The sequence below is a fragment of the Variovorax pasteuri genome, assembly GCF_051216435.1.
Taxonomy (GTDB): domain Bacteria; phylum Pseudomonadota; class Gammaproteobacteria; order Burkholderiales; family Burkholderiaceae_C; genus Variovorax.
Genome location: NZ_JBPJZS010000002.1, coordinates 777,190 through 996,165 on the forward strand (window position 1 = coordinate 777,190; position 218,976 = coordinate 996,165).

The following is a 218,976-nucleotide window of genomic DNA, read 5'->3' on the forward strand; positions in this document are numbered from 1 at the left end:
CGCCACGTTGTCGAAGAACACCTCGCAGAAATGCGAATCGCCCGACAGGTCGGTGATGGGCCGCACCGTGACGCCCGGCAGGCCCAGGTCGACGATGACCTGCGACAGGCCCTTCTGCCGGTCCTGCGCGTCGCCCGAGGTGCGCACCAGCGCGATCATGTACTGGCAGTGGTGCGCGTTGGTGGTCCATATCTTCTGGCCGTTGAGCGTGAAGCCCTGGTCCGTGCGCACGGCGCGGGTGCGCACGCTGGCCAGGTCGGAGCCGGCATCGGGCTCGCTCATGCCGATGCAGAAGAACGACTCGCCGCGGCAGATCGGCGGCAGGTAGAAGCGCTTCTGCGCCTCGGTGCCGTACTTCAGGATGAGCGGGCCGCTCTGGCGGTCGGCGATCCAGTGCGAGCCGACGGGCGCGCCGAAGTTCAGGAACTCCTCGACCAGCACGTAGCGCGCGAAGGCGCTGCGGCCGCCGCCACCGTATTCCTTGGGCAGCGTGATGCCGAGCCAGCCGCGCTTGCCGAGTTCGCGGCTGAAGGCGCTGTCGTAGCCCGACCACGACTTGGCGCGGATGTGCGCGGGCACGCTGGCCAGCGCGTCGGAAAGAAAGGCCCGTACGGGCGCGCGCAGCGCCTCGTCCTCGGGCGGGATCGCTGTCATGGACAGCGAGGTCAGCGCGCTCATACGACTACTCCTTGTTTCATCAAATCGGCAATCGCCTCCGGCGCCATGCCCATCACGTCGGCCAGCACGTCGCGCGTGTCCTGGCCCAGCAGCGGCGGCGCTCGGCGGTACTGCACCGGCGTCTGCGACATGCGCAGCGGGCTGGCCACCAGCGGAATCTCCCCGGCCACCGGGTGCGTCATGCGGATCTGCGTGCCGCGCGCCTTCACCTGCGGGTCTTCGAACACATCGGCGATGGTGTTGATGGGGCCGCAGGGCACGCCCACCTGCTCGAACAGCGCGATCCACTCGGCGGTGCCGCGCGTGACGGTGAGCTCGCGCATCAGCGCGATCAGCACCGTGCGATGGGCGATGCGGTCGGCATTGGTCCTGAAGCGCGCGTCGCCGGCCCACTCCGCATGCCCGACCGCGCGGCAGAAGTTGCCGAACTGCCCGTCGTTGCCGATGGCCAGGATCATGAAGCCGTCCTGCGTCGGAAAGTCCTGGTACGGCACGGTGTTCGGGTGCGCGTTGCCCATGCGCCTGGGGGAGCCGCCATACAGGTGGTTCATGCCCTGGTTGGCAAGGCAGGCGACCTGCACGTCGAGCAGCGCCAGGTCGATGTGCTGCCCCACGCCCGTGAGGTCGCGCGACTGCAGCGCGGCCAGGATGGCGGTGCTCGCATAGAGCCCCGTGAGGATGTCGGTGAGCGCCACGCCCACTTTCATCGGGCCCGCGCCCTCTTCCCCGTCGGCGCGTCCGGTGATGCTCATGAGCCCGCCCATGCCCTGCATGAGGAAGTCGTAGCCCGCGCGCTCCGCATACGGGCCCGTGTGGCCGAAGCCGGTGATCGAGCAATACACCAGCCGCGGGTTGACGGCATGCAGCGACGCGTGGTCGAGCCCGTACTGCGCGAGGCTGCCCACCTTGAAGTTCTCGATGACCACGTCGCAGCGCTTGGCCATCTCGCGCACCAGCGCCTGGCCCGCCGCGGTGGTGAAGTCGATGGCGACCGACTTCTTGTTGCGGTTGGCGCAGAGGTAGTAGGCCGAGTCGCGTGTGTCTTCGCCCTCGCGGTCTTTCAGGAAGGGTGGGCCCCACAGGCGCGTGTCGTCGCCGCGCCCGGGGCGCTCGATCTTGATGACCTCCGCGCCCAGGTCGCCCAGCGTCTGGCTGGCCCAGGGCCCGGCCAGCACGCGCGACAGGTCGAGCACGCGGATGTGCGACAGCGCGCCTGCCGAAGCCTGTGCGGGCGGGTTGTTCATGGCGGTTGCCCTACTGCTGCTCGACATTGGCCTTGACCGCGATGCGCTTCCACAGCTGGATTTCCGCGCCCTGGAAAGCGCGCATTTCCTCGGGCCCGCCGCGCATCACCTCGGCGCCGATGCGTTCGTAGAACTCGCGGGTCTCGGGCATGGTTTCGATCTTCGTGAGCAAGGCTGCCAGCTTGTCGGTCTCGGCCTTGGGCGTCTTCGAAGAAACCATCGCACCGACCCAGGTGTAGGCCGCGAAGCCCGGCAGCCCGGCCTCGCCGGCCGTGGGCACCGAAGGCAACGCGGGAATGCGCTTGTCGGCCGCCACGGCCAGCGCATGCACCTTGCCCGACCTGGCCAGCTCCTGCACGCTGGTGATCTCGGCGAAGGCCATGTTCACCGTGCCCGACACCACCGCGATGACCGCCTCGCCCGCGCCCTTGAAGGGCACATGGGCGGTGTGCACCTTGGCCGCTTCGTTGAAGAGCTCGGACATCAGCTGGTAGCCGGCCGAACCCGCGCCGTAGTTCAGCACGCCGGGCTTGGCCTTGGCGCCCGCGATCAGCTCGGCCAGCGTCTTGTATTCGGAGTTGCCGGGCACCACCACGAGCGCGGGCGAACGCATCATCATGGTGAGCGGCGCCAGGTCGGCCACCGGGTCGTAGGGCAGCGACTTGAACAGCGCCACGTTCACCGCCAGCGTGGAGTTGCTGCCGACGAACACGGTGTAGCCGTCGGCCGGCGCCGAGAGCACCGCCTTCACCGCGATGAAGCCGTTGGCGCCGGGCTTGTTCTCGACCACCACCGGCTGGCCGGTGAGTTCGGTGAGCTTGCGGCTGAAGTAGCGCGCCGAGGTGTCGGTGCCGCTGCCGGGCGGGAAGGGCACGACGAACTTGATCGGCTTCGACGGAAAGTCCGCAGCCGTCTGCGCCGCTGCGGGGCCCGCGCCGAACACGGCCGCCAGCGCCAGCAAGGGGGCGATGAGCTTGGAAGTAAAGGTCATGTGCATCGCCTTCAATCGAGCGTCACGCCCGTGGCCTTCACCACGCCGGCCCAGCGGGCCAGCTCCTTCTTCACGTAGGCGCCGTACTCCTGCGGCGTGGAGCCCAGCGGCTCGGCGCCCTGCAGCGCCAGGCGATCGCGCACGTCGGGCGACTTCAGCGCCTTGACGATCTCCGCGTTGAGCTTGTCGACCACGGCCGGCGGCGTGCCCGCGGGCACCATCACGCCCTGCCACGCCCCCACCTCGAAACCGGGCATGCCCGACTCGGCCAGCGTGGGCACGTCGGGGAACAGGGTCATGCGCCTGGCCGTGGTCACGGCCAGCATCTTCATGCGCTTGTCGCGCACGAAGCTCATCACCGAGTTGACGGTGTCGGTCATGAACTGGATCTGCCCGCCCACCAGGTCGACGTCGGCCGGCGCGCTGCCCTTGTAGGGCACGTGCGTGGCCTCCAGGCCGTTGGCCTGCACGAACTGGAAGGCGCCCAGGTGCGTGACGTTGCCGTTGCCCGCCGAGCCGTACGAGAGCTTGCCCGGATGCGCCTTGGCGTAGGCCACGAACTCCTTGACGGTTTTGGCCGGAATGGACGGATGCACGACGAGCGCGAGCGGCACCACGGCCACCAGCGCCACGGGCGCGAAGTCTTTCTGCACGTCGTACGACACGCTCTTGTAGAGCGCCGGGCTCAGCGTGATCGACGAGGTGTTGTAGAGGATGGTGTAGCCGTCGGCCGGGGCCTTGGCCACCAGCTGCGCGCCGATGTTGCCGTTGGCGCCGCCGCGGTTGTCCACCAGCACGGTCTGCCCCATCTGCTCGCCGAGCTTCTGCGCGAGCACGCGCGCGACCAGGTCGGTCGGCCCGCCCGGCGGGAACGGCACGATCATGGTGATGGGCTTGGCCGGGTAGGCGGCGCCCTGCGCGAAGGCGCCCGGGGCGGCCAGGCCGAGCAGCGCGGCGGCCGTGGCGAGCGCCAGCGAGCGGCGCGCGAGGAAGCGGGATGCATGCATGTCTTTTGTCTCCGTTGTGGTTGCTTGTCGTTCGAAATCAGTGCGCGCCACTTGCGACATCCACGCGGCCCGCGAGCAGGCGCCGCGCGTCGTAGTGCATGACGCAGCGGCCGTGCTGGTTGAAGACCTCGATGCGCGAATCGACGATGGCGCGGCCACCCTTCGACGTCGGGCGGATGCCGGTCACTTCGACGACGGCCTCGATGCTGTCGCCCACGAGCACGGGCGCATGGATCTTCTGCACCAGCTCCAGCATCGCCAGGCCGGTGCCCTGGATCATGGTCTGCAGGATGAAGCCCTCGATCAGCGTGTAGGTGAGCGCGGCCGGCACCGGTCGACCGGCGATGGCGCTGCCTTCGTACGCGGCATCGATGAAGATCGCCTCCAGCATGCCGGTCACGCCGATGAAGTTGACGAGGTCGGTTTCGGTCACGGTGCGGCGGAAGGTGCGCAGGCGCTGGCCGACCGCGAGGTCCTGCCAGACGAAGCCCTGGCCCAGGCGGGGCAGCGCGCGGTGTTCGGTTGAGAACTGGGGCAAGTCGGTCATCGCGGGGTCTCCATGAGGCTGTCGATCTGTGCGCCGGACCAGCCGGCCGCGGCAAGGCTTTCGCGGGTGTGCTCGCCCAGGCGCGGCGGCATGCGCACGGGGGGCCTCACGCCGTCGAACTTCACGGGTACGCCGGGGAAGCGCATCGCGCCCATGCGGGGGTCTTCGAGTTCGGTGAAGAAGCCGGTCGCCACCAGGTGCGGGTCGTCGGGCAGGTCGTCGAGCCGGCTGATGGGGGCGGCCGGAATCTCCAGCCGCTCGCAGGTGGCGAGCCAGTGCGCGGTGGTGCCGCTCGCCACGAAGCGCCCGGCCAGTTCGAGCAGTTCGCCGATGTGCCGCGTGCGCGCCGCCATGTCGGCGAAGCGCCGGTCGCCCGCCATGGCGGGCTCGCCCACTTCGGTGAAGAAGCGCTGCCAGTGCTGGGAGGTGTACGGCATCATGCAGATGTGCCCGTCGGCCGTGCACCACGGACGCCGCCACGGCGTGAGCACGCGCGGGTAGCCGGCCGGCGCGAGCGGCGGCTCGAAGTGCCGCCCGTACATGTGCTCCACGAGGTTGAAGGCCACCATGGTCTCGAACATCGGTATCTCCACGAAGCAGCCGCGCCCCGTGCGTTCGCGCTGGAACAGGGCCGCGAGGATGGCCTGCGCACCGACCAGCGCGCAGGTCTTGTCGGCCGCGATGGTGGGCAGGTAGCGCGCCTCGCCGCCTTGCTGTTCCATGAGCGCGGACAGGCCCGACATGCCCTGGATCACGTCGTCGTAGGCCGGCCGCCCCGCGTAAGGCCCACCCTGCGCAAAACCGTGCAGGCCGGCATACACCAGCCGCGGAAAGCGCGCCGTGAGCGTCTCGGGGGCGATGCCCAGCGCCGCCAGCTTCTGCGGGCGCATGCTGTGCATGAACACGTCGGCATCGGCCAGCAGCGCCATCAGCGCATCGCGTGCCGCGGGGCGCTTGAGGTCGAGCACCACGCTCTTCTTGCTGTGGTTGCTGCCGAGGAACACGGCCGACATGCCGGCCTCCGTGGCAGGGCCGGTGTGGCGCGTGGAGTCGCCCTCGGGCGGCTCGATCTTGATCACCTCGGCACCGTAGTCGGCGAGCGTCTGGCTCGCCAACGGCCCGAACACCACGCTCGAAAGGTCGAGCACCTTCACGCCCTGCAAGGGAAGCATCGTCTGTTTGTCTCCTGGCGCCCATTCTGGGAAGCGCAGGCAATGCCGTCCAATATCAAATTCCCGCTCTGTGATACCTTTTGGAGATCATGGACACACGCCAGCTTCGCCACTTTCTCGCCCTGGCCGAAACGCTCAACTTCCACCGCGCGGCCGAACGGCTGCACATGGCGCAGCCGCCGCTGTCGGCCTCCATACGGCGGCTCGAAGAACAGGTGGGCGTGCCGCTGTTCGTGCGTAACCGGCGCGGCACCGAGCTCACGCCGGCCGGCGCGGCCGCGCTGGAAAACGCGCGGCGCGCAGTGTTCCACACCGAGCAGTTCGCGCTGGCTGCGCAGGCCGCCTCGCGCGGCGAGGCCGGCACGCTGCGCGTGGGCTTCGTCGGCTCGGCCACCTATGCGCTGATGCCGCGCGTGCTGCCGAGCTTCAGGGCGCGCTATCCGGGCGTGCACCTGCAGTTGGCCGAATCGACCACCGCGCGCATCGTCGAGATGGTGGAAAGCGGCGACGTCGACGTGGGGCTGGTGCGTTTTCCCATCGGGCGGGCGTGCAAGGCGCGCATCTTCCCCGTCGAGCGCGACGTGTTCATGGCGGCGCTGTCGGTGGACCACCCGCTGGCGCGGCGCCGGCGGCTCACGCTGGCCGACCTGGCGCAGGAAACCTTCGTGATGTACGGCGCCATGGAAGTGCCGGGCCTGCATGCCGCGGCCTTGCTGGCCTGCCAGCAGGCGGACTTCATTCCCAACGTGCAGCAGGAGGCGGTGCAGGTGCAGACGCTCATTAGCCTGGTGGAAAGCGGCCTGGGCGTGGCGCTGGTGCCCTCGGTCGCGGCGCGGCATGTGGCGCGCAACATCGTCTTCAAGAAGCTCGCCGGGCCGGGCGCGCAGACGGCCATCGGCATTGCGCTGGCGTTGCCGCCCGGAGGCCAGACCTCGGCGGCGCAGCGCTTTCAGGAGAGCGTGCTGGAGCAGCCGCCCGCGTGAAAGCGTAGCGGGTGCGTGGGCGCCCGGTGGCGCTCAGGAGCGCACCGGCCAGGTCACCCAGGCCCTTGGCGGTGAGCAGTTCACCGATGGTGGCCTGTGGCTGCGGCGGCAGGGTGTTGGCCTTGGTCGGGTTGGCGCGGTAGCAAGGCTGCGCGGCTATGCGCTCATGCGCTCGACGTTTGCGTCGAGCCGCTGCAGCAACGCCGTCAGCTGTTCGATCTCCGCCTGAGAGAAACCCGCCAGCGCGTCTTGCGTGTGCGCATCCATCAGCGCCTTGGCCTTCGGCAGGCGCCGGGCGGCCAGCGGGGTGAGCGAGATGAGGCGGCTGCGGCCGTCCTGCGGATCGGGCACGCGCTCGACCAGGCCGTCGCGCTCCATGCGAGCGAGCAGCTGCGCCATGCTGGGCTGCTCGACCTGCGCGATGCGCGCCAGCTCGGCCTGCGACAGCGCCTTGCGCTGCTTGAGCGACACCAGCACCGGCAGCTGCCCCACCGCGAAGCCGAACTCGCGCAGGCCGCCGTCGGCCAGGCGCGTGAAACCGCGCGTCACGCGGCCGATGAGCTTCAGGGGGTTGGGGGCGTGGGTGTCGGTCATGTGCGGCATTTTATCTTCATAGCCTCCTATGCTAATATGAATAGGAACCTATCCTTATCGAGGAATCCGAATGCCTGCCTCCCCACGCATCGCCATCGTCGGCGCCGGTCCCGGCGGACTCACGCTGGCGCGCATCCTTCATCTGTCCGGCATCCATGCCACCGTCTTCGAGCGCGAAGACGGCCCGCTTGCGCGGCCCCAGGGCGGCACGCTCGACCTGCACGAAGACTCGGGCCTGCTGGCCCTGCAACGCGCCGGGCTCGACCGCGAGTTCATGCGCATCGCGCGCTACGACGACCAGGGATCGCGGTTGCTCGACAAGTCGGGCCGCGTGCTGTTCGAAGCGCCCAACGCCTCGGCCGGCAACCGCCCCGAGGTCGACCGCACGGCGCTGCGCGACATGCTGCTGGCCTCGCTGCCGGCCGGCTGCGTGCAATGGGGCTGCACGCTGCGCGACGCACGGCTGCAGGACGGCGGACGCTGGAACCTGCTGCTCACCCACGGTGAGGCGGGCCCGTTCGACATGGTCGTCGGCGCGGACGGCGCCTGGTCGCGCCTGCGGCCGCTGCTGTCGCCGTACAAGCCGCAGTACAGCGGGCTGACCTTCATCGAGTTCGGCATCGACGACGTCGACCGCAGCCATCCGGCGCTCGCGCGGCTGGTGGGCCGCGGCAAGCTCGATGTGCAGGGCGACGGCAAGATGCTCATTGCGCAGCGCAACGGCCATGCGCACATCCGCGGCTACGCGATCTTCCGAGTGCCGGCGGACTGGGCCGCGAAACGCTTCGACTTCGCCTCGCCCGCCGCAGTGCGCAACGCCCTGCTCGCGGAGTTCGCGGGCTATGCCGATGCCGTCACCGACCTCTTTCGCGCCAGCAACGACCAGTTCGTGGCGCGGCCCATCCACGCGCTGCCGGTCGGCCATTGCTGGACGCACCGGCGCGGCTTGACGCTGCTCGGCGACGCGGCGCACCTGATGTCGCCCTTCGGCGGCGAAGGCGTGAACGCCGCAATGCGCGATGCGGCCGAACTGGCCACGCTGCTTGCCGCGAAGAACGACTGGGCCGCAGCGGTGGCCACTTACGAAATGCAGATGTTCGAACGCGTGGAAGAAGCCGCGGAAGGCTCCGCCGAGGCCGCCGCCGTGCAGTTGTCGCACATCGGCGAGGCATTGACGCTGGAGCACATGCACGCGCACAACACCCACAGGGCCGGGGCCGTCTGAAGGCCCTGCTTCCGGGCACCCGGGTCGTCTTTCATGTATCGATTTGACTTTATTTTAGATATATCTAAAATAATTCCGATACACATCAAGAAGGATACCCACCATGAGACATTTCCACCTCGACCATCACCACTGCCGCACCGCCCGCGGCGAACATGAAGACGGCCTTTCCGGCGGCCGCGGACACCGTGGCGGACGCGGCGGCGGTGGCGGCGGACGCGTGTTCGGCCACGGCGGCCTGCGCTTCGTGCTGCTGCAGCTCATCGCCGACAAGCCAGCCCACGGCTACGAGCTGATCAAGGCCATCGAAGACCGCCTTGGCGGCAGCTACGCGCCGAGCCCCGGCGTGGTCTACCCCACCCTCACGCTGCTCGAGGAAATGGGCTACCTCAGCGTGGAAACCGCCGACAACGGCGGGCGCAAGCGCTACAGCATCACCGACAGCGGCCAGGAATTCCTGGTGGCCAACCGCGAGACGGCCGACGCCATGATGTCCCGCATGAGCGGCGGCGTCGACGGCGCCGGCCCGCGCGGCGGACGCCCGCCGCAGGTCACGCGCGCCATCGAGAACCTCAAGCTCGCGATGCGCATGCGCCTGTCGGGCACGCCGCTGACCGAGCAGCAGGCACACGACTTCGCGGCCGTGCTCGACAGCGCGGCGCAGCAGATCGAAAAGATCTGAGCGCCCGCTCTCCCACCCCCATCTCAACCCGCCCTGCTCACCCAGGACCTCTGCAATGACTGACCTCAGTACCTCATCTGCTCCCACCGCCCCCGACCGCACACCGCGCCGGGTGCGCCACGACCTGCGCTTTCGCCAGCTCACGGTGAAGACCGCCGAGCGCGTGACGCCGCACCTGATCCGCATCACGCTCACGGGCGACGACCTCGCGGGTTTCAGCAGCCCCGGCTTCGACGACCACGCGAAGATCTTCTTTCCCGACGCCGCCACCGGCAAGCTCACGCTGCCGACCGCCGGCCCCGACGGCCCGGTGTGGCCCGCGAGCGGCCGCCCGACCATGCGCGACTACACGCCGCGCCGCCACGACGCGCACGCCGGCACGCTGGAGATCGACTTCGCGCTGCACGACGCCGGCCCCGCCACGCAATGGGCTGAGCAGGCCAGGCCCGGCGACGTCCTCGGCGTGGGCGGCCCGCGCGGCTCGTTCATCGTGCCGACCGCCTTCGACTGGCACCTGCTGATCGGCGACGACACCGCCCTGCCCGCCATCTCGCGCCGACTGGCCGAACTGCCCGCCGGTGCGCGCGCGGTGGTGCTGGCGGAGGTCGACAGCGAGGCCGACGAGCTTGCGTTCGATACGCAGGCCGAGCTCACGCTGCAATGGGTGCACCGCCGAGGCGCAGAGCCGGGCACGAGCCCCGTGCTGGTCGATGCGCTGAAGGCGGCGACGCTGCCGGCCGGCGACTTCCATGCGTGGGTGGGTTGCGAGTCGGCCATCGCCAAGGCGCTGCGCGCGCACCTGGTGGGAGAGCGCGGCGCGAACCCGAAGTGGACGCGGGCCTCGGGTTACTGGCGCAAGGGTGCGGCGGCCACGCACGATTCGCACGACGAGTAATTCGGTCTTGCTCCTTCCCCCTCTGGGGGAAGGCCGGGATGGGGGCAGGCGGCGTTCGATAAGCAGCTGATGGCGCATAGGCCGTCGTGCCCCCACCCCTACCCTCCCCCAGCGGGGGAGGGAGACATGCAAACTCAGTGCGGCACTTCCGCCGGCCCCGACGCCGCCGCATTCCGCCGCGGGCTCTTGATAAGCAGCAGCAGCGGAATCGCCAGCACCGTGATCACCATCATGATCCCGAAGTCGTCCAAGTAGCCGATGAGCGCGCCCTGCCGCGTCACCTCCGCGTTGATCAGCGCCAGCCCCGTCATCGTGTCGGGCGACATCATCTGCGGCAGCGTCGCCAGCGCCGGGTTGCCCGGCGCCACGGTCGCGGCAATCTGCGCGTGCGCCTTGCTCGAGCCTTCGGTCAGCAGCGCCTGCACGATCGAGATGCCCACGCTGCTGCCGATGTTGCGCAGCAGGCTGAAGATGGGCGTGCCCTGGTTGCGCAGGCGCGGCGCCAGCGTGGCGAAGGTGGCGGTCGACAGCGGCACGAAGGTGAAGCCGATGCCCAGGCCCTGGATGAAACCCGAGACGACGATCAGCGAGCTGTCCATCTGCAGCGTGAGCCGCGTCATCTGGTAGAGCGAGAACGCCGTGAGCCCGAAGCCCACCGCCATGATCGCGCGCACGTCGATGCGCTGCACCAGCCGCCCCACGATGATCATTGCGATCATCGTGCCCACGCCCCGCGGCGCGGTCACCTCCCCGGTGTAGATCACCGGATAGCCCATCAGCCCCTGCAGGAAGTTGGGCAGCAGCGCCATGGTCGCGAACAGGATCATGCCGACGATGAACGCGAACAGCAGGCCGGTGACGAAGTTGCGGTCTTTCAGCAGGTCGCGGTCGAAGAACGACACGCCCTGCACCGTCCAGGTGTGGACCACGAAGAAGCCGAAGGCCACCAGCGCCGCGGCGGCCTCGAGCTTGATTTCCCACGAGTCGAACCAGTCGAGCTGCTCGCCGCGGTCCAGAAAGAGCTGCAGCATGCCGATGGCCAGGCTCAGCGTGACGAAGCCGAAGATGTCGAGCTTCTCGCCCTGCGGCCGGCTCTCGGGCAGATAGCGCGCAATGCCCCAGAACGCGAAGATGCCCACCGGCAGGTTGATGAAGAACACCCAGCGCCAGTCGAAGTTCTCGGTGAGCCAGCCGCCCAGCAGCGGCCCGAGGATGGGCCCGACCATGATGCCCGCGCCCCAGATGGCCATGGCCTGGCCCACCTTCTCGCGCGGGTTGATGTCCAGCAGCACCGCCTGCGACAGCGGCACCAGCGCCGCGCCGAACACGCCCTGCAGCAGGCGCGCGGCCACGATGCCGACCAGCGAAGTCGCCAGCCCGCACAGCGCCGAGGCCACCGTGAAGCCGATGACCGAGATGATGAACACGCGCCGCCGGCCCCAGTGGCCGCACAGCCACCCCGTGAGCGGCAGCGCGATGGCCGAGGCCACGATGTACGAGGTGAGCACCCAGGTGATCTGGTCCTGCGAGGCCTGCAGGCTGCCCTGCATGTGCGGCAGCGCGACGTTGGCGATGGTGGTGTCCAGCGCCTGCATGATGGTCGCCAGCATGATCGAGATGGTGATCATGCCCTTGTGCGGCACGGTGGTTCCGGGGGCGACGCTCATGGCTTCTGAGCTCCCCCGGTGATGTCCACGAGGCTGCCCTGCACCCGGCTCAGCAGGCTCAGCAACTGCAGCCGTTCGGCCTGCGTCAGCACCGACATCACACGGGCATTGAGCCCGTCGCTGATGCTCAGCGCGGCGTCGAGCGCCTTCTCGGCGCTGGGCTCCAGGTGGATCTTGTTGACGCGGCGGTCGGTGGCACTGGGCTCCCGGCGGATCCAGCCGGCCGCGGCCATGCGGTCGCACAGCCCGGCCACCGCCATGGGCGTGAGGTCGAGCCGCTGCGCCAGTTCGGCCTGCGACAACGGCTCGACCTCGTCCGGGTCGCCGTGCATGGCCAGCGCGCCCAGCAGGCGGCACTGCGCGCTGGTGAGGCCGATGCGCTCGCGCGCCAGGCGGTCGAACTCTTCGATGTAGAGCTTGCCGACGCTCTTGACGAGAAAGCCGAAACGCTGGGTGAAGTCCCTTTTCATAAGGGACTGGATTATCTACATGTTTATTAGTTTGGCATTAGCAACGGGCCGGCGATGTGGCCGTTGTCAAAGCCAGCCGGCGCGCCTGAACCGGTAATAGAGATAGCCGCAGGTGGCGACGATCAGGCCCAGCGCCACCGGGTAGCCGTAGTGGAGTTTCAGCTCCGGCATGTTCTCGAAGTTCATGCCCCAGATGCCGGCGAACGCGGTGCACACCGCGAAGATGCTGGCCCAGGCCGCGAGCCGCTTGGTGACCTCGCTCTCCTCGATGGTCACCATCGACAGGTTCACCTGGATCGCCGTGCCGATGGTGTCGCGCATCGCGTCGATGGAGCCGTTGATGCGCCCCAGGTGATCGCCCACGTCGCGAAAGTATTCCTGCGAGCTCATGCAGATCTGGGGCACCCGCCCGCCGTGCATCTTGCCGGCCGCCTCCAGCAGCGGCGCCACCGCGCGCTTCAGGATCATGCTGCGCCGCTTCAGGTCGTACAGCTGCTTGATCTTGTCGCGCGCCACGCCGCCCTGGCCGAAGATCTGCTGCTCGATGGCTTCCAGCTCCACCTCGAGCGCGTCGATCACCGGAAAGTAGCGGTCGACCACCGCGTCCATCAGCGCATACAGCACGAAGCCCGCGCCGTTGCGCAGCAGGTCGGGCTCGCGCTCGCATCGCTCGCGCACGCCCAGGAAGCCTTGCTTGCTGCGGTTGCGCACCGACAGCACGTAGTTCGCGCCGACGAACACGTCGACCTCACCCACGTTGGTGCAGTGCTCGCCCTCGGCAGAAGGCTCCACCAGGTGCATGACCACGAAGAGCGAGTCGCCGTATTCCTCCACCTTCGGGCGCTGGTGGCCGTGGTGGGCGTCCTCGACCGCCAGCGGATGCAGGTTGAATTCCTTCTGCATCTCTTCCAGTTCTTCGTCGGAGGCGTCGCTCAGCGCCACCCACACGAAGCAACCCGGCCGGCTGATGTAGTCGCTGATGTCCTCGACCGAAATGTCGGCGAGCTTGGCGCCGTTTTCATAGGCCACGCAGTTGATCAGCATGGGGGCTCCGAAAAATTCACAGGGGTTGGGGAAATGCCTGCAGGCGGGGTCAGCTCGCCGCGTCGGCGCTCGACCTGGCTGCCAGCGCGCCGGTGTCCGACAGCGCCGCCTCTATGGCCTGCGTCTCGCTCCGGAGCAGGGCCAGGCCCTTGTCGGCCAGCGCGGCGTGGCTTGCCGTGTCGGCCCACAGGCTGGTCGCGGCTTCGAAGCAGGTGAGCGACGTGAAGCGGATGCGGCCCTGCGCCAGGTCCATGAAGCGCTTCTCGCGCAGGGGGTCGGCCCGGTCCCAGGCACCGCCGATGATCACGCGACGGCCCCGCTTCACGCGCGGCTCGAGCTCGGCGAAGAAAGGCAGCTTGGCGGACGCCCAGCCCTGCATGCCGGCGTTCGACGCGGTGTCGAAGGCGGAGGGTGCGGCGTTGGCCTTCGCAAAGTCGCGCAAGGCGCCGAGCTGGTAGCGCACCGGCTGGTGTGCCCCGACCGCGCCGCCTTCCACGGGCCGGATCACGCTGGCGCTGTTGCCCGCGCGCCCGTCGGGCCGCTTCGACTTGCGCAGGTCCGCGAGCTGGGCTGGCGGCATGCACAGGTACAGCGCGGCAAGTTCGGCGGAGACGGTGGCGCTGTCTGGCAGCGCGGTGGCGACCGCTTCAGGGCCTTTGGATTCGTTCATCTGGGCCATGGGCGCCTTGTTCTTCACGCGGGGGTTGCGCCGACGGATTTTAGAGCGGTGGATGCGCGTCGACAGGCCCGGTCGAAATGACCGGCGGGCTCGGCAAGACGGTCATCGGCCGAGCCGCCCGACCGTCCCCGATAATCGCCCGAGTGAAAACGACGACTGCCCAACCCTCCCCCACGACCAGCGACTTTTCCGGGCACACGCCCATGATGGCGCAGTACCTGGGCCTCAAGGCCGACCACCCGGACACCCTGCTGTTCTACCGGATGGGCGACTTCTACGAGCTGTTCTGGGCCGACGCCGAAAAGGCCGCGCGCCTGCTCGACATCACACTCACCCAGCGCGGCCAGTCGGCCGGCCAGCCGGTCGTGATGTGCGGCGTGCCCTTCCATGCGGTCGACACCTACCTCGCGCGGCTCATCAAGCTGGGCGAATCGGTCGCCATCTGCGAGCAGGTGGGCGAAGTCGGCGCGAGCAAGGGGCCGGTCGAGCGCAAGGTGATGCGGGTGGTCACGCCCGGCACGCTGACCGACTCCGAACTGCTCAGCGACAAGAGCGAATCGTTGCTGCTCGCGGTGCACGCCGGCACGCGCAATTTCTGCGGGCTGGCCTGGCTCAGCGTGACGGGCGCCGAACTGCGGCTGGCCGAGTGCCCGGCCGATGCGCTCGAAACCTGGATCGCGCGCATCGCCCCCAGCGAGCTGCTCTACAGCGCCGAGGTCACCCCCGCCTTCGAGCAGCGCCTGAAGGCCGCGCGCAGCGCCACGCCCTTCACGCTGTCGATCCGCCCGGCGTGGCAGTTCGACGGCGGCCTGGGCGAACGCAAGCTCAGCGAGCAAATGGGCAGCAACAGCCTGGCCGCCTGGAATGCCGAATCGCTCACCAATGCGCATGCCGCGGCCGCCGCGCTGCTGGGCTATGCCGAGCACACGCAGGGCCGCGCGCTGTCGCACGTGCAGCGCCTGTCGGTGGAGCGCGACGGCGACCTGATCGAGCTGCCGCCCACCACGCGGCGCAACCTCGAACTGGTGCAGACGCTGCGCGGCGAAGACTCGCCCACCATGTTCTCGCTGCTCGACACCTGCATGACGGGCATGGGCAGCCGCCTCGTGAAGCGCTGGCTGCTGTCGCCGCGCCGCGATCGCAGCGAGGCGCAGGCCCGGCTCGAAGCCATCGGCGCGCTGCAGTCCACGGTGCTGAACGGCACGGCCGCACCCTGGCGAACGCTGCGCGAGCAACTGAAGAACACCAGCGATGTGGAACGCATCGCGGCGCGCATCGCGCTGCGGCAGGTGCGCCCGCGCGAACTGCTGGCGCTGCGCCTGGCGCTGGCCAAGGCCGAGCAGCTGGCGCCGATCCTTCCCGCGTCCGCCCCGCTGCTCGCCCGCATCGCCGAACGGCTGGCACCGCCGCCGGGCTGCGCCGACCTGCTGGTGAGTGCCATCAAGCCCGACCCGTCGGCGCTGGTGCGCGACGGCGGCGTGATCGCCACCGGCCACGACGCCGAGCTCGACGAACTGCGCGCCATCAGCGACAACTGCGACGACTTCTTGCTGAAGCTCGAAGTGAGCGAGCGCGAGCGCACCGGCATCAGCAACCTGCGGGTGCAGTTCAACCGGGTGCACGGCTTCTACATCGAGGTCACGCAAAGCGCGCTGTCGAAGGTGCCCGACAACTACCGCCGCCGCCAGACGCTGAAGAACGCCGAGCGGTTCATCACGCCCGAGCTGAAAGCCTTCGAGGACAAGGCCCTGAGCGCGCAGGACCGTGCGCTGGCCCGCGAGAAGTGGCTCTACGAACAGCTGCTCGACGCGCTGCAGCCCTCGGTGCCCGCGCTCACGCAACTGGCCGCGGGCATCGCCTCGCTCGACGCGCTGTGCGCGCTGGCCGAGCGCTCGCACACGCTGCACTGGCGCGCGCCGGTCTTCGTGTCGCACCCCTGCATCGAGATCCAGCAGGGCCGCCATCCGGTGGTGGAAGCCCGGCTGGCCGAAAAGTCGTCGGGCGGCTTCATCGCCAACGACACGCAACTGGGCCCGCAGCAACGCATGCAGGTCATCACCGGCCCCAACATGGGCGGTAAATCGACCTACATGCGGCAGGTGGCGATCATCGTGCTGCTGGCCTCCATCGGCTCGCACGTGCCGGCGGCGTCCTGCCGGCTGGGGCCCATCGACGCCATTCACACCCGCATCGGCGCGGCGGACGACCTGGCCAATGCGCAGTCGACCTTCATGCTCGAGATGACCGAGGCCGCGCAGATATTGCACAGCGCCACGGCGCAGTCGCTGGTGCTGATGGACGAAATCGGCCGCGGCACCAGCACTTTCGACGGCCTGGCGCTGGCCGCGGGCATCGCGGCGCAGCTGCACGACCGCAGCAAGGCCTTCACGCTGTTCGCCACCCACTACTTCGAGCTGACCGAGTTCCCGGCCACGCACCACGGTGCGGTGAACATGCACGTGAGCGCCACCGAAGCAGGCCGCGACATCGTGTTTCTGCACGAAATGCAGCCCGGCCCGGCCAGCAAGAGCTACGGGATCCAGGTGGCGCGGCTCGCGGGCATGCCCGCGGCGGTGGTCAACCACGCCCGGCAGGCGCTGGAAGCCCTCGAATCGCAGCATGCACAAACGCGTGCACAGGTCGACCTGTTCGCACCGCCCCCGGTGGCCGAGACGCCCCTGGCCAGCGCCGTAGAATCCGCCCTGGCTGCGCTAGACCCCGACACCATGAGCCCGCGCGAGGCACTCGACGCCTTGTACGCCCTTCAAAAATTGAACCAACGCGAACAGGATGCCGCCTGACCGGGCACTGTTCATGCGAGACGAACTCATGACTTATTGCGTAGGCATCAAACTCAACGCCGGCCTGGTGTTCCTGTCCGACTCGCGCACCAATGCGGGCGTGGACCACATCAGCACCTTCCGCAAGATGATCGTCTACGAACAGCCGGGCGACCGCGTGATGGTGCTGCTGTCCTCGGGCAACCTCAGCATTTCGCAGTCGGTGCGCGAGATCCTGCAGATCGAAGAGCTGCGCGAAACCCGCGAAGACGGCACGCCGGGCGAGCCCATCACCATCTGGAACGCCAAGAGCATGTTCGACGCCGCCCGCGTGCTGGGCTCGGCGGTGCGCCATGTGTACGACCGCGACGCCGAGGCGCTCAAGCATGCGGGGCTCGACTTCAACGTGTCCTTCATCTTCGGCGGACAGGTCAAGGGCGAGGGCATGCGCCTGTTCCTGGTCTACGCGGCCGGCAACTTCATCGAAGCCACCACCGAAACGCCCTACTTCCAGGTCGGCGAATCGAAGTACGGCAAGCCCGTGCTCGACCGCGTGCTCACCCCCGACACCCCGCTGGACGAGGCCGCCAAGTGCGCGCTGGTGTCGATGGACTCGACCATGAAGTCGAACCTGTCGGTCGGCCTGCCGCTGGACCTGGTGGTGTACGAGGCCAACAAGCTCGAGACCGACCGGGTGATCTGCATCGACGCCGACAACCCCTACTACCGCATGATGCACAACAGCTGGGGCCAGAAGCTGCGCGAGGTGTTCGACAGCATCGAGGATCCGGTGTGGGACGACAGCCATACCGAGCATCCGCTGAAGATGCCCGCGGCCCGCCACAGCGCGCTGCGGAAAATCTCGACCCCCGACGAAAAGCTCATCTGAAAAATGGTGCCCCCCGGCTTGCCACTTCGTGTGCTTCGCCACCCCCCGAGGGGGAGGCTCGGCCGCCTTGGGGCGGCCCGGCGGCGGCCTCGGTGATGCCCCCCGTCGTTTTTTCGCACGGCAACAGCTTCCCCGCCAGCACCTACCGCGTCGTTCTCGACAGCCTGCGCAACCGCGGCTTCGAGGTCGACGCCATCGAGAAGTTCGGGCACGACCCGAAGTACCCCGTCACCGACAACTGGCCGCACCTGGTGCAGCAGCTGGCCGACTTCGCCAAGGCCCGTGCCGACCGCGCAGGCGGCCCGGTGTTCCTGGTGGGCCATTCGCTGGGCGGCTTCCTGAGCCTGATGTGCGCGGCACGCCACCCCGAACTGGCACGCGGCGTGGTGCTTGTCGACTCGCCGATCCTCGGCGGCTGGCGCGCCAACACGCTCCACGTGGTCAAGCGCACGCCGCTCATGAAGAGCATTTCGCCCGGCGCCATCAGCCGCAAGCGCCGCAACAGCTGGGAGCATCGCGAGGCGGTGTTCGCGCATTTCCGCAGCAAGAAGGCCTTTGCGAAGTGGGACGAGCAGGTGCTGCACGACTACATCGACCACGGCACCTTCGACGGCGACAAGGGCGGTGAAGAAGGCCGCGAGCTCAGCTTCGACCGCGACGTGGAAACCGCCATCTACAACACCCTGCCCCACAACCTGGGCGCATTGCTGCGCGCGCACCCGCTCAAGTGCAAGGCCGCCTTCATCGGCGGGCGGCAGTCGGCCGAGATGAAGCGCGTGGGCATGGCGATGACCGAGCAGGTCACCAAGGGGCGCATCAACATGCTGGACGGCACCCACCTGTTCCCGATGGAAAAGCCGCTGGCCACCGCCGCGGCCATCGAGGCGGCGCTGCGCAACCTGCTCTGAGCCGCGGCGGCCACGGCGGCCATGCCGCCGCCCCTGTCAGCCGCCCCTGTCACACCTTGGTGACGTGCACCCCGGGCCGCTCGCCCGCATTCCACTTGCCGCCCAGCGCCCGCTCGATCTGCGCGGCCAGCTGCAGCAGCAACCCGTCGTTCGCCTGCGCCGCCTGCGCTTGGATGCCCAGCGGCAGCCCGTTCTCCTGCGCGGCCATCGGCAGCGAGATGCCCGGCAGCCCGCACAGGTTGGACAGCGGCGTGTACGCGAAGTTTTGCCACAGGTTGGCGAACCAGTCGTAGACCGAGGGGTTCGTGCTGGTGGTGAGGTACTCGCTGGTGCCGACCTTGGGCGTGGGCAGCGCGGTGATCGGCGTGAGGATGATGTCCCAGCCCTGGAAGAAGTTGCCGAAGGCGCGCGAGGTGGTGTTGAACACCGCCTGCATCTTCGAGCGCTCGGTGTACGAGGTGTTCAACCCGGCTTCCCAGATCTTGATGTTGATCGGCTCCAGCAGCTCGGCCGGCGGGCGCTCCAGCCCCAGGCGGTGCAGGTGGCCGTCGATGACTTGCGCGAAGTTGCTGATGTAGCAGGTGGTCTGCGCGGCGAAGGCCGTTTGAAAGTCCACCTCGGGCAGCACCCACTCCACGTGGTGCCCCAGCCCTTCGAGGAACTTGCCCGTGCGCTCCAGTTCGGCCACGAAGTGCGGCGTGGCGCGAAAGTCGCCCCATTCGTGCGACAGCGCAATGCGCAGGCGGCCTGGGTCTTTCTTGATGAGTTCGCTGTACGGCTCGGCCGGCGACCAGAAGGGCATGAACTCGCCCGGCGCACCGCCCCGGCAGTGGTCGACGAAGGCGGCCGTGTCGCGCACGGTGCGGCTGTGGCAGCCCTGGATGGACACCAACCCCGACAGGTCCGACAGCCCCGGCGCCAGCGAGAACACGCCGCGAGACACCTTCAGGCCGATGTTGCCGTTCACGCCCGCCGGAATGCGGATGGAGCCGCCGCCGTCGGTGGCATGCGACAGCGGCAGCACGCCCGCCGCCACGGCTGCGGCCGTGCCGGCCGACGAGCCGCAGGTGGTGTATTCGACGTCCCACGGATTGCGCGTGACGTGCAGTGCGTTTTCCACCGAGCTGCACACGCCGAACTCGGGCGTGGTGCTGCGGCCCACGATGTTCAGGCCGGCCTTGCGCAGCTTTTCCGTGAGGAAGCTGTCGGCGGCCGGGCGGTTGCCCTGCATGATCATCGAGCCGAACTCCTGCAGCCGGCCCTTCAGCGTCGGGCCCAGGTCCTTCATGAGGTACGGCAGGCCGGCGAACACGCCCTCGGGGTCCATGCCGTCCTTCAGCGGATCGGCGACCACGTCGTCGAACACCTCGACCACCGCGTCCAGCTGCGGGTTGACCTTCGCGATACCGGCCGCGGCCTGCGCCGCCAGTTCGGCCGCCGTCACGTCGCCCTTGCGCACGCGTTCGGCCAGCCCGATGCCGTCATGCGCGGCCCATTCGTCCCAGCTCATTGCCAGCGTCATCTCGTGTTCTCCATTCGCTTGAAAAAAAGTAATCGCCAAAGTGTTCGTGTCAGGGCCAGCCGAAGCCGAGCCGCAAGAGCATCAGCGTACCCGTGCCGACCAGGATCGTCCCGGCCACATCGTTTCGCCGGACCAGGTAGTAGGCCAATGCGGCGCCCACTGCAAAGAGCCGGGCATCGTGCCAGTCGGACAGCAGGCGCCCGTTGCTCAGGAACACGTCGGGCACCACCATCGCGAGCAGCGCCGCCACCGGTGCATGGCGCAGGCCGCGCCACAGCCAGCCGGGCAGCTTCGGCTCGCTGTCGGGCAGCAGGAAGAAGCTGCGCGTGAGCACCGTCACCACCACCAGCGCGCCCACCGCCAGCCACACGTACGCTTCGTGCCCCAACTGCCCGATGTGCCCCAGGTGCCCCATGTGCATCAGCGCCGACTCCAGCGCCGGTCGGCCCAGGTGCCGGCCACGAAGGCGGTGGCAATGGCGGCAACCACGTTGAGCCCCATCGGCAGCGAGGCCGTCGCCAGCGCCACCGTGCCTGCGGCCAGCGCCGAGCAGCGCACCGCGCGGTCGGTGAGCATCGGCAAGGCCAGCGCCAGCAAGGCGAGCACGCCGATGAAGCGCAGGCCCCAGGCCGCGGGAATGGCGTCGGCCAGGAAGATGCCGGCCAGCGACGCGATGTGCCACGCCGCCCAGTTGGTCAGCGCCAGCCCCAGGAAGTAGCCCTGCTGGCGCGCCGTGGCGCGCCCGTCCGCCGAGGGCTGCGGATGCCGGTGCACGAACTGCGCATACACCGGGTCGCCCGCCAGGTAAGACAGCAGCACGCGCGACAGCCGGCGGTGCCGCCCGAAGTAGCGCCGCCAGTTCACGCTGAACACCACGAAGCGCAGGTTCAGCACACAGGCCGTGGCCACGATGACCCACAGCGGCGCGCCGGCCGCAATGAGCGGCAGGCAGGCCAGCTGCGAGGCGCTGGCGAACACCAGCAGCGACATCGCCAGGATCACGCCCAGCCCGACGCCGCTCTTGGCCATGGCCACGCCGGCCACCAGCCCCATGGCCATGGTGCCGAGCGCGGCGCCCGCGATGTCGCGCCGCCCTTCGGCAAAGGCGCCGCGCCACACCGGGTCGCGAAGGGCTGCGCGCCAGGCGCCCCACACGCTCACTGCGCGCTCGCGAGTTCCGCACGCGGCGCGGCCGCCAGCAGCCGCCGCGTGTAGTCGTTGGCCGGTGCGTTGAACACCTGGCCCGTGGGCCCCTGCTCCACGATGCGGCCCTGGCTCATCACGATGACGCGGTCGCACAGCTGCGCCGCCACGCGCAGGTCGTGCGTGATGAACAGAATGCCCAGCCCCAGGTCGCGCTGGATCTCGCGCAGCAGGTCCAGAATCTGCGCCTGCACCGACACGTCGAGCGCCGACACCGCCTCGTCGGCCACCAGCACCTGCGGCTGGCAGGCGATGGCGCGGGCAATGGCCAGGCGCTGGCGCTGGCCGCCCGAGAACTGGTGCGGATAGCGGTCGAGCGCGGTGCGCGGCAGCTGGATGCGGTCCATCAGCTCCTCGGCGGTCTGGCGCGCATGCAGCTTGCTCAGGCCGAAGTTCATCGCGCCCTCGACCATCGACGAGCCCACCGTGCGCCGCGGGTTCAGCGAGCGGTTCGGGTCCTGGAACACCACCTGCACCCGCGAGCGCAGCGGCCGCAGCCGGCCTTCGGGCAGGTCGTGCACCTCGGCGTCGCCCCACAGGATGCTGCCCGCGCTGGGCGCGATCAGCCGGATCATGCAGCGCGCGAAGGTCGACTTGCCCGAGCCCGACTCGCCCACCACGCCCACGGTTTCGCCGCGGTGCACGTCCACGCTGGCGTCCTGCAGCGCGGTGTTGTGCTTGGCGCGGCCGATCCAGTCGCGCCGCGTGTAGATCTTGCCGACGGCCGTGCCGGTCAACAGCGGCTTGCCGCCGGGCAGTGCGCGCGCAGGCGGCGGCGTCATGCCGGGCACGGCATCGAGCAGCATGCGGGTGTAGGCCTCTCGCGGCTGGCGCAGCACCTGCGCGCACGGGCCCTGCTCCACCAGGGCGCCGCGGTGCATCACCATCACGTCGTCGGCAATCTCCGCCACCACGCCCATGTCGTGGGTGATGAAGAGCACCGCACCGCCCTGCTCGGCCTGCAGCTCGGCAATGAGCTTCAGTATCTCGGCCTGCGTGGTCACGTCCAGCGCGGTGGTCGGCTCGTCGCAGATCAGCAGGCGCGGCTTCAGGATGATGGCCATCGCGATCACGATGCGCTGGCGCTGCCCGCCCGAGAGCTGGTGCGGGTAGCTCGCATGGATGCGCGCCGGGTCGGGCAGCCGCACGCGCTCGAAGATGGCGATGATGTGCGCCTTGCGCTCCGCCGCGCCCCACGGGGTGTGCGTGCGCAGCAGTTCGTCGACCTGCTCGCCGCAGGTGAGCACCGGGTTCAGCGCCGTCATCGGCTCCTGGAACACCATGCCCATGCCGGTGCCGCGCAACTGGCGCAGCCGCTTGTCGGAGGTGAAGCGGCCGTTGTCGACCAGCTTCTCGCCGGACAGCACCACGTCGCCGGCCTTCAGCACCAGCCCCTTGGCCAGCAGGCCCATCACGGTGGTGGCCAGCACCGACTTGCCCGAGCCGGACTCGCCCACGATGCACAGCGTGCGCCCGGCGTCGATGCGCAGGTCGAGCCGTTCGATGGCGTGCGGGCGGTCGGCGTCGGAAGGCAGCGCGACCTGCAGGCCGCGCACTTCGAGAATGGCGGCGCCTGGATTCGATTCGGTCATGGCGGTCATGAAAATCTGCGCCTCACACGCGTTTGGAGAACTTGGGGTCGAGCACGTCGCGCAGGCCGTCCCCCAGCATGTTGATGGCGAGCACCGTCGGCACCAGGAACAACGCCGGGAACAGCACGTTGCCCGGGCTCTGCGAGAACTGCACGCGCCCTTCGGCCATGATGTTTCCCCAGGTCGGCACGTCCGACGGCAGGCCCAGGCCCAGGAAGCTCAGGATGGCCTCGGTCAGCACGGCCGAGGCCGCGATGAAGGTGCCCTGCACGATCAGCGGCGCCAGCGCGTTGGGCAGGATGTCGCGCCACAGAATGGTGGCGTCGGGCGTGGCCAGCGCACGGGCCGCTTCCACGAAGGGCTCGTCGCGCAGGCTCATCACCAGCGCGCGCACCAGGCGCGTCACGCGCGGCACCTCGGGCACCGCGATGGCCAGGATCACCGTGGGCAGGCTGGCACCGAGCACCGCCACCAGCGTGATCGCCAGCAGCACGGCGGGAATGGCCATCACGCCGTCCATCACCCGCATCAGCACGGCGTCGACCGCGCGAAAGTAACCCGCCAGCATGCCCAGCAGGCAGCCGAAGGCGATGGCGACGAAGGCGGTGAACAGGCCCACCGCGATCGAGATGCGGGTGCCGTACAGCACACGGCTCCACACGTCGCGCCCCACGCTGTCGCTGCCCATCCAGAAGGTGTGGGCGAACTGCGCGCCGTCGGGCAGCGTCACCTGGCCCGCGGTGCCCGCGCCCACCGAGATGAAGCTCGCGTCCATCACCGAAGGATCGAAGGTGCCGAGCCAGGGCGCGAACACGCCCAGCAGCGCCAGCGCGACCAGCACGATGACGCCGCCACGCACGGCGGCGTTGCGCCAGAGTCTTTTCAGGGTGCTCATGATCAGTAGCCGATGCGGGGGTCTAGAAACAGGTAGCTCACGTCGACCAGCAGGTTGACGGCGACATACACCACGGCAAAGAACAGCACCACGCCCTGCAGCACGGGAAAGTCGCGGTTGAGCACCGCGTCGACCGTGAGCTGGCCCAGTCCCGGAATGGCGAACACCGTCTCGGTGACCACCACGCCGCCCAGCAGCAGCGCCGCGCTCACGCCGATCACCGTGACCACCGGCACCGCCGCGTTGCGCAGCGCATGGTGCTTGAGCACCTCGAGCTCGGTGATGCCCTTGGCGCGCGCGGTGCGAATGAAGTCCTCGGTCAGCGCCTCGCTCACCGCGGCACGCGTCACGCGCGACAGCAGCGCCACGTAGGTGATGGCCAGCGTGAGGCACGGCAGCACCAGCTGGTTCAGCCACGGCCCCACGCCGTCGCCGATGCGCCGGTAGCCCTGCACCGGAAACCACTGCAGCTTCATCGCCAGCAGGTAGATCAGCACATAGCCGACCACGAACACCGGCACCGAGAAGCCCGCCACCGAGAAGGCCATGACGGCCTTGTCGAGCCAGCCGCCCATGCGCCACGCGGCCAGCGTGCCCAGCGGCAGCGCAATGGCCACCGCCAGCAGCAGCGTGCCGCCGGCCAGCGAGAGCGTGGGCTCCATGCGCTGGCCGATGAGCTCCAGCACCGGCTTGTTCAGGAAGAACGAGAAGCCCAGGTCGCCGTGCAGCACGCCGTTGCCCCAGATCGCGAACTGCTCCCACAGCGGCTTGGTCAGGCCGAGCTGCACGCGGATGCGGTCCAAGTCTTCATTGGTGGCGCTGTTGCCGCCGATGACGGCGGCCGGGTCGCCGGGCGTGAGGCGCACGATCATGAAGATCGCCACCGCCACGACCAGCAGCACGGGAAGGGTGGCGAGCAGGCGCTTGCCGAGGAAGGTCAGCATGGAGGGGCGCTCTTCTTTCTTCTGTTTTTCTTCTTATTGCTTCTTGATGTTCCAGTACACCTGCGCGCCGGCCGGCACCAGGCCGCTCACGTTCTTGCGCAGCGCGGCGGGCTGGTTGTACTGGCCCACGGGCACGTGCGTGGCCGTCTCGAAGGCGCGCAGCTGGGCGGCCTGCGCGAACTTCTTCTTCTCGGCGTCGGTCTTGGCCTGGGCGAACTGGACCTTGATTTCTTCCAGCTTGGCGTCGGTCTGCCAGCCGAACCAGCCCTTGTCGCCGGTGGCGTTCATCATGGCCATGGTGATCGGGTTGAGGATGTCGGATGCCGTCCACGAGGTCATGAACGCGCTCCAGCCGCCGGCCGAGGGCGCGTCCTTCTTCGCGCGCCGCGCCACCAGCGTGGACCAGTCCATCGACTGCATGTCGACCTTGAAGCCGGCCTGCTCCAGCTGCTGCTTGGCCACCAGCGGCAGCTTGCCGATGGTCGGGTTATCGGTCGGGCGCATCAGCACCACGGGCTCGCCCTTGTAGCCGGCCTCTTCGAGCAATGCCTTGGCCTTCTGCGGGTTGGCCACGCCGGTGTAGTCACCCGTCTGCTCAGACTCGAACAGCGTGCCGCAGGGGAACATGCTCTTGCAGTAGCGCGTGAGGCCGGGCGTGCCGACCTGGGTGCGCAGGAAGGCTTCCTGGCCCAGCGCCAGCAAGGCGGCGCGGCGCACCTTCTCGTTGTTGAACGGCGGCTGCAGGAAGTTGAAGCGCAGGATGAACTGGTTGCCCGCGGGTTGCGCGTCGACCAGCTTGATGTCGGGGTTGGTGCGCAGCGTGGCGTACTGCTCGAAGGCGGGCTGCTCCAGGATGTCGGCCTCGCCGTTGAGCAGCGCATTCATCTGCGTCTGCGCGTCGCGGATGATGAGCCACTCCACGCGGTCCACGTACACGTTCTTGCCGCCGGCCGTGCCCGAGGGCGCCTCGGCGCGCGGCTTGTAGCGCATGTTCTTGGTGAACACCACGCGCTCGCCGGGGCGGAACTCGTCGGCCTTGAACACGTAGGGGCCGGAGCCGATCGACTCCTTGATCTGCGTGTCGCCCGAGGTGTCGGCAATGCGCTTGGGCATGATGAACGGCACGTTCGACGACGGCTTGCCCAGCGCTTCGAGCACCAGGCCGAAGGGCTCCTTCAGCACGATGGAGAAGGTCTTGGCGTCGGGCGTTTCGTAGCGCTCGGTCACCTTGGAGAGCTGCGCGCCGAAGGTGTCGCGGCTGGCCCAGCGCTTGATGGACGCGACCACGTCCTCGCTGGTGACCGGCTTGCCGTCATGGAACTCCAGGCCGTCGCGCAGCGTGAAGGTCCAGGTCTTGTTGTCGGGCGACACCTTCCATTTGTCGACCATCTGCGGCTTGATGTGGCCTTCGAGGTCGGTGGCGAACAGGGTGTCGTACACCATGTAGCCGAAGTTGCGCGTCACGTAGGCCGTGGTCCAGATCGGGTCGAGCACGGTGATGTTGCTGCTCGGAATGATCTTGAGCGTGGTGGTCTGGGCCATCGCGGGCGCCATGACTGCACCGGCCAGCATCGCGGCGGCGCCCCATCGGGCAAGGCGGCGCGACAAGGTGCCCACCGGGTGGGCAGACGAAGGCGAGAAGAGCTGCGGTTGCATGTGATTTCCTGAAAGATGGAACGGGGAGCGCGATGCCGGGCACCTGTGAGGGCTTGCGGCGGCGAGGTCTCCATTGAGACATCTGTCAGGTCAAATGCATATATACAGTTCAATTCTTCTGTAGTAGAACAGTCGCTCCTTTGCCCTGTGTTCGTCCCCGTGTTGGGGCTTTTTCGTGCACACGAACCGTGCACGCCTTGCCGTGATCACTGTCAACCCTTCGCTGCCCACCCCCCTGGTGCGCCAGGTCTACGACGCGCTGCTCGCGCAAATCGCCTCCAGCGCCATGAAGCCCGGCGACAAGCTGCCGTCGGTGCGCACGCTCGCCGGCGACTGCGGCGTGAGCACCATGACCATCACCAACGCCTACCAGCGCCTCGTGGCCGAAGGCCACGTCGAGGCGCGGCGCGCCAGCGGCTACTACGTGGCCGAGGTCGAGCGCTCGGCGGCCACGCGGCGCAAGCCCTTCCTGGGCCGCACCTCGGTGGACTCGCTGTGGCTGCTCAAGCACGTGTACGAGGACGACCGCACGCTGCTGAACGCGGGCTGCGGCTGGATCCCGCCCGAGATGCTGCATATAGACGGTGTGCGGCGCGCGCTGGCCGCGCTGTCGCGCAAGTCCGCCGCCGGGCTGGCCAACTACGGCACGCCCTACGGCTACCTGCCCTTGCGCCAGCAAATACAGACGCTGCTGGCGCAGCAGGGCATCGAGACCGCCCCGCACCAGATCGTGCTGACGCACGGGGCCTCGCAGGCGCTGAACCTGGTGGCGCGCTGCCTGCTGCAGCCGCGCGACGTGGTGCTGGTCGACGAGCCCGGCTCGACCAACCTGTACGCCATGCTGCGTTCGCTCGACCTGAGGCTGGTGGGCGTGGAGCGCACGGTGAACGGGCCCGACGTGGCGGCGCTGCAGGCGCTGGCGCAACGCCACGGCGCCAAGGCCTTCTTCACCACCACCAACCTGCACAACCCCACCGGCGGCCAGTGCACGCCGGCGGTGGCCTACCAGATGCTGCGGCTGGCCGAGCAGCTGGACTTCCACATCGTCGACAACGACGTGATGGCCGGGCTGGAGCCGCCCGGCGCGGCCACGCCCCTCGCGAGCCTCGACCGGCTGCAGCGGGTGATCCATGTCGGCAGCTTCTCCAAGACGGTGTCGCCCGCCCTGCGCGTGGGCTTCGTCGCATGCAACGAGGAGTTCGCCGAGAAGATGATTCTTCAGAAGATGGTGAACAGCCTCACCACCTCGGAGCTGACCGAACGGCTGCTGCACGGCGTGCTGATCGAAGGCCGCTACCGGGCGCATGTGGCTCGGCTGGCCGAGCGGCTGCAGGCGGCGCAGCACACGGTGTGCGACAGGCTGGAGGCCGCCGGCATGCAGCTCTTCACGCGGCCGGCCGGCGGGCCCTTCCTGTGGGCGCGCTTCGAGCGCGACGACGTCGACATGCGCGCGCTGGCGCAGCGCGCCATTGCCGAGAGCTTCCTGCTGGCGCCGGGCGACCTGTTCCGCACCGACCTGCGGCCCACCCCGTGGCTGCGCTTCAACGTGGGCTATGCGGACGACCCGAAGCTGTACCGCTTCCTGGCGCTGGAGGCGAAGCGCCTGCGCGCGACGGCCTGAGCCGATGCAAAGCGGCTCCCTAGAATCGCGCGGCCGCCCCTGAACCCCGCTCCAAGACCCGCATGCCGACCGAAGAACCCCTGCCCCTGTCGCTCTCCACGCCCGCGCTGGCCGACGCGCTGATCGTCGATCCGTTCTACCTGGCGATCTCGGTCGATTTCGAGCACGACATGCGCCAGCGCAAGGCAGTGCTCGCCTCGTACTTCGCGTGTTCGCTGGACGAGGCCGCGCGCACCGGACGCTGCCTGACGCCCGAAGACCCCGCACTGGGCGCGGCGGCGTGGCTGCTGCCGCGCGCGGACGACGTCGATACCGCCGAGTCGGCCGCGAAAAGCGCCTTCCTCGCCGGCGCGCTGGGCCCGCGCGGCCTGGCCAACTACCACCGCATCGTCGAGTTCATGGCAGCGCGCGCCCCGGCCGTGGTGCCGGCGGGCGCGTGGTACCTGTCGATCCTGGGCATCGCGCCCGCCGCGCAAGGGCGCGGGCTGGGTGCGCGGCTGCTGGCGCCCACGCTGGCAGAAGCCGATGCGGCGGGTGTGCCCTGCTTCCTCGAAACCTTCACGCCGCGCAGCGTGGGGTTCTACGAGCGGCTGGGCTTTCGCGGCGAGGCCGCGCACCGGGAGCCGGTGTCGGATGCCGAATACCTGATCATGTGCCGGCCCCCTCAAGCGACCTGAGCCTGAGCGGGCCGTGCCAAGGCGCAAAAAGACGCCTGGGATACAAAAAGCAATACTTGGCAACAATCCGGGAGAATCAGCAACCGTCCGCCAACTGCCCGGAGCCCTTGCGCCCATGTCCGTTCTCCCCGTTGAAGACGCCGACCCCGTCTCGCTGAGCCCCGCCCTCATCGTCGAGGACGACCCGCAGATGCAGCAGCGCCTGCGCCATGTGCTGGCCACCCTGGGCTGCGACGACGCGCACATCGCGGTGACCGACAGCGTGGCCGGCGCGCAGCAGCTGCTGGGCGCCCACCGCTACAGCGTGGCGCTGGTGGACATCGGCCTCCCCGACGGCAGCGGCGTGGAACTGATCGGCTGGCTGCAGGCGCACCACCCGGGCGTGCCGGCGGTGGTGATCTCGGCCTGGCGCACCGAAGAAGTCATCTTTGCGGCGCTGCGCGCGGGCGCCATCGGCTACCTGCTGAAGGAGCGCGACGACCTCGAGCTGGCCATGGCGCTGCGCAGCATCGAGCAAGGCGGCGCACCGATCGACCCGACCATCGCGCGGCGCATCCTCGCCTGGGTGGCGGCAGCGCCGGCGCCCGCGACGGCGGCGGCCGGGGCGCGCGGAAATGCGCCCGGGAATGCACTCCTCTCGGCCCTGACACCGCGCGAACACAAGATCCTCGAACTCGTGTCGCAAGGCCTGAGCAACCGAGAAATGGCCGAGATGCTGTCGATTTCCAAGCTGACCGTCGAATGCCACACCAAGAACATCTACCGCAAGCTGGCCGTCAACTCGCGCACCGAAGCCGTGTTCCAGGCGCGGCGGCATGGCTTGCTGCGCTGATCGGCGCGCTGCTTGTCTGTCTTGCAGCCGGCCCGGCCTGGGCGCAGGCCGCGGCTGCACCGGCCCTGCACGTCGAGGCCGTGCGCGGCGCCGGGTGGCAAGACACCGCGCCGCCCGCCGAAGGCTGGACGCCCGTCACCCTGCCCGACAGCTGGGCGCGGCGCTGGCCCGGCTTCGACGGCGTGGTCTGGTACCGGCTGACCTGGACACAGCCCGAACAGGTGCGTGAAACCGGCCTGCTGCTGCACTACCTGAACATGGCCGGCGAGGTGTCGCTCAACGGCACGCCCATTTCGCGCGACGCCAGCCTGGTGGAGCCGCTCACGCGCGCCTGGAACACGCCGCGCCACTGGCTGCTGGCGCCGCCGCTGCTGCGCGCGGGCACCAACACGCTGCTGGTGCGCGTGTCGGGCCTGTCGGTCTACCAGGCGGGGCTGGGGCCGGTCGAACTGGGCACGCCGGCGGCCACGCAAGCCGGGTTCGCGCACGAGCAGCTGTTGCGCCACGACCTGCAGGTGCTGGGCCTGGCGGTGAGTGCGGCGGTCTCGGCCTTCTTCGCCGCCTGGTGGTGGCTGCGCCGGCGCGAGACGGCCTACGGCTGGTTCGCGGCGATGTCGGTGCTGTGGCTGCTGTTCGCCTACAACCAGATCGCGACCAGCCCGTGGCCCTTTGCGTCCAACCACGGCTGGCAGGCGCTCAACACCTCGCTGCTGCTGGTGTTCAGCCTGTCTTACCTGGTGTTCGCGCTGCGCTACTGCCAACGGCGCATGCCGCGCCTGGAGGGCGCGGCGCTGCTGGTGGCGGCGGCCGGGGTGACCGACCTGTGGGTCGCGCCGCTGGCCGGCCTGGCGGCGCACCGCGCGCTCTGGACGCTGGTGGGCGGCCTGACGATCATCGTGGTGAACAGCGTCGCCATCGTGCACGCCTGGCGCCACCGCGGCAGCCCGATGCGATCGCTCGCGCCCTTCATGGCGCTGTCCGCCATCACCGGCGCGCACGACCTGCTGGTGTTCACGCAGGTGATCGACAGCAACATCTACTACACGAACATGTCGTCGTACGTGCTGCTGCTGGGCATGGCGCTGGCGCAGGCCGCGCGCTTTGCACAGAGCCTGCGGCGCATCGAGAACTTCAACACCGAGCTCATCGAAGAGGTGAACGCCGCCAAGGCCGAGTTGGCCGCCACGCTGGCGCAGCAGCATGCGCTGGAACTGGCGCATGCGCGCATCGGCGAGCGCGTGAACCTGGTGAGCGACCTGCACGACGGCCTGGGCGGCATGCTGGTGGGCAGCATCGCCACGCTGGAGCGCACGCCCGAAAACCTCAGCGCGCCGGAGCTGCTGGCCATGCTCAAGCGCCTGCGCGACGACCTGCGGCTGATCATCGACGCCACCGGCCGCGACGACGGTGCCCGCGCCCTGGGCGAGCTGCTGGCGCCGCTGCGCCACCGCAGCGCGCAGTTGCTGGACGCCAACGGCATCGACTGCCGCTGGAAGGTGTCGAACATCGACACGCTCGAACTGCCGCCCTCGCAGAGCCTCGACCTGATGCGCTTCCTGCAGGAGGCGCTGACCAACGTGCTCAAGCACAGCGCCAGCCAGCGCGTGGACGTGAGCGTGGTGCGCGCCGGCGCGGAACTCCGGCTCAGCGTGCGCGACGACGGCCGCGGCTTCGCGGTGGAGGACACAGCCCGGAATGCAGGCGCCGGCCTGCGCAACCTGCGCGCGCGGGCGCGCCGGCTGGGAGCGGAGCTGCAACTGCAGTCGCGCCCCGGCGAAACGCAGGTGGCGCTGCGCATGCCGCTCGCCACCTAGAGGGAGCGGGCCGCTCGCGGCCCTGCGCTGCGCTTCGTCAGTCCGCCCAGACCACCGCGCCGCTCCACGCGGTCGCCAGCACCACGATGCCGAAGGCGATGCGGTACCAGGCGAACGGCACGAAGCTGTGGCTGCTGATGTAGCGCAGCAGCCAGCGCACGCACAGCCAGGCGCTGATGAAAGAGAACACCAGGCCCACCGCGAACAGCGGCATGTCGGCCATCGACAGCGCCGCGCGCTCCTTGTAGACGCTGTAAACGCCCGCGCCGATCAGCGTGGGAATGGCCAGGAAGAACGAGAAATCGGTCGCCGCCTGGCGCGACAGGCCCAGCAGCATGCCGCCGATGATGGTCGAGCCGCTGCGGCTGGTGCCCGGGATCATCGCGAAGCACTGCACCAGGCCGACCTTGAGGGCGTCCCACGGCGTCATGTCGTCCACGTGCTCGACGCGCACCGAGCCGGGCGGGCGCTTCTCGGCCCACAGGATGATGAAGCCGCCGATGATGAAGGTGCTGGCCACCACCGTCGGAATGAACAGGTGCGCCTTGATGACCTTGCCGAACAGCAGGCCCAGCACCACCGCCGGCAGGAAGCCGATGAAGATGTTCAGCGCCAGGCGCTGCGCCTTGGGCTGCCGGGGCAGCGCCACCACGGTGGAGCGGATCTTCTGCCAGTACACCAGGATCACAGCGAAGATCGCGCCGGTCTGGATCGCGATCTCGAAGACCTTGCCCCGGTCGTCGCCGAAGCCGCCGAGCAGCGAGCCCGCAAGAATCAGATGGCCGGTCGACGAGATCGGAAGAAATTCGGTCAGCCCCTCCACGATGCCCATGATGGCGGCCTTGACCAGCAAAACGATGTCCACGCGTACTCCTTGAAAGAGCGGCAATTATGGCGAGGAGGCTGGTCAGGTCGGGTTCAGGTGGCGCGCAGGATACCCAATTCGGGTGATGGTCCTCGGCATTTGGTTGACACATAGTCACAAATGAACCGGACCCGAGGTCCACAGGAGCTTCACCCATGCAGACCTTCACCCACGGCAATGGGCTCGAAGAGCACGTCTCCACCGCCGACGACCATTGCGAGGACCGGCGCAAGAACGCGCAGGACATCGAACGCGAGCAATGCGAGTCGGTACGGCGCGTGACCCAGGCCACCGGTGCGTCGGGCAACGAACTGCGCCAGTTGATGCAACGCCTGTTCGACATCGGCCGCTCGAGCGCGGGCATCGTGGCGCAGGGGCAGATCGCGGCCGACCGGATGCAGTCGGGCATGCCGCGGCTCGACCTGGACGACGGCCACACGGCCGACCAGTGCAGCGACGCGGCGCAGAGCATCGACTTCTGGCTGCTGGAGCCGCTGGACCCCGCGCACGACAAGAAGTGGTATGCCCGCTGGAAGTTCTGGAGCTTCATCCTGGGCGCATCCGGGCCCGACGTGGCGCTGACCTTGCAGGGGCTGGCCTTGCGGCCGAGCGAGCCGGGCGACGCCCATGCCGACCTGGTGGCCAAGGCGCGCAAGGTGCTGGAAAGCTGGCGCCGCACCTCCGAGCCGCTGTTCTGGGCGGCGGTCGAGTGCTATGTGCGGCAGCAGTCGTTCTCGCTCGAAACGCAGGCCTACCTGATGCACTGCATCGCCGCGGTCTTCCCGGGCGACGGCATGAAACTGTCGAACGCGCAGAGCGAAGCGCTCACCGCCGTGCTGACCGGCACCTACTGCGACGCGCTCGGCAGTTCGGCGACGCTGCCCTCGGCCGATATCTACCGCCGCCTGTCGCAGGGACTGCAGGCCACCGACCGCGAGACCGCGCTCACACGGCCGTTGGGGCGCAGCGACGCGGCGCAGATTGCCATCACGGCGCTATTCTCCATCATCGAGAACGCGCGCGCGCCTTAGCCTGGGCCCTGGCCTGACCTGACCTGCTCTAACCGGTGCGGCGGCGCAGCGCACGCACCGCGCTGTCGACCGTGGTCGACACCGGCAACCCACTCGCGGCCTCGCACGCGGCACGCGCGCGCGCCATGCTGAACTGCGCGAGCGCAAGGCGCGTGCAGCCGCGCTCGCGCAACGCCGCGGCCTGTGCGGCAATGAGCGCGTCGTGGCGCTGCGTGTCGCCGGCGTTCAGCGCGTCGAGCGCGCCGTCGGCCAGCGCCAGCTCGAGCGGCGTGCCTTGCGCAAACTCGCCCGGCATCGACGCCAGCGTGGACGCGAAGGTGGCAATGAGCCCGAGCCGGCCCTGCCCTTGCGCCACCTCGTCGATCATCGCCTCGTTGGGCTTGAGCACCGCGATGCCCGCATGCCTGCGCGCCACCGCCTCGATGCACGGCCCGAAGGCCGAGCAGGTGAAGAGGATGCCCTGCGCGCCCGTGTCGACCGCGTACTGCGCAAGGCGCTGGAAACGCTCGTGCATGGCCGCATCCAGGCCCTTGCCTTCGCGTGCCAGGTCGGCGGAGAGGCTGTCGTCGAGCAGGTTCATGCGCAGCGCCTCGGGCCAGTCGCGCGCGAAGGCTTCGTTGATGGGCGCGACGGAATGCGAGAGCGCGTGGATCAGGGCAATGCGTGTCATGGGTTCGGACGGCTCAGATGCACCTAGATGCCCTTGGACGACGGGTTGGCAAACGCCTCCTTCGTCTCGGCATTCAGCGGGTAGTTGATGTTGATGCCCTTGGGCGGAATGGGCGACATGAACCACCTGGCGTACAGCCTTTCCATCTCGCCCGACTTCATCATGCCCGACACCACCCGGTCGACCAACGCCTTGAAGGCCGGGTCGTCCTTGCGGAACATCAGCGACTGGTTCTCGGTGCGCAGGCTCTCGCCGGTGATGAGGAAGTCCTTCGGGTTGCGCGCGTTGGCGAGCTGCCCGGCCAGCAGGATGTCGTCGAGCACGAAGGCCTGCGCCCGGCCGCTTTCCACCAGCAGGAACGAGTCGCTGTGGTCCTTGCCCGCGAGGTTGGTCACGTCCAGGCTGCGGCCCCGGTCGGCCTCGCGCAGCAGGCGAAACGATGTGGTGCCGGTGGTGGTGGCCACCGTCTTGCCCTGCAGGTCGGCGATGCTCTTGATGCCCGAATCGGCCTTCACCAGCATGCGCACGTTGTAGCGAAAGATGTCCGGCGAGAACGCCACCTGCTTCTGCCGCTCGACCAGGTTCGTGGTGGAGCCGCACTCGATGTCGACCGTGCCGTTCTGCACCAGCGGGATGCGGTTGGCCGAGGTGACGGCCTGGTACCTCACCTCGATGGCCGGCAGCTTCAGCTCGGTCTTCACCGCCTCGACGATGCGGTTGCAGATCTCGATGCTGTAGCCCACGGGCTTGAGGTTGCCGTCGAGGTACGAGAAGCCGAACGACGACTCGCGGTAGCCGAAGGTGATGGCGCCGCTGGCCTTGATCTTGGCGAGCGTGTCGCCTTCCTGCGCCTGCGCGGCGGTGCCGGGCAACAGGGCGGCAAAGGCCAACGCGAGCGCGGCGGCACCGCTAGAAAACGGCAGACGTAGCTTGGGCATGGAACGCTCCTTGGAACGACGGTTGAAGAAAAAGCGAGGAGAAAAAAGGCGCTCAGCGCATGGCCGCGCGCGTCACGGCGTCGATCGATTCGGCCAGCCGCCCGGCGATGGTCTGCAGGTCTTGCCGCGTGGCGATGAAGGGCGGCGCCAGCAGCACGTGGTCGCCCTGCCGCCCGTCCACCGTGCCGCCGAAGGGGTAGCACAGCAGGCCGCGCGCCATGGCGTCCTTCTTGACGGCGGCGTTCAGCTTCAGCGCCGGATCGAACGGCGCCTTGCTCGCCCGGTCGGCCACCAGCTCGAGGCCCCAGAAGAAGCCGCGCCCGCGGATGTCGCCCACATGCGGGTGCGTGCCCAGCGCCGCCTGCAGCATCGCGCCGAAGGCGATGCCGTCGTCGCGCACCTTGGCGACCAGGCCGTCGCGGCGGATCACCTGCTGCACCGCGAGCGCGGCGGCGCAGGCCATCGGGTGGCCGAGGTAGGTGTGGCCGTGCTGGAAGAAGCCGCTGCCCTGCGACATGGCCTCGACGATGCGGCGCTGCGCCAGCACCGCGCCCACCGGCTGGTAGCCGCCGCCCAGGCCCTTGGCGATGGTGATCAGGTCGGGCACCACGCCCTCTTGCTCGCAGGCGTGCAGCGTGCCGGTGCGGCCCATGCCGCACATCACCTCGTCGAGGATCAGCAGCACGCCGTACTTGTCGCACACCGCGCGCACCGCCTTGAAGTAGCCCGGCACGGGCACGAGCACGCCGGCCGTGGCGCCGCCGACCGTCTCGGCGACGAAGGCGATCACGCGGTCGGCGCCTTGCGCGAGGATGGCTGCCTCCAGCTCCGCCGCCAGGCGCAGGCCGTACTGCTCCGGAGTTTCGCCCTCGCCCTGCTCGCGGTACGGATAGCACGGCGACACATGCGTGGCCGGCACCAGGATGGGCGCGAAGGGCTCGCGCCGCCAGGCGTTGCCGCCCACCGCCAGCGCGCCCAGCGTGTTGCCGTGGTAGCTCTGGCGGCGCGCGATGAAGTGGGTGCGCTGCGGCTGGCCGATTTCCACGAAGTACTGGCGCGCCATCTTCAGCGCCGACTCCACCGCCTCGGAGCCGCCACTCACCAGGTACACGTGGCTCATGCCCTCGGGGGCGGCGCCGATCAGCTCGTCGGCCAGTTGCTCGGCCACCTCGCTGGTGAAGAAGCTGGTGTGGGCGTAGGCGAGCGTGTCGAGCTGCGCATGCATGGCGGCCAGCACCTCGGGGTGCGCATGGCCCAGGGACGACACCGCCGCGCCGCCCGAGGCGTCGAGGTACTCGCGGCCTTCCGCGTCGCGGATGTACATGCCGTGGGAGCCGGCGGCAACAGGCGGGGTCTGGCGAAGATGGCGGTGGAAGACGTGCGTCATGGGGTCTGAGGGGGTTGGAACCAACGTTACGGATGAATTATTGTTTGGAACATTCGTTCCGTCAACTGTTCCAGAAAATCCCGTCCGGTACATTTGTTCCAACGACAGCCGAAGAGAGACACCGCCATGGGCGCCAGAGACCAGATCCGCCAGCGTTTCAACGAACTCAGCCCCGCGCTGCAACAGGTGGCGCGCTACCTGCTCGACCATCCGAACGAGGTCGTCACCGGCTCGATGCGCAACGTGGGCACGCGCTCGCAGAGCACGCCGGCCACCCTGGTGCGTTTTGCGCAGCACCTGGGCTTCGAGGGCTGGCCGCAGCTGAAGGAGGCCTTTGCCGCGGACATGGGCCTGGGCAGCGAGACCTACGGCGGCCGCGCCAAGCAGCTCGTCGGCCGCGCCAAAGACCAGAGCCTGACCGGGGAAATGTTCGAGGTGCAGCGCCGCAACCTCGAGGCCACGCACCGGCAGAGCGAGCAGGCGCTGCAGAAGGCCTGCGCGCTCATCGAAAAAGCGCCGGCCGTGCATGCCGCGGGGTTTCGCGCCTGCTTCCCGATCGCTTTTTCGTTCGTCTACGTCTACCGCATCTTCCGCGCCAGCGTGCACCTGGTCGACGGCCAGGGCGGCTCGCTGGAGATGCAGCAGCGCGCCTTCGCCAAGGGCGACGCGCTGGTGGTGGCGAGCTTTGCGCCCTACTCGCGCGAGGCGCTGCAGGTGGCGCAGGCGGCCAGGGCGGCCGGTTGCCGCATCGTGGCCATCACCGACAGCGTGACCTCGCCGCTGTCGCTGCTGGCCGACGAGACGCTGCTGTTCACCATCCACAGCCCCTCGTTCTTCCCTTCGGTGGCGGCCGGCGTGGCGCTGTCGGAGGCGCTGGTCGAGCTGCTCGCCAGCCGCGCCGGCAAACCGGTGGTGCGGCGCATCGACCAGGCCGAGGCACAGCTGTTCGAGTCGGGTGCCTACCTGGCACCGCCGCCGGCACGCGGCGGCTAGGCCAGCGCGCGGGCCTGGGCGGCGTTCTTGCGCAGGTGGTACACCAGCAGGTCGCGGTTGCCGGTGATGTGGTCGCGCATGATGGCCTCGGCGGCGGCGGCGTCCCGCTGGCCCAGCGCCTCGACGAGGCGACCGTGCTCCTCGACCGCCTGCATCGCCTGGGTCTGGCGGGAGAGCTGCATCGACGCATCGCGCTGGTGCGGGCGCAGGCGGCTGTCGAAGATGATCGGCAGCTGGCAGGCCCGTTGCACGGCCTCGGCCAGCCAGCGGTTGTCCGCCACCGCCAGCAGCTTGCGGTGGAAATCGAGGTTCATGTCGTGCCAGCGCAGCGCATGCGACTGCGTCCACTCCTCGCCCTGCAGCAGCTCCTGCTGCGCGGCCACCATGGCCTGCAGCTGTGCGTGCACCTCGGCGTCCAGGCCGCGCTCGCCGATCAGGCGGCAGCCCATGCCTTCCAGGCTGGCACGCACGCTGAAGGCGTCGAACACGTCCTTGGCGTTGAAGCGGCGCACCTGGAAACCCTTGTTGGGCACATAGACCAGCAACCCCTCGTCGGCCAGCCGCGCCATGGCGCCGCGCACGGGTGTGCGCGACACGCCGAGTTCATTGGCGAGCGTGGTCTCCATCAGATGGGAGCCGGGCGCGAACACGCCGTCGAAGATGCGGTTGCGCAGTGTCTCGGCCACGGACAAGGCGCGTGTCTGGCCAGGGTCGGGAGGGGTCATCGAAAATCGGAAACAGAAGACAGCCGGAAAAGGGCCGGCCGGATCGTACGGTGCGCCGCCCGCGCTTCATATCCCCAGTTCCCGTAGAAATTCGATGCCGTGGCGTTTGGGCCCGCACCCCGGCGCGGCCACCGGGCCGAAAGGACGGGCCCAGGACCCGCCCGCCAGATCAGCCGTTCACTGCGCGCGCGGCGTGGTGGCGGTGTCCGCTGGCTGCACGCCGGCACTGCTGCCCATCCACCCCGCCTGCCAGCCGCCGCCCATCGCCTGGATCAGCGCGATGGCGGTGGTCTGGCGGTTCACCTGCAACTGCACCAGCGTGCGCCGCGCACTGAGCGCGGCGGCCTGCGCCGTGACCACGTCGGTGTAGCTCACCTGGCCTGCGCGATAGCGGTTGAGCAGCTGCTGTTCGGTCTTGTCGGCCGCCGCCGAGGCCTCGCGGCGCAGGCCCTCCTGCTGCGCGAGCGTGGCGCTGGCGGTGAGCTGGTCTTCCACCGCCTGGAAGGCGGTGAGCACGGTCTGGCGGTAGCGCGCCACGCTCGATTCGTAGCCGGCCTTGGCGGAATCGACATTGGCGGCGATGGCGCCCGCGTCGAACACCACCTGCGCCACCGACAGGCCGAGCGACCACAGCGAGTTGGCCGAGCTGAACAGGTCTTTCACGCGGCTCGCATTGCTGCCCACCGAGGCGGTGAGGTTGATGCTGGGGAAGTAGGCCGCGCGCGCAATGCCGATCTGCGAGTTGGCCGACGCCACCGTGCGCTCGGCCGCGGCGATGTCGGGCCGGCGCTGCAGCAGCGTCGAGGGCACGCCGGTCGGCACGCCCGGCACGCTGGGCGTCCACTGCGCGGCCGGCAGGCTGAAGTCCGCGGGGGCCACGCCCAGCAGCGTGGCAATGGCGTGCTCGTAGGTGGCGCGCGTGCGCTGCAGGCCCACGCGGTCCGCCTTGGCGTTGACCAGCTGGGTCTGCGCCTGAAGCACGTCGGTCTGCGCGGCAATGCCGGCGGCATAGCGGTTGCTCGTGATGTCGAAGGCGCGCTGGTAGCCCTGGATGGTTTCGTCCAGCAGCACGATCTCTGCGTCGGCCTCGCGCAGCGAGAAGTAGTTGGTCGCCAGGTCGCCGACGGCCGACAGCCGCGCGGCGGCGAGGTCGGCCTCGCTGGCTTGCGCGCTGGCCTGCGCGCTGCTCACGGCTTCGCGCAGGCGGCCCCACACGTCGGGCGTCCAGCTGGCGCCGAGCGACGCGGAAAACGCATTCGACGGGCTCGAGCTGCTGCTGCCGCCCACCGTGCCGGTGCGCTTGCCCGAGCCGTCGAACGCGACCGACGGGAACAGCGCCGCCCGCTCGCCGCGCACCAGGGCCTGGGCCTGCGAGTAGTTGGCCACCGCCGCGGCGATGTTCTGGTTGGACACCTGCACGCGGCCGGCGAGATCGTCGAGCGTGGGGTCGCCGAACAGCTTCCACCATTCGCCACGGTCCAGCGCATCGGCCGGCGCGGCGGGCATCCAGCCTTCGGCGGTCTGCATCTCTTTCCAGTTGGCAGGCAAGGCGGTGGTGGGCTGCTCGTAGCGCGGACCGACGGCGCAGCCGGCGAGGGCCGCGGCCAGCGCGAGCGCCGAAAGCGAGAAGCGGGAAGCGGAAAGCAGTGCGTTCATGGCGGTGTTGTTCTCAGGCAGGCGTTGCACGGCTCAGTTCATGTTCGTGTTTGCTGCGGCGGCGCAGCTTGTCCATCAGCAGGTAGACGACCGGCGTGGTCAGCAACGTCAGCAGCTGGCTCGCGATGAGCCCGCCGATGATGGCCACGCCCAGCGGCCGGCGCAGCTCGGCGCCCTCCCCGAAACCGATGGCCAGCGGCAGCGCGCCCAGGGCGGCGGCCAGCGTGGTCATCAGGATCGGGCGGAAGCGCAGCAGGCAGGCTTCTCGCACCGCCTCCAGCGGCGTGAGCCCGCGCGAGCGCTCGGCCTCCAGCGCGAAGTCGATGATCAAGATGGCGTTCTTCTTCACGATGCCGATCAGCAGGAACACGCCGATCAGCGCAATGATCGAGAACTCCATGCGGAACATCAGCAGCGCCAGCACCGCGCCCACGCCGGCCGACGGCAGCGTCGAGAGCACCGTGATCGGGTGCACCAGGCTTTCGTACAGGATGCCGAGCACGATGTAGATGACCACCAGCGCCGCAAAGATCAGCATCACCTGCTGGCTCTGCGACTGCTGCGCGCTCGCCGCCGTGCCGGCGAAGGCGCCGCGCACGTTGGTGGGCATGGCGATGTTGGCCTCGGCCTTGGCGATGGCCTCTCGCGCGTCGCCCAGATTGGCGCCCTCGGCGAGGTTGAACGAGATGGTGGTGGCCAGCTCGCCGTCCTCGTGGCTCACCGAGGTGGCCACCGACTGCTCTTCGAACTTCGCGACCGCCGACAGCGGCACCAGGCTGGTGGCCGTGTTGCTCAGCACGTTGCCCGACGACGCATTGCGCAGCGCCGGATTGGCCGACACAGGCACCGCGGTGCTGGCGGCGCTCGATGACGCGCTTGAGGTCGACGAGGACGTCGACGCCGTGGCACTCGATGCCGCCACCTGCGTGGTCACCGTCTGCCCCGCCACCACCGAGGTCTTGGTGGCCGGCACGTAGATGTCCTTCAGCGCGTTCGGGCTGCGCGTGTAGCGCGGCGCCCACTCCATCACCACGTGGTACTGGTTCAGTTCCGTGTAGATGGTCGCCACCTGCCGCTGCCCGAAGGCGTTGTACAGCGCGTTGTCGATGGACGTGGACGTGAGGCCCAGCCGGCGCGCGCTGTCGGGGTCGACCTTGGCGACCGTCTCGACGCCGTTCTCGTCCTGGTCGGTGTCGACGTCGGTCAGCACCGGCTGCTGCTTGAGCTCGTCGGACAGCTTCAGCGCCCAGGTGCGCAGGTCGGCCAGGCTGTCGCTCTTGAGCGTGTACTGGTAGGTGGAGTTGCTGGCGCGCCCGCCCGAGCGAACGTCCTGCACGGTGCCCAGGAACACGCGAAGGCCCGTCACTTCGGCGAGCTGCGGGCGCAGCCGCGCGATGACCGCCAGGCCGCTGTCCTTGCGCTGGCTGGCCGGCTTCAGGTTGACGAACATGAAGCCGCCCCCGGCACGCCCCGCGCCGGTGAAGCCAACCACCGTGTCCACGGCCGGGTCGGCGCGAATGATGTCGACCACCTGCCGCAGCTTGGCCGCGAGCGCCTGCGACGAAATGCTCTGGTCGGCGCGCAGGCCGCCGTTGAGCTGCCCGCTGTCCTGCTGCGGGAAGAAGCCCTTGGGCGCGGCGCTGAAGAGATACACGTTCAGCCCCACCACCGCCACCAGGATCAGCATGACCAGCGCCTTGCTGTCGAGCGCCCAGTCGAGGCTGGTCTCGTAGCGCTTGAGCACCCAGTCGTAGCTGCGCGCGGCCATGCGGCCCAGGCGGCCCTGCGGCTTGTTCTTGTCATGCTCGCCGCCCGGCTTGAGCAGCCACGCACACATCATGGGCGTGGTGGTGAGCGAGATGACCAGCGAGATCAGCACCGCCGCCGACAGCGTGATCGCGAACTCGCGGAACAGCCGGCCCACCTGCCCGCCCATGAACAGCAGCGGAATGAACACCGCCACCAGCGACACGCTGATCGACAGCACCGTGAAGCCCACCTCCTTCGCCCCGAGCAGCGCCGCCTTCATGCGCGTCATGCCCGATTCGATGTGCCGGCTGGTGTTTTCGAGCACCACGATGGCGTCGTCCACCACGAAGCCGGTGGCCACCGTGAGCGCCATCAGGCTCAGGTTGTTCAGGCTGAAGCCCAGCAGGTACATGACCCCGAAGGTGCCCAGCAGCGCCGCCACCGTGGCCACGGCCGGCACGATGGTCGCGCGCACGCTGCGCAGGAACAGGCTGACCACCAGCACCACCAGGATCACGGAGATGACCAGCGTGAACTCCACCTCGCGCAGCGAGCCGCGGATGGAGTTGGTGCTGTCGGAGGCCACCTGCAGCGTGACGTCGGGCGGCAGTTGCGCCTGCAGCTCGGGCAGCAGCGCGCGCACGCTGTCGACCGTCTCGATGATGTTGGCCGAGGGCTGCCGCGTGATGAGCACGATGATCGCGGGCTCGCCGTTGAACAGGCCCAGCGTGCGCGTGTCTTCCACGCCGTCGAGCACCTCCGCCACGTCCTGCAGCCGCACCGCGGCGCCGTTGCGCCAGGCGATGACCATCGAGGCGTAGTCGCTGGCGCGCAACGCTGGCGTCTGCGTGTAGATCTGCAGCTTGCGGCCGTCGCCCTGCACCGTGCCCTTGGGCCGGTTGGCATTGGAGGCCTGGATGGCGGCGCGCACGTCGTCGGTGCTGATGCCGTAGCGGCTGAGCGCGAACGGCAACAGCTCGATGCGCACCGCGGGCAGCGAGCCGCCGCCGATCTCCACGTCGCCCACGCCGTCGACCTGCGACAGGCGCTGGCTGACGATGTTGGAGACGGCGTCGTAGATCTGGCCCGGCGTCTTGGTCTTGGACGTGAGTGCCAGGATGATGACCGGGGACGCGGCCGGGTTGGCCTTGCGGTAGGTCGGATTGCTGCGCAGGGTGGCGGGCAGGTCGACGCGGCTGGCGTTGATGGCGGCCTGCACTTCGCGCGCGGCGCCGTCGATGTTGCGGCTCAGGTCGAACTGCAGGGTGACACGGGCTGAACCCACCGAGCTGGTGGAGGTCATTTCGTTGACGCCTGCGATGGTGCCGAGGTGGCGCTCTAACGGCGTAGCCACGCTGGTTGCCATCGTTTCCGGGCTTGCGCCGGGGATCGACGCTCTGACCGAGATGACTGGGTAGTCGACTTGGGGGAGCGGGGATACCGGCAGGACGAAGAAGGCTGCTATGCCGGCCAGTGCGATGCCGATGGTCAGGAGCACTGTGCCTATGGGGCGCTTGACGAAGGGGAGCGACAGATTCATGGTCGCGCTCCTTGCGGAGGGCGGAGGCCGGGTCTCGCCCCGGCGGGCGAGCTACTTTCTTTTGCTTCGCCAAAAGAAAGTAGCCAAAGAAAAGGCGACCCTGCTGGCTGCGTCCCTGCGCTTCGCTCCGGGCAACCTGCGGTGCTCACGTTTCGCGGGGTCTCGCCCAAACTCGCTTCGCTCAGACAAGGGCGAGCCCTGATCCGCGAAACGCTGCGCTCCTCGGCGCATCCAGAAGGGATTGGAGAAACGGACAGGCCATCGCTGCGCTCGGCCACGGATAACCAACAGCCAGCAGCCAAGACTGAAGATCCAATACCAACCGCCGCAGGCGCGCAGCGCCTGTGGCGGCCTGGCCGAGCGAAGCAATGGCCCGGGTGGTTCCCACCCCCTCTGGCTGCGCCGAGGAGCGCAGTGTTTCGCGGATCAGGGCTCGCAGCTGTTTGAGCGAAGCGAGTTCTGCGAGACCCCGCGAAACGCGAGCACCGCAGGTTGCCCCGTAGCGCAGCGCAGGGGTCGCAGACAGTGGGGTCGCCTTTTCTTTGCTTACTTTCTTTTGGCGAAGCAAAAGAAAGTAAGTCGCCCGCCGGGGCGAGTCCCGGCCCCGGGAAAAAAACTAAGCAGCAAGAAAGCAGATTCAAACCGCTTCCTCCTCAACCACACGCCGAGTGTTCCCCCCACCCAGCCGATCAAACGCCAGATAAATGACAGGCGTAGTGAACAAGGTCAGCAGCTGGCTGACAATCAGCCCCCCAAAAATCGCCAACCCCAGCGGACGACGCAACTCCGCCCCATCCCCAAAACTCAGCATCAACGGCACCGCAGCAAACAAGGCCGCCAGCGTCGTCATCAAGATAGGCCGAAAGCGCAGCAACGCAGCCTGGTGAATGGCCTCCCGCGCCGACTTCCCCTGATTGCGCTCCGCATCGATCGCAAAGTCGATCATCATGATCGCGTTCTTCTTCACGATGCCGATCAGCAAAATGATGCCGATGATCCCGATCACCCCCAGGTCGTTGCCGGTGATCATCAGCGCCAGCAAGGCGCCCACCCCCGCCGAAGGCAGCGTCGACAGGATGGTCAGCGGATGCACGTAGCTCTCGTACAGCACCCCCAGCACGATGTACACGCACACCACCGCCGCCAGAATCAGCCACAGCTGGTTGGAAAGCGACTTTTCATAAGCGCCTGAAGCACCGAGGAAGGTCATCGTCACGCTGCTCGGCAACCCGATTTCCTTCGCTGCGGCACGGATCGCATCGACGGAAGACCCGAGCGAAACGCCGGGCGCGGTGTCGAAGTTCAGCGTGCTCGCCGGGTACTGCGCCACGTGCGTGATCTGCAGCGGCGCCTGCTGCTCGGAGATCTCGGCAATGGCCGACAGCGGCGTGGCGGTGCCCGAGCCGGCGATCAGGTTCAGCTGGCCCAGCGTCTGCGGCGTGTTCACCAGGCCGGGCTGCGCCTCGAGAATCACCCGGTACTGGTTGGTCTCGGTGAAGATCGTCGAGACGATGCGCTGGCCGAAGGCGCTGTACAGCGCATCGTCCACCGTGCTCGCGGTGATGGACAGGCGCGCTGCCGTGTCGCGGTTCACGTTCACGAACGCCGCCAGCCCTTGCGCGCCGGCGTCGCTGCTCACGTTGCGCACCTTGCTCGAGTCCTGCAGCTTGGCCACGAGCTTCTTCATCCACTCGGTGATGACCGCGCTGTCCACCCCTTCGAGCGACACGCGGTACTCGGTGGGGCCGGTCTCGGCGTCGATGGTCAGGTCTTGCGTGGGCTGCAGGTAGAGCGTGACGCCGGCCACCTGGTGCACCCGCTCGCGCAGGCGGTCCATCACCTCCTGCTGGTCGCCGTGGCTCTTCTTCAGGTTGATGAGCATGCTGCCGGTGTGCAGCATGGTGTTGTTGGCCGCGTCCACGCCCACGAAGGAGCTGAGGTTCTCGACGTCGGGGTCTTCGAGCACGGCATGCGCGGCCTGCTGCTGCAGCTGCGCCATGCGGTCGAAGGACACGTCCTGCGCGGCCTGGATGCGGCCTTGCAGCTGGCCGGTGTCCTGCGTGGGGAACAGGCCCTTGGGGATCGTGAGGTACAGCACCACGGTCAGCACCATGGTGAGCAGCGCCACCAGCAGCGTGAGCGGCTGGTGCGCAATCACCCAGTGCAGCGACCGGTCGTAGCGCACCATCACGCCGTCGAAGAACCGCTGGGCGCGCGCGCCGAAGCCGTTGCCGGCCGGGTCTTTCCTGGGCTCGTGCCTGAGCCAGCGCGCCGACATCATCGGCACCAGCGTGAGCGACACCACGGCCGAGATCAGGATGGTGATGGCCAGCGTCACCGCGAACTCGCGGAACAGGCGCCCCACCACGTCGCCCATGAACAGCAGCGGAATCAGCACCGCAATGAGCGACACGGTCAGCGAGATGATGGTGAAGCCGATCTGCGTGGCGCCCTTGAAGGCGGCCTGCAGGGGCTTCTCGCCCTCCTCGATGTAGCGCGCGATGTTCTCGATCATGACGATCGCGTCGTCCACCACGAAGCCGGTGGCGATGGTCAGCGCCATCAGGCTCAGGTTGTTCAGGCTGTAGCCCAGCAGGTACATCAGCCCGAAGGTGCCGATGAGCGAGATGGGCACCGCGATGCTGGCGATGACGGTGGCGCGCAGGCTGCCCAGGAAGGCGAAGATCACCAGCACCACCAGCACCACGGCCAGCACGAGCTCCATCTCGACATGCTCCACCGAGGAGCGGATGCCCGCGGTGCGGTCGCTCAGCACCTCGATCTTCAGGCCGGCCGGAAAGCCGGCCTGCAGCTCGGGCAGCTGGGCCTTGATGGCGTTGACGGTGGCGATCACGTTGGCGCCCGGCTGGCGCTGCACGTTCAGGATGATGGCGGGCGTGAGCTTGCCTTCGCCGCCGTCCGCCGCCTTGGTGCCGGCCCAGGCGCCCAGTTGGGTGTTCTCGGCGCTGTTGACCACCTGCGCCACGTCGACCATGCGGATCGGCGCGCCGTTCTTGTAGCTGACGATGAGGTTCTTGTAGTCGTCGACCGTGAGCAGCTGGTCGTTCGAGTTGATGGTGTAGGCACGCTTGGGCCCGTCGAAGCTGCCCTTGGCGCCGTTGGAGTTGGCCGCGCTGATGGCGGTGCGCAGCGTGTCCAGCCCGATGCCGTTGGCGGCCAGCGCCTGCGTGTTGGCCTGGATGCGCACCGCCGGGCGCTGCCCGCCGCTGAGCGACACCAGCCCCACGCCGGACACCTGGCTGATCTTCTGCGCGAGCCGGGTGTTGACGAGGTTCTGCACCTCGGTGAGCGGCAGCGTGTCCGAGGTGATGGCCAGCGTGAGCACCGGCGCGTCGGCCGGGTTCACCTTGGCGTACACGGGCGGCGCCGGCAGGTCGGCCGGCAGCAGCGAGCCGCCCGCGTTGATGGCGGCCTGCACCTCCTGCTCGGCCACGTCCAGCGTCTGGCCCAGCGAGAACTGCAGCGTGATGATCGACACGCCCGCCGCGCTGGTCGAGCTCATGCGGTCCAGCCCCGACATCTGGCCGAACTGGCGCTCCAGCGGCGCGGTGACGGTGTTGCTCATCACCTCGGGGCTGCCCCCGGGGTAGAGCGTCTGCACCTGGATGGTCGGGTAGTCGACCTGCGGCAGGGCCGACAGCGGCAGGAAGCGGAACGCCACCAGGCCGGCCAGCACGATGGCGACCATCAGCAGCGAGGTCGCCACCGGGCGAAGAATGAACGGGCGTGAGGGACTCATCGGGCGCGGCGCTTGCTGTCGTTCTGGGGGACTGAGGGGCCTGGCGGCATCAGCGGATCGCGCCGCCCTGCGGCTGCGGCGGGCTGCCCGGCGTCAGGTTGGGCGCGGCCGGCGGCACCGACGTGGCGGGCGGCGAGGTGGGCGATTCGGCCGGCGGCGCGCTGCGCGCACCCCCCGCACCGGAACCGCCTTCGCGGCGGCCGCTGCCGCGCTCGCCGCCGCGTTCACCGTTGCGCTCCCCCCGGTTGCCGCGCCGCGCGCCGGAGGTAGCACCGGACGCCGGCACCGCCGGCCGGTCGACCGCGGTCTGCACGCGCGCGCCGTCCTTCAACCGGTCGCCGCCTTCAGTGACCACCTGCTCGCCGGCCTTCAGGCCCGACATGAGCGCCACGTTGTCCACGCTCGATTCGCCGCGCGTCACCGGACGCTGCGACACCGTGCTGTCGTCGTTCAGCACGTACACATAGTCGCCGTTGGGCCCGTGGCGCAGCGCCGTCACGGGCACCACCACCGCGCTGCTCACGGTGCGCAGCAGCAGACGCAGGTTGACGAACTGGTTGGGGAACAGCGCGTTGTCGGTGTTGGCGAAGCGGGCCTTGGCCTTGACGGTGCCGGTGGCGGTGTCGACCAGGTTGTCGAGCGTGGCGAAGGTGCCGTTGGCCAGCCGGCGCGTGCGGGTGCGGTCGAAGGCGGTGGCGTCGAGCTTGGCGCCCTGGGCCAGGCGCTCCTGCACCTCGGGCACGCGGTCTTGCGGAATGGCGAACTCCACGTCGATGGGCGCAATCTGCGTGATGGTCGCCACGCCGTTGGTGGTGCCGGTCGAGATGTAATTGCCCGCGTCCACCGGCCGCAGGCCGATGCGACCGCTCACAGGGGCCGTGATGCGGCTCCAGCTGAGGTTGAGCTTGGCGGTGTTCTCGTTGGCGCGGTCGATCGCCACGGTGCCTTCGAGCTGCTTGACCAGCGCGGCCTGGGTGTCGACGTCCTGCCGGGCGATGGAGTCCTGCCCCAGCAGCGTCTGGTAGCGCTGCAAGGTGACGCGCGCCGCGGCCATCTGCGCCTCGTCGCGCTGCCGCGCGCCGGAGGCCTGCGCCAGCGCGTTCTGGAACGGCTGCGGGTCGATGGTGGCGAGCACGTCGCCCTTCTTGACCATCTGCCCTTCCTGGAACAGCACGGCCGTGAGCACGCCCGACACCTGCGGCTGCACGATCACGTTGGCCAGCGGGGTGACCGTGCCCAGCGCCTCGAGCTGCACCGGAATGTCCGACTGCTTGGCCGTGGCGATGCCGACCGTGCTGGAGGCCGCGCCGCCGCCCCTTCCACCGGGGCCACCGGGGCCGCCCGGCCCGCCCGGGCGGGGGCCGCCCCCCGGTCCCGCACCGGGGCCGGCGACGGGCGTCTTCGAGCGCTGGATCAGATACCAGGCGCCACCGCCCAGCGCCGCGAGCAGCAGCAGGGTCAGCAGGCCTCCCACCCAGCGGCGCCTGCGCACCGGTGGGTGTGTGGGCGACACGTTGGCGGGCAGGGGCTCGGGTTGTTTTTCTTGTTCCATGGACGTTGCGTGCGGAGAGGACGGAGGTGCGGACCGGGTAGTACACGCGGAATGGTAGTCGCGCTCTTTGCTGGGCCGTAAAGCGACGGTAAAGCTCCCACATGTTGCCCCCCATTCGCGCCGCCTGGCTGCGATTCGCGCCGCTGTCGGGCATTCCGTCGCACGCCGGTGGCACGGGCGCCCGGGCGCCGGCACAGTCCGCCCATCGATTCCCCTCACGTCCCTCTTCCAGATTCCTTCAACTTTCAACGGAGCGCCACCATGCTGATGCAAGTCATCCTCCATACCCCGAAGTGGGTGTTCGCCGTGTTCTTCCTGCTGCTGTGGCTCGGCGCCAAGCAACTTCTTGCCAACGACGTGAGCCTGAGCCGGGTCACGCTGATGCCCGTGGCCATGGGCGGCCTGTCGGTGTACGGCGTGATCTCGGTCTTCGGCGATGCCTTCGGCCCGCTGCTGGGCTGGGCGGCCGCGGCCATGGTGATGCTGGCGCTGGTGCTGCAGCGCCCGCTGCCCGCCACCACCCGCTACGACGCCGCCGAGCGCCGGTTCCACGTGGCCGGCAGCCCGGTGCCCCTGATGCTGATGATGGGCATCTTCGTGACCAAGTACGTGGTGGGCGCCGCCCTGGCCATGCACCCGGAGCTGCGCCAGCAAGCCGTTCTCGGCCTCGTGGTGCCGGTGATCTACGGCGCGTTCAGCGGTGTCTTCGTGGCGCGTGCCGTGCGCCTGTGGAAGCTGGCCATCCGTACCGACGCCATGGCGTCGAACGTGCGTCCGGCCTAAAGTCCTGCCTGGAATTTCCGCTCGGCCCCCACCGCTTCCAGGAACCGCACCATGAACGCGCTCTTGCTGATCCTCAAGATATCCGTCACGGTGGTGCTCGCCGCGTCCATCGCCGAGGCGCTGGTGCTGTCCTTTCGCCATGGCTGGCGCAGCTACGACTGGAAGGCCTCGGCCCTCTCGGTGGTCGACTTCCTGGTGCGCGAATACCCGTTGCGCTGGCTGCTGCCGCTGGCTTTCTGGACCGGAGCCATGGACTGGTTCTACGCCCACCGCCTGTTCACCCTGCCGATGAACCACTGGAGCGGCTGGGTCGCGTGCTTCATCGGCCAGGAGTTCTGCTACTACTGGTACCACCGCGCGGCCCACCGGGTGCGCTGGTTCTGGTGCACCCACGCCATCCACCATTCGCCGAACCAGCTGAACCTGTCGGCCGCCTACCGCTTCGGCTGGACCGGCCGCCTCACCGGCACGCTGGCCTTCTTCATGCTGGCGCCGTTGCTGGGCATGCCGCCGCGGGTGGTGCTGCTGATGTTCACGCTGAACCTGCTGTACCAGTTCTGGATCCACGCCGCCTGGATACCGCGCCTGGGGCCGCTCGAATGGGTGCTGAACACCCCCTCGGCCCACCGCGTGCACCACGCCTCGAACCTGGAATACCTGGACGGCAACTACGGCGGCGTGCTGATCGTGTTCGACCGCCTGTTCGGCACCTACATTCCCGAGCGCGCCGACCTGCCCTGCCGCTACGGGCTGGTGAACCCGATCACCTCGTACAACCTGCTCGAGATCGAATTCACCCAGTGGCGCGCGCTGCTGCGCGACCTGGTCTCGGCGCGCTCGGTGAGCGCCTTCGTCGGCTACCTCGTGAAGCCGCCGGGATGGAAGCCCGACGGGCCGGGCGACACCACCGAAGAGCTGCGGCAACGCGCGGCGCTTCAGGCCGCACCGTCACACCCGGTGCCCGCGCCCGACTTCGTTCCCGTGCAGTACAACAAGGAGTTGTCATGATCCACACCGCTTCGAACCCCTCCCTTTCCGACGTCGAGCGCCTTGCCCGCCGCCGCGCCGGCGTCAAGATGGGCTGGTACATCCACGCCTTCGTCTATGTGCTGGTCAACCTCGGGCTGGTCGGCCTGTCGGCCGCCAGGGGCCACACCTGGGCGATCTACCCGCTCATGGGCTGGGGCCTGGGCCTGCTGGTCCATGGCGCCGTGGTCTGGTTCGTGGCGCCGGGCGGCGGCTTCTACGACCGCCTGGTGGAGCGAGAGCGCCGCGCGCTGGGCGCCCGGGACCACGGATGAGCGTGGCGCCGTCCCCAGCAGACGCCGGGGCCTCCAGGTTCGGATCCGAAAACCTGCGGGACATGCTGCGGCATGGCCTGATCACCGCGGTCTTCTGCTGCCTGATCGCCAGCGCGCTGACCATCACCGACGGCGGTGGCTGGGCACCGCACCTTGTCTATTCGCTGTCGATCGGCACCATCAGCTGGCTGTTCATCGACACCAGCCGGCTGCTGATCACCGGGCACAGCGAGAACAACTGGCCGCGCGGCCCCCGGGGCTACCTGCTGGTGGCCATGGGCGTGACCGTCGGCTTCCTGGGCGGCAACTTCATCGGCGACGCCTGGACCGGCGCGCCGACCTTCGACTTCCTGGACCTGGCGGGTCACAAGCTGGCGACCGGGGTCATCATCACCATGGCCGCGACGATCGGCATGTGCTTCTTCTTCTACAGCCTGGGCAAGAGCAAGCACCTGCAAGGCCAGATCGACCTGGCCCAGCGCGCCGCCACCGAAGCGCGGCTGAAGCTGCTCGAATCCCAGCTGGAGCCGCACATGCTGTTCAACACGCTGGCCAACCTGCGCGTGCTGATCACCGTCGATCCGCCGCGCGCCGTGGCCATGCTCGACCGCCTCAACAGCTACCTGCGCATGACGCTGAGCGGTTCGCGCGCGCTGTCTCATCCGCTGTCGGCGGAGTTCGACCGGCTGGGCGACTACCTCGAACTGATGTCGGTGCGCATGGGCGAACGCCTGCACTACACGCTGGAATTGCCCGACGATCTGCGCGACACGCCAGTGCCGCCTTTGCTGCTGCAGCCCCTGGTGGAAAACGCCATCCGCCACGGGCTGGAGCCCCAGGTGGAAGGCGGCAGCATCAAGGTGCTCGCGCGCCACGAGGCCGACCGGCTGGTGATCGAGGTAAGCGACACCGGTGTCGGGCTCGATGCGGCCGCGCCCTCCGAAGGCAGCGGTTTCGGGCTCGGGCAGGTGCGCGAACGGCTGGCCACGGTGTACGGCAATGGCGCCCGGCTGGACCTAGCGCCCGCGCCGGGCGGCGGCACCTGCGCGGCACTGAGCTTTCCGCGGCCGAACTGACAACCGGACAACAGCAACGATGCAACCCACCGCCCTCATCGCAGAAGACGAACCCCTGCTCGCCCAGGCCCTCAAGGCCGAGCTGGCCGCGGCCTGGCCCGAACTGCAGGTCGTGGCGATCGCAGGCGATGGCCGCAGCGCCGTGCGCGAGGCGCTGCGCCTGCTGCCGCAGGTGCTGTTCTTCGACATCCGCATGCCCGGCCTCGACGGCCTGGGCGCCGCCGCCGAACTGGCCGACTGCTGGCCCGCCGACGAGGCGCCGATGCCGCAGCTGGTGTTCGTCACGGCCTACGACGAGTACGCCGCCCGGGCCTTCGAGGCCCAGGCCATCGACTATGTGCTCAAGCCCGTGCAGCTCGAGCGGCTGCGCAAGACCGTCGGCCGGCTCCGGCAGGCGCTGGCCGCGCGGCAGCCTGCGGCCCCACCCGCCGTGGCCGACGACGCGCTGGAACGCACGCTCGCGCAGTGGCGCCAGGTGCTGAGCGCCGCCGGGGCCGCCGGCACCGCGTCAGCCACGGCACCCCCTGCCCCGCTGCGCATGATTGCCGCCAGCGACGCCGGCGGCAGCACCGTGCGCATGGTGCCCATCGACGAGGTGCTGTACTTCGAGGCGGCCGACAAATACCTGCGCGTGCTGACGGCTTCGCACGAATACCTGATCCGCACGCCGCTCAAGCAGTTGCTGACCCAGCTTGATGACTCCACCTTCTGGCAGGTGCACCGGGCGGTGGTGGTGCGCAGCGCGGCCATCGAGTCGGTTCACCGCGACGAGGCCGGCAAGATGCACCTGATACTGCGCGGGCGGGCCGAGAAGATTCCGGTCAGCCGGCTCTACGCCCATCTGTTTCGCGCCATGTGAAATTCGAGCGTGCGCGCCCAAACAAAAAAGCCGGCCCTTGCGGAGCCGGCTTTTTTCATTCAGTCACGAATGGTGTGGCAATTTAGCGCCAGTGGCCATGACCGCGGTAGTAGCCGCGACCACCGTAACGCGGTCCGTAATAGGCCGGCGGGCCGTAGTAGACGGGTGCCGGACGGTAGTACACCGGTGCCGGCGGCTGGTAATACACCGGCGGCGACGGTGCGTAGTACACCGGGGCGGGTGGGTAATACGCCGGTGCCGGCGGATAGTAGGCCGGAGCGCCCACGCCCACCGCCACGCCGGGAAGGCCGACACCGACCGACCAGCTCACGTCACCGCGGGCGCTGGCCGAAGTGGCTGCAAACAATGCACCGGCTGCCACCACACCTGCGGCGGCCCATTTGAAGAAAGTAGAACGTGTGAGGCTCATGATGTTGGACTCCTTGAATCAGTGGGCTGGGTTCGGGTGTGAACCGCCCATGTGTGTATTGAACGCGGCAATTGCAAAGCGGGTGCACCGGGCAATGTGAAGAACGTTGCCAAAGGTAACCCCTAAGAGGCGCACTCTAGAATGGCCCGATGACCTCCCCGACCGACAAAAACGGCGCCAAAACGACCGCTGCACCGAGCAATTTCCTGCGCCACGTGATCGAGAACGACCTCGAACAGGGCGCCTACGCGGGCCGCAAGTGGGGCGGATCGCCCGGCAGCGCCGCCCACCATGCCCAGGGCATGGCCGACCCGGCCAAGGTGCGCATGCGCTTCCCGCCCGAGCCCAACGGCTACCTGCACATCGGCCACGCCAAGAGCATCTGGCTGAACTTCGAGCTGGCCAAGGAATACGGCGGCGTGTGCCACCTGCGCTTCGACGACACCAACCCCGAAAAAGAAGACCAGGAGTACGTCGATTCCATCCGCGACGCCGTGAAGTGGCTCGGCTACGAGACCTACCTGGCCGACCGCCCCAGCGCGCCCGGCACGATGCAGCCGCACGAGTACTTCGCGAGCAACTACTTCGACTTCATGTACGAGGCGGCCGAGTACCTCATCGGCGCCGGCCTGGCCTACGTGGACGAGCAGACCCCTGAAGAAATGCGCGTGAACCGCGGCGACTTCGGCAAGGCCGGCACCGACAGCCCCTTCCGCAGCCGCAGCGTGGAAGACAACCTGGCGCGCTTTCGCGAAATGCGCGACGGCAAGCTCGACGACGGCGCCGCCATCCTGCGCGCCAAGATCGACATGGCGAGCCCCAACATCAACATGCGCGACCCCGCGCTGTACCGGATTCGCCGGGCCACGCACCACAACACGGGCGACAAGTGGTGCATCTACCCGATGTACACCTACGCGCACCCGATCGAAGATGCGCTGGAGCAGATCACCCATTCCATCTGCACGCTCGAGTTCGAAGACCAGCGCCCCTTCTACGACTGGCTGCTCGACCGCCTCGCCGAAGGCGGGCTCATCGCCAGTCCGCATCCACGCCAGTACGAATTTGCGCGGCTCAACGTCACCCATGTGATGACCAGCAAGCGCAAGCTGCGCCAGCTGGTCGAAGAAAAGCACGTCGACGGCTGGGACGACCCGCGCATGCCCACCATTGCGGGCCTGCGCCGCCGCGGCTACACGCCCGAGGCGCTGCGGCTGTTCTGCGAGCGCAGCGGCACCACCAAGTCGGGCGGCTGGATCGACTACGCCAGCCTCGAAGCCGCACTGCGCGACACCCTGGACCCCATCGCGCCGCGCGCCATGGCCGTGCTCGACCCGGTCAAGCTCGTCATCACGAACTGGGGCGACCTCATGGGCGGCGACGAGGCGCTCGACGACTGCTCCGCCCCCGTGCATCCGCACCACCCCGAGATGGGCAAGCGCGAGTTCAAGCTCGGGCGCGAGGTGTGGATCGAAAGCACCGACTACGAAGACGTGCAGCCCAAGGGCTTCTTCCGCCTCTTCCCGGGCAACAAGGTGCGGCTGAAGTACGGCCACGTCATCGAATGCACCGGTGCCACGCGCGACGCGAATGGCAAGCTCGTCGAAGTGCAGGCCACGCTGGTGCCGGACACGAAGAGCGGCACGCCCGGCGCGGACGCGATCAAGGTGAAGGGCAACATCACCTGGGTGGCGGCTGCGGACGCGGTGCAGGCCGAGGTGCGGCTGTACGAGCGGCTCTTCTCGGAAGCGAACCCGGGCAGCGGCGAGTTGCTGGAAGAGCTGAACAAGGCGAGTCTGGAGGTGTGCGTGGCGTTCGTGGAGCCTTCGCTCGCCACCGCAGCGCCTGGCGTCGGGGTTCAGTTCGAGCGGCACGGGTACTTCGTGCCGGATTCGAAAGCCAATGCGGATGGCAAGCTGGTGTTCAACCGTGCGGCTGGCATGCGGGACAGCTGGGGCAAGTAAGCCCGTTCGTCCCCTTCCGCCGAAGCCGGGGCCGCAATGGCTCCGGCTTTTTATTTTTCAGCCGCGCTTTACTCCGGCCGCTTGTAGACCACGCCCAACACCGCGCTGTTCTCGTCGGTGGTGCACACCGCCGAGCGGCCCTGCGGCCCGACCTTCAGGTTGATCGTGTAGACGCCGTCGCGCGGCGTGGAGCCGCTGTCCACGGCGATGCTGCCTGCGGGCACCCGCAGTTCGCGCGCGGCCGCTGCCACGCAGTTCTTGACGCTCGCCTCGGGCGCGCCGCCCACGCGAACGGAGGTGCTGTTGCAGGCGGCGAGCAGGAGCGCTACGCTTGCCATGCTTGTGAGTTGAATGAGGCTTCGCATCGTCATTGGGGCTCCTGTTAGCTCTTGGCTGGACATTAGGGCGCGTGCGCCGGACCGCGTGGTGCAGGACAGCCGCTCTCGCCCATGTGGCCCGCCGCCGCCTCTTGCGATGCAACAACGTGTCGCTTCAAATCAAGAACCTTAAATCATTGATTTAATTCGATTTTCCGTATAAATTTGAATTTATAAAATTCATACGGAAAAACCAATGGATCTCCAAGACATCGGTGACGACGCTCGCCGCCAGTACATCGACGCCAGAGCCACTTTCGAAGCCCTTGAAGCAGCCGAAGCCCAAGCCGCTGGAGTGCGCGGCGGCATGTACTGGAAGGCCGTCAACGGTGTCGACTACCTCATTCGCACCAGCACCCGCAACGCACAAAAAAGCCTGGGGGCCCGCAGCCCTGAAACCGAAGCCATCCACAACAACTTCGTCCGAAGGAAGGAAGAAGCGGAGAGCAGGGTCAAGGACCTGGGCGAGGCAGTGACGCGCCACCAGCGCATGAACCGGGCCTTGTTCGTCGGGCGCGCTCCGACCATCGTCGTCGACATCCTCGACATGCTGAAGCGCGCCGACATCTCGGAGCACTTCACCGTGGTGGGCACCCACGCGCTCTACGCCTACGAAACGGCAGCGGGCGTGCGCCTGCAAAGCGCAGCGGTGGCCACGCGCGATGGCGATCTGCTCTGGGACACGCGCAAGCGCTTCCGGCTGGCCACACAGCTCAAGCGGCTGGACTCCTCCATGCTGGCTCTGCTGCGCAAGGTCGACAAGACTTTTTCGCTGATCGACGATCAACGCTACACGGCCGTCAACAGCAAAGGCTTCGAGGTGGACATCCTGCGACGCGAGGTGCAAGAGAAAGACCCCCACCCTGCGCAGTTGAGTGATGCCGAAGACGACTTCTGGGTCGTGCAGGCCTGCAACGCGGAACAGTTGGTGAGCGCACCACGTTTCTCCGCTGTGGTGGTCGGGGCCACAGGACACATGGCGCGGATGAACACCGTGCATCCACTGGCCTTCGCGCGCTTCAAGCGGTGGCTGGCGCATCGTCCCGATCGCGACCCGCTCAAGTCAGGGCGTGACACCTTGCAGGCGGACACCGTCGAGCAACTGGTGCGAGACTATCTGCCGCAGTTGGCCGATGCGCCACGCGACGCCACCCGCCCATGAATTTGCCGACCTCTTCTTCCCGCCTGATCCGCTTCAACAAACCCTATGGCGTCCTCAGCCAGTTCACGCCCGAGGGCCGCTGGCGCGGCCTGAAGGACTTCATCGACCTGCCGGGCGTCTACGTCGCGGGCCGGCTCGACGCCGACAGCGAAGGCCTGCTGCTGCTCACCGACGACGGCAAGCTGCAGGCGCGCATTTCCGATCCGCGCTTCAAGATGGAGAAGACCTACTGGGTGCAGGTGGAAGGCGTGCCGACCGAAGAGGCCCTTGCGGCCTTGCGCAGCGGCGTGCAGCTCAACGACGGGCCCACGCGCCCGGCCAGGGCGCGCCTGCTCGACCCACCGCCCGAGGTGTGGGACCGCGAGCCCCCCATCCGCGAGCGCAAGAGCATTCCCACCGCGTGGCTGGAGCTGGCGATCAGCGAAGGCCGCAACCGCCAGGTGCGGCGCATGACGGCCGCCGTCGGACTGCCGACGCTGCGCCTGATTCGCGCCGCCATAGGGCCTTACACGCTCGACGGACTGGCACCTGGAACCTGGCTCGAACAGCGCGACAGCTGAGCCATTGCACAAACCATCACCCGAATCTTTTCCATGCACACAATCCTTCCTTTCTCCGGCCTCCCTTCTGCCGTGCTGAACCGCCGCAGCGCCGTGCTCGGCGCCATCGGCCTGCTCGCGCTGCCGGCGATGCACGCCGACGCTGCAACCTCGGCCAAGACAAAGAAGCCGCGCGCGCCCGATGTGTGGCCGCACGCATCCCAGGTGCCGGGCGGCGTTGCCCGCCTCTCGCTCGGCCCCGCTGCCACGCGCCCCAAGGCCTTCGCCGGCGACGTGCCGTTGCTGGTGCTCGGCGACCCGATCGAATGGACCGCGCTGGTCGGCATTCCGCTGGCGGCCGAACCTGGCGAGGCGAGCATCACGGTGCGTGCCGAAGGCAAGCCCGAACGCCGGGTTGGCTACACCGTCGCCCCGAAGCAGTACCGCGAACAGCGCCTGACGGTGGCGCCGCGCACGGTCGACCTGTCGCCCGAGGACGAGGCCCGCTACGTGAAGGAGCGCGACCACCTCACCGGCGTGATGGCCACACTCACCGACCTGCGCCCCGACGCCGCGCTGCAGATGCGCGTGCCGGTGCCGGGCCGCCGCTCAAGCTCGTTCGGGCTGCGCCGCGTGTTCAACGGGCAGTCGCGCAATCCGCACAGCGGCATGGACATCGCCGCGGGCACGGGCACGCCGGTGCTGGCGCCGCTACCGGGGAAGGTGATCGACACGGGCGACTACTTCTTCAACGGCGGCACGGTGTGGATGGACCACGGCGGCGGGCTGCTGACGATGTACTGCCACCTGAGCCGGGTGGACGTGAAGGTCGGCGACGTACTGAAGACCGGGCAGGCGCTGGCCGCGGTGGGCGCGACCGGGCGGGTGACGGGACCGCATCTGCATTGGGGTGTGATGCTGAACCGGGCGATGGTGGATCCGGCGTTGTTCGTTGCGGGTTGAGCAACGACTCGCACTGCCAACACGCCGACTACAGCAACGCGGCCACGCCGCGGCACCCGCTCATCTATTGAGCGCCTGCGGCCGCGCCGTGCTCCAGGCAATCAACGCCAGCAACGCCACCTGCACCGGCAACCGCACCACCAGCGCCCAATGAGGCACGCTCGCAAACAGCTCCGGCCTCTGCAGCATGTAGAAATGCGCCGGCGTCACCGCAAGGGTGAGCAGGAACAGCCCGACGCCCGCAGCCCGCCGCGTCGGCCGCCACAGCAACCCGGCCGCACCCAGCAGCTCGAACACCCCGCTCACCAGCACGGCCGCGCGCGGCCACGGGATGTATGGGGGCACGATGCGCATCTCGGTCTCGGTCAGCGCGAAGTGCGCCACGCCGCCGATGGCGAACCACAGGAAGACGAACGCAAGCCCCGCCACGCGCCAGCGGCTCATGGCGGGCATCGGGTTCATCGAGCGGCCGGCATTACAGCGGCTTGGTGAGGTACACCGCCTCGCGCCCGACGATCGTGCGCTGCGCCGGCATGAAGATGGTGCAGTCGTCGCACAGCGCGCGAATTTCTTCCGCGCCGTTGGTCGCGATCAGCTCGCCCTTGGCGAAGGTCTCGAAGCCGATCAGCGGGCGCACGAAGGCAAAGTCTTCCGACTTGATGACGTAGGTCTGCAGCAGCTCGAAGCGCCGTTGCGGCTCGGGCGCCGGGTTGGCCGGGTTCTGGTCGACGAGGCCGAAGTACGCAAGAAAGTCGTAGGTGACGGCGGTCGCCAGTTCAGACGCCGAGCGCAGGAAGTGCTGGCCGCACTCGACCACCATGGCCACGCCCTCGCCGTCCGGGCCGCCGTGGCTGCCGTACTGGATCAGCGGGGTGCCCGATCCCAGGCCGTCGGGCATCACGAGGTGCACCGACGGGCGGCCGATGGCCAGCGCAACCTTGGCGTTGCGCTCGAAGGCCGGGTACACCCAGAACGGCACCACCGGCTGGCTGGTCGAGTGGATGTCCAGGATGTGGTCGGCCGCGTCCACCACCGGGCGCAGGATGCGCGCGCGGCGCAGCTCGGGGCTGTCTTCCGTGCCGTCGAGCCACTCGGGCGACCAGATGCGGTTGAGGTTGTGCACGATCTGGCGGCTGTCGTAGGGCGACTCTTCCTTGAACGACTCGTAGGCGTCGATGTTGGCGAAGGCCACGGTGAGCGTGCCGATCTTGGGGCGCACGTTGTTGTCGAGCAGGTGCGTGGCGGCCGTCATGCCGCAGATCTCGTTGCCGTGCGTGAGCGCGTTGATCAGCACGTGCGGGCCGGGCTTGCCGGACTCGAAGCGGTGCACGTAGTCGATGCCGACGTTGCCCTTGCGGTAGGCGGAGAGGTCGCGGGGGAGGACTTCGAGGGCGGGGGGAGATTGGGTCATGAGGCTGTGGGGAGTGGACGAAGCAGCAGGCAAGTTTGCTACAGATAGCCGTTTCGCGCCTCGCACGCCGCCAGGGCCCATTACCAGTTCACCTCGCGCTCCGGCGTCGCCGAAATGTGGTGGATCGACAGGTCCGCCCCGTCGAATTCCTCTTCCTGCGTGAGCCGCAGCCCCACCGCCTTCTTCAGCGCGCCGTACACCGCCCAGCCCGCCAGTCCCGCCCACGCCACCCCCATCACCGTGCCGATGAGCTGTGCCCACAGGTTCACCCCGCCGATGCCGCCCAGCGCCTGCGTGCCGAAGATGCCCGCCGCAATGCCGCCCCAGGTGCCGCACAGGCCGTGCAGCGGCCACACGCCGAGCACGTCGTCGATCTTCCATTTGTTCTGCACCAGCGTGAACATGCTGACGAAGATGGCGCCGGCCACGCCGCCCACCACCAGCGCGCCCAGCGGGTGCATCAGGTCGGAGCCCGCGCACACGGCCACCAGACCCGCGAGCGGGCCGTTGTAGACGAAGCCCGGGTCGTTCTTGCCCATGGCCAGGGCCACCAGCGTGCCGCCGACCATCGCCATCAGCGAGTTGACGGCCACCAGCCCCGAGATCTTGTCGATGCTCTGCGCGCTCATCACGTTGAAGCCGAACCAGCCCACGCACAGCACCCACGCGCCCAGCGCCAGGAACGGAATGTTCGACGGCGGATGCGCGCTGAGCGAGCCGTCGCCGCGGTAGCGGTTGCGGCGCGCGCCCAGCAGCAGCACGGCCGGCAGCGCGAGCCAGCCGCCCACGGCGTGCACGACCACGGAACCGGCGAAGTCATGGAACTCGTGCCCCGTGAGCGAGGCGATCCAGCCCTGGATGCCGAAGTGCCGGTTCCAGGCGATGCCCTCGTACAACGGATAGACGAAGCCGACGATCACGGCCGTGGCGATGAGCTGCGGCCAGAACTTGGCGCGCTCGGCAATGCCGCCCGAGATGATGGCCGGGATGGCCGCCGCGAAGGTGAGCAGGAAGAAGAACTTCACCAGCTCGTAGCCGCTTCTTGCCGCCAGTTCGGTGGCACTCACGAAGAAATGCGTGCCGTAGGCCACGCCATAGCCCACCAGGAAGTACACGATGGTCGACACCGAGAAGTCGACCAGGATCTTCACCAGCGCATTGACCTGGTTCTTCTTGCGCACGGTGCCCAGTTCGAGAAAGGCAAAACCGGCGTGCATGGCCAACACCATGATGGCGCCGAGAAGAATGAACAGCGCGTCAGCGCCCTGTTTGAGTGCGTCCATGGAAGCTTCTTGCAGTTTTTGGTTTGAATTGGTGCGCCGCACCCGAATCACGCGGAGCGGCGGCCAAACCAAGCAAAAATGGTGCCTGATGGCTCTTTGATGGTGCGAAATGAACCAAACAAGGGCCTTCCGGGCCCTTCGCGCACCGGATCAGCTCGCGCCAGCGCGCAGCGCTTCGCGGTAGCGGCGGCTGCAGGGCACGGTGGTGCCGTCGTGCATGTGCAGCCGGGCGTCGCCGCCGTCCAGCGGCTCGATTTCCTTGATGCGGCCCAGGTTGACCGCATGGCTGCGGTGCACGCGCACGAAGGTGGCGGGGTCGAGCTGGGCCAGGAAGTCGGTGAGCGTGGCGCGCAGCAGGTAGTCGTGGCCGTTCACATGCAGGCCGACGTAGTTGCCTTCGGCCTGCAGCCAGTCGATGTCGGTGGCGGCAATGAGGAATTCGCGGCGCAGCTTGCGCACCAGGAAGCGCTCGGGCCGGGCGGGCGGCGGCGATGGCGCGGGCGCTTCCGGCACGGCGGGCTCGACGCCCTCCGGTTCCGACTGCACGTGATGCGGCGCCGGCACACTGGACGCGCCCTCCTCCGGCGCATCGAGCACCCGCGCCTCCCCCTGCAGCCGCAGCAGGAACAGCCGGTACGCCCAGATGCCGAAGACGATGCTGGCGTACGCGCGCACGTCCTTCAGGTACTCGTAGCCCCACTGCGCGGTCCAGCCGGCAAAGTCGTAGTGCGCGCCGGCCAGGGCGTAGACCAGCGCCCGCAGCCCGAACATGCCCGCCACGTGGGCCAGGCTGAACGCCACGCTGGCCGCCGCATGCAACACCAGAAAGCGCGCCAGATGGCCGCGCACCAGCGGCGACAGCCGGCGCTCGATGAAGACCAGCGCAGGCACCAGCAGCAACAGCATCAGGTGGCTGGACACCTCCCAGGCGATGACCTCCCAGTTGGCGGCCGGCACGGCGCGGGTGCGCATGTCGACGATGGCCACCATCGTGCCGAACACGGCCTGCAACCCCATGAGCACGATCCAGAACGCCACCTCCACGGGACGGCGGATCGGCTCGTAGCGTTCGTACAGGTTCTTGCGTGGATCGCCCATGGGCTGGAATTCTCGCGAAAAGGGGCCCGGGGGCGGCCGGATTTCGTCCCTCCGGGCCACCGCTCGTCACAAAGCGGGGGCGGTCCGTCCCACAGGCGCGCCGCGCGGCGTCCATGGGCCGGAGCATCGCGGCTTCTTTGCTTCGAGGAGCCTGCGATGAGCACCACCACCGCCCCGGACGCCCGCCGTCACGACATCGACGCCCTGCGCGCCATGGCCTTCCTGTTCGTCATCCTGTATCACGTGGGCATGTACTACGTGGCCGGCTGGCACTGGCACCTGAAGAGCCCGCATGCCGCCGAATGGCTGCAATGGCCGATGGTGGCGCTCAACCTCTGGCGCATGGACCTGGTGTTCCTGGTCTCGGGCGTCTCGCTCGGCTTCCTGAGCCGGGGCCAGGGCACCTGGGCGCTGCTGCGCAGCCGGGGCGTGCGGCTGATGCTGCCGCTGGCCTTCGGCATGGCAGTGATCGTGCCGTACCAGGCCTATGCCCAGGGCGTGGCCAACGGGCTGGTGGCGCCGGGCTTCGGCGCCTTCCTGCTGCGCTACCTGCCGATGACCGCGCCCTGGCCCAGGCAGGCCTTCGACGGCGCGGAATTCGGCATCACATGGAACCACCTCTGGTACCTGCCTTACCTGTTCGCGTACACGGCGCTGGTCGCGCTGACGCTGCCGCTGTGGCGTTGCGCCGCCGGGCAATGGCTGCGCCGCGCGTTCAACGGGCTGCGCGGCTGGAGGCTGCTGTTGCTGCCGGTGGTGCCGTTGCTTGTCTTCACGATGCTGCTGGCCGCGCGCTTTCCGGGCACCCACAACTTCGTGCGCGACTTTCATTTGCACAGCATCTACTTCACGCTGTTTCTCTACGGCTACTGGATGGGCGTGGACACGGGGGTATGGAAGGAACTGGAGAGGGTGCGCCGCGTGTCGCTGGCGCTGGCCGTGGCGGTGATCGCCGTGTTCATCGCAATGCGCGCCGGCGCGAAGGGTCCGGTGACGGGCCCGGTGGCCGACCTGCTGCGCGTGCTCTACCTGTGGCTGATGGTCGCCACCATCCTGGGCCACGCCCATCGCCACCTGAACCGGCCGTGGCCGTGGCTGCGTTGGGCCAACGAGTCGGTGTACCCGTGGTACGTGCTGCACCAGACGCTGATCGTCGTCGGCATCACCGTGCTGGCACCGCTCGCACTCGGCCCGGTCGTCGAGCCCGCCCTGCTGGTGGCGTCGACGCTTGCGGGTTGCTGGCTGCTGACCGACGGGCTGATCCGCCGCGTCGGCTTCCTGCGGCCGCTGTTCGGGCTGAAGCGCGCGAACAAGCCTAGGCAGCCGGTTTCGCCGCAACCACTTTCGGATCTTTCACCGGAACCAGGATGGCGTTCCCCGTCGCCACGAGCTTGAGCGCATCGCCCTCGCCCTGCGCATAGAGCTCGGCGGTCGCAAACACCTGCTTGCGCCCCGCTTTCACCACCCGCCCGCGCGCCACGAACGCACGGCCCACGGCGGGCGAGATGCAGTTCACCGAGAAGTGAGACGCCAGCACGCGCCCCGCCACGGTGGCGGCCGCGAAGCCGCTCACGGTGTCGAGCAACGCGCCGATCAGCCCCGCGTGCAGGAAGCCGGCGTACTGGCCCATGTCTTCCTCGCGGAAGTTCATGCGCAACTCGGCTTCGCCGTTGGCGGCGCTGACGGCTTCGAAGCCGGCCCAGCGGTTGAAGGCGGCGGTCTTGTTGATGGCCTGGATGGTGTCGAGCATGGCGGTGTGTCCTGGGGTTGACGGCAATGCAGCCCACTCTAGGAAGCACCGCCGGCATTCACCGTCGCGCGTGCGACGAGACATGCGCGCGCGGTTACCTTGGCGACACAGAGACTCATCTGTCCACCGCTGCCACCTCGCCTTCCACCAGTGGCGAGTCTTGAAACGCATCGACCAGAAAGTCGACCATCACCCGCACCTTCGCGCTGAGGTGCCGACGGCTTGCATAGATCGCCAGGATGTCGACGGGCGGCATGTGATAGCCGGGCATGACCTCGACCAATCGACCGGCCCGCACATCCTTGCCGATCACGAAGCTCGGTTGCCAGATGACGCCCGCACCGGCGAGCGCCGCGGCGCGGGCGGTCTCGCCATTGTTGGCGCGCAAGGCCCAGCGCACGCGCACCGATTCCAGTGTTCCGCCAGGGCCCGCGAACTGCCACTCGTCGGAGGTTGCGCCGTAGGTGTAGCCGAGGCACGGATGCCGCGCGAGGTCCGCCGGGACCTCGGGCATGCCATGGGCCGCCAGGTATTCGGGCGAGGCGCAGACCATGTTGGGCGAGCGGCCCAGGCGGCGTGCGATGTGGTTGCCCGAGGTGGTGCGCGAGATGCGAATGGCCAGGTCGTAGCCCTCTTCGACGATGTCGACCACGCGGTCGATGAGCGCAATGTCGAGCTCGACGTCGGGGTGCTTCGCCATGAACTTCGGCCACAGGGGCGCCAGCACCAGGCTGCCGAAACTCAGCGGCGCGTTGATGCGCAGGCGCCCTCGCGGCTGCAGCGACGCGGTGGTCGCCAGGGCCTCGGTCTCCGCCACTTCTTCGAGGATCGACTTCGCCCGGTCGAAGAGCGCTTCGCCGCCTTCGGTGAGCGACAGGCGGCGCGATGTGCGGTTGATGAGCCGCGTGCGCAGGTGGGCTTCCAGTTCGTTGACGTAGCGCGTCACGTTGGCCGGGGAGGTGTCCAGCGCGTCGGCCGCCTTGGTGAAGCTGCCTCGCGCCACCACGGTGACGAACACCTCGTAAGCACGCAATCGGTCCATGAGCGCTAAGTCCAATCATTCATGAAAGCTGAATGAGTAAACCACTTTTGGGCTCTTTCTGGAAGTGAAGCTGAATCATAAATTCACATCACTCCACAACCGACAGAAAGGAAGTTCCGCATGACCCCCACCGATTCGACCCCCGCCGCCCCGGCGCCCACCCGCCGTACGCTGCTTGCCGGCGCGGTCGCCGTCGGCGCCGCCCTGACCCTGGGCCGCGCCGCACACGCGGCACCCGCCGCCGACGCGGTGCCGGGCTTCCGCTCGGGCAGCGCGGAGGTGAACGGCACCCGCATCCACTACCGCATCGGCGGCAGCGGGCCGGCCGTCGTGCTGCTGCACGGCTACGCCGAGACCGGGCACATGTGGAACCCGCTGATGCCGCTGCTGGCCAGGACGCACACCGTGGTCGTGCCCGACCTTCGGGGGGCGGGCGATTCCTCCAAGCCCGAGACGGGCTACGGCAAGAAGAACATGGCCGTCGACATCCACGAGCTGGTGCGCTCGCTCGGCATTCGCAGCGTCAGCATCGTCGGCCACGACATCGGCCTGATGGTGGCCTACGCGTATGCCGCGCAGTTTCCTTCGGAGACCGACAAGGTGGTGCTCATGGACGCCTTCCTGCCCGGCATCGGCGCATGGCAGAACGTCTGGCTGCTGCGCGACCTGTGGCATTTCCATTTCCACGGGGCAACGCCGCTGGCGCTTGTGAAGGGGCGCGAGCGCATCTATTTCGAGCACTTCTGGAATGACTTCGCGGCCGACCCCAGGCACTCGGTGCCCGAAGCCGACCGGCAGTTCTACGCCAGGGCCTACGCGCAACCCGGCGGCATGCGTGCGGGATTTGAATATTTCAAGGCTTTCGAGCAGGATGCGGCCGAGTTCGCCGAACTGGGCAAGACGCCTCTGCCCATGCCGATGCTGGTGCTCTCCGGCGAAAAGGCCGGCGGAACCTTCCTGATCGAACAGGCAAGGATGGTCGCGACCCAGGTGCAGGGCGTGATCGTCAAAGGCTCCGGACACTGGTTGATGGAAGAGGCGCCAGAGCAGGTCATTCCGGCATTGGTCAACTTCCTGGGCTAGCGGGAAAGCCGGCGCGACGGGGGCACGACAAAAACCTCGCCACCCTGCGTGCGGCACGAACGGCAGAACTCGACGAACACGACCGTCAATCAACCAAGGAGAACCAAGATGGACCTGCAACTCGATGGAAAGCTCGCCCTGGTGAGCGGAAGCACCGCCGGCATCGGCTACGCAATTGCGCACACGCTGGCCCAGGAAGGCGCAAGCGTGATCGTGAACGGCAGATCGCAGGCGGCGGTCGACGAGGCGGTGGAGCGCATCCGCTCGGAAACGAAAGGCACGGTGCTCGGCCATGCCGGGGACCTCAGCCGGGCGGACGCCGCCGAGGAGCTCGTGCGCCGCCACGCCGGCATCGCCATCCTGGTCAACAACCTGGGCATCTTCGAGGCCAAGGCCTTCGAAGATATTCCCGATGAAGACTGGCAGCGCTTCTTCGACGTCAACGTGCTGAGCGGCGTTCGCCTTGCACGCCTGGTGCTGCCGCAGATGAAGCGGGCGAACTGGGGCCGGATCATCTTCATCTCGAGCGAAAGCGCGGTGCAGATCCCGACCGAGATGATTCACTACGGCATGACGAAGACCGCGCAACTCGCGGTGTCGCGCGGGCTGGCGGAATCGGTCGCCGGGACGAACATCACCGTCAACAGCGTGCTGCCAGGCCCGACGAAATCGCGCGGCGTCGGCGACTTCGTCGAAGGCATGGCACGCTCGAGCGACAAGAGCTTCGAGCAGGTCGAGGCAGAGTTCTTCGAGCACGTTCGCCCGACCTCGCTGATCAAGCGCTTCGCTTCGCCGCAGGAGGTGGCCTCGCTCGTGGCCTACGTGGCAAGTCCGCTCGCGTCGGCGACCACGGGTGCGGCCCTTCGCGTGGACGGCGGCGTCGTCAAGAGCGCCTTCTGACGAAGGCGCTGGCGCTATAGGAGCAGTGGACGGCCGCAAGCCTGCACGCCGCGCATGCGCCCTCCTCAGTTGCACGTCAGGCCCGCGTGGCATCCTCTGGAGCCCGAACGCTCAGTCTGCATTTGCATGGGAGAAGAAAACGTGAGATGGATCCATCGGCGAGGCGCGCTGGCCCTTTCGGCCGCCTGCGCCGCCTCTGCCCTGCTGGCGGCTTCGGGCTGCGGGCAGCACAGTGCGCCCGCGGCTTCCGCGCCGGAGCCCGCCGCGCCGCCCGCGCCCGGCAGCATCGCCATCACGCAGGAGGACATCGACTGGTTCCGCCGCAGCAAGGCCGAATGGATCAACTGCGAATCGGGTGCGCCGGCCATCGTTCCGCCCGACCTGACGCTCGCGCAGTTCGGTGAGGCGCTCGACGGCGGCGATGCGCGGGTCCTGCCCGCGTTCGACCGTTTCGTGCGCGTGACCTCGGCGCTGTTCCTGTACGCGAGCTTCGCGCCCGGGCACTACGGCTTCCTGCCGCCTTTCGAGCAGCGTGCCGCCTTCGACGTGACGGCCGAGCACATCCGGCTGCTGCAGCACGCGAACTGGCGCACCTTCATGATCGACTGCAAGCGCCCGTACGGCGACTTCACGCACTACCAGATCGACATGGCCGACATCCTCGGCCTGCCTGTGGCCAAGGACGCCATGGGCCGTGCGCAGATCGGCAAGGACGCAGAGCAACGCATGGATGCCCTGCACGAGGACATGCTCTACGCCCTGCAGGCCTACATCCGCTTTGCGCGCCTGAGCCCCGGGCGCTACGTGGTGCCCGAGCGCGGCCTGTCGCAGACGGTGGGCCGCCCGCTGTGCCGGCCGGTCTCGGCCACGCGCATTGCGCTGTACCAGCGTGCGCTGGCCGCCGCCGGGCCCCACCCCGATTCACGCCGGACAGCGGCGCTCAACGAGGCCGCCGGGGCGCTGTTCGCACTGGACTGAGCAAGCCGGGGCCGGCGGGCTCTGCGGGTTCAGGCCGGGTCGGCCGCCTCTGGCGCGGGCTCGCCGCCGCCCTTGCGCTTCTTGCTGCGCGCGGCCTTCTTCGCCGCGCGCTCGGCATCGGCAAGCTGCCCCGCGGCCAGCCACTGCGCGAACTCCTCGGGCGTTTCGAGCGTCACGCGGCCGAAGTTGCCGGCGCGGAACTCGTGCATCACGATCTCCGCCGACTTCTGCAGGTTGACCTTGCCCTTGCCCAGCAGCGCGCCGCGCTTGCGGCCGATGGTGTCGAGCAGGTCTTCGTCCTTCATGCCGGCCATGGTCTCGGCGTCGAGCTCCACCAGCTTGAAACGCGCGGCGACACCGGCGGCGTAGTGGGCCTTGAGATAGCTGAGCAGCTCGAGCGCCACCTCTTCCTCGTCGAAGGCATTGCGCCCGATGGCGCCGCTGGCGGCCAGGTTGTAGCCGCTCTTGGGCACGACGATGCGCGGCCACAGCATGCCGGGCGTGTCCCACAGGTAGAAGTCGTCGGCCAGCGTGATGCGCTGCTCGAGCTTGGTGATGCCGGCCTCGTCGCCGGTCTTGGCCTTGCGCCCGCCGATGAGCGTGTTGATGAGGGTGGACTTGCCCACGTTCGGAATGCCGCAGATCAGCACGCGCATCGGCTTGGCCATGCCGCCGCGGTTGGGCGACAGTTCGTGGCAGGCCTTCACCAGTTGCTGCGCGGGCGCGGTCTGGCTCGCATCCAGCCCGATGGCGCGGGTGGCCGGCAGCGCGTTGTAGTGCGCCAGCCAGCGTGCGGTGCGCTCGGGGTCGGCCAGGTCCTGCTTGTTGAGCACTTTCACGCTGGGCCGGCCGGCCGTGAGTTCGGCCAGCATCGGGTTGGCACTGGAGCCGGGCAGTCGCGCGTCGAGCAACTCGATGACCACGTCGATGTCCTTCACCCGCTCGGTGATGGCCTTCTGGGTCGAATACATGTGACCGGGGAACCACTGGATCGCCATCGGTGGGCTTCTTTCTCTTCGCGCTGTCGCTGTCTGGAATGGGGGGCCTCTGCGGGGCCGGGTGCGCATTGTGGCCCCGGAACCTGAACGCAACCTTGTTGCTACGTTTTCGATAGCTGCAGGCAGGCATTCTGCCTTCGCCCGCGACAGCCTCGATCCTAGAATCCGCGCGCTGCCGGCGCAGCCATTCCAACAAGCATTCGAGGGAAACCCATGTCCAAGCGCCTTGCCGCTGCCGCACTGCTGGCAGCCACCACCTTGCTCGCCCCCGCAGCCCATGCGCAGCGGCCCGCCCCGCCGGCCGGCCCCCTGATCAGTGGCTACCTGTGCTGCAACATGCGCACCTACGGCGATTCGATCAGCGACATCAACTACGACGAACAGGGCACGCGCATCGTGGCGGTGGGCACCCCGGCGCGCATCACGGCCTACGACTTCCGCTGGTTCAGCCTGGAGCTGGGCGGCAAGCCGCAGCGCATCAAGAACGACTACAGCCGCAACATCACCCTGCCCGCCTTCGCGCAGCGCTACGTGGTCACCGAAGACCCGAGGCAGAAGATGGCGGCCTTCCCGCCGGCCGTGCGCGACGCCATCCTCGCCGTGAAGCTGCGGCCCGGCATGACGCGCGAACAGGTGCTGATGGCCATCGGCTACCCCGTGGCCAGCGAGAACCCGAGCCTGGACGCGCCGGTATGGCGCTACTGGCGCGACAGCTGGTCGGAGTTCCAGGTGAGCTTCGACGACCAGGGCCTGGTGAAGGCGGTGGTGGGCGACCCGGTCACGCTCAGCCGCATGCTTGCGGCACCGGCGCAGCCATAAGTTCTCGCGCATTGCCTGCGGGCGCGCACGCAGGCAATCCCCTAGAGGTTTTTGCATCGCGGCGACGGGTATCACCCCTATCATTTGACCGAGTGCGGCGCCCGAGCGTCGGTCGAATCGACAACCCTTTGATGGAGTGACCCGCGATGAAACCCGTCTCCGAACTGCTCAAGCGCCATGATTCCGCAGCATGGCGCACCTCCCCCGACACCAGCGTGTTCGACGCGCTGTCCACCCTGGCGCACTTCGAGGTGGGCGCCCTGATGGTGATGGACGGCGAGAAGCTGGTGGGCTTTCTTTCCGAGCGCGACTACACCCGCAAGGTGGCGCTGCAGGGCAAGAACTCCAAGGAAGTGAAGGTGCGCGACATCATGACGCCCGACGTGATGACCGTCACTCCGCAGACCCGCACGCGCGCCTGCATGGCGCTCATGAGCCAGCGCAAGTTCCGCCACCTGCCGGTGGTCGACGGCGACAAGGTGGTCGGCATGATCTCCATCCAGGACTTGATGGACGACATCATCGCGGACCAGGAAACGACCATCGAGCAGTTGACCACGTACATCCAGAGCTGAGCAAATCCGCCGCATTTCGGACCCTGCCCGGCGCGTGGGTAGGGAATAGACCTACGCGCACCCGGGTGCCGCAGGGCGCACAGTGGGGCTTCGTTCATCCATCCAGCAGGGACATTGCATGCAGATTCAGGTCAACACGAGCAACGGTATCGAGAACAAGGACACGCTGGAACGCTGGGCCGACACAGAACTCAAGCAGCACCTGAGCCGCTTCGCCGAAGACGTGACGCGCGTCGAGGTGCATCTGAGCGACGAGAACCACGACAAGGCCGGCGCGGCAGACAAGTGCTGCGTGATGGAGGCGCGCCTGGCGCACCACAAACCGCTCGCTGTGACGCAACATGCCGCCAGCCTCGACGAGGCCTTCCGCGGCGCGGCCGACAAGCTCAAGCGCCTGCTCGACAGCACGCTGGGCCGCCTGAACAACCACCGCGACCGCGAGTCCATCCGCACGGACCCGAGCTTCATCGCGGAATAAGCACCTCTCCACGGCCCTCCCCGGTCCTCGCACCGGGGAGGCCCAGGGCCCGGCCACCGGTCTGGCGGCTCAGCCCCGCTTGGCGTTCGCCATCGCCTTGCCGACCTCGTTGGTGCCCTGCGCCGCACCGCTCTGCGGCACGACTTCACCTTCGCGAGAGGTCACTTCGGCCAGCCGCGCGGCCAGTTGTTCGGGCGCGTCGGGGCCGATGCCCACCCAGGCGCCCTGCGTCATCGTGATGTGCGCGGCCTCGAAGGTGCCGGCGCCCGCGCACAGGATGGTGCGGTTGGGCGCGTCCTGCGCGGCAAGCACCAGCATCGCGGGCACCACGGCTTCGGGCTTGAGCGCGTCCAGCACTTCCTGCGGCATCAGGCCTTCGGTCATGCGCGTGGCGGCGGTGGGCGCCAGGCAGTTCACGCGGATGTCGTTCTTCGCGCCTTCGATGCTCAGCGTCTGCATCAGCCCCACCAGCGCGAGCTTGGCTGCGCCGTAGTTGCTCTGGCCGAAGTTGCCGTACAGGCCAGACGACGACGTGGTCATCACGATGCGGCCGTACTTCTGCTCGTTCATGAGCGCCCAGACGGCCTTGGTGCAGTTCACCGCGCCCATCAGGTGCACGTCGACCACCAGCCTGAAGTCGTCCAGCTCCATCTTGGCGAAGCTCTTGTCGCGCAGGATGCCTGCGTTGTTGACGAGGATGTCCACGCGGCCCCAGGCGTCGACCGCCTGCTTGACCATGGCCTGCACCGCTTCGAAATCGGTGACGGAAGCGCCATTGGCAATGGCCTCGCCGCCCGCCGCCTTGATCTCGTCGACCACCGCCTGCGCGGCGCTCACCGAGCCGCCGGAGCCGTCGCGCGCACCGCCCAGGTCGTTGACCACCACCTTGGCGCCGCGCGCGGCCAGGGCCAGCGCATGCTGGCGGCCCAGGCCGCCGCCCGCGCCGGTCACGATGGCCACGCGGCCCTTGAAGTCGATGTTGTTGCTGCTCATGTCTCTGTGTCGCTTTCCTGGGGAGTTGCCGTTGTTTCGTCGCCGCCCGGGGCGGCAGCGTGGCGTTTTAACCCAGAAAAGCAACCGCGCGCAGTCCCCCGCGCAGAAGACAAGTCACCCCGGCGTCAGGCCTGTGCGTTCATCCGCCGGTCAATGGCGGGCCGAGCGCACCTGCTCGCAGTACGCCACCAGCTGGTCGAGTTCGGCCGACTTGTCGAAGAAGGCATCCGCGCCCAACTGCTGCGAGCGCGCCCGCATGTCGGCGGTGGCGTAGTTGCTCAGCACGACCACCTTCTGGTGCGGCGCGCGGTTGCGGCAGGCGCGGATCACGCCCAGGCCGTTGCCGCGCCGGAGGAACAGGTCGACGATGGTGAGGTCCCAGTCGTCGGCATGAAGCCGCAGCCAGGTGACGGCTTCTTCCTCCGTGCTGGCCGACGCCACGACATGCGCGTCCGCCACGTCTTCGAGAAAGCCCACCAGGTTCTCCCTGATTACCGGACTGTCTTCGACGAGGTAGGCGTTGAATGTCATGGCAGCCATCGTCGCTGCGCAACGGATGCGCGCGGTGGGCGATGCGGGCCAATGCCTGTAGGCCATCCGCCACCGCCCCTGTCGTCATGCGAAGGGGCGCGAGGCGAAAGGCAGGACGAAAGTGCTAGGCGGCGAGCGCCACGCGGTTGCGCGCCATGCCCAGGCGCGCGGGCGAGACGTACTGCTCGCGGTAGATTTCGAAGGGCATGGTGTCTGCCGCCTCGATGCGCTTCTGCGCCTGGATCGACTCGGCGGTCATCTGCTCGAACTCGGCTTGCAGCGCCGCCGGGAACGGCAGGTCCAGCAGCTGCGTGCGGGTCTGCTCGGACTGGGCGCGCACGAACCCGACGAAGGAATTGCCGTGCGCGTTCTCGATGGCCGCGAGCACGCGCGCCGAGGGCAGGCTGTCGGGGTTGCGCAGCGCGGCCCGCGCGGCATGCACCGCGTCGGCGTGCAGCGTGCCGCCGCCCTGCGCCGCGTCCAGCGCCACCGCAATGGGCAGGCACTGTTCGACCAGCTCCGCGCCCCAGTCGGCCAGCGACACTTCACGCCCCTCGCGCTGCAACTGCAGGCCCGGTTCGCGGCCGCGCGCGGCCGTGAGGTGCTGGTTGTGCGCGAGCTCGGCAATCTCCTGCGGGGTGTCGTCGGCGCTGTCGCTCAGCAGGCAGTGCAGCAGGAACACGTCGATGAAGCGCATGGTCTGCGCATTGATGCCGACGGTCTCGAACGGGTCGAGGTCCATCAGGCGCACTTCGACGTACTCCACGCCGCGTTCGCGCAGCGCGTGCAGCGGCCGCTCGCCAGGGTGGATCACGCGCTTGGGGCGGATGGTGCCGTAGAACTCGTTCTCGATCTGCAGCAGGCTGGTGCCCAGCTGGTTGTAGTCGCCGCCCAAGTTGCGGATGCCGATGGCCTCGTAGGCCGGCCAGGGCCGCGTGAGCGCGTCCTGCAGCGAGGCGCCGTAGCCGTCCAGGCTGTTGTAGCTCACGGCCAGCGAGGCCTGCGCGTCGCTCTGGTAGCCCAGCCGGCCCATGCGCAGCGAGGTGCCATGCGGCATGAACATGCTGCCGTCGCCCAGCGGCTGCAGTTCGTGCGGGCGGCCCGCCACGAAGCTCGAACACAGCGCCGGCGAGGCGCCGAACAGGTACAGCAGCAGGAAGGCGTGGCGGCGGAAATTGCGGATCAGCGCGAAGTACTGCTCGCTCGACACGTCGGGCAGCGACCAGTTGTAGTGAATGCCCGAGATGGTCTGCATGCGGCGGCCATAGCGGTGGCTCAGGCCCATGCGGTAGACGCTCTTGGCGCGGCCCACGTTCGAGGAGCCGTAGCGCCCGATGGGAATGGTCTCGTCGGTAGGCAGGCCGCAGGGCATGCTGGAGACCCACAGGCGCTCGTCGCCCAGCGTGTCGAGCACGCGGTAGGTGAACTGGTGCACCCGGGTGAGCTCTTGCAGGGCCGCGTCGACGTTGGCGTGGACGCCGGTGATGAGCTCGAGCTGCGATTCGCTGAAGTCGGTCGTGATGTGCGGATGCGTGAGCGCGGAGCCCAAGGCCTCGGGGTGCGGCGTGAGCGCGAGCTTGCCGTCGGGGAGCGCGCGCAGGCTTTCCTTCTCGATGCCGCGTCGCATGGCCTGGAGGCGCGCGGCCGAAAGTGCACCCAACCTCTCCTGCAATCTGTTGCTCATATTGTTATGACCCATCAATCTTCTGAGGGGCTGGAAGGTAGCACGGGCGCGCGGGCGTTGCTTGCGCAGGGAATCCCGGCCTTTGCCAGCCTGTCAAGCGCTATGTTTTTGATAGCTACACACATAAGAAAAACGCCCGTTGGCGCCTCGAACGGCTTGTGAAATACCGGCCATGGCGCGGCTGGCCGACACGTCGGGTTGCGGCGCCCCGCCGAGTTCAGCCGAGCACGCGCAGCAGGAAGCGGTTCAGGTCGGCAATTTCCTCCATGCAGACCGAATGCGCCATGGTGTATTCATGCCACTCCACCGTGTGGCCCAGCGCGGCCAGCGCATCGCGCGAGCGCAAGGCAGCGGCCAGGGGCACCACCGGGTCCTGGCGGCCATGGGCAAGGAACACAGGCGTCTCGTGGTTGGCCGCATGGCGCTCGGCTGCCGTGGTGGCGGCAATGGGCAGATAACCCGAGAGGCCGACGATGCCGGCCAGGCGCTCGGTGTGGCGCAGGCCGGTCATGAGCGCCATCGCGCAGCCTTGCGAAAAGCCGGCCACCACGATGCGTTCGGCGGCGATGCCGCGGGCCTTCTCGCCGGCGATGAGCGCCTCGATGGCGGCCTGCGAACGGCGCAGGCCGGCCTCGTCTTCCTGGCTCGACAGGTCGGGCGCGGCAATGTCGTACCAGGCGGGCATCTGGTAGCCGCCGTTGATGGTCACCGGAATGACCGGCGCGTTCGGGAACACGAAGCGCACCGGGCCCACGCCCGACAGGTCGAGCTCGTTGACCAGGGACACGAAGTCGTTGCCGTCGGCGCCCAGGCCGTGCATGACGATCACCGTGGCGGTGGGATGGGGGGCGGTTTCGATCTCGATGGGGGGACGGGACATGATCAGGCGAAGGTGTTCAGAAAGCGGATGGCCGCACCTTAGCGCATCCGGGGCCTGCCAGAGCGCGACCGGGGGCATGGAAACGGCGGGTTGGCTGACTTGCACACCGTGCCGCCGCGCTCAACATCGTGGGCAAAGACACCAAGGAAATCCACGTGAGCCAATCTCCCCCCATGGTCGAGACCAAGCTGGCCGGCGTCGTGCTCGTGTGCGGCGAATGCGAAGAACGAAAGGACGGCCCCACGAAGCTCACAGCCCGGCAGGTGCGCAAGGAACTCAAGCACGGCCTGTCGCACATGCCTGTGCGCCTGCGCGTGGTGCAGTGCAGCTGCCTGGGCCTGTGCCCGAAGAAGGCGATGGCGCTGGCGGCCGTGGCGCAGGGCCACGCCCCGCTGGCCGCCGAGGTGTGCCGCGACGGCGACGTGGAGACCTTTGCCAAGGTGCTGGCCAAATCCCTGAAATGACGCCGCGTTACTCGGCCTTGATGCCGACCGCCTTCACGATCTGCGCATAGCGCTCGTACTCGGCCGACACGAGCGTCTGGAACTGGCGCTGCGGATACCCCGTGGCCTCGATGCCTTGCGCCGCGAGTTCGGTGCGCAGGGCCGGCGCCTGCACGATGCGCCCCGTATCGGCCGCAATCGCATCGATCACCGGCTGAGGCGTGCGCGCCGGCGCAAACAGGCCGAACCACGTGCCCGAGCGGTAGCCCTTGTAGGTGTCGGCCACGGTGGGCACCTCGGGCAACAGCGCATGGCGCTTTTCGCCGCTGGTGCCCAGCGCCACCAGCCGGCCGCTGCGGATGTGCGGCAACGCGGGGCCCACGGCGATGAACATCACGTCGACCTGCCCGCCGATCACGTCCTGCATGCCCAGCGGACCGCCGCGGTACGGGATGTGGGTGACATAGATGCCCGCCTTCTGCTTGAGCAGCTCCATGCTGAGCTGCTGCGGACTGCCGTTGCCGGCCGAGGCGTAGTTGATGCGCCCCGGGTGCGCCTTGGCCGCGCGCACGAAGTCGGCCACGGTGCGAAAGCCGGTCTTCGGGTTGGCGACCAGCACGAAGTCGATCTGCCCGAGCGACACCACCGGCACCAGGTCGCGCCGCGCGTCGTACGGCAGGCCGGACTGGATGTTGGGGAGGATGGTGATCGGGCCGTCCGCGCCCACCAGGAGCGAATAGCCGTCGGGCTGCGCCTTGGCCAGCCCGTCGGCCGCCAGGATGCCGGCCGCGCCGGCGCGGTTGTCGACCACCACCGGCTGCTTCCATTGCTCCGACAGGCGCTGCCCCAGCAGGCGCGCGAGCACGTCGGGCGAGCTGCCGGGCGTGTTCGCCACCGTGATGTGCACGGGCTTGGACGGAAAGGCCGGCGCGGTCTGGGCCTGCGCGGCAAAGCCCAGCACAGCCAGCGACACGCCGGCCCACAGCGCCAGGACCGGTTTCAGCAGCTTCAGCGGGGAATGGGGTCGCATGGAGAACTTTCGGTTGCAGGAGACAAAGCGCGCGATTCTGTCGCGCCGCGGCCCGCAAGCGAACGACCCATTCGTCAGATGCTTAGGTGCATTCGGGCATATGCAGGGCCGGCCCGCGTCCCCGCGCCGGACACGGGGACCCCGGATGCAACACAATGGCGTTTCGCATGAAGACCTCCACCCCGCACCCGAAGTCCCCCCTGGCCGCCGCCCCGTTCGACAGCGAAGCGCTGCTGCGCGACAGCGGCCTGCGCGTGACGCGCGCCGCGCAGACGGTGCTCGAACTGCTCGAACACAGCTCGCAGCCGCTGACCCATGAGGACGTGGCCTCGGCCTACACCACCGCCACCGGCGAGGCGCCCGACCGCGTAACGGTCTACCGCGTGCTCGACCGGCTGGTCGAGGCCGGCCTGTGCGACCGCCGCGTGGGCGCCGACCGGGTCAACCGTTTCTCGCGCCACGTGGACGCCGCGTCGGGCAACACCTTCGAATGCAACCACTGCCACAAGGTGCTGGCGCTGCCGTCAGACCCGGAACTGCCGAAGGTGATGGGGCGGCTCGGCAAGGCACTGCGCAAGCAGGGCATCGACACCCGGCACACGGCGCTCACGCTGCACGGCACCTGCGGCGAGTGTTCCCGCTAGCGCCTGTTCACACGTTCCAGGAAGGGAACGGGTCCGGAAAGTTCTGCCACCACGAGGCGCCGAAGCGCATCTCGTTCTCCGTCAGCAGGCAGGCGTCCAGCCGCGCACGCAGCGCGGCCTCGTCCATGCCGATGCCGATCAGCACCAGCTCCTGCCGCGCGTCGCCCGTGCCCGGGTCCCAGTTCTTCTGGATGAGTTCGAGCGCATCGGCATCGGTCGGCCAGTGCTCGCGCGGCACCGCCGCCCACCAGAAGCCCGCCGCGCCGTAGCGGCAGGCGCCGCCGGCCTGCGACCACGTGCCCGCGCGCGTGGCGCGGCTCGCAAGCCAGAAGAAGCCCTTGGAGCGCACCACGCCCTCCCACTCGCTTTGCACCAGCTTCCAGAAGCGCATCGGGTGGAACGGCAGCCGCGAGCGGTACACGAAGCTGCGAATGCCGTAGGCCTCGCTCTCGGGCACATGCTCGCCGCGCAGCTCGGCCAGCCAGCCGGGCGCCTGCTCGGCCTGCTCGAAGTCGAACAGGCCGGTGTCGAGCACGCGGTCGAGCGCCACGCGGCCGAACGCCGCGAGCTCGATGCGCGCGCGCGGGTTCAGGCTGCGCAGGATGGCCATCAACCGCTCGCGCTCCCCGGGCGTGACGAGGTCGGTCTTGTTCACCACCAGCACGTCGCAGAACTCGATCTGCTCGATCAGCAGGTCGACCACCGTGCGCGTGTCCTCGTCGCCCAGCGACTGGCCGCGCTGGCCCAGGCTGTCGGCCGAGCCGTAGTCGCGCAGGAAGTTGAAGGCGTCGACCACCGTCACCATGGTGTCCAGCCGCGCCACGTCGGCCAGGCTCTTGCCGTCTTCGCCGGCGAAGGTGAAGGTCTCGGCCACGGGCAGCGGCTCGGAGATGCCGGTGGACTCGATCACCAGCTGGTCGAAGCGCCCCTCCTTCGCCAGGCGCCTCACCTCCAGCAGCAGGTCTTCGCGCAGCGTGCAGCAGATGCAGCCGTTGCTCATCTCGACCAGCTTCTCCTCGGTGCGCGAGAGCTTGGCGCCGCCGTCGCGCACCAGCGCGGCGTCGATGTTGACCTCGCTCATGTCGTTGACGATGACCGCCACGCGGCGGCCCTCGCGGTTGTGGAGGATGTGGTTCAGCAGCGTGGTCTTGCCCGCGCCTAGAAAGCCGGAGAGCACGGTGACGGGGAGGCGATCGGCCATGGGAACAGGCTCCATATATGCAACAGGATTGCATTATAGGAAGCATACGCAACACGGTTGCGTTTAAAACAGGCGGCGTCTCAATAGCTCAGCTTGGGATACCAGTCCGAGCCCCGGCCCTCGGGCGTCATGTCGAGCAGGTTCCAGATCGGCATCGGGTCGGGCGCGCCGCGCGGGTCCTGCCCCGGGTCGGCCGTGCCCGGGCCCATTTCGGCGGCCCAGAAATGCCGCAGGGTGTCGCCGTCGCGCCGGAACACGTTGAAGGCCGGAAGGTCGCCGCTGTCGGGCGTCTCCCCGGCGTAGTCGGCGTTGAAGCTGTTGCCCTGCGACGAGTAGAGCGGCAGGTAGCGCCAGCCGCGCTCCCTGGCAAAGGCGGTCATCCGCTCGACCGGCGACGTGGCGATCACCGCGAACGCCACGCGCTGCAGAAGGTCGGGCATTTCGCCGTCGAACGCGCTCAGCAACGACGTGCACATGGGGCACGGCCGCTCGCGCTTCGGGCCGAACATCCAGTTGTAGGTGATGAGGGTGCCGTGCTGGCCGAAGAGGCCGGACATCGGCACCGGCCCGTCGACGCCCTGGAACACGTAGTCTTCCGGCACGACCCCGCCGGGCGGCAGCGCGCGGCGCATCTGCGCGACGTGCTCGATGCGCCGGCGCAGGTCGATTTCCTCGGCCAGCAGATCCATGCGCGCCTTTCGGTAGGCCACGCTTTCGTTGGGAAACCGGACGGGGTTGGACCGGGCGAGCTGGCTGGCGGACGCCGGTGCGGCAATTGCGGCTGGGGCAGGCATGGCGGGTCACCTCCTGGTGTGAAGGTTCGGGTTGCGGATTACTTTGAACCTGTGCACATGGTGATCCCGCGCGCGCCCGCGGCGGTACGCGATTTTCCCCAGTCGAGGGCGAATTTGTCCTACCCGCCGATGCCAGCGGTGCCGCCGGCTACATCTCGAACGCGGCCACCTGCCTGCCGTCGATGTCGGTGAACCCATAGGCCAGCGCCAGGTCGGCCACGCGCAGCACTTCCCCGCTCTTGTCCATCACCTTCGCGTCGCCCGCCAGCGCCGCCACGGCGCGCCCCAGGTAGCGCGGCGACTCGGTGCGCGCCAGCGCGGGCCGCTCCTGCCAGTGCGCCTCGTCGGTGTTGTGTCCGGCCAGCACGAACTCGGTGCGCATCCAGCCCGGCGACACGGCGACCGAGGCCACGCCGTGGGGCCTGAAGTCCTGCGCCATGCCGAAGGCCAGGCGCGTCATCGAGGCCTTCGCGAGGTCGTAGAACAGGTTGCCGCGCAGGTAGCGGTCGCGGTCCCAGAAGGTGGTGGTCACCACGAGCCCCTTCTTCTGCCGCACCAGCAGGGGCGCGGCGCAGCGGCTGGCGAGCAGGTGGTTGCGCACGCCACGCTCGAACATGGCGTCCCAGTGCGCGAGCGGGTGCTCCCAGAACGGCGCGTCGAACACGCCGTCGAAGCTCTCGTGGCCGCCCCAGGCGTTGTTCACCAGCAGGTCGAGCCGGCCGGCCTCGCGCGCCACGCGGGCGAACAGCGCCGCCACGTCTTCTTCGTTCGTGTGGTCGCATGGCACCGCGATGCCGCGCCCGCCCTGGCGCGTGACCTCGTCGGCGGTGTCGTCGATGCTCCCCGGCACCGACGCCATGCCGGACAGTGCCAGCAGCTGGGCGTAGGTGCCGGCGGGCCGATCGCGCGTGCTGCGGCCGGTGACGTACACGGTGGCGCCCGCCGCGCCCAGCTCCAGCGCAATGCCGCGCCCCGCCCCCCGGCTTGCGCCCGTGACCACGGCCACGCAGTCTTTCAATGGACGGTAGGCGTTCTCTTCGTGAATCCTGTTCATGGTTCCTTCGATCTGCGTTGGCTTGAAGCGGCCGAAGATAGAGCGCCCTCAGCCCGCCGTCTTGGAAGAACCCGCAATGGCGCGGCCGAGAAACTCGGTCGGCGTGACGCCGCACAGGGCGCGGAACTCGTTGACCAGGTGCGACTGGTCGTAGAAGCCACCATCGAGCGCCAGCGCTGCCCAGCCCGGCGAAGGTTGCGCGCGCAGCGCGCGCAGCGCGCGCAGGCAGCCGTGCATGCGCGCCAGCCTGCGCCATGCGCGCGGCGTCAGGCCGACGTGGGCATGGAACAGTTGCTGCAGGCGCCGCTCGCCAACGCCCACGGCGGCAGCCACGTCGCGCAGCGGCTCGCGTCCGCCGGCGGCGGCGATGCGGCGGGCCGCGTGCATGGCGACGGCATGGCCGGTGCCGCCTCCTCTTGCGGTGGACTCGCCGCCATGGAGGCGGCGCAGCAGGGCCGTGTGCAGCAAGGCGATGCGTTCCGCATCGCCGGGCGCATCGGCCATGCGCGCCAGCAGCAGCGCGCCTTCGCCGCGCCACAACGCATCGAGGTGCACGGCACTTGCGCCGATCTCGCCGGCCGGCACCCCGAGCAGCGCCGCCGCGGCGCCGGGGTGCAAGGTGACCGAGAGCCCGTCGACCTGGCGGCGCATGCGCACCACGACCGGCGCCGCCGACGCGCCGATGGCCTCCACCGCCTGCCCCTGGCCGCCGTCGGCGGACGGCGCATCGCCGAAGTTGAAGACCAGCCGCACCGCGCCGTCGGGCAGCACGCGCTCGCGCACCTCGCAGCCTTCGGCGAAGCTCTCGCGGTACCGCAGGATGTGAGAGACATGGCCGCGCAGCGCGGCGCCCACGGGAAACGCGCACAGCGTGCCGGCGGGCACGCTCGACTCCGGCCCGTGCAGCGGGTCGTCGTCGAGGCGCAGAAAGAGGCGTTCACCCATGGCGCCGATTGTGTGGAAAAACCCGCCCGTCCGCGAGCACGCCGCCGTGGCCGAAAATCGGCGGCTCCGCCTGCCGCACCTCCCGCGCCCTTCCCCCGCCCTCCCCGAATGCCCACCGCCCTCCCCGTTCTCTACTCGTTCCGCCGTTGCCCCTATGCGATGCGCGCCCGGCTCGCGCTGGTGGCCGGCGGCCAGCCTTGCGAACTGCGCGAGGTGACGCTGAAGAACAAGCCGGCCGAGATGCTCGCGGCGTCGCCCAAGGGCACGGTGCCGGTGCTGGTGACGCCCGAAGGCCCGGTGCTCGAGCAGAGCCTCGACGTGATGCTGTGGGCGCTGCGGCGCGACGATCCGCAGCGCTGGCTGCAGCCGCAGGCCGGCACGCTCGAAGACATGCTGGCCCTGGTGGCGGCCTGCGACGACGACTTCAAGCCCCAGCTCGACCGCTACAAGTACCCGCAGCGCCACGCCGACGGCGGTGAGCCGGCACGCGAGCGCGGCGCGCAGTTCCTGCGCAGCCTGGAAGCGAGGCTCTCGGCCTCGCAACACCTGGCCGGCGCCCACGCCACGCTCGCCGATGCGGCCCTGATGCCTTTCGTGCGCCAGTTCGCGATGGTCGATGCCGCGTGGTTCGACGCCCAACCCTGGCCCCATCTGCAGGCGTGGCTGGCGAACTGGACCGCATCCGACCTGTTCGCGCGCGCCATGCACAAGCACGCGCCCTGGAACAGCGGCGAGGCCGGCGTCGCTTTTCCACCGGCCTGAACGCCCGTCAGGCGCCCATCGCCACCGCCGACGCACGCTGGATGCACTCGATGAAGTGCTGCGCCGCCGGCGTCGTCAGCTGCCCGCGCCGGCGCACCACGCACACGTTGAGCATCGGCAGCTGTTCCTCGATGTCGACGCGGCGGATGCCGTGCCGCTTGAACGTGAGCTTGACCAGTGGCTCGACGAACAGCCCGATCAGGTCCATGTGCCCCACCAGGCCCAGCGCCACCGTGACCGACTGGCCCTGGATGACGCGCGAGGGCGGCGGCAGCCCCAGCGGCGTGAACAGCGGCGCCACCGACTCGCGCCCGCGATGGTCGTCGCCCGGCAGGATCCACTCGGCCGCGTAAAGCTCGAGCAGCGAGCGCGCCGCACGCAGCGGGTGGCGGTTGCGCATGCCCACCACCAGCTGCACCGGAAACAGCTCCAGCGCCTCGAACTGCGGATCGAGCGTGCCCGGCACCACGTGCGCGACGGCAAAGTCGAGGTAGCCGTCGCGCAGGCGCGCCAGCATCCACGGCAGCACCGCCTCGCTGAACTGCACGTCGACCGCGGGCAGGCGCGTGTGGAAGTCCTTGAACGCGGCGGGCAGCACGGTGAGCGCGAACGAGGCGCTCACCGCCATCGACACCGAACCGGTGGCGCCGTCGCGGATCTGCGCAATCTCGTCGCGGGCGCGCTGCATGTCGGCCAGCAGCAGCCGCGCGCGCGGCGCGAAGGCCTGGCCGAACTCGGTGAGGCGCACGCCCTTCACGCTGCGCTCCACCAGCGGGGCGCCCACCTCGCGCTCCAGCTCGCGCACGATCTTTGTCACGGCCGGCTGCGAAATGCCCAGCACGCGGGCCGCGGCGCGAATGCTCATCTGCTCGACCACCGCCACGAAGGCGTGCAACTGGTTGGGTTTCATCGGGTGTTGGCGCGTTCTGGCGGGGCCATAGGGTTTCAACCATGACAACCAAAAGTTATCTTTCCGCCCCAATTATTGTCTTTTCATGACAGCACCGAGTCTCTAGCATCCGGCGCGGTCGAGGCATACCTTCGACCCACAACACCTCGAACAGCAATCCCACTGGAGTGACATGAGCATCCCAAGCAGCCGGCCCTCGCCTTCGTCCCCCGCGCGCAGGCGCCAGACCATCGTGGCCACCACGATCGGCAACGGGCTGGAGTTCTTCGACTTCACCGTCTACGGTTTTCTCGCCCTGGTGATCGGCAAGCTGTTCTTCCCGACCTTCAACTCGTACGGCCAGCTGCTGCTGACGGTGGCGAGCTTCGGCGTGGGCTTCATCATGCGGCCGCTGGGCGGCATCGTCATCGGCGCCTACGCCGACCGCGCCGGCCGCAAGAAGGCCATGACGCTCACCATCTTCCTGATGGCGCTGGGCTGCGCGCTGATCGCCTTCACGCCCACCTACGCGGCCATCGGCGTGGCGGCGCCCCTCATCATCGTGCTGGCGCGGCTGATCCAGGGCTTCTCGGCCGGCGGTGAAGTGGGTGCGTCCACCACGCTGCTGGTCGAGCACGCCACGCCGTCCAACCGCGGCTACATGGCGAGCTGGCAGTTCGCCAGCCAGGGCCTGGGCGTGCTGATGGGCGCCGTGGTGGTGGGCGTGCTGACGACGTCGCTCTCGCCGGAAGCCATGCTCAGCTGGGGCTGGCGCGTGCCGTTCGTCCTGGGCATGCTGATCGCGCCCGTGGGCATGTACATCCGCCGCCACCTGGAAGAGTCGCTGCACATCTCGCCCGAACAGGCCGCCGCACCGCGCGAGAGCAGCCTGAAGATCGTCTGCACGCAGCACGGCAAGACGGTGCTGGCCGCCGTTCTTTCGCTGGTGGGCGGCACCACGGCCGCGTATGTGGTGACCTTCTACATGCCCACCTATGCGGTGCGCGAGCTCGGGTTCACGCCGTCGGTGGCGCTGTTCGGCGCCGCGCTCACGGGCCTGATCTCGTTCGCGTTCGCCCCTTTCGTGGGCAAGCTGTCGGACAAGGTGGGCCGCAAGCCGCTCATCCTGTGGAGCCGCATTGCGCTGGCCGTCCTCATCTACCCGGGCTTCCTGTGGCTCAACGCCTCGCCCACGCCGACGGTGCTGTTCGTGGTGCTGGGGGTGTTCAGCCTCGGCCTGGTGGTACAGACGGTGCCCGGCATCACGATGCTGCCCGAGATGTTCCCGAAGGCGGTGCGCGCGAGCGGCATGTCGCTGGTGTACAGCGTGGGCGTGGCCCTGTTCGGCGGCTTCGCCCCCTTCATCAGCACCTGGCTGCTGAACGCCACGGGCAGCAAGCTGGCGCCGGCCTGGTACCTGGTGGCGATGACGGTGGTCTCGCTGCTGGGCCTGCTCTGGCTGCGCGACCATACGGGCCGCGACATCGACGCCGCGGGCGCACACGCCGCGGGCTGACCCCCTTCACCTTCTTCATCTTCGTCTCCAAGACATTCAAAGCACAGGAACCCCACGCCATGCCGACACAACGCAGCGCCGCCACGCGGTATTTCTCGGGCACGTACGTCGAAGCCCGCACCAAGTTCCTCGAGGCTGCCGCCCAGCGCGGCGCGGCCGTCGAGTCCTTCGTGCACCCGGCGCACCGCGGCGCGCTCGGCGAAGAGCTCGCCACCGACGTGGCGCTGATCGGCGCCATCGATGCGAAGAAGATCCTGCTCGTCACCTCGGGCACGCACGGCCCCGAAGGCTTCTGCGGCTCGGGCACGCAGGTGGCCACGCTCAACGATGCCGACCTGCTCGCGCGGCTGCAGCAGGCCGGCGTGGCGCTGCTGCTGGTGCATGCGGTGAACCCGCACGGCTTCTCGCACCTGCACCGCACGAACGAGGACAACATCGACCTGAACCGCAACCACATCGACTTCAACGCGCCGCTGCCGGAGAACGCGGCCTACGCCGACGTCGAACCGCTGGTGCTGCCCGACACCTGGCCGCCGACGCCCGCCGACGACGCGGCCGTGGCCGCCTACATCGGCCAGCACGGCATGACCGCCTTCCGCGCGGCCGTCACCAAGGGCCAGTACACCTCGCCCGACGGCCTGTTCTACGGCGGCACCGCGCCCTCATGGAGCAACAAGACCATCCGCGCGATCCTGCGCAAGTACGCCGCGTCGGCCACGCACCTGGGCTGGATCGACGTGCACACCGGCCTGGGCCCCTACGGCCACGGCGAGAAGATCTACCCCGGCCGCAACACGCCCGAAGACCTGGCGCTGGCGCACGCATGGTGGGGCGCCGACGTGTTCGCGCCGTTCGCCGGCAACTCGGCCTCGGCCGACGTCTCGGGCCCGGTCATCTCGACCGCGTACGACGAATGCCCGAACGCACGCATTGCGCCGATGGGCCTGGAGTTCGGTACCCTGCCCGACCTGGAAGTGCTGGTTCGCCTGCGCGCGGACACCTGGCTGCGCCGCCACCCCGACGCACCGGCGTCGCAGCAGCGCGAGATCCGCGCGCAGCTGCGCGACGCGTTCTATTGCGACAACGAGGAATGGAAGGGCATGGTGCTCGGGCAGACGCGCGTCGTGCTCCTGCAAACGCTGCAGGGCCTCAAATCGAGCTAAGCCCCTTGCAGGGGGCGACACCAGCGGTCCGGCAACGCCGGTTCCGCGGTGTCCCTGGCGAAGCCAGGGCCGGTCAGCCGAAGTTCGGCGCGCGCCGTTCGCGCAGCGAGGCCACGCCCTCGCGCACGTCGGCACCCGCGAAGCCCATGAACTCGAGCGCCAGCGAGGCGTCGAAGGTCGGACCGGCCTGGCGCAGCCAGTTGTTCAGCGCGTACTTGGTCAGGCGAATCGCGCTCTGGCTGCCGGCGGCGAGCCGGTCGGCCACCTCGTAGGCACGCGGCAGCAGGTCGGCCTCGTCCACCGCAAGCGACACCAGCCCGATGCGCTCGGCCTCCTCGCCGCTCACAGGCTCGCACAGCAGCAGGTGGTACTTGGCCTTGGCCATGCCGCACAGCAGCGGCCACACGATGGCGGCATGGTCGCCCGCCGCCACGCCCAGGCGCGTGTGGCCGTCAACGATCTTCGCGTTCTTCGCGGCAATGGAAATGTCGGCCAGCAGGCCCGCCACCAGCCCTGCACCCACGGCCGGGCCGTGCATGGCGCTCACGATGGGCTTGTCGCAGTTGATGAGGTTGTAGACGAGGTCGCGTGCCTCTTTCCACACGCGCTGGCGCACCGCGTCGTCGGTGGTCATGTCCTGCACCATGGCGAGGTCGCCGCCGCCCGAAAAACCCAGGCCCTCGCCGCGCAGCACGGCGCATCGCACCGTGCCGTCGGCCGACACGTCGCGCCAGATCTCGGCCAGCTCGCGGTGTCCGTCATGGCCCGCCGTGGGCAACTTGCCGTTGGCCGCCCGCATCTGGATGTCGAGCACCGTGCCGTTGGCGCCGCGGCGCGTGATGACAAGGGTCTGGTAGCGGGCGTAGTCCATGGTGTGTCTCTGTTGCTATTTTTTGGCCGCCACCTCGCGGCAGCGCTGCACGTTGGCCTCGAAGCGCGAAGCCAGCCCGGGTTCGCATTCGTCGGACGGGGTCAGCCTGCACATGCCGACCACAGCGTAGTCCATGACGGCGGCCGTGCACATCGGGTAGGCCGCGAGGTCGGGGTTGGCCGTGACCTTGAAGCCCCAGCGCTCCGAGAACTGCACCGTGCGGACCATCGCGCCATGGAAGAAGCTGCGGTCCTTCGCGGCGATGGCGGCCTCCATGCGGGGCAGTTCCTCGTTGAGGTAGCCCACGGAGTCGAGCGGAAAGCCGGCGGGGTCCTGCTGCGCGGCGGCCATCGAGGCGGCACACACGAAGGGCAGGACGGCAAGGGCGCGCAGCATGGGAGAAAGCGCGGGGCGAAGGAGCGTGCGGTGGAGGTGCATGGCTGCGAATTCTGCAACGTTTTGAAGCACTTTTGAATGCACGGCGATGCGCGGGCGCTACGCCTGCCTGCCCTTCTTCTGCCTGTCGAACTTGCGCCAGTACTGGAACTCGTCCTCGTGCACCTCGAGGTCGATTTCGGAAATGCGCGACTGCAGGCGCTCCTGCACTTCGGCCACGGCCTTGTTGTAGACCAGCGGGCCGACCTCTTCGAGGAAGAATCCGAGCAGCGCGCCCGCCGCGATGTTGCCGATCGGCTCTTCCATGTTCTCGCGGAAGTAGCGTTCGATGGACGCGATGGCCTGCTGTCGTGCTTCCTTCGGTATCTCGATGGTCATGGGTGGTCTTCTCTCGGCGGTTGGGTCGACGGATTGTGCCGACCGCCGTTCGCTACCATGCGCGCACACAACAACACCGGAGACAGACGCCATGATGAACTTCCGCCCCGCCGCACTCGCGGCCCTTGCCCTGGCCGCCGTGGCCTCGCTCGCGGCCTGCACGTCCATGACCCCCACCGTGCCGCAGCGCCAGCTGATGCTGGTGGCCAACGATGAGAAGCAGTCGTGGAACGACGCCGGCGCCGTCATCCTCGGCCCCATGGGGCGCGACACGGTGCAGGTGCTCGACATCGGCACCGACCCGCTGGCACCCAGGGTGCTGGGCACGCTGCAGCTGGACAACACCATCGCCGGCCCGCCGACCAACCTGGCGATCACACCCGGCGAAACGCTGGCACTGGTCGCCAATTCGCTCAACGTGGTCGAGGAGAACGGCGTGCGCAAGCAGGTGCCCGACAACCGCCTGTTCGTGATCGACCTGACCACCACGCCGCCCAGCCTGCTCGACACGCTGCAGGTCGGCAAGCAGCCCTCGGGCCTGTCGATCAACCGCGCGGGCACGCTGGCGCTGGTGGCCAACCGCGCCGACAACTCGGTGAGCGTGCTGCGCATCGCGGGCAAGAAGGTCACGCCGATCGACACGGTGGCCATGGGCGACTCGGTGGCGCACGTGCGCTTCACGCCCGACGGCAGGCGCGCGCTGGCCGCCAAGTTTCCGAGTCACAAGATCGCGCTGCTCGAGGTGAACGGCGAGAAGGTCAGCTACAACAAGGTCGATCTCGCGGCGGGCCTCTGGCCCTACAACGTGGACGTGACGCCCGACGGCAAGCTGGCGCTGACGGCCGACAACGGCAACTCGGGTGCGTCCGACGGCCAGGTCGACACCGTGAGCGTGATCGACATGGAAGCCGCGCCGCCGCGCGTGGTCGACAAGGTGGTGGTCGGCGACGGCCCCGAAGGCCTGGCCGTGAGCCCGACCGGGCGGCATGCGGTGGCGGTGATATTGCGCGGCAGCAATGCGGCGAAGAACGCCTACTTCTACAACCGCAACGGCTCGGTGGTGCTGCTGAAGATCGACGGCAAGAAGGTCACGCGCGCCAACGAGGTGGTGGTGCGCGGCCTGCCCGAGGGCGCGGTGTGGAGCGCCGACGGCAAGTACCTGTACGTGGGCAACTTCATCGACCAGGACATCACGATCCTTCGGCTCGACGGCGACACGCTGGTGCCCACCGGCCGGTCGTTCCCGCTGCAGGGCCATCCGGCCGCGATGCGCGGGACAATGACGCACTGATTCCACTCCCCCAGAACGAAGAACCCATGGCGCAACCCAAACGACAACTCCGCACGCTCGAACGCGGCATTCTCTGCATGGTGATCGGCGCCGTCGTGCTGCTGGCGCCGCGCTTCCTGCAGGGCACGCGCTGGTTCGAGATGGTCGCCGGGGCCTATCTGGTCGGCTGGTTCGCACTGGTGCTGGGCGCGGTGCTGGTCGTGGGCGAGCTGGTCAAGCGCGGCAAGACGCGCCCATGAAAAAACCCGCCTCGCGGCGGGTTTCATCCAGACCTGCAACTGCCCTGCAGCGGGCTCAGGCCTTCTTCTTGCGCAGCTTGCCGACCAGTTCCACCACGGCCAGCACGATGGCACCGGCCACCAGGCCCACGCCGGCGTTCACGCCCATCGAGCCGAGCGTGCCGAACACGCCGCCGGTGGCCTTGGCCCAGTCTTCGACCGCATGGCCCAGCGCGGGCACGCCGTGCACCAGGATGCCGCCGCCCACGAGGAACATCGCGGCCGTGCCGGCCACCGACAGCGCCTTCATGAGCCACGGCGCCGCCCACAGGATGCCGCGGCCCAGGGCCTGCGAAGCGGCGCTCGCGCGCTGGCTCAGGTAGAGGCCCGCGTCGTCCAGCTTCACGATGCCGGCCACCAGGCCGTACACGCCGATGGTCATGATCAGCGCAATGCCGACCAGCACGCTCAACTGCGTAAGGAAGGGCTGGCCCTGCACCGTGCCCAGCGTGATGGCGATGATTTCGGCCGACAGGATGAAGTCGGTGCGCACCGCGCCCTTGATCTTGTCCTTTTCCATGGCAACCACGTCGACCGCGGTGTCGGCCACGGCTTTCTCGTGGCGCTCGGTGTCGGCGTCGTGTTCTTTCTTGTGCAGGAACTTGTGGGCCAGCTTCTCGAAGCCTTCGAAGCAGAGGAAGGCGCCGCCCACCATCAGCAGCGGCGTCACCAGCCAGGGCAGCCAGGTGCCGATGGCCAGCGCAGCGGGCACCAGGATGGCCTTGTTGACGAGCGAGCCCTTGCACACGGCCCACACGACCGGAAGCTCGCGCTCGGCCCGCACGCCGGACACCTGTTGCGCATTGAGCGCAAGGTCGTCGCCCAGCACGCCGGCCGTCTTCTTGGCGGCCACCTTGGTGAGGATCGACACGTCGTCGAGAACGGTCGCAATGTCGTCGAGCAGCAGGAGCAGGCTGGTGGCCATGGGCAATGTAGGGGGACTGAAAAGAAGCGGCGAGCTTATCCGCAGCCGCCCCGCACCCCTGGAATACCCGTACGCGGCCGCCCTGAACGGGCGCCGGAAAACGTGCTTTATGCCCGGATCAGAGCGCGCTCAGCGCAATCGCCAGCATGGCGGCCAGCGAGGCGCCGAACAGCGCCAGACCCACGCGGCGGCGACGATGCGTGAGCATCCACAAAGCCACGCCCGAGAGCGACAGGAAGATCAGGCTGCCGGCCAGCGTGTCGACCAGCAGGATCCAGGGCAGCGGCATGCCGCCGCCCTTGTGCATGCTGGTGAGCGTGGCGACAAAGCCGTTGTGCGTGGTGGCCACACCGACGGAGCGGTTGCCCTGCCAGTACTCGGCCTGCACCGTTTCGTTGGGCCCGCCGAAACTGAACACCCAGTGGGCCGGCTGCATGAGGGCGGGGGCGCTCTTGTCGCTCTTGTCGGCCCAGGCCACCGGTTTGGCCGGCTCGATGCGCGACGAGTTGGGCGGCCCGCTCATGCGCAGCGCGCCCTGCAGCCACTGGCTCATGGCCTCGGGCGTTTCGGGCACCGGGTCGGGCAGCGCCAGCTGGGCGCGCGTGCGCTCCTGCGCCTGCGGCAGCTTCAGCACGTTGCGGTGGTTGAGCCAGATGCCGCTGAACCCGAACAGCAGCCCCAGCACCGCGCCCCACAGGCCGAACCAGCCGTGGGTGCGACGGATCCACTGCACGAGGCTCGTGCGGCGCCGGTGGGCGCGCACGCGCGCGGCGTGGTCGAGGGGGGTGCCGTCGGCGTGCATGCCGGTCAGGCGACGGTGCGCTTGAGGCGGATTTCTTCGACGCGCACCGAGCCCATGGCGGTCGTCTTGGCGGTCTTCATCTCGCGCTTGAAGCCGGCGAGTTCATGGAAGCGCAGGGCGCGGTCGTTGCGAATGGGCACCCACACGGTGACCGTGGTGCAGCCCTCTTCTTCGAGGCCTTCGCGCGCGGCGTCCCACAGGGCCACGCCCACGCCCTTGCCCCAATGCTCGGGCTTGACGTAGATGGCCCAGATTTCGCCGGTCGTGGGCGGCGTCTTGGGGTCGCGCGAGCGGTCGTAGCCCACGAAACCGACGATTTCGCTGCCCAGCACGGCCACGCGCACCTGCGGTTCGCTGTATTCGATGGCTTCGCGCCACTTGGCCTCGCGCGAGGCCGGGGCCAGCACGGGCAGTTCTTCTTCGGGGAGGATGCCTTGGTAGGCCGCCTTGGCGGCCAGGGCATGGACTTCGGCGACGGACTTGGCGTCGCGCAGGGTAGCGGGTCGAACTTCGTAATCTGACATGAATGCGGGGAATCGGATGGAACCGCGTATTGTCGCCGCACCGCTAAACTGCTTGTTGCATCCGTCGTAACAACAGGAGAAATCGACATGGCCAAAGGTCAACAACGCGCCACCAAGGAAGCGAAGAAACCGAAAAAGGACACTTCGCCACCCAAGCCCGTGGGCACCGGCGGCATCGAGCCCGTGCGCACGATCACGACCGCCGTGATCCCCCGCGGCAAGCTCAAGAACAAGTGACGGACGAAGCGCCAGCACCGGCGCCCGCAGTCAAGAAGGCCCAGCCGCGCAACCCGCTGCACGGGCTCACGCTGGAGGCCATCGTCACGGCGCTGGCCGATCACTACGGATGGGAGCACCTGGGCGAGCTCGTTCCCATCCGTTGTTTCGCGATCGACCCGAGCGTGGGCTCCAGCCTCAAGTTCCTGCGCAAGACGCCGTGGGCGCGCGAGAAGGTCGAGAGCCTCTATCTCTTCATGCTGCGCGAGCAACGCCGCGAACAGCAGCAACAGCAACCCCCACAACCGGATCAGCCGCCGCAGCCATGAAGGTTCGACTCGAGCCGTCGGGCCTCGCGTTCGACGCCGAGGCCGGCACCACGCTGCTGAAAGCCGCCGAAGCGGCCGGCATCGAGCTGCCGAGCTCGTGCCGCAACGGCACCTGCCGCACCTGCATCTGCCGGCGGCTGTCGGGCGAAACCCGCCACACCATCGAATGGCCCGGCCTGAGTGCCGACGAAAAGGACGAAGGCTGGATCCTGCCCTGCGTGGCCGAGGCCGTCAGCGAGCTCTCGCTGGACGCGCCGCTCGCGCGATCGCTGTTCGCCGACTAGGGTCGCGCGACAGGCGCGGCCACCACCAGCCGGTCGCGCTGCGCCAGCGAGGGGAACAGCTTGAACCAGGTGATGGCGACCAGCATCGTGCCCACGCCGCCCACCACGACCGAGCCGACCGGACCCAGCAGCGCCGCCGTGGCGCCCGACTCGAACTCGCCCAGCTGGTTGCTCGCGCCGATGAAGATCGAATTGACCGCGCTCACCCGCCCGCGCATGCCGTCGGGCGTTTCCAGTTGCACCAGCGTCTGGCGGATCACGACGTTGACCATGTCCGCGCCGCCCGAAACCGCGAGTGCGACCAGCGACACGACGAAGCTCTTCGAGATGCCGAACACCACCATGCACAGCCCGAACAGCGCGATGGCGATCAGCAGCGTGCGCCCCACGTGGCGTTCCACCGGCCGGCGCGTGAGCACGATCGACATCACCAGCGCGCCCACGGCCGGCGCGCCGCGCAGCAGCCCGAGCCCCCAGGGGCCGGTGTGCAGGATGTCCTTGGCATAGATCGGCAGCAGCGCCACCGCGCCGCCCAGCAGCACCGCGAACAGGTCGAGCGAGACCGCGCCGAGCACGGGCTTGCGCTTCCAGATGAAATCGACGCCCGCGAACACCGTGGCCAGCGTCACCGGCTCGCGCGCGGCCGGCGTGTAGGCATAGCGCAGGCGCAGCACCAGCACACATGCGACGACGAAGCACGCCACGCTGGCCCCGTAGACCACCGCCATGCCCGCCACGAACAGCAGGCCGCCCAGGGCAGGCCCGCCGATGATCGCGCCCTGCATGCCGGCCGAGCTGAAGGCCATCGCACGCGCCAGCATCGTCGGCGGCACCAGCAGCGGCGTGAGCGCCTGCTGCGCGGGCATCTGGAAGGCGCGCACCGCGCCCAGCACCAGCGACAGCCCCAGCAGCAGGCCGCGGGTGTCGTGCTTTTCCATCACCGCCAGCAGCAGCACCAGCGCCACCAGACCCTGCACCGCGAAGCAGGCGGCCACGATGCGCCCGCGGTGGTGGCGGTCGACGATGTGGCCGGCCAGCAAGGCCAGCAGCAGCGCGGGCACGAACTGGTAGAGGCCGACCAGGCCCAGGTCCCAGGCGCTGCCGGTGAGGTCGTACATGTGCCAGCCGATGGCCACCAGCAGCATCTGCGAGGCGGCGGTGCCGAACAGGCGCGCCGTCCACATCTGCATGAACGGACGTTCGCGCGTCAGGTCGGAAAAGCTGGGGGGAGAGACGGTGCCGGGCGCCGAAGCGGCGGTGGCACCTGGGGAGGAAGTGGAGGCGGAAGCGGGGCCGGACATTCGTTCGAGGATAGCCGAGGCTTCATGAGCGGGCGGTGAGGGCACCGCAACGGCCCTTCAAGCCCCTCTGCCAGGGCCTTGGCGGGCTCTCTACACTCGACGGCTCCCATGACCGCGCCGTCGCCTCCCTGCCCTGCTCTTCCCCCCGTTCACGAAGACTCGTACCTGCTCGTGTTCGACAAGCCAGCCGGCCTGCTGTGCGTGCCCGGCCGCGGCGAGGACAAGCAGGACTGCCTGAGCGCGCGCGCCATGCAGCGGTGGCCCGACGCGCTGATCGTGCATCGGCTCGACATGGGCACCAGCGGCCTGGTGGTGATGGCGCGCGGCCTTGCCATGCAGCGCGCGCTGAGCGCGGCCTTTGCCGAGCGGCGGGTGCACAAGCGCTATGAAGCCGTCGTCGACGGTGCGATGCCGATGCGCGAAGACTGGTCGCTGATCGACGCGCCGCTGATGGCCGACTGGCCGCGCCGCCCGCTGCAGAAGGTCGACCCGGCGGGCAAGCCGAGCCTCACGCGGTGGAAGGCGGTTTCTTCTTCGTCAGAGGGGGAAGCCACGGCAACGCATGTGATGCTGGAGCCCATGACCGGCCGCACGCACCAGCTGCGCGTGCACCTGCTGTCGATCGGCCACCCGATCCTGGGCGATGCGCTGTACGCCGATGCCGCGGTGCAGGCCCGCGCGCCGCGCCTGCTGCTGCATGCGAGCGAACTGGGCTTCGTGCACCCGGTGACGCAGCAGGACCTTCGCTTCGAGCGGCCGGCCGATTTCGCGCCCGGTTAGTTGAAGCCGCCCTTGACCACCAGCACGGGCATGTTCGCGTCCTGCAGCACGCGCTGCGTGACGCTGCCCAGCAGCAGTTTCTCGATGCCGCTGCGGCCGTGCGAGCCCATCACGATCAGGTCGGCTGCGATGGCAATGGCCGTGTCGACGATGCCTTCGTGCACCACGTGGCCGTCGATCACGCGCTGGTCGCTGTGCAGGCCTTCGGCTGCGAGGGCAGCCACGCCGCGTGCAAGTGCCGCATTGGCACTCGCGGTGGCAGCGGCGAGGTATTCGTTCTGGCCGAGCGCATAGTCCGCGCCCACGCCAATGAAGGGATAGTTGTCGATCACGTGAATCAGCGTGATGCGGCTCCCAAATGCCAATGCGAGGCCGCTGGCCTTGCTGACGGCGAGCATGGAAGTTTCGGAGCCGTCGATCGGAACCAGGATGTGATTGAACATGGCGGGACCTCGCTTTCGTTCGCAGACAGACACGGCCTCTAAAAGGCACAAGAGACCGGGACTCGAATTTAACCTCTGTTGCCCGACCGGACTGTAGGACTCCGGCCAGCAACGGCGACGCGCTTGCGCGCGTTCGCCTTACGCGGGTTTTCAGCTTCCCTGGAAGCCCTGGGCGCGGCAGGTGATCACGAGCGTGTCGCGCCAGCCTTCGCCGCCCTCTTCCAGCGGCTGGATCGGCGTGGATTCATGGATCACGCGCGCGTCGTCGAGCACCAGCAGGCTCCACGGCTCGGTCATGGTGAAACGCTCGCCGCGACGGCCGTTGGCCTCGAACACGCGCGTCTCGCCGCCCTTGATGCCGTGGCGGCCAACCAGCGCGACCGCGACCAGGTCGACGCCGTCGCGGTGCGCGCCTTCGGGCGTCGGGCGACCGATGCCGCCGGCGGTGTCGATGCGGAACTGGTGCGCTTCCACGTACCAGCGTTGCGGTGCGCCGCGCATGTCGCTGCTGGCCTTGCCGAGCTGCTGCAGCAGCCGCTGCCACACGGGCTGCGCCACCGTGGCCTCGCGCATCGGCGCGAACCAGCGCTGCATGCCGCCGTGCAGCGCGTTGTATTCGACCGGCTGCCAGTGCGCGCGATGCGGCACCTGCGCCAGCGTGGCGTGGTCGTCGGCCTCGACGGTGAAGCAGGCATGGCGCCGCGTGCGGTAGTGCCCGCCGTCCTTCAGGTACTCGTCGGGCGGCAGGTCGTTCCAGTCGGCGTGCAGTGCCTCGAGTTGCGCGAGCGGCACGCCCAGCCATTCGCCGACGCCCTGCGGGCTCAGCACCGCGTAGCCCTGCTCGCGCAGTGCGGCGGGGAGTTCGGCAGGGGCGATGAACGGGGGGGTGAAAGCCGCTGTGGTCACTGCGCGCTGACCTTCACGTCCTTCCAGAACGCCACGCGGTCGCGGACTTCTTCGGCTTCGGGCTTCGGGTCGGCGTAGTACCAGGCGGCGTCGGTGTTGAGTTCGCCGTTGACCAGCAGCGAGTAGTAGCTCGCGGTGCCCTTCCAGGGGCAGGTGGTCTTGTGGTTGCTGAAGGTCACGTGATCACGATGGAGCGAACTCATCGGGAAGTAGTGGTTGCCTTCGACGAGCACGGTGTCGTCGCTTTCGGCGATGGTGACGCCGTTCCAGGTTGCTTTCATGATCTTGGTCTCCAGAGGGAGGGTTGCGGGCGCTGGCCGTTGCGCTGCCGCACGGGGCAGGGGTATTGTGCCGCTGCTTCGGCGGAGCCCGCCTTCGTTGCCGTATCTACCCTGTTTGGGGTGGTTTATTTTCCGGGGCCGGGTCTCGCCCCGGCGGGCGACTTACTTTCTTTGCTTCGCCAAAGAAAGTAAGCAAAGAAAGGCGACCCCTGCTGGCTGCGTCCCTTCGCTTCGCTGCGGGCAACCTGCGGTGCTCACGTTTCGCGGGGTCTCGCCCAAACTCGCTTCGCTCAAACAAGGGCAAGCCCTGATCCGCGAAACGCTGCGCTCCTCGGCGCATCCAGAAGGGGTTGGGATACCGAAACGCCATCGCTGCGCTCGGCTCCAAACAGCCAACAGCCAGCAGCCAGCAGCCAGCAGCCAGCAGCCAGCAGCCAAGACTGCAGATCCGATACCCAACCGCCGCAGGCGCTCAGCGCCTGCGGCGGCTTGGTGGCCGAGCGAAGCAATGGCCCGATAGGTCTCCACCCCCTCTGGCTGCGCCGAGGAGCGCAGTGTTTCGCGGATCAGGGCTCGCAGCTGTTTGAGCGAAGCGAGTTCTGCGAGACCCCGCGAAACGCGAGCACCGCAGGTTGCCCGTAGCGAAGCGAAGGGGTCGCAGACAGTGGGGTCGCCTTTTCTTTGCTTACTTTCTTTTGGCGAAGCAAAAGAAAGTAAGTCGCCCGCCGGGGCGAGTCCCGGCCCCGAAACCCAAAACTAGGCAGCCAACCAATGAACGCTGAAGAGCCTCTCAGGATCCGTCCAAACAGCCCCAGGCCGAAACCCCGCACGAGTAGCCAACGCACGCAGTCCCTCGACAGTGAACTTGTGCGAGTACTCCGTATGAATGGTCTCCCCCTCCTCGAACCCGAACCGTTCCCCATTCAACGAAACGCTCTGAGCCCGCCGGCTCACCAGGTGCATCTCGATCCGCCGCCGTGGCGCGTTGTAGAACGCCGCATGCGCGAACCCGTCCACATCGAAGTCGGCATCGAGCTCCGCATTCGCCCGACGCAGCAGGTTGAGGTTGAACTCCCCCGTCACCCCTTGCGCATCGTTGTAGGCCGCGTGCAGCCGCGCCGGATCCTTCACCAGGTCGACGCCGATCAGCAGCCCGCCGCCACGCAGCATCCGGGCCGCGAGCTGCAGAAAAGCCAGTGCCTCGTCGGGCTCGAAATTTCCGATCGTCGAACCGGGAAAGAACCCGACCCTGCGCCCAGAACCCGCCATCGGCGCAGGCAGCACCAAAGGCATCGTGTAGTCCGCCGCAATGGGCTGCACGACGAGCGCCGGATAGTCGGCCTTCAGCCGTTGCGCGGCCGCCTCCAGATGCTCGCCCGAAATATCGATGGGCAGGTAGCGCTTCGGCGAATCGAGCGCATCGAGCAGCAGCCGCACTTTCGTGAGCGACCCCGCCCCGAATTCGACGATCTCGGCATTCGGCCCGACCTGCTGCGCGATCTCGCCCGCGCATTCGCCCAGGATGCGCAGTTCGGTGCGCGTCGGGTAGTACTCGGGCAAATCGCAGATGCGGTCGAACAATTGCGACCCCGCAACGTCGTAGAAGAACTTCGGCGAGATGCTGCGCGGCGAGCGCGAGAGGCCCTCCTGCATCTCGCGCCCGAATTCGGACAGCGGGGCAGTCGCCTCCGCAACCGAAGCGCGCGGCTTTGTTGGCGAAGGCCCGCTGGCAGGCACGAACGACACCGAAGACGACGAAGAAGTTGGATTGCGCATGATCAAAGGTCTTTCGCGAGCCGCAGCCCCGAGAACTGCCAGCGCGCGGCCGGCGGAAAGAAGTTGCGGTAGCTCGCTCGCGTGTGCCCGGCCGGCGTGGCGACGCTGCCTCCGCGCAACACCAGCTGCCCCACCATGAACTTGCCGTTGTATTCGGCCGCGATACCGGGCATGGGACGAAAGCCGGGGTACGGGTCGTACGACGACCGTGTCCACTGCCAGACATGCCCCGCCATCTGCGTGATGCCGGGCGCGTCGAAGGCGGCCTCCCATTCGAACTCGGTCGGCAGGCGCGCACCGGCCCATTCGGCATAGGCGGCAGCCTCGTAGAAGCTCAGCTGCGAGACGGGCGCCTCGGCCTCCATCGGCCGCACCCCGTGCAGGCCAAACACGTGCCAGCTGGCGGCACCCTGCGACTGCGCACCCAGGCCCAGCCGCGGATCGTTGCTCGCGAGCCAGTACGCCGGATGCCGCCAGCCGTTCGCCTGCACCGCGGCCCATCCGTCGGACAGCCACAGCTCGGGCCGCTGGTAGCCGCCGTCGGCAATGAACTGCGCGTAGTCCCCGCAGTTCACCAGCCGGTCGGCGATGGCGTGCGGCTGCACCAGCGCCTTGTGCCGCGGCGTCTCGTTGTCGAAACAAAATTCCTGCCGCCCCGCGAACCCCACCTCGACCACGCCGCCGGGCTGCGCGATCCAGCGCATGGCGGGCGGCACCGCGGCCAGCCGCAGCGCCGGGCCGCTCGCGGGCTTGTACGCCGGCAGCAGCGGGTTGCACGACAGCGCATGCAGGATGTCGGTCAGCAGCAGCTCCTGGTGCTGCTGCTCGTGGTTCAGTCCGAGCGTGACGATGGGCTCGATGGTGGCCCAGTCGAGCCCTCCCGTTTCCAGCAATGCCACCACCGCCTCGTCCACATGGCGGCGGTAGGCATGCACCTCGTCCGCCGACGGTCGCGTGAGCAGGCCGCGCTGCGGGCGCGGATGGCGCGGCCCCAACGCCTCGTAGTAGGAGTTGAAGAGATAGTGAAAACGCAGGTCGAACGGCGTGTAGCCCGTTGCGTGCGGTTGCAGCAGCACCGTCTCGAAGAACCACGTCGTGTGCGCCAGGTGCCACTTGGTCGGGCTCGCGTCGGGCATGGACTGGATGCACTGGTCTTCGGCGGAAAGCGGTTCGGCAAGCGCCAGGCTCGTGGCACGCACCTCGCGGAACTTGTCGCGCAGTGCGCTTGCCGCCGGTGTGATCGGCCGGGAAAGCGTCATGGGGTCTCCAGTCGGGTCAGCCGCAAGTTGTAGCCCATCCCGGTTACGGCGGTGCGTAGGACAAGGCCCCGCAGGTCCGCAGCCAGGAAGTCGGCGGGCAGCCACTGTGGCACAAGATGCCGGGGCGCGCAGGACGCGCTGCGTATCATCCGTCGGATGCAAACGACCAACCCCTCGGGCAGGCCCCAAGTCGTCATCGTCGGCTGCGGATTCGGCGGACTCGAAGCCGCGCGCAAGCTGCAAAAAGCCGACGTCGATGTGACGGTGATCGACAAGACCAACCACCATCTGTTCCAGCCCCTGCTCTACCAGGTGGCGACCGCCGGGCTCGCCGCGCCCTCCATCGCGGCGCCGGTGCGCTCGCTGTTTCGCAAGCAGCCGAACATCACGACGCTGCTGGGCGAAGTGAGCGGCATCGATCCCGCCACGCGCACCGTGCACCTGGCGCATGGCGCCCGCGTGGCCTACGACCACCTCGTCGTTGCGGCCGGTGCCACGCACAGCTACTTCGGGCACGACGAATGGGCGAGCGTGGCACCCGGGCTGAAGACGCTGGCCGATGCCTTCGAGATCCGCCGCCGCGTGCTGCTGTCGTTCGAGGCCGCCGAGATCACCACCGACCCCGCGCGCCGCCGCGCCCTGCTCACCTTCGTGGTGATCGGCGCCGGCCCCACGGGCGTGGAAATGGCCGGCACGCTGGCCGAGATCGCCAAGCACACGCTGTCGGGCGAGTTCCGCCACATCGACCCGAGCAGCTCGCAGGTGCTGCTGGTGGAGGGCGGCCCGCGCGTGCTGCAGGCCATGCCCGAATCGCTGAGCCAGAAGGCGCTGGAGCAATTGGAAAAACTGGGCGTCGAGGTGCGGCTGAACGCGCGCGTGACCGCCATCGACCCGACCGGGCTCGAAGTGCAGACCGGTGGTGGCGCAGACGGTGCGCCCGTCACCAGCTACCGAATCGATAGCAGCTGCGTGGTCTGGGCGGCCGGCGTGGCCGCCTCGCCGCTGGGCCGCATGCTCGGCGCGGCCACAGGCGTCGAATGCGACCGCGCCGGGCGCATCAAGGTCGCGCCCGACCTGAGCCTGGCCGGCCACCCCGAGATCAGCGTGGTGGGCGACCTGGCCGCGGCCATGAGCCATGCGCCCGGCAAGCCGCCCAAGCCGGTGCCCGGCGTGTCGCCCGGCGCCAAGCAGATGGGGCGCGCCGCGGCCGCGAACATCCTGCGGCGCATCGCGGGCCAGCCGACGGTGCCGTTCCGCTATGCGGACTACGGCAACCTGGCCACCATCGGCCGCAACTCGGCCGTGGTCGACCTGGGCACGCCCTTCGGCCCGCTGCGCTTCAGCGGCCGGCTCGCGTGGCTGTTCTGGCTGTTCGCGCACGCGTACTTCCTGATCGGGTTCCGCAACCGCATCGTCGTGATGATGGACTGGGCCGGCGCCTACTGGAGCTTCCGGCGCAACGCGCGCGTGGTGGCCGACGTGCAGGGCAAGAGCGAGTCCTGACGGCCACGCGCGGCCCGGGGTGGGCGGCGTCTGTCGAAGCCGCTGCCCCGCCCGCTCAGAAGAAGCTGCCCCAGTGCGGTTGCTCGTTGCGGTGTTGCTTGCGCCAGTCCCAGGGCGGGGTGGGCTTTGCATCGGCCCACAGGCCCAGGCGCCGCGCCCGCGCGCTGTCCTGCAGCTTGAACAGGCCGCCGCCGCGCTTGGTGGCGATGTGGTCGTAGTCGTACACCCAGGCCCAGCCTTGGGACACCATGCGGCTGCCGGCGTCCTCGCCGTTGCAGTCGACGTCGGCCACCGTGCGGCCGTAGCGGTCGGTGTCGATCTCGGTGATGCGCGCCTTCACCTGGAAGCAGATGTCGCTCAGCGCCTGCTTGCTGCGCCGGCCGTAGGGCTGCGACCATTCGGGTGCGTCGATGGCCGCGATGCGCACCTTCACGCGCTCGTAGGCGCCCGCGCGGCCGCAGCGGGCGGTGAGCGTATCGCCGTCGCTGATGCCGACGACGAGGCAGGTGCGGGGAGCGGCCTGGGAGAAGAGAGGAAAAGCCAGAAGGCTGAAAAGACAGAAGGCGGAAGGGAGCGCGCGAAAGTGCATGAAAGAGCAAGAGATAGGCAGAATGGCCGCCGGATCGAGGCTAAGTCATCCGCGCACCGCAGGCGCTCGGTACACAGACTTTTTCCTTTGTCCCTCTTTCTTTCCGCCGGTGCTTCGAAGGAGACCCCGCACCATGCAAGAACCGACCAACGACGACTGGTTTCTCGCGGCCAACGACGCATGGGATGCCGGCGCGCACAAGAAGGCGCTTTCGCTGTTCCTGAAGGCGGCGGCGGCGGGCGAGACCCATGCGCTCAACAGCGTGGGCTACTTTCTGGACCACGGCATCGGCGTGAAGAAGGATGCCGCGGCCGCGCGCGAGTGGTACCGCAAGGCCGCCCGGGCCGGCGACATCGCGGGCTGCGCCAACCTGGCGATCTGTTACCGCGACGAAGGCAACTTCCGCTGGGCCCGCTTCTGGTTCGAACGCGCCTATGCGCGCGGCGACGACGATGCCGCGCTGGAACTGGGGCGGCTCTTCCTCTGGGAAGGCCCCAACCAGAACCACCGCAAGGTCGTCGACTACCTGAGCAAGGCCGCAGCCTCCCCGTGCATCAGCGCGGAGGGCAAGAAGGACGCGGGCACGCTGCTGAAGTCGCTGGCGCGCAAGTAAGCACTGGGCTCCTGCGTGCTCAGGCGCGCTTGGTCACCATCCCGTAGATCACCAGCACCACGATGGCGCCCAGCACGGACGCAATGAACCCGGCGCCTGTGCCTGCCGCGTACCAACCCATCGCCTGACCCAGATAGGTGGCGATCAGCGAGCCCGCAATGCCCAGCAGGGTGGTCCAGATGAAACCGAGCGTTTGCCGCCCCGGCAACACCGCGCGTGCGACCAGACCTGCCAAAAAGCCAATGATGATCGTCCAGATCAGCGACATGAAAATTCCTTGAAAAAAAGCAGCGGGGACTCCGCTGCCAAGACCATCGAACATTCCGGGCACGCACCCGGCTGCATTCGATGGTGCGTGCGGCACCGCCGCGGCGCTGTAGGAAGCCGCCGCTTGGCCGCATCGCGCGTGCGCCGACGCGCGGGGCTTTGGGTTTGGCGCCCGTAGTACTTTGAGCCTATAGCCGAAACATCCGTTACGCCCTGAAGCAGTTCAGGTTGAACTCGGCAAAGCGCGTGCCCCCCGGGCACCGGGGCTACACAACACACCCGCACACGGCATGCGGGAGGTACCGCCTATCAGGCATACCGCCGATTCCTACGCGTACTTACATTTTTCACTTGAATTCTGGAAGTTACGTGACGTGCAGGCGCAGTTCAATGCCGCCGCACGTGGGCGCCTGCCCCCATCAGGTATCGAAGCAACAGGTTGAGGCCATGAACAATATCTATCGAAGTCTGTGGAATTCCACGCATGGCGCCGGGGTGGCCATCGACGAAGCTTTGCGCGGTCACGCGCAGTCTTCCCGCAGCGTCCGCAAGGGCAGCAACCTGGGTGCGATCGCCACGGCGGCGGCACTGCTGTGCGCCGGGCCTGCCATGGCGGCAGGCGGCGTGGGCGGCCAACCTGCGGGCGTTGCGCTGCTGCATGCGGGCGCCGGCGGCAGCGACGGCAACGGCGGCAGCGGCGCGCTCAACGATGCGAGCGTCAACGCGAGCGGCGGCAACGGCGGTTCGTCGACCCCCGCCGGCGTCACGGCGGGGAGCAACGCGAACACCGGCACGTTCGCCGGGGCCACGGCGGGCACGGGCGGTGCGGCGGGCACCACCAGCAACATCGTCGGCCCGGGCGCGTTCCAGGGTGCGAACGGCAGCGCCGGCCAGTCGCAGACCGGCGACGCGCTCAACGGCAATGGCTACGGCGGCGGCGGGGGCGGCGGCTTCCAGGGCGCGTCGATCCCCAACAACCTCAGCGGGTCCACCGACAGCCACACGGGCGGCGCCGGCGGCGCGGGCGGCCAGGGCTATTGGGCCGCGGGCGGCGGCGGTGCGGGCGGCTACGGCGCCATCCTCAATGCGCCGCTGGTCAGCTACACGTCATCAGGGCCAGCCATCGGCGGTGCGGGCGGCGCCGGCGGCGACGCCTTCTCGCAAGCCGGCGGCGGCGGCAGCGGCGGCGGCGGCTTTTTCGTGAACGCCGCCACGCAGGGGCTGGCATTCACCAACCTGTGCACCATTGCCGGGGGCGCGGGCGGTGCCGGCGGCACCAACCTGCTGCCGAGCCAGCTCAACGCATCGGGCGGCGGCGGCGGGGCGGGCGGCATCGGTCTCACGCTGGTCGGCAGCACCATTGCCGCGCACAACGCCGGCGTGATCTCGGGCGGGGCCGGCGGCGCGGGCGGAAACGGCGGCGGTGGCGCCACCGGCACGGGCGCACCAGGCGCGGGCGGCGACGGCGGCGTGGGCCTGTCGTCCACGGGCACCGCGGCCACCATCGCCAACACCGGCAGCATCACGGGCGGTGCCGGCGGCGCCGGCGGGCTCGCCAACAACGGCGGCCCCAACGGTGCGAACGGCGCGGGCGGTGCCGGTGTGCTGGGCTCGAACCTGACGGTAACGAACACCGGCACCATCTCGGGCGGGCTGGGCGGCGACGGCGTCACCCGCGCGTCGGCCGTTGAATTCACTGCCGGCGGCAACAGTCTCACACTGAGCCCGGGCGGCGTCCTCGTCGGCGCGATCGCCATCGATCCCGGCGCCACCGCCAGCGTGATCGCCGGGGCCAACGGCCTGAGCGTGCCCAACGCGCTGATCCTGGGCGGCACCGGCACCATCGACACCAACGGCAACAGCCTGAGCTGGACGGGGCCCATCTCCGGCGCAAGCGATCTGGTGAAGGCCGGCGCAGGCGTGCTGACGGTGAGCGGCGCCAACACCAACAGCGGCGCCACCAACGTCGCGGCCGGCACCTTGCGCGCCGGCGTGGTCAACACTTTCAGCAGCGCGAGCGCCTTCAACGTGGCCTCTGGCGCCACGCTGGACCTGGCCGGCAACAGCCAGACCGTGGCGTCCGTCACCAACAGCGGCGTCGTGTCGCTGGTGGGCAGCGCCCCTGGCACCACCCTCACGGTCAACGGCCCGTGGGTGGGCAACGGCGGCACGCTGCGCCTGGGCACCGTGCTGGGCAACAGCAGCAGCGTGAGCGACCGGCTGGTGCTCAGCGGGGGCACCGCCATTGCCAGCGGCACCACCAACGTGCAGATCGTCAACCTGGGCGGCCTGGGTGCGCTCACCGCCGGCAACGGCATCGAGGTGATCAGCGCCATCAACGGCGCCACCACCACGGCGCAGACCACCCGCAACGCCTTCACCCTGTCGGGTGGCCACGTCGATGCCGGTGCCTACGAGTACCGCCTGTACGCAGCCGATGCCAGCGGCGCGGGCGAGAACTGGTACCTGCGCTCGACCACCACCGTCGCGCCGCCAGGCGGCGCCACTGGCGCAGACCCAGGTACAACCACCGGCACCGGCACCTCGCTCAACGCCGGCGCGGGCACCACGGGCACAGCCGCTGCGGGGATCGTCGTTCCCACCTACCGCGCCGAAGTGCCGCTCTACGCCGCGCTGCCCGAACAGTTCCGCCAGGCCAGCCTGGCGATGCTGGGCAACCTGCACCAGCGCGTGGGCGACGACGGCCCGAGCGGCGCCAACACCTCGTCGCCGGAACAGGGCTACCGCCAGGCCTGGGGACGCATCATCAGCACCGACCGCACCATCTCGCAGGCCGGCACCGTCAGCCCCACCAGCGAAGGGCGCCTCACCGGCTTCCAGGCCGGCACCGACCTGTGGGCCGACCCGAACTGGCGCGTGGGCGTGTACGTGGGCCAGCTCGACGGCGACATGCGCGTGACGGGCTTCGCCAGCGGCGTGCAGAACCTCGCCGTCGGCTCCAACGACCTGCGCAGCCAGTTCTTCGGCGCGTACGCCACCTGGAAGAACGACGGCGGCCTGTACGTCGATGGCGTGCTGCAGGCCGGGCGTCATCGCTACACCGTGTCCCCGACCCTCAGCTTCGGCAGCTCGGGCAAGGGCGACAGCCTGCTGGCCTCCGTCGAGGTGGGCCAGGCCTTCGCCATTGCGCCGAACTGGACCATCGAGCCGCAGCTGCAACTGGTGCACCAGCGCGTGAGCCTGGACGACAACAGCATCGCCGGCGCCCTGGTGCAGCAGAACAGCCACGACGGCTGGCTGCTGCGCGCGGGCGTGCGGGTCAAGGGCGAGATCGCGACGGGCGCCGGCCTGCTGCAGCCCTACGTGCGCTTCAACGTGTACCGCAGCGGCAGCGGCACGGACATCACCCGCTTCGTCGGCCCGGCGGCCTCCACCGACATCGCCACGCGCACGGGTGGCACCAGCACTGAGCTGGCGGCCGGCGGCACGCTGCAGCTCACCGAGAGCACGAGCATGTATGCGGAGCTGGGCAAGCTGTGGGCCTCGGGCGGCGACACGCGAACGAAAGGCGGCTTGCAGGCGAGCCTGGGCGTGAAAGTGCGCTGGTGAGCGAGTGCGCTGGCAAGTGTCAGGGCAACTGCCGCAACACCGGATACGGGTTGATCGCCGTGCCTTTCCACCAGCGCTTGTCCGCATCGAGCACGAAGACGGCGAAGTGCAGGTGCGGCACATCGGGCGGTGCATTGCCCGTCGTGCCGACATAGCCGATGACGTCGCCCCTTCGCAGCGGCATTCCCTCGCGCAGGTTCTCCGCGTACCGGTCGAGGTGGGCGTAGTAGTAGGCCAGCCGGCTGCCCGCGTCGAATTGATAGACCGTGAGCCCGCCCGGCACGCTGGTGAACAGCTTCACCAGCTTTCCGTCGTCCACGGCGCGAACCGGCGTGCCGCGCGGCGCAAGAATATCGAGTGCCTCGTGCGAGCCGCCGGTGCGCCGATCGGTGAAGGTGTCATGCAGCGCGCGCCCTGCTACACCGTCGATGGGCATCGCGATGGCACGCGCAGCCAGCAGCGCGGCGCCGTCCTCGGGCGTGGACGCAGCACCCTGGGCCGATGCCACACCCAGCCCCGCAAGCCCGGCAAGCCCGGCAAGCCAGAAGCAGGCGCCCGATGTGCACGCCGCGAGCAGGCGCATCCCGAAGATCACCCCGCGCACGGCTAGGCCCGCACCTCGACGGCGAAACCCGCCTTCGCCAGCTGCGACAGCCGCGCCGCATTCCAGTTGGTCAGGTGGATGCAGCCGTTGGTCTCTTCGTGACCGACGCGCTCGGGCGACGGCGTGCCGTGAATGCCCCAGTGCGGCTTGGAAAGCCCCATCCAGATGTTGCCCACCGGGTTGTTGGGCCCTGCCGCAATGTCGACCTTTTGCGCATCGGCCGGCACGCCCTTTTTCAGGATCGCCGGGTTGTAGGTGAACGTGGGGTTCTTCACCTCGTTGGTGATCTTCATCTTTCCCACTTCCAGCGGATCGAGCGGGCCGCCGATGCTGATCGGGAACCCCGCGAGCGGCACGCCCTTGCCGTCCAGCACGAAGAGCATGTGGTCCGCCTTGGTGATGCGGATGGACCTGGCCGCGGCCACCACGCGCGCGTCGGCGTCGGTTGCCGCACCGACCACGACGATCGAATCGCCGGCCTTGAAGCCCGAGCCCTTGTTCAGGTCCGCCAGAAGACGCGGTGCCATGTGGAAGCGCTCCGACAGCGCTTCCTTCAGGTTCTCGTAGTCGAGCGACTTGAGCTTCGCGCGCTCGGCCATGGCGCGGGGCGTCGGGGTGAATGGGCCCGCCACGTCCTTGTCGGTGATGGTGTAGGTCTCGAACAAGGGGGCTGCCTCCTTGGTCAGCACGCCCCAGGTCGCGGCGTCGACCTTGCCGGTGGTGGCGAGGCCGTTGGCCTCCTGGTAGGCCGACACCACGCGCCGCATGTTCGCGCCGAAACCGCCGTCGATCTCGCCGGGCGAGAACCACACGCGGTCCAGCAGGATCTGCGCGCGCACCACCGCGCTGCCCTTGGAACCTTGCGCGAGCACCGGGGTGCTGTTCTGCGCATTCAGTTTTTCCAGCGCATCCGACGCTTCGGGCTCGTGGGACTTTTTCTTCGCCGACGGCCCGGCGGCCCACACCGACCACGGCGCCGTTGCCGCGCACGCAGCCAGGGATGTCGCCAGGAATGTGCGGCGGGTCGGGACGGTCGTACGGCTCTGCGGGCTTGTAGGCATGGCGATTCCTGTGAAAACGCGAACCGTACAGCCCCGCCAGCGCGCGCGCTGTAGTCTCAGGCAGTCATCGCATGCACGACATCGGACCGCGTGCTACGTCGACCGCATCGCGCCGCCCTGCTCAGGCCTCGGCCTCCTGCAGCAGCCGCCACATCACCTTGCCGCTGCCGCTCTTGGGCAGCGCATCCACGAACTGCACCTTGCGCGGGATCTTGTAGACCGCCATGTTCTCGCGGCACCAGTCGATGATCTGCTGCTCGGTCGTGTCCTTGTGCGTGGCGCGCAGCACCACCACGGCCTTGACCGATTCGCCTCGGTAGTCGTCCTTGGTCGAGATGACGCAGGCCTCCTGGATGGCGGGGTGTCGGAACATCAGCAGTTCGACCTCGGCCGGCCACACCTTGAAGCCGCTCGCGTTGATCATGCGTTTCAGCCGGTCGGTGATGAAGAAGTAGCCCTCCTCGTCCATGCGGCCCATGTCGCCCGAGCGGAAGAAGCGCTTGCCCTCGAACTCGACGAAGGCGGCGGCCGTGGCGTCGGGGCGCTTCCAGTAGCCCTGGAACACCTCGGGGCCATGGATGATGATCTCGCCCGATTCGCCGATGGGCATCTCCTGCAGCGTGTCGGGGTCGACCACGCGGGCGTCGGTGCTCATGAACGGAATGCCCAGGCACTGCTGCTTGGGGTGGTCCGACGGGTTGGTGTGCGACGGCGCGGCGGTCTCGGTGAGGCCGTAGCCCTCCTGGTACTTCAGGCCGTACTGCTCGAACAGGCGCTGCGCCACCGCCTGCGGCATGGCGGCGCCGCCGCCGCCGATGTAGTTCATGCTCGACAGGTCGTAGCTCGCGAAGTTGGGGCTGGCCATGAGGTCGATGACCATGGTCGGGATGTTGGTCCAGGCCGTGACCTTCCAGCGCGAAATGAGCCGCCCGGCCACGTCGCGGTCCCAGCGCGGCATGACGATCAGCGTGGCCGCCGCCAGCACGGCCGTGTGCATCATGCTCACCACGCCGGTGATGTGGAACATGGGCACCACGGCCAGCACCACCGCTTCGGACGTGGAGCCGCCCCACATCTGGCCGGCCACCGCGTTGTGCATCAGGCTCGAATGGTGGTGCACGCAGCCCTTGGGCAGGCCGGTGGTGCCGCTGGTGTAGGGCAGCAGCGCCATGTCGTTGGCGCCCACCACGTGCTCGGGCGGCGGGTGGTCGGCGGCCAGCGCATCGGTCCAGGCCAGCGTCTTGCCGTTGGCCAGCTCGGGCAGGGGGTGGCGGGTGGTGAGCCAGTCTTTCCAGGCAGGCGCCGGGGCGTCGTCGCCGGACACGTCGGCGTCGAAGGCGTCGGTGAACTGGGTCACGATCATGTGCGCGAGCTGCTGCTCGGGCGGCAGCGCGTTGCTGGCCTTGGCCAGTTCGCCGGCCAGGTCGCCGGTGATGATGGCCACCTTGGCGTCGGGGTCGGTGATGTAGTGCTTGAGTTCCTCGGCCCGGTTCATCGGGTTGACCGGCACCACCACGGCGTTGGCGCGCAGGATCGCGAAATGCGCGATCACCAGCTGCGGGCAGTTCTGCATGTCCAGGATCACGCGGTCGCCGCGCTTCACGCCCAGTGCATGCAGCGCACCGGCCAGGCGCTCGGCCTGGGCCGCGAAATCGCGATAGCTGAGCACGCGGCCGAAGAACACCAGCGCGGGCTTGTCGGGGTAGCGCGCGGCCGAGGTGGCCAGGTTGTGCCAGAGCGAGGTGGCGGGGACGGTGATCGCGTGCGGGAGGCGTTTGGGCCAGAACTTGTGATGCGGGCGTTGTTGCATGGTGAGAACAGGCGGAAAAGAAGAGCGGACAGTCCGCCAGCCTAAGCCGCCGAGGCCGCGGCTCCCATCGGGGAAGCCCCCGGAGCGTCACATTGGCGACGCCCTTTTGTCTCACACTGCGCCCGTTCGCGGTGCATGCCGCATGCGCCGTGCGACTACAGACAACCGCCGCTTGAAGGGCGAAGCTGAGGCTCTCTTTTCATCCACCACCCGACTGAAGGAACCGACATGGCAGCAGACAAGCACGCAAGCGTTCACTGGGAAGGCGCCGGCAAGACCGGCAAGGGCCAGGTCAGCACCGAGACCGGCGCGCTGAAAGACTACCCCTACGGCTTCGCCAGCCGCTTCGAGGACGACAAGCGGGGCACCAACCCCGAGGAAATCGTGGGCGCGGCGCATGCCGCCTGCCTGACGATGGCCTTTGCGTTCGCGCTGGAAGCGGCAGGCCTGGCCGCCACGCGCATCGACACCAAGGCGGCCGTGCGGCTGGCCAAGGACGGCGCCGGTTTCAAGATCGACCGCATCCAGCTCGAGCTCGATGCCGCCGTGCCCGGCCTCGACGAAGCCAAGTTCCAGGAAATCGCCGCCGCCGCCAAGGCCGGCTGCCCGCTGTCGAAGGCGCTGGCGAGCGTGCCTGAGATCACGCTGAGGGCCACGCTGGCCGCCTGAGCGGGCTGCTTATGATCCTCTCCACAACAAGGAGACGGATCATGAACACCCCCATCCGGACCGCGCTCGCGGTCCTTTCTTTCGCCACGGGTGCGCTCGCCACGAACGCGCTGGCGGCCTATCCCGACAAGCCGATCAAGGTCGTCATCGGCTTCCCCGCCGGCGGACCTCTCGACCAGCATGCGCGCCTGCTCACGGACAAGCTGCAGGCCGTGCTCGGCCAGCCGCTGATCGTCGACTACAAGCCCGGCGCGGGCGGCTCGGTGGGGGCGGACGCGGTCGCCAAGAGCCCCGCCGACGGCTACACGCTCATGCTGGCCAACACCGGCGTGGCGGTGATCAACGGGGCGCTCTACAGCAAGCTGCCCTACAACACGCAGCGCGACTTCGTGCCCATCGCGCGCACCGCCATGCAGCCGCTGGCGCTGCTGGTCACGCCCAAGCTGCCGGTGCAGAACCTGAAGCAGTTCATCGACTACGCCAAGGCGCGGCCGGGCCAGGTCAACTACGGCTCGGCCGGCAACGGCGGCATCAGCCACCTGGTGCCCGAGATGTTCAAGACCGCGACCGGCCTGTTCATGGTGCACATCCCCTACCGCGGCAGCGCGCCGGCCTTCACCGACCTGATGGGCGGGCAGGTGCAGTTCATGGCCGAGTCCATTCCGCAGGCGGCCAGCTATCACAAGCAAGGCAAGGTGCGCGCGCTGGCCGTGACCAGCCGGGAGCGCAACCCCGCCCTGCCCGACGTGCCGACCGTGATCGAGTCGGGCGTGAAGGGCTTCGAGGTGGTGGGCTTCTACGGCTTCCTGGCGCCGAAGAACACCCCCAGCGACGTGGTCGCCAGACTGAGCGACGCCTTCAGGCAGGTGCTGACCAGCCCCGAGGTGCGCGACCGCATGGTGAGCCAGGGCGCCGACCCGGCCTTCCTGGGCAGCGAAGACTTCGCGCGCTTCCTGGCGACGGAGACGCCGCGCTGGGAACAGGCGGTGAAGGCCTCGGGCGCGCGGATGGACTGACGGTTTCCGGCACTCAGCTGGGCCTGGCCGCGTGCCGCTCCAGCTGTGCGCGGCTCAGCAGTTCGATGCTGCGGTAGCGCACGCGCAGCGTGCCGTCTTCTTCCCACAGCTTCAATTGCCGGTTCACGCTCTGGCGCGACACGCCGAGCATGAACGACAGGTCTTCCTGCGACACGCCCAGCAGCGTGCCGCCCCCCTCGCCCGGCGCCTTGCCATGCGCGTCCAGCGTGAGCAGCCTGTGCGCGAGCCGCACGGGCAGCGGCATCAGGATCACGTCGTCGATCCACGCCAGCGCCTGGCGCAGCCGCAGGCACACCAGCCGCGTGAAGGCCATGTGCACGTCGGGATGCTCGGCCACCAGCCGGTGGAAGTCGGCCGCCGCGACCACCGCCATCTCGGTCGTGTCGACCGCGCAGGTGTCGTACACGCGCTCGCGCCCCACCAGCAGCGACACCTCGCCGAACCAGTGCCCGGGTTCGAGCATGGCGATCACCGCCTCGCGCCCGCCCGGCGCCACCACGCTCACGCGCAGCGATCCGCCGACCACGCCGAACAGCGCATCGGGCGCCGAGCCCTTGTGAAAGAGCGATTCGCCGCGCGCCAGCGTGCGCCGGTGCGCGACCGCCAGCAGGCGCTGCTGCACGTCGCCGGCCAGGCGCATGTCGCTGTTGTGCACCGGTGAATCCGTCTCGGTGGGTCTGGAGGGCATGGGCGTGCGCGGCATCGCGGGTTTGTCCGGAGCGGCGATTGCCAACACCGGACAGTCTTGTTTCGAGGGGCTGCCGATAGTACGCAGCGAGCCCGGTGCGGCGCATTCGCAGCAACCCGAGGCCGCCCGTCATTCCCTGCCATTCCTGTCACATGGAGCACACCCCCGATGAACACACGCACCGAACTTCAAGCCCGCCGCGAGCGCCTCGTGCTCGACCACTTCGCCGACGAGACCCGGCAAGACTTCGACGCCGTGCTCGGCACCTTCCCACACCCGCACTACGAGCTGATTCCCAGCGGCGAGGTGCACGACGGCACGGTCGACGTGCGGCAGTACTACATCGACACGCGCCGCGCCTTTCCCGACCAGCGCCACGAGATCATCCAGCTGCGGCACGCCGACGATTCGGTGATCGTAGAGTTCTGGCTGCTCGGCACGCACCGCGGCCCGTTGAAGGGCATTGCGCCCACCGGCAACAGCTTTCGCTGCCGGATGAACGCCTTCTTCATCTTCGAGGGCGACACGCTGGTGTGCGAGCGGGTGTACTTCGACACGCTGACGATGCTGCGGCAACTGCTGGTCGGCGTGCCTGCGGAGCATGTGGCGGCGCTGGTGGGCAGCCTGCTGGGCCAGCCCGCGGTCGCCCGCGCACCCGAAGCGGCCGCCGCATGACGGCCCTGCGCCCCGACGCGCTGCAAGGCCGCCACGCGATCGTGACGGGCGGCGCGCGCGGCATCGGCCTGGCCATCGCGCGGCGCTGCCTTCAAGCCGGTGCCAGCGTGGCGCTGTGGGACCTGGATGCGACGGTGCTGTCCGCAGCCCTGCAAACACTGGCGCCGCTCGGCACGGCGACCTCGGCAGTGGTCGACGTGCGCCACGAAGACCAGATCGCCCGCGCGGCCTCGCAGTCGCAGGAGCGCTTCGGCGGCATCGACATCCTGGTCAACAACGCGGGCGTGCTCGGCCCGACGGTGCCCAGCTGGGCGCACACGCCTGCGCAGTGGCGCAACGTGCTCGACGTCAACCTCACGGGCGCCTGGCTGTGCTGCCGTGCGGTGGCGCCGGTGATGCTGGCGCAGCGGCGCGGGCGCATCGTCAACATCGCCTCGGTCGCGGGCAAGGAGGGCAACGGCCTCAACGCCGCCTACTCCGCGTCGAAGGCCGGGCTCATCGCGCTGACCAAGTCGCTCGGCAAGGAGCTGGCGTCCTCCGGCGTGCTGGTGAACTGCATCACGCCCTCGGCGGCCGACACCGAGGTGTTCGCGGACGTGCCCGCCGAACACCGCGAGCAACTGCGCACCGCCCTGCTCTCGCGCGTGCCGATGGGGCGCTTCGTGGAAGTGGACGAGGTGGCGGCCATGGCTGCATGGCTGGCGTCGGACGACTGTTCGTTCAGCACGGGGGCGGTGTTCGATATCTCTGGCGGGCGCTCGGTCTACTGATTCATGCCGTGCACCAAGTCGGCTCGATCGCGCCCCGACACCACACGACAAATCGAAAACAAATCTTCCAGGAGACGACCATGACCCGAGACCCCGAGCCCACCGGCTTCGCCCAGCTGACGGCATTCGACGGCGCACGCAACGCCGCCCTGCCGCAAGACCGGTTGCGCGCCATCCGCCACGGCGCCGAAGCCCTGCGCGAACAACTGCTCGACGCGCCGGCCGTGCGCTTTGCGCGCAGCTTCAACCTGCTGCGCATTCCCTATCCCGCGTGGTTCGCCTTCACCGGCGTGTACTCGCAGCAGCTGCTCAAGCCGCACATGGTGCATCTGCTGGCGCGCACCACGCTGATCCAGTACGACGACTTCGAAGGCCGGCTGCGCACCTTGCTCTTCACGCCGGCCGACTTCGAGGCCGGCAACGAAACGCCCTACTTCAAGCGCCTGAGCGAGCAGACGCCGAAGTTCCTGCACAAGACCATTGCGCCCGTCTACCAGACCGTGCCGCAGGCCCTGGCCAGCTGCGGCGTGAAGCCCGAACAGGTCGACTACATCACCTACGACCACCTGCACACGCAGGACGTGCGCCGCTGGCTCGGCAGCGCGGGCACGCCCGGGCTGCTGCCGAACGCCAGGCTGCTGGTGCACCGGCAAGAGCTCGCCAACGTGCAAGGCCTGCTGCCGGTGCAGGCCGAGTGGTACTGCCCGCGCGGGCTGGACGGCGTGCCGGCCGAACGCATCGTGGGCTTCGACGGCAGCATCCAGCTGGGCCGCGGCCTGGCGCTGGTGCACACGCCGGGCCACACCGAAGGCAACCATTCGCTGGTGTACCGCACGGCGGACGGCCTGCGCGTGAGCAGCGAGAACGGGGTGTCGGCCGACAGCTGGGCGCCGCTGCAGTCGCGCCACAACGGCATCCGCCGCTATGCACAGGCCACCGGGGCGGAAGTGATCCTGAACGGCAACACGCAGGAAAGCAGCAACGACCAGTACCTGTCGATGGTGCTGGAGAAAACGCTCGCGGGCACCTCGCCCGAACACGGCTTCAGCAACGTGGTGCCGTCCAGCGAATGCTCGCCGCACTGGCTGTTTCCGGGCGCGCCGACCAGCCACCTGTGGGGCGAGACGCGCTTCGGCACCCCCTCGCTGGCCTGAGGTCGCCGCAACAACGACGCAAGGAGACACACCATGAACACCGCCACCCTCGACCACACCGGGGCGCGCCCGCCGGCCTCGGCCACCGCCACCGACGACGCCGCGCTCTTTCGCAAGATCACCTGGCGGCTGATGCCGCTGCTGTGCGCCTGCTACGTGCTCAACTACCTGGACCGCACCAACGTCGGCTATGCACAGCTGCAGATGAAGGAGCAGCTGGGCTTCAGCGACGCCGTGTTCGGCCTGGGCGCAGGCATCTTCTTCATCGGCTATGCGGTGTTCGAGATTCCCAGCAACCTGATGCTCGCGAAGATCGGCGTGCGCGCGACGCTGCTGCGCATCATGGGCCTGTGGGGGCTGGCGTCGGCGGCCATGATGTTCGCCACCACGCCCATGCAGTTCTACGTGCTGCGCTTTCTCATCGGCGTGTTCGAGGCCGGCTTCGCGCCGGGCGTGCTGTTCTACCTGACGCTGTGGTTCCCGTCGCACCGGCGCGCGCAGGCCACGGCGCTGTTCTTCATGGCCTTCGGCGCCGCGCCCATCGTGGCGGGGCCGATCGCCGGGCTCACCATGACATACCTCGACGGCGCGCTGTCGCTGCGCGGCTGGCAGTGGCTCTTTCTGCTGGAAGGCATTCCGAGCGTGCTGCTGGGCATCGCGGCCTTCCGCTGGCTGTCGAACAGCCCTTCGCAGGCCGCGTGGCTGTCCGCCCCGGAAAAGCAGCGCGTGGCGCGCCTGCTGGCCGAGGACCAGGCCGCGAACGGCGCCGCCGAGCGCCACACCTTCGGCGCGGCGATGCGCGACGCCCGGGTGTGGCTGATCGGCTTCATGTCGTTCCTGATCATCCTGGGCATCTACGCGCTCTCGTTCTGGCAGCCGACCATCCTGAAGTCGATGGGGCTCAGCGTGCTGCAGATCGGTTTCTACGCGGTCATTCCGGCGCTGGCGGGCATCGCGGCCAACATCGCCGTGGGACGGCATTCGGACTGGCGCAAGGAACGCCGCTGGCACTTCGCCCTGAGCGCGGCGGTGGGCGCGGCCGGGCTGGCGCTGACCACGCTGTTCATGCACAACGCCTTCGCCGCCGTGCTGTGCCTGGCGCTGGCGTCGATGGGCATTTCCGCCGCCTTCACCGTGCTGTGGTCGGTGCCGGGCACCTTCATGTCGAAGAGCGCCGCGGCGGCGGGCATTGCGCTCATCAGCACCATCGGCGGCAGCGCGGGGCTGGTGGCGCCCATGATGGTCGGCGCGCTCAAGACCCTCACGGGCGGGTTCACGGCCAGCCTGTATGTGCTGAGCGGCGCGCTGGTGCTGTCGGCCCTGCTCATGCTCGTGGCCATGCCGGCGAGCGCGCTGGGCCGAACGACGCGCTGAGCGCACCCGTTCAAGGCCCCGGAATCGGGGCCGTGTTCCATTTCGGTGCACACATCTTGCATACCAGTTGGCACAGAAGCTGCTGATATGCAGGACCATGGCCATCTCCGCATCCGAAATCAGTGCACGCATCGTCGAAGCGGTGATGGCGCAAAAGCTCGCGCCGGGTTCGCGCCTGGGCGAGCAGCAGCTGGCCATGCTGTTCGACTGCAGCCGCACCATCGTGCGGGAGGCGCTCACCCGCCTGGCGGCGCGCGGCATCGTCACGGTGAGCGCGCGGCGCGGCTGGTTCGTCATCGAGCCCTCGCAGGACGAGGCGCGTGAAGCCTTCGAGGCCCGCCACGTCATCGAACTGGGCCTCATCCGAAGCGCGGGCCGCACCGGAAAGATCGAAAAATCCGCGCTGCGCCAACTGAAGGCGCACCTTCAGCGGGAAAAAGCCGCACTGAAAGAAAGCGACGTCGGCAACCGCAGCTTCCTGCTGGGCGACTTCCATGTCTGCCTGGCCGAATGCCTGGGCAACACGCTGCTGGCCGACACGCTGCGCGACTACACGGCGCGCACCACGCTGATTGCCATGCTCTACCAGTCCACGCACGACGCGGTGCAGTCGTGCGAAGACCACGTGCAGATCGTCGCCGCGCTGGAGCGTGGCGACCACGCCGCCGCCGAGGCGCTGATGGGCGCGCACATCGGCACGGTGCAGTCGGCCCTGCGCGTGCAGGCGCCCACCGACCCGCTCGCGCAGCTGCGCGACGCGCTGGCGCCGCTGCACAACACCAACGCCAACGCCGCCGCGTCACCGAAGCCCAGGCGCCGCAAGGCCGCCGGTGCCGCATCCCTTCCTTCCGATTCCGAATCCGATTCTTCGACTTACCTAGGAGCCCTGCTATGACCTTCTCTTCGTCCAAACGCCACCTCGCGCTCGCACTGGCCTCGGTCGCCATGCTGGCCGCCACGGGCGCTGCGCACGCCCAGAACGCACTCGACAACGTGCTCAAGGCCAAGACCATCAAGATCGCCGTGCCCACCGACTACCCGCCCTACGGCTCGGTCGACAAGAACATGAAGCCGCAGGGCCTGGACGTGGAAATGGCCGAGCTCATCGCCGCCAAGCTGGGCGTGAAGATCGAGCTGGTGCCCGTGACCAGCGCCAACCGCATTCCGTACCTGCAGACCAAGAAGGCCGACCTGGTCATCTCCACGCTCGGCAAGAACCCCGAGCGCGAGAAGGTGATCGACTTCTCGTCGGCCTACGCGCCCTTCTTCCAGGCGGTGTTCGCCGCCAAGAGCCTGAACATCAAGACCTTTGCCGACATGGGCGGCAAGACCGTGGCCGTGACGCGCGGCGCCATGGAAGACCAGGAACTCGCCAAGGTCGCGCCCGCCACGCTCGACTACAAGCGCTTCGAGGACAACAACGCCACCATCGCCGCCTTCGTCTCGGGCCAGACACAGACGCTGGCCGCCAGCGCCGCCGTCGCGGGCGACATGATGCAGAAGAACCCGCAGCTCAACGCCGAGTACAAGCTGCTGCTGAAAGACAGCCCCTGCTTCGTCGGCATCGCCAAGGGCGAGGACAAGCTGAAGGCCAAGGTCAACGAGATCATCGCCGCCGCGCGCAAGGACGGCACCATCGACGCAATGGCGAAGAAGTGGCTCGGCCGCACCGCCGGCGACCTGCCGGTCTGATCGACCGACGCGGCCATGAACATCGAATTCGACTTCGGAGCGGTGCTCGCCGAATGGCCGCTGCTGCTGCGCGGCGTGGCGTGGACCATCGGCCTCACGGCCGTGGGCACCGTGCTGGGCATGATCGTGGGCACCTTCTGTGCCTGGGCCCGCTCGGGCGGCCCGCGCTGGCTGCGGCTCGTCGTGGGCACCTATGTGGAGCTGATCCGCAACACGCCCTTCATCGTGCAGCTGTTCTTCATCTTCTTCGGGTTGCCGGCCGCGGGCGTCAAGCTCTCGCCCGAGGTGGCCTCGGTGATCGCGATGGTGATGAACCTGGGCGCCTACTCCACCGAGATCATCCGCGCCGGCATCGAGGCCACGCCCAAGGGGCAGATCGAGGCGGCCGTGAGCCTGGCGCTGAGCAAGGCGCAGGTGTTCCTGCGCGTGGTGCTGCCGCCGGCACTGAAGAAGGTGTGGCCCGCCATGGTGAGCCAGATCATCATCGTGATGCTGGGCTCGGCGGTGTGCGGGCAGATCTCCACCGAGGAGCTGAGCTACGCGGCCAACCTCATTCAAAGCCGCAACTTCCGCGCGTTCGAGGCCTTCATCATCGCCACGCTGATCTACCTGGCGCTGTCGGTCGCGCTGCGCCGGCTGCTCGACTGGGCCGGGCCGAAGTTCTTCTTTGGCCGCTGACCGACTGCACACCGGAGCCCCGTCACCATGTCTGATTTTTCTCTCTGGGACATCCTGCGCAACCTGCTGCTGGCGCTGCGCTGGACCGTCGTGCTTTCGCTGATCGCCTTCATCGGCGGCGGCATCGTGGGCGGGTTGCTGCTGTTCCTGCGGCTGCGCGGCGGCAAGATCGCGAACAAGGCCGTGGGCCTGTACGTGCAGCTCTTCCAGGGCACGCCGCTGCTGATGCAGCTGTTCCTGGCCTACTTCGGCATTGCGCTGTTCGGCATCGACGTGTCGGCGTGGACCGCGGCGAGCGTGGCGCTCACGCTCTACACCAGCGCGTTCCTCACCGAGATCTGGCGCGGCTGCGTGGCCTCGATCCCCAAGGGCCAGTGGGAAGCCTCGGGCAGCCTGGCCCTGAGCTTCGGCGAGCAGATGCGCCACGTGGTGCTGCCGCAGGCCGTGAAGATCGCCATTGCGCCCACGGTCGGCTTCCTGGTGCAGGTCATCAAGGGCACGGCGCTGGCGTCGGTGATCGGCTTCGTCGAACTCACCAAGGCCGGCAGCATGATTTCGAACGCCACCTTCAAGCCCTTCGTGGTGTTCAGCTGCGTGGCCCTGCTTTATTTCGTGCTGTGCTTCCCCGTGAGCCTGTACGCCAAGACCCTCGAGAGGAAAACCCATGGCCGCCGTGCTTGAACCGCAACAACCCGCCACCTCGGTGGGCGCCCCCATCGTGCGCATCACCGCGCTGCGCAAGTCCTACGGCACCAACGAGGTGCTCAAGGGCATCGACCTGGAGGTCAAGCGCGGCGAGGTGATCGCCATCATCGGCAAGAGCGGCTCGGGCAAGAGCACGCTGCTGCGCTGCATCAACGGGCTGGAGGTGTTCCAGGAAGGCGCGCTCACGGTCGACGGCAAGCCGCTGCTGCACGAGAGCGCCATGGCCATGCGCGAGCTGCGCCAGCGCGTGGGCATGATCTTCCAGAGCTTCAACCTGTTCCCGCACCTCACGGTCGGCAAGAACGTGATGCTCGCGCCCACGCTGGTGAAGAAGCGCGGCAGCCTGGAAGCCGCCTCGCAGGCGCGCAAGCTGCTCGAGCGCGTGGGCCTGGCCGAGAAGTTCGACGCCATGCCCGAACAACTGTCGGGCGGCCAGCAGCAGCGCGTGGCCATCGCGCGCGCGCTGGCGATGGAGCCGGCCGTGCTGTTGTGCGACGAAATCACCTCGGCGCTCGACCCTGAACTGGTGGGCGAGGTGCTGCGCGTGGTGGAGTCGCTGGCCGACGAAGGCATGACGCTGTTGATGGTCACGCACGAGATGAGCTTCGCGCGCAAGGTCAGCGACCGCGTGATCTTCATGCACCAGGGCCGCGTGCACGAAATGGGGCCGCCGGCGGATGTGTTCGGCAACCCGCAGACGGCGGAGCTCAAGCAGTTCCTGTCGTCGCTGCATGACTGAAGGCGCCGGCCTGGGCTATCCTCGGCCCATGGCTTGCCTGCACACCGCGTCGATTATTCGCCCCCTTCGAAAGATGGTGGGTTAGCGCGCGGTTCCACAAGTACACGCCACACGACCCGCCCCACGAGGCGGGTTTTTCGTTTCCTGGGGTTCTTTTCCAAGCCGACTCACCAGGAGATGCCATTGCAATCGCCCACACCCACACCCACCCCCGTGCTTCACATGGTCTGCGGCAAGATCGGCGCCGGCAAATCGACGCTCACGCGGCAGCTCGCCGAAGCACCCGCCACCGTGCTGATCAGCGAGGACACCTGGCTCGCCGCGCTGTACCCGGGCGAGATCCGCGAACTGCCTGACTACGTTCGAGCGTCGGGCCGCTTGAAGAAGGTCATGGCGGACCACGTCTGCGCCTTGCTGCGTGCCGGCGTGTCCGTGGTGCTCGACTTTCCCGCCAACACCGTGAGCGGCAGAAGCTGGATGCGCGGCATCTTCGAGGCGGCCGGCGTGGCCCACACGCTGCACTTTCTGGACGTGCCCGACGCGGTCTGCAAGGAGCGACTGCGGGCGCGAAATGCCAGTGGGGAACATCCTTTCGAGACGACGGATGCACAGTTCGACCTGATCACCAGCCACTTCGCGCCACCGTCCGCGGCTGAAGGCTTCGAAATCGAACGGCACGGTTGAAACGCTTTGCGTTGTGCGAAGCGCGGCTGTTCGGGGCGCACCAGCATCGTGTCCAGTGCACAGGGCGTCGGGTGCTCCCCGCAGCGAAATAAAGGAGGAGGCCGCAGGCCGGGGGACATTCGCGCAGGGGAGTACCCGGCGGCCTGTGCACACGCCACGAACAACAGCGCCAAGAACACAAGCCCCATCCGAACGCAGCGGCCACCAACAGCCACCGGTATGCTCGAACCCGATGCAAATAGAACAAGCCCGCCCCGAAGAAGCAGCCACCGTCGCGGCCGTGTTGAACGAAGCCGCGCAGTGGATCGCCGCCGAAGGCCGTCCGCTGTGGTCGGCTGCCGACGTTGCGCTCGAACGCGTCCAGCGTGACACCGACGCCGGCGGCTACTTCATTGCGCGCAAGAACGGCGAGGTGGCCGGCGTCGTCCGGCTCGACCTTGAAGACAGCTACTTCTGGCCCGAGATCGAAAGCGGCAGCTCGCTGTACGTGCACAAGCTCGCGGTGCGCCGGGCGTGGGCGGGCCGGGGTGTGCCGGTGCAGCTGCTGGACTGTGCCCTGGAGCGCGCACGCAGCCTGGGCCGCCCTTTTCTGCGGCTGGACTGCGTGGCCGACCGCGCCCCGCTGCGCGCGCTGTACGAGCGCTTCGGCTTCTCGCTGCACAGCGTGATCCACAAGGGCGAACGGGGCTTCGCGCGCTACGAGCTTGCGGCAAGCCCGCTCGGCAACTGACTCCGGCGACACGCACACACCCCACACCCGCGCCATGCAATTCAAGTGGATGGAAGACTTCATCGTGCTGGCGCAAACGCGCAGCTTCACCCGCGCGGCCGAGCTGCGCCATGTGACGCACCCCGCCTTCGGCCGCCGCATCCGCGCGCTGGAGTCGTGGGCGGGCACGGCACTGGTGGAGCACGGCAGTTCGCCCGTGGCGCTGACGCCCGCGGGCGAGAGCTTCCTGGAAAACGCCAGCCAGATGGTGCGCGGCGTGGAGAGCTCGCGTGAAGAGATGCAGAGCGTGGCCGGCCGCCAGGCCCGCACCGTCACGGTCGTGACCGGCCGCACGCTGGCGCGCACCGTGATGGCCGACTGGCTGGTGCGGCTGCAGCCCGTGCTGCGCGGCGGCGAGGTGCGCGTGCTGACCGGCGCACTGGCCGAGACGGTGCGCATGCTCGAACACAACGAGGTCGACTTTTCGCTGATCTTTCATCACTCCGCGCTCACCTTCCGGCTCGACGGTCGGCAGTTCTCGCACGTCACCGTGGCGTCCGACAAGCTGGTGCCGGTGTCGCGCGCCGACGCGCAGGGGCAGCCTACGCACAGCTTCGACGCACCGGGCGACGTGCCGTTTCTTTCCTACGTGCGCACACTGGCCATGGGGCGCCTGGTGGAAGACCTGCTCGCCAACAACCCCCAGGCGCCGCGCCTGAAGCGCCGCATCGAATGCGATTCGGCCGACGCGCTGTACGAATACGTGCTGCGCGGCCTGGGCGTGGCATGGCTGCCGTGGTCGATGGTGCAGGCCGACTGCAAGGCCGGCCTGCTGGTGCCCGTGGGCGGGCGGCGCATGGAAGTGCACTTCGAGGTGCGGATGTACCGCCCCAAGCGCCGGCTGGGCCCGCTGGCCGAGGACGTGTGGCGCGCCATGGCCGCGCGCTGACCGGAGCCCAATCGGCACGGATCGGTGCCAGCATGGCACCACCACGCGGGGTGCGGCTTCGCAGAATTCGCGGACTCACTACAACAACGAGGCCACGATGCGACTTTCCCGTGCTTTCTCTTCCTGTCTTGCCCTGGCCCTGTGCAGCCTGGCCGCATCGGCCAGCGCGCCCGCCTTTGCCGACACCTACCCCGCCAGGCCCATCACGCTCGTGGTCGGCTACCCGCCGGGCGGCTCGACCGACCTGACCGGGCGCGCGCTGGGCGTGGAGCTGTCGCACCGCCTGGGCGTGCCGGTGATCGTGGACAACATCGGCGGCGCCGGTGGCGCCATCGGCGCGCAGAAGGTGGCCAATGCGGCACCCGACGGCTACACGCTGCTGCTGGGCGCCAACAACGAGATCGCCATCACCAGGCTGGTGAACGCCAGCGTGCGCTACGAGCCGAAGGACTTCACGGCCATCGGCCTGGTCGCCTCGCAGCCGCTGGTGCTGGTGGCCACGCCGGCATCGGGCGTGAAGAACGCGGGCGAACTGCTCGCGCTGCTGAAGAAGAACCCCGGCAAGTACAGCTACGGCAGCTCGGGCGTGGGCACCTCGCTGCACCTGGCCGGCGAAATGCTCAAGCAGCAGGGCGGCGTGTCCATGACGCACGTGCCCTACCGCGGCGTGGCGCCGCTCACCAACGACCTGATGGGCGGCAACATCGACTTCGGCATGTTCGTGCTGTCCAGCGCCCTGCCCTACATCCGCAGCGGCAAGCTGGTGGCGCTGGGCACCACCGAGGCCAAGCGCTCCGCCATCACACCCGACCTGCCCGCGCTGAATGAAACCCCGGCGCTCAGGAACATGGACATCGGCGTGTGGTTCGCGCTGATGGGCCCGGCCAGGCTGCCCGAACCGGTGCTGGCGCGCCTGAAGAAGGCGCTGGACGAGACGCTGCAATCGCCCGACTTCCGCAGGAAGATGGAAGCGACCAGCTCGGTCGTCCCACTGGCACCGTTGGACATCGACCGCTTCCTCGTCACCGAAACCAGCAAATACCGCAACATCGTGCAATTCGCCAACATCAAGGAATGAGCTTGTCCGTGTCCAATTTCGAACTCCCCGCGCCCGACATTTCGGCCTGGCGCGCCGGCAACACCGGCACCGAAGGCGTCTGGCATTTCGACTCGGGTCAACCCGGGCGCCGCGTGATGATCAGCGCGCTGGTGCACGGCAACGAGGTCTGCGGCGCCTGGGCGCTCAAGGGCCTGCTGGAAGCCGGCGTGCGCCCGCAGCGCGGCAGCCTGACGCTGGCGTTGTGCAACCTGGAGGCCTTCGACAGCTTCGACCCCGCCGACGCCGACGCCTCGCGCTTCACGGACGAAGACCTCAACCGCCAGTGGTCGGCCGACCGGCTCGAAGCCGGCGGCACGCGCGAACGCCGCCGCGCCGCCGCGCTGCAGCCGCACGTGGCGCAGGCCGGCTGGCTGCTCGACCTGCATTCGATGCACGAACCCTCCGCGCCGCTCACGCTCACCGGCGTGCAGCCGCGCAACCTGGCACTGGCGCGGCAGCTGCGCAGCCCCGAGCACATCGTGATCGACGCAGGCCACAAGGACGGCGTGCGCATGCGCGACTTCGGCCGCTTCGGCGCGCCGGATGCAGACCCGGCCACCGACGCGCTGGCGCTGCTCGTCGAATGCGGCTTCCACGGCGACCCGGCCAGCCGCACCGTGGCGCAGGACCAGTGCGCGCGCTTCCTGCGCGCGGCCGGCACGCTCGACGACGCGGCCATCGCACAGGCGCTGCCGGGCTGGCTGCAGCCCGACGCGCCGCGCCAATGGGCGCTGGACGTGACCGGCCCGGTGGTCGCGCGCAGCGAGGACTTTCGCTTCGCCAAGCCCTTCACCGGCCTGGAAGTGATCGCCCAGGCCGGCACCGTCATCGGCTGGAACGACGGCGAGCCCGTGGCCACGCCGTACGACGACTGCGTGCTGGTGATGCCCTCCACGCGCCAGGCCAAGCCGGGCGTGACGGTGGTGCGCTACGCGCGCCGCCGCGCGCTCTGAACGAACAGCGCGGTTCCGCGCCGCTGGGGCGCTGTTGTCCGACCGTTTTCGCGCCTGAGTTCTGCTAGCTTTTCCGGCTGGCGGCGAAACAGGTTCAGGCGATCAGGAAGCAGCGCGCATGGTCAGTGACACATCGACAACGGCCCACCCCTTTCTGGCGGGCGGCGGGGAAATGGCAGGGCGGATCGCCGGCTTCGACTGGGGCCGCACCAGCCTCGGTCCCATCGGCGGCTGGCCCGCCCACATGCGCGCCGCGATCGCCATCATGCTCAGGTCGGACGTGCCCATCACCACCCTGTGGGGCGAACAGGGCGTGATGGTCTACAACGACGCCTACGCCGCGTTCTCCGGCCTGCGGCATCCGCAACTGCTGGGCATGAAGGTGCGCGAGGCCTGGGAAGAGGCGGCGGCCTTCAACGACCACGTGATGAAGGTCGTGCTGGCCGGCCATGCGCTCGGCTACCAGGACCAGGAATTCCATCTCAACCGCCGCGGCAAACCCGAGCAGATGTGGATCAACCTGAACTACTCGCCGCTGCTCGACGACACCGGCACGCCGGTCGGCGTGTGGGCGCTGGTGATCGACAACACCGCCAAGGTGCATGCGGAGCGCCGGCTGCAGGACGACCGCCAGCGCTTTGCCCAGCTGTTCGAGCAGGCACCCAGCTTCATGACCATGCTGGAAGGCCCGGAGCACCGTGTGGTGCTGGCCAACCCCGGCTACCTGCGGCTGGTGGGCAACCGCCCGTTGATCGGCCTGCCGGTGGCCGAGGCGCTGCCGGACGCGGCCGCGCAGGGCTACGTGGCGCTGCTGGACACGGTGTACCGCAGCGGCGAGGCGTTCACGGCCCACGGCGCCCGGTACGACGTGCAGGTCGAGGCCGACGGGCCGGTGCACGAGCGGCACGTCGACTTCGTGTTCCAGCCGATCCGCGACGCGCTGGGCGAGGTGGTCGGCATCTTCGTGGAGGGCATCGACGTCACCGCGCGGATGGCTGCCGAAGGCCGGCGCGAGGCGCTCGCGCGCTTCACCGACAGGCTGCGCTCGCTCCACAGCACCTGCGACGTCGCCCTGGCGGCGGCCGAGATCCTGGCCGACACGCTCCAGGTGAGCCGCGCCGGCTACGGCACCGTCGACCACGACGCGGACACCCTGCATGTGGAGCGCGACTGGCACTCGCCCGAGTGCGAATCGCTGGCCGGGGTGCTGAACCTGCGCGACTACGGCTCTTTCGTCGACGACCTCAAGCAGGACCGGTTCGTGAACGTGCCCGACGTGCGGCTGGACGAGCGCACCTGCGCCGCAGTGGACGCGCTGGAGGCCCGCCATGCCCGTGCCTTCATGAACATGCCGGTGGTGGAGCACGGCCGGCTGGTGGCGGTGCTGTTCGTCAACCACGTGCAGGTGCGCGAATGGACGAGCGAGGAATGCGACTTCATGCGCGAGGTGGCGGGCCGCACCCGCACCGCCGCGGAACGCGTGCGCAACGAGGCGGCGCTGCGCGAGGCCAACGAATCGCTCGAGCGCAAGGTGGCCGAGCGCACGCAGGAGCTGATGGAGGTGGAGGCCAAGTTCCGCCAGGCGCAGAAGATGGAAGCCATCGGCCAGCTGACGGGCGGCATCGCGCACGACTTCAACAACCTGCTGGGCGGCATGAGCACCAGCCTGCAGGTGCTCGAAAAGCGCCTGCAGCTGCAGAAGTTCGACAACGCGGGCCGCTACATCGGCATGGCGCAGGAGTCGGTGCGGCGCGCCGCCTCGCTCACGCAGCGGCTGCTGGCCTTCTCGCGCCGCCAGACGCTCGACCCCAAGCCCACCGACGTGAACCGGCTGGTGGGCGGCATCGAGGAGATGGTGCGCCGCACGGTCGGCCCGTCGGTGGAGGTGGAGGTGGTGGGCGCGGGCGGGCTGTGGCTCACGCGGGTCGACGCCTCTCAACTGGAGAACGCGGTGCTCAACCTGTGCATCAACGCGCGCGACGCGATGTCGCCGCACGGCGGCCGCCTGACCATCGAGACCGCCAACAAGTGGCTGGACGACCGCGCCGCGGCGCAGCGCGAACTGCCGCCGGGGCAGTACATCTCGGTGTGCGTCACCGACACCGGCACGGGCATGTCGAGCGAGGTGGCGGCGCGCGCCTTCGACCCCTTCTTCACCACCAAGCCCATGGGGCAAGGCACCGGGCTGGGCCTGTCGATGGTGTACGGCTTCGTGCGCCAGTCGGGCGGCCAGGTGCGCATCTACTCCGAGCCCGGCGAGGGCACGACCATGTGCCTGTACCTGCCGCGCTTCGTCGGCGATGCCGAGGAAGACTCGCCGCTGATGCAGCCGGTGGCCGACCACCGCGGCGAAGGCGAGGTGGTGCTGGTGGTGGAAGACGAAGCCACCATCCGCGCCATCGTGGCCGAGGAGCTGGAGGACGCGGGCTACCGCGTCATTTCGGTGGCCGACGGAGCCGCCGCGCTGCGGGTGCTGCAGTCGGACGCGGGCATCGACCTGCTGCTGACCGACGTGGGCCTGCCCGGCGGCCTGAACGGGCGCCAGGTGGCCGACGCGGGGCGCGTGAGCCGGCCAGACCTCAAGGTGCTGTTCATCACCGGCTATGCGGAAAACGCCGCGGTGGGCAACGGCCTGCTGGAGTTCGGCATGGAAGTGATCACCAAGCCCTTCGACGTGGCGGCGCTCACCGCCAAGGTGCAGGAGATGATCGAGCGTTGACGAACCCGAACCCGAACCCGCAACCCACAGCCCCGCCGAGGCGCCGTTTCCGTGAACGCACCGGCCCGCACGGGGCTGTGGCAAGCTCGCCCACCGTATGAACCTCCGCCACTTCCACTCTTCGCCTTCCCGGCACCTTTTGCCCCCGTCCTCGCGCCGAACGGTGCTGCGCGCGCTGCTGGGCGCGGCGGCGCTGCAGGCGCCGTTCGCGGCGCTGGCCGGCTTCAACTTCTTCACCAGCGAATACACCGCCACCCGCGACGAACTGCAGGCGCAGATCGCCAAGCGCTTTCCGGTGGCCGAGCGCTATGCCGAGATCTTCATGGTCGGGCTGCGCGAGCCGCAGCTGGGCCTGGACGCTGCCGCCAACCGCGCAACCGTCAGCGCCACGCTGACCATCGCGAGCCCGCTGCTCGCGGCCTCGCCGGTGCAGGGCCTGGTGTCGGTCAGCAGCGCGCTGAAATACGACGCGGCCACCCGCGCGCTGCGCCTGGACCAGCCCAAGGCCGAACGGCTCGAGCTGCAGGGCGTGGAGGGCCGCGACGCCGAGCGGCTGCAGCGCGTGGCCGCGGTGGTGGCGCAGGAGCTGCTGCAGGGCCAGGTGCTGCGCAGCTTCACGGCCGACGAGCTCACGGTCGGACGCAAGACCTACGAGATCGGCGACATCACGGTGCAAGACAACGGGATCAAGGTCCAGCTCAAATGAAACACGCACCCCTGGCCGCCGGCCTTCTCGCTGCCGCCCTGGCCGTTGCCGGCTGCGCGGCCATCGCGCCCACCGCCCGACAGCACTTCGACCTGGAAGCCCACCGCGGCGGCCGCGGGCTGGCGCCGGAGAACACGCTGGCCGCGTTCGACAATGCCATCGACCTGGGCGTGAACACGCTGGAGCTCGACATCGGACTCACGGCCGACGGCGTGGTGGTGATCTCGCACGACACCTCGCTCAACCCCGACCACACGCGCGACGCCAGCGGCGCCTGGCTCGCGCCGAAGAGCGGCGCGGCCATCCGCTCGCTCACGCTGGCGCAGCTGCAGACCTACGACGTGGGCCGCCTGAACCCGTCGAGCAACTACGGCAAGCAGTTCGCGCTGCAGCGCGCGCGCGACGGCGAGCGCATTCCCACGCTGGCCGCGCTGTTCGCGCGGGTGCAGGCGCGCGGCGCGAACGCGGCCACGGTGCACTTCAACATCGAGACCAAGATCGACCCCACCAAGCCCGACGAAACCGCAGCGCCCGAGCCGATGGTGCGCGCGCTGCTCGCCGAGATCGACAAGACCGGGATGGCCGGCCGGGTGACCGTGCAGAGCTTCGACTGGCGCACGCTGGCGCTGGTCGGCCGGCTTGCGCCGCAGCTGCCGCGCGCCTACCTGACGACCGCCCGCACGCTGAAGGACAGCCGATGGACGGCGGGCCTGGACACGGGGAGCTTCGCCTCGGTGCCGCAGATGGTGAAGGCCGCGGCAGGCAATGCGAACGGCCCGCTGACCTGGTCGCCGGCCTACGCCGACCTGACACCCGCCGTCATCAGGCAGGCGCACCAGCTCGGCCTGAAGGTGCTGCCCTGGACGGTGAACGAGCGCGCCGACATGCTGCGGCTGATGGACTGGGGCGCGGACGGCCTCATCACCGACTACCCGGACGTGCTGCGCGACCTGATGCGCGAGCGCGAGCTGTCGCTGCCGCCACCCGGAAAGAACACGCCATGAGCGCCGCGCAGCAACTCGACGCCTTCGCCGCGCGCATCGCGACCTTGCGCAAGGAAGGCGGCGGTTCGGTCACCACCCTGTCGAACGAGGCCCGCGCCAGCGCGGAACTGCTGGCCGCCCTGCCCCCGCGCTACGGCGAGGTGCTGCTGAACCTGCTCGACCGGCTGGAGTCGAGCGCGCTGTTCAGCGAGGAGAGCTGCTCGTTCAGCCAGAAGGACCTGCTCGACAACCTGCAGGTGTGGGTGGACAAGGCCCGCGGCCAGCTGGTGGCTTAGCACCCGCGCTTATCATCCGGCCCCATGCGCACCCTGCTGCTCGCCCTCATGATCGCCCTGCTGCCCATTCGCGGCTGGCTGGGCGACGCGATGGCGATGGAGATGGCGAAGCACTCGCTGCCCGAGGCCGTTTCGGTGGCCGGCGCCGCCACCGAAGCCCATTGCCATGAAGCGATGGAAGCCGGTGACCACAGCGGCATGGCCATGCAGATGAGCGCGGGCACCGACATGCCCGATCCCCTTGCTCACGCCACGCACGACACGCACGACAACGCCGGTGCCGACCACCAGGGCTGCGGCACCTGCACCGCCTGCCAGGTCTGCCACACGGTGGCGCTCGGCGGCATGCCCCTTGTAGACACCGTGCACAGCGCGCCCCAGGCGCCGCCCGCCGCACATGCCAGCCGCTTCGCCAGCGCAGAGCCCGCCCAGGGCCTGAAGCCACCCATTTCCTGATCTCCCTGCCCGTGGTCCGTCCGCAGTGAGCCCGCCCCGGCTCGCGGCGTTGGTCGTATTGCTCATGGAGATCGAGCGTGAACCCCTTCATTGGCTGGCCGTTGGCCGGCATCCGTTGCTATACAAAAAATAGCACTATACGCAAGCCTGGCGAGCGTAAACCCGGTATTTCGTTCCTCAGATCAGCTGCCGCGCTGGCTGCCGCGTCGGTGCTGGCCGGCTGCGCGAGCCTGTCGCCGGACGGCGGCAGCGCCGACGTGCAGGCGCTGGTCGGCGGCAACCCGCTCATGGCGGGCGCCGCGGCCCAGCGCACGCCCGACGCGGCCTCGCAAAAGCGCGTGGACGAACTGCTCGCCACGCCGCTCGACGCCGAGGCCGCCGTGCGCATCGCGCTCGTCCAGAGCCCGCGCGTGCAGGACGCCTTTGCCACACTGCAGCTCAGCGACGCCGACCGCGTGCAGGCCGCGAGCCTGCCGAACCCGGTGTTCGCCTTCAGCCGCCTGACCGAGGGCAGCGAGCGCGAGATCGACCGCTTGCTGAGCTTCAACGTGGTGGGCCTGCTCACGCTGCCGTGGCAGGCGCGCTGGGCCGGCCAGCGGCACGAGTCGGCCAAGCTGCAGGCCGCGCAGAGCGTGCTGCTGCTGGCCGCCGACACGCGCCGCGCCTGGGTGCGCGCCGTGGCCGCGCAGCAGAGCGTGGTGTACCTGCGCGACGCGAAGGAGGCCGCCGAAGCCGGCGCCGAGCTCGCGCACCGCATGGCGCAGGCGGGCAACTGGAGCGCGCTGCAGCGCACGCGCGAACAGCTGCTGCTGGCCGATGCGGCGGCGCAACTGGCGCGCGCGGAACAGGCAGCGCTCGCCTCGCGCGAGCAGCTCACCCGCTTGCTGGGCCTGAGCGGCGAGCGCACTCGCTACGCCCTGCCCGACCGCCTGCCGCCGCTGCCCAAGGCCGCGCCCGAACTCGGCGACGTGCAGGCGCTGGCGCTGCGCGACCGGCTCGACGTGCGATCGGCGCAGGCGCAGAACACGGCCGTGGCCGGCGCGCTGGGCCTCACGCACGCCACGAGCGTCGTCAACGCGATGGAACTCGGCGTGGCGCGCAACAGCAAGTTCGACAACGGGCCCGACCGCTCGCGCCGCACGCAGCGCGGCTTCGAGCTCGATGTGCCGATTCCGCTCTTCGATTGGGGCCAGGCCCGCAACGGCCGCGCCGAGGCGCTGTACCTGCAGTCGGCCGCGCGCGTGCGCAACGTGGGGGTGCTGGCCGCCAGCGAGGCGCGCGAAGCCTGGCAGGGCTGGAACACGGCCTACGCCATCGCCCGGCGCTACCGGGACGAGGTGCTGCCGCTGCGCAAGCAGGTCAACGAGGAGATGGTGCTGCGCTACAACGGCATGCTCGCGAGCGTGTGGGCGCTGCTCGGCGAAACGCGCGCCAGCATGCTCGCGGTGAATGCGGGCATCGAGGCCCAGCGCGATTTCTGGCTGGCCGACACCGACCTGCAACTGGCGCTCACGGGCAGTTCGCCTGGCGGCATGACGGCGCTGCAGACCGCGACATCGGCAGGAGGGCCCGCCGAATGAGCCCCCCACCCCCGCACCCTCACCCGCACCTGCACCCGCGTTCGCTCCCTCCCCTTCCGGGGGAGGGCCGGGGTGGGGGCAAGCAGCCTCCACACCGCCAGCCATGCCCACACATCCAGCGCCGCCGAGCCCCCATCCCGACCTTCCCCCAACAGGGGAAGGCGCAAACACCATGAACCGTCGCAACTTCTTCTCGGGCGCGGCCACCGCCGTCGCCGCAGCCACCGTCAGCCGCGTCTCGATGGCCGCGCTGCCCGAGCCCGTTTCGCAAGGCTCCACCGCCACCGCCCCTCCGCTGGTTCCGCCGAACGGCCGCCCGTACAACCCCGTCGTCACCCTCAACGGCTGGACGCTCCCCTGGCGCATGAATGCAGGCGTCAAGGAATTCCACCTCGTCGCCGAGCCCGTCGTGCGTGAGATGGCCCCGGGCTTCAAGGTCAACATGTGGGGCTACAACGGCCAGTCGCCCGGGCCCACCATCGAGGTGGTCGAGGGCGACCGCGTGCGCATCTACGTCACCAACCGCCTGCCCGAGCACACCACCGTGCACTGGCACGGCCAGCGCCTGCCCAATGGCATGGACGGCGTGGGCGGCATCACGCAGCCGCACATTCCGCCGGGCAAGACCTTCGTCTACGAATTCACCGCGCGGCGGCCCGGCACCTTCATGTACCACCCGCACGCCGACGAGATGGTGCAGATGGCCATGGGGATGATGGGCTTCTGGGTCACGCATCCGAAGGAGAAGCATCCGCTGATCGACACCGTCCAGCGCGACTTCTGCTTCCTGCTCGGCAGCTTCGACGTGGAGCCCGGCAGCGCCACCCCCAAGGTCAACACCATGACCGACTTCAACATCTGGAGCTTCAACAGCCGCGTGTTCCCGGCCATCGACACGCTCAACGTGCGCCGCGGCGACCGCGTGCGCATTCGCGTGGGCAACCTCACCATGACCAACCACCCGATCCACATTCATGGCCACGAGTTCGAGGTGACCGGCACCGACGGCGGCCCCGTGCCGCGCACCGCGCGCTGGCCCGAGGTGTCGGTGGACGTGGCGGTGGGCCAGATGCGGCAGATGGAATTCATCGCCGACGAGGAGGGCGACTGGTCGCTGCACTGCCACAAGGCGCACCACACGATGGGCCCGATGGGCCACGAGGTGCCGACCATGATCGGCGTGGACCACAAGGGCGTGGCCGAGAAGATCAGGAAGCTCGTGCCCGACTACATGGTGATGGGCGACAAGGGCATGGCCGACATGGGCGGCATGGAGATGCCCATTCCCGACAACACGCTGCCCATGATGACCGGCAGCGGCCCCTTCGGCCCGGCCGAGATGGGCGGCATGTTCACGCTGCTGAAGGTGCGGCGCGACCAGAAGCCCGGCGACTACCGCGACCCCGGGTGGTTCAGGCACCCAGCGGGCACGGTGGCGCGCGAAGTGCCGAACTCGGACATCGCGAACGCGCCGCCCGCGGCGCGCAACACGCCCCCCGCCACCCAGGGCAACAGCCCCGACGCGACCGTGCGCAAGCCTTCGGGCCACGGTGCGCACAACCACTGACGCTCAACAACCCCGACCCCGAGAAAGATCGACATGCACCGAAGAACCCTGCTGGCGCTGGCCGCCACCCTGCCCATCGCCCCGCTCGCCCAGGCCGCCGCGCCGATGGTGGAAATCTGGAAAGACCCGAACTGCGGCTGCTGCCAGGACTGGGTGAAGCACCTCGGCAAGAACGGCTTCGCCACCCGTGTGCACGACGAGGGCAACGCCGCCGCGCGCACACGGCTGGGCATGCCGGCCAGGCTGGGCTCGTGCCACACCGGGCAGGTGGGCGGCTATGCCATCGAAGGCCACGTGCCGGCGCGCGAGGTGCAGCGCCTGCTGAAGGAAAAGCCCAAGGCGGTGGGCCTCGCCGTGCCCGGCATGCCGGTCGGCTCGCCCGGCATGGACGGCCCGGCCTACGGCGACCAGCGCGATCCCTACGACGTGCTGCTGGTGCTGGCCGACGGCAGCACGCGTGTCTATCAGAGCTATCGCTGAATCAACCGACTACCAAGGAAAGCAAACCCATCATGAAGAAACTGTTCACCGCACTCTGCGCCGCCCTGCTCGCCGCAGCGGCCTTCGCGCAGGCTGCATTGCCGTCCGTCGAAGGCGAAGTCCGCAAGGTCGACACCGACGCAAAGAAGATCACGCTGAGGCACGGCGACATTCCCAACCTCGAGATGACCGGCATGACGATGGTCTTTCGCGTGAGCGACCCTGCCCTGCTCACCAAGGTGAAGCCCGGCGACAAGGTGCGCTTCACGGCCGACAAGGTCGACGGGGCGCTCACCGTGCTGACTATCGAGCCGGCGCCCGCCAGCTGAACCGCCCCGGATCGAACGGCGCCAGCGACGTCTCGGGTTCGGCGCCTGCCAGCAGTTGCGCCGCCAGTCGCCCGGTGCGCGCCGACCCGCACAGGCCCACGTGGCCATGGCCGAAGGCCAGCACGATGTCCGCGCTCGCGGCGGACTGCCCGATGCAGGGCAGGCCGTCGGGCATGCTGGGGCGGCGGCCGATCCAGTGCTTGAAAGCCTTGGCGCCGCCGGTCTCTGCCAGCGCCGGATACATCGATTGCAGATGGCGATGCAGGATCTCGGCGCGGCGCCAGTCGGGCTGCGCATCCAGTCCGCCAATCTCGACCTGGCCCGCCGCGCGCAGGCCGCCGTCCATCCAATGCGCAATGAGCTTGCCGTCGGCCACCATCACCGGCGTGCGCGGGCCCACGGTCGCGCCTTCGACGACCACATGGTAGCCGCGCTCGGTGTCCAGCGGCACCGCCGAACCCGCGGCCGCGGCCAGCGGACCCGAATAGGCGCCGGCGCAGATGGCGGCGGCATCGCACGCGATCTCGCCATAGTTCGTGCGCACCGCGCGCAACCGCCCGCCCTCGATGCGAAAGCCCTGGGCACGCCCGAAGATCCGTTCGGCCCCTGCTGCGACCGCATGCTGCGCCAGCGCGGCGACATAGGCGCCCGGATCGCGGCAATGGCCGGCCTCGGGCACGAAGATGCCCAGCGTATAGCGCGCATCGAGGTCGGGCTCGCGGCGGCGCAACTCGTCGACCTGCCACTCGTCCCATCGCACGCCCACGCGTTCACGCACACGCCAGCCCAGCGCGTCGTCTTCGAACTCGGCGCGCGAGCGGTAGGCATGCAGCAGCCCGCGCTGCTCGATGAGCTGCGGCACGCCCGCCTCGGCCGCGAGCCGCGCGTGCAGCGCGGGCGCGTCCGCCAGCAGGGTGCGCAGCGCGTCGGCGGTGCGCTGCACGCGCGCTTCGGTCCGGCCCGACGCCAGATAGCGCAAGAGCCAAGGCAGCGCGCGCGGCAGGTAGCGCCAGCGCACCGCAAGCGGCCCCAGCGGATCGGCCAGCCAGCCCGGCACCTTGCGCCAGGCCCCGGGGAGCGCGGGCGGCACCACCGAGTGCGACGAAAGCCAGCCGGCGTTGCCGTAGCTGGTCGCCTGCGGTCCACCGGGCGCCTCGGGCTCGAGAAGGGTCACGCGCAGGCCCGCGCGCAAGGCCTCGACGGCGGTGGCGCAGCCCACCGCGCCCGCGCCGATCACCACGACATGACGGCGGCCGCCGTCGGGGGAGAAACTTCTTGCAACTGTCATGGTGCTGATCGTAGAGGGTGCGGTCCCATAATCGGCCGCCATGTCAGCCCCCTCTTCCACCTCTTCCACCCCTTCCCATCCCGCCGGTTCCATCACCGACGTCGCCGGCATCGAAGTCGGCCATTTTTCCGACACCCGCCGCCCCACCGGCTGCACCGTGATCATGGCGCGCGACGGCGCCGTGGGCGGGGTGGACGTGCGCGGCGCGGCCCCCGGCACGCGCGAGACCGACCTGCTCGCGCCCGGCAACCTGGTGCAGCAGGTGCATGCGGTGATGCTCGCGGGCGGCAGCGCCTGGGGCCTGGCCTCGGCCGAGGGCGCGATGCGCTGGATGGAAGAACGCGGCATCGGCATGGACGTGCGCTTCGGCACGCTGCCCATCGTGCCCGCCGCCGTGCTGTTCGACCTGCCGATGGGCGACGCGCGCATCCGCCCCGATGCCGCCGCCGGCTACGCCGCCTGCGAGGCCGCAAGCACAGCACCGCCCGCCGAAGGCAATGTGGGCGCGGGCTCCGGCGCGCTGGTGGGCAAGCTGTTCGGCGTGCACCGCGCAATGAAGGGCGGCATCGGCACCGCGTCGGTCACGGTCGGCGGCGTCACGGTGGGCGCGCTGATCGCGGTGAATCCGCTGGGCGACGTGATCGACCACAACACCAGCCAGCCCGTGGCCGGCGCGCGCACCGAAGACGGCAAGTCGCTGCTCGACACCCGCCGCGCCCTGCTGCGCGGCGAGCTCCCCAAGCCGCTGCTGGCGGGCACCAACACCACCATCGGCGTGATCGCCACCGACGCGGTGCTGACCAAGGTGCAGGCCAACCGGCTGGCCATGGTGGCGCACGACGGGCTGGCGCGCGCCATCAACCCGGTGCACACCATGAGCGACGGCGACACCCTGTTCGCGCTGGCCACCGGCCGCGTGCCGCTCGAAGGCAACGCCCCCGGCATGACGGTGCTCAGCACCATGGCGGCCGAGGCCGTGGCCATCGCCACGCTGCGCGCGGTGCTCGCCGCACGCACGGTGACGGTGGGCGAGCTGCACATTCCCTGCGCAGCGGACATCGCAGCAGCAACGCGCAGCTGAATACGGAAAAGACCACCATGGCGTTCCCCAGGACCTTGAAGCTCATCCTGCTGTCGATCCGCGACCTGATCGCCTCGGCGGGGCCGATCGTGTTCATCGTGATCGGCCTCTTGGTCGCCGCCTACTGGTGGCTGCAACCGCAACCGCCCAAGCACGTCACGCTCGCCACCGGCCCCACGGGCAGCGCCTACGCGCAGTTCGGCAAGCACTATGCGGAAGCCCTCAAGCGCGCTGGCATCGAGGTGGAACTCAAGCCCACGTCGGGCTCGACCGAAAACCTGCAGCTGCTGCGCACCGGCGGTGCCGACGTGGGCTTCGTGCGCGGCGGCAGCGCCGACCCGGTGGCCGACGAGGAAGCCGGGCTCACTTCGCTCGGCAGCCTGTTCTACGAGCCGATCTGGCTGTTCTACCGCGCCGACGCGGCGCAGAAGATCGACCGCAAGACCGGCACGCTGACATCGCTCACGCAACTGCGCGGCCTGCGCGTGAACGTCGACCTGCCAGGCAGCGGGCTGCCGGACATCATGGAGCGCATGCTCAAGGCCAACAAGCTCGGCCCCGACGACCTGCTGCTGTCGAACCTCGAGCAGGCCGCGGCCGCCGAGGCGCTGCAGGCCGGGCTGCTCGACGCCATCGTGCTGTCTTCCGCGCCGCAGTCGCCGCAGGTGCAGCGCCTGCTGCGCTCGGACGACATCAAGCTGATGGACTTCGGACAGGCCGACGCCTATTCGCGCCGCTTCCCGTTCCTGTCGGCCGTGACGCTGCCGCGCGGCGTGGTCGACCTGTCGAAAGACCTGCCGCCGCACGACGTGTCGTTGCTCGCGGCCACCACCTCCTTGCTGTCGCGCGACGAAACGCACCCTGCCCTGCGGCAGCTGTTCGCGCAGTCCGCGCAGACGCTGCACAGCGGCGCCGGCTGGTTCAACCGGGCGCGCGACTTTCCCAACACACGCACCAGCGAACTGCCGGTGAGCCCCGAGGGCGACCGCGCCATCAACGGCACGCCGCCGGCCTGGCAGCGCTACCTGCCGTTCTGGGCCAGCAACCTGGTCGAGCGCATGTGGCTGGTGCTCGGCGGCCTGCTGGTGCTGATGCTGCCGCTGAGCCGCGTGGTGCCCCCGCTCTACCAGTTCCGCGTGCGCCGGCGCGTGTTCCGCTGGTATGCGCGGCTGCGCGACATCGAGGCGAAGGTCGACGCAAGGACCGAGGTGAAAGAGGGCGAGCAGAAAGCCCTGCTCGACGACCTCGACCAGCTCGACCGCACCGTCAACAAGGTGGCGGTGCCGCTGTCGTATGCGGACGAGCTCTATGCGTTGCGCAACAACATCTATGCGGTGCGCAAGCGGGTGCTGGCGCGTGGAGTGCCGGATGCCGAAACGGTCACCGCGCCCAAATAGTTCGACAAGACGCTTGACTTGGAGCGCGCTCTAATTTCGAGAATCAACGCCATGGAAACCAGCCTGACCATTGCGGAAGTCGCAGAGCGAACCGGCCTCACGGCCTACACGCTGCGCTACTACGAACGCATCGGGCTGATTGCCGCGGTGCCGCGTGCACCGGGCGGTCAGCGGCGCTATGCGAGCGCCGACATGGACTGGCTGGCTTTCCTGTTGCGCCTGCGCGAGACCGGCATGCCCATCCAGGGCATGCAGGCCTTCGCCAGGCTTCGAAGCCAAGGGGACGCCAGCGTCGGCGAACGGCGCGAGATGCTCGAACAGCACCTTGCCGAAGTTCAGGCCAAGGTGGCGGCGCTGCAGCAATCCATGCAGGCGCTGTCGCTGAAGATCGACCACTACCGCGCGGTCGAGAAGACGAAGAAGCGTCCTCCTTCATCGGGCACTGCCCCGGAAGGAAAGACGAGCAATGACGAACACACAGAACCAGGGCCACAACGACAACCTGCGCTACGCGCGTGGCCTGGCCAAGCTCCACGAGATCGACGGTGAAGGCGGCGTCAAGGTGGTCGAGAGCCTGGCCGGCATCGCGCCGGACTTCGCCCGCCTGCTGATCGAGTTTCCGTTCGGCGACATCTACTCGCGCCCCGGCCTCGACCTGCGCTCCCGCGAGATCGCGACGGTGGCCGCGCTCACCGCCATGGGCAATGCCGCGCCGCAGCTGAAGGTGCACATCCAGGGCGCGCTGAACGTCGGCGTGACGCGCGAGGAAGTGGTCGAGGTCATCATGCAGATGGCGGTGTATGCGGGCTTTCCGGCGGCACTGAACGGTCTCTTCGCCGCACGCGAGGTGTTTGCGGCGGACGATGAAAAAAGCGCGCAGTCCCTTGCGGAACCGCGCGCTCTTGCTGAAGCGGCCGAAGCCGCCTGAGGCTTACTTCAGGGCCTTGTAGCGCATGCGCTTGGGCTTGGCGCCTTCTTCGCCCAGGCGCTTCTTCTTGTCGGCTTCGTACTCCTGGTAGTTGCCGTCGAAGAAGGTCCACTGGCTGTCGCCTTCGGCGGCCAGGATGTGCGTGGCGATGCGGTCGAGGAACCAGCGGTCATGGCTGATCACCATGACCGTGCCGGCGAACTCGAGCAGCGCGTCTTCGAGCGCGCGCAGGGTTTCCACGTCCAGGTCGTTCGACGGTTCGTCCAGCAGCAGCACGTTGCCGCCCGCGATCAGCGTCTTGGCCAGGTGCAGGCGGCCGCGTTCACCGCCCGACAGCGTGCCGACCTTCTTCTGCTGGTCCGCGCCGTTGAAGTTGAAGCGGCCCGCATACGCGCGGCTGGCCATCTGGAACTTGCCGACGTTGATGATGTCCAGGCCGTTCGAGATGTCTTCCCACACGGTCTTCTGGTTGGCCAGCTCGTCGCGATGCTGGTCGACGAAAGCCATCTTCACGGTCTGGCCGATGACGACCTCGCCCGAATCCGGCTTTTCCTTGCCCGCGAGCAGCTTGAACAGCGTCGACTTGCCGGCGCCGTTCGGGCCGATGATGCCGACGATGGCGCCCGGCGGCACGGTGAAGCTCAGGTTGTCGATCAGCATGCGGTCGCCGAAGGACTTGCTGACGCCATGGAACTCGAACACCTGCTGACCCAGCCGCTCGGCTACAGGAATGAAGATTTCCTGCGTTTCGTTGCGCTTCTGGTATTCCATGTCGCTCAGCTCTTCGAAGCGGGCCAAGCGGGATTTGCTCTTGGCCTGGCGTGCCTTCGGGTTCTGGCGCGACCACTCCAGTTCCTTCTTCAGCGCCTTGGCGTGGGCTTCTTCGCTCTTTTGCTCCTGCGCCAGGCGTTCGCCCTTCTGCTCGAGCCAGGTGCTGTAGTTGCCCTTCCAGGGAATGCCGCGACCGCGGTCCATTTCCAGGATCCACTCGGCCGCGTTGTCGAGGAAGTAGCGATCGTGGGTGATGGCCACCACGGTGCCCGTGAAGCGCTGCAGGAACACTTCGAGCCACTCCACCGATTCGGCGTCCAAGTGGTTGGTCGGCTCGTCCAGCAGCAGCATGTCGGGCTTGGACAGCAAGAGGCGGCACAGCGCCACGCGCCGCTTTTCGCCGCCCGACAGCAGGCCGATCTTGGCGTCCCACGGCGGAAGGCGCAGCGCGTCGGCGGCGATTTCCAGCTGATGCTCGGAATCGGTGCCGGCGGTGGCGATGACGGCTTCGAGCTGGGCCTGCTCGGCCGCCAGCGCGTCGAAGTCGGCGTCTTCGGCACCGTAGGCGATGTACACCTCTTCGAGGCGCGCCTTGGCCGCGAACACCGCGCCCATGGACTCCTCGACCGATTCGCGCACCGTGTGCTCGGTGTTGAGCTTGGGTTCCTGCTCCAGATAGCCGATCGTCATTCCCGGCATGGGCAGCGCCTCGCCCTCGAACTCCTTGTCCACACCCGCCATGATCTTGAGCAGCGTGGACTTGCCCGAGCCGTTCAGGCCGAGCACGCCGATCTTGGCGCCGGGGAAGAAAGAGAGCGAAATGTCTTTCAAGAGCTGCCGCTTGGGCGGCACCGTCTTGCTGACACGGTTCATCGAATAGACGTATTGAGCCATCTGTGAATAGTTACCTTGGGTACAAAGATTCGGGGAAAACGCGCGCGCCGGCGAAAAGGATTCGGGCGCGGCAAACCACCGATTATCGACTCATGCGACAATACACACCGTTGCCGGGTCCAGTTGCCCGCAACACCGGCTCTCTGCCGGGGACGAAGAAGACCCTTCTCACAACAGGTTTTCCGGCTCCCACCCCTGACCTTCATCTGCCTTGACTGGCTCGGCGTCAACAAGACGTCAAGCGGGCCGATGCCACTGCGCCGTGTATGGCGCTTATTGTTTCCAATGAATTTTGAAGAACTGAAGCTGGCTCCCGCCATCTTGAAGGCTGTGCTCGAACACGGCTACGACACACCCACGCCTATCCAGGCGCAAGCCATCCCCGCGGTGCTCGAAGGTCATGACCTGTTGGGCGGCGCACAAACCGGCACCGGCAAGACGGCTGCCTTCACCCTGCCGATGCTGCACAAGCTCACCATGAGCCGCAGCGCCACCAACAAGTTCGGCGGCGTCGGCATCCGTGCCCTCGTGCTCACCCCCACCCGCGAACTCGCGGCGCAGGTCGAAGAGTCGGTTCGCACGTACGGCAAGTACCTGCAGCTCGACTCCACCGTGATCTTCGGCGGCGTGGGCATGAACCCGCAGATCAGCAAGCTCAAGAAGGGCGTCGACATCCTCGTGGCCACCCCCGGCCGCCTGCTCGACCTGCAGCAGCAAGGCATGCTCGACCTGAGCCAGGTCCAGATGCTGATCCTGGACGAAGCCGACCGCATGCTGGACATGGGCTTCATCCACGACGTGAAGAAGATCCTGGCCCTGGTGCCCAAGGAAAAGCAGAGCCTGCTGTTCTCGGCCACCTTCAGCGACGAAATTCGCGACCTGGCCGCCACGCTGCTCAAGAACCCGCAAAGCATCCAGGTCACGCCGCGCAACACCACCGTGCAGCGCATCACCCAGGTGATCCACCCGGTGGGCCGCGGCAAGAAGAAGGCGCTGCTCGCGCACATCATCAACGAGCACAAGTGGAGCCAGGTGCTCGTGTTCACGCGCACCAAGTTCGGCGCCAACAGCGTGGCCGAGTTCCTGACCAAGAACGGCATCGAGGCGATGGCGCTGCACGGCAACAAGAGCCAGAGCGCCCGCACGCAGGCGCTGGCCGGCTTCAAGAGCGGCGACATCCGCGCGCTGGTGGCCACCGACATCGCCGCGCGCGGCATCGACATCGACGAGCTGCCGCACGTCGTGAACTACGAGATCCCGAACGTCAGCGAAGACTACGTTCACCGCATCGGCCGCACCGGCCGTGCCGGTTCGAGCGGCGAGGCCGTGAGCTTCGTGTGCCTGGACGAAGAAGGCTTCATGCAGGAAATCGAACGCTTCACCAAGCAGACGATTCCGGTGCAGATCGTCGAGGGCTTCGGTCCTGAAGACGGCGAACGCGCCGAGCCCATCGCCATGGGTCGCCAGACGATCTGGGGCGGCGCCGGTCGTCCGCCGAGCCGCGACGTGATGCAGGCAGCCGCCAAGGCCGCCCGCACCGAGATGCTCTCGCGCATTCGTGAGAACAAGGCCGGCCAGGGCGGCGGCGAGCGCGCTGGCGGCGGCGGCGGCGGCGGTCAACGCCGTGGCGGTGGCCAGGGTGCTGGCGCTGGCGGCGGTCAAGGCCGCAACGCCAATGGCGGCGGTCAAGGCCAGGGCCAGGGCCCGCGCGGCCAGGGCGCACGCCCGGCGCAAGGCCGTGGCCCGCAAGGTCCGGCGCGCGCGCCGCACCATGCACCGCAGCATCCGCAACAGAACCATCTGCCGCACGACGAGCGCCAACCGCGCCATCACGGCAACAGCCACAGCCCGACGCAAGCCAACCAGGTGGCGCATCTGCGCGCCGAAGCGGTCGCAGGTGGCGAGGGCCAGCCGGATCCGTTGCGCACGAGCGTCGACCACATGGGCGCCGGACGCGGTCGCGGCCGCCCGGGCGGCGGCGGTGGCGGCTACGGCGGCAACCGTTCGGGCGGCGGTGGCCGTTCGGGTGGTGGCGGCGGCTACGGCGGCGGCGGTGGCCGCTCGGGTGGCGGCGGCCGTTCGTTCGGTCGCTGAATTCCGCGGGCAGGTCATACCTGCCCGGCACTCCAGATCAAGGGCACTTCGGTGCCCTTTTTCTTTTGGCGCCCGCTCAGCGCGGCGGCGCCGTGCTCGCGCGGATGTTCTTCGCGATGCGCAACGCCAGCGCCTCGACGGCGTCGTCGTAGCTCTGGGCCACGGCCTGCGGCTGGCCCACAAGCTCGCCGAAGCTCGCCCAGCGGTACGCCGGGTTGCCCGGCACGCTGGTCGGCGTGTCGCCGCTGGCGTCGGCGCCGTAGTAGATCGTGTCCGTCCAGACGGTGTCGCCGTCCGTGGCGCTCATCAGGTAGCCGCTCACGTTGACGCGCGGCACGTAGTCGTTGGAAAAACGCGCCGACAGCATGCCGACCTCATTGAAGTACACATGCAGCACGGGCAGCGAGGTCGGCAGCTTCGCCAGGTCGATGTTGTCGGGCGACCCCGCGGGCCGCACCACGCCGTCGAGCACCTGCGCCTGGTAGCCCTGTGCATTCAGTTGCGCGACCAGCGCGGCCGTGAGCCTGGGCGCCATGTCCTTGCGCACGGACTCCATGCGCTCGTTGAAGTCCGAGCCCTTCACGCGGTCGGCAATCGACTGCCACAGCACGCCGAGCGGGATGCCCTTGTTTTCGGTGTGCAGCTTGGCGATGGGCGCCACCGGGATCACCATGATGCGGGTGACGGTGGGCGGCGGCGCCGGGGGGCTGGAGCCGCAGGCGGCGAGCCAGAGGCTGCCCACCAGTGCGCAGGCAAGAAGAAGGCGGCGTGACGGGGCGTGATGACGCTTCATGTGTTCCGCGCGCGGCGCGGCTCCCTGGGTTCGTTTTTTTGGCGTTGCGCGCCTGGCTTGGCGAACAGCGGCGCAGCGTGCAACAGTTTGGTTAGCAATCGTAACTCGGTCCACAATCGTGTCGCCATGCAAACCATTCCTCCCAACTACGCCACCCTCTTCGTGGCCACCTGCAACCTCCTGAACCTCGCGAACCCGAACCGCGTGTACTACGAGAACCAGGACGGCTACACCGAGCGCGAGTACGAGCGAAAGATCGACTGGACGGGCGAGCGCTTCCACGCGCTCAATGCCGACGTGCTGGCGGTGCAGGAGGTGTGGGACGAGGCGGCGCTCAAGGCCTGCATCGCGCGCAGCGGGTTGCGCTACGACTTCGTGTCGGTGCCCGGTGCGGAAAACACGCCGCCCGGGAGCCCGCCAGACTCGCCTGCACGGCCGGGCGCCCAGGGCACGCCGCGCGTGGGCATCGCCACGCGGCTGCAGGTGGACGACGTGCGCTCCTTCGTCGACTTTCCCCCGGGCTTCGGTGTCGACGTGCCCGGCCTGGGCCCGCACACGCGCTTCGAGCGCCCGCCCCTGCTGGCCACGGTGCGCATGAAGCACGGCCAGCAGGTGCATGTGCTCACGGTGCACCTGAAGTCCAAGCGCCCGAAGTTCCTGCAGGACGCGCAGGGCAACCCCCTGGAGGACCGCGACGACCGCAAGGTCGGCGTGATGGCCTCGTTGCGCTCGCTGCTGATGCGCGGCGCCGAGGCCGCGGCCCTGCGCTGCATCGTCATCGACCTGCTGCAGGGCACCAACGTGCCGCTGGTGGTGATGGGCGACTTCAACGACAACCCGCACAGCGTGACCACGCAACTCGTGGCGGCCACATCGGAGGTGGCGTACGACAAGTCGGCGCGCGACGTGGCGCTGTTCAACGCCTACGAGATGCAGGGCGAGTCGGCGCTCAAGAAAGACGTGGCCTATTCGCACATCCACCAGGGCTTTCCGGACGTGCTCGACCAGATTCTGGTGAGCGAGGAGTTCGTTGCCACAAGCCGCCACAGCCTGGGCGACGTGCGCAGGGTCGACTACTTCAACGACCACCTGCACGAGGGGCGCGACCGTTCGCGCTCCGACCACGGCTTCGTGCGGGCGCTGCTGCGGTTGCGCACGGACTGAGCCGCCCGCAGCGCCTCTTCAGACCATGCGCTTGCCGGTCTGCCGGTCGAACAGGTGCACGCTCTCGGACTCGATGGCCAGGCGCACGAGCTCGTCGGGCCTGGCATCGACACGGCCGTGCACCGCCAGCACCAGCTTGGCTTCGCCGACCTGCACCAGCAGTTCGGTCTCCGCGCCCGTGGGCTCGACCACGATCACCTTGGCTTGCACGCTCTGCGCGCCGCCGCCGAGCGTCATGTCGCCGGGGCGCACGCCGTAGTGCACCGGCTGGCCGTCGGGGGCGGAGGTGCCCGCCGGCACCGGCCAGCGCGTGCCTTGCGATTCGACCCAGCATTCGCCGCCCGCACGCCGCACCGTGCCCTCGATCACGTTCATCGAAGGAGAACCGATGAACTGCGCCACGAACAGGTTGTCGGGCCGGTCGTACAGGTCCAGCGGCGTGCCGATCTGTTCGACGATGCCGTCGTGCATCACCACGATGCGGTCGGCCATGGTCATGGCCTCGATCTGGTCGTGCGTGACGTACACCGTGGTGGTCTTCAGGCGCTGGTGCAGCGCCTTGATCTCGGCGCGCATCGCCACGCGCAGCTTGGCGTCCAGGTTGGACAGCGGCTCGTCGAACAGGAACACCTTCGGGTCGCGCACGATCGCGCGGCCCATGGCCACGCGCTGGCGCTGCCCGCCCGACAGCTCGCGCGGGTAGCGTCCGAGCAGCGCATCGAGGTTGAGGATCTTCGCGGCGCGCATCACGCGCTCGTCGGTCACCGACTTCTCGGCGTTGCGCAGGCGCAGGCTGAAGCCCATGTTCTCGCCCACCGTCATGTGCGGGTAGAGCGCATAGCTCTGGAACACCATGGCGATGTCGCGGTCCTTCGACTCGAGGTCGTTGACCACGCGGCCGTCGATGACGATCTCGCCGCCGCTGATGTCCTCCAGGCCCGCGAGCATGCGCAGCAGCGTCGACTTGCCGCAGCCCGAAGGCCCGACCAGAACGACGAACTCGCCGTCGGTGATGTCGAAGCCCAGGCCCTTGATGATCTGGACCTTGCCGAAGGATTTCTCGATATTGCGAAAAGATACGGAAGCCATTTTTCAGTTCCTGCGTTGGCTCAGCTCTTCACGGCGCCGGCCGTCAGGCCGCCCACCATGTAGCGCTTGAATGCGTAGTAGATCGCCGCGGGCGGCAATGCGTAGATCAGGCCCGTGGCCATCAGCAGCTCCCACGGCGAATCGTCGGCCGAGAGGAAGTTGCCCAGCGCCACCGCCAGCGTCACGCTCTTGTCGTTCGACAGCAGCAGGAAGGCATACAGGTACTCGTTCCACGCGAGCAGCAGCGAGTACGTGCCCACCGCCACCAGCGACGGCACCATCAACGGCAGGTACACCAGGCGAAACAGCTGCAGCGGCGAGGCGCCGTCCATGCGCGCGGCTTCATCGAGCTCGTACGGCAGCTTGTCGGAGGCTTGTTTCAGCACCCAGATGCAGTACGGCGACGCGATGGTCACCATCGCCAGGATCAGCGCCCACTGGCTGTTGAGCAGTCCGTAGTTGCCCATGGTCTTGTACATGGGCACGGCCAGGAAGGCCGCCGGAATGAAGTACGTGAACAGCGCCAGGTTCATCACCGTGCGCCCGCCGCGCACACGCAGCCGGCTGATGGCGAACGCGGCGGTGGTCGCCACGAACAGCGTGATCGCACCCACCGACAGCGCAATGACCAGCGAGTTGCCCAGCTGCACCCAGAAGTGGCTCAGGTAGAAGTGCTTCTGCTGGAACACCGTGGCAAAGTTGTTCAGCGTGGGGTGCGTGGGCCACAGGTGGCCCGAGGTCGCCGAGTCCTTCGACGAGAACGCGAACAGGGCCATGTGGTAGATCGGGACCAGCGTCCACAGCAGCACCGGAATGCCGATGAGCAGCAGCTTGGCCTCGGTCAGCACAGCCTTGGGAGTCCAGCGCTTCATATTGCCCTCCGACGAGCCGCCTCTAGGGGGGCAAGCGCCCCCCCGGGGGGCAGTGAATACACGAAGTGATGAACGTGGGGGCTCATTTCGAGAGCCTCTTCATCATGAAATAGACCAGGGGCAATACCAAGGGCATGGCCACCACGATGGACGCCATCGACAGGTCGACCTGGTCGAGCCGCAGGTAGCGGATGCCCAGCGTGGCGAGCACGTGCGTCAGGTCGGCGGGGCCGCCACCCGTGAGCAGGTACACGCTGTTGAAGTCGCCCAGCGTCCAGATCATCGAGAGGATGAGCGAGGTGACGTAGAGCGTCTTCAGCGCGGGCCAGCTCACGAAGCGGAACTTCTGCCACGAGGTGGCGCCGTCGACCGACGCCGCCTCGTACTGCTCGCCCGGAATGGCCAGCCGCCCGGCCACGAGAATGAGCGTCCAGAACGGCAGCGACTTCCACACGTGAACCAGCATCGCGAAGCCCAGGGCCAGCGACGGGTCGTTGAGCCAGTTGGGACCGTCGGCGCCGGTCAGGCGGAAGATGGTGGTGTTGATCACGCCCCACTCGGGGTTGAGCATGAAGCGGAACGACAGGATGGTGGGAATCGAAGGCATCGCCCACGGCAGGATGAAGATCGCCGAGATGATCTTGATCCACCAGCGCGATGTGACGAAGAAGCCCGAGAGCACGAGTGCCACGGCCATCTTGATGTTGATCGCCACGACCAGGAAGACGGCCGTGTTGATGACGGAGCGGAAGAAGATCGGGTCTTCGACCAGCTTCACGTAGCTTTGCGGATGGCGGGCGAGCCACAGCCCGTAGCCCACCGGGTAGAGCACGAACACCACGAACACCAGCAGGTAGGGCACGACCATCACCGCGCCCCAGAACTGCCAGCGCGCGTGGCGCGCACCCAGGTTGGCAACAGGCGCCGCGGGGGTCGCGGCGGCAGCGGGAGCAGTGACGGTCGAGCTCATGGCGTCGGCAGCAGTGCGTTGTCGGGATGCGCCGCGCTTACTGCGCGGCCACCGTCTTGATGCGCGCGATCATCTCGTCGACCGCCTTGTCCACCGGCACCTTGTCGGTCACGATGCGGCTCATCGCCTTGGCCCACACGTTCTCGTTGTTGATCACGGTGAAGCGGTAGTTCTTGGTGAACTCGAAGGTCACGGTGCCCGCGGCGTACTGGTTGAACACCGACTTGCGATGCGAATCGGCCTGCCAGAACGGGCTGGCCTGCCCGGTCTTGGTGACCGGGAACCAGCGGCCCAGCGAACCCTCGACATACGGCGTGAGGTTTTCTTCCTGCAGCAGGAAGGACACGAACTCCTTGGCGCGCGCCTTGTTCTTGCCGTCCTTGAACACCACGCCCGTCTTCACGGCCGTGCGGTAGACCATCTTGGTGCCGTCGGGCTTGGTCGGGAAGCCTGCCGTGCGAATGCGCTCGGTGTAGTTCTTGCGCGCTTCCTCACGCTGCTCGGGCGTGAGCGTGGCGTTGTTCGAGTCGTCGAGCCACTTGGCCGGCAGCGAGATGGTCGCGTTGTGCGTCATCACGGTCGTCTTGTTGTGGAAGGCGACGTTGTTGTCCGGGTCCTTCCAGCTGGTCGAAGACGGTGGCGTGCAGCCCGTGAGGTAGGGCTTGGTGTAGTCGGTCATGGCGGCGATGAGGCCGGTGCGCACCTTGGGGTCGTCCACGAGCAGCTTGCCGTTGTCGTCGACCAGCTTCACGTTGTAGGCGTCCATGAAGGTCAGGAACGAATAGAACGCGTCGCTCGAATCCACGCCCATCGGCATGCCGATGCCGAAGGTGCGCTTGCCGCTCTTCTGGCGGCTCGCGGGCTGAACCTTCTCGCACCAGAAGGGCCAGTATTCCTTCCAGGTGGTGGGAATGTCGGACTCCTTGAAGCCGGCCTCCGCGAGCATGTCGAGCCAGTACTCGATGTGCATCGTCTGCTGCTTGATCGGGAAGGCGTAGTAGGCCTTCTTCTTCGTCTGGTCGTTGTAGAGGAAGGTGGTCTCGATCGTGTTGGGCGCGAAGCGGTCCTTCATGGGCGTGAGCACGCTGCCGATGTCTTCGAGCTTGCCGTCGAAGGCCCACTTGCCGGTGACCTGGAAGTCGTACACGTCGGCATAGGCCACGTCGGGCGGGCTGCCGGAGTCGAGCGCGGACACGGTCTTCGGAATCATGTCCTGCACCGGGTACTGCGACAGCTCGACCTTCACGTCCTTGTGCTTGTCCTCGAACTTCTTGATGGCGGCGAACAGCGCGTCGTCCTCCGCCTTGTAGAAGCCCTTGACCCACCAGACGGTGAGTTTCTCTTGTGCTGCGGCGTTGCCTGATGCGATCAGGCCCAGCGCGACCAGCGTCGGCGCAATGAGCGATTTGACGAGTTTCATGGTTGTGTCTCCTTCTCTTTTTCGGTGGAATTGGCTCGGCGGGCGAGCGTAGGGTGAAAGAACCGGATGCGAACTGCGGACAAACGCGTAGACGGGCGCAAGGGCGTGAACGTCGTGGTGCGGCTAGCTGGCCTTGAGCCTGGGCGGCGGTCTGCTCAGGCGCGGCAGGCGGCGACGCGAACCGAGAATTTCTTCGATGTCCTGGCGCGCGCCGTCGATGAGGCGAATGACCGCCACTTCGGCCAGCCCGGGCTCGTGCGCGATCACGGCGTCGAGCACCGCGCGGTGCAGCGGCAGCGAGAGCGCGGGGCCGTCGGGCTTGGTGGTCGACAGCTCGAAGCTGGTGCGCAGCAGCGCATTGAGCGCCTTGCTCATCTGCGCCAGCATGCGGTTGCGCGCGGCGCTCAGCAGTCCGTTGTGAAAACGCAGGTCGAAGGTGACGTAGTCGCCGCCGTTTTCCACGGCCTCTTTCATGCCGGCGTAGGCCTGCTCGATCTCGTCGATGTCTTCCTGGCTGGCCCGCTCCGCCGCAAGGCGCACGGCGGCCGGCTCCACCACGCGGCGCAGGTCCTGCAGGTCGCGCAGGAACTCGGGCGTGAGGCCGGCGCGCGCCTGCCAGGTGATGACGTCGGGGTCGAACCAGTTCCACTTGTCCTTGGGCAGCACGCGGGTGCCGACCTTCGGCCCCGTCACGATCAGGCCCTTGGCCGCGAGCGACTTGATGGCTTCGCGCACCACCGTGCGGCTCACGCCGAGCTCCTCGCCGAGGATGGGCTCCGCAGGGATCGACGCGCCGATGGCGTAGCGCCCCGAGACCACGGCTTCACCGAGCAACTCGAGGGTGCGGCCGTGGATGTTCTTGATCATGTGTGATGTGAAATTTGCTATCTCGCCGCTCGCAAATCCTGAGGTCTCCACGGCTTGACCGCGCTTATCATATGATGATTGAAATCGACCTTCGGCAGGACAAACCCTGAGGTTTGGGGCCGCTGAAACCAATAAACGGAGACACCCCATGAGCACTTCCCCCAAGAAAAAATCCGGCGAGCTTCGCAGCCAGCAATGGTTCGGCCGCAACGACCGCGACGGCTTCATCTACCGCAGCTGGATGAAGGGCAAGGGCGTGCCGCACGACCAGTTCGACGGTCGCCCGGTCATCGGCATCTGCAACACCTTCAGCGAACTCACGCCCTGCAACTCGCACTTCCGCACGCTGGCGGAGCAGGTGAAGATCGGCGTGTACGAAGCGGGCGGCTTCCCGCTCGAGTTCCCGGTGATGTCGCTCGGGGAAACCCTGCTGCGCCCCACCGCCATGCTGTACCGCAACCTCGCGAGCATGGACGTGGAAGAGAGCATTCGCGGCAACCCGCTCGACGGCGTGGTGCTGCTCATGGGCTGCGACAAGACCACGCCTGCATTGATGATGGGCGCGGCCAGCGTCGACCTGCCGACCATCGGCGTGTCGGGCGGCCCGATGCTCTCGGGCAAGTGGCGCGGGCAGGAACTGGGCTCGGGCACCGGCGTGTGGCAGATGAGCGAGCAGGTGCGCGCCGGCACGCTCAAGCTGCAGGAATTCTTCGAGGCCGAGAGCTGCATGCACCGCAGCCACGGCCACTGCATGACGATGGGCACCGCGAGCACCATGGCCTGCATGGTGGAGTCGCTGGGCATCGGCCTGCCGGGCAACGCGGCCTACCCTGCCGTCGACGGCCGCCGCAACGTGCTTGCGCGCCAGGCGGGCCGGCGCATCGTGGACATGGTGCATGAGGACATGAACATGTCGAAGATCCTCACGCGCCAGGCCATCGAGAACGCGATCAAGGTGAATGCGGCCATCGGCGGCTCGACCAACTTCGTGATCCACCTGCTGGCCATTGCGGGGCGCATCGGCGTCGACCTGACGCTGGACGACTTCGACCGCCTCGCCTCCGAGCTGCCCTGCCTGGTGAACCTGCAGCCCTCGGGCCAGTACCTGATGGAAGACTTCTGCTATGCGGGCGGCCTGCCGGTGGTGATCAAGGAAATTGCCGACCACCTGCACAAGGACATCCTCACGGTCACCGGCCAGAGCCTGTGGGACAACGTGAAGGACGCCGAGAACTACGGCCCGCAGGTGATCCGCCCGCTGGCCGAGCCCTTCAAGGAGAACGCCGGCATCTGCGTGCTGCGCGGCAACCTCGCGCCCAACGGCGCCATCATCAAGCCCAGCGCGGCCACGCCGGAACTGCTGGTGCACAAGGGCCGCGCGGTGGTGTTCGAGAGCGCCGAAGACCTGCACAAGCGCATCGACGACGAGAACCTGGACATCGACGAGCACTGCGTCATGGTGCTGAAGAACTGCGGCCCCAAGGGCTACCCCGGCATGGCCGAAGCGGGCAACATGCCGCTGCCGCCGAAGGTGCTGCGCAAGGGCATCACCGACATGGTCCGCATCAGCGACGCACGCATGAGCGGCACGGCCTACGGCACGGTGGTGCTGCACACGGCGCCGGAGGCGGCTGCCGGTGGGCCATTGGCGCTGGTGCAGGACGGCGACATCGTCGAACTCGACGTGCCCAACCGCAAGCTGCATCTGCACGTCAGCGACGAAGAGCTGGCCAAGCGACGCGAGACATGGGTCGCGCCCAAGGCGCCGCTCGATTCCGGTTACTGGAAGTTGTACGTCGACACGGTGCTTCAGGCCGACCAGGGGGCCGACCTGGCGTTCCTGCGTGGTCGTCGCGGGGCATTCGTGCCGCGCGACAATCACTGAGATGACAAGACTGATAGCCATCGACTGGGGCACCAGTTCACTGCGCGGCGCCCTGCTGGACACAGACGGCAAGGTGCTCGAGGAACGCAGCGACGCACGCGGCATCCTCACCGTACCTGAAGGCGGCTTTCCCGCCGTCTTCGAGACACTGTTCGGCGACTGGATGCGGCTTGAAGGCACGCGCTGCCTCATCTCCGGCATGGCCGGCAGCAAGCAGGGCTGGGTGGAGGCACCCTACTGCGCGTGCCCGGCGGGCCGCGTGGAAGTGGGCCGCAAGATCATCGACCTGAACGTCGACATGGGCGCCCTGCCCGGCGCGCGCATCGCGATCGTGCCGGGCCTGAGCGACGAGCACGACGGCGTGCCCGACGTGATGCGCGGCGAAGAGGTGCAGATCTTCGGCGCCATGGCCATCACAGGCCAGAGCGACGGCGTCTTCGTGCTGCCCGGCACCCACAACAAGTGGGTCACGGTGAAGAAGGGCCGCGTGGCGGGCTTTCGCACCTACATGACGGGCGAGTTCTACGCGCTGCTGAGCCAGCACTCGATCCTGGCGCGCACGCTCGATGCCTCGGCACCGCTCGACGAGGCCTCGTTCCTCGAGGGCGTCACCCGCTCCGAGAACGGCCACGGCCTGCTGCACAACGCCTTCGGCGCGCGCACGCTCGCGCTGTTCGAGCGCATGCCGAAACAGGAACTGTCGAGCTACCTCTCCGGCCTGCTCATCGGCGAAGAGCTGCGCACGCAGTCGCTCCAGGCGGTGGGCGAGGTGGTGCTGATCGGCTCTTCCGCCCTCACCCAACGCTACACACTGGCCCTGCGCGCCACCGGCGTCGCCACGCGCACGCTGGGCGCCGAAGCCACCTGGGCCGGACTGCACGCGCTGTCCGGCTTCCTCGACACCGACCGGACGCCCGCATGACCACGCCCCTCGACAAATTCAATGCCGCCATGCGCGCACTGCCCCTGGTGGCCATCCTGCGGGGCCTGTCCCCCGCCGAGGCCGCCGATGTCGGCGACGCCATCGTCGAGCCGGGCTTCCTGCTGCTCGAAGTGCCGCTCAACTCGCCCCGGCCGCTGGAGAGCATCGCGCTGATGCGCCAGCGCTTTCCCCAGGCGCTGGTCGGCGCGGGCACGGTGCTGAGCGCGCAGCAGGTGCGCGACGTGCAGGCGGCCGGCGGCGAGCTGATCGTCTCGCCCAACTTCAACGCCGAGGTCATTGCCGAGGCCGCGCGCCTGGGCATGGTCTGCCTGCCCGGCGTGATGACGCCGACCGAGGCCTTCGGCGCGCTCGCGGCGGGCGCCACCGGGCTCAAGCTGTTCCCCGCCGAGCTGGCCTCGCCCGCCGTGGTGAAGGCGTTGCTGGCCGTGCTGCCTGCCGGCACGCCGGTGATGCCCGTGGGCGGCATCACGCCCGCGAACATGGCCGAATGGCGCGCGGGTGGCGCAGCCGGCTTCGGCATCGGCTCCGCGCTGTACAAGCCCGGCAAGCAGGCCTCGGCGGTGCGCGACGATGCGAAGAAATTCGTCGCGGCCTGGCACGGCCTCACCCTGGCCTGACCGGCACCCCCCTCACAAGAACAAAAGGAGACCCCACCATGTCCGCCGATTCCGACTACGCCAGCCCCGCCGTTCGCAAGCTGCGCGAAGACCTGGCCCTGGCCCTTCGCGCGGCCGCCCACCACGGGCTGTCCGAAGGCGTGTGTAACCACTTCAGCGTGATGCTGCCGGGCGCACAGGACCGCTACCTCATCAACCCGCGCGGGCTGCACTGGAGCGAGATCGGCGCCGACGACATCGTGCTGATCGACGTGCACGGCGAAGTGCTGGCGGGCCGTCACCGCGTGGAGCCCACGGCCCTGTTCATCCACGGCGCGGTGCACCGGCTCACGGGCCATGCGGTCGTGCTGCACTGCCACATGCCGTATGCCACGGCGCTCACGATCACGGTCGACCGCGCGCTCGACCCCACCGCCAGCCAGAACGCGATGCGCTACATGAACCGCATTGCCATCGATGCCGAGTACAACGGCCTGGCCCTGGACGACGCCGAGGGCGAACGCATTGCGCGCGCCATGGCCGGCAAGGACGTGGCCTTTCTGGCGAACCACGGCGTGATCGTGGCGGGCGGCACCATCGCGCACGCCTACGACGACCTCTACTACCTGGAGCGCGCCTGCCTGCACCAGGTGATTGCGCAGTCGACCGGACGCCCGCTGGTTCCGGTGAATGCGAAGCTGGCTGCGCACGTGGCGGCGCAGATCCAGGGCGAACGCGAACAGTCCGACCTGTTCTTCGAAGCGCTGCGGCGCATGCTGCCGGCCCCGCGGGCCTGAGCCAAAGGCCTACAACGATTGGCGTGCCTCGTGAGGCGCGCCGAAGCCGTTGCGCCTTTAGTATGTCCGCGTGAGTCGTGATTGCCGCAGCGCACCAACAAGAATTGCCGCGCGCACGGGCTTACAGCTCTTCATCCGATTTCGCTCCAGCCTTACACGTGCTTCACACGGGGACGCGAGGATGAGGCTTCCAACCACATACCGGGGGATCACATGAAAAAGCTTACTTTTGCATTCGCAGCCGCAGCCTTGTTGTCGCTGGCCGCGCTCAGCGCGCCAGCGCAGGCCCAACGTGGCGGCCCCATCATCCAGGCGCAGGTGTACGTCGTGCCGCCGCCTCCGCCGCGCCGCTACTACGCACCGCCGCCCCCGCCGCGCTACTACAACGCGCCGCGCCACTACGGCCCCGATCGCCACTACCGCGATCGCCGCTGGGACGACCGCCGCCATGCCGGCCGCCGCGACAACGACCGCGACGGCGTGCCGAACCGCTACGACCGCCGGCCGAATAATCCGTACCGCTACTGATGAAAAAACCCGGGCCTGGCCCGGGTTTGTGTTTGCGGCGCTGCTTGGTGCGCGTGCTTACGCCGGGGACGCCGCATAGGGCGGCGTGTCGCTCGACAGCCCCTGCTTCAGCTGCCGCGAGACCCCGTCGGCCAGCACCTCGGGCTTGCCGGCCTCCACGCCTTCGAGCGCCTGGCGCGCCACGTCGTCAGGCGACACCTTGTCGCCCGGGATGTGCGCGGCCATGTCGGTGTCCATCAGGGCCATGTGCAGGCTCGTGACCTGTGTGCCCTGCCCCGCGAGCTCGTTGCGCAGGCCGTTGCTCAGCGACCAGGCGGCCGACTTCGTCGCGCTGTAGGTGGCCACGCTCGGGAAGGTGGTCCAGCTCAGGGCCGACAGCGCGTTGACGACCGCGCCGCCGCCGTTGGCCGCAAGCACTGGCGCGAAAGCCTGCGTCACCGCCCAGGGGCCGAAGAAATTGGTGTCGAACTCGGCGCGCGCGGCGGCCACGGCATCGGGCGAACCGAGAAAGCTCGAACCGCGCGAGATGCCCGCGTTGTTGATGAGAAGCGTGACATCGCCGCAGGCGCGCGCGGCCGCCTCGATCTGCGCGGGCTGCGTCACGTCGAGCGCGACCGGCGTCACGCCGGGCAGCGTGATGCTCTGGGGGTCGCGCGCCGCGCCATAGACCTTGCGGGCGCCGGCGGCCAGCGCCGCCTTGGCGAATGCCAGGCCGAGGCCGCGGTTGGCGCCGGTGATGAAGACGACGGAGTCCTTGATTTTCATGGCGAGCTTTCGTTGAACGAGGTTGTTGAAAATTGCTTCAGGCCTGCGCCACGCGGCGCAGCAAGCCGTTGGTGGTGCGCGGCCAGCCCACGCGGCCGAACCAGGCGCCGCCCGCAATGGCCGACGCGATCACGATGCCGTACACCACCAGCGCCACGCCTTGCGCCGCGAACACACCGGTGAGCCCGCCGCCCCAGCGCAGCGCCAGCCAGCCGCCGGTGCCTGCCACCACCAGGCGCGCGATATTGCCCAGCACCGGCCACAGCAGCCGGCCCGCGCCCTGCGACGCGAAATACAGCACCAGCCCGACACCGAAGAAGCCATACAGCGGCCCCACCACGCGCAGGTAATGTTCGCCGGTTTCGAGCATGGCGGGGTCGTTGCCGAACAGCATCAGCCAGGGCCGAGGGAACAGCGCTGCCACCACCCCGATGGTCTCGGTCAATGCAAAGGCCATGGCCGCGCCGGCCCAGGTGGCACGCAGCGCGCGCTCGCGCTGCCCCGCGCCCATGCAGGTGCCGACCATGGCCACCAGCGGCGCGCCCAGGCCGAACACCAGCGGCACCAGCAGGTACTCGAGCCGCGAAGCCGTGCCGTAGCCGGCCAGCGCGCCCGAGCCGAAGTGGCCCGTGAGCGCGGTGGCGATGCCGATCGACAGGTTGGTCGCCACCGTCGACACCGCGCCCACCAGACCGATGCGCAGGATGTCGCGGAACATCGGCCAGCGCAGCTTGAGCGCGTCGAGCGTGGGCCGCAGCAGGCTGCGCGGCGAGCGCAGGTACACGATGAGTGCAATGGAACCCAGCAGGTAGTACAGCAGCAGCGCCATCGCGCCGCCCGCGATGCCCATGCCCGGCAGCGGGCCGAAGCCGAAGATCAGCAGCGGCGAGGCGGGAACGAGGAACACCACGCCCACCACCGTCACGTTGGCCGGCACCGACATGTTGCCGGTGCCGCGGATGATGGCCGACAGCGAATTGAAGAGCCACACCAGCACCGCGCCCGCGAACACCCAGTTCGAGTAGGTGAGCGCGGCCTCCAGCGCCGGCCCCGTGCCGCCCATGATCCCGTAGAGCCATCGTCCGCCCAGCAGCAGCGCCAGCGTGAAGCACAGGCCGAAGCCCAGCGCGATGACGATGGCATGCCACACCAGCGCGTCGGCGTCCGCGCGACGGCGCGCACCGAGCGCGCGGGCGATCGACGAGGCGATGCCGCCACCCATGGCGCCGCTGGACGTCATCTGCATCAGCATGACGATGGGGAACACCAGCGCCATGCCCGCCAGCGCATCAGTGCCCAGCTTGCCGACGAAGTAGGTCTCGATGAGGCCGACGGAAGCCTGCGCCACCATCACCAGCACGTTGGGCGCGGCCAGCCGCAGCAACGTGGGCACGATGGGCGCCTCGAGCAGGCGGCGCGTGCGCGGGTCGAGCTCGCCCTGGGCCTGCGGCGCTTTCGGCGGTGTGGACGTTGTCATGGCAATGGCTCGGGTGTGTTCAGGCGCGCGCGGCCGTGTTGGAGGTGGTGGTAGTGGTGGCGACCGGCGTGCCGGTCTTGGCCGCGGGGCGGCGGATCAACATCACGATCACGGCCGCCACCAGGCAGGCCGCGCCGGCCGCATAGAGCGCCGGGGTGTAGGTCAGCAGCAGCGTGCGCGCAAAGCCCGCGCCATAGGCGGCCGTGGCGGCGCCCAGCTGGTGCGCGGCAAAGACCCATCCGAACACCAGGCCCACCTTGGCGGGGCCGAAGGTGGCGCCTGCGAGCTTGACGGTCGGCGGCACGGTGGCGATCCAGTCGAGGCCGTAGAACATCGCGAACAGGCCCAGGCCGTAGATGGTGAATTCCGAATGCGGCAGCCAGAACAGCGACAGTCCGCGCAGGCCGTAGTACCAGAACAGCAGCTTGCGGTTGTCGTAGCGGTCCGACAGCCAGCCCGACAGGATGGTGCCCACGAAGTCGAAGGCGCCCATCATCGCGAGCACCGATGCGGCGGGCACGGCCCCCATGCCGTTGTCGCCGCACAGCGAGATGAAGTGGGTCTGCACCAGGCCGTTGGTGCTCAGGCCGCAGATGAAGAAGGTGCCCGCAAGGATCCAGAAGGTGCGGTTGGTCGAGACCTCCTTCAGCACGCGGAACGGCGTGGCGAAGTTCATCATCGGGGCCGCCACGGCGGGCGCGGCCGGCTGCGTGCCGGGCACTTCGCCGTAGGGCAGCAGGCCGATGTCCGACGGCCGGTTGCGCATGAGGCACAGGGCGAGCACGCCGATGAGCACGCTGCCGATCACGATCGGCACGATGGCCGAGCGCCAGCCCCAGTGCTCGATCATCCAGGCCGCGAACGGCAGGAAGGCCAGCTGCCCCGTGGCCGAGCTGGCCGTGAGCATGCCGATGACCAGACCGCGGCGCGCCACGAACCAGCGGTTGGCCACCACCGCGCCGAGCACCAGCGCCGTCATGCCGGTGCCCAGGCCCAGCATCAGGCTCCACAGCACGAACAGCTGCCACAGCTGCGAGGCCATGGTGACCAGCGCCATCCCCAGGCCGACGAGCGCCAGGCCGGTGCAGATCACGGCGCGCAGGCCGTAGCGTTCCATCAGCACCGCGGCGAACGGGCCCATGAGGCCGAACAGCGCAAAGCGCAGCGCGAGCGCGGAGGAGATCTGCTCCGTGCTCCAGCCGAACTCCTTGGTCAGCGGCTGCAGCATGGCACCCGGCAGACCCAGCGCAGCCGACATGGTCAGCATGGTCAGGAAGGTGATGGCGGCGACGATCCATCCGTAGTGGATGCCGCGGCGCTGCAGCCATGCGGAGACTTGGGTGGCGAACATGGGACCTCTGCTGTTGGAATGGATTTGGAGGAGAGAAACGGGGAGCGCAGACCGCGCGGCTGTGCGCGGGGTCGATGACCAGGTATGAGGCGGCGGTGTATGCGGCGGGGGGTCAGTCTTCGATGGCGGGCTCGTCGTCGGCCCCGAGCAGTTCCATCGCTTCGTCGATCAGCTGGTGCAGCGCGAGCACGCGCTCCACGCCCAGCAGTGCATTGATCTTCTGCTGCGCCGCCTTCCAGTACTGCTGCGCTTCGCGGCGCTTGGCCTCGCCGGCGTCGGTGAGCTGCACCAGCAGGCTGCGCGCATCGGCGCCGGCACCCTGCGCGATGAAGCCCGCGGCGATCAGCGGCTGCAGGTTGCGGCTCAGGGTCGAGGCGGTCATCTTGAGCTCGCCCGCCAGGTCGACCGGGCGCGAGGGACCAAGCCGCGCCAGGTGCGACAGCAGCGAGTACTGCGTGGTCTTGAGGCCGCTTTGCGACACCTCGGCGTCGTAGTGCTGCGAGAGTCGGCGCGACAGCTGTCGAACCTTGAAGCTGGTACAGCCGCGTGGCTTGGTGGGGGTGTCCATGGGATATTATTGTAGGTGCAACTGTTGCATATGCAACCACCCTACCCCGCCAAAGCCCCCAGGAGGAACACAGGCATGACACAACCCACCAGCCAGCTCGAGGCCTGGATCGCCGAAGAACGCCGCATCATCGACCGCCTCGAAAGCGGCCCGGGCCCCGGCCTTGCCCGCCCCGACCAGCTCGCGGGCAAGACCGGCCTCGAGATCATGCAGGCCATGCTGAACGGCGACATTCCCTACGCGGCCATCGCCAAGACGCTGGACTTCACGATCCTGGAGGTGCGCGCCGGCGTGGCCATCTTCCAGGGCACGCCGCTGCCGCAGCACCTGAACCCGCTGGGCACCATCCACGGCGGCTGGGTCGCGACGATGCTCGACTCGGCCCTGGGCTGCTCGGTGCACACGATGATGCCGCCCGGTCGGGCCTACACCACCGCCGAGCTCGGCGTGAACTATGTGAAGGGCCTCACGCCCAAGGTGCAGCGCGTGCGCGCCGAGGGCAAGGTGATCCACTGCGGCAGGCAGCTCGCCACCGCCGAAGCGCGCCTGTACGGGCCAGACGGCACGCTGTACGCGCATGCCACGACCACCTGCCTGGTGTTCGACATTCCGCCGGGGCGTTGAGGGGTGCGCCTCTCGCACGCCCATCATCAATGACATCAACCGCGAGCTGACGAACCTGTACCGCTGCGTGAAGCACCAGCTCGGCGACCTGGTGGCGCGCGATGACTTCGACAACTTCATGGTGCTGCTGCCCGATGTCATGGACATCCAGCGCGCGGCCAGGTTCTGCTTCGACAAGCCGGGCACGCTGTTCTATGTTGACGCGCCGCACTGGGGCAACGAAAAGGACTATGGCGAGAGGGTGTTCACCCGGGACGATCTCGCGCGCTCGGCGGGCCTCCTGAACGGCCTGAAGGGCAAGTTCATCCTGAGCCTGAATGACACGCCAGCTGTGCGGCAGACCTTCTCGGACTTTCGCATAGAGGCGGTCAAGACGAGGTACAGCATCGCGGCCAAGGCCAATCAGGCCGTGGGCGAGGTGCTCATCTCAAAATTCACGGCTCGGAAGTAAACAGACCATATGGTCTCGCGTTTTGCGTTGGGCGCCGTCTTTAAGGCTACGCACAAGAGGGGCCTCCGGGTATCCTCAAAACACAGCTATTGCGCGAAAGCCCAAGGATGAAAACACGCTTTGTGATTGATGTGGAGGACTCGCCCCGAACAGTATTCGGCGTGCATGAAACACGGGGTGGTGACCTGAATATTCACATTACCAGCGGAGGAAGGGCGTATTCAGCCGCTACGTTTGGCGAACTGGTGGCAGTCTGTGACGACTCAAGATTCGAGGAGTGTGAAAAGCACATTTCTGTTCACGCCAGTAAAAAAAGCGCAACCGTCAATGTCATCAAGCGAACCCAAACCTTCCCAAACAGAACGGAGAGCCTGTGTCAATTGACGACCGGCATCAAGCAAGACAATTTATTCGTGCCTGTTCTGTTTCGTATTTGTGGCGATCTATCACGAGACAGGTATCAGTTGCCCGGAAAGTGCGCTGACCGACTTGAGCCATTGGGAGCCTATGAACCAAGTGAAGGGCAACTGAGATTTATGGCGGTGTGCAGTCGGCGCGGAACCTCATTTCCAAAGGATGAGGAACATCCGTCAAACGTGAAGGAGGTGAATTTTGATAACTACACGTTGACAGTGATTTGGTCTTATCTGAACAAGTCATCCCATCCGCAGGCAATTGACTTCTTTCTCTCAACGAACATTGAAACTGGGCCTGTTCGCGGGTTGCATTGGTTTGAGATTTACAACCTCTACACCGACTTATACATGGCCCACGCACAAGAGTATTTCAAGGTATACGGCGACGTGTGACTTCGGCCGGCGGTCTGCGCTCCAGTTGGTGCCACCCTTGATGACTGAACGATGACCTTTTTTCGATTCAACCGCCTCTACATCATTGAGTCCCTTGAGCCAGACGAAGTCAAGACTGGTCAGATCCTCTTTGACTTTCTCCAGCCTGTCATCGGGGAGGCTGACTTCCCCCTGCCGATGGGCCACTACACCACCGAAAGCGCCCAAGGCTTCAGGGACGTGCTAGCGGAACTGCTCACGAACTCGCAGCAGGGCCACGTGCCGTGGTTGCACATCGAATGTCATGGCTCTGATGAAGGCCTAGAGTTCGCCAACGGCAGCGAAATCAGTTGGCAGGAGCTTTGCGACCTCCTGCGCCCGATCAACCAAGCCTGTCAGTTCCAGCTCTTTGTCGTTCTGTCGTGTTGCCACGGGGCTGGCATCGTGAGCGGTATCGACACTGGTCGCGGCGCACCCTGCCTCGGCTTGATCGGCCCATCGCATGAAGTTAACCCGGCTGAGCTACTCGGCCACTTCCGCGACTTCTACCAGCAGCTCATCGCGACGACCGACCTTGGCACAGCCTTTCGGAGTTGGAGCAGTCGGAGCTTGGAGAAAGGGCAAATGGCGATCGTCACCGCCGAACTCTGGTGGAGGCAGTTGATGTCCGCATATCTGGCCGAACATGCAACGAGAGACGGAGTTGCGAAGACAGCGCGGCGTCAAAGAAAGATTCAGGCTGCTCAGGGTGTCGCTGCATCCATTGGATACCTGAGACGCAAATTCATCCAACGACTTCCCCTTATCGTCGAGAACCGGTTCAAGGCCTACTTCATGCTCGATGAAGTACCAGCGAACGCTGCTCGCTTTGGAGAGACCTTCAAGGCGGTCCAGTCCGAGGTCAAAGAGCGCCTGAACAGCTGACTGCTCCAAGTCACGCTGTGTTGGCTTGGTGAGCGTCCGGTTGTGCTTATTGGGGCGTCCGCCAACTTCCCACGCCGTTACTGCCAAAAGCTGCGACTACTGCCAAAGCCGCTGCAACTCGCGGCCAAAGCTCGCGGCGCGTTTCATGAGCCGCGCCCCCGGCGCAGTAGGCCTTTGACCCGTAAGTGCAAAGGCCTCTTCGCGCAATCCTCCCAGTGATAATTATTCGCATCTCGGCCACTGCAACAAGACAGGCGCCGGCGTTTCCAGAATATTTCACAGCTCCCGGAGGATCTCCATGACCGAACGCTCAGGCGTCCAAGGCCGCGCCGCGCGCGCATTGTTCGGCGCCAGCGCCGCCTCGCTCGCCATGACCGCGCTCGTCGCCCTGCCCGCGCAAGCCGCCGCCGACGAACTCACGCTCTACACCACGCGCGAGCCCGCGCTGATCCAGCCGCTGATCTCGGCCTTCAGTGCGCAGAGCAACATCAAGGTCAACACCGTGTTCGTGAAGGACGGCCTGCTGGAGCGCGTCAAGGCCGAGGGCACGCGTTCGCCGGCCGACGTGCTGATGACGGTGGACATCGGCAACCTCATGGACCTGGTCGAGGGCGGCGTGACGCAGCCGGTGAAATCGGCCGCGCTCGAATCGGCCATTCCCGCCAACCTGCGCGGCGCCGACGGCCAGTGGTTCTCGCTGTCGATGCGCGCGCGCGTGCTGTACGCCGACAAGAGCCTGCCGCTCACCAGCTTCCGCTACGAAGACCTGGCCAACCCCAAGTACAAGGGCAAGGTCTGCATCCGCGCCGGCCAGCACCCCTACAACACCGCGCTGGTCGCGTCCATGATCGCGCACGACGGCGAGGCCAAGGCCGAGCAATGGCTGCGCGGCGTGAAGGCCAACCTGGCGCGCAAGGCCACGGGCGGCGACCGCGACGTGGCGCGCGACATCCTCGGCGGCATCTGCGACGTGGGCCTGGCCAACTCGTACTACGTCGGCCAGATGAAGAGCTCGAAGGAAGGCACCGACGCGCGCAAGTGGGGCGACGCCATCAAGGTGATTCGCCCGACCTTCGCCAACGCGAAGAGCGGCGGCACGCACGTGAACATCAGCGGCGCATCGGTGGCCAAGAATGCGCCGCAGCGCGCCAACGCGGTCAAGCTGCTCGAGTTCCTGGTGTCGGAACCGGCGCAGTCGCTCTACGCGCAGGCCAACTACGAGTACCCGGTGCGCAAGGGCGTGGCGCTGGACCCGATCATCGGCCAGACCATCGGCGAACTGAAGGTCGACCCGCTGCCGCTGACCGAGATTGCCAAGTACCGCAAGCAGGCCAGCGCCTTGGTCGACAAGGTCGGCTTCGACCAGTAGCGTTGGCTCGCCCCCAGGCTGCGGCGCACTGCGTGTCGCCTTCCCCCACCCCCTTCCGGGGGCAGCACCTGTGGCCCGGCAAAGCCGGTTCCACGGTGTTCCTGGCATGCACCCGCGCGATGGGCAGACCTTGTTCCGCATGAGTTTCGCCGCTCGGCATGGCGGCCTGCGCGCCGCCGGCCCTGCATGGCGCTGCGCGTCGTTGCTGATCGCGCTCGGCGTGCTCGCGCCGGTGCTCACGCTCGCATGGCTCGCGCTCGGCTCGGGCGTCGGGCATTGGGGTCCGCTGTTCGCGCATGTGCTGCCGCAGGCAGCGCTCAACACCGCCCTGCTGCTCGCGGGCGTCGGTGCGCTGGTGCTGGCGATCGGCACCGGCTGCGCCTGGCTGGTCACGGCGCACGACTTTCCGGGGCGCAGCGTGTTGCACTGGGCGCTGCTGCTGCCGCTGGCCATGCCGACCTACATCGTCGCCTTCGCCTACCTCGACCTGCTGCACCCCATCGGCCCGGTGCAGGGCGCAATCCGCTGGGTGCTGGGCTTCGACAGCCCGCGCCAGTTCCGCCTGCCCGACCTGCGCTCGCTGCCCGGCGCGATCTTCGTGCTGGGCTTCGTGCTGTATCCCTACGTCTACATGACGGCCCGCGCCATGTTCATGACGCAGCCCGCGCACCTGATGGAAGCGGCACGCATGCTCGGCGAGAGCCGGCGCGGCGCGTTCTTCCGCGTGGCCTTGCCGCTCGCACGGCCCGCGCTGGCCGTGGGGCTGAGCCTGGCGCTGCTCGAAACGCTCAACGACATCGGCGCCTCGGAGTTCCTGGGCGTGAACACGCTCACCGTGGCGGTCTACACGACGTGGATCACGCGCTCCGACCTGGCCGGTGCGGCGCAGATCGCGTGCGCGATGCTGTTCATGGTGGTGGCGCTGGTGTGGCTGGAGCGCCATGGCCGCCAGCAACAACGCTTCGGTTCGGCGCAACGCATGCGGGCAGTGCAGCCGCAACGGCTGCGCGGTGCGGCGGGCTGGGCGGCGACCGCGGCGGCCGCGCTGCCGGTGCTGATCGGCTTCGTGGCGCCCGCGCTCTACCTGGTATGGGAAAGCGCCAAGCGGCTGCGGCAAGGCGGCGGCATTTCGCACGGGCTGGTCGCGAGCCTCGGCAACACGCTGGCGCTGGCTGCGGGCGTGACGGTGATCGCTGTCGCGGCCGGGCTGGTCGTCGCGTGGGCCGCGCGCAGCCAGGGCTCACGCCCCGACCGCGCACGCTGGCAGGCGCGCGTGGCGACGCTGGGCTATGCGGTGCCGGGCACGGTGCTGGCCATCGGGCTGCTGACGCCGGCGCTCGCGTTCGATGCGGCGCTGGCCACCGCGATGGGGTGGCAGGGCCTGCCGCTGATGGGCGCGGGCGTCGTGCTGGTGGTGGCCTGCGTCATCCGCTTTCTCGCGATGCCGGTCGGCGGCATCGAGGCCGGCCTGGCGCGCATTCCGCCGGCCATCGAGCAGGCTTCCCGGCTGCTCGGCGAAACCACGGCCGGCACCCTGCGCCGCGTGCACCTGCCGCTGTTGCGCCCCGCCATGGCCGCGGGTGCGCTGCTGGTGTTCGTCGACGCCATGAAGGAACTGCCGGCCACGCTGCTGCTGCGCCCCGCCAATTTCGACACCCTCGCCACCTGGCTCTATGCCGAGGCCGCGCGCGGCACCTACGAGGAAGGCGCCATCGCCGCGCTCGCCATCGTGGGGGCCGGCCTGCTGCCCGTGGTGCTGCTCGCGCGCCATCAGCCGGGCACGCCCTCGAACCCCATCGGCGCCGACACCCCATGAGTTCCCCCCTGCACATCGACGCGATCCAGCTCGCCTACGACACCCCGCGCGGCCCCCACACGGTCGTCGACGGCTTCTCGCTCGCGTTGAAGGCGGGCGAGATCGCCTGCCTGTTCGGCCCCTCGGGCTGCGGCAAGACCACGGTGCTGCGCGCCATCGCGGGCTTCGAGCCCCTGCGCGCGGGCACGGTGCGGCTCGGCGACGTGCTGCTTTCGTCCACGCAGGCGCACCTGCCGCCCGAGCAGCGGCGCGTGGGCATGATGTTCCAGGAGTACGCGCTGTTCCCGCACCTGTCGGCCGCGAAGAACGTGGCGTTCGGGTTGCGTCGCCTCGACCGCGCGGCGCAGCAGTCGCGCGTGGCCGAGATGCTCGCGCTGGTGGGCCTTGCAGACGCAGCCGAGCGCTATCCGCACGCGCTTTCCGGCGGCCAGCAGCAGCGCATCGCGCTGGCGCGCGCGCTCGCACCCTCGCCCGCGCTGCTGCTGCTCGACGAGCCCTTCTCCAACCTCGACGGCGGCACCCGCGAGCGGCTGACGGCCGAGGTGCGCGGCATCCTGAAGCAGGCGGGCCAGACGGCCGTGCTCGTCACGCACAACGAGGCCGAGGCACATGCAATGGCCGACCGCATCGGCGTGATGCACGGCGGGCGCATCACGCACTGGCTGGACACGGCGGCCTAGCACAGGGCGCCCGATCGTCGAATGGGCTTTGCGGGAAAAGGTTGTTCGGGATCGCAAGAATCGCGGCCTTCCACCCCATCCCCAGAGAACGGAAAGCCCCATGCCGCAACCCCTCACCCTCGTCAGCCATCTGCTGTGCCCCTACGTGCAGCGTGCCGCCATCGCGCTGCATGAGAAAGGCGTGCCCTTCGAGCGCGTCGTCATCGACCTGGCGAACAAGCCCCGGTGGTTCCTCGACATCTCGCCGCTGGGCAAGGTGCCGCTGCTGAAGGTGCAGCGGCCAAACGGCGGCGAAGCCGTGCTCTTCGAAAGCAACGTGATCTGCGAGTACCTCGAAGAGACGCAACCCGGCGCCCGCCTGCACCCCGAAGACCCGCTCGCCCGTGCGCAGCATCGCGCATGGATGGAGTTCGGCTCGGCCACGCTCGCCGACCTCTGGGGCTACGAGACCACGCAGGACGCGGCCGTGTTCGCGCAGAAGCGGCTCGCCCTGGTCGCCAAGTTCGAACGCGTGGAAGCCGCGCTGGGCGAAGGCCCTTACTTCGCCGGCAAGGACTTCAGCCTGGTCGACGCGGTCTTCGCGCCGGTGTTTCGCTACTTCGAGGTGTTCGACGCGATCAGCGACTCGCACATCTTCGACGCGCTGCCCAAGGTGAACGCCTGGCGCAAGGCATTGGCGGCACGTCCCAGCGTGCGCGACGCCGTGGTCCCGGAGTACCCACTGCACCTGATGGAATTCCTCCAGCGCCACCAGGCCCACCTGCTCACCCTGGCGGCTTGATCGCCGCGCCGGGAGGCCGACAATAGCGGCCTTCCTCCCCCACAACTACACGGCACCACGAGATGCGACTTCTTCACACCATGCTGCGCGTTGGCAACCTCCAGCGCTCCATCGACTTCTACACCAAGGTGCTCGGCATGAACCTGCTGCGCACGTCGGAAAACACCGAATACAAGTACAGCCTGGCCTTCATCGGCTACGGCAAGGGCAACCCCGACCAGGCCGAGATCGAACTCACTTACAACTGGGGCACCGAGAGCTACGAGCTCGGCACCGCCTACGGCCACATCGCCCTGGGCGTGCCCGATGCGTATGCGGCCTGCGACAAGATCAAGGCCGCGGGCGGCAACGTGACGCGCGAGGCCGGTCCGGTCAAGGGAGGCACCACGGTGATCGCGTTCGTGACGGACCCCGACGGCTACAAGATCGAACTCATCCAGCGTGACGAAGGCGCCGCTGGCGGCGGCCTGCGCTAAGCCGCATCGGGCAGCACCATGGCGAGCCCGAAGAAAACCGCGACCACACGCCACGTCGCCCTGCTGCGCGGCGTGAACGTCAACGGCATCGCGATCAAGAGCGCCGAACTGAAGGCGCTGTTCGCCGACGAACTCGGCTTCGGCACGGTGCGCACCGTGCTCGCCAGCGGCAATGTGCTGTTCGACACCGACGAGGCCGATGCCGCGGCGCTGCGCACGCGCATCGAACAGGCGCTGCGCAAACGCTTCGGCTACGACGCGTGGATCGTGCTGCTCACGCAGACGCAGGTAGCCGACATGGCCAAGGGCTACCCCTTCGAGCGCATCGACGAGGAGCGCCATCCGTACATCGTGTTCGGGTCGGACGCGGCGATGCTCGACGAAGTGATGCAGAAAGCAGGCACCGTCGATGCCGATGTCGAGCAACTGAAGCGCGGCAAGGGCGTGCTGTACTGGCAATGCCCGCGCGGCGAGAGCCTGGCCACACCCGTCGCCAAGCTGCTCGCGAAGACGCGCTACAGGTCGAGCACCACCACACGCAACCTGCGCACGGTGGAGAAGCTGCTCACCGGCTGATCAGCAGCCGAGCAGGTCGGCCAGCGCATTGATGTCGCGCGCGTGCAGGTGGCTGTCCGGCTGCGGCGACACGTCCTTCGGCTGGGCGCGGCCGAATTCGTGGGGCCGCTCGATGTAGGCGGTCTTCAGGCCGCACACGCGCGCGGCGGCCAGGTCGTCGTGGTGCGCCGCGGCGAGCATCACCTGCCCCGGCGTCGCATCGAACACAGCCGCCACGCCAAGGTAGGTGCGCGGATCGGGCTTGTAGGCCTTGAACACTTCGGCCGACAGCACGCAGTCCCAGGGCAGCCCGGCGCGCTTGGCCATTTCGGTGAGCAGGCCGATGTTGCCGTTGGACAGCGTGCAGATGGTGAATTTCTTCTTCAGCCGCGTGAGCCCGGCCACCGCATCGGGCCAGGCCGGCAGGCGGTGCCAGGCGCGGCTCAGGTCGCGCTTGGCGGCGGTGTCGAGCCGGTCGCCCAGGCCGAAATCGCGCAGCACCTGCTCCAGCATGCTCAAGTGCAGCTCGTCGAGCAGCGTGAAGCCGCCCTCGCCCGCGGCAATGCGCTCCATCACGGCCTTCATCGCGGGCTGGTAGCCCGCGCGCCAGGCCAGCGCGAAGGCCGCGCCGTCCACGCCGGGCAAGGCGCTCTCGGACTCGGCGGCGATGCCGCTGTGCCAGTCGACCACCGTGCCGAAGACGTCGAAGGCGATGACCTTCAGGTCGCTCGCGTCGAAATCTGCGCGCATGGTCGGTCAGCGCGACAGCTGGCTCGCGGCGCGTGCCAGTTGTTCGATGCGGGCCCAGTCGCCGTCGCGGATGGCGTCGGCCGGCACGATCCACGAACCGCCCACGCAGGCCACGTTCGACAGCGCGAGAAACTCGGCCGCGTTGCCCGCATGGATGCCGCCCGTCGGGCAGAAGGTGACGTCGCCGAAGGGGCCCTGCCAGGCCTTCAGCATCGGCAGGCCGCCGGCCTGCAGCGCGGGGAAGAACTTCAGCTGGGTGTAGCCGTCTTCCTGCGCCGTCATGATCTCGCTGCCGGTGGCCACGCCGGGCAGCAGCGGCAGGCCGAGGTCGTGGCAGGCCTTGCCGACCGAACGTGTGTAGCCCGGGCTCACGCCGAACCTGGCGCCGGCCATGGCAGAGGCCTGCGCATCGGCCGCGCTGCGGATGGTGCCCGCGCCGGCCACGGCTTCGGGCACTTCCTTGGCGATGGCCTCGATGCACTGCAGCGCCTGCGGTGTGCGCAGCGTGACTTCGAGCATGCGGATGCCGCCTGCGACCAGCGCGCGCGCCAGGGGCACCGCGTCTTTCACGTCGTTCAGCACGATGACCGGGATGACCGGCGCGTCGCGCATCACGTCGAGGGGGGTGAGTTTTTCGTTCATAGCCATGAGCAGGCTCCTTCTTCTGCGGTCAATGCATTGCGGCGCATGCCGGCGAACAACTCGCGGCCGAGGCCGTGTCCGTCGGCGATGCGCTGGGCTTCGGACAGCGTCGCGGTTTCGCGCGCCGCCCATTCGTCTTCAGGGAGCAGCACGGCAAGCGTACCCGCCAGCGCGTCGAGGCGGATCAGGTCGCCGTCGCGCACCTTGGCCAGCGGGCCACCGGCGGCCGCCTCGGGCGAAACGTGGATGGCGGCCGGAATCTTGCCCGACGCGCCGCTCATGCGGCCGTCGGTGACCAGCGCCACGCGGAAGCCCTTGCCCTGCAGCACCGACAGCGGCGGCGTGAGCTTGTGCAGCTCGGGCATGCCGTTGGCCTGCGGGCCCTGCCAGCGCACCACGCAGACCACGTCGCGCTCCAGCTCGCCGGCGGTGAAGGCTTTTTGCAATGCGGCCTGCGAGTCGAACACGCGCGCGGGCGCCTCGATGACATGGCGGTCGTCGGGCACCGACGACACCTTGATGACGCTGCGGCCCAGGTTGCCGCTCAGCAGCTTCAGGCCGCCGGTGGCGCTGAACGGGCTGGCGACGGTGCGCGTGATGGCTTCGTTCTTCAGCGGGGCGGCAGGGCTCCATTGCAGGCGCTGCTCGCTCGGCTCGCCGGCCAGCGCCGGAACATTGGCGAACTCGCGGATGCCGCCAGCGCGCACCGTCAGCACGTCTTCGTGCATCAGGCCCGCGTTGACCAGTTCGCCGATCACGAGGCCGGGGCCGCCCGCGGCCTGGAACTCGTTCACGTCGGCGCTGCCGTTGGGGTACACGCGGCTCAGCAGCGGAACGATGTCGGAGAGCTTCGAGAAGTCGTCCCAGTCGATCACGATGCCCGCCGCGCGGGCCACCGCGACCCAGTGGATCAGGTGGTTGGTCGACCCGCCCGTGGCCAGCAGCGCGACCATGGCGTTGACGATGCAGCGCTCGTCGACCATTTCGCCGATGGGTGGACAGCTGAAGGCGGCGTCGCTGGCCTTGCCCAGCACCGTGCGCACCGCTTCGCGCGTGAGCGTTTCGCGCATCGCGTCGCCGGGCTGGATGAAGGCCGTGCCGGGCACGTGCAGGCCCATGGCTTCGAGCAGCATCTGGTTGCTGTTGGCGGTGCCGTAGAAGGTGCAGGTGCCCACAGAGTGGTAGGCCGCCATTTCGGCGTCGAGCAGGCCCTGGCGGCCCACGAGGCCCTGCGCGGCCTGTTCGCGCACCTTCGACTTGGCGCCGTTCGACAGGCCCGAGGCCATGGGGCCGGCCGGCACGAACACGGTCGGCAGGTGGCCGAAGTGCAGCGCGCCGATCAGCAGGCCCGGCACGATCTTGTCGCACACGCCCAGCAGCAAGGCGCTGTCGAACATGTCGTGGGTGAGCGCGACGGCGGTGCTCATGGCGATGAGGTCGCGGCTGAACAGGCTCAGTTCCATGCCGGGCGTGCCCTGCGTGACGCCGTCGCACATGGCGGGCACGCCGCCGGCCACCTGAGCGGTGGCGCCGAGGCGGCGGGCCTCGTGCTTGATGATGTCCGGGTAGCCCTGGTACGGCGCGTGCGCCGAGAGCATGTCGTTGTAGGCGGTGACGATGCCGATGTTGGGTGCGCGCTCGGTCACCACGCGGAACTTGTCGTTGGCCGGAATGCCGGCCACGGCGTGCGCCACGTTGGCGCAGCCCATGCGGTCGGAGCCGCGGTCGCGGCTGCGGATCTCGGCAAGGCGGGTGAGGTAGGCGGTGCGCAGCCCCAGGCTGCGCTCGCGGATGCGATCGGTGATGTCGCGTACGGTGGGGTGTGTGCTGCTGCTCATGGGGTCGTGGGCTCTTGCTGCGTGTCGCCAGGGCGACTGTGGGCCTGGAGGCCCATGGTACCAAGCCGGGCGCGAAAGCCCGATGAAATACGGGCGCCCGGCAATACGAATTTACCCATTCGCACCGATCGAAGCGACGAACATGAAAAAGCCCGGCATCACCGGGCTTTTATTGCGTCGCGGAGCTTGCGCGGCGGCGGTCAGTCGACCAGCTTGACCTCGACCCGGCGCGCCTCGGTGTTGTTGCCCGATCCGGCTGTGACCGCGGGCTTCTGCAGGTCGATCTTGGCGGCCGGCACGCCCAGGCCCACGAGCACGTCGCGGATCATCTCGGCGCGCTTCTTGGCGAGCTGGTCATTGATGGCGGCGTCGCCCGTGGTGTCGTGGTAGCCCGAGACCACCGCCTTGCGGCCGCTCTCGACGCCCTTGATGACCGCAGCCAGCGCCTCGGCGGCGCCCGGTGCCAGATCGGCACTGCCGGTCGCGAAGTAGAAGTTCACCACGCCGTCGATCACGCGGATGCTCGCCCCGTCGGGGATGGTGACCGTCACCGTCTCGGTCACCTCGGCCAGCTTGGGTTCCGCGCCGGGGGCCGGTGCCGAGATCACCACGGCGGGCTTGGCGGCGGCAGCAGCAGTAGCCGGGTTGTGGCCCTTGTGCCACAGCACGATGCCGACCACGAAGAAGATCACCAGGGCGATGAGCGCCATGACGAATCCGAGGATGAAATTCTGCTGGCTGTCGTCGTCGCTCATCGCGGGTCTTGCTCCGTAGGAAAGGGGTCGGTAAATAATGGTGCGGTGAACCATGATCGCGAAATTGTAGGCGTCGACCCTTTCACCCCCGTGTCGGACCCGACGCCGGATCCCGGCCCGCCGGGACTCGACCCGATGCCAAGGCCCCTGCGCGACCCGCAGCCGATGCTCGAGCGCGCCATCGCCGACTGGGGCGGGCACGACGACCTCTGGCTCTTCGGCTACGGCTCGCTCATCTGGCGGCCCGAGTTCGACTTTGTCGAGCGGCGCCAGGCCTGGGTGCGCGGATGGCACCGCGCGCTGAAGATGTGGAGCCGCGTGAACCGCGGCAGCGTGCAGGTGCCCGGCCTCGTGTTCGGCCTGCTCTCGGGCGGCAGCTGCCGGGGCATGGTGTTCCGCGTGCCGAAGGCCGACGGGCTCGCCACGCTGCGCCGGCTCTGGCTGCGCGAGATGCCGACCGGCGTGTACGACCCCAAATGGCTGACCTGCGGCACGGCCGAAGGCCCGGTGCGCGCGCTGGCCTTCACGCTCTCGCGGCGCAGCCCCAACTTCACGGGCGAGCTCAGCGACGAGCGCTACCGCCACATCTTCGCCCATGCGGTCGGCCGCTATGGCACCTCGCTCGACTACGCGCGCCAGACCTTGCTGGAACTGCAGCGCCATGCGATACACGACGCCGCGCTGGCCCGGCTGGTGGCGCTGGCCGCCGTGCAGGAACAGCAGCGCCAGAAGCAGTCCGAGGCCGCCGCCGATTGCGATGCGCCGCCGGCTCCGGTATACGTTCCGGGGTCTGCGGATACTTCGTCCCAGCCTTCACAACCCGCCCAGCCTTCCGGCCCGTCCAAGGAAAACACATGAACCAACGTCGTCTCATCGCCACCGGCACCGCCCTGCTCGCCGCCGCCCTCCTGGCCGCCTGCGGCAGCATGGGCGGCAAGCCCAGCACGGCCGTCGAACTGGTGCCGACCGGCGCCATCACGCCCAACCCGACCCGCGGCACGGTGACCTTCACCGCGCTCGACCACGGCCTGCGCGTGTCGGGCGAGGTGCGCGGCCTGGTGCCGGGCAGCGAGCACGGCTTCCACATCCACGAAAAGGGCGACTGCGGCAACAACGGCGATGCCTCGGGCGGCCACTTCAACCCGACCGGCGGCACGCACGGCAAGTTCGCAGCAGCCGGCAGCCATGCCGGCGAACTGCCGAGCCTGGTGGCCGACGCCGGCGGCGTGGCGCGCTTCAGCGTGGAAGACCACTCGATCTCGCTGACCGAGGGTGCCGTCAACAACGTGGCGGGCCGCGCGCTGGTGGTGCACCGCGACCGCGACGACTTCACGACGCAGCCTTCGGGTAACTCGGGCCCGCGCATCGCCTGCGCGGTGATTCCCAAGCCCTGATCGGAAAAAGCTAGCCGCCCAGGCGCGCCAGCCAGAGCGCCTCGGCTTGCGCCAGGGCCGCGGGCGTGTCCACATCCGTCACCACGCCGGCATCGTCCACCGCCAGGTCTGCTACAGAATCGATAGCGCGCATCGAACGCAGGATGGACGATGCGCCCACGTTTCCCTCCAAAGTCGCGAGCTGGGGACCGCAACCGGCCGCAAAGCCGACGGGGTGCCCGCGCTCCCCCTGGTAGTTCGGCTGCACCGCATTCACCCGGCCGTCGAGCGCGGCGGCCACGGCCCGCAGCGTCGTCGCCCGGACCAGCGGCAGGTCGCCGGGCAGGATCAGCCAGCCCGGCGCATCGCGCGTGGCACGCACCGCCGCGGCGATCGAGTCGCCCATGCCGGGATGGCCCGCGTCTTCCACATGCCACGGCAGGCCGCTGGCGCGCACTGCATCGAGCGTGCGCTCCAGCACCGGCTTGCCCGCGAGCAGCGCCTTCAGCTTGGAGCCCGAGCCGCCGGCCGCGACAAAACGCTCGCCGCGGCCCGAGGCCAGCACGATCACCACGGGGGAATTTGCCTTCGTCGTCATCGCCCCAGTATGTGCGCAACAATCCCCGGCATGACTTCCCCTCTCTCCAATGACGCGCTGGCCGCGCTGCGCAAGAGCTACGAGCGCGCGGAACTCGGCGAGGCGCACAGCGCGGGCGATCCGCTGAAGCAATTCGAGCGCTGGCTCGCCGAGGCCATCGATGCGAAGGTGCCCGAACCCAACGCCATGACGCTGTGCACCGTGGGCAGCGACCTGCGGCCGTCCAGCCGCATCGTGCTCGTCAAGGGCTGCGACGCGCGCGGCGTCGTCTGGTACACCAACTACGAGAGCCGCAAGGGGCGCGAGCTGTCGGGCAACCCGTATGCGTCGCTGCAGTTCCACTGGGTCGAGCTGGAGCGCGTGGTGCGCATCGAGGGCCGCGTCGAGAAGGTGGCCGCAGAAGAAAGCGACGCCTACTTCGCGAGCCGCCCGCTCGACTCGCGCATCGGCGCCTGGGCCAGTCCGCAGAGCGAGGTGATCAGCGGGCGCGATGTGCTGGTGAAGAACGCGGCCGTGTTCGCGGCCAAGCACCTGCTGTCGCCGCCGCGCCCGCCGCACTGGGGCGGCTACCGGCTGGTGCCCGACCGCTGGGAGTTCTGGCAGGGCCGCAAGAGCCGGCTGCACGACCGGCTGCGCTACCGGCTCGAAGGGGGCCCCGAAGGAATGGCCTGGGTGCGCGAACGCCTCGCGCCCTGACGGCTCACGAGGTGTGAAGAAACCGCAGCAAGCTCGGGGCGCGCAGCAGGTCTATTCACACCTTCTCAGGGCAGCCACCGCACGCACACCATCACCAGCGTGAGCGTGCCCAGCGCCAGCACCGTCGACACCGCGACACTGGCCGTCACCATGTCTTCGGCCGTGCGATAGCGCTGCGAGAAGAGAAAGACGTTGGCGCCGATCGGCAGCGCCGCGGCCACCACCATCACCGTGAGCGGAATGCCGCGCACGCCCAGCAGCCAGCCGATGCCGGCCACCAGCAGCGGATGCAGCAGGTTCTTCACGAGCGCCTGCACCAGCGCGCCGCGCCAGTGCCGCCCGATGGGCGTGAGCGCCAACGTGATGCCCACCATCACCAGCGCCACCGGACCGAAGGCCTGGCCGAGCAACTGGATCGGCTTGTCGATGACCTCGGGCATGGTCCAGCCGGTCTGCGCGAACAACAGGCCCGCGATGATCGGCAAGGGCACGGGGTGGATGATCGCGTTGCGCAGCGCACGCAGCACGGTGCGCGCCATCGAATGCGTCCCGGCGCCGCCGACCTTTGCATGCTCGCGCGCCACCGCCAGTTCCAGCACCACCGTGGCGCTCGTGAGCAGGACCAGCGAGTGCAGCGAGATGAGCGTCAGCAGCACCACCATGCCCGACTCGCCGTAGGCCAGGTCGATCAGCACGATGCCGATCATCACGGTGTTGCTGTAGGTGTTGGCCAGCGCGATGACGGCCGCCGTGCGGTTGAACCCACGCAAGGCCATCGTGCCCGCGAACAGCAGGCCCGAGGCAATGAAGTACGCCGCCACCGGCTTGAGGCTGAGTTGCTCCACGTGCACCGTGCTCATGGCGCGGAACAGCAGCGCGGGCGCGAGGAGCAGGAAGATGAGGTTCGACAGGTCCTTCACCGCACTGCCGCCGATCCAGCGACGGCGCCCGGCAAGGTAGCCGGCGGCGATGAGCAGTACGACGGGCAGAAGCGAGGAGATGACGAACGAATTCACCCGGCGAGGATAGCCGAGGGGTGTGCTCCTTCCCCCTCTGGGGGAAGGCTGGGATGGGGGCACGCGCGGCCTCGAACGCTGCATGGCATTGAAGGCCGCGAGCCCCCACCCCCTGCCCTCCCCCAGCGGGGCAGGGAGAAAGACCACGCTCAGAACGTCACGCGCAGACCCACCTTCAGCGTGCGCCCAGGCAGCGGCGCGTTCGGGTACACCGTCGTCGTCAGGATCGACGTCGGGCTGTAGGCCAGCTTGTTGCCGATGTTGTCCATGCGCGCATACCAGGTGAGGTTGGCGCGCTGCACCTTCATGCGGTACGTGATGGCCGCGTTCCACAGCGTGTATGCATCGGTCTCGCGCGCGCCCACCGCCGGAATGCGGCGTTGCGCCGCGTTGTAGTCGAAGCCCACGCGCGCACCCCACGGGCCGTTGGCGTAGGCCAGCGTCGCGCCCAGGCGCAGCGGCGCGATGCGCGGCAGCGGCTCGCCGGTGTCGAGGTTCTTCGCGCGCACGATGTCGCCGCGCCATTCAAGGTCGAGCGTGCCTGCATCGCTCATGCGCGCAAAACCCTCGGTGCCCAGCAGGCGCAGGTTGCCGTTGGCCTCGATGCCGGTGAAGCGCGCGCGCACGCCGCCGTACACGTACTCGGCCAGCGTGTCGGTGGCGCCGGGCTCGGCCACATTGCCCTCTTCGTCGAGGTTGCGCCCCGATGCCGTCAGGCCGATGTAGTTCTGGAAGCGCGTGACATACGCGTTGACGCGCGCCATGTTGGGCCCGGACTTCCACTGAGCGCCCAGGTCGAAGCCGGTCGACTTTTCCTTCTTCAGGTTCGGGTCGCCCACTTCCCAGGCGGCCGTGGCCACGTGCGGGCCGTTGGCCAGCAGCTCGTAGTCCTTCGGGGCGCGCTCGGTGTACGCCAGGTTCGAGGTCAGCTGCCACTGCGGCGCCAGGTTGACCAGCGCACCGAACGCCGCGCTGTGCGGGTTGAAGGTGCGCTCGCCGATGGCGAAGCGCGTCACGCTCGGATCGTCCGGATAGCCCAGCGAACGCACGCGAACCTGCTCGGTGCGCGCACCGAAGCTCAGCCGGCCCCACGAGGTGCCCAGCTCTTCGTGCAGGAACAGCGCGTTGGAGCGCGTGCGGCTGTGCGGCGCAAACGCCTCTTCACCGTCGGCGGCGAAACGGTTGGTCTCGCTGCTGAAGCCCACCAGGCCTTCGAAGTTGCCGATCTTCTGGTGGCGCGCCTCGATGCGCAGGTCGTTGCTCATGTTCGAGAACGTGGTGCCCGGCTGGCCACCCTCGAACTCGGTGTGGCGGTAGTCGGTGTGGCTCAGCTTGGCGTGGATGCTGCTGATGAAGCCGCCCGGGCGCCATTCGCCTTCGAGCGCATAGCGGTCGGACTTCATGCCGATGGTCACGTCGTCTTCCGCCACGGTGCCGTAGGTACTGCGGTAGGTGCTGACCGAGGCGCCGATGTAGCCCTGGTCGAAGAACATCGTGCCGCCGACCGCGCCGCCGTGCGCCTCGTTGGCCGAGTTGCAGATCTTGCGCGCCGACCACGGCGAGCCGGGCTTGCTGCATTCGAGGGTGATGGGCACCGCCACGTCCTTCGAGTCGCGGTTGAAGGCGTCGACGTGCAGCGCGAAGCGGTCGTTGCCGCCTTCGAGCACCACGCCGCCGTTCTTCTCCTTGTTGCCCGTGGCGTAGCCCAGGTCGGCGCGGCCGCCGAAGCCGTTGATCGGCTCCGAGGGAATGCGGTTGTCGATCACGTTGACCACACCGCCCACGGCACTGCCGCCGTACTGCAGCGCCGAGGGGCCGCGCAGCACCTCGATGCGCTCGGTGACCAGCGCGTCGACCGGTACCGCATGGTCGTAGCTCAGCGCCGAGGCGTCGGGTGCGCCGCCGCCGTTCTGCAGGATGCGGATGCGGTCGCCGTCCTGGCCGCGAATGATCGGGCGGCTGGCGTTGGGGCCGAAGTAGCTGCTGCTCACGCCGGGCACGTTGTTGAGCGTTTCGCCCAGAGTCGATTCGGAGCGCAGCAGGAGCTTGTCGCCCGACAGCGTGGTGGTGGGCGCAATCAGGTCGGAAGCGCCGAGCGGGTTGCCGGTGACGGTGACTTCGCGCAGGCTGGCGTCATCGGCGGTGGAAGGCGCAGGCGCGGTCTGCGCGTGGGCCGCGCCCGCCAGCGCGGCGAGCGAAAGAACGGCAGCGCCGATGGCGTTGCGACGGAAATTGGGGGTCATAAAGAACACTCGTTGAAATCAAGGGGCGACCGGCCGCCACCCGCGCGAGGCAGGCGGAGGCACAGTCGGAGCACGTGAGAAATCAGCGAGCGGGAGGTGGACCGCGTGCGTCGAACAGCACGATCCAGCGGGCGACGGCTTCGCCCTGCAGATAGGCGAAGGTGGCCGACGGCAACACCATCGGCAACACCACCAGCGGCACGCCGGGCATGCTGAAGCCGTGCGACAGGCGGTCGTACAGCCGGCACTCGGCGTCGGTCTTGTCGCCGAACAGCGCATGGAGCCAGCCGTGCCGCTGCGCCGCGCCGCGTTTTGTGGAAGGCGCGGCGGCGGAGGTCGTTCCTGCATCGGCGGCCACGGCCCACGCGCGGTCACCCGGCACGTGCAGCGTGGCATGCACGAGGCCGAGCGTCGACGTCACCCACACTGCCAGGAGCAGCATGAGTGCGACGGTGCGCGACAGCCTCGAATTCATGTGCGTCAGGCCGACATCAGAAGTCAGAAGTGCGTGGTCATGCTCACGTACAGGCTGCGTCGCGTGCCGTACTGCGGCGCGCCCACGCCAACGCCCGTTCCGTCGCGCAGCAGGTAGCTCTTGTCGAACAGGTTGAGGATGGCGATGCGCCCGACGATGTCGCCGCCCGAAGACTCCTTCCACGTGTGCGAGTAGGCGGCGTTGACCACCGCGTAGTGCGGCAACGCGGCGCTGTTGGGCGCCCCGCCGTCGGGCGTGCGGCGCAGGCCGCTGCCGAAGACCAGGTCGCCGCTGACCTGGTTGTCGCCGAAGCGGTAGCTCGCGCCGCCCGACAGCGTGTAGGTCTGGTCGTGGTCCAGGTACACGTAGTGGTCGGCGATGTAGTTCAGCTCATCGACGCCGAACAGCGACTGGCTCGACACGATGTTCTTGCCCATCGCCTTCTGGTAGGCGAAGTTCGCATAGGCCGACCAGTGGTCGTCGTTGTAGCGCGCCGACAGCTCCAGCCCGCGCGCGAAGCCCTTGGCGTAGTTGAACGGCGACAGGATCAGCGCCTGGCCGAACTGGCCTTCGTCGAGCAGGTTGGTGATGTTCTTGTAGTACACGTCGGCCGACAGCGACAGGTTGGCGTTCACCTTGTGGTCCACGCCCAGGTCGAAGTAGTGGGTGCGTTCCGCCTTCACCGGGTCGGAGTTGGCGATCTCGGGCTGGTTGCTGGTGCCCGCGTACAGGTTGATGCTCTGCTGCGACGCGAGCTCCTGCGGCGGCGGGGTGAAGTAGCGGGCATAGCCCGCGTGCAGCGCGGTGTCGCCGGTCAGCTTGTACGCCAGGTTCAGGCGCGGGCTCCACTGGTGCTCCTTGGTGAACGCGTCGACGCTGTCGTAGCGCAGGCCGTAGTTGAAGGTGAGCTTGGGGTCGATGCGCCACTCGTCCTGCAGGTAGAGGCTGGCGAGCTGTCCGACCTTGCCCGAGTTGTCGTTGATCAGCACCGGCGTGTTGCCGACCTGCGCACCGCTGTCGTCGACCGGGAACACGTTCACCGCATTGATGCTGCGCGTGTCCTGTCGCGTGTAGGCGCCGCCGAAGCGCAGCGTGTGGGCATCGCCCAGCTTGTACGAGGCATCGGCCTGCAGCCCGTTCGACGTGTTGGAGCGCAGGGTGTCGGAGGCCACGCCGTTGTAGATCAGGTCGCCCACGCCGTCGGGCACGTAGTGCAGGCTGGAGTACTGGTGGAAGGCCGAGACCTGGAAGTCCAGCGCGCCGAGCGTCTTCTGGAACGACAGGGCGACGAAGCGCGTGGCTTCGGTCTGGCGCTCGCGCACGTCCGAGGACGGCAGCCCGTTGAAGCCCGTGCCCAGGTCGCTGTAGCCGGCCAGCGAGAACGCCGGCGCCTGGTTCGGGTTGGTCGGAATCTGGAACTTGCCGTTGTACGTGCCGAACATCAGGCCCAGGCGCGTGTCCGCGTCGAGGTAGTAGGACAGGTTGCCGAAGGTCTTGCCCTGGCGCGTGCGGTCGTTCTGCGCGTTGAGGGTGGGCTGCGGGTTCTCGATGCCGTTGGTGTTGGAGACCAGGCTGCCCGACAGGTAGTAGCTCAGGTTGCCGGTGGTGCCGTAGACGGAGGCGCTTTCTTCCAGCGTGTTGTGGCTGCCGAAGGTGAAGCCGAGCGAGCCGCCGGGCTTGCCGAAGCCCTGCTTCGTCTGGATGTCGACCACGCCGGCGGTGCGCAGGCCGTACTGCGCGGGCAAGGCGCCGGTGAGGAAATCGACCGAGTCGATGTAGCGCGTGTCCAGCGACTGGCCGAAGCCCGAAATGCCCTCGGGCAACTGCACGCCGTTGACGCGGTACTGCACGTTGCCGTGGTCGTCGCGCACATGCAGGGAGCCGGAGGCCTTCGAGTCCTTGGCAACGCCCGGCAAGGTCAGCAGCACGTCGTCCAGCGGCGTGGCATCGCCCTTGCCGAGCGCATCGATGGCGGCGCGGTCGATGCGGTAGACGGTGGCGCCCACCTCGGGCGACAGCTCCATGCGCGCCTTCTTCAGGCGCTCGGACTGGATCTCCACGGTGGAGAGCGTGCCGGGCGGCGAGGTTGACGCGCCGGGCGCCACGGTGGTGGTGGTGGTGGTGGCGTCCTGGGCAAGGGCTGGCCAGGACAGCAGGGAAAGAACGGCAACGCCGATGGCATTGCGACGGAAATTGGGAATCATGATGGGCACTCGTTGAATCAATGAACGTCCGCCGCCGCCCGCGCAAGGCGGGAGGCGGCAGCCGGAACACGAAGGGATTCAGCGAGAGGAAGGCGGGCCGCGCGCGTCGAACAGCGAGACCCATCGGGCGAGGGCCTCGCCCTGCAACCAGGCGAAGGTGGCCGACGGCAGCAGCACCGGCAGCACCACCAGCGGCACGCTCGGCGTGGCGCTGCCGTCGCCGAGCTGGTCGTACAGGCGGCATTCGGCGTCGGTGTGCTCGCCGAACAGGCTGCCCAGGCCGTGGGGGTGCTTGTGCACATCGCCCTGGGCCTGCGCCAGGACCCCGGTGGCTGCGGCGGCTTCGGTCAGCCCCGGCACGTGCAGCGAACGGTGCATGACGCCCAGCGTGCCCGCGATCCACAGCGCGAACGCCAGCGCGACGATGATCGCGCGGACGGAACGGGAGGATGAACGGCGGGCTGTCAGCATGGAACGCAGGGCGGCGGGCTCAGGCCTTGACGCGGGAGGCGAAGGTCTTCTGGAACTTCTCGACCTTCGGGCCCACGACGAATGCGCAGTAGCCCTGGTTCGGATGGTTCAGGAAGTAGTCCTGGTGGTAGCCCTCGGCGGCCGAGTAGTTGGCGAGCGGCGCCACCTCGGTGACCACGCTCGAGCGGTAGGTCTTGCTCGCCTCGATCTCGCCGATGACCGCTTGCGCCACCTGCCTGTGCGCTTCGCTCGTGAAGTAGATGCCGCTGCGGTACTGGGTGCCGGCATCGTTGCCCTGGCGGTTCAGCGTGGTCGGGTCGTGCACCACGAAGAAGATCTCCAGCAGTTCGCGCAGGCTGATCCGTGCCGGGTCGAACTCGAGCTTCACCACCTCGTTGTGGCCGGTGCGGCCAGTGCAGACCTGCTCGTAGGTCGGGTTGACGGTCTCGCCGTTGCAATAGCCCGATTCCACGTCCAGCACGCCCTGCACGCGGTCGAAGACCGCCTCGGTGCACCAGAAGCAGCCCCCGCCGAGCACGATGGATTCGGTCGACGGCGGTGAAGAGGACATGGGCTGCTCCGGCAGGGTGGAAAAAGACGAACCCGATATTGTCGCGGCTTGACGCGGCGATTGCCGGTCAACTACATTACTAACCCGCGAGTCATTAACCTCATGCCCACGCCCCGTTCCTTCGTCGACAAGCTCTGCCCGGTGCGCTCCAAGCGCGAACGCCGGAAAGAGGCGCGTCCCGGCGAACTGCTGGCCGCCGCGCTCGACCTGTTCGTGGAAAAAGGCTTCGCCGCCACCCGTTCCGAAGAAGTGGCGGCGCGCGCCGGCGTTTCCAAAGGCACCCTCTTCCTGTACTTTCCGAGCAAGGACGAGCTCTTCAAGGCCGTGGTCATGGAGAACCTCGGCGGCCGCTTCACCGAGTGGAACGCCGAGTTCGAGGCCTTCGAAGGCACCACGGCCGACATGCTGCGCTACTGCATGAACGTATGGTGGGAGCGCGTGGGCAACACGCAGGCCTCGGGCCTGACCAAGCTCATGGTGAGCGAGGGCGCCAACTTCCCCGAACTGGCGGAGTTCTACCGCCGCGAGGTGGTCCGCCCCGGCCACGACCTGCTGCGGCGCATCTTCCAGCGCGGCATCGACAGCGGCGAATTCGCGCCGATGGACGTCGACCACGCCATCTATTCGGTGGTGGCGCCCATGGTGTTCCTGATGCTCTGGAAGCATTCGGCCATGGTCTGCGTCGACGGCATGTCCGCGCTCGACCCCCGGAAGTACGTCGCCGCGCAGGCCGACGTGGTGATCAACGGGCTCAGCGCATACCCCGGAAGGCCGAGCGCGCCGCTGGCGTCACCGGCGCCACCTAAAATTGAAGGTTTGTCCTGAGCCCACTAGGAAAACCACGCCATGAACCCCACCCCCACCCTCGAGCGCTTGCGCTTCAACATGATCGAGCAGCAGATCCGCCCCTGGGATGTGCTTGAAACCGACATCCTCGAACTGCTGGCCCAGATCCACCGCGAGGAATACGTGCCCGAAGAGCACCGCACCCTGTCGTTCTTCGACATGGAACTGCCCCTGCTCGACGGCTCGGTGCCCGGCGAATTCATGCTCTCGCCCAAGGTCGAGGCCCGCACGCTGCAGGACCTGCACATCCAGAAGCACGAATCGGTGCTCGAGATCGGTACCGGCTCCGGCTTCATGGCCGCCCTGCTCGGCGCCCGCGCCGCCCAGGTGCTGTCGCTCGAAATCAACCCCGTGCTGGCCGAGCGCGCCGCCCAGACGCTGCGCCAGAACGGCGTGACCAACGTCGAAGTGCGCCACGCCGACGGCGCCGTGCCCCTGGCCAGCGGCCCGAGCTTCGACGTGATCGTGCTCAGCGGCTCGGTCGCGCGCATTCCGCAGAACCTGCTGGGTTCGCTCAAGGTCGGCGGCCGCCTGTCGGCCATCGTGGGCGAAGAGCCCATGATGCGCGCCCACTTCGTCACCCGCACCAGCGAAAGCAAGTGGGACACCATCCAGCCCTGGGACACCATGGCCCCGCGCCTGCTGAATTTCCCCGAGCCCTCGCGCTTCTCGTTCTGAGCAGGCGGTTGACCGAATGATCGACCAAGTCCGCCCCGCCGACCTTGCCGCCTGGTTCGCCCAGGACCCCGCGGCCATCCCGCTGCTGCTCGACGTGCGCGAGCCATGGGAGCTGCAGACGGCGAGCGTGGTGCCCCAGGGCTTCACCCTGTTGGCGATTCCGATGAACGAGATCCCCGGCCGGCTGGCCGAGCTGGGTGAAGACCATCGCATCGCCTGCCTGTGCCATCACGGCGCGCGCAGCCAGCGCGTGGCCGCCTTCCTGAACCAGAACGGCTTTGCCGAGCTCGCCAACGTGGCGGGCGGCATCGACGCCTGGTCCCAGCACGACCCCACGGTCCCGCGGTATTGAATGACACCCCCAGGCTTCGCGCACTTCGTGTCGCTGCTCCAACCCCCTTGCAGGGGGCAACACCGACGGCCCGGCAAAGCCGGTTCCGTGGTGTTCCTGGAAGGGGCCGCGCACCGCTCGCCGCAAGGCCGCGACGTGGTCGATGCGTAGCAAGCCCAAAAAGATTTCTCTTTCTCAAGGACGTTCAATGCCTTCCAGGCCCCGGCTTTCGCCTCTTACCGCAGCGCTCGCAAGCACCTTCGCAGCACTGCTCGCATTGCCGGCCCAGAGCCAGACACTGAACGAACTGTATGACGCCGCCCGCGGCTACGACGCCACCTACCAGGGCGCGCGGGCCCAGTACGACGCCAACGTGGCGCGCGCCGCACAGGCCAAGGCCGGCATCCTGCCGGCGGTCGGCCTCACGGCCGGGGTGTCGCGCAGCGACATCGACATCGACACCCTCACGGGCACCGGCCGCGGCACCACCACGCCGCGCGACTTCAACACGCAGAACGTCGGCATCAACGCCACCCAGCCGATTTACCGGCCCGCGAACTGGGCCACCTACGAGCAGGGCAAGCGCCAGGCCGACATCGCGCAGGCGGTGTTCACCATCGCCGAGCAGGACCTGATCGTGCGCGTGAGCCAGGCCTACTTCGACGTGCTCGCGAGCCAGGACAGCCTGGCACTCGTGCGCGCGCAGAAGGTGGCCGTGGCCGAACAACTGGCGTCGGCCAAGCGCAACTTCGAGGTCGGCACCTCGACCATCACCGACTCGCGCGAGGCCCAGGCCCGCTACGACCTCGTGATTGCGCAGGAAATCGCGGCCGAGAACGACCTGCAGGTGAAGAAGGTGGTGCTCGACCAGCTGGTCGGCCGCCCCGGCAGCATGCCCGTGCCGCTCGCGGTGCCGGTGGTGCTGCCCACGGCCCTGCCCGCGGACATCAATGCCTGGGTTGCACAGGCCGACAGCGTGCATCCGGCGATCCAGCAGGCGCGCCTGGGCGTCGACGTGGCCGGGCTGGAAGTGGAAAAGGCCAAGGCTGGCCACAAGCCCACGCTGGACGCCAACCTGGGCTACAACGTCACGCGCAACCCGACCGGCACCACCACCAGCACGGTGGGCACGCGCGCCAATGCCGCCACGGTGGGCGTCGTGTTCAACCTGCCGCTGTTCGCCGGCTTCGCCACCGAGAACCGCATCAAGGAAACGCTGGCACTCGAAGACCAGTCGCGCAGCGTGTTCGAAGGCACCCGCCGCAACGTGGCGCAGGCCACGCGCGCGGCGTACCTCGGGCTGGTGTCGGGTGCGGGCCAGGTGAAGGCGCTGGAAGCGGCCGAGGCGTCGAGCCAGAGCGCGCTCGAGGCCAACCGACTGGGCTACCAGGTGGGCGTGCGCATCAACATCGACGTGCTGAATTCGCAAAGCCAGCTGTTCCAGACCAAGCGCGACCTGGCGCAGGCCCGCTACAACGTGCTGCTGGGCAACCTGAAGCTGCGCCAGGCCAACGGCACGCTGACGACGGACGACATGAACGCGATCAACGCAACGCTGGCGAGCAACGGCAGCGTGCCGGCGGTGCCTGCGGCCACGGCGCCCGATCGCACGGACCGCGGCGCGTCGCCCGTGGTGCCGGTTGCGCCGCCGAGCATTCCGGTGATTCCGCCCGTGCCGGTGCAGCCGTTCAACCCGCCGGCGCCGGCGATGCCGACGGCACCCGTGCCGCCGGTGATCCTGAATCCGCCGGTGCGCTGAGGTTTTTTTGTCTTTCTCCCTCCCCCGCTGGGGGGAGGGTCAGGGTGGGGGCACGACGGCCTTGAACCCCTGGCAGCGCTCGTTGGACGCTTGTGCCCCCATCCCAGCCTTCCTCCAGAGGGGGAAGGCGCAAATGCAAACTCAGTCCAGCGTGGGTTCCGCGCGCTGCGGTTCGCCGCCGTCAAGCGGCGCTGCGGCAGTCGCGACCGGCTCCGCGGCCTGCGCAATCGCCAGCACCGCCGCCGCCGTGCGCTCGGCCGCCCCGCGGTTCGACGACGAGAAGCCCAGCGCGGCCTGCGCCATCACGGCGCGGCGCTCCGGGTTCTCGACCAGCTTCAGCGCTGCCGTCACCGCCTGCTCCATGCCCTCGACGCGCAGCGACGCGCCGGCCGCCAGCGACAGCTGCGATGCTTCGGCGAAGTTGAAGGTCGACGGCCCCATGACCACCGGGCAGCCGCAGGCGGCCGGCTCGATCAGGTTCTGCCCGCCCAGCGGCTCGAAGCTGCCGCCCAGCAGCGCCACGTCGGCCAGGCCGTAGTACAGGGCCATTTCACCGAGCGAATCGCCCAGCCAGATCTCGGCCTCGGCCGGCTGCCCCGCCGCGCTGCGGCGCGCCACGGCAAAGCCTTCGGCCTCGATCAGCGCGGCCACTTCGTCGAAGCGCTGCGGATGGCGCGGCACGATCATCCATTGCACGTCGTGCACCCGCTTGGCAATCGAGCGCACCGCGCCCTGCTCCGGCGGCACCGGCGACGTGGCGCCGAAGCGCTTGAGCACGTCGAGCAGCATGCGCTCTTCACCGTCGCGCGAGCTCGCGAGCACCACCATCGGCTTGGGCAGGCGCTCGCGCAGCGAGACGGCCGCTGTGAGCTGGCGCTCGTCGGGCGTGGCGTCGAACTTCAGGTTGCCGTACACGCCGGCCACCTTGGCGCCCAGCGACACCAGCCGGTGCGAATCGGCCTCGGTTTGCGCCCACACGGCGGTGAGCGCCGAATACGCGGGCCGCGACAGCCAGGCCAGGCGCTCGGCGGCGGCCAGCGACTTTTCGCTGAGCCGCGCATTGGCCAGCACCAACGGAATGCGGCGCTCGGCACAGGCCGCGGCCATCACCGGCCACACCTCGGTTTCCATCAGCACGCCGATGCGGGGCTGGAACTTGTCTAGAAAGCGTGCCACGGCACCCGGCGTGTCCCAGGGCTGCCACACCTGCGTGTCACCGGGTTCGAGCAGCTTGGCGCCCTCTTCGCGGCCGGTGGCGGTGCCATGGGTGAGCAGGATGGGAATGCCGGGGTACTGGCGGCGCAGTTCGGCGATCAGGATGGCTGCAGCGCGCGTTTCGCCGAGCGACACGGCATGCACCCAGCACTGCGCCTGGCCGGTGGTGGCCTCGTCGTAGTGCCCGAAGCGTTCTTCCACGGCCACGCCATAGCCCGGCTCAGCCTGCGCGCGGCGCCGCAGCTTGCGACGGACCAGCGGTTGCACAACGGTAGTGAATACGCCGTAGAGGCGGAGCAACAGGGAACGCACAGGCTCGGTTCAGTGGGAGGCTTCGGCCAGGCTGGCGTCGGGCTTGACGGTTCTCAACAGGGCCAGCATCTCGGCCTCGATGCGCTTGAGCGCCGCATCGGTCTGGCCTTCGAAGCGCAGCACCAGCACGGGGGTGGTGTTCGACGCACGGATCAGCCCGAAGCCGTCGGGCCAGTCCACGCGCAAGCCGTCGATGGTCGAGACCGTGGCGGGCGCCGCGAAGCGCGCGCTTTTCACCAGCTGGTCGACCACCGCATGCGGCTCGCCCTCGGCGCAGGCCACGTTCAGTTCAGGCGTGGAGAAGCTGGTGGGCAATGCGTTGAGCACGGCGTTGGCGTCCGGGCTCTTGCTCAGGATTTCGAGCAGGCGGCAACCCGCATAGGTGCCGTCGTCGAAACCGAACCAGCGCTCCTTGAAGAAGATGTGGCCGCTCATCTCGCCGCCCAGCGGCGAATCGATTTCCTTCATCTTGGCCTTGATGAGCGAGTGGCCGGTCTTGTAGATCATGGCCTTGCCGCCCGCGGCCTCGATGGCCGGCGCCAGGCGCTGCGAACACTTCACGTCGAAGACGATGGTGCCGCCCGGCACGCGCGACAGCACGTCCTGCGCGAACAGCTGCATCTGGCGGTCGGGGAAGATGTTCTGGCCGTCTTTGGTGACGATGCCCAGCCGGTCGCCGTCGCCGTCGAAGGCCAGGCCCAGTTCGGCGTCGCCCGCGGCCAGCGCGGCCATCAGGTCCTTGAGGTTCTCGGGCTTGCTCGGGTCGGGGTGGTGGTTGGGGAAGTTGCCGTCGACCTCGCTGAACAGCTCGATCACTTCGCAACCGAGGGCGCGGAAGATGGCCGGGGCCGAGGCGCCGGCGATGCCGTTGCCCGAATCGACCACGATCTTCATCGGGCGCGCCAGCTTGATGTCGCCGGCGATGCGCTTCACGTACGCCTCGGTCACGTCGACCTTGCGCACGCTGCCGCCGGGGGCGAGTTGCGCTGTGCCGGCTTCCATGGTCTTGCGCAGGCCCTGGATCTCTTCGCCGTAGATCGCGCGGCCGGCCAGCACCATCTTGAAGCCGTTGTAGTCCTTGGGGTTGTGGCTGCCGGTGACCTGGATGCCGCTGGTGCACAGCGTGTGGGCCGCGAAATAGAGCATGGGCGTGGTGACCGCGCCCACGTCGATCACTTCGACGCCGGTCGCCACCAGGCCCCGGATCAGCGCTTCAGCGAGCGCGGGCCCCGAAAGGCGGCCGTCGCGCCCCACGGCGACCGACTTTTCACCGGCTGCGCGCGCGGCGCTGCCGAAGGCCCGGCCGAGCGCCTCGGCCACCTCGGTATCGAGAGTGACGGGCACGACGCCGCGAATGTCATAGGCCTTGAAGATCGACGCGCTGAGCTGCATGAAAGGCGTTTCCCGGTTGGTTTTGCGAACGGGGCATTGTAGGCAACGCCCCGGAGGGCCACATGTCCGAAAACGGCCAGTTGAAACGAGTCGAAACCGTATCATTTCCCCATGCCCGCCGCCCACACACCCCATGAAGCGCTCGAGAGCGACGCCTGCTACCTGGCGATGAAGACGCACGACGCGCGCTTCGACGGCTCGTTCTTCACCGCGGTGACCTCCACCGGCATCTATTGCCGCCCGGTGTGCCGCGTGAAGCTGCCGCGGCGCGAGAACTGCCGCTTCTTCCGCCATGCGGCGCAGGCCGAGGCGGCGGGCTTTCGCCCCTGCCTGCGCTGCCGGCCCGAACTGGCACCGCGTGCGGCCAGCTGGTCGACCGAAGACGCCTCGCGCATCCTCGCACTGCAGGCGGCCCGGCTCATCGACGAGCCCGACGCGTGGTCGGAAGACGGCCCCGGCGCGGCGCAGATCGCCGCACGGCTCGGCGTGAGCGACCGGCACCTGCGCCGCATCTTCGAGGTGCAGTTCGGCGTGTCGCCCCTGCAGTACCTGCAGACGCGCCGCCTGCTGGCCGCCAAGCAGCTGATCGCCGACACACGACTGCCGATGACACAGGTGGCACTGGCCAGCGGCTTTGCGAGTGTGCGCCGCTTCAACGCGGCGTTTCTCGAACACTACGGCCTGAACCCGAGCGCGCTGCGCAGGGCCGGTGGCGCCGCGGCCGAGGGCAACAAGGCCAGGGCCATCGAGGTGCGGCTGGGCTTCAGACCGCCGTACGACGCCAACGCCATGCTCGCGTTCTTCGCACGCCGCGCGTTGCGGGGCGTGGAGGTCGTGACCACGGCCGACGGCAACATGCCCGTCAAGGGCGGCACGCCCGCGTACGTGAAGCTGACCCGCACCCTGCGCGTCCAGCAAGGCACGCAGGCGCACGCCGGCTGGATGCAGCTGCGCTTCGACCTGGAGCGCGAACTGGTGCTGCTGTCGGTCAGCGACTCGCTCGCCGCGGTGCTGCCCATCGTCATCAGCCGGGCGCGGGCGCTGTTCGATCTCGACGCCGAGCCGATGGCGATCAACGCCGCGCTGCATGCGGCCTTTCCGCACGGCGACGGGCTGCGCGTGCCCGGCGCGGTCGACGGCTTCGAACTTGCGGTGCGCGCGGTGCTGGGCCAGCAGGTCACGGTGGCCGCGGCGCGCACGCTGGGCTCGCGGCTGGTCGAGGCCTTCGGCGAGCCGATCGCCACGCCGGTCGAAGGACTGGACCGGCTGTTCCCCACGCCCGCCGCCATTGCCGCGGCCAGCGGCGACGCCCTCGGCCAGCTCGGCATCGTGCGCCAGCGCCAGACCGCGCTGCACGCCATCGCCCAGCACGTGGTGGCCGGCAAGCTGACCCTGCATGCGGGCGCCGACGTGCCCTCGACCATCGCCGCGCTGCAGGAGCTTCCGGGCATCGGTGCCTGGACCGCGCAGTACATCGCCATGCGCGCGTTGCGCTGGCCCGACGCCTTTCCGGCCGGCGACGTCGCGCTGCAGAAGGCACTGGGCGTGACCACGGCGCGCGCCGCCAGCGAGGCGTCTCAGGCCTGGCGGCCATGGCGCAGCTACGCGGTGCTGCGCGCCTGGCATGCGCCCTCTTCGTCTTCCGCATTGCCCACCGCCGAGACGGCGGCCACGGCATCTCCCCTCGTCACCACGGCAGGCCTCACCGCCTGAAATGCCATGAAGTTCAAGAGCAAAGTCATCTACACCTCGCACCTCGACACGCCGCTGGGCGGCATGACGATGGCGGCCACCGACCAGGGCCTGGCCGGCGTCTGGTTCGACCAGCAGCGCCACTGGCCCGACACCACCGGCTGGATCACCCGGGACGACCACCCCGCGCTGGTCGAGGCGGCCGCCCAGTTGCGCGACTACTTCGCCGGCCGGCGCGACAGCTTCGACATGACGCTCGACCTCTCGCACGGCACCGCGTTCCAGCAAAGCGTGTGGCAGCAGCTGCTGGCCATTCCGGCCGGCGCCACCACCAGCTACGGTGCATTGAGCGTGAACGTGGGCAATCCCGCGGCGGTGCGCGCGGTGGGCGCGGCCGTGGGGCGCAACCCGATCAGCGTGATCGTGCCCTGCCACCGCGTGCTGGGCGCCGACGGGTCGCTGACCGGTTACGCTGGCGGGCTCGAGCGCAAGACCGCCCTGCTCGAACTCGAGAAGGCGCTCTGAGCGCCGGGCACCGAAGAAGAACAGACGACGCATGACCACCACAACGAACAACAACATCCCCGCCAAAACCCTCGCCCCCACGGCCTGGCTCATCGACCTCGTGCTGCTGGGCGCGCTATGGGGCGCGTCCTTTCTGTTCATGCGCATCGGCGCGGCCGAGTTCGGTGCGCTGCCGACGGCCGCAGTGCGGGTGGCCATCGCCGCGCTGTTCCTGCTGCCCATCGCGCTGCTGCGCGGCCAGGGCCCCAGTCTTGCCAGGCACTGGAAGGCGAGCTTCGCGGTCGGTGTCTTCAACTCGGGCATGCCCTTCGCGTTGTTCTGCTTCGCGCTGCTGACCATCAACACCGGCCTGGCGGCGGTGCTCAACGCGACCACGCCGATGTTCGGCGCACTGGTGGCGTGGGCATGGTTTCGCGAGCGCCCCGCGGGTTGGCGCATCGTCGGGCTGGTGATCGGCTTTGCCGGCGTTGCCATGCTGGCCAGCCGCAGCGCCGGCCTGCAAGCGGGCGCGAGCGGCAATGCCGCACTGTTCGCGGTGCTGGCCTGCCTGGCCGCGTGCCTGTGCTACGGCATCTCGGCCAGTGCCACGCGCGCCCACCTGGGCGGCGTGCCCGCGCTCACCACGGCCACCGGCAGCCAGCTGGGCGCCACGCTGTTCCTGGCCCTGCCGGCGATCTGGCTGTGGCCCGCGCAAATGCCCAGCCTGCGTGCCTGGCTCGCGCTGCTGGCCCTGGGCATCGCCTGCACCGGCGTGGCCTACATCCTGTTCTTTCGCCTGATCGAGCGGGCCGGCCCGGCCCGCGCGCTGACGGTGACCTTCCTGGTGCCGGTGTTCGCGCTGTTCTACGGCGCGGTGTTTCTCCACGAGAGCATCACGCAGTGGATGCTGATCTGCGCGGCGGTGATCGTGTGCGGCGTGGCGCTGTCGACGGGCATCGTCAAGCCGGGCATGCCGCGCAAGCGCGCGACCTGACGGGCTACATCGCGCCGGCCACCACGTTGACGGACAGCGCCAGCACCAGCATGTTGAACGCGAACGCCAGCACGCTGTGGAACAGCGTGATGCGCCGCATCTCCCTCGAGGTGGCCTGCACGTCGGACACCTGCGAGGTCATGCCGATCACGAACGAGAAATACAGAAAGTCGAAGTAGTCGGGCGCGTCGTCCTTGCCCGGAAAGTCGAGCCCGCCGTCGGGCGAGCCGCCCTTCTGGTCGATGTAGTAGCGGTGCGCGTAGTGAAAGGCGTAGATGGTATGGATCATCAGCCAGGAGCCCCCCAGCGCCACCAGCCCGAGCGCGACATGCGCCGCGCGCTCCCAGCCGTTCAGCTGCTTGACCTGCTGCAGCAGCATGGCGATGGCCACCACGCTCACGGCCACCACCACCAGCATCGACACCAGGATCACGATGTTGGGCTGGTCGAGCTGCTGCGCACGCTCGCGTGTGCGCCTGGCATCGAAGGTGTCGACCAGCCACCATGTGAGCACCTGGTAGACCAGAACCCCCGCGCACCATCCGGCCAGGCCGCGCGCCATGCTGCTCATCGGCACCGGCATCAGCGCCGCAGCCACCGCGGCAGCGGCGATGCCGCCGTAAAGAAGACGCTGTTTGCCGGTGGTGGTGGAGAGGTGTCTGAGCATGCGCGCCACTGTAGCCGCTGAAGCCGCGCAAGCGCGTCGACCACGTCCTACAGGCACAGCGGCATTTCGCGCATGCAAGCGTCGGCATCGCGCGCCTATCGTGTCGCCTGTTTCACAGGGAGCTACGCCTGCAGGCACCGCGCCGGACCCGTCGTCTGGCGCCCATTCTCATTACGTGCCCAAGGCGGCCATCTTTTTCATTCTCTCCAGGCCCTCCATGACTTCTTTCATGCTGCTCCGCTCCCGCCCTTCCCGTCGGACCGCACGACTCGGTGCCCTGGTCGGCGCCGGCTTTCTCGTCGCCGCCACACCGGCCCTGGCCGACCCCTCGCCCGCGCTCGACCGCTTCAGCTTCTCCGTGGGGGCGTTCAACGCCGACCCCAAGTTCAATGCATCGGTGGGCACGCCCTACGGCACGCTGCAGTCGGGCGACATCAAGCCGGGCCGCGTGACCATGCCGCGCATCACGGCCGACGTGCTGCTCGGCGACAGCCAGGGCATTTCGTTCGACTACTACCAGTACAAGCGCGACTACTCGGGCGGCATCGCGAACAGCACGTCCTTCGGCAGTTTCGGCACGCTGAACTCGTTCGGCAACGCCTCCGTCAACACCAAGCTCGACTTCGCCAAGCTCTCGTACAAATGGTGGATCGGCTCGGGCAACACCGTGCTCGGCCTGGGCGCTGGCGCCGCCTACTACCGTGCGACGCTGGGCGCAACCGCGCTGGCCTCGGTGAACGGCCAGGTCGGCACCCTCGCCGAAAGCTCGAGCGACAACGCCATTGCACCGCTGCTCGAGATCGGCGTGCGCCATGCCATCACGCCCGACCTTCGCCTGTTCGCCGACGCCTCGGGCGTGTGGAAGAACGGTGGGCGCTTTCACGGCAACATCTACAACGCCTCGGCCGGCGTGGAGTGGTTCCCGGTGAAGAACGTGGGCCTGGTGCTCTCCTATGGCGTGACGAACATCGACCTGACCCGCGAGGCGGGCTTTGCCGATTCGCGGCTGAAGGTGCGCCTGCAAGGCCCGTCGGCGTTCCTGAAGGCGCGTTTCTAGGGCCTGCCAGAGCAGGCCGCGCTGTGTAGCCAGTCTTCGCAAGACGCGTGGGGAGGGCAGCCTTAGGCTGCGCTCCACCACAGAAGACCGGAGACACAGAGCATGCCTGCAGCCGACACGGGCCTCGCGCCCTCGCAGTTCCACCCCCGCATCTCGCGCGTTGCGCTGGGTGACGTGGTCCACCGCAGCGCGCGCCGCTTCGGCGCACGCACCGCGCTGATCGAGGGCGAGCACCGCATGTCGTACGGCGAACTCGACGCCGCGTCGAACCGCTTCGCGCACCACCTGCTGGGCCTGGGCCTGCAAGGCGGCGCGCGCGTGGGCATGTTGTGCAACAACTCCATCGAGATGGTGGTGGCACTGCTGGGCATCCAGAAGGCGGGGCTGGTGTGGGTGCCCATCAACACCGCGCTGGCGGTGGACGCCGTCGGCTACATCCTCGCGCACGCCGAGGTGCGCCATCTGGTGATCGACACCGCGCTGCATGCCAAGCCCGAGCTGCGCGCACTGATCGACGGCGCGGGCATTGCGCCGCTGCTGTGCGTGCTGGACGGCGACACGCCACCGGCGGGCGTCGCCACTGTGGCGCAAGCCATCTCGCAAGGGCCGCAGACGCTGCCCGACGTGCCCATCGACAGCACGCAACTCGCGCTCATCATGTACACCAGCGGCACCACCGGCCGCCAGAAGGGCGTGATGCATTCGCATGCGTCGGTGCATTCGGTGCTGCTGAGCAACATGGTCGAGTGGGGCAGCAGCCCGGAGCGCGCCGACGTGTGGAGCAGCGTGCTGCCGCTGTTCCATTGCGGCCAGCACACCGTGCTGATGTCCGCGCTCGCGGTGGGCGGCGCGCTGGTCGTGCTGCGCGGCTTCGACCCCGGCGCGGTGCTCGGCGCCATCGAGCGCCACCGCATCACCGTGATGGTCGGCCTGCCGATGATGTACGGCGCGCTGCTGGCCCACCCGCAGCGCGCGTCGCGCGACCTGTCGAGCCTGCGGCTGTGCGTGTATGCGATGGCCCCCATGCCGCGCACGCTGCTGCTGCGCCTGCTCGACGAGTTCTGCCCCAACTTCGCGCTGGTGTCGGGCCAGACCGAGATGTACCCCGGCGCCACCATCTTCGAAGCGCACGAACAGCGCAAGCGCTTCGGCTCCTACTGGGGCGTGGGCACGCTGGTGAACGAGGTGTCGGTGATGGGCGACAACGGCGAACTGCTCGCAGCGAACCAGGTCGGCGAAATCGTCTTTCGCGGCCCCAACGTGATGCTCGGCTACTACAAGGACCCGGAGGCCACCGCCAGCGCCCAGCGCTTCGGCTGGCACCACTCGGGCGACCTGGGCAAGATGGACGACGACGGGCAGCTCATCTTTCTCGACCGCCTGAAGGACATGGTGAAGTCGGGCGGCGAGAACGTGCCGTCGATCAAGGTCGAGGAGGTGCTGCTGCGTCACCCGGGCGTGATGAATGCGGCGGTGGTGGGCTTGCCGCACGACCACTGGGGCGAGGCCATCACCGCCTTCGTGACACGCCGGCCCGACGCGCCGGCGGACTTCGACGAAGCCGCGCTCACGGCGCATTGCAAGGCGCACCTCGGCGGCTTCGAGGTGCCGAAGGAAATCGTCTTCCTGCCCGCACTGCCCATGACCTCGACGGGCAAGATCCAGAAGTTCGAGCTGCGCAAGGCGCACCAGGACCTGTACCAACGCGCCTGAGCCGGCGCAGCACGCTCAATGCGGCAGTGCCGACAACAGCGCGGAGCGCACGTCCTTCTTCAGCACCTTGCCCACCTTGGAGCGCGGCAGGTCGAGCCACACCTCGACCTGCTTGGGCGCCTTCACGCTGCCGATGCGCGCCTTCACGAAGGCCTTGATGTCGTCCACGTCCACCTGCCGGCCGGTGTGGAGCTGCAACACCGCCACCACGCGCTCGCCCCACTTCTCGTCGGGCAGGCCGACCACGGCACTGTCCTGCACGTCGGGGTGCTGCATGAGCGCCTGTTCGACCTCGGCGGAATACACGTTGAAGCCGCCCGAGATGATCATGTCCTTGGCGCGGTCCACGATGTACAAAAAACCGTCCGCGTCCAGATAGCCGATGTCGCCCGTGTGGTGCCAGCCGAAGCGCGAGGCCTCCTCGGTGGCGCGCGGGTCCTTGTAGTAGCCCTGCATCACGAGCGAGCCGCGCACCACGATCTCGCCGCTCTCGCCCGTGGGCAACAAAGCGCCCTCGCCGTTCATCACGCCCACCTGCACCAGCGGGCCCGGGCGCCCCGCCGACGCCAGGCGCTGCACGGCGACCGATCCGTCGGCGTTGAAGTGGTCGCGCGGCGACATCATCGAGATCATCATCGGCGCCTCGGTCTGGCCGAAGAGCTGCGCCATGACCGGGCCGATCTTCTGCAGCGCCTCTTCGAGCCGCGCGGTGGACATGGGCGCCGCGCCGTACCAGAAGCATTGCAGCGAATCGAGCGCCGTGTCGGCCAGTTGCGGATGCTGCAGCAGCATGTAGATCAGCGTGGGCGGCAGGAAGGTGTGGGTGATGCGGTATTCCTCGATGAGCCCGAGGAACTCGCCCAGGTCAGGCCTGGGCATGATCACCACCCGCCCGCCCAGCGCCATCACCGGCAGGCACAGCACACCGGCCGCATGCGTGAGCGGCGCGAGCGCCAGGTAGGCGGGCCGGCCTTCGAAGGGGTAGCCCATCAACGTGAGCGCCGACATCGCCTCGAGGTTGCGCCCCGAGAGCATCACGCCCTTGGGCTGTCCGGTGGTGCCGCCGGTGCCGGCGATCATGGCCACGTCGTCGGGTGGCGCGGTATCGAGGGGCGAATCGCCCAGCCCTTCCAGCCACTCGTCCATGGAAGGCGCGAAGGCCTGCGGCACGTCCAGGCACACCAGCGCCCGCAGCTTCGGCAGCTGCGGGCGCATCTGCTCGACCATGGCCGCGTAGTTGCCGTGAAAGACCAGGCACGCGCAATCGAAGGCATCGAGCACGAAGGCGTTCTCGCCCGCCTCGTTGCGCGGATTGATCGGGCACCACACGCAGCCCGCGCGCGAGATGCCGAACACCGTGGCGAATGCCATCGCATCGTTGCCCGAGAGCACGGCCACCTTGTCCCCCGGCCGGATGCCGGCGCGCTGCAGGCCGCGCGCCACGCGCCAGCTGATGCGCTGCACCTGGGCATAGCTCAGGTCGGTGCCGCCCAGCGTCAGGCACGGCGCATGGGCGCCCAGCTGGGCGCCCTTGTCGAGGTAGTCGACGAGGCGCATCAGAGTCAGCCCAGCCGCGTGAGCACGGGCTCTTGCACCAGCCCGAAGCTGCGCAGCGCACCCAGCAGCTCGCGATGCCCGAAGGCCTGGCAGCCCGAGGCGAAGCCGGCGCGCCGCGGCGGCTGCTGCAACAGCGAGGCCGCCGCATAGGCCTGCAACAGGCCGGTCTGCTTGTAGTTGCAGTTCCCGAAGATCACGCAGTGCATGCGGCCCAGCGGGCCGGAGGCATGCACCGAATCGACGGACTTGTTGATGCGCGGGTTCTCGCGCGGGGGCATGGTGTTCATCACCCCCGCGGCCGTCCGGGCCAGGGCGGCATAGCGGTCCTCGTCGTTCATGCCCTCGGTGGCCTTGAGCGCGGCAGCCACGATCTGCGGCACGCCCTGCATCAGCGCCTTGTTGAAGACCCCGCCCAACACCTTCACATTGGCCACGCGCGGATCGCGCTTGAACCACACCGGGTGCGAGGTGCCGCCCCAGGGCAGCGCGAGCGCCGCCTCATGCTGCCCGGGAATGGCCAGGTGGTACAGGCCCGCATCGGGTTGCCATTCCACGTACTCGTTCTGCTCCAGGTAGTAGGCCTTGGAGGTGGCCGCATTGACCAGGATGGTCTGGGTGGAGGCAATGGTCGGGCTGCCGCCCCAGAACACGGCGATGTCCAGCGTGTCGAGCCCGGGCGTCTCCAGGCACAGCTGCGCCGCGATCTCGCCGGTGGTGTACATCTGCGCCAGGCCGGGCGAGAGCAGCAGGCCTGCCTTGGCGAACTTGCCGCCCCATTCCCGCTCGAGGGTGATGAGCCAGTCCTGCTCGCCCGTGGTGTCGGTGTAGTGGCACCCGGCAGCCAGGCAGGCTTCGACCACCTCGGGGCCGAATCTGGCGAAGGGCCCCACGGTGTTGAGCACCACCGAGGCACCGGTGAACAGATCGGTGAGCGCCCCCACCGAGTGCGCGACCTCCACCACCTCGTAGCTCGCGGTCTCGATGCCGGGCACGTTGGACTTCATCGCCGCGTCCACCTTCTGCGCGCTGCGGCCCGCGGCGATGAAGGGAATGTTGTACTCGCGCAGGTACTCGCAGACCAGGCGGCCGGTGTAGCCGGAGGCGCCGTAGACGACGACGGGTTTCTTCTTGCCGATGCTCATGCTGTGTCTCCTTTGTTGTGTGCTCACATGCCCATGCCGCCGTCCACCGCCAGGCCTGCGCCGGTGATGAACCGGGCCGCGTCGCTGCAGAGGAAGACCACCACGTCGGCCATGTCGCCGACCTCGCCCAGGCGCCCGAGCGGCGTCTGGCCGATCACGTCGCCCACCGCGGCCTCGACGCTGGGTGCCAGCCCCGCGGCCACGATGTCGTTGGCGAGCTTCATGCCCATGTCGGTGGGCACGAGCCCCGGGTAGATGCAGTTCACGCGCACGCCGTAGCCCAGCTTGCCGGACTCCATGGCCGCCACGCGCGTGGCGCGGTCGACGGCGGACTTGGTGGCCGAGTAGCCGGCGATGGCCGGGAACGCGATGGTGGCCGCGACCGATGCGATGTTGACCACCGCCCCGCCGCCGCCCGCGCTGCCGCCGGGGCGCATCGCGCGGAACGCGTGCTTCATGCCGAGCAGCGTGCCGGCCACGTTCACGTCGAGCATGCGGCGCAGGTCGTCGCCGTCGACGTCGATCACCAGCGAGGTGATCTCGATGCCGGCGTTGTTCACGAGGATATCGAAACCCCCGAGCGCCTCGACGGTGGCCGCGCTGGCCGAGGCCCAGTCCGCGTCCTTGGTGACGTCGAGCGGCACGAAGCCCACCTTCGCCCCCGACGCCGACAACCTGGCAGCGGTTTCGCGCCCCAGGTCGGCGAGCACGTCGCCGATCATCACGGACGCGCCGGCCGCCGCCAGCGCCTCGGCAATGCTTGCGCCAATGCCGCGCGCACCGCCTGTCACGAGCGCCTTGCGCCCTTTCAAGTCGAACTTGGCCATCGCTTGTCTCCTGTGTATGTGTTGTGAGATGGAGCGGCCATGCTAGAAATCGGCTTGACGAGTGTCAAGATTTTTTCTTTGACACATGTCCAGTTTCAAAAAAAGCCATGCGTGATACGCCGGATGCGGGTTCTCCCGCTTGCGTGCTAAGGTTTGGCATCAAGAGGAACACAGCGGCCAGCACCATGCGGCCAGGCTTTCAATGACGACACATCCACGGGTCCAGAAACACGCAGAACGGGTGCCCAAGGCACGGGTCGACAAGTTCTCCGAGCGCCGCGCCGAACTTGGCGAGGCAGCGCTCACCACGCTGGCCGCGCTGGGCTATGCGCGCACCAGCCTTCGAGAGATCGCGCAGAACTCGGAGTTCTCGCACGGCGTGCTGCACTACTACTTCAGCGACAAGGTCGACCTCATCATCTGCAGCGTGAAGCAGTACAAGGCGCGCTGCGTCAAGCGCTACGACCATGCGGTGGAAAGCGCCACCACGTACGACGAGCTGATGGAAGGCTTCCTGCAGAGCCTGGGCGACACCTTGCAGGGCGAAGGCCACGTGCACCGCCTCTGGTACGACCTGCGTTCGCAGGCGCTGTTCGAAGAGGCCTTCCGCGCCGACGTCGTGCAGATCGACAAGAGCCTGGAAGACATGATCTGGCGCATCGTGAGCCGCTTCGCCGAACTCTCCGGCCAGCCGTGCGGCATGCCGCCATCGGCCACCTATGCGCTATTCGACGGGCTGTTCCAGCAGGCGCTGCTGAAGCACCTGTCGGGCGATGCGAAGGCCATCGAAGCCATGCAGGCCGATGTGCGACAGGCCCTTACGCACCTGTTCACCGCGCCCGCGAAAGCCGCGCCCCGCAGGGCGGCAAAGCCGGCCACCAGGCGCAGCGCCTGAGGCGAACCGCCAAGGGCGCTATGCCTTCGGCACCTTCAGCTTTCCTGGCGGCGCCACCACGCGCGCACCCGCCCACTGCCCGCTCTCGCACAGCTCGCGCATCACGTCGCCGATCAGCGTACACACGGCGCGCTTGGCATTCGTGGTCGGCAGATGGACCGACACGCACAGCCCCAGCGTGCGGAACATCGAAGACGAATCGATGCGGTGCGCGGCCAGCCGGCCTTCCTGCACCTCGCGCTGCGCGAGCCCGAACGGCATGACGGTCGGCCCGAGGCCCGCCTCCACCGCGGCCTTCAGCGTGTAGACCGAGTTGATCTCCACGGCCACCTGCGCCGCGGAATGGCCCTCCCGCTCCAGCACCGCATCCACCAGCCAACGCGTGCAGTGACCGTGCGCATTGGCGGGCCACACCAGCGGCCGCGCAGTGGCCTGCCGGATGCTCACGTCGCCGGGCGGAAACGCATGCGGGCTTTGCGGCGATTCGAGGAATACGAAGTCTTCCTCGACCAGCGGCGTGAACAGGATGTCGTCCGCCGGCATGGTGGGCGAGAACACCGCCACGTCGACACGGCCGCGCAGCAGCTGGTCGGCCATGTTGCCGGTGAGTTCCTCGTTCAGGTGCAGCACCACGTCGGGGTAACGCAGGGCCGCCGCGCGCATCAGCGGCAATGCGATCATGGGCGACACGCTCTGCGGCAGCGCCGCCACCACCGAGCCCGCCACGGCATCGGACGCCACGTGCACCGCGGCCTTGGCGTCGCTCACCTGCTTGGTGATGCCCTGGGCGTACTCATAGAACACCTTGCCTGCCTCGGTCATCGCCACGCCGTTGCGGCTGCGCAGCAGCAGTTGCGTGCCGAGTTCGGACTCGAGCTCGGCCATCTGCTTGCTCAAGGCGGACTGCGCAATGAAGAGTTGTTGCGCTGCGCGCGACAGGCTGCCGCAGTCCACGATGGCGACGAAATACTTGAACTGGCGCAGTTCCATCGAAGGGTCTCCCGCCGCACGCAGCAGGCGTGCTGCGCGCGGCGGGTCATTCTAGGACGCGGTGTCCAGGGCCCAGGGTCGGACAAGGTCTCAGTTCACGCAGTCGAAGTTCGCCGCATCCTTCGCGTCGCCGGTGCCCTTGTAGCGCGGATAGGCGGGGTATTTGCACATCGGCCGCGAGAGCGCGGTCGCTCCGCTCGCGGCATCGACCTTGCGCTGCACCAGCTTCTGCGCCGACGCGGGCACGCCCTGCTCCACCCAGGTCGACATGGCCTTCAGCAGATCCACCTTGTCGGCACCCGGACCGCCGTAGCAATGGCCCACGCCCGGCGCAAGAAAAAGCTCGACCGTCTCGTCGGCCTTCTGCTGGCCCATGGCGGACACCACCCGGTCGTAGTAGCGCGAGGTGTCGCGCGCGCTCACCGAGGTGTCATTCGTGCCGTTCCACATGATCAGCCTGGCACCGCGCGCATGAAGCCGGTTCAGGTCGGGATCGGCCGCGCTGAACATGCCGCCGATGATGCCCATGCGCGTGAGCCACTGGTCGGGGTTCCAGGTGAGCGTGTCGAAGCCGGGGTCCTGCGTGATGAACGAGCGCACGAAGCCATCCGAGAACATGCCCTGGACAGAGTTGCCGCCCAGCGCCGCCTGCGGCCAGATGTACGAACCCCAGCCCTCGGCCGTGTTCTCCAGCCCGAAGTTGTAGCCCGGGTGCGACCACGCGTTGTCCGACGTGGCCACCGCCGAAGTGATGGTGTTCACGGTGGCGATCTGTGCATCCGACAGGCAGCTGTTGCCCGTGTCCGCCCCGTTCGCGCAGCGCAGCGGCGCGGGGTCGTAGTTGCAGGCGGCAGGCTTGGAAACGATGCCGTCGGCCACGCCGTCGAGCGCGTCGCACTGCGCGAGCACCGCGTTCGCCAGCAGCGTCTGCTTGGCCGTGTTGAGCGTGTTGGCCGGCGTGCGCACCTGCTTCGAGATGCGATTGAACTGCATGAACAGGCCCATGATGTTGCCCGCGGGCGCGCGCGCCACGATGCCGTCGAAGTCTTCGGGAAAACGCTGTGCCTGCATCAGCGCGTCATGGCCGCCCATGGAGCAGCCTTCGAAATAGCTGTGCGTGGGCGAGGTGCCGAAGAAAGCGGCAATCACTTCCTTGCCCGGCGGCAACGCGCGGTGCTCGGACTGCTGAGTGAAGTCGAGCAGCTTGGCCGGATCGGCCGCGAAGCCCGCCGCGAAGTAGCCCGCGTCGGGCGGCCCGCCGTAGTCGTAGCCGCCGTTGGTGCCAAGGGTGGCGTAGCGCTCGGAGAAGATCGACGCGCTGAACTGCGGGTCGCTGGCCTTGGGTAGCTGCCCGTCGAAGCCGCCGCCGCCGATGAAGGCGAGCTTGCCGTTCCAGCCTTCGGTGGGCAGGCGCGCTTCGAAGCGCAGGCTCGACCCCTTGAAGCTCGCGGTGACCACGCAGTACGCAGGCTGCGGCCCTGTCGCGGCCACCACCTTGGCATCGTCGACCACGACCGCACCTGCGCCGAAGGTCTGGCCCTTGAGCGTGGGGCACTTGTCGGTGAGCGAAACCGCAGGTGGCGGTGGCGCGGCCGGCGGGGGGCTGGCGGGCGCAGGTGCCGGCGGCAACAGCGGCCAGAAGCCGCTTGCACTGCCGCCCCCGCCACCGCAACCCGCCGCCAACGTGGCCACGGCCACTGAAACGAGCGCGCGGCGTGCGGTTGCAGACATGTTCGAGCTCTTCATCGTTGCGTCTCCAGTGTTGTTGTTGCGTGATGTGCGGATGCACTCAGGCCGTGGCGGGCCCGACGATCTTTCCGGGGTTGAAGATGTCGTGCGGGTCCAGCGCCTGCTTGATGGCGCGCATCAACGCCACGGTGTGCTCGCCGTGCTCCTCCACCAGGTACTTCATCTTGTGCAGCCCCACGCCGTGCTCGCCGGTCGACGTGCCGCCATGGCGCAGCGCGCGCTGCACCAGCCGGTGGCTGAAGGCCTCGGCCGCGTCGTTCTCCTCGGCGTTGTTCGGGTCGACGAGCACCAGGCAATGGAAGTTGCCGTCGCCGACGTGGCCGAACACCGGCGCGAGCAGGCCGTGTTCGGCGATGTCGGTCTGTGTCTCGTCGATGCACTGCGCCAGCGCCGACAGCGGCACGCAGGCATCGGTCGTCAGGCTGCGGCTGCCCGCCTTCAATTGAAGGCATGCGAAGTAGGCGTGATGCCGCGGCGTCCACAGACGCGAGCGCTCCTCCGGGCGAATGGCCCACTGGAAGGCACCGCCACCGTGGTTGGCCACGATCTCGCGCACCACGTCGGCCTGCTCGTCGATCTGCGAGCGGCTCGCGCCGAACTCCAGGAACAGCGTGGGGTGCTCGCTGAGCGTGGTGCGGCTGTGCGCGTTCACGGCGTGGATGGTCAGCGCGTCCAGCATCTCGGCGCGCGCCAGCGGCACGCCCATCTGGATCGCCTCGGTCACGCAGTCGACCGCCGCGCGCACCGATGGAAAGTGCACCACCGCCGCCGCATACGCCTCGGGGTGCGGATGCAGCCGCACCGTGGCCTCGGCGATGAGCCCCAGCGTGCCTTCGGAACCGCAGTAGAGCTGCGTGAGGTTGTAACCCGCCGAGCTCTTGCGCGCCTGCGAGGCGGTGCGCACCACCTCGCCGTCAGCCGTGACCACCGTGAGGCTCACCAGGTTGTCGCGCATGGTGCCGTAGCGCACGGTGTTGGTCCCCGACGCGGCCGTGGCCACCATGCCGCCGATGGATGCATCGGCGCCGGGGTCGACCGAGAAGAAGAAGCCGGTCTTCAGCAGTGCCGCGTTCAACTGCCCGCGCGTCACGCCGGCCTCGACCGTGGCCGTGAGGTCGCCGGGGCGAATTGCCAGCACCTTGTTCATCTGAGAGAAGTCGATGCAGACGCCGCCCTGCACCGCCAGCAGATGCCCCTCCACCGACGAGCCGACGCCGAAGCCGATGAGCGGCACGCGCTCCCGCGCGCAAGCCCGCACCACGAAGGCGACTTCGTCCGTGCTCTGCACGAACACCACCGCGTCGGGCGGCTGCGGCAGGTAGGCCGACTCGTCGGTGCCGTGCTGCAGCAGCACCGCCTGGCTGGTGGAAAAGCGCTCGGCGAACTTGCGCTGCAGCAGCGCGACCAGTTCGGGCGAGGGGGAGCGCCGGGCCACGGCGGGCGCGTTCGAACGCGCAGGGGTACTCACAACCGCATCCATGGGGTTCTTTCAGAAGAGGGGAAAAAGCGCCGCGGACGAAAGCCGCGGCGCGGGGACCGGATCAGCGCTTCGGCGAAGCGCGCTCAGGCTTGACGAACAGCACCAGCACCGCACCGATGACCAGCAGCGCAGCCAGCATGTGCAGCCCGGCGTCGGTGCTTTGCGTGGCGTCCTTGATCAGGCCGATGAGAAACGGCGCGCTGAAGCCCGACAGGTTGCCGAACGAATTGATGAGCGCAATGCCGGCCGCGGCGGCCGCGCCGCCCAGGAAGGCCGTGGGCATGCCCCAGAAGATCGGCAGCGTCGACATGATGCCCATGGTGGCCAGCGTGAGGCCGGCCATCGCGAGCGTCGCGTTGCCATGGAACGCCACGCTGAGCACCAGCCCGACGGCACCGACAACGGCGGCCAGCGCGCTGTGCCAGCGGTACTCGAGCCGGCGGTCGGCGCTGCGCGCCATGAGGTACATCGCCACCACGCCGAAGCTCCACGGAATGGCGCTGAGCAGACCGATGTCGAGCGCGCCCTTCACGCCGATGGCCTTGATGATGCTCGGCAGCCAGAACGAGATGCCGTACAGCCCCGAGGTATAGGCGAAGTACACCAGCGCCAGCAGCCATACCCGCCCGTTGCTGAGCACGGTGAGCAGGCGCGGCACGGCCTTGCCCGCGTCTTCGGCGGCGATGTCGCGAGCGATGAGCTCACGCTCGGCGGGGGTGAGCCACTGCGCGTCCTTCACGCGGTCGTCGAGGTAGCGCCACACCACCAGGCCCAGTGCCACCGTTGGCAGGCCCTGCAGCAGAAACAGCCATTGCCAGCCGGCCCAGCCATTGACGCCGCCCATGCCCTGCAGGATCCATCCTGAAATCGGCCCGCCCAGGATTCCCGCGAAAGGAATGGCCGCGAGGAACAGCGAGGTCGCCTTGCCGCGCCGCGCGGCCGGGTACCAGTAGGTGAGGTACAGGATGATGCCGGGGAAGAAGCCTGCCTCGGCCGCGCCGAGCAGGAAGCGAATGACGTAGAACGACATCGGCGAGCTCACGAACATGGTCGCCGCCGACAGCAGCCCCCAGGTGATCATGATGCGGGCGATCCAGCGGCGCGCGCCCACGCGGTGCAGCACCACGTTGCTGGGCACCTCGAACAAAAAGTAGCCGATGAAGAAGATGCCCGCGCCCAGCCCGTAGACGGCCTCGCTGAACTGCAGGTCGCCCTGCATCTGCAGCTTGGCGAAGCCGACGTTCACGCGGTCGAGGTAGGCCACGATGTAGCACAGGAACAGCAGCGGAATCAGCCGACAGCCGACCTTGCGGTAGACCGCGTCGGAGGTGCTGTCGAAGCGACCCTTGTGGGGCTGCGTTCCTGCAGCGGTGGTGGTGGAGCTCATGGGCGGTTGTCTCGCTTTCTGTGGGTCTTGTCGGTGCCACGATGGTCGTGGCCGCTCACGCATCGCTGCAGCGGGTTAACGCGCAAGATGCATATGGATTAAAGATCGATGCATCTCCGAACGAGATTGCCCGTGCGATCATTTCGCGGCCCTCTCACCCGAGCGACATGACACCCTTCAACATCGCCTACCGGCAGACCCTGCTCGCAGGCCGCCTCACGCTGGGGCTGATGACGCCCCTGGCCCGCGCCAACGGCGCCATGGCCGACCCCGCATTCGAACGCCGCCTTGCACAGCGCGCCGACGAGCTCGGCTTTGCCGCGCTGTGGACGCGCGACGTGCCGGTGATGGTGCCGCAGGGCGACGAGATCTCCGTGCTCGACGAGCCCTTCGTCTGGCTCGCCACGCTGGCCGCGGCCACGCAGCGCATCGCGCTCGGCACGGCCGCCGCGGTGCTGCCGCTGCGCCATCCGCTGCATGTGGCCAAGGCCGCGCTGTCGCTGAACCGCCTGTCGGGCAACCGCTTCATCCTGGGCCTGGGCTCGGGCGACCGCGAGGCAGAGTTCGCCATCTTCAAGGAAGACATCGCGCTGCGCGGCGACACCTTCCGCGAGCGCTGGAATCTCGTGCGTTCGGCCCTCGCGCCCGATGTGCAAGACCGCGCCGCGTTGCGCGAGGCCACGGGCGGCTTCGACCTGATGGCGCCGCCCGCCACGCGCATCGGCATGCTGGTGGTGGGCTCTGCACGCCAGTCGCTGCAATGGACCGCCACGCATGCCGACGGCTGGACCACCTACCACCGCGACGAGGCGCGCCAGCAGGGCCGCATCGGCCTGTGGCAGAGCGCGCTGCGGGAGCGCGCCGGCGGCGAGGCCAAGCCCTTCGTTCAGTCGCTGCAGCTCGACCTGCTCGACGATGCGCATGCACCGGCCGAAGCCATCGAGCTCGGCCTGCGCACAGGGCGCCATGCGCTCGTGGCCTACCTCGACCGGATGGAAGACGCCGGCGTCGCCCACGTGCTGCTGAACCTGGTGCGCGGCCCGCGGCCCGCGATGGACGTGATCGACGAACTCGGGCGCGAGGTGCTGCCCCGCCTGCAAGGCCATGCGCGCACGCCGGCGGGCCGAGCCGGGCAGAATCCGGCGCTTGGCGAAACCTGACCCTCACCAAGGACCACACATGACCGATCTCTCGAGCTTCCCCATCACGAAGAAATGGCCCGCGCAGCACCCCGACCGCCTGCAGCTGTACTCGCTGCCCACGCCCAACGGCGTGAAGGTGTCGATCATGCTGGAGGAGACCGGCCTGCCCTACGAGGTGCACCTGGTGAGCTTCGAGACACAGGACCAGATGTCGCCGGAGTTCCTGTCGCTGAACCCGAACAACAAGATCCCGGCCATCCTCGACCCCAACGGGCCCGACGGCAAGCCGCTGCCGCTGTTCGAGTCGGGCGCCATCCTGGTGTACCTGGCTTCGAAGACCGGCAAGTTCATTCCGCAGGACACCGCCGGGCGCTACGAAGCGCTGCAGTGGGTCATGTTCCAGATGGGCGGCATCGGCCCCATGTTCGGCCAGCTCGGCTTCTTCAACAAGTTCGCCGGCAAGGACTACGAAGACAAGCGGCCGCGCGACCGCTACGTGGCCGAATCGAAGCGCCTGCTGGGCGTGCTCGACAAGCACCTGGCCGGCCGCAAGTGGATCCTGGGCGACGACTACAGCATTGCCGACATCGCCACCTTCCCGTGGATCCGCAACCTGGTCGGCTTCTACGAAGCGGGCGACCTGGTGGGCTTCAAGGACTTCAAGAACGTGGCGCGCGTGCTCGAGGCCTTCGTGGCCCGCCCCGCCGTGGCGCGGGGCCTGAACATTCCGAAGCGCGGCTGACACCTTCCAGGGGCACCGCGGAACCGGCGTTGCCGGGCCGCGGGTGCCACCCCAGCAAGGGGGGAAGGAGAAGCGACACGAAGTGCGCGAAGCCTGCGGGTTTGCCTAGTTCGCCGACAGGTCCATCAGCATGCGCGAGAGCAGGTAAAGGCGAGGCACCACGCTCTCGACCTCCGCGTATTCCTCCGGCGTGTGGATGCCGCCGCCCACGATGCCGAAGCCGTCGAGCACCGGAATGCCGACGCCCGCCACCAGGCTCGCATCGGCCGCGCCGCCGCTGCTCTCGATGGTGAGCTTCTTGCCGATCTCCGCGTAGATGCCCTCGGCCATCTTCACCAGCTTGTCCGACGAAGGCAGGCGCGGCATGGGCGGCAGGCCGCGGCTCAGGCGCACGCGCACCTCGGTCTCGGGAATGAGCTTGTTCTGCGCAATGCGCATCATGTCCTTTTCGACGCGGTCGAACTCGTCGGGCGTGGCCACGCGCACGTCGGCCTTGGCGCTGGCGGCGGCGGGAATCACGTTGGTCGGGCCGTTGGCCGTGAGCACGGTGAAGTTGACGGTGGTCTTCTTCGCGGCGTCGGCCGTCTTCGACAGCTGCAGCACCTGGTGCGCCAGTTCCATGGCGGCGTTGCGGCCGGCCTCCGGCGCCACGCCCGCATGAGCGGCAACGCCCTTCACTTCGAGCAGCGCGGTGGCCGAGCCCTTGCGCTCGACCACCAGGCCGTCGGCCGGACGGCCCGGCTCCAGGTTGAGCGCCACGTCGTGCTGCTTGGCGATGCGCTCGATCAGCGCGCTGGTGCCGACCGAACCGACCTCCTCGTTGGTGTCGAGCAGGAAGGTGATCTGCCCGTAGTCCTTGAAACCGATCTGCTGCAGGATCTTCAGCGCATACAGGCCGGCCACCACGCCGCCCTTGTCGTCCATCACGCCGGGGCCGTAGGCGCGGCCGTCCTTGATGTAGAAGGGCTTGGCCGCGGCCGTGCCTTCCTTGAAGACGGTGTCCATGTGCGCGAGGATCAGGATCTTCTTCTTGCCCTGGCCGGTCAGCGTGGCGACCACGTTGGTGCCCGGGTGCGGGTCGGCCGGAAAGGTCTCGATGCGGGCGCCGAGCTTGCGCAGCTCGTCCACCGCCATCTCGCGCACCTTGTCCAGGCCTTCGGTGCTGGCCGAGCCCGAGTCGATGTTGACCATGCGCTCCAGCAGCTTCAGCGCCTCGTCCTTGCTTTGCGTGGCGGCGTCGAGCGCACCCTGGTGCGGCTTCTGGGCCATGGCCTGGCCGGCAATGAGCGCACAGGCCAGCACCGCGCCGTGGCAGGCGGTGCGCGCCCAGCGGCGGACGTTGTGCCGGGTGGAGGTCGAGGCGAATGCGTGCGCGTGAGTCTTCATGGGGTCCGTTCTTTTTTGATGTGCCGAAAAGTGCCGGCCATCGCGGGCGACTGCACGCGATGGCCGCGGCAGGCTATCACCCGCTTCGCGAACGGGTCAAGCCGCTGACTACACTGACGACGTCAGCCTTACCCCACCGAAGACACAGACCCCCGATGCGAATCCAGCGCGACCAGATCATCGCCACGGCCCTCGTGCTGCTCGACGAGAACGGCCTCGACGGCCTCACGATGCGCGCGCTGGCGCAAGCCCTGCAGGTGCAGGCGCCCTCGCTCTACTGGCACTTTCCCAACAAGAAGGCGCTGATCGACGGCATGGCCGATGCGCTGGTCGAAAGCGTGGCGCGCGAGCCGGTCGACGGCCTGTCGTGGCAGGAGGCGATCCGCCGCGTCGCTGAGCAGCTGCGCCAGGGCCTGCTGTCGCACCGCGACGGCGCCCGGGTGTATGCCGGCACCTACGTGACTTCGGACAACACGCTGCGCATGGGCGAGGCGACGGTCGGGCCGCTCTTGCGTGCGGGCGCCAGCCACGAGCTCGCGGCGTGGGGCTCCTTCAGCCTGATGTACTACGTGCTCGGCTTCGTGATGGAGGAGCAGGCGCTGTGGCCCGGCAACGGCGTCGACCTGGCCGCGCACCAGGAGGACCTGCGCGCACTGTCGAAGGACCGGTTTCCTTCGGTCTTCGCATGCGCGGGCGCGCTGTTCGACACCAACCTCGAGGAGCGCTTCGCGCTCGGCCTCGATGTGTTCATCGCAGGGCTGGCGAGCAGGATCGAGGCGCCGAAAAAGAAGAAGCGGTGAGCGGCCCGGCGGCGGCGGCGCGCGCTCAGTCGAGCCCGGTCTTTCCGGGCGCCCAGTAGGCCTTGGCCTTGATGCGCCGGGCCTCCACGCCCTGCGCCCTGAGCACGCGGCTCAGCTGGCGAATCGACGAGGCCTTGCCGGTCAACACGTAGTGCGTGTCGGCGGACATGGGCGCCCCCATCGCAGCCTGCAGTTCGGCCAAGTGCGAGTCGTCGGTGCGGCGTTCCATCAGCGCCATGTGCCGCACGCCCAGCGCGTCCAGCACCTGGCGCGATTCGGCGATGGCGCCCACCTCGAACACGGGCCGCACATCCTCGCGCGAGCCCAGCGACGCCACGAGGCCGAAGGAGGTCTCGTCGCCGAAGATCACCACCGGCCCCGCCAGCAGTTCCAGGTCGAGCGAGCGGCGCGGGCCGAACACCTGGCGTGCGTCGCCCGGGCTCGCATGGCGCACCCACTCGCTGCCCGGCCCTTCGCCGTGCGCAAAGGCCAAGATGCGGGTCACGCCGCGCGCGGCGTCCCAGCGAACCGGCGTGTAGGTGCGCGTCATGAACCCGCCGTCGAGCTTGATCTGCACCTTCTGCCCGGGCGACCACCGGTTGCCCTCGAAGGCCACGCCCTCGAGGTCGATGAGCCGGAACCGCGGCGACAGCGTGGCGGCCGAGATGACGCGCGCGGGGCGCAGGAACAGGCGCGTGAGCGTGCGTTCGACAAGCCCCGGCCGGAGCGCGCCGGACGGTGATTCGGACCCGATGTTGGAAGAAGACATGAGCAACTCTTTGAACGGCTGGGGAAGCTGAAGAGGAAGGGGAAGGAGAAGGAGAAGGAGAAGGGAAGAGATGGTCGACCTGACAGCGTTAGGCTGGCTGCAAATGTTAATCTAACAACGTTAGTTTTAACCCATTCCACGACGAAGACAGGGGCATCGCCGTCATCTGTTCGACTCACGATCGGTGATACACTCCAATAAGAATAGTTCTTATTCACTCTTCCCCAGGCCATCGACACCCGGCATTCGCCGCGCGTCGGCGATAGACCTTGGGGTCCATCGTCGATGCTTGCGAGAAGGCGGCCGGATGCGCGACCTCGTTCAGGAACTGGTAGCTCACTATGCGGACCTGCGCCGGCAGCTGACCCGCGACCTGCGGGACCCGCACTACGCGGCCGACATCGCGCAGTCCAGCTTCGAACGGGTCTACACCGCGGCGCTCAAGGCACGCGGCGGCGCGCGCGGCGATGCCCTGCCCGACGGCCACGAGGTCGCCGGCGGCGCCGTCGAATCGCCGCGCGCCCTGCTGTTTCGCGTGGCGCGCAACCTCTGCATCGACGACGCACGGCGGCGCAAGGTCGCCCAGGAATGGGCAGGTGCGCACGACGGCACAGGCACCCACCAGACCGCGCAGTCCAGCGAATACATCGTCGCCCAGCAGCGCGTGCTCGCGCGCGTGGTCGAGACCATGGAAAAGCTGCCGCCGCGCCGGCGCGAGGTGTTCCTGCTGTTCCGCGCCTACGGCCACACGCGCGCCGAGATCGCGCAGCGGCTCGGCATCACCGAGATGGCCGTGGCCAAGCACCTGCTGCGCGCCACCATCGACTGCTCCCGCGTGTTCGCGCAGCTGCGTGCCGAACTGATCGAGCCGCAGGTCCTGCTGAACCGCCCCGGCTTCGACGCGGCACTGGCCGAAGACTTCTCGTGAACGGCATGGCCATCGGCGCGCCGCGCGAACGGCTGGTCGAACGCGCGCTGGCGCTGATCGTCGCAGGCGAGATGGCGCCCGGCGACGCCGCGGGCCAGGCCCGCACGGCGCTCAGCCAGTGGCGCGGGAAGTCGGCCGAGCATGCGGCGGCCGCGCAGGAAGCGCGACAGCGCTGGGACGCCCTGGGCGGCATGGCGAACGACCTGCGTGCGCACTTCAACGAGCCCGAAGGCGGGCTCATGGCCCAGGCGGCGGCCGCATCCGCGTCGTCGGCGCAGCGGCAACAGCGCCGCAAGATGCTGTTTTCCGTCGCGGCCCTGCTGGGCACCGGCCTGGTCGCGGGCCGCGGGGTGCAGTGGTATTGGCAGCAGCCCGTGTTCCGCTCGGCCTACGAAACCCGCACCGCCCGGATGCTGAAGGTGAGGCTGACCGACGGCCTCGGCGGCGGGGCCGGCAGCCAGCTCGACCTGGCCCCGCTCAGCGCGATCGACGTGACGCTGTACCGCCAGCGTCGCTTCGTGGACATGGCGCGCGGCGAAGTGCGCTTCGAGGTGGCACCCAACGCGCAGCGCCCTTTCGAGGTCCGCACGCGCGGCGCCACCATCGAAGTGGTGGGCACCGCGTTCACCGTGCGCGATCGCGGCGGCCCGATCACCGTGGGCGTCGAGCACGGGCATGTGCGTGTGCGGGTGGCAGCGCGCCCGCGGTCGCCGGGCACCGAGGCGGAAGTGATCGACTTGCGCAAGGGCGAACTGCTCGAGATCCAGGACGGCCATGCGGCACCCGTGCGCCAGACCGACACCGCGGCGCTGTCCGCGTGGCGCAGCGGCTGGCTGGTGTTCGAGAACACGCCACTGGGCGACGCCCTCGCGGCCGTCAACAGCTACCGCGCGCAGCCCATCGTCACGACCAACACCCGCATCGACGCCATGCGGCTGTCGGGGCGTTTCCGCACCAACGATTCCGAAGGCCTCGTGGCTGCGCTGCCGACGATCCTGCCGCTGACAGCCGTGCATCGCCCGGACGGCAGCGTGACATTGCTGACGCGCTGACGGCGCAAGCCGAAGCGCAGCTCAGGCGCCGCCCGACCCGCGTCGTGGATGGCCCGCATCGCCCGCATCGCCCACCGGGTTCCCCGATTGCATCAGCCCCCATTCGGTCAGCGCGATGTCGAGCGCCCGCACATGCACCGGGCCCTCGCCCAGCCACTGCGCAAGCCGTTCGGCGTTTTCCGTGGTCGGTGCCGCGTGCATCCGCGCGAACAGCGAAGAGGCCGATCGAACGTGCGCGTCGGATGCCAAGGCAGGTCCGGCAGCGGCGATGCGCCTCATTCGAGGCCACCGCTGGGCGGATGGAAATTCCTGCGGCGGTTGACGACCAACGCGGCGCCGGCCAGCGCCCACAGGCGCAGCGCGCGCTCGAACGCGCGCGAATGCGCCGGCTCTTCGCGCAGCCAGTGCGTCAGCTTCAACGCCACCGTGCGGCACGGGTTGTCTCTGAGTTCCATGTAGAGACGCCATGCGGTCTCCTCGGCGGACGGCACCTCCGTGCGGTTCTGCGGGGCCACTGTTACTCCAGGCGCTGTGTTGATTCGGGTGGATGCCCTTGGGGCGCCAGGCGCCAGCGGTTGCGCCTGCGTGGCGCCTCATGGAAAGAGACGATCCACCGCACGGAATGTTCAGCCGGGTGTGCGCTCGCCTTGCGCCATGGCAGAGGCACCGGCGCCCTGGCGCCAACCACCGCCCATGGCGCGGTAGAGCGCGACCCTGGCCTGCAGGCGTGCCATGCGCAGCTGGACCGACAGGTCTTGCGCCCCGTACAGCGTGCGCTGCGCGTCGAGCAACGTCAGCAACGTCTCCGCGCCCGCGCGGTAACGCGCCTCGGACAGCTCCGCCGCGCGGCGCGCCTCGGCCAGCTCGCTGGCCTGCGCCTCCGCCTGCGCGTCGATGGCCGAGACGCCGCCGAGCGCGGTCCGGGCATCGCCGAAGGCCGCGACGATCGCACCGCGGTAGTCCGCGAGCAGTTCCTCCCGCCGGGCCTCAGCCAGCTTTTGCGCGCCCGCCAGCCGGCCGCCGTCGAAGATCGGCGCGGTCAGCCCCGCCGCCAGGCTGTAGATGGGGTTGTCGAAGATCTGGCTGTATCGGCCCTGTCCGGTGCCCAGCGTCGCGCTCAGCGTGACGGCAGGCAGCAAGGCCGCGCGCGCCGCCAGCACGTCGGCATCGGCAGCGGCCAGTTGCGCCTCGGCACGGGCGATGTCGGGGCGCCGCGCCAGCAAGTCGGAAGGCGCGCTTGCGGCATCGATGGGGGGAACCTGAAGCGCATCGAGCCGCAGCCCGCGCGGCCCGCCTGCCGGCATCGACATGCCCAACAGCACCGCCAACGCAGTTTCGGCGTCCGCAGCTTGCTGGCGCAACGCAGCGAGCGAGCGCTGCTGCTGCGCCACCAGACCGCGTTGCTGTGCCAGGTCCAGCGGAGACACCGCACCGGCACGGCTGCGGGACGCCACCAGCGCGAGCACGCGGCGGGCATTTTCAAGATTGCGCTCGGCGATCGAGGCGCGCTCATGCAACGCCAGCGCCAGCAGCCATGCGGACGCCGCCCGCGCGGTGAGGCCGAGCCGCACCGTGTCGCGGTCGAAGGCGCTGGCACGCACGCCCTGCACGGCCTGCTCGCGCAATGCGGCGGCGCGGCCCCACAAGTCGAGTTCGTAGCGGGCGACAAAACCCGCGGCATGGGTGCTGCCGTCGACTTCGGCATGGCCACCCAGCCGCCCTTCCCGCCCGACGTCGATCGCGCCGGACCATTGCACGCGCTGCGCCGCGCCCGCGATGACGGCCTGCGCGTCGGCCTGCCGCACCCTGGCCACGGCGGCGGCCAGGTCGAGGCTCTGCGCCTGTGCACGCGCGACCAAGGCGTCGAGTTCCGTGCTGCCGAAGCCGCGCCACCACTGCGCGTCGACGGTTCCGTCGCCGGCCGGCGACGCAGCACCCTCGTGCCATGCCGACGGCACTTGCACCGAGCGGTCGGCTCGGTCGTGCGGCACGGCGCAGGCGCACAGCAGCGCCACGCAAGACAACAAAAGAGCCGGGCGCATGCCAAGGCGAAGAAGCCGCACGCTCACTCCCCCGCCAGCGCCACGACGGGATCGAGCCGGGCGGCATTGCGCGCCGGCATGAACCCGAAGACAAGGCCCGTCAGCACCGCGCAACCGAACGCGCCGGCACTCGCCGGCAGCGAGAACCGCACCGGCACGCCGCCCAGCATCAGCGCCACCACGATGCCCAACCCCGCGGCCACGCCGACCGTGCCGCCGACAGAGGTCACGAGCACTGCTTCCGTCATGAACTGGCGCAGGATGTCGCGCTGGCGAGCGCCCGTCGCCATGCGAATGCCGATCTCGCGCGTTCGCTCGCGCACCGTCATCAGCATCACGTTCATCACGCCGATGCCGCCCACCACCAGCGACACGACCGCAATCAGGCCCAGCATCATCGTCATCGCCCGCGCGGTCTCGGTCTGCACCCGCAGCGCCTCGACGCGGTTCCATATCAGCACGCTGCGCCCCGCCTGCTGCCGCTCGAGCTGCGCCTCGATGGCGGTCGCCGTTTCCTGCGCCTTGTCGATGTCGCGCACCTGCACCGCGATCCATGTCGGGTTTGGATGGCCATAGACGCGCGTGGCGGCCGAGGACAGCGGCACCACCACCCGGTCGTCCTGGTCCTCGCCGTTGGTGGCACCCTTGGAAGCCAGCACGCCGACGACCTGGAACGGCACCTTGTCCACCAGGATGTCCTGGCCGAGCGGGTCCTGCCCGTCGTGAAACAGGCGCTTGCGCACCGTCTCGCCGATGACCGCGACCTTGGCGACCCGCCGCTCGTCCTCGGCGTCGAACATCACGCCCCGGCTCACGCCCCAGCCGAGCACGCTCGAGAAATCGACCGTGGCGCCGCCGCCTTCCGTGAGGTGGTCGATGTTGCCGCGGCGCACGACCACCTTGTCCTCGATGTAGGGCGCAACGCCTTCGACATTGGGCAACGCCCGGATGGCCAGCGCGTCGTCCAGCGTGAGCGGCGCAATCGGGTTGCGCAGGCTGGCGGCTTGCGTGGAAACGAACATGGTGCGGGTGCCGAAGGTCTCGAACTGCGCCATCACCTTCTGCTGCGAGCCGCCGCCGACCGCCAGCATCACGATGACCGAGGCCACGCCGATCACGATGCCCAGCAGCGTGAGCCCGGTGCGAAACCTGTTGCTCCACATCACGCGCCAGGCCGCCCGTGTCGCCTCGCGCACATCGGCCGGCAACGATGCGCCGGCGGTGGCGCAGGGGCGAGCGAAGACCGGCGCGGGCGCAGCGGCGACAGCTCCCGCGCCGGTGTGCTCACCCGAGTCCGCCACGATGCGCCCGTCGCGGATCTCGATGACACGCCGTGCCTGCGCGGCCACCGCGCGGTCGTGCGTGATGAGGATGATGGTGTGGCCCGCGTCCGCCAGTTCGTGCAGCAGCGCCATCACTTCAGCGCCGCTCCTGGAGTCGAGTGCGCCGGTGGGCTCGTCGGCCAGGATGATGCGCCCGCCGTTCATCAGCGCCCGCGCGATCGCCACGCGCTGCTGCTGCCCGCCCGACAGCTGGTGCGGGCGGTGGTCGAGCCGCGTCCCCATGTCCAGCCGTTCGAGCAGCGCGGCGGCGCGCGCGCGCCGTTCGGCCTCCGGCATGCCGGCGTAGAGCGCCGGAATTTCGGTGTTCTCGCGCGCCGACTCGCTGGGCACCAGGTGGTAGCCCTGGAACACGAAGCCGAAGGCCTCGCGGCGCAGCCAGGCGAGCGCATCGGCATCGAAGCTGGCCACGTCCTGGCCGTCGAACAGGTAGCGCCCGGCGCTTGGCCGGTCGAGGCAACCCAGGATGTGCATCAGCGTCGACTTGCCCGAGCCCGAGGCACCGACGATGGCCACGAACTCGCCCGCGTGCAGGCGCAACGAGATGCCATGCAGCACGGTCGTGGCCGGGCTGCCCGCCTGGGTCTCCTTGCCGCCACGGTCGCGGCGTCCGCCGTACGACTTGCGAATGTCCTGCAACTCGATCAGCGGCCGCGGCGCACCGCCGGGCGCGAGCGGCGCGCCCGTCATGGCTTCGCGGCCCCGGCGATGACGATGCGCTCGCCTGCCTGCGCGCCTTCCAGCACCTGCGCGGACAGCCGGTTGCGCACGCCGATGCGCAGTTGCCGTGCCTCGACCTTGCCGTCGGGGCGCAGCACGCGCGCGGTGAAAAGGTCGGTGCTGCCGGCGACCGGCACCAGCGCGGCCAGCGGCACCGAAAGCACGTCCTGCGCGGCGTGTTCGACGAAGGCCACCTTGGCCGTCATCTGCGGCATGAGCTCGCCGTCGGCGTTGTCGACGTCGAACAGGGCCGTGTAGACCACCACCTTGCTCGCCGCACCGGAGGGCTTGGCGCCGCTGTCGCCGCCCGCCTTGTTCTCCGGCACCGGCGGCGCGGGCAGCAGCTGCCGCACACGGCCCTGCCAACGGCGCTGGCTCTCACCGAGCGTGGTGAAGTACACCGGCATGCCGGTCCCGATGCGCCGCACGTCGGCCTCGGACACTTCGGACCACACCGTCATCGACGACAGATCCGCCACGCGCAGCACGTTCGGCGTCTGGTAGGTCGCGTTCAGCGTCTGGCCCTCGCGCGCCTCCACCGACACCACGGTACCTGCCATCGGCGCATAGATGCGCGTGTAGCCGAGGCGGGCCTCGTCGGCCTTCAGCGTGGCCTGCGTCTGGGCCATCTGCGCCCCGACTTGTCGCACGCGCGCGCCGGCCGACGCCAGCGCGGCTTGCGCCGCCTGAACGTCCTCGTCGCGCGTGGCGCCGTCCGCCGCCATCTGGCGCTGCCTCGCATGCTGTTGCTGCGCCAGCAGGTGCTGGGCCTGCAGGTCGTCGCGCTGTGCGCGCAGCCCCGCGAGTGAAGCGCGGCCCGCATCGACCGTGGCCTGCTGCACGCTGGGGTCGATTTCCACCAGCAGCTGCCCCCGCTTGACGACGTCGCCCGGCTGCACGTGCAACCGAAGAATCTGTCCCGAAACCTGGGCACCCACATCCACATAGTGCCGCGGCTGCAGCACGCCCAGGGCCGTGACGCTGGACTCGATGCTGCCGCGCGACACCGGGACGGAATCGACGTCCGCGGGCTCGCCGCGCCCCCAGAGCAGCCCCGCGCCGGCCGCCGCGCAAAGGCACGCCAGGAGCACGGCAACCACCGGGCGGCCCCAGCCGCCTTGACGCACATCACTCATGCCTGCTCCTCGTCAAGCGGCCAGACGTTGCGTGCGCGGACGCGCTCGAAAGCCCGCCAGCGGCAGCAGCTTGCCGTGTTCGCGCGACAACCGGTTCTCGCCCGGTGCCGCCTCCACGCGCCGGTGCTGGCAGGACGAACAGGCGCCGTGGATCTGCACGTCGAAAGTGCCCGCCGGCGGCAGGCCCTTGCTCAGGGCCACGCGCATCAGCGCCTCCTGGAGTTCGCGGTCCTGCACCTCGGTGAAGCTGCCGCATCCGCTGCAGCGCATGCGCACGCTCGTGGCGTCGGCAGGGGCGCCGGGCGCCACGTAGCGGAACACCGCCAGCGCCCCGCCGCGGCTGCGCGCCCACTCGCGCTCGATGAGCCCGGAATGCTCGAACTCCTTGAGGATGCGATAGACCGTGGTCAGGCTGGCCGAGGTGCCGCGCAGCAGCATGCGGCGAAACACCTCTTCGCCGCGTTGCCATTCGCTGCCCGCGTCCGCCAGCGTCTGGAGCACGCACAGCCGTACCACGGACGGCCGGATCCGCGCCGCGCGCAGCTGCGACATGAACACCGGGCGGTGCGTCTCGCGGGTTTGCGGGTCGTCGCTCATGCGGCAAGGCTCTCCAGGTGCGCGCGCGGCCGGTCGTGCGCAATGCGCCCGGCGTGCATGGTGATGACGCGGTCGGCCAGGTGAAAGTAGCGGTCGTCGTGCGAGATCACGACCAGCAGATGCCCCTTGGCGCGCAGCTCGGGCAGCAGCTCGGTATAGAACAGGTGGCGGAAGGTCGGGTCCTGGTCGGCCGCCCATTCGTCGAACACCAGCACCGGGCGACCCTCGAGGTAGGCATGCACCAGGGCCAGGCGCTTGCGCTGGCCGGTGGACAGATCGGTGGTGGTGAAGGCGCCGTTCTTCAGGCTCACCTTGTGGGCGATTTCCAGCCGCTCCAGGTAGGGCAAGGCGCGTTGCGGCAGCACCTGCATGCTGGCCTCGCCCTGCGCTTCGTCCGGGCCGGCGGCAAGGTCCTCGAACAGGTAGAAGTCGGAAAACACCGTGGTGAAGAGCTGGCGGTAGTCGTCGCGGCGCTCGGGGCCCACGCCGGTGCCGTCGATCGCCACCTCGCCTTCGTGCGGCGCGTACAGGCCCAGCAGCAGCTTGACGAGCGTGGTCTTGCCGGAGCCGTTGTCGCCCACCACGAACACCATCTCGCCGCGGCGCAGCTGCAGGTCGATGGGCCCCAGCGCAAAGGCCTCGCCGCCCTCGGGCGCATCGAAGGCGTAGCGCACGCCGCGCAGGGCGATCTCGTGCTCGAACTTCAGCTCGCTGCCGGCGTGGCCGACGTGCAGGTGCGGCTCCGGCGTGGCAAAGCGCGCCGACAGGTCGGCAATGCGCCGGAAAGCGACGCGCGCCCTGCCCACCGCCGGCAGCGCGCCTGCGATCTGGTCCATCGGCCCCTTCAGGAACAGCAGCACCAGCACGAAGCCGCTGAGCACCGCGGGCTCGGTCGCTCGGAACGAGGCCCAGCCCAGGATCAGCGCGATCAGCAGGAAGAACAGGCCCGAGCCGAATGCCGTGGCCATGACGAAGGTATTGATCGCGCGCCCGTTGACCCTGCGGATGTTGTCGACGATGCGCTCGACCTGGCCGCCGAACATGCGCTGGCGGCGCACGCGGTGCATGCGCAGCTCCTTGGCGCCTTCGCTGATCGCGCGGTAGGCCTTGTGTAGCTGGTCTTCGTGCTCGCGCGCCTTCCAGAAACCGTTCACGCCGCGGATCTGCGCCACGGCCTGCACCGTCGCGCCAATGGCCAGCGCCACCACCAGCACCCCGAACAGCGGCAGCGACAGGTACGCGAGGTAGCCCAGGCAGCCGAGCGCGGTGACGCAGGCGATCAGCGTGGCGGCCAGCGCGAACGCCACGTCGCTGACCATGTCCACGTCCTGGGACAGCACGGGCATCAGACGGTGCGTGCGGTAGCGCTCCAGCGCGTCGATCGGCGCCGACAGGATCTTCTGCGCCAGGCTCTTGCGAACCTGCGCGACCACCCGCTGGCCGACGTAGTTGGTGGAGACATCGGACACCATGCGCCCGAACAGCGCCACCGCGCACAGCGCGATGAAGGTCAGCAGCAGGCCGCCGGACAGGCCGCCCTGCCGGTTGAGCACCTGGTTGATGGTGCTCAGCAGCGCGACCGTGGCCGCACCCGCGCCGATGCCCGTGAGCGCCGAGAGCAGGATCCACGGCAGGAACGGCTTGAGCAGGCGTGCGAACTCGCCGTCGGCAGCGGGGGCAGTGGTCATGCAAGAACTCTTTCCGCCCGCAGGCGACTGGGGTCCGGTGGCGCGGGCAAGCCTGCCGCCGGAGCAAAACGGATGGAGACGGCAACGGGCCGCCTGTACCCCACTAGACGGGTGGCAGCCGCAAATGTTCACGCCGCGTTCGAAGCACGGCGGCATGAACACCGGCGCAGCCCAACCGTCCTAGCTTCATGCCTCCTGCAAATCGCAGCGCCGCCCGCGCGCTCCTTCGCCCCACGGCGCCATGATCGCCCTGCTGGAGCCCTTGTTCCGGGGCGACCTGGCGCCGCACGGCGAGGCGTTGCAGTGCGCGCCGCAACCGCCCGCGGACGCGCTGCGCGTGGCCGACCTGGTGCACTCGCCCGAGCTGCTGGGCCGCATGCTGCGCCTGCATGCGTCGCACCTGGGGGTCGAAGGCAAGGACCTGCGTGCCGTGGCTTCGGCCTGGAGCCTGGGCTACCTCGGCCTGCTGATGCCGCCGGTCGCGGCCGCCGCCAGCGTGCTGCAACACGGATTTCCCATGGCCGCCCACCAGGTGTGGGTGCGGCTGGGCCCGCACGCCCATCCGCTGAGCTTTCACATCCGCGAGCTGGGCCGGCCGCAACCCGGCGAGACCACCGGGGCACGCTACTCGGCGCTGCTGCGGCACCACCTGGCGCCGCTGTTCTCGGCGCTGTGCAGCCTGGCGGGCGTGCCGGTGAAGATCCTGTGGGGCAATGCGGCGCGCAGCCTGGAGCCGGTGCTCGACCAGGCGCTGGCGCTGACCGGCGCAGCGACGCCCATCGCCGACGACAGGCGGCAGTTGCTGCACACCGCCGCCTGGCCGGCCCGCAGCCCCGGGGGCGAAGCGGCATGGACCAATCCGCTGCCGGGCCCGCAGCGCGAAATTCGCGTGGGCGCCGATGCATGCGAAGACGCGCGGGGCGGCGAGCACGGCGAACGCACCGTGAAGCTGCACCGCCAATGCTGCCTCTTCCACCTGCTGCCGCGCGAAGGCTACTGCAGCGCCTGCCCGTTGTCGCCGGCGCACCGCTGACACCGCCACCCGGCCCGACCTTCTTCCACCCACCACCAGGCGCATACCCATGTCCACCGTACCCAAGGCAAAACTCGTCTACATCATGTCCCTGAGGAATGCGGCGGCCGACAAGGCCGGCCAGCACATCGACTACAAGGGCGGCCAGCGCTACATGAAATCGCCGCTGGAGTACCTGGCCGAAGCGCTCGACCACACGCCGCTGGGCGACGCCTGCTCATTGGAGGCGGTGTTGTTCGACGACGACGAGGGCTCGCCGCGCGACCGCGAGGCCCTGCAGGACTACGGCTTCGGCTTCGATCCCTCGCGCCAGTGGATCTTTCCCGCCGGGCTCCAGGTGCAGGGCCGCCGCGTCAACGACATCTTCCACGGCGTGCCCTCGACCTACCGGCGGCTGCCGCTGGACGCGGCGACCGAGCGCGCCGCCGGCAAGAAGGAGTTCGAGCAGCGCCTGCTCGACCGGCTCCACGCACTGGAGGCCGACATCGTCGTGCTCGACGGCCTGCTGGTGATCCTCGACAAGCTGGCACGGCCCGAGAGCCCCTTCTTCCGCCGCATCGCGAACATCCATCCGGGCATCACGCGGCTGGGGTCGCCCTTCGAGCGGCGCGGCGCCTGGGCCACGCTCGACGCGCTGTACGGCGCCAAGGGCCAGCGGGTGGTCGACTGGCGTACGCGCGAGACGGTCGCGGTCGAGCCGGTGCTCAAGACCGGCGCCTCCTTCCATTACGTGGACACCGGCATCGATTCCGGCGAGGTGATCTTCGACGTGCTGGGCACCGACATCGACCCCGCGGACACCATCCTCGAGCTGCGCTGGAACAACTTCAACCGCAGCCTGTTCCCCGCGCTCCACCAGGGCCTGGCCCTGATGGCCGAGACCGTGCCCGCGTGAACATCCGGCGCCGGCGGGCGTCTTCTTACACACGGCCCAGGGCAGGCCGCCGCACGCGGCGCGCCGCCCTCCATCACAGGAGTTGATTTCCATGCCACACGTCCATGATCTGGTCGGGATCGGGTTCGGCCCGTCCAACATCGCCCTGGCCATCGCGCTCGAGGAAAAGCGCCCCGCCAGCCGGCCGCTCGATGCGATGTTCATCGAGAAGCAGCTGAGCTTCGCCTGGCACCCGCACATGCTGCTGGACCACGCGCACATGCAGATCTCCTTCATGAAGGACCTTGCCACGCTGCGCAACCCGACCAGTCGCTTCACCTTCATCAACTACCTGCATGAAAAAGGCCGGCTGACCGATTTCGTCAACCTGAAGAGCTTCTTCCCCAGCCGGCACGAGTTCAACGACTACCTCTCGTGGGCGGCCGAGCAGTTCGAGCACGCCTGCGCCTATGGCGAAGAGGTGTTCGAGGTGCTGCCCGAGGACCGGGGTGGCGAGGTGGCGCTGCTGCGCGTGCGCTCGCGCAACCATGCGGGCAAGCTGGTCGAGCGGCTCACGCGCAACCTGGTGGTCGGCATCGGCGGCACGGCCAACATTCCCGACGGCTTTCGCGCCCTGCGGAACGACCCGCGCGTCTTTCATTCGAGCAGCTACCTGCAGGACATTGCACAACTGCCGCACGCGCGCCGCATCGCCGTGGTGGGCGCGGGGCAGAGCGCGGCCGAGATCTTCATGGACCTGCAGGGCCGCCCCGGCGCGCCGCAGGTCGACCTCGTCACGCGCGCACGCTCGATCCGTCCGGCCGACGACAGCCCCTTCGTGAACGAGATCTTCAACGCCGAGTTCACCGACTACACCTTCAGCCGCTCCGGCGAAGAGCGCGCCGCGCTGCTCGACGAGTTCTGGCACACCAACTACGCGGTGGCCGACCTGGCGCTGATCCAGCAGATCTACGCGGCCTTCTACCAGCAGCGCGTGACCGGCGGCAACCGCCTGCGCCTGCTGCGCCGGCACGACATCCGCAACGTCACGGCCGACGGCCAGGGCGTGCACCTGGCGTTGTGGGACCAGAACGCGCTGCGCGAGCACACCGTGCGCTACGACGCCGTGGTGCTCGCCACCGGCTACGCGCGGGAGCACCACAAGGCGCTGCTCGCGCCGCTGGCGGGCTACCTGGGCGACTACGAGGTCGACCGGCACTACCGGGTGCTGGCCGCGCCGGGCTTCCAGCCGGCCATCTACCTGCAGGGCGCCTGCGAGGATTCGCACGGGCTGAGCGACACGCTGCTGTCCGTCACTTCGGTCAGGACTGGCGAAATCGGCAGCGCCCTGCTGGCCACGCCGGCCGGTCCGGCGCTGCAGCCGAGGCCGCAGCCCGAAGCGCTCCAGACCTGAAAACCCCATCGCCGGCGGCCGCGCTTGAAAAAAGTTGGGCGAGGGGGTGTCTCTGTTTGATGAGTTCGAACGTCTTACTCATAGATGCGCCAGCGACCGGACCAGGACCGAAAACCGGGCCGGCATCCGCACCTGAATGTGAATACGTCGTCATTCGAAAAACTGGAGTTGTTCTTCTATGCGTCCCCTGCCTCGTCAACATCTGCTGAACGCCGCGCTCGCCGCGGCGTTCGGTTCCGTTCTCACCGTCTGGGCCCTCCCGGCTTCAG

The 218,976-nt window shown here is 68.7% G+C and carries 217 protein-coding genes (2 of these 217 cut by a window edge); 111 read left to right on the forward strand and 106 right to left on the reverse strand.

The features are described from left to right. The 6 genes in view from ACSFBM_RS10755 to ACSFBM_RS10780 are tightly spaced (at most 37 nt apart) and all read right to left on the reverse strand, a layout consistent with a single transcriptional unit that may run on beyond the window. Positions 1-678 carry the 5' portion of an acyl-CoA dehydrogenase family protein gene (locus ACSFBM_RS10755; RefSeq protein WP_435484317.1) on the reverse strand. It extends 480 nt beyond the left edge of the window, so 678 of the gene's 1,158 nt are visible here — the first part of the coding sequence; it begins with the start codon at positions 676-678; the stop codon falls past the left edge of the window. Then, positions 675-1,922 (reverse strand): CaiB/BaiF CoA transferase family protein, encoded by a 1,248-nt coding sequence (locus ACSFBM_RS10760; protein WP_435484318.1) that lies wholly within the window; start codon positions 1,920-1,922, stop codon positions 675-677. Before ACSFBM_RS10760 ends, ACSFBM_RS10755 begins: the two co-directional genes overlap by 4 nt. 10 nt (positions 1,923-1,932) lie before the next feature. Further along, the gene (locus tag ACSFBM_RS10765) at positions 1,933-2,913 is read right to left on the reverse strand and encodes a Bug family tripartite tricarboxylate transporter substrate binding protein (protein ID WP_435484319.1); all 981 of its coding nucleotides are present in this window, start codon (positions 2,911-2,913) and stop codon (positions 1,933-1,935) included. An 11-nt stretch (positions 2,914-2,924) separates the two neighbouring features. Continuing rightward, a complete protein-coding gene (locus ACSFBM_RS10770) occupies positions 2,925-3,920 on the reverse strand; it encodes a Bug family tripartite tricarboxylate transporter substrate binding protein (protein ID WP_435484320.1) in 996 nt (331 codons plus the stop codon). A 37-nt stretch (positions 3,921-3,957) separates the two neighbouring features. Beyond that, positions 3,958-4,467 carry a MaoC family dehydratase gene (locus ACSFBM_RS10775; RefSeq protein WP_435484321.1) on the reverse strand — a complete coding sequence of 170 codons (510 nt, stop codon included), beginning with the start codon at positions 4,465-4,467 and terminating at the stop codon, positions 3,958-3,960. Then, positions 4,464-5,639 carry a CaiB/BaiF CoA transferase family protein gene (locus ACSFBM_RS10780; RefSeq protein WP_435484322.1) on the reverse strand — a complete coding sequence of 392 codons (1,176 nt, stop codon included), beginning with the start codon at positions 5,637-5,639 and terminating at the stop codon, positions 4,464-4,466. Before ACSFBM_RS10780 ends, ACSFBM_RS10775 begins: the two co-directional genes overlap by 4 nt. 89 nt (positions 5,640-5,728) lie before the next feature. On the opposite strand from ACSFBM_RS10780, the gene ACSFBM_RS10785 reads away from it, so the two are divergent. Continuing rightward, positions 5,729-6,622 (forward strand): LysR family transcriptional regulator, encoded by an 894-nt coding sequence (locus tag ACSFBM_RS10785; RefSeq protein WP_435484323.1) that lies wholly within the window; start codon positions 5,729-5,731, stop codon positions 6,620-6,622. A 156-nt stretch (positions 6,623-6,778) separates the two neighbouring features. On the opposite strand, the gene ACSFBM_RS10790 is transcribed toward ACSFBM_RS10785, so the two are convergent. Further along, positions 6,779-7,216, reverse strand: a complete 438-nt coding sequence (locus tag ACSFBM_RS10790) for a MarR family winged helix-turn-helix transcriptional regulator (protein WP_435436533.1) — start codon at positions 7,214-7,216, stop codon at positions 6,779-6,781. Between the two features lie 70 nt (positions 7,217-7,286). On the opposite strand from ACSFBM_RS10790, the gene ACSFBM_RS10795 reads away from it, so the two are divergent. The 3 genes from ACSFBM_RS10795 (at position 7,287) to ACSFBM_RS10805 (ending at position 10,018) form a co-directional block, all read left to right on the forward strand. After that, positions 7,287-8,441 (forward strand): FAD-dependent oxidoreductase, encoded by a 1,155-nt coding sequence (locus ACSFBM_RS10795; protein ID WP_435484324.1) that lies wholly within the window; start codon positions 7,287-7,289, stop codon positions 8,439-8,441. Between the two features lie 103 nt (positions 8,442-8,544). Continuing rightward, entirely contained in the window at positions 8,545-9,123 is a 579-nt protein-coding gene (locus ACSFBM_RS10800) for a PadR family transcriptional regulator (protein WP_435484325.1), read from the forward strand. Positions 9,124-9,178: 55 nt separating this feature from the next. Then, positions 9,179-10,018 carry a siderophore-interacting protein gene (locus tag ACSFBM_RS10805; RefSeq protein ID WP_435484326.1) on the forward strand — a complete coding sequence of 280 codons (840 nt, stop codon included), beginning with the start codon at positions 9,179-9,181 and terminating at the stop codon, positions 10,016-10,018. A gap of 134 nt (positions 10,019-10,152) precedes the next feature. On the opposite strand, the gene ACSFBM_RS10810 is transcribed toward ACSFBM_RS10805, so the two are convergent. From ACSFBM_RS10810 to ACSFBM_RS10825, 4 genes are all read right to left on the reverse strand, one after another. After that, positions 10,153-11,685, reverse strand: coding sequence for a DHA2 family efflux MFS transporter permease subunit (locus ACSFBM_RS10810; RefSeq protein ID WP_435484327.1), 1,533 nt, complete (start codon positions 11,683-11,685; stop codon positions 10,153-10,155). Then, positions 11,682-12,155: a MarR family winged helix-turn-helix transcriptional regulator gene (locus tag ACSFBM_RS10815; protein WP_435436528.1), complete on the reverse strand. Its 474-nt coding sequence runs from the start codon at positions 12,153-12,155 to the stop codon at positions 11,682-11,684. The genes ACSFBM_RS10810 and ACSFBM_RS10815 overlap by 4 nt, the downstream gene beginning before the upstream one ends. A 66-nt stretch (positions 12,156-12,221) precedes the next feature. Further along, complete coding sequence (locus ACSFBM_RS10820; RefSeq protein WP_435484328.1) at positions 12,222-13,199, reverse strand: magnesium and cobalt transport protein CorA; 978 nt, start codon at positions 13,197-13,199, stop codon at positions 12,222-12,224. A 49-nt stretch (positions 13,200-13,248) separates the two neighbouring features. After that, the gene (locus ACSFBM_RS10825) at positions 13,249-13,869 is read right to left on the reverse strand and encodes a hypothetical protein (protein WP_435484329.1); all 621 of its coding nucleotides are present in this window, start codon (positions 13,867-13,869) and stop codon (positions 13,249-13,251) included. Positions 13,870-14,021: 152 nt separating this feature from the next. On the opposite strand from ACSFBM_RS10825, the gene mutS reads away from it, so the two are divergent. The 3 genes from mutS (at position 14,022) to ACSFBM_RS10840 (ending at position 18,455) form a co-directional block, all read left to right on the forward strand. Next, positions 14,022-16,679, forward strand: a complete 2,658-nt coding sequence (gene mutS / locus ACSFBM_RS10830; protein WP_435484330.1) for a DNA mismatch repair protein MutS — start codon at positions 14,022-14,024, stop codon at positions 16,677-16,679. Positions 16,680-16,707: 28 nt separating this feature from the next. Further along, positions 16,708-17,547: a proteasome-type protease gene (locus ACSFBM_RS10835; protein WP_435484331.1), complete on the forward strand. Its 840-nt coding sequence runs from the start codon at positions 16,708-16,710 to the stop codon at positions 17,545-17,547. 95 nt (positions 17,548-17,642) lie between these two features. Next, positions 17,643-18,455, forward strand: a complete 813-nt coding sequence (locus ACSFBM_RS10840; protein ID WP_435484332.1) for an alpha/beta hydrolase — start codon at positions 17,643-17,645, stop codon at positions 18,453-18,455. 49 nt (positions 18,456-18,504) lie between these two features. On the opposite strand, the gene ACSFBM_RS10845 is transcribed toward ACSFBM_RS10840, so the two are convergent. The 7 genes from ACSFBM_RS10845 to ACSFBM_RS10875 are packed head-to-tail and all read right to left on the reverse strand — an operon-like array spanning position 18,505 to position 26,267. Beyond that, complete coding sequence (locus ACSFBM_RS10845; RefSeq protein WP_435484333.1) at positions 18,505-19,977, reverse strand: amidase; 1,473 nt, start codon at positions 19,975-19,977, stop codon at positions 18,505-18,507. A 49-nt stretch (positions 19,978-20,026) separates the two neighbouring features. Further along, positions 20,027-20,398, reverse strand: a complete 372-nt coding sequence (locus ACSFBM_RS10850) for an AzlD domain-containing protein (protein WP_435484334.1) — start codon at positions 20,396-20,398, stop codon at positions 20,027-20,029. Then, positions 20,398-21,138 (reverse strand): AzlC family ABC transporter permease, encoded by a 741-nt coding sequence (locus ACSFBM_RS10855; protein WP_435484335.1) that lies wholly within the window; start codon positions 21,136-21,138, stop codon positions 20,398-20,400. Before ACSFBM_RS10855 ends, ACSFBM_RS10850 begins: the two co-directional genes overlap by 1 nt. Next, positions 21,135-22,772 (reverse strand): dipeptide ABC transporter ATP-binding protein, encoded by a 1,638-nt coding sequence (locus tag ACSFBM_RS10860; RefSeq protein ID WP_435484792.1) that lies wholly within the window; start codon positions 22,770-22,772, stop codon positions 21,135-21,137. The genes ACSFBM_RS10855 and ACSFBM_RS10860 overlap by 4 nt, the downstream gene beginning before the upstream one ends. 22 nt (positions 22,773-22,794) lie before the next feature. After that, positions 22,795-23,667 (reverse strand): ABC transporter permease, encoded by an 873-nt coding sequence (locus ACSFBM_RS10865; protein ID WP_435484336.1) that lies wholly within the window; start codon positions 23,665-23,667, stop codon positions 22,795-22,797. 2 nt (positions 23,668-23,669) lie between these two features. After that, a complete protein-coding gene (locus tag ACSFBM_RS10870; protein WP_435484337.1) occupies positions 23,670-24,611 on the reverse strand; it encodes an ABC transporter permease in 942 nt (313 codons plus the stop codon). Positions 24,612-24,644: 33 nt separating this feature from the next. Further along, positions 24,645-26,267 carry an ABC transporter substrate-binding protein gene (locus ACSFBM_RS10875; RefSeq protein WP_435484338.1) on the reverse strand — a complete coding sequence of 541 codons (1,623 nt, stop codon included), beginning with the start codon at positions 26,265-26,267 and terminating at the stop codon, positions 24,645-24,647. 202 nt (positions 26,268-26,469) lie between these two features. On the opposite strand from ACSFBM_RS10875, the gene ACSFBM_RS10880 reads away from it, so the two are divergent. The 4 genes from ACSFBM_RS10880 to ACSFBM_RS10895 all read left to right on the forward strand — a co-directional run bounded on the left by ACSFBM_RS10880 (position 26,470) and on the right by ACSFBM_RS10895 (position 31,211). Next, a complete protein-coding gene (locus ACSFBM_RS10880) occupies positions 26,470-27,888 on the forward strand; it encodes an aminotransferase-like domain-containing protein (protein ID WP_435484339.1) in 1,419 nt (472 codons plus the stop codon). Positions 27,889-27,950: 62 nt separating this feature from the next. After that, positions 27,951-28,565, forward strand: coding sequence for a GNAT family N-acetyltransferase (locus tag ACSFBM_RS10885; protein WP_435484340.1), 615 nt, complete (start codon positions 27,951-27,953; stop codon positions 28,563-28,565). A 115-nt stretch (positions 28,566-28,680) separates the two neighbouring features. Further along, entirely contained in the window at positions 28,681-29,397 is a 717-nt protein-coding gene (locus ACSFBM_RS10890; protein ID WP_435484341.1) for a response regulator transcription factor, read from the forward strand. Beyond that, positions 29,307-31,211: a sensor histidine kinase gene (locus ACSFBM_RS10895; protein ID WP_435484342.1), complete on the forward strand. Its 1,905-nt coding sequence runs from the start codon at positions 29,307-29,309 to the stop codon at positions 31,209-31,211. The genes ACSFBM_RS10890 and ACSFBM_RS10895 overlap by 91 nt, the downstream gene beginning before the upstream one ends. Positions 31,212-31,248: 37 nt before the next feature. Here the strand turns inward: ACSFBM_RS10895 and ACSFBM_RS10900 are convergent, their stop codons facing one another. Next, positions 31,249-32,076, reverse strand: a complete 828-nt coding sequence (locus ACSFBM_RS10900) for an undecaprenyl-diphosphate phosphatase (protein WP_435484343.1) — start codon at positions 32,074-32,076, stop codon at positions 31,249-31,251. Positions 32,077-32,231: 155 nt separating this feature from the next. Between ACSFBM_RS10900 and ACSFBM_RS10905 the strand changes: the two genes are divergently transcribed. Next, a complete protein-coding gene (locus tag ACSFBM_RS10905; protein ID WP_435484344.1) occupies positions 32,232-33,107 on the forward strand; it encodes a hypothetical protein in 876 nt (291 codons plus the stop codon). 28 nt (positions 33,108-33,135) lie between these two features. On the opposite strand, the gene ACSFBM_RS10910 is transcribed toward ACSFBM_RS10905, so the two are convergent. The 3 genes from ACSFBM_RS10910 to ACSFBM_RS10920 are packed head-to-tail and all read right to left on the reverse strand — an operon-like array spanning position 33,136 to position 36,102. Then, positions 33,136-33,777: an aspartate/glutamate racemase family protein gene (locus ACSFBM_RS10910; protein WP_435484345.1), complete on the reverse strand. Its 642-nt coding sequence runs from the start codon at positions 33,775-33,777 to the stop codon at positions 33,136-33,138. A 23-nt stretch (positions 33,778-33,800) separates the two neighbouring features. Beyond that, positions 33,801-34,715, reverse strand: coding sequence for a transporter substrate-binding domain-containing protein (locus tag ACSFBM_RS10915; RefSeq protein ID WP_435484346.1), 915 nt, complete (start codon positions 34,713-34,715; stop codon positions 33,801-33,803). Positions 34,716-34,767: 52 nt separating this feature from the next. Next, complete coding sequence (locus ACSFBM_RS10920; RefSeq protein WP_435484347.1) at positions 34,768-36,102, reverse strand: aspartate aminotransferase family protein; 1,335 nt, start codon at positions 36,100-36,102, stop codon at positions 34,768-34,770. A 126-nt stretch (positions 36,103-36,228) separates the two neighbouring features. On the opposite strand from ACSFBM_RS10920, the gene ACSFBM_RS10925 reads away from it, so the two are divergent. Further along, positions 36,229-37,095: a MurR/RpiR family transcriptional regulator gene (locus ACSFBM_RS10925; protein WP_435484348.1), complete on the forward strand. Its 867-nt coding sequence runs from the start codon at positions 36,229-36,231 to the stop codon at positions 37,093-37,095. On the opposite strand, the gene ACSFBM_RS10930 is transcribed toward ACSFBM_RS10925, so the two are convergent. From ACSFBM_RS10930 to ACSFBM_RS10950, 5 genes are all read right to left on the reverse strand, one after another. Beyond that, entirely contained in the window at positions 37,092-37,820 is a 729-nt protein-coding gene (locus ACSFBM_RS10930; RefSeq protein ID WP_435484349.1) for a GntR family transcriptional regulator, read from the reverse strand. The two genes, ACSFBM_RS10925 and ACSFBM_RS10930, sit on opposite strands and share 4 nt — an antisense overlap. 177 nt (positions 37,821-37,997) lie before the next feature. Continuing rightward, positions 37,998-39,476: an efflux transporter outer membrane subunit gene (locus ACSFBM_RS10935; protein ID WP_435484350.1), complete on the reverse strand. Its 1,479-nt coding sequence runs from the start codon at positions 39,474-39,476 to the stop codon at positions 37,998-38,000. Between the two features lie 13 nt (positions 39,477-39,489). Beyond that, positions 39,490-42,765, reverse strand: a complete 3,276-nt coding sequence (locus ACSFBM_RS10940) for an efflux RND transporter permease subunit (protein ID WP_435484351.1) — start codon at positions 42,763-42,765, stop codon at positions 39,490-39,492. A gap of 637 nt (positions 42,766-43,402) precedes the next feature. Further along, positions 43,403-46,525, reverse strand: coding sequence for an efflux RND transporter permease subunit (locus ACSFBM_RS10945; RefSeq protein ID WP_435484352.1), 3,123 nt, complete (start codon positions 46,523-46,525; stop codon positions 43,403-43,405). A 49-nt stretch (positions 46,526-46,574) separates the two neighbouring features. After that, positions 46,575-48,077 carry an efflux RND transporter periplasmic adaptor subunit gene (locus ACSFBM_RS10950; protein ID WP_435484353.1) on the reverse strand — a complete coding sequence of 501 codons (1,503 nt, stop codon included), beginning with the start codon at positions 48,075-48,077 and terminating at the stop codon, positions 46,575-46,577. 261 nt (positions 48,078-48,338) lie between these two features. Between ACSFBM_RS10950 and ACSFBM_RS10955 the strand changes: the two genes are divergently transcribed. The 5 genes from ACSFBM_RS10955 to ACSFBM_RS10975 all read left to right on the forward strand — a co-directional run bounded on the left by ACSFBM_RS10955 (position 48,339) and on the right by ACSFBM_RS10975 (position 52,096). Further along, positions 48,339-48,860, forward strand: coding sequence for a DUF6622 family protein (locus tag ACSFBM_RS10955; protein WP_435484354.1), 522 nt, complete (start codon positions 48,339-48,341; stop codon positions 48,858-48,860). A 51-nt stretch (positions 48,861-48,911) separates the two neighbouring features. Further along, the gene (locus ACSFBM_RS10960; RefSeq protein WP_435484355.1) at positions 48,912-49,868 is read left to right on the forward strand and encodes a sterol desaturase family protein; all 957 of its coding nucleotides are present in this window, start codon (positions 48,912-48,914) and stop codon (positions 49,866-49,868) included. Beyond that, positions 49,865-50,161, forward strand: coding sequence for a 2TM domain-containing protein (locus ACSFBM_RS10965; protein WP_435484356.1), 297 nt, complete (start codon positions 49,865-49,867; stop codon positions 50,159-50,161). The genes ACSFBM_RS10960 and ACSFBM_RS10965 overlap by 4 nt, the downstream gene beginning before the upstream one ends. Positions 50,162-50,223: 62 nt before the next feature. Then, positions 50,224-51,237 carry a sensor histidine kinase gene (locus ACSFBM_RS10970; RefSeq protein ID WP_435484357.1) on the forward strand — a complete coding sequence of 338 codons (1,014 nt, stop codon included), beginning with the start codon at positions 50,224-50,226 and terminating at the stop codon, positions 51,235-51,237. A gap of 19 nt (positions 51,238-51,256) precedes the next feature. Then, a complete protein-coding gene (locus ACSFBM_RS10975) occupies positions 51,257-52,096 on the forward strand; it encodes a LytR/AlgR family response regulator transcription factor (RefSeq protein WP_435484358.1) in 840 nt (279 codons plus the stop codon). Between the two features lie 82 nt (positions 52,097-52,178). On the opposite strand, the gene ACSFBM_RS10980 is transcribed toward ACSFBM_RS10975, so the two are convergent. After that, on the reverse strand, positions 52,179-52,526 hold the full coding sequence (locus ACSFBM_RS10980) for a hypothetical protein (protein ID WP_435484359.1): 348 nt from the start codon (positions 52,524-52,526) through the stop codon (positions 52,179-52,181). Between the two features lie 149 nt (positions 52,527-52,675). Between ACSFBM_RS10980 and ACSFBM_RS10985 the strand changes: the two genes are divergently transcribed. Next, positions 52,676-54,490, forward strand: a complete 1,815-nt coding sequence (locus ACSFBM_RS10985; RefSeq protein ID WP_435484360.1) for a glutamine--tRNA ligase/YqeY domain fusion protein — start codon at positions 52,676-52,678, stop codon at positions 54,488-54,490. 68 nt (positions 54,491-54,558) lie between these two features. Here the strand turns inward: ACSFBM_RS10985 and ACSFBM_RS10990 are convergent, their stop codons facing one another. Continuing rightward, complete coding sequence (locus ACSFBM_RS10990) at positions 54,559-54,828, reverse strand: hypothetical protein (RefSeq protein ID WP_435484361.1); 270 nt, start codon at positions 54,826-54,828, stop codon at positions 54,559-54,561. A gap of 235 nt (positions 54,829-55,063) precedes the next feature. Here ACSFBM_RS10990 and ACSFBM_RS10995 point away from each other — a divergent pair, with 235 nt between their 5' ends. The 3 genes from ACSFBM_RS10995 to ACSFBM_RS11005 are packed head-to-tail and all read left to right on the forward strand — an operon-like array spanning position 55,064 to position 57,531. Continuing rightward, the gene (locus ACSFBM_RS10995) at positions 55,064-56,029 is read left to right on the forward strand and encodes a GSU2403 family nucleotidyltransferase fold protein (RefSeq protein ID WP_435484362.1); all 966 of its coding nucleotides are present in this window, start codon (positions 55,064-55,066) and stop codon (positions 56,027-56,029) included. Next, entirely contained in the window at positions 56,026-56,589 is a 564-nt protein-coding gene (locus ACSFBM_RS11000) for an rRNA large subunit pseudouridine synthase E (RefSeq protein ID WP_435484363.1), read from the forward strand. The genes ACSFBM_RS10995 and ACSFBM_RS11000 overlap by 4 nt, the downstream gene beginning before the upstream one ends. Before the next feature lie 33 nt (positions 56,590-56,622). Then, positions 56,623-57,531 (forward strand): peptidoglycan DD-metalloendopeptidase family protein, encoded by a 909-nt coding sequence (locus ACSFBM_RS11005; protein ID WP_435484364.1) that lies wholly within the window; start codon positions 56,623-56,625, stop codon positions 57,529-57,531. Positions 57,532-57,591: 60 nt separating this feature from the next. On the opposite strand, the gene ACSFBM_RS11010 is transcribed toward ACSFBM_RS11005, so the two are convergent. The 4 genes from ACSFBM_RS11010 to ACSFBM_RS11025 all read right to left on the reverse strand — a co-directional run bounded on the left by ACSFBM_RS11010 (position 57,592) and on the right by ACSFBM_RS11025 (position 61,323). Beyond that, complete coding sequence (locus ACSFBM_RS11010) at positions 57,592-57,993, reverse strand: DoxX family protein (protein WP_435484365.1); 402 nt, start codon at positions 57,991-57,993, stop codon at positions 57,592-57,594. Positions 57,994-58,006: 13 nt separating this feature from the next. Further along, the gene (locus tag ACSFBM_RS11015) at positions 58,007-58,942 is read right to left on the reverse strand and encodes a M14 family metallopeptidase (RefSeq protein ID WP_435484366.1); all 936 of its coding nucleotides are present in this window, start codon (positions 58,940-58,942) and stop codon (positions 58,007-58,009) included. Positions 58,943-59,022: 80 nt separating this feature from the next. After that, positions 59,023-60,225, reverse strand: a complete 1,203-nt coding sequence (locus ACSFBM_RS11020) for an ammonium transporter (RefSeq protein ID WP_435484367.1) — start codon at positions 60,223-60,225, stop codon at positions 59,023-59,025. Between the two features lie 150 nt (positions 60,226-60,375). Further along, positions 60,376-61,323 carry a LytTR family DNA-binding domain-containing protein gene (locus ACSFBM_RS11025; protein ID WP_435484368.1) on the reverse strand — a complete coding sequence of 316 codons (948 nt, stop codon included), beginning with the start codon at positions 61,321-61,323 and terminating at the stop codon, positions 60,376-60,378. A gap of 156 nt (positions 61,324-61,479) precedes the next feature. Here ACSFBM_RS11025 and ACSFBM_RS11030 point away from each other — a divergent pair, with 156 nt between their 5' ends. Then, positions 61,480-62,718 (forward strand): acyltransferase family protein, encoded by a 1,239-nt coding sequence (locus ACSFBM_RS11030; RefSeq protein ID WP_435484369.1) that lies wholly within the window; start codon positions 61,480-61,482, stop codon positions 62,716-62,718. Here the strand turns inward: ACSFBM_RS11030 and ACSFBM_RS11035 are convergent. Both ACSFBM_RS11035 and ACSFBM_RS11040 read right to left on the reverse strand, forming a co-directional pair. Continuing rightward, a complete protein-coding gene (locus ACSFBM_RS11035) occupies positions 62,639-63,073 on the reverse strand; it encodes a PaaI family thioesterase (RefSeq protein ID WP_435484370.1) in 435 nt (144 codons plus the stop codon). The two genes, ACSFBM_RS11030 and ACSFBM_RS11035, sit on opposite strands and share 80 nt — an antisense overlap. Before the next feature lie 115 nt (positions 63,074-63,188). Beyond that, positions 63,189-64,115, reverse strand: coding sequence for a LysR family transcriptional regulator (locus tag ACSFBM_RS11040; RefSeq protein ID WP_435484371.1), 927 nt, complete (start codon positions 64,113-64,115; stop codon positions 63,189-63,191). 120 nt (positions 64,116-64,235) lie between these two features. Here ACSFBM_RS11040 and ACSFBM_RS11045 point away from each other — a divergent pair, with 120 nt between their 5' ends. The 3 genes from ACSFBM_RS11045 to ACSFBM_RS11055 all read left to right on the forward strand — a co-directional run bounded on the left by ACSFBM_RS11045 (position 64,236) and on the right by ACSFBM_RS11055 (position 67,076). Continuing rightward, the gene (locus tag ACSFBM_RS11045) at positions 64,236-65,198 is read left to right on the forward strand and encodes an alpha/beta fold hydrolase (RefSeq protein ID WP_435484372.1); all 963 of its coding nucleotides are present in this window, start codon (positions 64,236-64,238) and stop codon (positions 65,196-65,198) included. 108 nt (positions 65,199-65,306) lie between these two features. After that, entirely contained in the window at positions 65,307-66,098 is a 792-nt protein-coding gene (locus tag ACSFBM_RS11050; protein ID WP_435436481.1) for an SDR family NAD(P)-dependent oxidoreductase, read from the forward strand. Between the two features lie 141 nt (positions 66,099-66,239). Then, on the forward strand, positions 66,240-67,076 hold the full coding sequence (locus ACSFBM_RS11055; RefSeq protein ID WP_435484373.1) for a hypothetical protein: 837 nt from the start codon (positions 66,240-66,242) through the stop codon (positions 67,074-67,076). Positions 67,077-67,105: 29 nt separating this feature from the next. On the opposite strand, the gene ylqF is transcribed toward ACSFBM_RS11055, so the two are convergent. Further along, on the reverse strand, positions 67,106-68,074 hold the full coding sequence (ylqF, locus tag ACSFBM_RS11060) for a ribosome biogenesis GTPase YlqF (RefSeq protein ID WP_435484374.1): 969 nt from the start codon (positions 68,072-68,074) through the stop codon (positions 67,106-67,108). Positions 68,075-68,287: 213 nt separating this feature from the next. On the opposite strand from ylqF, the gene bamE reads away from it, so the two are divergent. The 3 genes from bamE (at position 68,288) to ACSFBM_RS11075 (ending at position 69,946) form a co-directional block, all read left to right on the forward strand. After that, positions 68,288-68,893: an outer membrane protein assembly factor BamE domain-containing protein gene (gene bamE / locus ACSFBM_RS11065; RefSeq protein WP_435484375.1), complete on the forward strand. Its 606-nt coding sequence runs from the start codon at positions 68,288-68,290 to the stop codon at positions 68,891-68,893. A gap of 146 nt (positions 68,894-69,039) precedes the next feature. Continuing rightward, positions 69,040-69,468 (forward strand): CBS domain-containing protein, encoded by a 429-nt coding sequence (locus ACSFBM_RS11070; protein WP_435484376.1) that lies wholly within the window; start codon positions 69,040-69,042, stop codon positions 69,466-69,468. A 118-nt stretch (positions 69,469-69,586) separates the two neighbouring features. After that, a complete protein-coding gene (locus ACSFBM_RS11075; RefSeq protein ID WP_435436476.1) occupies positions 69,587-69,946 on the forward strand; it encodes an HPF/RaiA family ribosome-associated protein in 360 nt (119 codons plus the stop codon). Positions 69,947-70,015: 69 nt separating this feature from the next. Here the strand turns inward: ACSFBM_RS11075 and ACSFBM_RS11080 are convergent, their stop codons facing one another. From ACSFBM_RS11080 to ACSFBM_RS11095, 4 genes are all read right to left on the reverse strand, one after another. Continuing rightward, positions 70,016-70,939: an SDR family NAD(P)-dependent oxidoreductase gene (locus tag ACSFBM_RS11080; RefSeq protein WP_435484377.1), complete on the reverse strand. Its 924-nt coding sequence runs from the start codon at positions 70,937-70,939 to the stop codon at positions 70,016-70,018. Positions 70,940-71,089: 150 nt separating this feature from the next. Beyond that, positions 71,090-71,470: a response regulator gene (locus ACSFBM_RS11085; RefSeq protein WP_435484378.1), complete on the reverse strand. Its 381-nt coding sequence runs from the start codon at positions 71,468-71,470 to the stop codon at positions 71,090-71,092. 124 nt (positions 71,471-71,594) lie between these two features. After that, positions 71,595-73,154 carry a glutamate--cysteine ligase gene (gene gshA / locus ACSFBM_RS11090; RefSeq protein ID WP_435484379.1) on the reverse strand — a complete coding sequence of 520 codons (1,560 nt, stop codon included), beginning with the start codon at positions 73,152-73,154 and terminating at the stop codon, positions 71,595-71,597. Between the two features lie 217 nt (positions 73,155-73,371). After that, positions 73,372-74,034, reverse strand: a complete 663-nt coding sequence (locus ACSFBM_RS11095; RefSeq protein WP_435484380.1) for an alpha/beta hydrolase — start codon at positions 74,032-74,034, stop codon at positions 73,372-73,374. 155 nt (positions 74,035-74,189) lie between these two features. On the opposite strand from ACSFBM_RS11095, the gene ACSFBM_RS11100 reads away from it, so the two are divergent. After that, positions 74,190-74,498 (forward strand): hypothetical protein, encoded by a 309-nt coding sequence (locus ACSFBM_RS11100; protein ID WP_435484381.1) that lies wholly within the window; start codon positions 74,190-74,192, stop codon positions 74,496-74,498. Positions 74,499-74,505: 7 nt separating this feature from the next. On the opposite strand, the gene ACSFBM_RS11105 is transcribed toward ACSFBM_RS11100, so the two are convergent. After that, positions 74,506-75,507: a Bug family tripartite tricarboxylate transporter substrate binding protein gene (locus ACSFBM_RS11105; RefSeq protein WP_435484382.1), complete on the reverse strand. Its 1,002-nt coding sequence runs from the start codon at positions 75,505-75,507 to the stop codon at positions 74,506-74,508. A 167-nt stretch (positions 75,508-75,674) separates the two neighbouring features. Between ACSFBM_RS11105 and ACSFBM_RS11110 the strand changes: the two genes are divergently transcribed. Beyond that, positions 75,675-76,151: a Fur family transcriptional regulator gene (locus ACSFBM_RS11110; protein ID WP_435484383.1), complete on the forward strand. Its 477-nt coding sequence runs from the start codon at positions 75,675-75,677 to the stop codon at positions 76,149-76,151. A 7-nt stretch (positions 76,152-76,158) separates the two neighbouring features. Here ACSFBM_RS11110 and zigA read toward each other — a convergent pair whose 3' ends face one another. The 4 genes from zigA to ACSFBM_RS11130 all read right to left on the reverse strand — a co-directional run bounded on the left by zigA (position 76,159) and on the right by ACSFBM_RS11130 (position 80,145). Further along, the gene (gene zigA / locus ACSFBM_RS11115; RefSeq protein ID WP_435484384.1) at positions 76,159-77,352 is read right to left on the reverse strand and encodes a zinc metallochaperone GTPase ZigA; all 1,194 of its coding nucleotides are present in this window, start codon (positions 77,350-77,352) and stop codon (positions 76,159-76,161) included. Positions 77,353-77,432: 80 nt separating this feature from the next. Beyond that, on the reverse strand, positions 77,433-78,146 hold the full coding sequence (locus ACSFBM_RS11120) for a DUF899 family protein (RefSeq protein ID WP_435484385.1): 714 nt from the start codon (positions 78,144-78,146) through the stop codon (positions 77,433-77,435). 148 nt (positions 78,147-78,294) lie between these two features. Further along, the gene (locus tag ACSFBM_RS11125; protein WP_435484386.1) at positions 78,295-79,200 is read right to left on the reverse strand and encodes an SDR family oxidoreductase; all 906 of its coding nucleotides are present in this window, start codon (positions 79,198-79,200) and stop codon (positions 78,295-78,297) included. 48 nt (positions 79,201-79,248) lie between these two features. Then, entirely contained in the window at positions 79,249-80,145 is an 897-nt protein-coding gene (locus ACSFBM_RS11130) for an AraC family transcriptional regulator (RefSeq protein WP_435484387.1), read from the reverse strand. A 108-nt stretch (positions 80,146-80,253) separates the two neighbouring features. On the opposite strand from ACSFBM_RS11130, the gene ACSFBM_RS11135 reads away from it, so the two are divergent. Then, positions 80,254-80,907 carry a glutathione S-transferase gene (locus ACSFBM_RS11135; RefSeq protein WP_435484388.1) on the forward strand — a complete coding sequence of 218 codons (654 nt, stop codon included), beginning with the start codon at positions 80,254-80,256 and terminating at the stop codon, positions 80,905-80,907. Positions 80,908-80,914: 7 nt separating this feature from the next. Here the strand turns inward: ACSFBM_RS11135 and ACSFBM_RS11140 are convergent, their stop codons facing one another. Further along, the gene (locus ACSFBM_RS11140; RefSeq protein WP_435484389.1) at positions 80,915-81,817 is read right to left on the reverse strand and encodes a LysR substrate-binding domain-containing protein; all 903 of its coding nucleotides are present in this window, start codon (positions 81,815-81,817) and stop codon (positions 80,915-80,917) included. A 172-nt stretch (positions 81,818-81,989) separates the two neighbouring features. Between ACSFBM_RS11140 and ACSFBM_RS11145 the strand changes: the two genes are divergently transcribed. Next, complete coding sequence (locus tag ACSFBM_RS11145) at positions 81,990-83,312, forward strand: MFS transporter (protein ID WP_435484390.1); 1,323 nt, start codon at positions 81,990-81,992, stop codon at positions 83,310-83,312. 59 nt (positions 83,313-83,371) lie between these two features. Beyond that, on the forward strand, positions 83,372-84,475 hold the full coding sequence (locus ACSFBM_RS11150; protein WP_435484391.1) for a M14 family metallopeptidase: 1,104 nt from the start codon (positions 83,372-83,374) through the stop codon (positions 84,473-84,475). A gap of 73 nt (positions 84,476-84,548) precedes the next feature. Here the strand turns inward: ACSFBM_RS11150 and ACSFBM_RS11155 are convergent, their stop codons facing one another. The 3 genes from ACSFBM_RS11155 to ACSFBM_RS11165 all read right to left on the reverse strand — a co-directional run bounded on the left by ACSFBM_RS11155 (position 84,549) and on the right by ACSFBM_RS11165 (position 86,120). After that, entirely contained in the window at positions 84,549-85,346 is a 798-nt protein-coding gene (locus tag ACSFBM_RS11155) for an enoyl-CoA hydratase/isomerase family protein (protein WP_435484392.1), read from the reverse strand. A gap of 15 nt (positions 85,347-85,361) precedes the next feature. Next, entirely contained in the window at positions 85,362-85,742 is a 381-nt protein-coding gene (locus ACSFBM_RS11160; protein WP_435484393.1) for a hypothetical protein, read from the reverse strand. A 99-nt stretch (positions 85,743-85,841) separates the two neighbouring features. Further along, positions 85,842-86,120, reverse strand: coding sequence for a DUF2164 domain-containing protein (locus tag ACSFBM_RS11165; RefSeq protein ID WP_435484394.1), 279 nt, complete (start codon positions 86,118-86,120; stop codon positions 85,842-85,844). Between the two features lie 94 nt (positions 86,121-86,214). Between ACSFBM_RS11165 and ACSFBM_RS11170 the strand changes: the two genes are divergently transcribed. Both ACSFBM_RS11170 and ACSFBM_RS11175 read left to right on the forward strand, forming a co-directional pair. Further along, on the forward strand, positions 86,215-87,411 hold the full coding sequence (locus ACSFBM_RS11170; protein WP_435484793.1) for a lactonase family protein: 1,197 nt from the start codon (positions 86,215-86,217) through the stop codon (positions 87,409-87,411). 26 nt (positions 87,412-87,437) lie between these two features. Then, the gene (locus tag ACSFBM_RS11175) at positions 87,438-87,650 is read left to right on the forward strand and encodes a hypothetical protein (protein WP_435484395.1); all 213 of its coding nucleotides are present in this window, start codon (positions 87,438-87,440) and stop codon (positions 87,648-87,650) included. A 55-nt stretch (positions 87,651-87,705) separates the two neighbouring features. Here the strand turns inward: ACSFBM_RS11175 and ACSFBM_RS11180 are convergent, their stop codons facing one another. The 3 genes from ACSFBM_RS11180 to ACSFBM_RS11190 form a co-directional block, all read right to left on the reverse strand. Then, positions 87,706-88,614 (reverse strand): DUF808 domain-containing protein, encoded by a 909-nt coding sequence (locus tag ACSFBM_RS11180; protein WP_435484396.1) that lies wholly within the window; start codon positions 88,612-88,614, stop codon positions 87,706-87,708. Between the two features lie 118 nt (positions 88,615-88,732). Then, a complete protein-coding gene (locus ACSFBM_RS11185; protein ID WP_435484397.1) occupies positions 88,733-89,416 on the reverse strand; it encodes a PepSY-associated TM helix domain-containing protein in 684 nt (227 codons plus the stop codon). 5 nt (positions 89,417-89,421) lie between these two features. Beyond that, positions 89,422-89,940, reverse strand: a complete 519-nt coding sequence (locus tag ACSFBM_RS11190) for a GNAT family N-acetyltransferase (RefSeq protein ID WP_435436450.1) — start codon at positions 89,938-89,940, stop codon at positions 89,422-89,424. A gap of 87 nt (positions 89,941-90,027) precedes the next feature. On the opposite strand from ACSFBM_RS11190, the gene ACSFBM_RS11195 reads away from it, so the two are divergent. Genes ACSFBM_RS11195 through ACSFBM_RS11205 form a run of 3 tightly spaced genes read left to right on the forward strand, consistent with a single transcriptional unit; the run spans position 90,028 to position 90,769 of the window. Next, positions 90,028-90,177, forward strand: coding sequence for a hypothetical protein (locus ACSFBM_RS11195; RefSeq protein WP_435484398.1), 150 nt, complete (start codon positions 90,028-90,030; stop codon positions 90,175-90,177). Continuing rightward, positions 90,174-90,485 (forward strand): VF530 family protein, encoded by a 312-nt coding sequence (locus tag ACSFBM_RS11200; RefSeq protein WP_435484399.1) that lies wholly within the window; start codon positions 90,174-90,176, stop codon positions 90,483-90,485. Before ACSFBM_RS11195 ends, ACSFBM_RS11200 begins: the two co-directional genes overlap by 4 nt. Beyond that, on the forward strand, positions 90,482-90,769 hold the full coding sequence (locus ACSFBM_RS11205) for a 2Fe-2S iron-sulfur cluster-binding protein (protein WP_435484400.1): 288 nt from the start codon (positions 90,482-90,484) through the stop codon (positions 90,767-90,769). The genes ACSFBM_RS11200 and ACSFBM_RS11205 overlap by 4 nt, the downstream gene beginning before the upstream one ends. Here ACSFBM_RS11205 and ACSFBM_RS11210 read toward each other — a convergent pair. Continuing rightward, a complete protein-coding gene (locus ACSFBM_RS11210; RefSeq protein WP_435484401.1) occupies positions 90,766-92,070 on the reverse strand; it encodes an MFS transporter in 1,305 nt (434 codons plus the stop codon). The two genes, ACSFBM_RS11205 and ACSFBM_RS11210, sit on opposite strands and share 4 nt — an antisense overlap. 108 nt (positions 92,071-92,178) lie before the next feature. Here ACSFBM_RS11210 and ACSFBM_RS11215 point away from each other — a divergent pair, with 108 nt between their 5' ends. After that, the gene (locus ACSFBM_RS11215; protein WP_435484402.1) at positions 92,179-92,850 is read left to right on the forward strand and encodes an RluA family pseudouridine synthase; all 672 of its coding nucleotides are present in this window, start codon (positions 92,179-92,181) and stop codon (positions 92,848-92,850) included. On the opposite strand, the gene ACSFBM_RS11220 is transcribed toward ACSFBM_RS11215, so the two are convergent. The 5 genes from ACSFBM_RS11220 to egtB all read right to left on the reverse strand — a co-directional run bounded on the left by ACSFBM_RS11220 (position 92,847) and on the right by egtB (position 97,515). After that, positions 92,847-93,293 carry a universal stress protein gene (locus ACSFBM_RS11220; RefSeq protein WP_093128323.1) on the reverse strand — a complete coding sequence of 149 codons (447 nt, stop codon included), beginning with the start codon at positions 93,291-93,293 and terminating at the stop codon, positions 92,847-92,849. The genes ACSFBM_RS11215 and ACSFBM_RS11220 overlap by 4 nt on opposite strands. A gap of 150 nt (positions 93,294-93,443) precedes the next feature. Beyond that, entirely contained in the window at positions 93,444-94,199 is a 756-nt protein-coding gene (locus tag ACSFBM_RS11225; protein ID WP_435484403.1) for a 2OG-Fe dioxygenase family protein, read from the reverse strand. Then, positions 94,196-94,480 (reverse strand): DUF427 domain-containing protein, encoded by a 285-nt coding sequence (locus ACSFBM_RS11230; RefSeq protein WP_435436443.1) that lies wholly within the window; start codon positions 94,478-94,480, stop codon positions 94,196-94,198. The genes ACSFBM_RS11225 and ACSFBM_RS11230 overlap by 4 nt, the downstream gene beginning before the upstream one ends. Before the next feature lie 756 nt (positions 94,481-95,236). Continuing rightward, a complete protein-coding gene (gene egtD, locus ACSFBM_RS11235) occupies positions 95,237-96,256 on the reverse strand; it encodes an L-histidine N(alpha)-methyltransferase (RefSeq protein ID WP_435484404.1) in 1,020 nt (339 codons plus the stop codon). Positions 96,257-96,258: 2 nt separating this feature from the next. Continuing rightward, positions 96,259-97,515 (reverse strand): ergothioneine biosynthesis protein EgtB, encoded by a 1,257-nt coding sequence (egtB, locus tag ACSFBM_RS11240; RefSeq protein ID WP_435484405.1) that lies wholly within the window; start codon positions 97,513-97,515, stop codon positions 96,259-96,261. A gap of 156 nt (positions 97,516-97,671) precedes the next feature. Here egtB and ACSFBM_RS11245 point away from each other — a divergent pair, with 156 nt between their 5' ends. Beyond that, positions 97,672-99,018 (forward strand): NAD(P)/FAD-dependent oxidoreductase, encoded by a 1,347-nt coding sequence (locus ACSFBM_RS11245; protein ID WP_435484406.1) that lies wholly within the window; start codon positions 97,672-97,674, stop codon positions 99,016-99,018. A 55-nt stretch (positions 99,019-99,073) separates the two neighbouring features. On the opposite strand, the gene ACSFBM_RS11250 is transcribed toward ACSFBM_RS11245, so the two are convergent. Next, entirely contained in the window at positions 99,074-99,607 is a 534-nt protein-coding gene (locus ACSFBM_RS11250; protein WP_435484407.1) for a thermonuclease family protein, read from the reverse strand. Positions 99,608-99,740: 133 nt separating this feature from the next. Here ACSFBM_RS11250 and ACSFBM_RS11255 point away from each other — a divergent pair, with 133 nt between their 5' ends. Continuing rightward, complete coding sequence (locus ACSFBM_RS11255) at positions 99,741-100,220, forward strand: tetratricopeptide repeat protein (RefSeq protein WP_435484408.1); 480 nt, start codon at positions 99,741-99,743, stop codon at positions 100,218-100,220. Between the two features lie 19 nt (positions 100,221-100,239). On the opposite strand, the gene ACSFBM_RS11260 is transcribed toward ACSFBM_RS11255, so the two are convergent. Further along, entirely contained in the window at positions 100,240-100,488 is a 249-nt protein-coding gene (locus ACSFBM_RS11260; protein WP_435484409.1) for a GlsB/YeaQ/YmgE family stress response membrane protein, read from the reverse strand. Positions 100,489-100,934: 446 nt separating this feature from the next. Here ACSFBM_RS11260 and ACSFBM_RS11265 point away from each other — a divergent pair, with 446 nt between their 5' ends. Continuing rightward, positions 100,935-104,057: an autotransporter family protein gene (locus tag ACSFBM_RS11265; protein ID WP_435484410.1), complete on the forward strand. Its 3,123-nt coding sequence runs from the start codon at positions 100,935-100,937 to the stop codon at positions 104,055-104,057. 19 nt (positions 104,058-104,076) lie between these two features. Here the strand turns inward: ACSFBM_RS11265 and ACSFBM_RS11270 are convergent, their stop codons facing one another. The 3 genes from ACSFBM_RS11270 to ACSFBM_RS11280 form a co-directional block, all read right to left on the reverse strand. Then, a complete protein-coding gene (locus ACSFBM_RS11270) occupies positions 104,077-104,661 on the reverse strand; it encodes a M23 family metallopeptidase (protein WP_435484411.1) in 585 nt (194 codons plus the stop codon). Between the two features lie 2 nt (positions 104,662-104,663). Then, a complete protein-coding gene (locus ACSFBM_RS11275) occupies positions 104,664-105,722 on the reverse strand; it encodes a L,D-transpeptidase family protein (protein WP_435484412.1) in 1,059 nt (352 codons plus the stop codon). A gap of 121 nt (positions 105,723-105,843) precedes the next feature. Next, entirely contained in the window at positions 105,844-107,532 is a 1,689-nt protein-coding gene (locus ACSFBM_RS11280; protein ID WP_435484413.1) for a long-chain fatty acid--CoA ligase, read from the reverse strand. A 228-nt stretch (positions 107,533-107,760) separates the two neighbouring features. Here ACSFBM_RS11280 and ACSFBM_RS11285 point away from each other — a divergent pair, with 228 nt between their 5' ends. Continuing rightward, the gene (locus tag ACSFBM_RS11285; protein ID WP_435484414.1) at positions 107,761-108,201 is read left to right on the forward strand and encodes an OsmC family protein; all 441 of its coding nucleotides are present in this window, start codon (positions 107,761-107,763) and stop codon (positions 108,199-108,201) included. A 41-nt stretch (positions 108,202-108,242) separates the two neighbouring features. Then, positions 108,243-109,217 carry a Bug family tripartite tricarboxylate transporter substrate binding protein gene (locus tag ACSFBM_RS11290; protein ID WP_435484415.1) on the forward strand — a complete coding sequence of 325 codons (975 nt, stop codon included), beginning with the start codon at positions 108,243-108,245 and terminating at the stop codon, positions 109,215-109,217. 13 nt (positions 109,218-109,230) lie between these two features. Here ACSFBM_RS11290 and ACSFBM_RS11295 read toward each other — a convergent pair whose 3' ends face one another. Continuing rightward, complete coding sequence (locus tag ACSFBM_RS11295; RefSeq protein ID WP_435484416.1) at positions 109,231-109,926, reverse strand: Crp/Fnr family transcriptional regulator; 696 nt, start codon at positions 109,924-109,926, stop codon at positions 109,231-109,233. Between the two features lie 168 nt (positions 109,927-110,094). Between ACSFBM_RS11295 and ACSFBM_RS11300 the strand changes: the two genes are divergently transcribed. From ACSFBM_RS11300 to ACSFBM_RS11410, 23 genes are all read left to right on the forward strand, one after another. Further along, the gene (locus ACSFBM_RS11300; protein ID WP_435484417.1) at positions 110,095-110,601 is read left to right on the forward strand and encodes an ester cyclase; all 507 of its coding nucleotides are present in this window, start codon (positions 110,095-110,097) and stop codon (positions 110,599-110,601) included. After that, complete coding sequence (locus ACSFBM_RS11305; protein WP_435484418.1) at positions 110,598-111,371, forward strand: SDR family NAD(P)-dependent oxidoreductase; 774 nt, start codon at positions 110,598-110,600, stop codon at positions 111,369-111,371. The genes ACSFBM_RS11300 and ACSFBM_RS11305 overlap by 4 nt, the downstream gene beginning before the upstream one ends. Before the next feature lie 80 nt (positions 111,372-111,451). Beyond that, complete coding sequence (locus tag ACSFBM_RS11310; RefSeq protein ID WP_435484419.1) at positions 111,452-112,525, forward strand: MBL fold metallo-hydrolase; 1,074 nt, start codon at positions 111,452-111,454, stop codon at positions 112,523-112,525. A 33-nt stretch (positions 112,526-112,558) separates the two neighbouring features. Beyond that, positions 112,559-113,899: an MFS transporter gene (locus ACSFBM_RS11315; RefSeq protein ID WP_435484420.1), complete on the forward strand. Its 1,341-nt coding sequence runs from the start codon at positions 112,559-112,561 to the stop codon at positions 113,897-113,899. Positions 113,900-113,996: 97 nt separating this feature from the next. Next, positions 113,997-114,794 (forward strand): GntR family transcriptional regulator, encoded by a 798-nt coding sequence (locus ACSFBM_RS11320; RefSeq protein ID WP_435484421.1) that lies wholly within the window; start codon positions 113,997-113,999, stop codon positions 114,792-114,794. Next, positions 114,791-115,591 (forward strand): transporter substrate-binding domain-containing protein, encoded by an 801-nt coding sequence (locus tag ACSFBM_RS11325; protein ID WP_435484422.1) that lies wholly within the window; start codon positions 114,791-114,793, stop codon positions 115,589-115,591. Before ACSFBM_RS11320 ends, ACSFBM_RS11325 begins: the two co-directional genes overlap by 4 nt. 15 nt (positions 115,592-115,606) lie before the next feature. Next, positions 115,607-116,269, forward strand: coding sequence for an amino acid ABC transporter permease (locus ACSFBM_RS11330; protein ID WP_435436423.1), 663 nt, complete (start codon positions 115,607-115,609; stop codon positions 116,267-116,269). A 27-nt stretch (positions 116,270-116,296) separates the two neighbouring features. Continuing rightward, the gene (locus ACSFBM_RS11335; protein WP_435436422.1) at positions 116,297-116,950 is read left to right on the forward strand and encodes an amino acid ABC transporter permease; all 654 of its coding nucleotides are present in this window, start codon (positions 116,297-116,299) and stop codon (positions 116,948-116,950) included. Beyond that, positions 116,934-117,713 (forward strand): amino acid ABC transporter ATP-binding protein, encoded by a 780-nt coding sequence (locus ACSFBM_RS11340; RefSeq protein ID WP_435436421.1) that lies wholly within the window; start codon positions 116,934-116,936, stop codon positions 117,711-117,713. Before ACSFBM_RS11335 ends, ACSFBM_RS11340 begins: the two co-directional genes overlap by 17 nt. A gap of 177 nt (positions 117,714-117,890) precedes the next feature. Continuing rightward, positions 117,891-118,397, forward strand: a complete 507-nt coding sequence (locus ACSFBM_RS11345; protein WP_435484423.1) for a P-loop nucleotide/nucleoside kinase family protein — start codon at positions 117,891-117,893, stop codon at positions 118,395-118,397. Positions 118,398-118,629: 232 nt separating this feature from the next. Then, entirely contained in the window at positions 118,630-119,127 is a 498-nt protein-coding gene (locus ACSFBM_RS11350; protein WP_435484424.1) for a GNAT family N-acetyltransferase, read from the forward strand. Between the two features lie 34 nt (positions 119,128-119,161). Continuing rightward, positions 119,162-120,055, forward strand: coding sequence for a LysR family transcriptional regulator (locus ACSFBM_RS11355; RefSeq protein WP_435484425.1), 894 nt, complete (start codon positions 119,162-119,164; stop codon positions 120,053-120,055). Positions 120,056-120,152: 97 nt separating this feature from the next. Then, positions 120,153-121,133, forward strand: coding sequence for a Bug family tripartite tricarboxylate transporter substrate binding protein (locus tag ACSFBM_RS11360; protein WP_435484426.1), 981 nt, complete (start codon positions 120,153-120,155; stop codon positions 121,131-121,133). Positions 121,134-121,141: 8 nt separating this feature from the next. Beyond that, positions 121,142-122,107 carry a M14 family metallopeptidase gene (locus ACSFBM_RS11365; RefSeq protein WP_435484427.1) on the forward strand — a complete coding sequence of 322 codons (966 nt, stop codon included), beginning with the start codon at positions 121,142-121,144 and terminating at the stop codon, positions 122,105-122,107. Positions 122,108-122,225: 118 nt separating this feature from the next. After that, entirely contained in the window at positions 122,226-124,826 is a 2,601-nt protein-coding gene (locus ACSFBM_RS11370; protein WP_435484428.1) for an ATP-binding protein, read from the forward strand. Between the two features lie 139 nt (positions 124,827-124,965). After that, positions 124,966-125,532 (forward strand): DUF1439 domain-containing protein, encoded by a 567-nt coding sequence (locus tag ACSFBM_RS11375; protein WP_435484429.1) that lies wholly within the window; start codon positions 124,966-124,968, stop codon positions 125,530-125,532. Further along, the gene (locus ACSFBM_RS11380; RefSeq protein ID WP_435484430.1) at positions 125,529-126,536 is read left to right on the forward strand and encodes a glycerophosphodiester phosphodiesterase; all 1,008 of its coding nucleotides are present in this window, start codon (positions 125,529-125,531) and stop codon (positions 126,534-126,536) included. The genes ACSFBM_RS11375 and ACSFBM_RS11380 overlap by 4 nt, the downstream gene beginning before the upstream one ends. Then, positions 126,533-126,811: a hypothetical protein gene (locus ACSFBM_RS11385; RefSeq protein WP_435484431.1), complete on the forward strand. Its 279-nt coding sequence runs from the start codon at positions 126,533-126,535 to the stop codon at positions 126,809-126,811. Before ACSFBM_RS11380 ends, ACSFBM_RS11385 begins: the two co-directional genes overlap by 4 nt. Positions 126,812-126,835: 24 nt before the next feature. Further along, a complete protein-coding gene (locus tag ACSFBM_RS11390; RefSeq protein WP_435484432.1) occupies positions 126,836-127,267 on the forward strand; it encodes a hypothetical protein in 432 nt (143 codons plus the stop codon). Positions 127,268-127,344: 77 nt separating this feature from the next. Then, positions 127,345-128,847, forward strand: coding sequence for a TolC family protein (locus tag ACSFBM_RS11395; protein WP_435484433.1), 1,503 nt, complete (start codon positions 127,345-127,347; stop codon positions 128,845-128,847). A gap of 172 nt (positions 128,848-129,019) precedes the next feature. Beyond that, positions 129,020-130,414: a multicopper oxidase family protein gene (locus ACSFBM_RS11400; RefSeq protein WP_435484434.1), complete on the forward strand. Its 1,395-nt coding sequence runs from the start codon at positions 129,020-129,022 to the stop codon at positions 130,412-130,414. Between the two features lie 33 nt (positions 130,415-130,447). Beyond that, positions 130,448-130,894, forward strand: coding sequence for a DUF411 domain-containing protein (locus ACSFBM_RS11405; RefSeq protein ID WP_435484435.1), 447 nt, complete (start codon positions 130,448-130,450; stop codon positions 130,892-130,894). 32 nt (positions 130,895-130,926) lie between these two features. After that, positions 130,927-131,223 carry a copper-binding protein gene (locus ACSFBM_RS11410; protein WP_435484436.1) on the forward strand — a complete coding sequence of 99 codons (297 nt, stop codon included), beginning with the start codon at positions 130,927-130,929 and terminating at the stop codon, positions 131,221-131,223. Here the strand turns inward: ACSFBM_RS11410 and ACSFBM_RS11415 are convergent. Further along, positions 131,198-132,511, reverse strand: coding sequence for an NAD(P)/FAD-dependent oxidoreductase (locus ACSFBM_RS11415; RefSeq protein WP_435484437.1), 1,314 nt, complete (start codon positions 132,509-132,511; stop codon positions 131,198-131,200). The two genes, ACSFBM_RS11410 and ACSFBM_RS11415, sit on opposite strands and share 26 nt — an antisense overlap. 40 nt (positions 132,512-132,551) lie before the next feature. Between ACSFBM_RS11415 and ACSFBM_RS11420 the strand changes: the two genes are divergently transcribed. Genes ACSFBM_RS11420 through ACSFBM_RS11435 form a run of 4 tightly spaced genes read left to right on the forward strand, consistent with a single transcriptional unit; the run spans position 132,552 to position 135,917 of the window. Further along, on the forward strand, positions 132,552-133,592 hold the full coding sequence (locus tag ACSFBM_RS11420) for a P1 family peptidase (protein WP_435484438.1): 1,041 nt from the start codon (positions 132,552-132,554) through the stop codon (positions 133,590-133,592). Positions 133,593-133,609: 17 nt separating this feature from the next. Beyond that, complete coding sequence (locus ACSFBM_RS11425) at positions 133,610-134,989, forward strand: TAXI family TRAP transporter solute-binding subunit (protein WP_435484439.1); 1,380 nt, start codon at positions 133,610-133,612, stop codon at positions 134,987-134,989. A gap of 51 nt (positions 134,990-135,040) precedes the next feature. Then, complete coding sequence (locus ACSFBM_RS11430) at positions 135,041-135,538, forward strand: MerR family transcriptional regulator (protein WP_435484440.1); 498 nt, start codon at positions 135,041-135,043, stop codon at positions 135,536-135,538. Next, the gene (locus ACSFBM_RS11435; protein ID WP_435484441.1) at positions 135,456-135,917 is read left to right on the forward strand and encodes a carboxymuconolactone decarboxylase family protein; all 462 of its coding nucleotides are present in this window, start codon (positions 135,456-135,458) and stop codon (positions 135,915-135,917) included. Before ACSFBM_RS11430 ends, ACSFBM_RS11435 begins: the two co-directional genes overlap by 83 nt. Positions 135,918-135,920: 3 nt before the next feature. Here the strand turns inward: ACSFBM_RS11435 and ettA are convergent, their stop codons facing one another. Then, positions 135,921-137,582, reverse strand: a complete 1,662-nt coding sequence (gene ettA, locus ACSFBM_RS11440; protein ID WP_435484442.1) for an energy-dependent translational throttle protein EttA — start codon at positions 137,580-137,582, stop codon at positions 135,921-135,923. A gap of 285 nt (positions 137,583-137,867) precedes the next feature. Between ettA and ACSFBM_RS11445 the strand changes: the two genes are divergently transcribed. Further along, positions 137,868-139,676: a DEAD/DEAH box helicase gene (locus tag ACSFBM_RS11445; protein ID WP_435484443.1), complete on the forward strand. Its 1,809-nt coding sequence runs from the start codon at positions 137,868-137,870 to the stop codon at positions 139,674-139,676. A gap of 76 nt (positions 139,677-139,752) precedes the next feature. On the opposite strand, the gene ACSFBM_RS11450 is transcribed toward ACSFBM_RS11445, so the two are convergent. Beyond that, positions 139,753-140,469 carry a YajG family lipoprotein gene (locus ACSFBM_RS11450; RefSeq protein WP_435484444.1) on the reverse strand — a complete coding sequence of 239 codons (717 nt, stop codon included), beginning with the start codon at positions 140,467-140,469 and terminating at the stop codon, positions 139,753-139,755. Positions 140,470-140,595: 126 nt separating this feature from the next. Here ACSFBM_RS11450 and ACSFBM_RS11455 point away from each other — a divergent pair, with 126 nt between their 5' ends. Beyond that, entirely contained in the window at positions 140,596-141,633 is a 1,038-nt protein-coding gene (locus ACSFBM_RS11455; protein WP_435484445.1) for an endonuclease/exonuclease/phosphatase family protein, read from the forward strand. 18 nt (positions 141,634-141,651) lie between these two features. On the opposite strand, the gene ACSFBM_RS11460 is transcribed toward ACSFBM_RS11455, so the two are convergent. The 5 genes from ACSFBM_RS11460 to ACSFBM_RS11480 all read right to left on the reverse strand — a co-directional run bounded on the left by ACSFBM_RS11460 (position 141,652) and on the right by ACSFBM_RS11480 (position 146,851). Then, the gene (locus ACSFBM_RS11460) at positions 141,652-142,722 is read right to left on the reverse strand and encodes an ABC transporter ATP-binding protein (protein ID WP_435484446.1); all 1,071 of its coding nucleotides are present in this window, start codon (positions 142,720-142,722) and stop codon (positions 141,652-141,654) included. Positions 142,723-142,742: 20 nt separating this feature from the next. Further along, positions 142,743-143,594 carry a carbohydrate ABC transporter permease gene (locus ACSFBM_RS11465; protein WP_435484447.1) on the reverse strand — a complete coding sequence of 284 codons (852 nt, stop codon included), beginning with the start codon at positions 143,592-143,594 and terminating at the stop codon, positions 142,743-142,745. A gap of 82 nt (positions 143,595-143,676) precedes the next feature. Beyond that, positions 143,677-144,564: a carbohydrate ABC transporter permease gene (locus ACSFBM_RS11470; RefSeq protein WP_435484448.1), complete on the reverse strand. Its 888-nt coding sequence runs from the start codon at positions 144,562-144,564 to the stop codon at positions 143,677-143,679. 37 nt (positions 144,565-144,601) lie between these two features. Next, positions 144,602-145,984, reverse strand: coding sequence for an ABC transporter substrate-binding protein (locus ACSFBM_RS11475; protein WP_435484449.1), 1,383 nt, complete (start codon positions 145,982-145,984; stop codon positions 144,602-144,604). A gap of 123 nt (positions 145,985-146,107) precedes the next feature. Further along, a complete protein-coding gene (locus tag ACSFBM_RS11480) occupies positions 146,108-146,851 on the reverse strand; it encodes a FadR/GntR family transcriptional regulator (protein WP_435484450.1) in 744 nt (247 codons plus the stop codon). Between the two features lie 148 nt (positions 146,852-146,999). Between ACSFBM_RS11480 and ACSFBM_RS11485 the strand changes: the two genes are divergently transcribed. The 5 genes from ACSFBM_RS11485 (at position 147,000) to ACSFBM_RS11505 (ending at position 151,600) form a co-directional block, all read left to right on the forward strand. Continuing rightward, a complete protein-coding gene (locus ACSFBM_RS11485; RefSeq protein WP_435484451.1) occupies positions 147,000-148,736 on the forward strand; it encodes an IlvD/Edd family dehydratase in 1,737 nt (578 codons plus the stop codon). A gap of 1 nt (position 148,737) precedes the next feature. Further along, positions 148,738-149,658, forward strand: a complete 921-nt coding sequence (locus ACSFBM_RS11490; RefSeq protein WP_435484452.1) for a 2-dehydro-3-deoxygalactonokinase — start codon at positions 148,738-148,740, stop codon at positions 149,656-149,658. Continuing rightward, positions 149,655-150,296, forward strand: a complete 642-nt coding sequence (locus ACSFBM_RS11495) for a 2-dehydro-3-deoxy-6-phosphogalactonate aldolase (protein WP_435484453.1) — start codon at positions 149,655-149,657, stop codon at positions 150,294-150,296. The genes ACSFBM_RS11490 and ACSFBM_RS11495 overlap by 4 nt, the downstream gene beginning before the upstream one ends. A gap of 38 nt (positions 150,297-150,334) precedes the next feature. Next, positions 150,335-151,072: an aldolase gene (locus ACSFBM_RS11500; protein WP_435484454.1), complete on the forward strand. Its 738-nt coding sequence runs from the start codon at positions 150,335-150,337 to the stop codon at positions 151,070-151,072. A gap of 213 nt (positions 151,073-151,285) precedes the next feature. Beyond that, complete coding sequence (locus ACSFBM_RS11505) at positions 151,286-151,600, forward strand: hypothetical protein (protein WP_435436389.1); 315 nt, start codon at positions 151,286-151,288, stop codon at positions 151,598-151,600. 57 nt (positions 151,601-151,657) lie between these two features. Here ACSFBM_RS11505 and ACSFBM_RS11510 read toward each other — a convergent pair whose 3' ends face one another. From ACSFBM_RS11510 to ACSFBM_RS11525, 4 genes are all read right to left on the reverse strand, one after another. Beyond that, complete coding sequence (locus ACSFBM_RS11510) at positions 151,658-152,365, reverse strand: SDR family oxidoreductase (protein WP_435484455.1); 708 nt, start codon at positions 152,363-152,365, stop codon at positions 151,658-151,660. A 37-nt stretch (positions 152,366-152,402) separates the two neighbouring features. Next, a complete protein-coding gene (locus tag ACSFBM_RS11515) occupies positions 152,403-153,842 on the reverse strand; it encodes an MATE family efflux transporter (protein WP_435436387.1) in 1,440 nt (479 codons plus the stop codon). 19 nt (positions 153,843-153,861) lie between these two features. Next, positions 153,862-155,193, reverse strand: a complete 1,332-nt coding sequence (locus ACSFBM_RS11520; RefSeq protein WP_435484456.1) for an MFS transporter — start codon at positions 155,191-155,193, stop codon at positions 153,862-153,864. Between the two features lie 112 nt (positions 155,194-155,305). Continuing rightward, a complete protein-coding gene (locus ACSFBM_RS11525) occupies positions 155,306-155,761 on the reverse strand; it encodes a MarR family winged helix-turn-helix transcriptional regulator (protein WP_435484457.1) in 456 nt (151 codons plus the stop codon). Positions 155,762-155,836: 75 nt separating this feature from the next. Here ACSFBM_RS11525 and ACSFBM_RS11530 point away from each other — a divergent pair, with 75 nt between their 5' ends. From ACSFBM_RS11530 to ACSFBM_RS11575, 10 genes are all read left to right on the forward strand, one after another. Further along, a complete protein-coding gene (locus tag ACSFBM_RS11530) occupies positions 155,837-156,385 on the forward strand; it encodes a PaaI family thioesterase (protein WP_435484458.1) in 549 nt (182 codons plus the stop codon). Positions 156,386-156,452: 67 nt separating this feature from the next. Continuing rightward, a complete protein-coding gene (locus ACSFBM_RS11535; RefSeq protein ID WP_435484459.1) occupies positions 156,453-156,836 on the forward strand; it encodes a DNA adenine methylase in 384 nt (127 codons plus the stop codon). Positions 156,837-156,943: 107 nt separating this feature from the next. After that, on the forward strand, positions 156,944-157,645 hold the full coding sequence (locus ACSFBM_RS11540; RefSeq protein ID WP_435484460.1) for a hypothetical protein: 702 nt from the start codon (positions 156,944-156,946) through the stop codon (positions 157,643-157,645). Between the two features lie 51 nt (positions 157,646-157,696). Continuing rightward, the gene (locus tag ACSFBM_RS11545) at positions 157,697-158,548 is read left to right on the forward strand and encodes a hypothetical protein (RefSeq protein WP_435484461.1); all 852 of its coding nucleotides are present in this window, start codon (positions 157,697-157,699) and stop codon (positions 158,546-158,548) included. Between the two features lie 298 nt (positions 158,549-158,846). Beyond that, a complete protein-coding gene (locus ACSFBM_RS11550; protein WP_435484462.1) occupies positions 158,847-159,917 on the forward strand; it encodes a Fe(3+) ABC transporter substrate-binding protein in 1,071 nt (356 codons plus the stop codon). Positions 159,918-160,056: 139 nt separating this feature from the next. Then, the gene (locus ACSFBM_RS11555) at positions 160,057-161,733 is read left to right on the forward strand and encodes an ABC transporter permease (RefSeq protein ID WP_435484463.1); all 1,677 of its coding nucleotides are present in this window, start codon (positions 160,057-160,059) and stop codon (positions 161,731-161,733) included. Beyond that, positions 161,730-162,413 carry an ABC transporter ATP-binding protein gene (locus ACSFBM_RS11560; RefSeq protein WP_435484464.1) on the forward strand — a complete coding sequence of 228 codons (684 nt, stop codon included), beginning with the start codon at positions 161,730-161,732 and terminating at the stop codon, positions 162,411-162,413. Before ACSFBM_RS11555 ends, ACSFBM_RS11560 begins: the two co-directional genes overlap by 4 nt. A 100-nt stretch (positions 162,414-162,513) precedes the next feature. After that, positions 162,514-163,194 carry a glutathione S-transferase family protein gene (locus tag ACSFBM_RS11565; protein ID WP_435484465.1) on the forward strand — a complete coding sequence of 227 codons (681 nt, stop codon included), beginning with the start codon at positions 162,514-162,516 and terminating at the stop codon, positions 163,192-163,194. 62 nt (positions 163,195-163,256) lie between these two features. After that, positions 163,257-163,670 carry a lactoylglutathione lyase gene (gloA, locus tag ACSFBM_RS11570; protein ID WP_435436379.1) on the forward strand — a complete coding sequence of 138 codons (414 nt, stop codon included), beginning with the start codon at positions 163,257-163,259 and terminating at the stop codon, positions 163,668-163,670. Between the two features lie 18 nt (positions 163,671-163,688). Continuing rightward, entirely contained in the window at positions 163,689-164,246 is a 558-nt protein-coding gene (locus ACSFBM_RS11575) for a DUF1697 domain-containing protein (protein WP_435484466.1), read from the forward strand. Here the strand turns inward: ACSFBM_RS11575 and ACSFBM_RS11580 are convergent, their stop codons facing one another. From ACSFBM_RS11580 to ACSFBM_RS11595, 4 genes are all read right to left on the reverse strand, one after another. After that, positions 164,247-164,975, reverse strand: coding sequence for a haloacid dehalogenase type II (locus tag ACSFBM_RS11580; RefSeq protein WP_435484467.1), 729 nt, complete (start codon positions 164,973-164,975; stop codon positions 164,247-164,249). Positions 164,976-164,981: 6 nt separating this feature from the next. Further along, the gene (gene eda, locus ACSFBM_RS11585) at positions 164,982-165,623 is read right to left on the reverse strand and encodes a bifunctional 4-hydroxy-2-oxoglutarate aldolase/2-dehydro-3-deoxy-phosphogluconate aldolase (protein WP_435484468.1); all 642 of its coding nucleotides are present in this window, start codon (positions 165,621-165,623) and stop codon (positions 164,982-164,984) included. After that, on the reverse strand, positions 165,614-167,455 hold the full coding sequence (gene edd / locus ACSFBM_RS11590; RefSeq protein ID WP_435484469.1) for a phosphogluconate dehydratase: 1,842 nt from the start codon (positions 167,453-167,455) through the stop codon (positions 165,614-165,616). The genes eda and edd overlap by 10 nt, the downstream gene beginning before the upstream one ends. Before the next feature lie 200 nt (positions 167,456-167,655). Continuing rightward, positions 167,656-168,210 (reverse strand): OmpA family protein, encoded by a 555-nt coding sequence (locus ACSFBM_RS11595; protein ID WP_435484470.1) that lies wholly within the window; start codon positions 168,208-168,210, stop codon positions 167,656-167,658. Between the two features lie 135 nt (positions 168,211-168,345). Between ACSFBM_RS11595 and ACSFBM_RS11600 the strand changes: the two genes are divergently transcribed. After that, the gene (locus ACSFBM_RS11600; RefSeq protein WP_435484471.1) at positions 168,346-169,068 is read left to right on the forward strand and encodes a gamma-glutamylcyclotransferase; all 723 of its coding nucleotides are present in this window, start codon (positions 168,346-168,348) and stop codon (positions 169,066-169,068) included. Further along, positions 169,065-169,604 carry a superoxide dismutase family protein gene (locus ACSFBM_RS11605; protein WP_435484472.1) on the forward strand — a complete coding sequence of 180 codons (540 nt, stop codon included), beginning with the start codon at positions 169,065-169,067 and terminating at the stop codon, positions 169,602-169,604. The genes ACSFBM_RS11600 and ACSFBM_RS11605 overlap by 4 nt, the downstream gene beginning before the upstream one ends. A 10-nt stretch (positions 169,605-169,614) precedes the next feature. Here the strand turns inward: ACSFBM_RS11605 and ACSFBM_RS11610 are convergent, their stop codons facing one another. Beyond that, complete coding sequence (locus ACSFBM_RS11610) at positions 169,615-170,181, reverse strand: nucleotidyltransferase family protein (RefSeq protein ID WP_435484473.1); 567 nt, start codon at positions 170,179-170,181, stop codon at positions 169,615-169,617. 30 nt (positions 170,182-170,211) lie between these two features. Between ACSFBM_RS11610 and pdxH the strand changes: the two genes are divergently transcribed. After that, on the forward strand, positions 170,212-170,877 hold the full coding sequence (gene pdxH / locus ACSFBM_RS11615) for a pyridoxamine 5'-phosphate oxidase (protein ID WP_435484474.1): 666 nt from the start codon (positions 170,212-170,214) through the stop codon (positions 170,875-170,877). A 65-nt stretch (positions 170,878-170,942) separates the two neighbouring features. Here pdxH and ACSFBM_RS11620 read toward each other — a convergent pair whose 3' ends face one another. The 6 genes from ACSFBM_RS11620 to msrA form a co-directional block, all read right to left on the reverse strand. Next, positions 170,943-171,893 carry an AEC family transporter gene (locus ACSFBM_RS11620; protein ID WP_435484475.1) on the reverse strand — a complete coding sequence of 317 codons (951 nt, stop codon included), beginning with the start codon at positions 171,891-171,893 and terminating at the stop codon, positions 170,943-170,945. Between the two features lie 149 nt (positions 171,894-172,042). Then, entirely contained in the window at positions 172,043-174,136 is a 2,094-nt protein-coding gene (locus tag ACSFBM_RS11625; protein ID WP_435484476.1) for a TonB-dependent receptor, read from the reverse strand. An 82-nt stretch (positions 174,137-174,218) separates the two neighbouring features. Next, on the reverse strand, positions 174,219-174,611 hold the full coding sequence (locus ACSFBM_RS11630) for a hypothetical protein (protein WP_435484477.1): 393 nt from the start codon (positions 174,609-174,611) through the stop codon (positions 174,219-174,221). Positions 174,612-174,634: 23 nt separating this feature from the next. Continuing rightward, positions 174,635-176,815 carry a TonB-dependent receptor gene (locus ACSFBM_RS11635; protein WP_435484478.1) on the reverse strand — a complete coding sequence of 727 codons (2,181 nt, stop codon included), beginning with the start codon at positions 176,813-176,815 and terminating at the stop codon, positions 174,635-174,637. A gap of 78 nt (positions 176,816-176,893) precedes the next feature. Next, entirely contained in the window at positions 176,894-177,286 is a 393-nt protein-coding gene (locus ACSFBM_RS11640; protein WP_435484479.1) for a hypothetical protein, read from the reverse strand. 19 nt (positions 177,287-177,305) lie between these two features. Beyond that, positions 177,306-177,857, reverse strand: a complete 552-nt coding sequence (gene msrA, locus ACSFBM_RS11645) for a peptide-methionine (S)-S-oxide reductase MsrA (RefSeq protein ID WP_435484480.1) — start codon at positions 177,855-177,857, stop codon at positions 177,306-177,308. Positions 177,858-177,959: 102 nt separating this feature from the next. On the opposite strand from msrA, the gene ACSFBM_RS11650 reads away from it, so the two are divergent. The 4 genes from ACSFBM_RS11650 (at position 177,960) to ACSFBM_RS11665 (ending at position 181,471) form a co-directional block, all read left to right on the forward strand. Further along, entirely contained in the window at positions 177,960-178,682 is a 723-nt protein-coding gene (locus ACSFBM_RS11650) for a TetR/AcrR family transcriptional regulator (RefSeq protein ID WP_435484481.1), read from the forward strand. A gap of 21 nt (positions 178,683-178,703) precedes the next feature. Then, positions 178,704-179,381: a protein-L-isoaspartate O-methyltransferase family protein gene (locus ACSFBM_RS11655; RefSeq protein WP_435484482.1), complete on the forward strand. Its 678-nt coding sequence runs from the start codon at positions 178,704-178,706 to the stop codon at positions 179,379-179,381. 16 nt (positions 179,382-179,397) lie between these two features. Beyond that, positions 179,398-179,733: a rhodanese-like domain-containing protein gene (locus ACSFBM_RS11660; RefSeq protein WP_435436361.1), complete on the forward strand. Its 336-nt coding sequence runs from the start codon at positions 179,398-179,400 to the stop codon at positions 179,731-179,733. A gap of 187 nt (positions 179,734-179,920) precedes the next feature. Further along, on the forward strand, positions 179,921-181,471 hold the full coding sequence (locus ACSFBM_RS11665; RefSeq protein ID WP_435484483.1) for a TolC family outer membrane protein: 1,551 nt from the start codon (positions 179,921-179,923) through the stop codon (positions 181,469-181,471). A 141-nt stretch (positions 181,472-181,612) separates the two neighbouring features. On the opposite strand, the gene ACSFBM_RS11670 is transcribed toward ACSFBM_RS11665, so the two are convergent. Then, positions 181,613-182,998 carry a 3-deoxy-D-manno-octulosonic acid transferase gene (locus ACSFBM_RS11670; protein WP_435436359.1) on the reverse strand — a complete coding sequence of 462 codons (1,386 nt, stop codon included), beginning with the start codon at positions 182,996-182,998 and terminating at the stop codon, positions 181,613-181,615. A gap of 9 nt (positions 182,999-183,007) precedes the next feature. Beyond that, positions 183,008-184,390 (reverse strand): phosphomannomutase/phosphoglucomutase, encoded by a 1,383-nt coding sequence (locus tag ACSFBM_RS11675; RefSeq protein WP_435484484.1) that lies wholly within the window; start codon positions 184,388-184,390, stop codon positions 183,008-183,010. A gap of 111 nt (positions 184,391-184,501) precedes the next feature. Between ACSFBM_RS11675 and ACSFBM_RS11680 the strand changes: the two genes are divergently transcribed. From ACSFBM_RS11680 to ACSFBM_RS11690, 3 genes are read left to right on the forward strand one after another with little or no spacing between them, the layout of a single operon-like run. Then, positions 184,502-186,103 (forward strand): DNA-3-methyladenine glycosylase 2 family protein, encoded by a 1,602-nt coding sequence (locus ACSFBM_RS11680; protein WP_435484485.1) that lies wholly within the window; start codon positions 184,502-184,504, stop codon positions 186,101-186,103. Positions 186,104-186,109: 6 nt separating this feature from the next. Continuing rightward, positions 186,110-186,607 (forward strand): methylated-DNA--[protein]-cysteine S-methyltransferase, encoded by a 498-nt coding sequence (locus ACSFBM_RS11685; protein WP_435436356.1) that lies wholly within the window; start codon positions 186,110-186,112, stop codon positions 186,605-186,607. A 31-nt stretch (positions 186,608-186,638) separates the two neighbouring features. Next, on the forward strand, positions 186,639-187,580 hold the full coding sequence (locus ACSFBM_RS11690) for a DMT family transporter (RefSeq protein ID WP_435484486.1): 942 nt from the start codon (positions 186,639-186,641) through the stop codon (positions 187,578-187,580). A 4-nt stretch (positions 187,581-187,584) separates the two neighbouring features. Here the strand turns inward: ACSFBM_RS11690 and ACSFBM_RS11695 are convergent, their stop codons facing one another. Further along, a complete protein-coding gene (locus tag ACSFBM_RS11695) occupies positions 187,585-188,247 on the reverse strand; it encodes a DUF1345 domain-containing protein (RefSeq protein WP_435484487.1) in 663 nt (220 codons plus the stop codon). Positions 188,248-188,476: 229 nt separating this feature from the next. Between ACSFBM_RS11695 and ACSFBM_RS11700 the strand changes: the two genes are divergently transcribed. Continuing rightward, on the forward strand, positions 188,477-189,304 hold the full coding sequence (locus ACSFBM_RS11700; RefSeq protein ID WP_435484488.1) for a hypothetical protein: 828 nt from the start codon (positions 188,477-188,479) through the stop codon (positions 189,302-189,304). 102 nt (positions 189,305-189,406) lie between these two features. Continuing rightward, positions 189,407-191,017, forward strand: coding sequence for a class I adenylate-forming enzyme family protein (locus ACSFBM_RS11705; protein WP_435484489.1), 1,611 nt, complete (start codon positions 189,407-189,409; stop codon positions 191,015-191,017). A 15-nt stretch (positions 191,018-191,032) separates the two neighbouring features. Here the strand turns inward: ACSFBM_RS11705 and ACSFBM_RS11710 are convergent, their stop codons facing one another. Genes ACSFBM_RS11710 through ACSFBM_RS11720 form a run of 3 tightly spaced genes read right to left on the reverse strand, consistent with a single transcriptional unit; the run spans position 191,033 to position 194,543 of the window. Next, entirely contained in the window at positions 191,033-192,574 is a 1,542-nt protein-coding gene (locus ACSFBM_RS11710) for an AMP-binding protein (protein ID WP_435484490.1), read from the reverse strand. A gap of 5 nt (positions 192,575-192,579) precedes the next feature. Beyond that, positions 192,580-193,716: a DUF5938 domain-containing protein gene (locus tag ACSFBM_RS11715; protein ID WP_435484491.1), complete on the reverse strand. Its 1,137-nt coding sequence runs from the start codon at positions 193,714-193,716 to the stop codon at positions 192,580-192,582. 23 nt (positions 193,717-193,739) lie between these two features. Continuing rightward, positions 193,740-194,543 carry an SDR family NAD(P)-dependent oxidoreductase gene (locus tag ACSFBM_RS11720; RefSeq protein ID WP_435484492.1) on the reverse strand — a complete coding sequence of 268 codons (804 nt, stop codon included), beginning with the start codon at positions 194,541-194,543 and terminating at the stop codon, positions 193,740-193,742. Between the two features lie 241 nt (positions 194,544-194,784). Here ACSFBM_RS11720 and ACSFBM_RS11725 point away from each other — a divergent pair, with 241 nt between their 5' ends. Continuing rightward, the gene (locus ACSFBM_RS11725; protein WP_435484493.1) at positions 194,785-195,438 is read left to right on the forward strand and encodes a TetR/AcrR family transcriptional regulator; all 654 of its coding nucleotides are present in this window, start codon (positions 194,785-194,787) and stop codon (positions 195,436-195,438) included. A gap of 18 nt (positions 195,439-195,456) precedes the next feature. Here ACSFBM_RS11725 and ACSFBM_RS11730 read toward each other — a convergent pair whose 3' ends face one another. From ACSFBM_RS11730 to ACSFBM_RS11745, 4 genes are all read right to left on the reverse strand, one after another. After that, positions 195,457-196,428 carry a LysR substrate-binding domain-containing protein gene (locus tag ACSFBM_RS11730; protein ID WP_435484494.1) on the reverse strand — a complete coding sequence of 324 codons (972 nt, stop codon included), beginning with the start codon at positions 196,426-196,428 and terminating at the stop codon, positions 195,457-195,459. A gap of 90 nt (positions 196,429-196,518) precedes the next feature. Then, the gene (locus tag ACSFBM_RS11735; protein ID WP_435484495.1) at positions 196,519-198,174 is read right to left on the reverse strand and encodes a tannase/feruloyl esterase family alpha/beta hydrolase; all 1,656 of its coding nucleotides are present in this window, start codon (positions 198,172-198,174) and stop codon (positions 196,519-196,521) included. Positions 198,175-198,217: 43 nt separating this feature from the next. Then, positions 198,218-199,657, reverse strand: a complete 1,440-nt coding sequence (locus ACSFBM_RS11740) for an FAD-binding oxidoreductase (RefSeq protein WP_435484496.1) — start codon at positions 199,655-199,657, stop codon at positions 198,218-198,220. Positions 199,658-199,718: 61 nt separating this feature from the next. Continuing rightward, positions 199,719-201,044, reverse strand: coding sequence for an MFS transporter (locus ACSFBM_RS11745; RefSeq protein WP_435484497.1), 1,326 nt, complete (start codon positions 201,042-201,044; stop codon positions 199,719-199,721). Between the two features lie 167 nt (positions 201,045-201,211). Between ACSFBM_RS11745 and ACSFBM_RS11750 the strand changes: the two genes are divergently transcribed. Both ACSFBM_RS11750 and ACSFBM_RS11755 read left to right on the forward strand, forming a co-directional pair. Next, positions 201,212-202,204: a TIGR03571 family LLM class oxidoreductase gene (locus tag ACSFBM_RS11750; protein WP_435484498.1), complete on the forward strand. Its 993-nt coding sequence runs from the start codon at positions 201,212-201,214 to the stop codon at positions 202,202-202,204. A gap of 19 nt (positions 202,205-202,223) precedes the next feature. Continuing rightward, a complete protein-coding gene (locus ACSFBM_RS11755; RefSeq protein WP_435436342.1) occupies positions 202,224-202,928 on the forward strand; it encodes a glutathione S-transferase N-terminal domain-containing protein in 705 nt (234 codons plus the stop codon). A gap of 105 nt (positions 202,929-203,033) precedes the next feature. Here the strand turns inward: ACSFBM_RS11755 and ACSFBM_RS11760 are convergent, their stop codons facing one another. After that, positions 203,034-204,314, reverse strand: coding sequence for a glutamate carboxypeptidase (locus ACSFBM_RS11760; protein ID WP_435484499.1), 1,281 nt, complete (start codon positions 204,312-204,314; stop codon positions 203,034-203,036). A 155-nt stretch (positions 204,315-204,469) separates the two neighbouring features. Between ACSFBM_RS11760 and ACSFBM_RS11765 the strand changes: the two genes are divergently transcribed. After that, positions 204,470-205,114: a TetR/AcrR family transcriptional regulator C-terminal domain-containing protein gene (locus tag ACSFBM_RS11765; RefSeq protein WP_435484500.1), complete on the forward strand. Its 645-nt coding sequence runs from the start codon at positions 204,470-204,472 to the stop codon at positions 205,112-205,114. Positions 205,115-205,139: 25 nt separating this feature from the next. On the opposite strand, the gene ACSFBM_RS11770 is transcribed toward ACSFBM_RS11765, so the two are convergent. Further along, complete coding sequence (locus ACSFBM_RS11770; RefSeq protein ID WP_435484501.1) at positions 205,140-205,883, reverse strand: siderophore-interacting protein; 744 nt, start codon at positions 205,881-205,883, stop codon at positions 205,140-205,142. 307 nt (positions 205,884-206,190) lie between these two features. Between ACSFBM_RS11770 and ACSFBM_RS11775 the strand changes: the two genes are divergently transcribed. Then, positions 206,191-206,811 carry an RNA polymerase sigma factor gene (locus ACSFBM_RS11775; protein ID WP_435484502.1) on the forward strand — a complete coding sequence of 207 codons (621 nt, stop codon included), beginning with the start codon at positions 206,191-206,193 and terminating at the stop codon, positions 206,809-206,811. A gap of 5 nt (positions 206,812-206,816) precedes the next feature. After that, the gene (locus tag ACSFBM_RS11780; protein ID WP_435484794.1) at positions 206,817-207,863 is read left to right on the forward strand and encodes a FecR family protein; all 1,047 of its coding nucleotides are present in this window, start codon (positions 206,817-206,819) and stop codon (positions 207,861-207,863) included. A gap of 21 nt (positions 207,864-207,884) precedes the next feature. Here the strand turns inward: ACSFBM_RS11780 and ACSFBM_RS11785 are convergent, their stop codons facing one another. From ACSFBM_RS11785 to ACSFBM_RS11815, 7 genes are all read right to left on the reverse strand, one after another. After that, positions 207,885-208,112 carry a hypothetical protein gene (locus ACSFBM_RS11785; protein WP_435484503.1) on the reverse strand — a complete coding sequence of 76 codons (228 nt, stop codon included), beginning with the start codon at positions 208,110-208,112 and terminating at the stop codon, positions 207,885-207,887. A 26-nt stretch (positions 208,113-208,138) separates the two neighbouring features. Beyond that, positions 208,139-208,318 carry a hypothetical protein gene (locus ACSFBM_RS11790; RefSeq protein ID WP_435484504.1) on the reverse strand — a complete coding sequence of 60 codons (180 nt, stop codon included), beginning with the start codon at positions 208,316-208,318 and terminating at the stop codon, positions 208,139-208,141. Between the two features lie 171 nt (positions 208,319-208,489). Continuing rightward, positions 208,490-209,905: an efflux transporter outer membrane subunit gene (locus ACSFBM_RS11795; protein ID WP_435484505.1), complete on the reverse strand. Its 1,416-nt coding sequence runs from the start codon at positions 209,903-209,905 to the stop codon at positions 208,490-208,492. Between the two features lie 23 nt (positions 209,906-209,928). Next, positions 209,929-211,935 carry an ABC transporter permease gene (locus ACSFBM_RS11800; protein ID WP_435484506.1) on the reverse strand — a complete coding sequence of 669 codons (2,007 nt, stop codon included), beginning with the start codon at positions 211,933-211,935 and terminating at the stop codon, positions 209,929-209,931. Then, positions 211,932-213,101: an efflux RND transporter periplasmic adaptor subunit gene (locus ACSFBM_RS11805; RefSeq protein WP_435484507.1), complete on the reverse strand. Its 1,170-nt coding sequence runs from the start codon at positions 213,099-213,101 to the stop codon at positions 211,932-211,934. The genes ACSFBM_RS11800 and ACSFBM_RS11805 overlap by 4 nt, the downstream gene beginning before the upstream one ends. 12 nt (positions 213,102-213,113) lie before the next feature. Further along, entirely contained in the window at positions 213,114-213,698 is a 585-nt protein-coding gene (locus ACSFBM_RS11810) for a Fur family transcriptional regulator (protein ID WP_435484508.1), read from the reverse strand. Then, a complete protein-coding gene (locus ACSFBM_RS11815) occupies positions 213,695-215,386 on the reverse strand; it encodes a cyclic peptide export ABC transporter (protein WP_435484509.1) in 1,692 nt (563 codons plus the stop codon). Before ACSFBM_RS11815 ends, ACSFBM_RS11810 begins: the two co-directional genes overlap by 4 nt. A 241-nt stretch (positions 215,387-215,627) precedes the next feature. Here ACSFBM_RS11815 and fhuF point away from each other — a divergent pair, with 241 nt between their 5' ends. The 4 genes from fhuF to ACSFBM_RS11835 all read left to right on the forward strand — a co-directional run. Further along, positions 215,628-216,419 carry a siderophore-iron reductase FhuF gene (gene fhuF / locus ACSFBM_RS11820; RefSeq protein ID WP_435484510.1) on the forward strand — a complete coding sequence of 264 codons (792 nt, stop codon included), beginning with the start codon at positions 215,628-215,630 and terminating at the stop codon, positions 216,417-216,419. Between the two features lie 49 nt (positions 216,420-216,468). Beyond that, entirely contained in the window at positions 216,469-217,314 is an 846-nt protein-coding gene (locus ACSFBM_RS11825) for a N(5)-hydroxyornithine transformylase PvdF (protein ID WP_435484511.1), read from the forward strand. Positions 217,315-217,405: 91 nt separating this feature from the next. After that, the gene (locus ACSFBM_RS11830; RefSeq protein ID WP_435484512.1) at positions 217,406-218,707 is read left to right on the forward strand and encodes a lysine N(6)-hydroxylase/L-ornithine N(5)-oxygenase family protein; all 1,302 of its coding nucleotides are present in this window, start codon (positions 217,406-217,408) and stop codon (positions 218,705-218,707) included. 178 nt (positions 218,708-218,885) lie between these two features. After that, positions 218,886-218,976, forward strand: partial view of a TonB-dependent siderophore receptor gene (locus ACSFBM_RS11835; protein ID WP_435484513.1) — the start only. The gene runs 2,291 nt beyond the window's last position; the window shows 91 of its 2,382 coding nt (coding positions 1-91); it begins with the start codon at positions 218,886-218,888; its stop codon lies beyond the right edge, outside the window.

What these genes read in the sequence shown, in the direction of transcription:
- ACSFBM_RS11565 (WP_435484465.1), top strand. Translation starts at nt 162,514, where the DNA reads ATGCCGCAACCCCTCACCCTCGTCAGCCATCTGCTGTGCCCCTACGTG.
- ACSFBM_RS10820 (WP_435484328.1), bottom strand. Translation starts at nt 13,199, where the DNA reads ATGCTGATCAACTGCGTGGCCTATGAAAACGGCGCCAAGCTCGCCGAC.
- ACSFBM_RS11325 (WP_435484422.1), top strand. Translation starts at nt 114,791, where the DNA reads ATGACCTTCTCTTCGTCCAAACGCCACCTCGCGCTCGCACTGGCCTCG.
- ACSFBM_RS11610 (WP_435484473.1), bottom strand. Translation starts at nt 170,181, where the DNA reads ATGACGACGAAGGCAAATTCCCCCGTGGTGATCGTGCTGGCCTCGGGC.
- ACSFBM_RS11010 (WP_435484365.1), bottom strand. Translation starts at nt 57,993, where the DNA reads ATGAACCCGATGCCCGCCATGAGCCGCTGGCGCGTGGCGGGGCTTGCG.
- ACSFBM_RS11355 (WP_435484425.1), top strand. Translation starts at nt 119,162, where the DNA reads ATGCAATTCAAGTGGATGGAAGACTTCATCGTGCTGGCGCAAACGCGC.
- ACSFBM_RS11495 (WP_435484453.1), top strand. Translation starts at nt 149,655, where the DNA reads ATGACCACGCCCCTCGACAAATTCAATGCCGCCATGCGCGCACTGCCC.
- ACSFBM_RS11020 (WP_435484367.1), bottom strand. Translation starts at nt 60,225, where the DNA reads ATGGACGCACTCAAACAGGGCGCTGACGCGCTGTTCATTCTTCTCGGC.
- ACSFBM_RS11540 (WP_435484460.1), top strand. Translation starts at nt 156,944, where the DNA reads ATGAAAACACGCTTTGTGATTGATGTGGAGGACTCGCCCCGAACAGTA.
- ACSFBM_RS11455 (WP_435484445.1), top strand. Translation starts at nt 140,596, where the DNA reads ATGCAAACCATTCCTCCCAACTACGCCACCCTCTTCGTGGCCACCTGC.
- ACSFBM_RS11370 (WP_435484428.1), top strand. Translation starts at nt 122,226, where the DNA reads ATGGTCAGTGACACATCGACAACGGCCCACCCCTTTCTGGCGGGCGGC.
- ACSFBM_RS11705 (WP_435484489.1), top strand. Translation starts at nt 189,407, where the DNA reads ATGCCTGCAGCCGACACGGGCCTCGCGCCCTCGCAGTTCCACCCCCGC.
- ACSFBM_RS11810 (WP_435484508.1), bottom strand. Translation starts at nt 213,698, where the DNA reads ATGAGCGACGACCCGCAAACCCGCGAGACGCACCGCCCGGTGTTCATG.
- ACSFBM_RS11120 (WP_435484385.1), bottom strand. Translation starts at nt 78,146, where the DNA reads ATGCCTGCCCCAGCCGCAATTGCCGCACCGGCGTCCGCCAGCCAGCTC.
- ACSFBM_RS11460 (WP_435484446.1), bottom strand. Translation starts at nt 142,722, where the DNA reads ATGGCTTCCGTATCTTTTCGCAATATCGAGAAATCCTTCGGCAAGGTC.
- ACSFBM_RS11190 (WP_435436450.1), bottom strand. Translation starts at nt 89,940, where the DNA reads ATGTCAGATTACGAAGTTCGACCCGCTACCCTGCGCGACGCCAAGTCC.
- ACSFBM_RS10950 (WP_435484353.1), bottom strand. Translation starts at nt 48,077, where the DNA reads ATGGAACAAGAAAAACAACCCGAGCCCCTGCCCGCCAACGTGTCGCCC.
- ACSFBM_RS11800 (WP_435484506.1), bottom strand. Translation starts at nt 211,935, where the DNA reads ATGACGGGCGCGCCGCTCGCGCCCGGCGGTGCGCCGCGGCCGCTGATC.
- ACSFBM_RS11340 (WP_435436421.1), top strand. Translation starts at nt 116,934, where the DNA reads ATGGCCGCCGTGCTTGAACCGCAACAACCCGCCACCTCGGTGGGCGCC.
- ACSFBM_RS10860 (WP_435484792.1), bottom strand. Translation starts at nt 22,772, where the DNA reads ATGACCGAATCGAATCCAGGCGCCGCCATTCTCGAAGTGCGCGGCCTG.
- ACSFBM_RS10890 (WP_435484341.1), top strand. Translation starts at nt 28,681, where the DNA reads ATGTCCGTTCTCCCCGTTGAAGACGCCGACCCCGTCTCGCTGAGCCCC.
- ACSFBM_RS10850 (WP_435484334.1), bottom strand. Translation starts at nt 20,398, where the DNA reads ATGCACATGGGGCACCTGGGGCACATCGGGCAGTTGGGGCACGAAGCG.
- ACSFBM_RS11550 (WP_435484462.1), top strand. Translation starts at nt 158,847, where the DNA reads ATGACCGAACGCTCAGGCGTCCAAGGCCGCGCCGCGCGCGCATTGTTC.
- ACSFBM_RS11595 (WP_435484470.1), bottom strand. Translation starts at nt 168,210, where the DNA reads ATGAGCGACGACGACAGCCAGCAGAATTTCATCCTCGGATTCGTCATG.
- ACSFBM_RS11310 (WP_435484419.1), top strand. Translation starts at nt 111,452, where the DNA reads ATGACCCGAGACCCCGAGCCCACCGGCTTCGCCCAGCTGACGGCATTC.
- ACSFBM_RS11830 (WP_435484512.1), top strand. Translation starts at nt 217,406, where the DNA reads ATGCCACACGTCCATGATCTGGTCGGGATCGGGTTCGGCCCGTCCAAC.
- ACSFBM_RS11180 (WP_435484396.1), bottom strand. Translation starts at nt 88,614, where the DNA reads ATGGCCACCAGCCTGCTCCTGCTGCTCGACGACATTGCGACCGTTCTC.
- ACSFBM_RS11215 (WP_435484402.1), top strand. Translation starts at nt 92,179, where the DNA reads ATGACCGCGCCGTCGCCTCCCTGCCCTGCTCTTCCCCCCGTTCACGAA.
- ACSFBM_RS11420 (WP_435484438.1), top strand. Translation starts at nt 132,552, where the DNA reads ATGTCAGCCCCCTCTTCCACCTCTTCCACCCCTTCCCATCCCGCCGGT.
- ACSFBM_RS11110 (WP_435484383.1), top strand. Translation starts at nt 75,675, where the DNA reads ATGAAGACCTCCACCCCGCACCCGAAGTCCCCCCTGGCCGCCGCCCCG.
- ACSFBM_RS10825 (WP_435484329.1), bottom strand. Translation starts at nt 13,869, where the DNA reads ATGAACGAATCCAAAGGCCCTGAAGCGGTCGCCACCGCGCTGCCAGAC.
- ACSFBM_RS11165 (WP_435484394.1), bottom strand. Translation starts at nt 86,120, where the DNA reads ATGACCATCGAGATACCGAAGGAAGCACGACAGCAGGCCATCGCGTCC.
- ACSFBM_RS11795 (WP_435484505.1), bottom strand. Translation starts at nt 209,905, where the DNA reads ATGCGCCCGGCTCTTTTGTTGTCTTGCGTGGCGCTGCTGTGCGCCTGC.
- ACSFBM_RS10905 (WP_435484344.1), top strand. Translation starts at nt 32,232, where the DNA reads ATGCAGACCTTCACCCACGGCAATGGGCTCGAAGAGCACGTCTCCACC.
- ACSFBM_RS11385 (WP_435484431.1), top strand. Translation starts at nt 126,533, where the DNA reads ATGAGCGCCGCGCAGCAACTCGACGCCTTCGCCGCGCGCATCGCGACC.
- ACSFBM_RS11730 (WP_435484494.1), bottom strand. Translation starts at nt 196,428, where the DNA reads ATGGAACTGCGCCAGTTCAAGTATTTCGTCGCCATCGTGGACTGCGGC.
- ACSFBM_RS11765 (WP_435484500.1), top strand. Translation starts at nt 204,470, where the DNA reads ATGCGAATCCAGCGCGACCAGATCATCGCCACGGCCCTCGTGCTGCTC.
- ACSFBM_RS11025 (WP_435484368.1), bottom strand. Translation starts at nt 61,323, where the DNA reads ATGGGCGATCCACGCAAGAACCTGTACGAACGCTACGAGCCGATCCGC.
- ACSFBM_RS10915 (WP_435484346.1), bottom strand. Translation starts at nt 34,715, where the DNA reads ATGCCCAAGCTACGTCTGCCGTTTTCTAGCGGTGCCGCCGCGCTCGCG.
- ACSFBM_RS10810 (WP_435484327.1), bottom strand. Translation starts at nt 11,685, where the DNA reads ATGAGCGTCGCCCCCGGAACCACCGTGCCGCACAAGGGCATGATCACC.
- ACSFBM_RS11480 (WP_435484450.1), bottom strand. Translation starts at nt 146,851, where the DNA reads ATGATCAAGAACATCCACGGCCGCACCCTCGAGTTGCTCGGTGAAGCC.
- ACSFBM_RS11160 (WP_435484393.1), bottom strand. Translation starts at nt 85,742, where the DNA reads ATGCTGCGCGCCCTTGCCGTCCTGCCCTTCGTGTGTGCCGCCTCGATG.
- ACSFBM_RS11330 (WP_435436423.1), top strand. Translation starts at nt 115,607, where the DNA reads ATGAACATCGAATTCGACTTCGGAGCGGTGCTCGCCGAATGGCCGCTG.
- ACSFBM_RS11135 (WP_435484388.1), top strand. Translation starts at nt 80,254, where the DNA reads ATGCCCACCGCCCTCCCCGTTCTCTACTCGTTCCGCCGTTGCCCCTAT.
- ACSFBM_RS10965 (WP_435484356.1), top strand. Translation starts at nt 49,865, where the DNA reads ATGATCCACACCGCTTCGAACCCCTCCCTTTCCGACGTCGAGCGCCTT.
- ACSFBM_RS11735 (WP_435484495.1), bottom strand. Translation starts at nt 198,174, where the DNA reads ATGAAGAGCTCGAACATGTCTGCAACCGCACGCCGCGCGCTCGTTTCA.
- ACSFBM_RS11825 (WP_435484511.1), top strand. Translation starts at nt 216,469, where the DNA reads ATGTCCACCGTACCCAAGGCAAAACTCGTCTACATCATGTCCCTGAGG.
- ACSFBM_RS11790 (WP_435484504.1), bottom strand. Translation starts at nt 208,318, where the DNA reads ATGGAACTCAGAGACAACCCGTGCCGCACGGTGGCGTTGAAGCTGACG.
- ACSFBM_RS11530 (WP_435484458.1), top strand. Translation starts at nt 155,837, where the DNA reads ATGACACAACCCACCAGCCAGCTCGAGGCCTGGATCGCCGAAGAACGC.
- ACSFBM_RS10845 (WP_435484333.1), bottom strand. Translation starts at nt 19,977, where the DNA reads ATGACGCTGGCAATGAGCTGGGACGAATGGGCCGCGCATGACGGCATC.
- ACSFBM_RS11750 (WP_435484498.1), top strand. Translation starts at nt 201,212, where the DNA reads ATGACACCCTTCAACATCGCCTACCGGCAGACCCTGCTCGCAGGCCGC.
- ACSFBM_RS11545 (WP_435484461.1), top strand. Translation starts at nt 157,697, where the DNA reads ATGACCTTTTTTCGATTCAACCGCCTCTACATCATTGAGTCCCTTGAG.
- ACSFBM_RS10835 (WP_435484331.1), top strand. Translation starts at nt 16,708, where the DNA reads ATGACTTATTGCGTAGGCATCAAACTCAACGCCGGCCTGGTGTTCCTG.
- ACSFBM_RS11475 (WP_435484449.1), bottom strand. Translation starts at nt 145,984, where the DNA reads ATGAAACTCGTCAAATCGCTCATTGCGCCGACGCTGGTCGCGCTGGGC.
- ACSFBM_RS11295 (WP_435484416.1), bottom strand. Translation starts at nt 109,926, where the DNA reads ATGCCCTCCAGACCCACCGAGACGGATTCACCGGTGCACAACAGCGAC.
- ACSFBM_RS11690 (WP_435484486.1), top strand. Translation starts at nt 186,639, where the DNA reads ATGACCACCACAACGAACAACAACATCCCCGCCAAAACCCTCGCCCCC.
- ACSFBM_RS11685 (WP_435436356.1), top strand. Translation starts at nt 186,110, where the DNA reads ATGAAGTTCAAGAGCAAAGTCATCTACACCTCGCACCTCGACACGCCG.
- ACSFBM_RS11085 (WP_435484378.1), bottom strand. Translation starts at nt 71,470, where the DNA reads ATGACATTCAACGCCTACCTCGTCGAAGACAGTCCGGTAATCAGGGAG.
- pdxH (WP_435484474.1), top strand. Translation starts at nt 170,212, where the DNA reads ATGACTTCCCCTCTCTCCAATGACGCGCTGGCCGCGCTGCGCAAGAGC.
- ACSFBM_RS11580 (WP_435484467.1), bottom strand. Translation starts at nt 164,975, where the DNA reads ATGCGCGCAGATTTCGACGCGAGCGACCTGAAGGTCATCGCCTTCGAC.
- ACSFBM_RS11430 (WP_435484440.1), top strand. Translation starts at nt 135,041, where the DNA reads ATGGAAACCAGCCTGACCATTGCGGAAGTCGCAGAGCGAACCGGCCTC.
- ACSFBM_RS11390 (WP_435484432.1), top strand. Translation starts at nt 126,836, where the DNA reads ATGCGCACCCTGCTGCTCGCCCTCATGATCGCCCTGCTGCCCATTCGC.
- gshA (WP_435484379.1), bottom strand. Translation starts at nt 73,154, where the DNA reads ATGAGCAACAGATTGCAGGAGAGGTTGGGTGCACTTTCGGCCGCGCGC.
- ACSFBM_RS10995 (WP_435484362.1), top strand. Translation starts at nt 55,064, where the DNA reads ATGGATCTCCAAGACATCGGTGACGACGCTCGCCGCCAGTACATCGAC.
- edd (WP_435484469.1), bottom strand. Translation starts at nt 167,455, where the DNA reads ATGAGCAGCAGCACACACCCCACCGTACGCGACATCACCGATCGCATC.
- ACSFBM_RS10875 (WP_435484338.1), bottom strand. Translation starts at nt 26,267, where the DNA reads ATGCAACCGCAGCTCTTCTCGCCTTCGTCTGCCCACCCGGTGGGCACC.
- ACSFBM_RS11605 (WP_435484472.1), top strand. Translation starts at nt 169,065, where the DNA reads ATGAACCAACGTCGTCTCATCGCCACCGGCACCGCCCTGCTCGCCGCC.
- ACSFBM_RS11405 (WP_435484435.1), top strand. Translation starts at nt 130,448, where the DNA reads ATGCACCGAAGAACCCTGCTGGCGCTGGCCGCCACCCTGCCCATCGCC.
- ACSFBM_RS11280 (WP_435484413.1), bottom strand. Translation starts at nt 107,532, where the DNA reads ATGCAACAACGCCCGCATCACAAGTTCTGGCCCAAACGCCTCCCGCAC.
- ACSFBM_RS11185 (WP_435484397.1), bottom strand. Translation starts at nt 89,416, where the DNA reads ATGCACGCCGACGGCACCCCCCTCGACCACGCCGCGCGCGTGCGCGCC.
- ACSFBM_RS11290 (WP_435484415.1), top strand. Translation starts at nt 108,243, where the DNA reads ATGAACACCCCCATCCGGACCGCGCTCGCGGTCCTTTCTTTCGCCACG.
- ACSFBM_RS11775 (WP_435484502.1), top strand. Translation starts at nt 206,191, where the DNA reads ATGCGCGACCTCGTTCAGGAACTGGTAGCTCACTATGCGGACCTGCGC.
- ACSFBM_RS11170 (WP_435484793.1), top strand. Translation starts at nt 86,215, where the DNA reads ATGAACTTCCGCCCCGCCGCACTCGCGGCCCTTGCCCTGGCCGCCGTG.
- ACSFBM_RS10800 (WP_435484325.1), top strand. Translation starts at nt 8,545, where the DNA reads ATGAGACATTTCCACCTCGACCATCACCACTGCCGCACCGCCCGCGGC.
- ACSFBM_RS10940 (WP_435484351.1), bottom strand. Translation starts at nt 42,765, where the DNA reads ATGAATCTGTCGCTCCCCTTCGTCAAGCGCCCCATAGGCACAGTGCTC.
- ACSFBM_RS10870 (WP_435484337.1), bottom strand. Translation starts at nt 24,611, where the DNA reads ATGCTGACCTTCCTCGGCAAGCGCCTGCTCGCCACCCTTCCCGTGCTG.
- ACSFBM_RS10805 (WP_435484326.1), top strand. Translation starts at nt 9,179, where the DNA reads ATGACTGACCTCAGTACCTCATCTGCTCCCACCGCCCCCGACCGCACA.
- ACSFBM_RS11175 (WP_435484395.1), top strand. Translation starts at nt 87,438, where the DNA reads ATGGCGCAACCCAAACGACAACTCCGCACGCTCGAACGCGGCATTCTC.
- ACSFBM_RS11045 (WP_435484372.1), top strand. Translation starts at nt 64,236, where the DNA reads ATGACCCCCACCGATTCGACCCCCGCCGCCCCGGCGCCCACCCGCCGT.
- ACSFBM_RS11515 (WP_435436387.1), bottom strand. Translation starts at nt 153,842, where the DNA reads ATGACAACGTCCACACCGCCGAAAGCGCCGCAGGCCCAGGGCGAGCTC.
- ACSFBM_RS10945 (WP_435484352.1), bottom strand. Translation starts at nt 46,525, where the DNA reads ATGAGTCCCTCACGCCCGTTCATTCTTCGCCCGGTGGCGACCTCGCTG.
- ACSFBM_RS10920 (WP_435484347.1), bottom strand. Translation starts at nt 36,102, where the DNA reads ATGACGCACGTCTTCCACCGCCATCTTCGCCAGACCCCGCCTGTTGCC.
- ACSFBM_RS11360 (WP_435484426.1), top strand. Translation starts at nt 120,153, where the DNA reads ATGCGACTTTCCCGTGCTTTCTCTTCCTGTCTTGCCCTGGCCCTGTGC.
- ACSFBM_RS11220 (WP_093128323.1), bottom strand. Translation starts at nt 93,293, where the DNA reads ATGTTCAATCACATCCTGGTTCCGATCGACGGCTCCGAAACTTCCATG.
- ACSFBM_RS11005 (WP_435484364.1), top strand. Translation starts at nt 56,623, where the DNA reads ATGCACACAATCCTTCCTTTCTCCGGCCTCCCTTCTGCCGTGCTGAAC.
- ACSFBM_RS11400 (WP_435484434.1), top strand. Translation starts at nt 129,020, where the DNA reads ATGAACCGTCGCAACTTCTTCTCGGGCGCGGCCACCGCCGTCGCCGCA.
- ACSFBM_RS11150 (WP_435484391.1), top strand. Translation starts at nt 83,372, where the DNA reads ATGCCGACACAACGCAGCGCCGCCACGCGGTATTTCTCGGGCACGTAC.
- ACSFBM_RS10910 (WP_435484345.1), bottom strand. Translation starts at nt 33,777, where the DNA reads ATGACACGCATTGCCCTGATCCACGCGCTCTCGCATTCCGTCGCGCCC.
- ACSFBM_RS11660 (WP_435436361.1), top strand. Translation starts at nt 179,398, where the DNA reads ATGATCGACCAAGTCCGCCCCGCCGACCTTGCCGCCTGGTTCGCCCAG.
- ACSFBM_RS11140 (WP_435484389.1), bottom strand. Translation starts at nt 81,817, where the DNA reads ATGAAACCCAACCAGTTGCACGCCTTCGTGGCGGTGGTCGAGCAGATG.
- ACSFBM_RS10785 (WP_435484323.1), top strand. Translation starts at nt 5,729, where the DNA reads ATGGACACACGCCAGCTTCGCCACTTTCTCGCCCTGGCCGAAACGCTC.
- ACSFBM_RS11470 (WP_435484448.1), bottom strand. Translation starts at nt 144,564, where the DNA reads ATGAGCTCGACCGTCACTGCTCCCGCTGCCGCCGCGACCCCCGCGGCG.
- ACSFBM_RS11155 (WP_435484392.1), bottom strand. Translation starts at nt 85,346, where the DNA reads ATGGACTACGCCCGCTACCAGACCCTTGTCATCACGCGCCGCGGCGCC.
- ACSFBM_RS11435 (WP_435484441.1), top strand. Translation starts at nt 135,456, where the DNA reads ATGACGAACACACAGAACCAGGGCCACAACGACAACCTGCGCTACGCG.
- ACSFBM_RS11510 (WP_435484455.1), bottom strand. Translation starts at nt 152,365, where the DNA reads ATGAAAATCAAGGACTCCGTCGTCTTCATCACCGGCGCCAACCGCGGC.
- ACSFBM_RS11315 (WP_435484420.1), top strand. Translation starts at nt 112,559, where the DNA reads ATGAACACCGCCACCCTCGACCACACCGGGGCGCGCCCGCCGGCCTCG.
- ACSFBM_RS11745 (WP_435484497.1), bottom strand. Translation starts at nt 201,044, where the DNA reads ATGAGCTCCACCACCACCGCTGCAGGAACGCAGCCCCACAAGGGTCGC.
- ACSFBM_RS11210 (WP_435484401.1), bottom strand. Translation starts at nt 92,070, where the DNA reads ATGTCCGGCCCCGCTTCCGCCTCCACTTCCTCCCCAGGTGCCACCGCC.
- ACSFBM_RS11050 (WP_435436481.1), top strand. Translation starts at nt 65,307, where the DNA reads ATGGACCTGCAACTCGATGGAAAGCTCGCCCTGGTGAGCGGAAGCACC.
- ACSFBM_RS11520 (WP_435484456.1), bottom strand. Translation starts at nt 155,193, where the DNA reads ATGTTCGCCACCCAAGTCTCCGCATGGCTGCAGCGCCGCGGCATCCAC.
- bamE (WP_435484375.1), top strand. Translation starts at nt 68,288, where the DNA reads ATGTCCAAGCGCCTTGCCGCTGCCGCACTGCTGGCAGCCACCACCTTG.
- ACSFBM_RS11465 (WP_435484447.1), bottom strand. Translation starts at nt 143,594, where the DNA reads ATGAAGCGCTGGACTCCCAAGGCTGTGCTGACCGAGGCCAAGCTGCTG.
- ACSFBM_RS11030 (WP_435484369.1), top strand. Translation starts at nt 61,480, where the DNA reads ATGAGCACCACCACCGCCCCGGACGCCCGCCGTCACGACATCGACGCC.
- ACSFBM_RS11770 (WP_435484501.1), bottom strand. Translation starts at nt 205,883, where the DNA reads ATGTCTTCTTCCAACATCGGGTCCGAATCACCGTCCGGCGCGCTCCGG.
- ACSFBM_RS11275 (WP_435484412.1), bottom strand. Translation starts at nt 105,722, where the DNA reads ATGCCTACAAGCCCGCAGAGCCGTACGACCGTCCCGACCCGCCGCACA.
- ACSFBM_RS11680 (WP_435484485.1), top strand. Translation starts at nt 184,502, where the DNA reads ATGCCCGCCGCCCACACACCCCATGAAGCGCTCGAGAGCGACGCCTGC.
- ACSFBM_RS10790 (WP_435436533.1), bottom strand. Translation starts at nt 7,216, where the DNA reads ATGACCGACACCCACGCCCCCAACCCCCTGAAGCTCATCGGCCGCGTG.
- egtB (WP_435484405.1), bottom strand. Translation starts at nt 97,515, where the DNA reads ATGACGCTTTCCCGGCCGATCACACCGGCGGCAAGCGCACTGCGCGAC.
- ACSFBM_RS11015 (WP_435484366.1), bottom strand. Translation starts at nt 58,942, where the DNA reads ATGACCCAATCTCCCCCCGCCCTCGAAGTCCTCCCCCGCGACCTCTCC.
- ACSFBM_RS11130 (WP_435484387.1), bottom strand. Translation starts at nt 80,145, where the DNA reads ATGGGTGAACGCCTCTTTCTGCGCCTCGACGACGACCCGCTGCACGGG.
- ACSFBM_RS10840 (WP_435484332.1), top strand. Translation starts at nt 17,643, where the DNA reads ATGCCCCCCGTCGTTTTTTCGCACGGCAACAGCTTCCCCGCCAGCACC.
- ACSFBM_RS11560 (WP_435484464.1), top strand. Translation starts at nt 161,730, where the DNA reads ATGAGTTCCCCCCTGCACATCGACGCGATCCAGCTCGCCTACGACACC.
- ACSFBM_RS11780 (WP_435484794.1), top strand. Translation starts at nt 206,817, where the DNA reads ATGGCCATCGGCGCGCCGCGCGAACGGCTGGTCGAACGCGCGCTGGCG.
- ACSFBM_RS11740 (WP_435484496.1), bottom strand. Translation starts at nt 199,657, where the DNA reads ATGGATGCGGTTGTGAGTACCCCTGCGCGTTCGAACGCGCCCGCCGTG.
- fhuF (WP_435484510.1), top strand. Translation starts at nt 215,628, where the DNA reads ATGATCGCCCTGCTGGAGCCCTTGTTCCGGGGCGACCTGGCGCCGCAC.
- ACSFBM_RS10885 (WP_435484340.1), top strand. Translation starts at nt 27,951, where the DNA reads ATGCCGACCGAAGAACCCCTGCCCCTGTCGCTCTCCACGCCCGCGCTG.
- ACSFBM_RS11815 (WP_435484509.1), bottom strand. Translation starts at nt 215,386, where the DNA reads ATGACCACTGCCCCCGCTGCCGACGGCGAGTTCGCACGCCTGCTCAAG.
- ACSFBM_RS11635 (WP_435484478.1), bottom strand. Translation starts at nt 176,815, where the DNA reads ATGATTCCCAATTTCCGTCGCAATGCCATCGGCGTTGCCGTTCTTTCC.
- zigA (WP_435484384.1), bottom strand. Translation starts at nt 77,352, where the DNA reads ATGGCCGATCGCCTCCCCGTCACCGTGCTCTCCGGCTTTCTAGGCGCG.
- ACSFBM_RS11665 (WP_435484483.1), top strand. Translation starts at nt 179,921, where the DNA reads ATGCCTTCCAGGCCCCGGCTTTCGCCTCTTACCGCAGCGCTCGCAAGC.
- ACSFBM_RS11335 (WP_435436422.1), top strand. Translation starts at nt 116,297, where the DNA reads ATGTCTGATTTTTCTCTCTGGGACATCCTGCGCAACCTGCTGCTGGCG.
- ACSFBM_RS11145 (WP_435484390.1), top strand. Translation starts at nt 81,990, where the DNA reads ATGAGCATCCCAAGCAGCCGGCCCTCGCCTTCGTCCCCCGCGCGCAGG.
- ACSFBM_RS11525 (WP_435484457.1), bottom strand. Translation starts at nt 155,761, where the DNA reads ATGGACACCCCCACCAAGCCACGCGGCTGTACCAGCTTCAAGGTTCGA.
- ACSFBM_RS11500 (WP_435484454.1), top strand. Translation starts at nt 150,335, where the DNA reads ATGTCCGCCGATTCCGACTACGCCAGCCCCGCCGTTCGCAAGCTGCGC.
- ettA (WP_435484442.1), bottom strand. Translation starts at nt 137,582, where the DNA reads ATGGCTCAATACGTCTATTCGATGAACCGTGTCAGCAAGACGGTGCCG.
- ACSFBM_RS11490 (WP_435484452.1), top strand. Translation starts at nt 148,738, where the DNA reads ATGACAAGACTGATAGCCATCGACTGGGGCACCAGTTCACTGCGCGGC.
- ACSFBM_RS10955 (WP_435484354.1), top strand. Translation starts at nt 48,339, where the DNA reads ATGCTGATGCAAGTCATCCTCCATACCCCGAAGTGGGTGTTCGCCGTG.
- ACSFBM_RS11805 (WP_435484507.1), bottom strand. Translation starts at nt 213,101, where the DNA reads ATGAGTGATGTGCGTCAAGGCGGCTGGGGCCGCCCGGTGGTTGCCGTG.
- ylqF (WP_435484374.1), bottom strand. Translation starts at nt 68,074, where the DNA reads ATGGCGATCCAGTGGTTCCCCGGTCACATGTATTCGACCCAGAAGGCC.
- ACSFBM_RS10975 (WP_435484358.1), top strand. Translation starts at nt 51,257, where the DNA reads ATGCAACCCACCGCCCTCATCGCAGAAGACGAACCCCTGCTCGCCCAG.
- ACSFBM_RS11600 (WP_435484471.1), top strand. Translation starts at nt 168,346, where the DNA reads ATGCCAAGGCCCCTGCGCGACCCGCAGCCGATGCTCGAGCGCGCCATC.
- ACSFBM_RS10985 (WP_435484360.1), top strand. Translation starts at nt 52,676, where the DNA reads ATGACCTCCCCGACCGACAAAAACGGCGCCAAAACGACCGCTGCACCG.
- ACSFBM_RS11485 (WP_435484451.1), top strand. Translation starts at nt 147,000, where the DNA reads ATGAGCACTTCCCCCAAGAAAAAATCCGGCGAGCTTCGCAGCCAGCAA.
- ACSFBM_RS10935 (WP_435484350.1), bottom strand. Translation starts at nt 39,476, where the DNA reads ATGAACGCACTGCTTTCCGCTTCCCGCTTCTCGCTTTCGGCGCTCGCG.
- ACSFBM_RS11410 (WP_435484436.1), top strand. Translation starts at nt 130,927, where the DNA reads ATGAAGAAACTGTTCACCGCACTCTGCGCCGCCCTGCTCGCCGCAGCG.
- ACSFBM_RS11125 (WP_435484386.1), bottom strand. Translation starts at nt 79,200, where the DNA reads ATGAACAGGATTCACGAAGAGAACGCCTACCGTCCATTGAAAGACTGC.
- ACSFBM_RS11625 (WP_435484476.1), bottom strand. Translation starts at nt 174,136, where the DNA reads ATGACCCCCAATTTCCGTCGCAACGCCATCGGCGCTGCCGTTCTTTCG.
- ACSFBM_RS11555 (WP_435484463.1), top strand. Translation starts at nt 160,057, where the DNA reads ATGAGTTTCGCCGCTCGGCATGGCGGCCTGCGCGCCGCCGGCCCTGCA.
- ACSFBM_RS11080 (WP_435484377.1), bottom strand. Translation starts at nt 70,939, where the DNA reads ATGAGCAGCAACAACATCGACTTCAAGGGCCGCGTGGCCATCGTGACC.
- ACSFBM_RS10990 (WP_435484361.1), bottom strand. Translation starts at nt 54,828, where the DNA reads ATGGCAAGCGTAGCGCTCCTGCTCGCCGCCTGCAACAGCACCTCCGTT.
- ACSFBM_RS11380 (WP_435484430.1), top strand. Translation starts at nt 125,529, where the DNA reads ATGAAACACGCACCCCTGGCCGCCGGCCTTCTCGCTGCCGCCCTGGCC.
- ACSFBM_RS10930 (WP_435484349.1), bottom strand. Translation starts at nt 37,820, where the DNA reads ATGACCCCTCCCGACCCTGGCCAGACACGCGCCTTGTCCGTGGCCGAG.
- ACSFBM_RS10780 (WP_435484322.1), bottom strand. Translation starts at nt 5,639, where the DNA reads ATGCTTCCCTTGCAGGGCGTGAAGGTGCTCGACCTTTCGAGCGTGGTG.
- ACSFBM_RS11695 (WP_435484487.1), bottom strand. Translation starts at nt 188,247, where the DNA reads ATGCTCAGACACCTCTCCACCACCACCGGCAAACAGCGTCTTCTTTAC.
- ACSFBM_RS10765 (WP_435484319.1), bottom strand. Translation starts at nt 2,913, where the DNA reads ATGACCTTTACTTCCAAGCTCATCGCCCCCTTGCTGGCGCTGGCGGCC.
- ACSFBM_RS11075 (WP_435436476.1), top strand. Translation starts at nt 69,587, where the DNA reads ATGCAGATTCAGGTCAACACGAGCAACGGTATCGAGAACAAGGACACG.
- ACSFBM_RS11760 (WP_435484499.1), bottom strand. Translation starts at nt 204,314, where the DNA reads ATGAAGACTCACGCGCACGCATTCGCCTCGACCTCCACCCGGCACAAC.
- ACSFBM_RS10795 (WP_435484324.1), top strand. Translation starts at nt 7,287, where the DNA reads ATGCCTGCCTCCCCACGCATCGCCATCGTCGGCGCCGGTCCCGGCGGA.
- ACSFBM_RS11265 (WP_435484410.1), top strand. Translation starts at nt 100,935, where the DNA reads ATGAACAATATCTATCGAAGTCTGTGGAATTCCACGCATGGCGCCGGG.
- ACSFBM_RS10925 (WP_435484348.1), top strand. Translation starts at nt 36,229, where the DNA reads ATGGGCGCCAGAGACCAGATCCGCCAGCGTTTCAACGAACTCAGCCCC.
- ACSFBM_RS11630 (WP_435484477.1), bottom strand. Translation starts at nt 174,611, where the DNA reads ATGAATTCGAGGCTGTCGCGCACCGTCGCACTCATGCTGCTCCTGGCA.
- gloA (WP_435436379.1), top strand. Translation starts at nt 163,257, where the DNA reads ATGCGACTTCTTCACACCATGCTGCGCGTTGGCAACCTCCAGCGCTCC.
- ACSFBM_RS11350 (WP_435484424.1), top strand. Translation starts at nt 118,630, where the DNA reads ATGCAAATAGAACAAGCCCGCCCCGAAGAAGCAGCCACCGTCGCGGCC.
- ACSFBM_RS11575 (WP_435484466.1), top strand. Translation starts at nt 163,689, where the DNA reads ATGGCGAGCCCGAAGAAAACCGCGACCACACGCCACGTCGCCCTGCTG.
- ACSFBM_RS11260 (WP_435484409.1), bottom strand. Translation starts at nt 100,488, where the DNA reads ATGTCGCTGATCTGGACGATCATCATTGGCTTTTTGGCAGGTCTGGTC.
- ACSFBM_RS11755 (WP_435436342.1), top strand. Translation starts at nt 202,224, where the DNA reads ATGACCGATCTCTCGAGCTTCCCCATCACGAAGAAATGGCCCGCGCAG.
- ACSFBM_RS11245 (WP_435484406.1), top strand. Translation starts at nt 97,672, where the DNA reads ATGCAAACGACCAACCCCTCGGGCAGGCCCCAAGTCGTCATCGTCGGC.
- ACSFBM_RS11720 (WP_435484492.1), bottom strand. Translation starts at nt 194,543, where the DNA reads ATGGCCAAGTTCGACTTGAAAGGGCGCAAGGCGCTCGTGACAGGCGGT.
- ACSFBM_RS11675 (WP_435484484.1), bottom strand. Translation starts at nt 184,390, where the DNA reads ATGCAGCTCAGCGCGTCGATCTTCAAGGCCTATGACATTCGCGGCGTC.
- ACSFBM_RS11285 (WP_435484414.1), top strand. Translation starts at nt 107,761, where the DNA reads ATGGCAGCAGACAAGCACGCAAGCGTTCACTGGGAAGGCGCCGGCAAG.
- ACSFBM_RS11255 (WP_435484408.1), top strand. Translation starts at nt 99,741, where the DNA reads ATGCAAGAACCGACCAACGACGACTGGTTTCTCGCGGCCAACGACGCA.
- ACSFBM_RS11320 (WP_435484421.1), top strand. Translation starts at nt 113,997, where the DNA reads ATGGCCATCTCCGCATCCGAAATCAGTGCACGCATCGTCGAAGCGGTG.
- ACSFBM_RS11035 (WP_435484370.1), bottom strand. Translation starts at nt 63,073, where the DNA reads ATGCTCGACACCATCCAGGCCATCAACAAGACCGCCGCCTTCAACCGC.
- ACSFBM_RS11710 (WP_435484490.1), bottom strand. Translation starts at nt 192,574, where the DNA reads ATGCGCCTCGTCGACTACCTCGACAAGGGCGCCCAGCTGGGCGCCCAT.
- ACSFBM_RS10775 (WP_435484321.1), bottom strand. Translation starts at nt 4,467, where the DNA reads ATGACCGACTTGCCCCAGTTCTCAACCGAACACCGCGCGCTGCCCCGC.
- egtD (WP_435484404.1), bottom strand. Translation starts at nt 96,256, where the DNA reads ATGCGCAATCCAACTTCTTCGTCGTCTTCGGTGTCGTTCGTGCCTGCC.
- ACSFBM_RS10980 (WP_435484359.1), bottom strand. Translation starts at nt 52,526, where the DNA reads ATGAGCCTCACACGTTCTACTTTCTTCAAATGGGCCGCCGCAGGTGTG.
- ACSFBM_RS11650 (WP_435484481.1), top strand. Translation starts at nt 177,960, where the DNA reads ATGCCCACGCCCCGTTCCTTCGTCGACAAGCTCTGCCCGGTGCGCTCC.
- ACSFBM_RS11640 (WP_435484479.1), bottom strand. Translation starts at nt 177,286, where the DNA reads ATGCTGACAGCCCGCCGTTCATCCTCCCGTTCCGTCCGCGCGATCATC.
- ACSFBM_RS11700 (WP_435484488.1), top strand. Translation starts at nt 188,477, where the DNA reads ATGCTGCTCCGCTCCCGCCCTTCCCGTCGGACCGCACGACTCGGTGCC.
- ACSFBM_RS10970 (WP_435484357.1), top strand. Translation starts at nt 50,224, where the DNA reads ATGCTGCGGCATGGCCTGATCACCGCGGTCTTCTGCTGCCTGATCGCC.
- ACSFBM_RS11095 (WP_435484380.1), bottom strand. Translation starts at nt 74,034, where the DNA reads ATGTCCCGTCCCCCCATCGAGATCGAAACCGCCCCCCATCCCACCGCC.
- ACSFBM_RS11445 (WP_435484443.1), top strand. Translation starts at nt 137,868, where the DNA reads ATGAATTTTGAAGAACTGAAGCTGGCTCCCGCCATCTTGAAGGCTGTG.
- ACSFBM_RS11305 (WP_435484418.1), top strand. Translation starts at nt 110,598, where the DNA reads ATGACGGCCCTGCGCCCCGACGCGCTGCAAGGCCGCCACGCGATCGTG.
- ACSFBM_RS11105 (WP_435484382.1), bottom strand. Translation starts at nt 75,507, where the DNA reads ATGCGACCCCATTCCCCGCTGAAGCTGCTGAAACCGGTCCTGGCGCTG.
- ACSFBM_RS10960 (WP_435484355.1), top strand. Translation starts at nt 48,912, where the DNA reads ATGAACGCGCTCTTGCTGATCCTCAAGATATCCGTCACGGTGGTGCTC.
- ACSFBM_RS10770 (WP_435484320.1), bottom strand. Translation starts at nt 3,920, where the DNA reads ATGCATGCATCCCGCTTCCTCGCGCGCCGCTCGCTGGCGCTCGCCACG.
- ACSFBM_RS11195 (WP_435484398.1), top strand. Translation starts at nt 90,028, where the DNA reads ATGGCCAAAGGTCAACAACGCGCCACCAAGGAAGCGAAGAAACCGAAA.
- ACSFBM_RS11345 (WP_435484423.1), top strand. Translation starts at nt 117,891, where the DNA reads ATGCCATTGCAATCGCCCACACCCACACCCACCCCCGTGCTTCACATG.
- eda (WP_435484468.1), bottom strand. Translation starts at nt 165,623, where the DNA reads ATGGCTATGAACGAAAAACTCACCCCCCTCGACGTGATGCGCGACGCG.
- ACSFBM_RS11250 (WP_435484407.1), bottom strand. Translation starts at nt 99,607, where the DNA reads ATGCACTTTCGCGCGCTCCCTTCCGCCTTCTGTCTTTTCAGCCTTCTG.
- ACSFBM_RS11505 (WP_435436389.1), top strand. Translation starts at nt 151,286, where the DNA reads ATGAAAAAGCTTACTTTTGCATTCGCAGCCGCAGCCTTGTTGTCGCTG.
- ACSFBM_RS11040 (WP_435484371.1), bottom strand. Translation starts at nt 64,115, where the DNA reads ATGGACCGATTGCGTGCTTACGAGGTGTTCGTCACCGTGGTGGCGCGA.
- ACSFBM_RS11205 (WP_435484400.1), top strand. Translation starts at nt 90,482, where the DNA reads ATGAAGGTTCGACTCGAGCCGTCGGGCCTCGCGTTCGACGCCGAGGCC.
- ACSFBM_RS11000 (WP_435484363.1), top strand. Translation starts at nt 56,026, where the DNA reads ATGAATTTGCCGACCTCTTCTTCCCGCCTGATCCGCTTCAACAAACCC.
- ACSFBM_RS10895 (WP_435484342.1), top strand. Translation starts at nt 29,307, where the DNA reads ATGCCACACCAAGAACATCTACCGCAAGCTGGCCGTCAACTCGCGCAC.
- ACSFBM_RS10865 (WP_435484336.1), bottom strand. Translation starts at nt 23,667, where the DNA reads ATGAGCACCCTGAAAAGACTCTGGCGCAACGCCGCCGTGCGTGGCGGC.
- ACSFBM_RS11655 (WP_435484482.1), top strand. Translation starts at nt 178,704, where the DNA reads ATGAACCCCACCCCCACCCTCGAGCGCTTGCGCTTCAACATGATCGAG.
- msrA (WP_435484480.1), bottom strand. Translation starts at nt 177,857, where the DNA reads ATGTCCTCTTCACCGCCGTCGACCGAATCCATCGTGCTCGGCGGGGGC.
- ACSFBM_RS11425 (WP_435484439.1), top strand. Translation starts at nt 133,610, where the DNA reads ATGGCGTTCCCCAGGACCTTGAAGCTCATCCTGCTGTCGATCCGCGAC.
- ACSFBM_RS11415 (WP_435484437.1), bottom strand. Translation starts at nt 132,511, where the DNA reads ATGACAGTTGCAAGAAGTTTCTCCCCCGACGGCGGCCGCCGTCATGTC.
- ACSFBM_RS11070 (WP_435484376.1), top strand. Translation starts at nt 69,040, where the DNA reads ATGAAACCCGTCTCCGAACTGCTCAAGCGCCATGATTCCGCAGCATGG.
- ACSFBM_RS11230 (WP_435436443.1), bottom strand. Translation starts at nt 94,480, where the DNA reads ATGAAAGCAACCTGGAACGGCGTCACCATCGCCGAAAGCGACGACACC.
- ACSFBM_RS10815 (WP_435436528.1), bottom strand. Translation starts at nt 12,155, where the DNA reads ATGAAAAGGGACTTCACCCAGCGTTTCGGCTTTCTCGTCAAGAGCGTC.
- ACSFBM_RS11300 (WP_435484417.1), top strand. Translation starts at nt 110,095, where the DNA reads ATGAACACACGCACCGAACTTCAAGCCCGCCGCGAGCGCCTCGTGCTC.
- ACSFBM_RS11715 (WP_435484491.1), bottom strand. Translation starts at nt 193,716, where the DNA reads ATGAGCATCGGCAAGAAGAAACCCGTCGTCGTCTACGGCGCCTCCGGC.
- ACSFBM_RS11450 (WP_435484444.1), bottom strand. Translation starts at nt 140,469, where the DNA reads ATGAAGCGTCATCACGCCCCGTCACGCCGCCTTCTTCTTGCCTGCGCA.
- ACSFBM_RS10760 (WP_435484318.1), bottom strand. Translation starts at nt 1,922, where the DNA reads ATGAACAACCCGCCCGCACAGGCTTCGGCAGGCGCGCTGTCGCACATC.